The 230,686-nt window shown below is 45.0% G+C and carries 204 protein-coding genes, 2 tRNA genes and 5 pseudogenes (2 of these 211 running past the window's edge); 50 read left to right on the top strand and 161 right to left on the bottom strand.

The window, feature by feature from the left end:
- Both menD and L4D06_RS01360 read right to left on the bottom strand, forming a co-directional pair.
- Nucleotides 1–1,712, bottom strand: partial view of a 2-succinyl-5-enolpyruvyl-6-hydroxy-3-cyclohexene-1-carboxylic-acid synthase gene (menD, locus tag L4D06_RS01365; RefSeq protein ID WP_429737619.1) — the 5' portion only. 79 nt of this gene lie to the left of the window's left edge; the window shows 1,712 of its 1,791 coding nt (coding positions 1–1,712); it begins with the start codon at nt 1,710–1,712; its stop codon lies off the left edge, out of view.
- 8 nt (nt 1,713–1,720) lie between these two features.
- Nucleotides 1,721–3,037: an isochorismate synthase gene (locus L4D06_RS01360; protein ID WP_429737618.1), complete on the bottom strand. Its 1,317-nt coding sequence runs from the start codon at nt 3,035–3,037 to the stop codon at nt 1,721–1,723.
- 409 nt (nt 3,038–3,446) lie between these two features.
- Between L4D06_RS01360 and L4D06_RS01355 the strand changes: the two genes are divergently transcribed.
- A complete protein-coding gene (locus tag L4D06_RS01355; RefSeq protein ID WP_274163890.1) occupies nt 3,447–4,661 on the top strand; it encodes a pyridoxal phosphate-dependent aminotransferase in 1,215 nt (404 codons plus the stop codon).
- Between the two features lie 63 nt (nt 4,662–4,724).
- Here the strand turns inward: L4D06_RS01355 and rrtA are convergent, their stop codons facing one another.
- Nucleotides 4,725–5,300, bottom strand: coding sequence for a rhombosortase (gene rrtA, locus L4D06_RS01350; RefSeq protein WP_429737617.1), 576 nt, complete (start codon nt 5,298–5,300; stop codon nt 4,725–4,727).
- 49 nt (nt 5,301–5,349) lie between these two features.
- Here rrtA and L4D06_RS01345 point away from each other — a divergent pair, with 49 nt between their 5' ends.
- Nucleotides 5,350–5,976, top strand: coding sequence for a tRNA-uridine aminocarboxypropyltransferase (locus L4D06_RS01345; RefSeq protein WP_429737615.1), 627 nt, complete (start codon nt 5,350–5,352; stop codon nt 5,974–5,976).
- Between the two features lie 200 nt (nt 5,977–6,176).
- Here L4D06_RS01345 and L4D06_RS01340 read toward each other — a convergent pair whose 3' ends face one another.
- From L4D06_RS01340 to L4D06_RS01295, 10 genes are all read right to left on the bottom strand, one after another.
- Nucleotides 6,177–7,532, bottom strand: a complete 1,356-nt coding sequence (locus L4D06_RS01340) for an anti-phage deoxyguanosine triphosphatase (RefSeq protein WP_274166776.1) — start codon at nt 7,530–7,532, stop codon at nt 6,177–6,179.
- On the bottom strand, nt 7,525–8,121 hold the full coding sequence (gene yfbR, locus L4D06_RS01335; protein WP_274166777.1) for a 5'-deoxynucleotidase: 597 nt from the start codon (nt 8,119–8,121) through the stop codon (nt 7,525–7,527). Before yfbR ends, L4D06_RS01340 begins: the two co-directional genes overlap by 8 nt.
- Before the next feature lie 280 nt (nt 8,122–8,401).
- Nucleotides 8,402–8,689 (bottom strand): ComEA family DNA-binding protein, encoded by a 288-nt coding sequence (locus L4D06_RS01330; protein WP_429737614.1) that lies wholly within the window; start codon nt 8,687–8,689, stop codon nt 8,402–8,404.
- A gap of 183 nt (nt 8,690–8,872) precedes the next feature.
- Nucleotides 8,873–10,762 carry a peptidylprolyl isomerase gene (ppiD, locus tag L4D06_RS01325; RefSeq protein ID WP_429737613.1) on the bottom strand — a complete coding sequence of 630 codons (1,890 nt, stop codon included), beginning with the start codon at nt 10,760–10,762 and terminating at the stop codon, nt 8,873–8,875.
- A gap of 188 nt (nt 10,763–10,950) precedes the next feature.
- A complete protein-coding gene (gene hupB / locus L4D06_RS01320) occupies nt 10,951–11,223 on the bottom strand; it encodes a nucleoid-associated protein HU-beta (protein WP_028024906.1) in 273 nt (90 codons plus the stop codon).
- A 207-nt stretch (nt 11,224–11,430) separates the two neighbouring features.
- Nucleotides 11,431–13,794: an endopeptidase La gene (lon, locus tag L4D06_RS01315; RefSeq protein WP_429737612.1), complete on the bottom strand. Its 2,364-nt coding sequence runs from the start codon at nt 13,792–13,794 to the stop codon at nt 11,431–11,433.
- A gap of 159 nt (nt 13,795–13,953) precedes the next feature.
- Nucleotides 13,954–15,234: an ATP-dependent protease ATP-binding subunit ClpX gene (gene clpX, locus L4D06_RS01310; RefSeq protein WP_429737611.1), complete on the bottom strand. Its 1,281-nt coding sequence runs from the start codon at nt 15,232–15,234 to the stop codon at nt 13,954–13,956.
- A 138-nt stretch (nt 15,235–15,372) separates the two neighbouring features.
- Nucleotides 15,373–15,996, bottom strand: coding sequence for an ATP-dependent Clp endopeptidase proteolytic subunit ClpP (gene clpP, locus L4D06_RS01305; RefSeq protein ID WP_274166782.1), 624 nt, complete (start codon nt 15,994–15,996; stop codon nt 15,373–15,375).
- Nucleotides 15,997–16,103: 107 nt separating this feature from the next.
- Complete coding sequence (gene tig / locus L4D06_RS01300; RefSeq protein ID WP_274166783.1) at nt 16,104–17,405, bottom strand: trigger factor; 1,302 nt, start codon at nt 17,403–17,405, stop codon at nt 16,104–16,106.
- A 406-nt stretch (nt 17,406–17,811) separates the two neighbouring features.
- Nucleotides 17,812–17,888, bottom strand: a tRNA-Arg gene (locus L4D06_RS01295).
- Between the two features lie 632 nt (nt 17,889–18,520).
- On the opposite strand from L4D06_RS01295, the gene L4D06_RS01290 reads away from it, so the two are divergent.
- From L4D06_RS01290 to folD, 4 genes are all read left to right on the top strand, one after another.
- A complete protein-coding gene (locus L4D06_RS01290) occupies nt 18,521–19,000 on the top strand; it encodes an MgtC/SapB family protein (RefSeq protein ID WP_429737610.1) in 480 nt (159 codons plus the stop codon).
- Between the two features lie 179 nt (nt 19,001–19,179).
- Entirely contained in the window at nt 19,180–20,367 is a 1,188-nt protein-coding gene (locus tag L4D06_RS01285) for an MFS transporter (RefSeq protein ID WP_429737609.1), read from the top strand.
- A 352-nt stretch (nt 20,368–20,719) separates the two neighbouring features.
- Entirely contained in the window at nt 20,720–21,487 is a 768-nt protein-coding gene (locus tag L4D06_RS01280) for a trypsin-like peptidase domain-containing protein (protein ID WP_429737608.1), read from the top strand.
- A 95-nt stretch (nt 21,488–21,582) separates the two neighbouring features.
- Complete coding sequence (gene folD, locus L4D06_RS01275) at nt 21,583–22,437, top strand: bifunctional methylenetetrahydrofolate dehydrogenase/methenyltetrahydrofolate cyclohydrolase FolD (RefSeq protein ID WP_274166786.1); 855 nt, start codon at nt 21,583–21,585, stop codon at nt 22,435–22,437.
- Nucleotides 22,438–22,497: 60 nt separating this feature from the next.
- Here the strand turns inward: folD and L4D06_RS01270 are convergent, their stop codons facing one another.
- From L4D06_RS01270 to galE, 3 genes are all read right to left on the bottom strand, one after another.
- Complete coding sequence (locus L4D06_RS01270; RefSeq protein ID WP_429737607.1) at nt 22,498–23,664, bottom strand: nucleotide sugar dehydrogenase; 1,167 nt, start codon at nt 23,662–23,664, stop codon at nt 22,498–22,500.
- Between the two features lie 124 nt (nt 23,665–23,788).
- Nucleotides 23,789–24,184 carry a hypothetical protein gene (locus L4D06_RS01265; RefSeq protein WP_429737606.1) on the bottom strand — a complete coding sequence of 132 codons (396 nt, stop codon included), beginning with the start codon at nt 24,182–24,184 and terminating at the stop codon, nt 23,789–23,791.
- Between the two features lie 103 nt (nt 24,185–24,287).
- Complete coding sequence (gene galE / locus L4D06_RS01260) at nt 24,288–25,304, bottom strand: UDP-glucose 4-epimerase GalE (RefSeq protein ID WP_429737605.1); 1,017 nt, start codon at nt 25,302–25,304, stop codon at nt 24,288–24,290.
- 432 nt (nt 25,305–25,736) lie between these two features.
- Here galE and L4D06_RS01255 point away from each other — a divergent pair, with 432 nt between their 5' ends.
- Nucleotides 25,737–26,039 (top strand): hypothetical protein, encoded by a 303-nt coding sequence (locus L4D06_RS01255; RefSeq protein ID WP_429737604.1) that lies wholly within the window; start codon nt 25,737–25,739, stop codon nt 26,037–26,039.
- Nucleotides 26,040–26,049: 10 nt separating this feature from the next.
- Complete coding sequence (locus L4D06_RS01250; protein ID WP_429737603.1) at nt 26,050–26,787, top strand: hypothetical protein; 738 nt, start codon at nt 26,050–26,052, stop codon at nt 26,785–26,787.
- A 205-nt stretch (nt 26,788–26,992) separates the two neighbouring features.
- Here the strand turns inward: L4D06_RS01250 and galU are convergent, their stop codons facing one another.
- The 19 genes and pseudogenes from galU to L4D06_RS01155 form a co-directional block, all read right to left on the bottom strand.
- Nucleotides 26,993–27,823, bottom strand: a complete 831-nt coding sequence (gene galU, locus L4D06_RS01245; RefSeq protein WP_429737602.1) for a UTP--glucose-1-phosphate uridylyltransferase GalU — start codon at nt 27,821–27,823, stop codon at nt 26,993–26,995.
- Between the two features lie 253 nt (nt 27,824–28,076).
- On the bottom strand, nt 28,077–29,039 hold the full coding sequence (locus L4D06_RS01240) for a DHH family phosphoesterase (protein ID WP_429737601.1): 963 nt from the start codon (nt 29,037–29,039) through the stop codon (nt 28,077–28,079).
- A 1-nt stretch (nt 29,040) separates the two neighbouring features.
- Nucleotides 29,041–29,697: an adenylyl-sulfate kinase gene (cysC, locus tag L4D06_RS01235; RefSeq protein WP_429737599.1), complete on the bottom strand. Its 657-nt coding sequence runs from the start codon at nt 29,695–29,697 to the stop codon at nt 29,041–29,043.
- Between the two features lie 11 nt (nt 29,698–29,708).
- Nucleotides 29,709–31,433: an SLC13 family permease gene (locus L4D06_RS01230; RefSeq protein ID WP_429737598.1), complete on the bottom strand. Its 1,725-nt coding sequence runs from the start codon at nt 31,431–31,433 to the stop codon at nt 29,709–29,711.
- 84 nt (nt 31,434–31,517) lie between these two features.
- Nucleotides 31,518–32,933 carry a sulfate adenylyltransferase subunit CysN gene (gene cysN / locus L4D06_RS01225; RefSeq protein WP_429737596.1) on the bottom strand — a complete coding sequence of 472 codons (1,416 nt, stop codon included), beginning with the start codon at nt 32,931–32,933 and terminating at the stop codon, nt 31,518–31,520.
- Between the two features lie 186 nt (nt 32,934–33,119).
- Nucleotides 33,120–33,371: pseudogene (locus tag L4D06_RS01220) on the bottom strand (four helix bundle protein).
- Nucleotides 33,372–33,548: 177 nt separating this feature from the next.
- Nucleotides 33,549–34,463 carry a sulfate adenylyltransferase subunit CysD gene (gene cysD, locus L4D06_RS01215; RefSeq protein ID WP_429737594.1) on the bottom strand — a complete coding sequence of 305 codons (915 nt, stop codon included), beginning with the start codon at nt 34,461–34,463 and terminating at the stop codon, nt 33,549–33,551.
- A gap of 180 nt (nt 34,464–34,643) precedes the next feature.
- Nucleotides 34,644–35,294 carry an ABC transporter ATP-binding protein gene (locus tag L4D06_RS01210; protein ID WP_429737593.1) on the bottom strand — a complete coding sequence of 217 codons (651 nt, stop codon included), beginning with the start codon at nt 35,292–35,294 and terminating at the stop codon, nt 34,644–34,646.
- 60 nt (nt 35,295–35,354) lie between these two features.
- Nucleotides 35,355–36,497, bottom strand: coding sequence for a glycosyltransferase family 4 protein (locus L4D06_RS01205; protein WP_429737592.1), 1,143 nt, complete (start codon nt 36,495–36,497; stop codon nt 35,355–35,357).
- Nucleotides 36,498–37,529: a hypothetical protein gene (locus L4D06_RS01200; protein ID WP_429737591.1), complete on the bottom strand. Its 1,032-nt coding sequence runs from the start codon at nt 37,527–37,529 to the stop codon at nt 36,498–36,500.
- On the bottom strand, nt 37,513–38,589 hold the full coding sequence (locus tag L4D06_RS01195; protein ID WP_429737590.1) for a stealth conserved region 3 domain-containing protein: 1,077 nt from the start codon (nt 38,587–38,589) through the stop codon (nt 37,513–37,515). Before L4D06_RS01195 ends, L4D06_RS01200 begins: the two co-directional genes overlap by 17 nt.
- On the bottom strand, nt 38,558–40,150 hold the full coding sequence (locus L4D06_RS01190; RefSeq protein WP_429737589.1) for a glycosyltransferase: 1,593 nt from the start codon (nt 40,148–40,150) through the stop codon (nt 38,558–38,560). Before L4D06_RS01190 ends, L4D06_RS01195 begins: the two co-directional genes overlap by 32 nt.
- Nucleotides 40,150–42,279, bottom strand: coding sequence for a CDP-glycerol glycerophosphotransferase family protein (locus L4D06_RS01185; protein WP_429737588.1), 2,130 nt, complete (start codon nt 42,277–42,279; stop codon nt 40,150–40,152). Before L4D06_RS01185 ends, L4D06_RS01190 begins: the two co-directional genes overlap by 1 nt.
- A gap of 88 nt (nt 42,280–42,367) precedes the next feature.
- Nucleotides 42,368–43,546: a hypothetical protein gene (locus tag L4D06_RS01180; protein ID WP_429737587.1), complete on the bottom strand. Its 1,179-nt coding sequence runs from the start codon at nt 43,544–43,546 to the stop codon at nt 42,368–42,370.
- 93 nt (nt 43,547–43,639) lie between these two features.
- Nucleotides 43,640–44,362, bottom strand: coding sequence for a hypothetical protein (locus L4D06_RS01175; RefSeq protein ID WP_429737586.1), 723 nt, complete (start codon nt 44,360–44,362; stop codon nt 43,640–43,642).
- Between the two features lie 30 nt (nt 44,363–44,392).
- Complete coding sequence (locus tag L4D06_RS01170) at nt 44,393–45,934, bottom strand: KpsE/RkpR family capsule polysaccharide export protein (protein ID WP_429737585.1); 1,542 nt, start codon at nt 45,932–45,934, stop codon at nt 44,393–44,395.
- A gap of 72 nt (nt 45,935–46,006) precedes the next feature.
- A complete protein-coding gene (locus L4D06_RS01165) occupies nt 46,007–46,792 on the bottom strand; it encodes an ABC transporter permease (RefSeq protein WP_429737584.1) in 786 nt (261 codons plus the stop codon).
- A gap of 99 nt (nt 46,793–46,891) precedes the next feature.
- Nucleotides 46,892–48,616 (bottom strand): polysaccharide biosynthesis/export family protein, encoded by a 1,725-nt coding sequence (locus tag L4D06_RS01160; protein ID WP_429737583.1) that lies wholly within the window; start codon nt 48,614–48,616, stop codon nt 46,892–46,894.
- 828 nt (nt 48,617–49,444) lie between these two features.
- Nucleotides 49,445–49,798 (bottom strand): hypothetical protein, encoded by a 354-nt coding sequence (locus L4D06_RS01155; protein ID WP_429737582.1) that lies wholly within the window; start codon nt 49,796–49,798, stop codon nt 49,445–49,447.
- 223 nt (nt 49,799–50,021) lie between these two features.
- Between L4D06_RS01155 and yjbE the strand changes: the two genes are divergently transcribed.
- The 4 genes from yjbE to L4D06_RS01135 all read left to right on the top strand — a co-directional run bounded on the left by yjbE (nt 50,022) and on the right by L4D06_RS01135 (nt 54,170).
- Nucleotides 50,022–50,273, top strand: a complete 252-nt coding sequence (gene yjbE, locus L4D06_RS01150) for an exopolysaccharide production protein YjbE (RefSeq protein WP_429737581.1) — start codon at nt 50,022–50,024, stop codon at nt 50,271–50,273.
- Between the two features lie 129 nt (nt 50,274–50,402).
- Nucleotides 50,403–51,116: a YjbF family lipoprotein gene (locus L4D06_RS01145; protein ID WP_429737580.1), complete on the top strand. Its 714-nt coding sequence runs from the start codon at nt 50,403–50,405 to the stop codon at nt 51,114–51,116.
- Nucleotide 51,117: 1 nt separating this feature from the next.
- Nucleotides 51,118–51,999: a capsule biosynthesis GfcC family protein gene (locus tag L4D06_RS01140; RefSeq protein WP_429737579.1), complete on the top strand. Its 882-nt coding sequence runs from the start codon at nt 51,118–51,120 to the stop codon at nt 51,997–51,999.
- A gap of 2 nt (nt 52,000–52,001) precedes the next feature.
- A complete protein-coding gene (locus L4D06_RS01135; RefSeq protein ID WP_429737578.1) occupies nt 52,002–54,170 on the top strand; it encodes a YjbH domain-containing protein in 2,169 nt (722 codons plus the stop codon).
- Between the two features lie 60 nt (nt 54,171–54,230).
- On the opposite strand, the gene L4D06_RS01130 is transcribed toward L4D06_RS01135, so the two are convergent.
- The 3 genes from L4D06_RS01130 to L4D06_RS01120 all read right to left on the bottom strand — a co-directional run bounded on the left by L4D06_RS01130 (nt 54,231) and on the right by L4D06_RS01120 (nt 57,824).
- Nucleotides 54,231–55,622: an MBL fold metallo-hydrolase gene (locus L4D06_RS01130; protein WP_429737577.1), complete on the bottom strand. Its 1,392-nt coding sequence runs from the start codon at nt 55,620–55,622 to the stop codon at nt 54,231–54,233.
- 133 nt (nt 55,623–55,755) lie between these two features.
- Complete coding sequence (locus tag L4D06_RS01125; RefSeq protein ID WP_429737576.1) at nt 55,756–57,063, bottom strand: O-antigen ligase family protein; 1,308 nt, start codon at nt 57,061–57,063, stop codon at nt 55,756–55,758.
- A 29-nt stretch (nt 57,064–57,092) separates the two neighbouring features.
- Nucleotides 57,093–57,824: a glycosyltransferase family 25 protein gene (locus L4D06_RS01120; protein WP_429737575.1), complete on the bottom strand. Its 732-nt coding sequence runs from the start codon at nt 57,822–57,824 to the stop codon at nt 57,093–57,095.
- Nucleotides 57,825–57,969: 145 nt separating this feature from the next.
- Between L4D06_RS01120 and L4D06_RS01115 the strand changes: the two genes are divergently transcribed.
- The 4 genes and pseudogenes from L4D06_RS01115 to wecA all read left to right on the top strand — a co-directional run bounded on the left by L4D06_RS01115 (nt 57,970) and on the right by wecA (nt 60,642).
- Entirely contained in the window at nt 57,970–58,296 is a 327-nt protein-coding gene (locus L4D06_RS01115) for a hypothetical protein (RefSeq protein ID WP_429737574.1), read from the top strand.
- Nucleotides 58,297–58,327: 31 nt separating this feature from the next.
- Complete coding sequence (locus tag L4D06_RS01110; protein WP_429737573.1) at nt 58,328–58,459, top strand: hypothetical protein; 132 nt, start codon at nt 58,328–58,330, stop codon at nt 58,457–58,459.
- Nucleotides 58,460–58,590: 131 nt separating this feature from the next.
- Nucleotides 58,591–59,318 (top strand): annotated as a pseudogene (gene istB / locus L4D06_RS01105) (IS21-like element helper ATPase IstB).
- A 268-nt stretch (nt 59,319–59,586) separates the two neighbouring features.
- Nucleotides 59,587–60,642, top strand: a complete 1,056-nt coding sequence (wecA, locus tag L4D06_RS01100; protein ID WP_429737572.1) for a UDP-N-acetylglucosamine--undecaprenyl-phosphate N-acetylglucosaminephosphotransferase — start codon at nt 59,587–59,589, stop codon at nt 60,640–60,642.
- A 379-nt stretch (nt 60,643–61,021) separates the two neighbouring features.
- Here the strand turns inward: wecA and L4D06_RS01095 are convergent.
- A pseudogene (locus tag L4D06_RS01095) lies at nt 61,022–61,373 on the bottom strand (integrase core domain-containing protein); the annotation flags it as partial.
- Between L4D06_RS01095 and L4D06_RS01090 the strand changes: the two are divergent.
- Nucleotides 61,359–61,642 (top strand): annotated as a pseudogene (locus tag L4D06_RS01090) (ATP-binding protein). The pseudogenes L4D06_RS01095 and L4D06_RS01090 overlap by 15 nt on opposite strands.
- A gap of 476 nt (nt 61,643–62,118) precedes the next feature.
- Here L4D06_RS01090 and L4D06_RS01085 read toward each other — a convergent pair.
- The 37 genes and pseudogenes from L4D06_RS01085 to L4D06_RS00905 all read right to left on the bottom strand — a co-directional run bounded on the left by L4D06_RS01085 (nt 62,119) and on the right by L4D06_RS00905 (nt 101,830).
- On the bottom strand, nt 62,119–63,495 hold the full coding sequence (locus tag L4D06_RS01085; RefSeq protein ID WP_429737571.1) for a hypothetical protein: 1,377 nt from the start codon (nt 63,493–63,495) through the stop codon (nt 62,119–62,121).
- Nucleotides 63,485–64,615 (bottom strand): dTDP-4-amino-4,6-dideoxygalactose transaminase, encoded by a 1,131-nt coding sequence (gene rffA / locus L4D06_RS01080; protein WP_429737570.1) that lies wholly within the window; start codon nt 64,613–64,615, stop codon nt 63,485–63,487. The genes L4D06_RS01085 and rffA overlap by 11 nt, the downstream gene beginning before the upstream one ends.
- The gene (locus tag L4D06_RS01075; RefSeq protein ID WP_429737569.1) at nt 64,612–65,418 is read right to left on the bottom strand and encodes a class I SAM-dependent methyltransferase; all 807 of its coding nucleotides are present in this window, start codon (nt 65,416–65,418) and stop codon (nt 64,612–64,614) included. The genes rffA and L4D06_RS01075 overlap by 4 nt, the downstream gene beginning before the upstream one ends.
- Nucleotides 65,419–65,420: 2 nt before the next feature.
- Nucleotides 65,421–65,831 carry a GtrA family protein gene (locus L4D06_RS01070; protein ID WP_429737568.1) on the bottom strand — a complete coding sequence of 137 codons (411 nt, stop codon included), beginning with the start codon at nt 65,829–65,831 and terminating at the stop codon, nt 65,421–65,423.
- Nucleotides 65,821–67,371 (bottom strand): AMP-binding protein, encoded by a 1,551-nt coding sequence (locus L4D06_RS01065; RefSeq protein ID WP_429737567.1) that lies wholly within the window; start codon nt 67,369–67,371, stop codon nt 65,821–65,823. Before L4D06_RS01065 ends, L4D06_RS01070 begins: the two co-directional genes overlap by 11 nt.
- A gap of 152 nt (nt 67,372–67,523) precedes the next feature.
- Nucleotides 67,524–68,324: a GNAT family N-acetyltransferase gene (locus L4D06_RS01060; protein ID WP_429737566.1), complete on the bottom strand. Its 801-nt coding sequence runs from the start codon at nt 68,322–68,324 to the stop codon at nt 67,524–67,526.
- Nucleotides 68,321–69,061, bottom strand: a complete 741-nt coding sequence (locus L4D06_RS01055) for an SDR family NAD(P)-dependent oxidoreductase (protein ID WP_429737565.1) — start codon at nt 69,059–69,061, stop codon at nt 68,321–68,323. Before L4D06_RS01055 ends, L4D06_RS01060 begins: the two co-directional genes overlap by 4 nt.
- Nucleotides 69,051–69,290 (bottom strand): acyl carrier protein, encoded by a 240-nt coding sequence (locus L4D06_RS01050; RefSeq protein ID WP_429737564.1) that lies wholly within the window; start codon nt 69,288–69,290, stop codon nt 69,051–69,053. Before L4D06_RS01050 ends, L4D06_RS01055 begins: the two co-directional genes overlap by 11 nt.
- 3 nt (nt 69,291–69,293) lie before the next feature.
- A complete protein-coding gene (locus tag L4D06_RS01045) occupies nt 69,294–69,965 on the bottom strand; it encodes an acetyltransferase (RefSeq protein WP_429737563.1) in 672 nt (223 codons plus the stop codon).
- A gap of 97 nt (nt 69,966–70,062) precedes the next feature.
- Entirely contained in the window at nt 70,063–70,992 is a 930-nt protein-coding gene (locus tag L4D06_RS01040; RefSeq protein ID WP_429737561.1) for a glycoside hydrolase family protein, read from the bottom strand.
- A gap of 2 nt (nt 70,993–70,994) precedes the next feature.
- Nucleotides 70,995–71,963, bottom strand: coding sequence for a class I SAM-dependent methyltransferase (locus L4D06_RS01035; protein ID WP_429737560.1), 969 nt, complete (start codon nt 71,961–71,963; stop codon nt 70,995–70,997).
- Between the two features lie 76 nt (nt 71,964–72,039).
- Nucleotides 72,040–72,972: a glycosyltransferase family 2 protein gene (locus L4D06_RS01030; protein WP_429737559.1), complete on the bottom strand. Its 933-nt coding sequence runs from the start codon at nt 72,970–72,972 to the stop codon at nt 72,040–72,042.
- Nucleotides 72,969–73,682: a WbqC family protein gene (locus L4D06_RS01025; RefSeq protein ID WP_429737558.1), complete on the bottom strand. Its 714-nt coding sequence runs from the start codon at nt 73,680–73,682 to the stop codon at nt 72,969–72,971. The genes L4D06_RS01030 and L4D06_RS01025 overlap by 4 nt, the downstream gene beginning before the upstream one ends.
- The gene (gene rfbA / locus L4D06_RS01020; protein WP_429737557.1) at nt 73,675–74,553 is read right to left on the bottom strand and encodes a glucose-1-phosphate thymidylyltransferase RfbA; all 879 of its coding nucleotides are present in this window, start codon (nt 74,551–74,553) and stop codon (nt 73,675–73,677) included. The genes L4D06_RS01025 and rfbA overlap by 8 nt, the downstream gene beginning before the upstream one ends.
- Complete coding sequence (gene rfbB, locus L4D06_RS01015) at nt 74,550–75,671, bottom strand: dTDP-glucose 4,6-dehydratase (RefSeq protein WP_429737556.1); 1,122 nt, start codon at nt 75,669–75,671, stop codon at nt 74,550–74,552. The genes rfbA and rfbB overlap by 4 nt, the downstream gene beginning before the upstream one ends.
- Before the next feature lie 388 nt (nt 75,672–76,059).
- Nucleotides 76,060–77,193 (bottom strand): annotated as a pseudogene (locus L4D06_RS01010) (IS3 family transposase).
- A 653-nt stretch (nt 77,194–77,846) separates the two neighbouring features.
- A complete protein-coding gene (locus L4D06_RS01005; protein ID WP_429737555.1) occupies nt 77,847–79,073 on the bottom strand; it encodes a glycosyltransferase family 4 protein in 1,227 nt (408 codons plus the stop codon).
- On the bottom strand, nt 79,073–80,566 hold the full coding sequence (locus tag L4D06_RS01000; protein ID WP_429737554.1) for a heparinase II/III family protein: 1,494 nt from the start codon (nt 80,564–80,566) through the stop codon (nt 79,073–79,075). Before L4D06_RS01000 ends, L4D06_RS01005 begins: the two co-directional genes overlap by 1 nt.
- 172 nt (nt 80,567–80,738) lie before the next feature.
- Nucleotides 80,739–82,859 carry a bi-domain-containing oxidoreductase gene (locus L4D06_RS00995; protein ID WP_429737553.1) on the bottom strand — a complete coding sequence of 707 codons (2,121 nt, stop codon included), beginning with the start codon at nt 82,857–82,859 and terminating at the stop codon, nt 80,739–80,741.
- A gap of 10 nt (nt 82,860–82,869) precedes the next feature.
- Entirely contained in the window at nt 82,870–83,631 is a 762-nt protein-coding gene (locus L4D06_RS00990) for an AglZ/HisF2 family acetamidino modification protein (protein ID WP_429737552.1), read from the bottom strand.
- Complete coding sequence (gene hisH / locus L4D06_RS00985; RefSeq protein WP_429737551.1) at nt 83,632–84,243, bottom strand: imidazole glycerol phosphate synthase subunit HisH; 612 nt, start codon at nt 84,241–84,243, stop codon at nt 83,632–83,634.
- Nucleotides 84,240–85,379: an N-acetyl sugar amidotransferase gene (locus L4D06_RS00980; protein ID WP_429737550.1), complete on the bottom strand. Its 1,140-nt coding sequence runs from the start codon at nt 85,377–85,379 to the stop codon at nt 84,240–84,242. The genes hisH and L4D06_RS00980 overlap by 4 nt, the downstream gene beginning before the upstream one ends.
- A gap of 12 nt (nt 85,380–85,391) precedes the next feature.
- Nucleotides 85,392–85,910 carry an acyltransferase gene (locus L4D06_RS00975; RefSeq protein WP_429737549.1) on the bottom strand — a complete coding sequence of 173 codons (519 nt, stop codon included), beginning with the start codon at nt 85,908–85,910 and terminating at the stop codon, nt 85,392–85,394.
- Nucleotides 85,907–87,043, bottom strand: coding sequence for a glycosyltransferase (locus tag L4D06_RS00970; protein ID WP_429737548.1), 1,137 nt, complete (start codon nt 87,041–87,043; stop codon nt 85,907–85,909). The genes L4D06_RS00975 and L4D06_RS00970 overlap by 4 nt, the downstream gene beginning before the upstream one ends.
- Nucleotides 87,044–87,997: a hypothetical protein gene (locus L4D06_RS00965; protein ID WP_429737547.1), complete on the bottom strand. Its 954-nt coding sequence runs from the start codon at nt 87,995–87,997 to the stop codon at nt 87,044–87,046.
- A 262-nt stretch (nt 87,998–88,259) separates the two neighbouring features.
- Nucleotides 88,260–89,585 (bottom strand): polysaccharide pyruvyl transferase family protein, encoded by a 1,326-nt coding sequence (locus L4D06_RS00960; RefSeq protein ID WP_429737546.1) that lies wholly within the window; start codon nt 89,583–89,585, stop codon nt 88,260–88,262.
- A 233-nt stretch (nt 89,586–89,818) separates the two neighbouring features.
- Nucleotides 89,819–91,156 (bottom strand): type 2 periplasmic-binding domain-containing protein, encoded by a 1,338-nt coding sequence (locus L4D06_RS00955; protein WP_429737545.1) that lies wholly within the window; start codon nt 91,154–91,156, stop codon nt 89,819–89,821.
- 17 nt (nt 91,157–91,173) lie between these two features.
- Nucleotides 91,174–92,418, bottom strand: coding sequence for a lipopolysaccharide biosynthesis protein (locus L4D06_RS00950; protein WP_429737544.1), 1,245 nt, complete (start codon nt 92,416–92,418; stop codon nt 91,174–91,176).
- Nucleotides 92,419–92,427: 9 nt separating this feature from the next.
- Nucleotides 92,428–93,378, bottom strand: coding sequence for a 2-hydroxyacid dehydrogenase (locus L4D06_RS00945; protein WP_429737543.1), 951 nt, complete (start codon nt 93,376–93,378; stop codon nt 92,428–92,430).
- Nucleotides 93,379–93,383: 5 nt separating this feature from the next.
- A complete protein-coding gene (locus L4D06_RS00940) occupies nt 93,384–94,094 on the bottom strand; it encodes an acylneuraminate cytidylyltransferase family protein (protein ID WP_429737542.1) in 711 nt (236 codons plus the stop codon).
- A gap of 154 nt (nt 94,095–94,248) precedes the next feature.
- Complete coding sequence (neuC, locus tag L4D06_RS00935; RefSeq protein ID WP_429737541.1) at nt 94,249–95,394, bottom strand: UDP-N-acetylglucosamine 2-epimerase; 1,146 nt, start codon at nt 95,392–95,394, stop codon at nt 94,249–94,251.
- Nucleotides 95,391–96,428: an N-acetylneuraminate synthase family protein gene (locus L4D06_RS00930; protein ID WP_429737540.1), complete on the bottom strand. Its 1,038-nt coding sequence runs from the start codon at nt 96,426–96,428 to the stop codon at nt 95,391–95,393. The genes neuC and L4D06_RS00930 overlap by 4 nt, the downstream gene beginning before the upstream one ends.
- Entirely contained in the window at nt 96,429–97,694 is a 1,266-nt protein-coding gene (gene wecC / locus L4D06_RS00925) for a UDP-N-acetyl-D-mannosamine dehydrogenase (RefSeq protein WP_429737539.1), read from the bottom strand.
- A 1-nt stretch (nt 97,695) separates the two neighbouring features.
- The gene (gene wecB / locus L4D06_RS00920) at nt 97,696–98,829 is read right to left on the bottom strand and encodes a non-hydrolyzing UDP-N-acetylglucosamine 2-epimerase (protein ID WP_429737538.1); all 1,134 of its coding nucleotides are present in this window, start codon (nt 98,827–98,829) and stop codon (nt 97,696–97,698) included.
- 17 nt (nt 98,830–98,846) lie between these two features.
- Complete coding sequence (locus L4D06_RS00915; RefSeq protein ID WP_429737537.1) at nt 98,847–99,947, bottom strand: Wzz/FepE/Etk N-terminal domain-containing protein; 1,101 nt, start codon at nt 99,945–99,947, stop codon at nt 98,847–98,849.
- Nucleotides 99,948–100,041: 94 nt separating this feature from the next.
- Nucleotides 100,042–100,539 carry a transcription/translation regulatory transformer protein RfaH gene (gene rfaH, locus L4D06_RS00910; RefSeq protein WP_429737536.1) on the bottom strand — a complete coding sequence of 166 codons (498 nt, stop codon included), beginning with the start codon at nt 100,537–100,539 and terminating at the stop codon, nt 100,042–100,044.
- Between the two features lie 232 nt (nt 100,540–100,771).
- Nucleotides 100,772–101,830, bottom strand: coding sequence for a response regulator (locus L4D06_RS00905; RefSeq protein WP_274163309.1), 1,059 nt, complete (start codon nt 101,828–101,830; stop codon nt 100,772–100,774).
- Between the two features lie 297 nt (nt 101,831–102,127).
- Here L4D06_RS00905 and L4D06_RS00900 point away from each other — a divergent pair, with 297 nt between their 5' ends.
- Both L4D06_RS00900 and L4D06_RS00895 read left to right on the top strand, forming a co-directional pair.
- Nucleotides 102,128–103,018 (top strand): LysR family transcriptional regulator, encoded by an 891-nt coding sequence (locus tag L4D06_RS00900; RefSeq protein ID WP_429737535.1) that lies wholly within the window; start codon nt 102,128–102,130, stop codon nt 103,016–103,018.
- A 181-nt stretch (nt 103,019–103,199) separates the two neighbouring features.
- Entirely contained in the window at nt 103,200–103,799 is a 600-nt protein-coding gene (locus L4D06_RS00895; protein ID WP_274163311.1) for a Yip1 family protein, read from the top strand.
- 120 nt (nt 103,800–103,919) lie between these two features.
- On the opposite strand, the gene purF is transcribed toward L4D06_RS00895, so the two are convergent.
- The 10 genes from purF to fabB all read right to left on the bottom strand — a co-directional run bounded on the left by purF (nt 103,920) and on the right by fabB (nt 118,707).
- The gene (gene purF, locus L4D06_RS00890; protein WP_274163312.1) at nt 103,920–105,434 is read right to left on the bottom strand and encodes an amidophosphoribosyltransferase; all 1,515 of its coding nucleotides are present in this window, start codon (nt 105,432–105,434) and stop codon (nt 103,920–103,922) included.
- A gap of 84 nt (nt 105,435–105,518) precedes the next feature.
- Nucleotides 105,519–106,010 (bottom strand): CvpA family protein, encoded by a 492-nt coding sequence (locus L4D06_RS00885; protein ID WP_028024837.1) that lies wholly within the window; start codon nt 106,008–106,010, stop codon nt 105,519–105,521.
- Nucleotides 106,011–106,073: 63 nt separating this feature from the next.
- Nucleotides 106,074–106,652 (bottom strand): SPOR domain-containing protein, encoded by a 579-nt coding sequence (locus L4D06_RS00880; RefSeq protein WP_429737533.1) that lies wholly within the window; start codon nt 106,650–106,652, stop codon nt 106,074–106,076.
- Nucleotides 106,653–106,654: 2 nt separating this feature from the next.
- Complete coding sequence (gene folC, locus L4D06_RS00875; protein ID WP_429737531.1) at nt 106,655–107,923, bottom strand: bifunctional tetrahydrofolate synthase/dihydrofolate synthase; 1,269 nt, start codon at nt 107,921–107,923, stop codon at nt 106,655–106,657.
- Between the two features lie 94 nt (nt 107,924–108,017).
- Entirely contained in the window at nt 108,018–108,944 is a 927-nt protein-coding gene (gene accD / locus L4D06_RS00870) for an acetyl-CoA carboxylase, carboxyltransferase subunit beta (protein WP_274163315.1), read from the bottom strand.
- A gap of 251 nt (nt 108,945–109,195) precedes the next feature.
- Nucleotides 109,196–109,990 carry a tRNA pseudouridine(38-40) synthase TruA gene (gene truA / locus L4D06_RS00865; protein WP_429737530.1) on the bottom strand — a complete coding sequence of 265 codons (795 nt, stop codon included), beginning with the start codon at nt 109,988–109,990 and terminating at the stop codon, nt 109,196–109,198.
- A 385-nt stretch (nt 109,991–110,375) separates the two neighbouring features.
- Nucleotides 110,376–114,932 (bottom strand): FimV/HubP family polar landmark protein, encoded by a 4,557-nt coding sequence (locus L4D06_RS00860; protein ID WP_429737528.1) that lies wholly within the window; start codon nt 114,930–114,932, stop codon nt 110,376–110,378.
- Between the two features lie 180 nt (nt 114,933–115,112).
- Nucleotides 115,113–116,138: an aspartate-semialdehyde dehydrogenase gene (locus L4D06_RS00855; protein WP_274163318.1), complete on the bottom strand. Its 1,026-nt coding sequence runs from the start codon at nt 116,136–116,138 to the stop codon at nt 115,113–115,115.
- A 2-nt stretch (nt 116,139–116,140) separates the two neighbouring features.
- Nucleotides 116,141–117,280, bottom strand: a complete 1,140-nt coding sequence (locus L4D06_RS00850) for a 4-phosphoerythronate dehydrogenase (protein WP_429737527.1) — start codon at nt 117,278–117,280, stop codon at nt 116,141–116,143.
- A gap of 215 nt (nt 117,281–117,495) precedes the next feature.
- Entirely contained in the window at nt 117,496–118,707 is a 1,212-nt protein-coding gene (fabB, locus tag L4D06_RS00845) for a beta-ketoacyl-ACP synthase I (RefSeq protein ID WP_274163320.1), read from the bottom strand.
- Between the two features lie 195 nt (nt 118,708–118,902).
- On the opposite strand from fabB, the gene mnmC reads away from it, so the two are divergent.
- Nucleotides 118,903–120,921: a bifunctional tRNA (5-methylaminomethyl-2-thiouridine)(34)-methyltransferase MnmC2/FAD-dependent 5-carboxymethylaminomethyl-2-thiouridine(34) oxidoreductase MnmC1 gene (mnmC, locus tag L4D06_RS00840; RefSeq protein WP_429737526.1), complete on the top strand. Its 2,019-nt coding sequence runs from the start codon at nt 118,903–118,905 to the stop codon at nt 120,919–120,921.
- An 87-nt stretch (nt 120,922–121,008) separates the two neighbouring features.
- Here mnmC and L4D06_RS00835 read toward each other — a convergent pair whose 3' ends face one another.
- Complete coding sequence (locus L4D06_RS00835) at nt 121,009–121,284, bottom strand: YfcL family protein (RefSeq protein ID WP_274163322.1); 276 nt, start codon at nt 121,282–121,284, stop codon at nt 121,009–121,011.
- 22 nt (nt 121,285–121,306) lie between these two features.
- The gene (locus L4D06_RS00830; protein WP_429737525.1) at nt 121,307–121,834 is read right to left on the bottom strand and encodes an elongation factor P hydroxylase; all 528 of its coding nucleotides are present in this window, start codon (nt 121,832–121,834) and stop codon (nt 121,307–121,309) included.
- Between the two features lie 243 nt (nt 121,835–122,077).
- Here L4D06_RS00830 and L4D06_RS00825 point away from each other — a divergent pair, with 243 nt between their 5' ends.
- Nucleotides 122,078–122,737, top strand: coding sequence for a trimeric intracellular cation channel family protein (locus L4D06_RS00825; RefSeq protein ID WP_429737523.1), 660 nt, complete (start codon nt 122,078–122,080; stop codon nt 122,735–122,737).
- Between the two features lie 122 nt (nt 122,738–122,859).
- Here the strand turns inward: L4D06_RS00825 and aroC are convergent, their stop codons facing one another.
- Together aroC and prmB are read right to left on the bottom strand one after the other, a co-directional pair.
- A complete protein-coding gene (gene aroC / locus L4D06_RS00820) occupies nt 122,860–123,945 on the bottom strand; it encodes a chorismate synthase (RefSeq protein ID WP_274163325.1) in 1,086 nt (361 codons plus the stop codon).
- Between the two features lie 277 nt (nt 123,946–124,222).
- Nucleotides 124,223–125,155, bottom strand: coding sequence for a 50S ribosomal protein L3 N(5)-glutamine methyltransferase (gene prmB, locus L4D06_RS00815; RefSeq protein ID WP_429737522.1), 933 nt, complete (start codon nt 125,153–125,155; stop codon nt 124,223–124,225).
- A gap of 132 nt (nt 125,156–125,287) precedes the next feature.
- Between prmB and smrB the strand changes: the two genes are divergently transcribed.
- Complete coding sequence (smrB, locus tag L4D06_RS00810; RefSeq protein ID WP_274163327.1) at nt 125,288–125,818, top strand: endonuclease SmrB; 531 nt, start codon at nt 125,288–125,290, stop codon at nt 125,816–125,818.
- A 137-nt stretch (nt 125,819–125,955) separates the two neighbouring features.
- Here the strand turns inward: smrB and sixA are convergent, their stop codons facing one another.
- A complete protein-coding gene (gene sixA / locus L4D06_RS00805) occupies nt 125,956–126,447 on the bottom strand; it encodes a phosphohistidine phosphatase SixA (protein WP_274163328.1) in 492 nt (163 codons plus the stop codon).
- Nucleotides 126,448–126,588: 141 nt separating this feature from the next.
- Between sixA and L4D06_RS00800 the strand changes: the two genes are divergently transcribed.
- Nucleotides 126,589–129,363 carry an insulinase family protein gene (locus L4D06_RS00800; protein ID WP_429737521.1) on the top strand — a complete coding sequence of 925 codons (2,775 nt, stop codon included), beginning with the start codon at nt 126,589–126,591 and terminating at the stop codon, nt 129,361–129,363.
- Nucleotides 129,364–129,460: 97 nt separating this feature from the next.
- Here the strand turns inward: L4D06_RS00800 and fadJ are convergent, their stop codons facing one another.
- Nucleotides 129,461–131,575: a fatty acid oxidation complex subunit alpha FadJ gene (fadJ, locus tag L4D06_RS00795; protein WP_429737520.1), complete on the bottom strand. Its 2,115-nt coding sequence runs from the start codon at nt 131,573–131,575 to the stop codon at nt 129,461–129,463.
- Entirely contained in the window at nt 131,575–132,885 is a 1,311-nt protein-coding gene (gene fadI / locus L4D06_RS00790) for an acetyl-CoA C-acyltransferase FadI (protein ID WP_429737519.1), read from the bottom strand. Before fadI ends, fadJ begins: the two co-directional genes overlap by 1 nt.
- A 704-nt stretch (nt 132,886–133,589) precedes the next feature.
- Here fadI and L4D06_RS00785 point away from each other — a divergent pair.
- The 4 genes from L4D06_RS00785 (at nt 133,590) to L4D06_RS00770 (ending at nt 138,008) form a co-directional block, all read left to right on the top strand.
- Nucleotides 133,590–134,165, top strand: a complete 576-nt coding sequence (locus L4D06_RS00785; RefSeq protein WP_028024816.1) for a sigma-70 family RNA polymerase sigma factor — start codon at nt 133,590–133,592, stop codon at nt 134,163–134,165.
- The gene (locus tag L4D06_RS00780; RefSeq protein ID WP_429737517.1) at nt 134,152–134,874 is read left to right on the top strand and encodes a DUF3379 family protein; all 723 of its coding nucleotides are present in this window, start codon (nt 134,152–134,154) and stop codon (nt 134,872–134,874) included. The genes L4D06_RS00785 and L4D06_RS00780 overlap by 14 nt, the downstream gene beginning before the upstream one ends.
- 214 nt (nt 134,875–135,088) lie before the next feature.
- Nucleotides 135,089–136,366 carry an outer membrane protein transport protein gene (locus L4D06_RS00775; RefSeq protein ID WP_429737516.1) on the top strand — a complete coding sequence of 426 codons (1,278 nt, stop codon included), beginning with the start codon at nt 135,089–135,091 and terminating at the stop codon, nt 136,364–136,366.
- Nucleotides 136,367–136,679: 313 nt separating this feature from the next.
- Nucleotides 136,680–138,008: an outer membrane protein transport protein gene (locus L4D06_RS00770; protein ID WP_429737514.1), complete on the top strand. Its 1,329-nt coding sequence runs from the start codon at nt 136,680–136,682 to the stop codon at nt 138,006–138,008.
- Nucleotides 138,009–138,288: 280 nt separating this feature from the next.
- Here the strand turns inward: L4D06_RS00770 and L4D06_RS00765 are convergent, their stop codons facing one another.
- The 10 genes from L4D06_RS00765 to ccmA all read right to left on the bottom strand — a co-directional run bounded on the left by L4D06_RS00765 (nt 138,289) and on the right by ccmA (nt 146,204).
- Nucleotides 138,289–139,077, bottom strand: coding sequence for an MlaA family lipoprotein (locus L4D06_RS00765; protein ID WP_274163335.1), 789 nt, complete (start codon nt 139,075–139,077; stop codon nt 138,289–138,291).
- Nucleotides 139,078–139,210: 133 nt separating this feature from the next.
- Complete coding sequence (gene ccmI, locus L4D06_RS00760) at nt 139,211–140,425, bottom strand: c-type cytochrome biogenesis protein CcmI (protein ID WP_429737513.1); 1,215 nt, start codon at nt 140,423–140,425, stop codon at nt 139,211–139,213.
- Nucleotides 140,422–140,928: a cytochrome c-type biogenesis protein gene (locus L4D06_RS00755; RefSeq protein ID WP_274163506.1), complete on the bottom strand. Its 507-nt coding sequence runs from the start codon at nt 140,926–140,928 to the stop codon at nt 140,422–140,424. Before L4D06_RS00755 ends, ccmI begins: the two co-directional genes overlap by 4 nt.
- A complete protein-coding gene (locus L4D06_RS00750) occupies nt 140,928–141,482 on the bottom strand; it encodes a DsbE family thiol:disulfide interchange protein (protein ID WP_274163337.1) in 555 nt (184 codons plus the stop codon). The genes L4D06_RS00755 and L4D06_RS00750 overlap by 1 nt, the downstream gene beginning before the upstream one ends.
- A gap of 2 nt (nt 141,483–141,484) precedes the next feature.
- On the bottom strand, nt 141,485–143,461 hold the full coding sequence (locus L4D06_RS00745) for a heme lyase CcmF/NrfE family subunit (protein ID WP_274163338.1): 1,977 nt from the start codon (nt 143,459–143,461) through the stop codon (nt 141,485–141,487).
- Nucleotides 143,461–143,943: a cytochrome c maturation protein CcmE gene (gene ccmE / locus L4D06_RS00740; protein ID WP_274163339.1), complete on the bottom strand. Its 483-nt coding sequence runs from the start codon at nt 143,941–143,943 to the stop codon at nt 143,461–143,463. The genes L4D06_RS00745 and ccmE overlap by 1 nt, the downstream gene beginning before the upstream one ends.
- The gene (gene ccmD / locus L4D06_RS00735; protein ID WP_429737512.1) at nt 143,940–144,146 is read right to left on the bottom strand and encodes a heme exporter protein CcmD; all 207 of its coding nucleotides are present in this window, start codon (nt 144,144–144,146) and stop codon (nt 143,940–143,942) included. The genes ccmE and ccmD overlap by 4 nt, the downstream gene beginning before the upstream one ends.
- Before the next feature lie 2 nt (nt 144,147–144,148).
- Complete coding sequence (locus L4D06_RS00730; RefSeq protein ID WP_274163341.1) at nt 144,149–144,886, bottom strand: heme ABC transporter permease; 738 nt, start codon at nt 144,884–144,886, stop codon at nt 144,149–144,151.
- Nucleotides 144,887–144,921: 35 nt separating this feature from the next.
- On the bottom strand, nt 144,922–145,590 hold the full coding sequence (gene ccmB / locus L4D06_RS00725) for a heme exporter protein CcmB (RefSeq protein WP_274163507.1): 669 nt from the start codon (nt 145,588–145,590) through the stop codon (nt 144,922–144,924).
- Nucleotides 145,590–146,204 (bottom strand): cytochrome c biogenesis heme-transporting ATPase CcmA, encoded by a 615-nt coding sequence (ccmA, locus tag L4D06_RS00720; protein ID WP_274163342.1) that lies wholly within the window; start codon nt 146,202–146,204, stop codon nt 145,590–145,592. Before ccmA ends, ccmB begins: the two co-directional genes overlap by 1 nt.
- Nucleotides 146,205–146,325: 121 nt before the next feature.
- Here ccmA and L4D06_RS00715 point away from each other — a divergent pair, with 121 nt between their 5' ends.
- Together L4D06_RS00715 and L4D06_RS00710 are read left to right on the top strand one after the other, a co-directional pair.
- The gene (locus L4D06_RS00715; RefSeq protein ID WP_429737511.1) at nt 146,326–147,135 is read left to right on the top strand and encodes a flagellar hook-length control protein FliK; all 810 of its coding nucleotides are present in this window, start codon (nt 146,326–146,328) and stop codon (nt 147,133–147,135) included.
- On the top strand, nt 147,132–147,425 hold the full coding sequence (locus L4D06_RS00710) for an EscU/YscU/HrcU family type III secretion system export apparatus switch protein (RefSeq protein ID WP_429737510.1): 294 nt from the start codon (nt 147,132–147,134) through the stop codon (nt 147,423–147,425). The genes L4D06_RS00715 and L4D06_RS00710 overlap by 4 nt, the downstream gene beginning before the upstream one ends.
- A gap of 119 nt (nt 147,426–147,544) precedes the next feature.
- Here L4D06_RS00710 and L4D06_RS00705 read toward each other — a convergent pair whose 3' ends face one another.
- From L4D06_RS00705 to L4D06_RS00530, 36 genes are all read right to left on the bottom strand, one after another.
- Nucleotides 147,545–147,970 (bottom strand): DUF2802 domain-containing protein, encoded by a 426-nt coding sequence (locus tag L4D06_RS00705; RefSeq protein WP_274163345.1) that lies wholly within the window; start codon nt 147,968–147,970, stop codon nt 147,545–147,547.
- The gene (locus L4D06_RS00700; protein WP_028024799.1) at nt 147,970–148,458 is read right to left on the bottom strand and encodes a chemotaxis protein CheW; all 489 of its coding nucleotides are present in this window, start codon (nt 148,456–148,458) and stop codon (nt 147,970–147,972) included. The genes L4D06_RS00705 and L4D06_RS00700 overlap by 1 nt, the downstream gene beginning before the upstream one ends.
- A 33-nt stretch (nt 148,459–148,491) precedes the next feature.
- Nucleotides 148,492–149,616, bottom strand: a complete 1,125-nt coding sequence (locus L4D06_RS00695) for a chemotaxis protein CheW (protein ID WP_429737508.1) — start codon at nt 149,614–149,616, stop codon at nt 148,492–148,494.
- On the bottom strand, nt 149,606–150,385 hold the full coding sequence (locus L4D06_RS00690; protein WP_274163347.1) for a ParA family protein: 780 nt from the start codon (nt 150,383–150,385) through the stop codon (nt 149,606–149,608). Before L4D06_RS00690 ends, L4D06_RS00695 begins: the two co-directional genes overlap by 11 nt.
- Before the next feature lie 9 nt (nt 150,386–150,394).
- Complete coding sequence (locus L4D06_RS00685) at nt 150,395–151,543, bottom strand: protein-glutamate methylesterase/protein-glutamine glutaminase (RefSeq protein WP_274163348.1); 1,149 nt, start codon at nt 151,541–151,543, stop codon at nt 150,395–150,397.
- A gap of 17 nt (nt 151,544–151,560) precedes the next feature.
- Nucleotides 151,561–153,729, bottom strand: a complete 2,169-nt coding sequence (locus L4D06_RS00680) for a chemotaxis protein CheA (protein WP_429737507.1) — start codon at nt 153,727–153,729, stop codon at nt 151,561–151,563.
- Between the two features lie 9 nt (nt 153,730–153,738).
- Nucleotides 153,739–154,470: a protein phosphatase CheZ gene (locus L4D06_RS00675; protein WP_274163350.1), complete on the bottom strand. Its 732-nt coding sequence runs from the start codon at nt 154,468–154,470 to the stop codon at nt 153,739–153,741.
- Between the two features lie 35 nt (nt 154,471–154,505).
- Nucleotides 154,506–154,874 (bottom strand): chemotaxis response regulator CheY, encoded by a 369-nt coding sequence (gene cheY, locus L4D06_RS00670; RefSeq protein WP_035025371.1) that lies wholly within the window; start codon nt 154,872–154,874, stop codon nt 154,506–154,508.
- Nucleotides 154,875–154,923: 49 nt separating this feature from the next.
- Nucleotides 154,924–155,646 (bottom strand): RNA polymerase sigma factor FliA, encoded by a 723-nt coding sequence (locus tag L4D06_RS00665; protein ID WP_028024792.1) that lies wholly within the window; start codon nt 155,644–155,646, stop codon nt 154,924–154,926.
- Entirely contained in the window at nt 155,639–156,526 is an 888-nt protein-coding gene (locus L4D06_RS00660; protein WP_028024791.1) for a MinD/ParA family protein, read from the bottom strand. Before L4D06_RS00660 ends, L4D06_RS00665 begins: the two co-directional genes overlap by 8 nt.
- Nucleotides 156,519–158,174 carry a flagellar biosynthesis GTPase FlhF gene (gene flhF / locus L4D06_RS00655; protein ID WP_429737506.1) on the bottom strand — a complete coding sequence of 552 codons (1,656 nt, stop codon included), beginning with the start codon at nt 158,172–158,174 and terminating at the stop codon, nt 156,519–156,521. The genes L4D06_RS00660 and flhF overlap by 8 nt, the downstream gene beginning before the upstream one ends.
- A gap of 31 nt (nt 158,175–158,205) precedes the next feature.
- Nucleotides 158,206–160,308, bottom strand: coding sequence for a flagellar biosynthesis protein FlhA (gene flhA, locus L4D06_RS00650; protein ID WP_274163352.1), 2,103 nt, complete (start codon nt 160,306–160,308; stop codon nt 158,206–158,208).
- Between the two features lie 114 nt (nt 160,309–160,422).
- A complete protein-coding gene (gene flhB / locus L4D06_RS00645) occupies nt 160,423–161,556 on the bottom strand; it encodes a flagellar biosynthesis protein FlhB (RefSeq protein ID WP_274163353.1) in 1,134 nt (377 codons plus the stop codon).
- Nucleotides 161,556–162,353, bottom strand: coding sequence for a flagellar biosynthetic protein FliR (fliR, locus tag L4D06_RS00640; protein WP_274163354.1), 798 nt, complete (start codon nt 162,351–162,353; stop codon nt 161,556–161,558). Before fliR ends, flhB begins: the two co-directional genes overlap by 1 nt.
- 13 nt (nt 162,354–162,366) lie before the next feature.
- The gene (fliQ, locus tag L4D06_RS00635) at nt 162,367–162,636 is read right to left on the bottom strand and encodes a flagellar biosynthesis protein FliQ (RefSeq protein ID WP_028024786.1); all 270 of its coding nucleotides are present in this window, start codon (nt 162,634–162,636) and stop codon (nt 162,367–162,369) included.
- 9 nt (nt 162,637–162,645) lie between these two features.
- Nucleotides 162,646–163,482: a flagellar type III secretion system pore protein FliP gene (gene fliP, locus L4D06_RS00630; protein ID WP_274163508.1), complete on the bottom strand. Its 837-nt coding sequence runs from the start codon at nt 163,480–163,482 to the stop codon at nt 162,646–162,648.
- On the bottom strand, nt 163,472–163,861 hold the full coding sequence (fliO, locus tag L4D06_RS00625; protein ID WP_274163355.1) for a flagellar biosynthetic protein FliO: 390 nt from the start codon (nt 163,859–163,861) through the stop codon (nt 163,472–163,474). The genes fliP and fliO overlap by 11 nt, the downstream gene beginning before the upstream one ends.
- Before the next feature lie 142 nt (nt 163,862–164,003).
- A complete protein-coding gene (gene fliN, locus L4D06_RS00620; protein ID WP_016960137.1) occupies nt 164,004–164,393 on the bottom strand; it encodes a flagellar motor switch protein FliN in 390 nt (129 codons plus the stop codon).
- 41 nt (nt 164,394–164,434) lie between these two features.
- On the bottom strand, nt 164,435–165,475 hold the full coding sequence (gene fliM / locus L4D06_RS00615) for a flagellar motor switch protein FliM (RefSeq protein WP_274163356.1): 1,041 nt from the start codon (nt 165,473–165,475) through the stop codon (nt 164,435–164,437).
- Nucleotides 165,476–165,482: 7 nt separating this feature from the next.
- A complete protein-coding gene (gene fliL / locus L4D06_RS00610) occupies nt 165,483–165,983 on the bottom strand; it encodes a flagellar basal body-associated protein FliL (RefSeq protein ID WP_274163357.1) in 501 nt (166 codons plus the stop codon).
- A gap of 59 nt (nt 165,984–166,042) precedes the next feature.
- The gene (locus L4D06_RS00605) at nt 166,043–168,019 is read right to left on the bottom strand and encodes a flagellar hook-length control protein FliK (RefSeq protein ID WP_429737505.1); all 1,977 of its coding nucleotides are present in this window, start codon (nt 168,017–168,019) and stop codon (nt 166,043–166,045) included.
- A gap of 103 nt (nt 168,020–168,122) precedes the next feature.
- On the bottom strand, nt 168,123–168,569 hold the full coding sequence (gene fliJ, locus L4D06_RS00600; protein WP_429737503.1) for a flagellar export protein FliJ: 447 nt from the start codon (nt 168,567–168,569) through the stop codon (nt 168,123–168,125).
- A gap of 7 nt (nt 168,570–168,576) precedes the next feature.
- Nucleotides 168,577–169,893, bottom strand: coding sequence for a flagellar protein export ATPase FliI (fliI, locus tag L4D06_RS00595; protein ID WP_274163360.1), 1,317 nt, complete (start codon nt 169,891–169,893; stop codon nt 168,577–168,579).
- Nucleotides 169,877–170,953, bottom strand: a complete 1,077-nt coding sequence (fliH, locus tag L4D06_RS00590; RefSeq protein WP_429737501.1) for a flagellar assembly protein FliH — start codon at nt 170,951–170,953, stop codon at nt 169,877–169,879. The genes fliI and fliH overlap by 17 nt, the downstream gene beginning before the upstream one ends.
- 46 nt (nt 170,954–170,999) lie before the next feature.
- Nucleotides 171,000–172,040, bottom strand: coding sequence for a flagellar motor switch protein FliG (gene fliG, locus L4D06_RS00585; protein WP_274163362.1), 1,041 nt, complete (start codon nt 172,038–172,040; stop codon nt 171,000–171,002).
- Nucleotides 172,033–173,796, bottom strand: a complete 1,764-nt coding sequence (gene fliF, locus L4D06_RS00580; protein WP_429737500.1) for a flagellar basal-body MS-ring/collar protein FliF — start codon at nt 173,794–173,796, stop codon at nt 172,033–172,035. Before fliF ends, fliG begins: the two co-directional genes overlap by 8 nt.
- A gap of 14 nt (nt 173,797–173,810) precedes the next feature.
- Nucleotides 173,811–174,122 carry a flagellar hook-basal body complex protein FliE gene (gene fliE / locus L4D06_RS00575; protein WP_274163364.1) on the bottom strand — a complete coding sequence of 104 codons (312 nt, stop codon included), beginning with the start codon at nt 174,120–174,122 and terminating at the stop codon, nt 173,811–173,813.
- Nucleotides 174,123–174,248: 126 nt separating this feature from the next.
- The gene (locus tag L4D06_RS00570) at nt 174,249–175,664 is read right to left on the bottom strand and encodes a sigma-54-dependent transcriptional regulator (RefSeq protein WP_429737499.1); all 1,416 of its coding nucleotides are present in this window, start codon (nt 175,662–175,664) and stop codon (nt 174,249–174,251) included.
- A complete protein-coding gene (locus tag L4D06_RS00565) occupies nt 175,661–176,710 on the bottom strand; it encodes a sensor histidine kinase (RefSeq protein WP_274163366.1) in 1,050 nt (349 codons plus the stop codon). The genes L4D06_RS00570 and L4D06_RS00565 overlap by 4 nt, the downstream gene beginning before the upstream one ends.
- 166 nt (nt 176,711–176,876) lie before the next feature.
- Nucleotides 176,877–178,352, bottom strand: coding sequence for a sigma-54 dependent transcriptional regulator (locus L4D06_RS00560; protein ID WP_429737722.1), 1,476 nt, complete (start codon nt 178,350–178,352; stop codon nt 176,877–176,879).
- Between the two features lie 171 nt (nt 178,353–178,523).
- Nucleotides 178,524–178,928, bottom strand: coding sequence for a flagellar export chaperone FliS (gene fliS / locus L4D06_RS00555; RefSeq protein WP_028024771.1), 405 nt, complete (start codon nt 178,926–178,928; stop codon nt 178,524–178,526).
- 12 nt (nt 178,929–178,940) lie between these two features.
- Complete coding sequence (locus L4D06_RS00550) at nt 178,941–179,234, bottom strand: hypothetical protein (protein ID WP_274163367.1); 294 nt, start codon at nt 179,232–179,234, stop codon at nt 178,941–178,943.
- Between the two features lie 11 nt (nt 179,235–179,245).
- The gene (gene fliD, locus L4D06_RS00545) at nt 179,246–180,613 is read right to left on the bottom strand and encodes a flagellar filament capping protein FliD (protein ID WP_274163368.1); all 1,368 of its coding nucleotides are present in this window, start codon (nt 180,611–180,613) and stop codon (nt 179,246–179,248) included.
- Nucleotides 180,614–180,629: 16 nt separating this feature from the next.
- Nucleotides 180,630–181,052, bottom strand: coding sequence for a flagellar protein FlaG (locus L4D06_RS00540; protein ID WP_028024768.1), 423 nt, complete (start codon nt 181,050–181,052; stop codon nt 180,630–180,632).
- Nucleotides 181,053–181,117: 65 nt separating this feature from the next.
- Nucleotides 181,118–182,257 (bottom strand): flagellin, encoded by a 1,140-nt coding sequence (locus L4D06_RS00535; RefSeq protein WP_274163369.1) that lies wholly within the window; start codon nt 182,255–182,257, stop codon nt 181,118–181,120.
- Nucleotides 182,258–182,699: 442 nt separating this feature from the next.
- Complete coding sequence (locus L4D06_RS00530) at nt 182,700–183,842, bottom strand: flagellin (RefSeq protein WP_274163370.1); 1,143 nt, start codon at nt 183,840–183,842, stop codon at nt 182,700–182,702.
- A 470-nt stretch (nt 183,843–184,312) separates the two neighbouring features.
- On the opposite strand from L4D06_RS00530, the gene L4D06_RS00525 reads away from it, so the two are divergent.
- The gene (locus L4D06_RS00525; protein ID WP_429737497.1) at nt 184,313–186,409 is read left to right on the top strand and encodes a tetratricopeptide repeat protein; all 2,097 of its coding nucleotides are present in this window, start codon (nt 184,313–184,315) and stop codon (nt 186,407–186,409) included.
- A gap of 117 nt (nt 186,410–186,526) precedes the next feature.
- Here the strand turns inward: L4D06_RS00525 and L4D06_RS00520 are convergent, their stop codons facing one another.
- A complete protein-coding gene (locus tag L4D06_RS00520; RefSeq protein ID WP_274163372.1) occupies nt 186,527–187,750 on the bottom strand; it encodes a sugar efflux transporter in 1,224 nt (407 codons plus the stop codon).
- A 179-nt stretch (nt 187,751–187,929) separates the two neighbouring features.
- On the opposite strand from L4D06_RS00520, the gene L4D06_RS00515 reads away from it, so the two are divergent.
- The gene (locus tag L4D06_RS00515) at nt 187,930–188,817 is read left to right on the top strand and encodes an AraC family transcriptional regulator (protein ID WP_429737496.1); all 888 of its coding nucleotides are present in this window, start codon (nt 187,930–187,932) and stop codon (nt 188,815–188,817) included.
- 23 nt (nt 188,818–188,840) lie between these two features.
- On the opposite strand, the gene flgL is transcribed toward L4D06_RS00515, so the two are convergent.
- The 14 genes from flgL to L4D06_RS00445 all read right to left on the bottom strand — a co-directional run bounded on the left by flgL (nt 188,841) and on the right by L4D06_RS00445 (nt 202,159).
- Nucleotides 188,841–190,034 (bottom strand): flagellar hook-associated protein FlgL, encoded by a 1,194-nt coding sequence (gene flgL, locus L4D06_RS00510; RefSeq protein WP_274163374.1) that lies wholly within the window; start codon nt 190,032–190,034, stop codon nt 188,841–188,843.
- A gap of 11 nt (nt 190,035–190,045) precedes the next feature.
- Nucleotides 190,046–191,923 (bottom strand): flagellar hook-associated protein FlgK, encoded by a 1,878-nt coding sequence (gene flgK, locus L4D06_RS00505; RefSeq protein ID WP_274163375.1) that lies wholly within the window; start codon nt 191,921–191,923, stop codon nt 190,046–190,048.
- Between the two features lie 160 nt (nt 191,924–192,083).
- The gene (locus L4D06_RS00500) at nt 192,084–192,545 is read right to left on the bottom strand and encodes a hypothetical protein (protein ID WP_429737495.1); all 462 of its coding nucleotides are present in this window, start codon (nt 192,543–192,545) and stop codon (nt 192,084–192,086) included.
- A 51-nt stretch (nt 192,546–192,596) separates the two neighbouring features.
- On the bottom strand, nt 192,597–193,595 hold the full coding sequence (gene flgJ / locus L4D06_RS00495; protein ID WP_429737494.1) for a flagellar assembly peptidoglycan hydrolase FlgJ: 999 nt from the start codon (nt 193,593–193,595) through the stop codon (nt 192,597–192,599).
- A 2-nt stretch (nt 193,596–193,597) separates the two neighbouring features.
- Nucleotides 193,598–194,689 carry a flagellar basal body P-ring protein FlgI gene (locus tag L4D06_RS00490; protein WP_274163378.1) on the bottom strand — a complete coding sequence of 364 codons (1,092 nt, stop codon included), beginning with the start codon at nt 194,687–194,689 and terminating at the stop codon, nt 193,598–193,600.
- Between the two features lie 27 nt (nt 194,690–194,716).
- On the bottom strand, nt 194,717–195,502 hold the full coding sequence (flgH, locus tag L4D06_RS00485) for a flagellar basal body L-ring protein FlgH (RefSeq protein ID WP_274163379.1): 786 nt from the start codon (nt 195,500–195,502) through the stop codon (nt 194,717–194,719).
- A 15-nt stretch (nt 195,503–195,517) separates the two neighbouring features.
- On the bottom strand, nt 195,518–196,306 hold the full coding sequence (flgG, locus tag L4D06_RS00480; RefSeq protein ID WP_028024756.1) for a flagellar basal-body rod protein FlgG: 789 nt from the start codon (nt 196,304–196,306) through the stop codon (nt 195,518–195,520).
- A gap of 16 nt (nt 196,307–196,322) precedes the next feature.
- Nucleotides 196,323–197,072, bottom strand: coding sequence for a flagellar basal body rod protein FlgF (locus L4D06_RS00475; RefSeq protein WP_274163380.1), 750 nt, complete (start codon nt 197,070–197,072; stop codon nt 196,323–196,325).
- A 206-nt stretch (nt 197,073–197,278) separates the two neighbouring features.
- Nucleotides 197,279–198,586, bottom strand: coding sequence for a flagellar hook protein FlgE (gene flgE / locus L4D06_RS00470; protein WP_274163381.1), 1,308 nt, complete (start codon nt 198,584–198,586; stop codon nt 197,279–197,281).
- 21 nt (nt 198,587–198,607) lie between these two features.
- On the bottom strand, nt 198,608–199,360 hold the full coding sequence (locus L4D06_RS00465) for a flagellar hook assembly protein FlgD (protein WP_274163382.1): 753 nt from the start codon (nt 199,358–199,360) through the stop codon (nt 198,608–198,610).
- Between the two features lie 17 nt (nt 199,361–199,377).
- On the bottom strand, nt 199,378–199,794 hold the full coding sequence (gene flgC / locus L4D06_RS00460) for a flagellar basal body rod protein FlgC (RefSeq protein ID WP_028024752.1): 417 nt from the start codon (nt 199,792–199,794) through the stop codon (nt 199,378–199,380).
- 3 nt (nt 199,795–199,797) lie between these two features.
- The gene (gene flgB, locus L4D06_RS00455) at nt 199,798–200,193 is read right to left on the bottom strand and encodes a flagellar basal body rod protein FlgB (RefSeq protein ID WP_274163383.1); all 396 of its coding nucleotides are present in this window, start codon (nt 200,191–200,193) and stop codon (nt 199,798–199,800) included.
- Nucleotides 200,194–200,392: 199 nt separating this feature from the next.
- Nucleotides 200,393–201,220 carry a CheR family methyltransferase gene (locus L4D06_RS00450; RefSeq protein ID WP_274163384.1) on the bottom strand — a complete coding sequence of 276 codons (828 nt, stop codon included), beginning with the start codon at nt 201,218–201,220 and terminating at the stop codon, nt 200,393–200,395.
- Nucleotides 201,221–201,226: 6 nt separating this feature from the next.
- Nucleotides 201,227–202,159: a chemotaxis protein CheV gene (locus tag L4D06_RS00445; protein ID WP_429737493.1), complete on the bottom strand. Its 933-nt coding sequence runs from the start codon at nt 202,157–202,159 to the stop codon at nt 201,227–201,229.
- A gap of 131 nt (nt 202,160–202,290) precedes the next feature.
- Between L4D06_RS00445 and flgA the strand changes: the two genes are divergently transcribed.
- The 3 genes from flgA (at nt 202,291) to L4D06_RS00430 (ending at nt 203,826) form a co-directional block, all read left to right on the top strand.
- Nucleotides 202,291–202,989 carry a flagellar basal body P-ring formation chaperone FlgA gene (gene flgA / locus L4D06_RS00440; RefSeq protein ID WP_274163386.1) on the top strand — a complete coding sequence of 233 codons (699 nt, stop codon included), beginning with the start codon at nt 202,291–202,293 and terminating at the stop codon, nt 202,987–202,989.
- Nucleotides 202,990–203,074: 85 nt separating this feature from the next.
- A complete protein-coding gene (flgM, locus tag L4D06_RS00435; RefSeq protein ID WP_274163387.1) occupies nt 203,075–203,386 on the top strand; it encodes a flagellar biosynthesis anti-sigma factor FlgM in 312 nt (103 codons plus the stop codon).
- Between the two features lie 8 nt (nt 203,387–203,394).
- The gene (locus tag L4D06_RS00430) at nt 203,395–203,826 is read left to right on the top strand and encodes a flagella synthesis protein FlgN (protein WP_274163388.1); all 432 of its coding nucleotides are present in this window, start codon (nt 203,395–203,397) and stop codon (nt 203,824–203,826) included.
- A gap of 231 nt (nt 203,827–204,057) precedes the next feature.
- On the opposite strand, the gene L4D06_RS00425 is transcribed toward L4D06_RS00430, so the two are convergent.
- Nucleotides 204,058–204,486, bottom strand: a complete 429-nt coding sequence (locus L4D06_RS00425) for an LPP20 family lipoprotein (RefSeq protein WP_274163389.1) — start codon at nt 204,484–204,486, stop codon at nt 204,058–204,060.
- Nucleotides 204,487–204,503: 17 nt separating this feature from the next.
- Entirely contained in the window at nt 204,504–205,139 is a 636-nt protein-coding gene (locus L4D06_RS00420) for a FlgO family outer membrane protein (RefSeq protein WP_274163390.1), read from the bottom strand.
- A gap of 204 nt (nt 205,140–205,343) precedes the next feature.
- Here L4D06_RS00420 and L4D06_RS00415 point away from each other — a divergent pair, with 204 nt between their 5' ends.
- Together L4D06_RS00415 and L4D06_RS00410 are read left to right on the top strand one after the other, a co-directional pair.
- A complete protein-coding gene (locus tag L4D06_RS00415) occupies nt 205,344–206,477 on the top strand; it encodes a flagella assembly protein FlgT (RefSeq protein WP_429737492.1) in 1,134 nt (377 codons plus the stop codon).
- 80 nt (nt 206,478–206,557) lie between these two features.
- Nucleotides 206,558–206,633: transfer RNA gene (locus L4D06_RS00410), tRNA-Arg, on the top strand.
- A 163-nt stretch (nt 206,634–206,796) separates the two neighbouring features.
- Here the strand turns inward: L4D06_RS00410 and L4D06_RS00405 are convergent.
- A complete protein-coding gene (locus L4D06_RS00405; RefSeq protein WP_429737491.1) occupies nt 206,797–207,834 on the bottom strand; it encodes a porin in 1,038 nt (345 codons plus the stop codon).
- Between the two features lie 676 nt (nt 207,835–208,510).
- Between L4D06_RS00405 and L4D06_RS00400 the strand changes: the two genes are divergently transcribed.
- Nucleotides 208,511–208,687, top strand: a complete 177-nt coding sequence (locus L4D06_RS00400; RefSeq protein WP_429737490.1) for a hypothetical protein — start codon at nt 208,511–208,513, stop codon at nt 208,685–208,687.
- 63 nt (nt 208,688–208,750) lie between these two features.
- Here the strand turns inward: L4D06_RS00400 and gltX are convergent, their stop codons facing one another.
- The gene (gene gltX, locus L4D06_RS00395; RefSeq protein WP_429737489.1) at nt 208,751–210,175 is read right to left on the bottom strand and encodes a glutamate--tRNA ligase; all 1,425 of its coding nucleotides are present in this window, start codon (nt 210,173–210,175) and stop codon (nt 208,751–208,753) included.
- 235 nt (nt 210,176–210,410) lie between these two features.
- Here gltX and L4D06_RS00390 point away from each other — a divergent pair, with 235 nt between their 5' ends.
- The gene (locus L4D06_RS00390; RefSeq protein WP_429737487.1) at nt 210,411–211,106 is read left to right on the top strand and encodes a YccT family protein; all 696 of its coding nucleotides are present in this window, start codon (nt 210,411–210,413) and stop codon (nt 211,104–211,106) included.
- Between the two features lie 158 nt (nt 211,107–211,264).
- Here L4D06_RS00390 and L4D06_RS00385 read toward each other — a convergent pair whose 3' ends face one another.
- Nucleotides 211,265–212,434, bottom strand: coding sequence for a porin (locus tag L4D06_RS00385; RefSeq protein ID WP_429737486.1), 1,170 nt, complete (start codon nt 212,432–212,434; stop codon nt 211,265–211,267).
- A gap of 525 nt (nt 212,435–212,959) precedes the next feature.
- Nucleotides 212,960–214,972 carry an NAD-dependent DNA ligase LigA gene (gene ligA, locus L4D06_RS00380; protein ID WP_429737721.1) on the bottom strand — a complete coding sequence of 671 codons (2,013 nt, stop codon included), beginning with the start codon at nt 214,970–214,972 and terminating at the stop codon, nt 212,960–212,962.
- Nucleotides 214,973–215,200: 228 nt separating this feature from the next.
- Between ligA and L4D06_RS00375 the strand changes: the two genes are divergently transcribed.
- The 7 genes from L4D06_RS00375 to L4D06_RS00345 all read left to right on the top strand — a co-directional run bounded on the left by L4D06_RS00375 (nt 215,201) and on the right by L4D06_RS00345 (nt 224,483).
- Complete coding sequence (locus tag L4D06_RS00375; protein WP_429737485.1) at nt 215,201–215,677, top strand: hypothetical protein; 477 nt, start codon at nt 215,201–215,203, stop codon at nt 215,675–215,677.
- 159 nt (nt 215,678–215,836) lie between these two features.
- Nucleotides 215,837–217,651 carry a protein translocase subunit SecD gene (gene secD, locus L4D06_RS00370; RefSeq protein ID WP_429737720.1) on the top strand — a complete coding sequence of 605 codons (1,815 nt, stop codon included), beginning with the start codon at nt 215,837–215,839 and terminating at the stop codon, nt 217,649–217,651.
- Between the two features lie 2 nt (nt 217,652–217,653).
- The gene (gene secF / locus L4D06_RS00365; protein WP_429737484.1) at nt 217,654–218,550 is read left to right on the top strand and encodes a protein translocase subunit SecF; all 897 of its coding nucleotides are present in this window, start codon (nt 217,654–217,656) and stop codon (nt 218,548–218,550) included.
- Between the two features lie 620 nt (nt 218,551–219,170).
- Entirely contained in the window at nt 219,171–221,282 is a 2,112-nt protein-coding gene (locus L4D06_RS00360) for a protein-disulfide reductase DsbD family protein (protein ID WP_429737483.1), read from the top strand.
- Nucleotides 221,275–221,814: a protein disulfide oxidoreductase gene (locus L4D06_RS00355; protein WP_429737482.1), complete on the top strand. Its 540-nt coding sequence runs from the start codon at nt 221,275–221,277 to the stop codon at nt 221,812–221,814. The genes L4D06_RS00360 and L4D06_RS00355 overlap by 8 nt, the downstream gene beginning before the upstream one ends.
- Nucleotides 221,815–221,831: 17 nt before the next feature.
- A complete protein-coding gene (locus L4D06_RS00350; RefSeq protein WP_274163402.1) occupies nt 221,832–222,572 on the top strand; it encodes a DsbA family protein in 741 nt (246 codons plus the stop codon).
- 342 nt (nt 222,573–222,914) lie between these two features.
- The gene (locus L4D06_RS00345) at nt 222,915–224,483 is read left to right on the top strand and encodes a lytic polysaccharide monooxygenase (RefSeq protein ID WP_429737481.1); all 1,569 of its coding nucleotides are present in this window, start codon (nt 222,915–222,917) and stop codon (nt 224,481–224,483) included.
- Between the two features lie 76 nt (nt 224,484–224,559).
- Here the strand turns inward: L4D06_RS00345 and zipA are convergent, their stop codons facing one another.
- Nucleotides 224,560–225,567 carry a cell division protein ZipA gene (gene zipA / locus L4D06_RS00340; RefSeq protein WP_429737480.1) on the bottom strand — a complete coding sequence of 336 codons (1,008 nt, stop codon included), beginning with the start codon at nt 225,565–225,567 and terminating at the stop codon, nt 224,560–224,562.
- Nucleotides 225,568–225,834: 267 nt separating this feature from the next.
- Between zipA and cysZ the strand changes: the two genes are divergently transcribed.
- The 5 genes from cysZ to crr all read left to right on the top strand — a co-directional run.
- Entirely contained in the window at nt 225,835–226,596 is a 762-nt protein-coding gene (cysZ, locus tag L4D06_RS00335; RefSeq protein ID WP_429737479.1) for a sulfate transporter CysZ, read from the top strand.
- Nucleotides 226,597–226,825: 229 nt separating this feature from the next.
- The gene (gene cysK, locus L4D06_RS00330; RefSeq protein ID WP_274163450.1) at nt 226,826–227,794 is read left to right on the top strand and encodes a cysteine synthase A; all 969 of its coding nucleotides are present in this window, start codon (nt 226,826–226,828) and stop codon (nt 227,792–227,794) included.
- A 317-nt stretch (nt 227,795–228,111) separates the two neighbouring features.
- Nucleotides 228,112–228,369 (top strand): HPr family phosphocarrier protein, encoded by a 258-nt coding sequence (locus tag L4D06_RS00325; protein ID WP_274163451.1) that lies wholly within the window; start codon nt 228,112–228,114, stop codon nt 228,367–228,369.
- 55 nt (nt 228,370–228,424) lie between these two features.
- Nucleotides 228,425–230,152, top strand: coding sequence for a phosphoenolpyruvate-protein phosphotransferase PtsI (ptsI, locus tag L4D06_RS00320; RefSeq protein ID WP_274163452.1), 1,728 nt, complete (start codon nt 228,425–228,427; stop codon nt 230,150–230,152).
- Nucleotides 230,153–230,194: 42 nt separating this feature from the next.
- Nucleotides 230,195–230,686, top strand: the 5' portion of a protein-coding gene (crr, locus tag L4D06_RS00315) for a PTS glucose transporter subunit IIA (protein WP_429737478.1). It continues 18 nt past the right edge of the window; the window shows 492 of its 510 coding nt (coding positions 1–492); its start codon is at nt 230,195–230,197; its stop codon lies beyond the right edge, outside the window.

Raw genomic sequence — 230,686 nt, 5'->3', positions numbered from 1 at the left:
TCAATCACAGTCGTGCCCGTTTGATTCATTGCTTCGAGACAAACCTGACGTGCTTGCTTCAACGTAGACGGGTTGGCATACCTCAGCCCAAACATGGCAGCAGCATGGGAGAATTCAACGCCATGAGGCATGCGATAGTAAGTGTCTTTCTCTGCTTCCGGTACAGGTAACATATCGAAAATGCCGCCACCATTATTGTTAATCACAACCAACACTAGCGGTTGAGGATTGTTTGCCAATAGCGCCAAACTGTTCAAATCATACAGCGCAGAGGTATCCCCAAGCAGACATAACATGGGTTTTTGACGTGTTCGCTGAACACCCGCCGCTGACGCAATCAAGCCATCGATACCCGACGCGCCGCGATTTGCAAACACTGCCACATCCGGCAAACAAGCGCACATGTCCAGTAAACGAATCGCCATACTGTTGCCAATAAACACGTCGCAATCAGGTGTTATCCAATCGGCAACGTCGGTGGCAAAGGCAAGTTCAGACACACCAGAAGAGGAGTGGCATTGCTCATGAAGTAACGCCATAACCTGTTGGCTGACACTCGCTAAGTCTCTCGCCCAATCATTCACAGGTTGGGGCAGGTTCATTTGGCATGTGCATTGAATCAAGGTGTCTGCCACTACAGAAGGTGAGGCAATAATGCGATATGCCGACTGATGGTAAGGGTCAAGTCGACCTTGATGATCATCCACCAGCCAATAATCGCCGACAAAAGATGAAATAAACTGACCTAAGCGCTTAGACACCAAACGACTGCCAAATTGCACAATACAATCCGCGTGTTTGAGCCATTCTGCACAGGCCGGATTCTGTAACCAAACATCAAATCCTGAATAGTCCGAGCCTTTTCCTGCTTGCGGATCAGTCAATAACGGCCAACCCAATTGATCAGCAAGCACTTGGACAGTGTGTCGATCGTCTTGCGTCATGCGACCTGCGATCAATACGCCTTTCTGACTGACCCTGTTTTGCCATTGGGCTTTCACATCATCCAAGCATGGAGACATCTTGCTCAGCGTCAAATAAGGCTTATCACTGTTAAGCCATGGCAAAACAGGGGCGAGATAATGACTTGCATCATCCATGTCACCGTACAAAGGCTCAGGGAACGGACAATTGACATGCAAGCTACCGCCGCTTTCCGCCTGATGATGCAAGGATTCACTCAATAGCGACAACAGCCAAGTCGGCGCTATCGTTTCACTCGGAGACGGTAAATCACAGAACTGGTCGGCATGCTCGCCAAAAATGGCTTTTTGTCCGATCGCTTGATTCGCACCACATTGGATCAACTCAGGGGGTCGGTCAGCCGTTAACAGCACGAGCTTTTCACGAGTCAGCCGACTTTCGGCCACGGCAGGCAACAAGTTGGCGACCGCAGTACCTGAAGTGACAATCACGGCAACAGGCCGCTGAGAAGCTTTCGCAAGACCCAATGCCAAGAAGCCTAAACCGCGTTCATCGAAATGTGTATGGAGAGTAATATTGGGGTTGTGACGTTTAAGACGCTCCGCCTCAAGCGTGAGCGGCGTAGAACGTGAACCGGGAGCAATACAGATATCTACCACACCAGAGCGAACCAACGAAGTCAGCACAAGGCGAGACCAAATGCGGTTTAATGTCGCTTGACTTAGCGGTGCTTTGCTTAGCTGTGCTTGGTTTAAAGAGGCTTGGTTTAGTTCGGTATGATTTGCCATCAAAAGGATTATCCTGCTTTTTTCTCGCGCGTAGAATCCGGAAGCGGTTTTAGAAGACTAAGCAAGGTCGATACTTTTCTGTCGAGTTCATGCCACTCACTGAGGGCATCGGATCCCGGAACGATACCCGCCCCTGCAAAAAGATGCAGCGCATCGCCCATCATCAACGCGCTTCGTATCGCCACACAAAACTCGCTTTGCTGTGTACCAAGATACCCGACCGAGCCGCTATACCAACCACGAACAAACGGTTCATTTTCAACAATAAACGAAACCGCGCTCTCGCGAGGCAACCCAGCAATGGCAGCAGTCGGTTGCAAGCTATCTAGCAAGGCAGAGCTTGTCACATCAGGGTTGAGCACCGCGTCAATCGCACGCTTTAGGTGCTGCACTTTTCGCAAACGCACAAGGTGCGGCGTCTCTTCAACCGCCAGCGTTTCACAGTAATCAGTAAGACGAGAGGAAATGTCGTCCACCACCAGACGGTTCTCATACGCGTTTTTACTGTCATTCAACAGCCACTGCGCCAATGCCAAATCGTCTTCTGAGCTAGCTCCACGGCCAATCGTGCCTGCTAATGCTTCCGTCGATAATGCTTGAGCCCGACGATGAAACAGGCGCTCTGGCGTCGAGCCCACGAAGCAATGCTTGGCGTCCAACGCCAACATAAAATGAAAGTTTGCGCTGTTCTGATCACGGCTTGCTTTTAGCAACTGCGCCGCTGAGACCGTTCTATCTAAAGACAAAGACGTCTTTCTCGCGAGTACCACCTTTTGCAGCTCAGTCTGATCGATCTGAGCCAGGGCACGATCGATCATGTTTGACCATTGCGGGTAAGACGGGGAATGTTCAGTAGAGATAATATGACATTCAGGCGGTGACAACGGGGGAGGAACTAGCGTCAATTTTGACAGTGCGGCCTGCGTTTTAAGGAGGTCATCGCCAAAATTCACCGTAATGGACCATGACTCACCCTGACGCGCGATCTCGATTTGAGGCAAGAAGAAGAAAGATTGCAAGCAGCGCTGATTGCGCTCAGTTCGGCCATCAAAAGAGCGGCCACCCCATATACGCTGACCAGACGCAAGCACGGTTTCGGCAGCGAGCGGATCAGTAAATGTCTTCACTTGACCAAGCACTAGCACTTCATCGCGGGTATCACGCGTTTGCCAATAGAATTTGGGAAATATCGGTTGGGCATCCAGCCACTCGATCGGGTCGACCGAATCGGACCAAGAAAAAGACACCCTTAATTGATGAGGGATCGGAGATAACGTCGACAAGGAATCAACAAGCTGGGCTATCGCTTGGTTTAAATCGGTCACACTAACCTCACTAAATTCTCACAAAGTGCCCGATTCCTTGGGTATTGCTGTTTGCTAACGACACTCAAGCAACCGAAATATGCTTGGATTCATAGCGGGTCCAACCCCGCCGCGACCTGCGCTCACACACTTCACGCGTGTTAATCGTGCAAAACATCACCCAAGTGGCGATTTTTACACCAACAACCGGTAATTCGCGACAAACTCGATAATATTTCCTGTTGGAAAGCTATTCTACAACCTTATTGTTTATGATGAAAATCGAATGTTCTAGCATAACGTCTGGGTTAAACAGGATTTAATCATTGATTTCTCTCCTTTTCGCTGCTTTTTACTATTAGCTACTTATATAACCCCTTTCGTTAGTGTAATTTACTGCAAATAACAAAATTTACGCTCAGGAATCATGATGCAAGATATCGGGATGTCGAACAAGCTGGATAATGTCTGTTACGACATTCGTGGTCCAGTGATGAAACAGGCTAAGCGCCTCGAAGAAGAAGGCCACAAAATTCTAAAACTGAACATCGGCAACCCAGCCCCATTTGGCTTTGATGCACCGGATGAAATTCTGGTTGATGTGATCCGCAACTTGCCAACGTCTCAAGGCTATTGTGATTCCAAAGGAATTTACTCTGCCCGTAAGGCCGTCGTTCAGCACTACCAAAAACGCGGCATGCTCGATTTGGATGTGGAAGATGTTTACCTAGGTAACGGCGTGTCCGAACTGATCGTCATGTCCATGCAGGCATTACTAAATAGCGGAGACGAATTGCTGGTTCCATCACCGGATTACCCGCTGTGGACGGCAGCCGTGTCGCTTTCCGGCGGTAACCCTGTTCACTATATGTGTGACGAAGAATCAGATTGGTATCCAGACTTGGCTGACATCAAAGCCAAGATCACACCGAAAACCAAAGGCATTGTGCTGATTAACCCAAACAACCCAACAGGAGCGGTATATAGCCGTGATTTCCTGCTTGAGGTTGCGGAGATCGCACGTCAGCATAATCTGATTATTTTCTCAGACGAGATCTACGACAAGATTCTTTATGACGGTGCTCAACATCACTCCATAGCGCCACTGGCACCTGATGTCTTCTGTGTCACCTTTAGCGGTCTGTCAAAATCATACCGCGTATGTGGTTTCCGCTCTGGCTGGATGATCCTCTCTGGGCCACTTCACAAAGCAAAAAGCTACATTGCTGGATTGGAGATGCTGTCTTCAATGCGTTTGTGTGCCAACGTGCCAATGCAACACGCGATTCAGACAGCATTAGGCGGCTATCAGAGCATTAATGAGCTAATTCTGCCGGGTGGTCGTCTGCTTGAGCAGCGAGACAAAGCGCACGAGTTACTCAATCAAATTCCAGGCGTAAGTTGTGTCAAACCGAAAGGCGCACTCTATCTGTTCCCGAAAATTGATACCAAGCGCTATAAAATCTACGACGATGAAAAAATGATGCTGGATTTCCTGATGCAGGAAAAAGTATTGATGGTGCATGGCACGGGCTTTAACTGGCCTAAACCGGACCATTTCCGCATTGTGACTTTGCCACGCGTTGACGATTTGGAACTCGCGATTGGGCGTTTTGAGCGTTTCTTATCGACGTATAGTCAGTAATAACGATTGCTCAAAAAGACTTGGGATCGCTGGAAAGCGGTCCTAGGTCCTAGGTCCTAGGTCCTAGGTCCTAGGTCCTAGGTCCTGAATATTTTCACTTCCACTCTGTTTACACACTAACGCGAAAATTAAGCCTACAGCAGCCCCAGCCCAGTGAGCTTGATACGCCACCCCTGCTTCAATCAACGCCGCAGTCATGGAGTCGCCACCCGTATAGACTTCATATCCCAGCTTGATTGCCACCCCCATCAACATCAACCATCCCAGCGGCACCTTGTTTTGAATGTCTCTAACGACTCCAAACACAAACAACCCATGTAACACGCCAGAAAGCCCTGCATACCAATCAAATGGACTGAGAAACATCACCAGCCCGATGACGAGCATCATACTGGCGAGCATCATGATTAAGGCACGCGATGAATAGTAGGCACGATGAAGCCACACCAACACAAACAGCGCAGCTAAATTCATCATCATATGGATAGCATTGGTGTGAGTGAGGTTTCCTGTTACGATTCGCCACCACTGGCCTGCGTGTATATCAAGGCGATCCCAAACCAATGCCTGATGAACAACGGGAACCTGTGCGAACAAGGTAATCACAACCAAAAGAACCAGTATTCGAGAAACTGACAATCGTGTCTCCAACGCTCGAGATTTCATTTAGTTATAGCGTACCGTGGTAATGAATAAGAAAGCCAGTCGATATTGCGAACATTGCGGGAAAGCCAATAAGGCCTGTATCTGCCACTTCATTTCACGCATTGACAGTGAAGTGCCCGTCATCGTGCTTCAACACCCTTCAGAAGTGAATCAGCCCATTGGCACCGCGCGTATTCTGTCGTTGTCTCTTCCCAATTGCGTATTGTTCGTGGGAGAGGACTTTTCTGAACATGCCGAACTTAACGCCATGCTGGCACAAGACAACACCGACTTTGCTTTGCTCTACCCGTCCGATAACGCGACTTCCGTCTCTCGCTGGCAAGCGGTCAGCCATAAAACGCGAGGTATCATATTACTCGACGGCACATGGCGAAAAGCATTTAAGATGTATCAGCTTTCACGCAACTTACATGACTTGCCCGCGGTGAAGCTCGATGACATTAGCGAAGGAAATTACCGCATTCGGAAATCGCCAGTTGAAGGTGGGTTATCGACTGTCGAGGCTGGGTATCACGCCCTTTCAGCCATGACAGGCGACACCCTGCGCTATCAGCCCCTGCTAACAGCCTTTGATGGGATGATTGAATACCAAATAAGCCAAATGCCACCAGGGGTTTACGAGCGGCATTATGGAAAGAAAGGGGAATGACAAGAGCTTAAGGTCCTAGGGTCCTAGGGTCCTAGGGTCCTAGAAGGAATTTTCCATCAGTTGTTTAGCCGGAGATTCTCTGAGGTTGAATAAAACAGGCTCGAGTAAATGAATCAACGGAACTGCTTTCCCTAGGACCCTAGGCCCTGCTCTGTTTCCTAGAACCTGCTCTGTACCTAAGCCCTGCTCTTCCCCCACTCCTACCTTGTCTGGTGCAACGGCCCCTGGTTAACCGCCGTAAACATCGTGGCGTAGAGGCGTTGTGCATAGCCGTCCGTCATTGCTGAGATGTAGTCAGAAATCACACGTCGACCCGTTTTTCCCTCAGCAACATCTTGTCGCCATTGCGCTCGGGTCGCTTCTGGCAGCAAACGATTCGGGTCAGCATCAAATGCTTCAAACAACTCCATCACCAATTGCTGACCTTTGTATTCAATGACTTGTAGCTCGGGCTTTTGTACCACATATTCACTCACAAACGCTTTGAGTACGCCCAACACATCGTGCATCACGTCGGTCAGTTTGGCATTCCACTGCAACAGTGGATCCTCAAAACGATTCACCCCATCTTGCACAGCAGGCTCAATGGCGATGGACGTCAACAGCGTATTCACCAGTGCTCCAATGGCGTCTTTTCGCTCATGATGCTGACCAAACATTTGCTCACTCAAGTGACCAATATTGGTTTCAAGCCAAGGATCGCCGCATTCGGCGAGTTTACTGGCAACCGCCTCTTGCCATTGGTCACGCTGAACAATGCCCATGACAATGGCATCTTCCAAATCATGAACGCCATAAGCAATATCGTCTGCAAGTTCCATAATGGAACAATCAAGTGACTTATATTCACTGCGACCATGGTGGTTATCCGTCGGCTCACGTCTCAGCGAAGTAAACAGTTCCGCGTCATTGTCTGATAACGCGCCAAGCACCCAGTCAAAGCGCTCAGCATCATCTTGATAGATGCCTTTTGCAGGATGCCACTGCGCCGCCCTTAGATGGCGAAACGCATTTACATCTTCAGGTAATTGATGACGTCGGGTGTGCTTAAGCAAAGTAGGGTATTTCAATAAGCCCAGCAGCGTTCGACGCGCCAAGTTCATGCCATCATGCTCGGTATAAGGCTCTAGCAAAGAGACAATTCGAAACGTTTGTGCATTTCCCTCGAAACCATCGTCATTGCGCATCATGTAATTGAGCGCGATTTCCCCGCCATGACCATAAGGCGGATGACCAATGTCATGTGCCAAACACAAACTTTCCATCAAACTGGTCGACGGAAGCAAAGGTCTAAAGTCTGGTTGCTTCTCTTTCAGTTGGGCAACAATCCCAGTACCGATTTGTGACACTTCAAGGGAGTGCGTTAACCGCGTGCGATAAAAATCGCTGTGTTCCGCGCCAAGAACCTGTGTTTTGGCTTGAAGTCGTCTAAACGCGGCAGAATGCAGAATACGCGCACGGTCGCGCTGAAACACCGTACGTTTGTCATTTCGGCGTTGTTTGTTCTCTTGAGCTAATCGCGCTTCCCACGCAGGAGAAACATCAAATTTATTCATCACTGATCTCATCAAGCGTTAAGCCGAAACTCACGGCAAACGTCGACATAAAATACGCCGTGGCTTCACTGCCCCTTTCTTCCATGGTCGTTTCGAGACGACGTTTCGCCTGTTCAAACTCATGATTTCCTGCTGACAGTTCTTCCAAGCACTTCAAATACGCGCAAATAGCGTCGGCCTGTTTGACGATTTTATAGTCGTCTGCATCAATTGCTTCACTATCAATCAAAGGGCGGTAATCGTCACGAAACTCCTCCGGCAGTAAAGAGATCAACTTGTCTTCGGCGATACGCTCAATCTTTTTATATTCATCCGCGATGGCTGGATTGAAATATTTGATGGGGGTCGGTAAATCGCCCGTAAAGACTTCACTGCAATCGTGAAACATCGCAAGCAGCGCAACGCGTTCTGGGGAATGATTTCCCCCAAATTTCTTGTTGTCTATCAACGCAAGTGCGTGAGCAACGAACGCGACTTGAAGGCTGTGCTCGGAGATATTTTCATTGAACACATTTCGCATTAACGGCCAGCGATAGATAAGTTTCATTCTGGCGAGATGGGCAAAGAAGTGGCTATGTTTCTGGCTCATGGCATCCTTGGCTTAGCTTAGTTGATTGAGTTGGCCTAATTGAAACGTAAAGTCTCTATCCATTCTGTTGTGCTACTGCGCTTTTCTCAAGCTTTTCGCACAAAAAACCTGCCGATGGCAATAACCGCATAACGCAAACCAAGAAGAACATCAAAGACAAGTAAGAAGAAAGAAGAAGAAAGAAGAAAGAAGAAAGAAGAAAGAAGAAAGAAGAAAGAAGAAAGCGAAGAATAAAATAGATAGGGAGAGCGTGCTCCCCAACACACAGCCTTGTCGTAAGTTAAAGCGTGATGCGATCGCGATTCTTTTCTACGATAGCATTACCAATACCTTTGACTCCTGACAGTGAATCAATGGTATCAAACGCGCCATTTTCATTGCGAAAATCAACGATAGCCTGAGCTTTCGCTTTACCAATACCTTCCAGATACTTATCAAGCTCTTCGACTTCTGCCGTATTGATGTTCACTTCGACAGGAGTTCCTTGCGCACCATCTTGTGCTGACACTGCAGGGCTAGCGAGTAACGTTGCAGCCAGCACCAGCGTTGATAATAGTGTTTTTAACATGTCCGATTCCTCAATGTGAATAGATAAATGATCAAGATGATTTGAACAAAATCCACTCCAGCATAAGGGTCACTCACATTAGCTCCATTTCCATGCACAAAAAAACGACGGGGAGCTAAAAGCTCCCCGTCGACGTAACTTGTCAATTACAGTGCAACTGCAATCACTTCAAAATATCCGTGATTATTGCTCTGCTGTATTTAATGAATAAGTTACTTCCGTGTTTGCTTTCAGCTCAGAGATCAGCGCAGTAAGATCCGCGTTAGCGGTTGAACGCGCTACGCGATCTGCCATTTGGCTCTCAAGGCTAATGCTCTCAGTCTCTGGGTCTTTGACACCATCCAAAGCCACGATCAACACATCGCCATTCACTGAACGCGTTAAACCATACTCACTAGTCTCTGCGGCAGGTGCTGGCAGAGTAAAGACTAACTCAACCACTTCACGCTCAGGGGACATACGAGCAAGCTCTGACACGTCGCTGAATGCATAACCAGACGCATTCACACCGGCATCGTTGCCATCATTCAATTCTGACAACAAAGTGTCCGCCAATGCACTAGCCGCTTTCTCGCCTTCTTGGCGTTTTAGCAGCGCAGTCACTTGCGTTTCCACTTCTTCGAATGGCAACACAGTTTCAGGACGAACATCATCAACACGCACTACGATGACGTGCTCAGGTGCAATCTCAATAATGTCTGAGTTCAAACCGTCTTCACGCACTTCAGGGCTTTGCAATGCTTGTACAACGCTAGGGTTGGCTAGCGAACCCGAAAGCTCGTTCAATGCGACAAAATCTGTTTTCGTTACTTGAGCGTTTGATGATGCGGCCGCTTCATCAAGGTTGTCAGGCATTTCGAACGCTTTCTCAGCCAGCTCGTTTGACAGTGCATAGAATTTCTCTGCTGCATGCTGCTGCTTCAATCGCGCGATGATCTCATCACGAACCTCAGCAAAAGGCTTAGCGTCAGACGGCTTCACTTCATCCAGTTTAATGATGTGGAAACCAAAATCAGATTGCACAACGTCAGTAACATCACCGGTGTTAACCAAAGCAAACGCAGCTTCTTCAAACGCAGGATCCATTACGCCTTTATCAAACCAATCAAGTTGACCGCCTTGCTCTGCACTGAAAGTATCATCAGAGCGAGTTTTAGCCAGTTCAGCAAAATCAGCACCCGCATTCAGTTCAGCAAGAACTTCCTGTGCTTTTTCTTTCGCCGCGCTGTCATCACCTTGGATCATAATGTGGCTAACTTTGCGTTGCTCAGACGTGCCGTAAGACGCAATGTTCGCCTCGTAGTACGTTTTTGCTTCTTCATCAGTGATATCAGCAACATCAGCCACGCCAGCACCCGTCAGTTCCACGTAAGACAGTTTGAACTGCTCAGGGCGAACGAATTGATTTGGGTTTTGCTCGTAGTAAGCCGTTTTCTGCTCTGCTGTGATGTCTGCTTTATCAGCAAAATCCGCTAACGGAAGTGTCAAAGTACGAACAGTACGTGTTTGACCTTCAAGCTTGTACAAGGCTTCCAGTTCGTCTTCCAACGCAAACTCACTGCTTAGCAGTGCATTTACCAATTGCTCACGAACCATGTCTTGACGAACGTATTCTGCAAACTGATCTGGGCTTAGGCCATTGCGACGCAGTGCCGATAGGTACAGATCGTTATTGAACACACCGTTGCTTGAAAAAGCCTGCATGTCACGGATTGATTGCTTAATCTGCACGTCACTCACGCGAAGACCCAATCTGTCTGCTTCTTGGTCAAGAAGCGATTGGTCCACCATGCGGTCAAGAACACTGCGACGGAATTGAGCCAGATAGGAAGGGTCACTCAACAATGTTGAGAAGAATTCTCCAGCTTGTGATTGCATTTGTGCACGCTCATTTTGATAAGCTTGCTCAAATTGGCTGCGGCTAATTTCTAGATCACCCACTTTAGCCGCTGGAGCCTCAGTACCACCAGCAAGGTAGCCACCGACACCCGCAAAGGCAAAGGAAAAGATAATAAGGCTTAAGATGATCTTAACCGCGATGCTGTTTACGCCTTCGCGTAGTCGCTCCATCATAACGTGCCGCCACTCCTGCTAAATTGAAACGTTCGTCTTAAAAATAAAACTCAGTAATTAAAAACTAAAAAAGCGCATCCCGAGATGCGCCTTTACACTCTGATTGAGCCCGATTATACGCTGATGTCTCAGACATTACAGCCTTTAACTAGGCTCTCTGCGACAAAGAGCAATCGTAAAACTAAGAATTAGTTAACCGCGTCTTTCAGAGCTTTACCCGCTTTAAAGCCAGGTACTTTTGCTGCTGGAATATCAATTTCCGCACCAGTTTGTGGGTTACGACCAGTACGTGCTGAACGCTCACGAACAGAGAACGTACCAAAACCCACTAGAGCCACTTGGTCACCATCTTTCAGGCTGCCTGATACTGCGTCAATCAGAGCATCTAGTGCGCGACCCGCTGATGCTTTAGATAGATCTGCATCTTCTGCGATTTTATCAATTAACTGCGACTTGTTCACTTTTTCATCCCCTTTAACAAACGAACCACAAATCCCATTTTTTGCGGTGGCGAATAATTAGTCATCGCCTTAGTTATCAAAACAAGGCTGTAAAACGCTGTAGCTGTTATGTATTAAGGGCTTGCAGCGTTTCTCTTAACTTAGCCCTCAAAAAAAAGACTGACAAGCCTTTTACTGACTGTCAGCCTTTTACGTTGCTTATTTTTGCTACGCGTCACTCTTTTTCGCGGTTACAAGCTCGATTCCTAGCGGGTTGTCCTGCAATGCGAGGGTCAGAACATCATCGATCCAGCGCACAGCATGAATATCGAGGTCTGCTTTCACGTTATCAGGAATCTCTTCCAGATCACGTTCATTCTCTTTTGGAATGATAACCGTTTTAATTCCACCACGGTGAGCTGCAAGAAGTTTTTCCTTCAAGCCACCGATCGGAAGTACTTCACCACGCAAGGTGATTTCACCGGTCATCGCCACATCAGAACGAACAGGGTTACCCGTTAGGCTAGATACAAGTGCCGTACACATCGCGATACCCGCACTTGGGCCATCTTTCGGTGTTGCACCTTCTGGTACGTGAACGTGAATATCGCGTTTTTCGTAGAAGTCGTTATTAATACCCAACTTCTCCGCACGCGTTCGCACCACCGTCATCGCTGCTTGGATAGACTCTTGCATCACATCGCCCAGCGAGCCGGTTTGCGACAGCTTACCTTTGCCCGGCATAGATTCGGTTTCAATGGTCAGCAAATCGCCGCCTACCGAAGTCCAAGCAAGACCCGTTACCTGACCAACGCGATTGCTTTCATCCGCTTTACCGAAATCAAAACGTTGCACGCCCAAGTAATCTTTCAGGTTGTCTTGATCGATAGTGATAGATTTCAATTCTTTGTTCAGCAGAATTTCTTTCACTGCTTTACGGCACAGTTTCGAAATCTCACGTTCGAGGCTACGCACACCCGCTTCACGCGTGTAGTAACGAATAATGCCAATGATCGCCGAGTCTTCAATCTTGATTTCGCTAGGCTTAAGGCCATTGCGCTGTACTTGCTTATCCAACAAGTGCTGCTTAGCAATGTTTAGCTTCTCATCTTCGGTATAGCCCGACAGACGAATCACTTCCATACGGTCAAGCAACGGACCTGGGATATTCATCGAGTTCGACGTTGCGACAAACATAACGTCTGACAAGTCATAGTCGACTTCCAGATAATGGTCGTTGAACGCGTTGTTTTGCTCCGGGTCCAGAACCTCCAGCAACGCAGACGACGGATCGCCTCGCATGTCTGAAGACATCTTGTCGATTTCATCCAACAGGAACAATGGGTTTTTCACGCCCACTTTTGCCATTTTTTGGATAAGTTTACCCGGCAATGAACCAATATAGGTACGGCGGTGACCACGAATTTCCGCTTCATCACGCACGCCACCAAGTGCCATACGCGTGTACTTGCGGCCTGTCGCTTTCGCAATTGACTGACCCAATGAGGTTTTACCCACACCAGGAGGGCCAACCAAACACAGGATTGGGCCTTTCAGCTTATTAATACGGTTTTGTACTGCGAGGTATTCTAGGATGCGTTCTTTTACGCGCTCCAGACCATAATGGTCCGAGTTAAGGATCTCTTCGGCCTTCGCCAAATCCTTTTTCACTTTCGAACGTTTCGACCATGGTACGCTCACCATCCAATCGATATAGCTGCGAACAACCGTCGCTTCTGCCGACATAGGAGACATCATCTTGAGCTTTTGCAGCTCTTGTTCTGTCTTCTCTTTGGCTTCCTGAGGCATTTTAGATTCTTCAATCTTCAGCTTCAGGCTTTCAAATTCATCAGGGGCATCATCCAGCTCACCCAGTTCTTTCTGGATAGCCTTCATTTGCTCATTGAGGTAGTACTCGCGTTGGCTCTTTTCCATCTGCTTTTTAACGCGGCTTCGAATTCGTTTCTCAACCTGAAGCAGATCGATTTCTGATTCCATCATGGTCATCAAAAACTCAAGACGCTCAGAGATATCAACGATTTCGAGAACTTGCTGCTTATCATGCAACTTCAACGGCATGTGCGCAGCAATGGTATCCGCTAAGCGAGCAGCTTCTTCAATACCATTTAGCGAGGTCAGTACTTCCGGTGGGATCTTCTTATTAAGCTTAATAAAACCTTCAAACTGGCCGATGGCAGTGCGCACCAGCACTTCTTGCTCACGCTCATCCATTTCTGGGGTTTCAGTGTACTGAGCATCAGCAATAAAGAAGTCATCTTCACGGAATTTTTTAATTTCTGCACGCTGTAGGCCTTCCACCAGCACTTTGACTGTGCCATCAGGAAGTTTTAGCAACTGCAGGATTGACGCGACCGTACCAACTTCATACAGATCAGCAATAGAGGGGTCGTCAGTTGCCGCATCTTTCTGCGCAACCAATAGAATCTGCTTATCATTGTCCATCGCTGCTTCAAGGCAACGAATTGATTTATCCCTTCCCACAAATAGTGGAATAACCATATGAGGATAAACAACCACGTCACGCAAAGGCAGGACCGGAATCTCAATGCGCTCGGAACGCTCCAAGTTCATATTTTTCTCTCTTCCGTTTTAGATACTAATGAGTATATGGGGATAGTTTGTCAGGATTCAACGGCATACCAAGCAGAATGTAAAAAAGGGAGCGAACGCTCCCTTTTTTTTTATAATTTGTTGGTTAAATACGCAATTTAACCGCACGCTATGTAGGCGTTACTCCGCACCAGCTGCTTGATTTTCAGCCGCTTCGTAAATCAACAAAGGTTCAGACTCACCTTTGATAACCGATTCGTCGATCACCACTTTAGAAACGTCTTTGCTCGAAGGCAAATCGTACATGGTGTCTAGTAATACAGCTTCTACGATTGAACGCAAACCACGAGCACCCGTTTTACGATCCATTGCCTTTTGAGCAATCGCCGTTAACGCGTCGTCACGGAATTCAAGTTCAACACCGTCAAGCTCTAGCAACGCAGCATACTGTTTCGTCAGTGCGTTCTTCGGCTCACGTAGAATTTGTACCAGCGCGTCTTGATCGAGCTCGGTAAGTGTTGCCGTGACAGGCAAACGACCGATGAACTCAGGGATCAAACCGTATTTCACCAGATCTTCTGGTTCCACTTTGCTGAACAAATCGCTAAGCGTCGCTTTTTGGTCTTTAGAACGTACTTCCGCTCCGAAACCAATACCGCTGCCTTTTGCTACACGCTGATCAACCACTTTATCGAGACCGGCAAATGCGCCACCACAAATGAACAAGATCTTAGAGGTATCAACCTGCAAGAACTCTTGTTGTGGGTGCTTACGACCACCTTGCGGTGGAACAGAAGCAATGGTGCCTTCAACCAGTTTCAACAACGCCTGCTGCACACCTTCACCCGACACATCACGCGTGATTGAAGGGTTATCAGACTTGCGAGAGATCTTATCGATTTCATCGATATAAACAATTCCGCGCTCAGCTTTGGCGACGTCATAATCACACTTCTGAAGCAGCTTCTGGATAATGTTCTCGACATCTTCACCCACATAACCGGCTTCGGTTAGCGTGGTTGCGTCTGCCATAGTGAACGGAACATCCAGAAAACGCGCCAGCGTTTCTGCAAGCAAGGTCTTACCGCTACCCGTTGGACCAATCAACAAGATGTTACTCTTGCCTAGCTCAACGCCTTCTGACGTTGTATCACCGTTTCTCAGACGCTTGTAGTGGTTATAAACCGCTACTGAGAGCACTTTCTTCGCTCTGTCTTGACCGATGACATAATCATCAAGGTGAGATCGGATTTCCTGTGGTGTCGGAAGCTCGTTGCTGTCGCGCTTCGGCATGACCTCTTTTATTTCTTCACGAATGATGTCGTTACATAGGTCAACACACTCATCGCAGATATAAACAGAAGGTCCAGCAATTAACTTGCGCACTTCATGCTGGCTTTTGCCGCAGAAAGAGCAGTACAGCAGTTTGCCGCTGCCACCGTCTTTTCGCTTGTCTGTCATTCGCTAACCTCTTTAGGCTTTCGCCCATGTTTGCCATGATCTGAGTCTATAACAACTCGGAGGAAATTTCCGACAGCCGCAAGACTCAATTCCAAAATAGTAGGGAATAAAAACCCTAACTATCTCAGAACTAAAAAATTAATCGCGCTTATTTAATATTGCATCAACCAAGCCGTAGTCCATCGCATCTTGCGATGCCATGAAGTTGTCACGATCTGTATCGCGCTCAATCACTTCTAATGGTTGACCAGTATGCTCAGCAAGCAAGCTATTAAGCTTGTTCTTGATGGTCAAAATTTCTTGCGCATGGATTTGGATGTCCGACGCTTGGCCTTGGAAGCCGCCCAGCGGTTGGTGGATCATCACACGTGAGTTTGGCAGGCAATAGCGTTTACCTTTTTCGCCACCAGCAAGCAAGAATGCGCCCATTGAACATGCTTGGCCCATACACACTGTGCTCACGTTAGGTTTAATGTACTGCATAGTGTCATAAATAGACATACCTGCAGTGACAGAGCCACCTGGTGAGTTGATGTATAGGAAGATATCTTTTTCTGGGTTTTCTGACTCGAGAAACAGCAACTGCGCAACAACCAGATTCGCCATATGATCTTCAACCTGACCGGTCAAAAAGATCACGCGCTCTTTCAGCAAGCGGGAATAGATGTCGTAAGAACGTTCACCGCGGGAGGTTTGTTCCACCACCATTGGCACTAACGCATCCATGATAGAAGGCATTCCGTTTTTTTCTTGAAAGCTCATAGTGTTATTTCCCTAAAATAAATGGCCCGGATGAATAAACTTCATTCGGACCATTGTTATCAGAAGAGTGAATTCTAAGTCAAATGTCCACTCAACAATTCTAGCACTTATGCTTGAACTGGGTTCATTAGCTCAGAGAAGCTTTGTGCTTTTTCAGAAACTTGTGCTTTAGCTAGCAATGCGTCGATAGCTTGTTCTTCAAGAGCAACATTACGCATGTTCTCCATTAGACGCTGATCTTTCGCGTAGTAAGAAACCACTTCTGATGGATCTTCGTAAGCTGAAGCCATTTCTTCGATCATTGCTTTCACACGATCTTCGTCTGCTTTCAGCTCTTCTGCTTTGATCACTTCGCCAAGAAGTAGACCAACAACAACGCGACGTTTCGCTTGCTCTTCGAACAGCTCACGTGGAAGTTCAGGTGCGTTTTCAGCGTTGCCACCGAAACGTTGAACTGCTTGTTGACGCAGTACGTTGATTTCTTGATCAATCAGTGAAGCTGGAACGTCGATGTCGTTGTTTTCAACAAGACCGTCGATCACTTGCTCTTTAATGCGGTTTTTAACAGCTTGCTTCAGTTCGCGTTCCATGTTTTTACGAACTTCTGCTTTCAGGCCATCAACGCCACCATCTTCAACGCCGAAACGTGCAACGAACTCTTCAGTCAGTTCTGGCAGCTCTTGCGCTTCAACTTTGTGTAGTTTGATTTCAAACTTCGCTGCTTTACCTTTCAGGTTTTCAGCGTGGTAATCTTCTGGGAAGCTCACTTCGATAGTGAATTCTTCGCCAGCGTTCTTACCAACGATACCGTCTTCAAAACCAGGGATCATACGGTTTTGACCCATAACTAGCGCAAAGCCTTCTGCTTTGCCGCCTTCGAACTCTTCACCGTCGATAGAACCGATGAAGTCGATAGTTACGCGGCTGTCAGCTTGTGCAGCTGCTTCAACGTCAGCCCAAGAAGCTTGTTGCTTACGCAGGGTCTCGATCATTTCAGCAACGTCATCTTCGTTAACGTCAGCTTGTGGCTTAACCACTTCAACTTTGTCCAGATCTTTCAGCGCGATTTCTGGGTAAACTTCAAAAGAAGCTTTAAATACCAAATCTTTGCCTTCTTCAGTATCAACTGGAGTGAAAGTTGGTGCGCCCGCTGGGTTGATTTTTTCTTTGATAATAGCTTCGATGAAATGACGCTGCATCACTTCACCCATTACGTCGTTACGTACTGCTGAGCCGTACATACGAGAAACCATTTTCAAAGGCACTTTACCTTTGCGGAAACCATCGAAACGACGATTTTTAGCAATGTTGCGTAGTTCAGCAGTCACTGCATCTTCGATGTTTGCTGCTGGAACAGTGATAGTCAGGTGGCGCTGCAGGCCTTCTGTGGTTTCAACGGTAACTTGCATTGTATATTTAACCTCAAAACTTACTCAGGTTTGCTGAGTGATGTTGCCCGGCACCTGCCGGTAGCATCCTTTCGTGCTACAGCGATTCATTCGCCATAGCGCCTGTGAATCTGGATACAGAGCGAGAAAACGCTCGTATCAAATAACCCCAAAATACGAGGCGTGATTTTTAAGACGCGCCATTATAGCGGCACCGCCCTGTCGAGTCGAGACAGGCTAGGTCCATCGTCGTGTTTCTGTGAGATTGGGGCGAGAAAATGGATTTCAAGGGGGAAAGTGCAAAAAATCAAAGGGCGAAGGGCCAAAGGTGCTGGAATCAATTCTTCCCTGAAATATTCGATTCGGGAACAGACGTTTAACTATTTGAGAGAGTGAGCGAACAAAGGAACAGGGGGAGAAAAGAAAATGGCGCGCCCTACAGGATTCGAACCTGTGACCCACGACTTAGAAGGTCGTTGCTCTATCCAGCTGAGCTAAGGGCGCGCATGATTCACACAAGCGTGTAAATGCAAGGCCGGATTATAAGGGTCATAGTCACTGCGTCAACGCTTTTCCTCACGGTTTGGTGTCAAATGCCTAAGAAACAAGCATTGTTAGCCTTATTGACTCATTCTCAGCATCCACACTTCGTCAACTCGTGATCAACTTCTAATCAAAAAAAAGCCTTATCGGAAACCTCGAAAACCTCACCGCAAACAAGATAAAACTTTCACGATTTCACAATGAAATCATTTCATTGTCGATCCACTTGTGGTTTTTCAGGCTAACAACGATAGTTCGCGCCTGTTTTGAACATCAAATTATCTTATCAAGAAGTGAAGGAGTAAGAGGTAGTGACCGAGTTTTGGGATATCGCGCCGTTGATACCCAAGCAACCTGAAGATGCAGGATTCAGCGAGATTTACTGGCACAATGATCAAGGCGTCCCTTTGCTGATGTAGTGAACTCCATCAAAAAGGGACAACACCGAGCATGGTGTCAGTAAACTCGCCCGAAGGGAGGCCCTCAGAGCGTCCACTTCATCGTTAAATTCCTGTGAAATAGAATGACTATTCCTACAAGAATTCGCCTTGAATTGAACACTCTGATGGCCTCTGAAATCGAGCATCTCCAGGTTGTTTGGGTATGACTGGCAAGGCGTTTGGACGTGTGCGGCCTGTGGTTGGGTTTTAGGCTTAGAACGTCAACTGCGAGGAAAGCCTGTTGGGATCCGAACGGCCATTCTCATTGTCCTTGGTACCTATGTCTTTATGCGACTAGCCACTTCACTCTCTGACAACTCACTCGACCACGCACGCGTACTGGGGCAAATCGTCACTGGGGTGGGTTTTCTGGGAGCTGGCGTCATGATGGCGCGAGACGGTCAAGTGCAAGGAGTCACCTCCGCCGCCGTGGTTTGGTTGATGGCGGGTTTAGGCATGATCATCGCATTTGATTATGGTCGACAAGCCCTTTTGTTATGCGGATTTGTGCTGTTTATATTAGTCGGCTTAGATAAAGTGGAATCCACATTTTCAGCGTTACGACGCGGTGTGCATAAAAAGTGGGAAAGCACACGTCGAAAGTCCCAAAAATCCCCCTCGCAAGCCGAATAAAATGCAGGATTTTGCATAACCATTTCGATAAATAAATTTGCTCGTGATAAGAAATTTATCTCACTTTACGTTTGTCGCTGGCGAAATAATAATCACGACGAATCTCACAAATACCTAGAGACCTGCTCATTCTGAGCAGGTTTTTTTTACTTTCTGTCATTACGTTAGAGAAAAAAGCATTGCAACAGACCCTAGACATTCGGACTGATGGCAACAGCCCACTCGTGCCTGTTATTAGCCTAAGCCTATTTGCCGTTGCATCAGGATTCCTGATGAGCCTAATTCCACTCGCGTTGGAAGCACGAGGCATGTCTGTCAATCTCGCCTCTTGGCTCGCCAGCGTCTTTTACGCAGGTCTGTTAGGTGGTGCGTTGATCAGTGCGCGTATTGTCGGAAAGATTGGCCACCGCACCGCCTTAGTCGGTTTTTTGATCGCTATCGTGTTAACCGTGGCAACCATGGCACTTGTTGCGTCACCAAGCATGTGGCTTGCTTCCCGTTTCATTGCAGGTGTTGCGGTTGCTGGTGTATTCGTGGTTATCGAATCATGGCTACTGATGGCAGACACAGAAAAAGCACGTGCTAAGCGTCTTGGCTTATACATGGCGTCACTTTACGGTGGTTCAGCACTAGGACAGCTAGGTATTGGCTTTTTCGGTACAGAAGGTGCAATGCCACTGATCGTGGTCGCAGGCCTGTTTTCTGCTGCTATGTTGCCGCCTTTGGTTTACAAGAAAGGCCAACCTCGCATTACAGAGCACTCAAGCATCCATTTCAGCGAGATGCGCAACTTGCCATCTGCCGCGTATATCGGGTGCATCGTGTCGGGTTTGATCTTGGGATCTATTTACGGCTTGCTCCCCCTAGATCTTGAGCGTCAATACAGCCACAACCAAGTGGGTATGCTAATGGCCGTCGTGATTTTAGGCGGCATGGCAGTGCAGCCTTTGGTGAGTTGGTTAAACTCGCGCGTCGAGAAAGCCCTATTAATGGCGATGTTCTGCTTAGTTGGCTTACTCGCTATTGCGATGATTGAGATAGCCACCGTAGATGCGGGGTTGATGTCAGGATTGTTCCTACTCGGCGCAGCTGCTTTTGCACTCTACCCTGTCGCGATCACCTTGGCGTGTCGTAAAGTATGTGAGTCCAAAATCGTGGCAGCCGCTGAATTGATGCTACTCAGTTATAGCGTTGGCTCCGTCATTGGTCCTGTTGTCGCAGGTAAAGCGATGAATGCCGATCATGGCTTGATGTTCTATTTCGCTATCTGTTTCGCTGCAACCTTGATTTACATGCTGGTGTCGACCAAACGCAACCGTCGTCGTGGTGCTGATGGTGTTGATGATGCCGTGTCATTAGATATTTAACCGCCTATGCTACTCGCAGATATAAAACGCGAGTAGCAATCGAAAAATATGTGGTTTGACACAGTGACTCATGGTCACTGACTGACCACATCGCATCACCAAACAGCCACCCACTTCATTTTTCCCGTCACTACATTTCTCCCCCTACCAATCACCACACCAATTTAACGCATGATAGACAGTAATCTCACAACAACAATTCGAATAGAGATAGAAATCATGAATATCTAAACTTTCAGATCTACTTAGGACAAATTACCCACATGAGTTTGGTAAATTGCTCCCTCACTTCCTATGCTAAAAGTGGCAATCTCAAAAAAGAGACGGCACTCGCATATAGGGAGGCGTTCGAATGTTCAAGACGTTACGCACTGTTTTTATTTCAATTTGTGCCTTAGTTCTACTGCAAGGGTGTTTCTTGATCAATGGCCCATTGGAATACGCAGAAGCAACTTATGGCGAAGATACCAACGTACCCTCAGTGAACTACCTACCCATTGGTATTCCCTTCTTACTAGGCGGTCACGGTTCTAGTGTACCTATCTCTCAAGAGCTTAGCCTCACGGCGAAACACATCGCCCAACTGGACTACAGTTCAGTCGTGGCATACCACCCTGACTGTGATATCGCCATCATCAAAGAAAACAATGTAGGCAAATCTTTCGCCCCTATCGGTACCATCCAAAGAGATCAAGCGACAACGACAGTGGGAATGGGACTTACGGGAAAAGTGCTCATTGGAGAGGGAAAATACTATATCGATGTGAATTTCGTCGACAGCTCTCTGTTTGCCAGATGCCCCGCCAGCATTACCGACGCACCAGTGCAATCGGGCATGAGTGGTGGTGGTGTGTTCAATGAAAATGGGGAACTCGTGGGTATCATCTCCGGTATTTCAGGATCGGGATTTAAGCTGCTTGACGGTACTGATCTTGGTAACGAGCGCACGTCTGTATTCGTGTCCACATTGCACGTAAAACCTTGGTTGGTCGAAACCATAGAATCTTTCTATGGTGAATCACAAGACGTGCTCACCGCGAACTTACAAACATCCCTATCTATCGATTCACCCGCACTACCGCCAACTCCAGAAGCATCAGGCACAAGCAGAGGAAAGTAATCTCCACGCAAACGTTTGCGCTATAGCCATAACGTCGTTTTTTTGTCAAAATACGCACTCTTTTCTGCCGACCGTATCTTTGCCAAAGGAAAATCATGGCCGCCCAAATTATTGATGGAAAAATCATCTCTCAAACAGTTCGACAAGAAGTAGCAGCACGTGTTGAAGCGCGAAAAGCTGCGGGTCTAAGAGCACCCGGTTTAGCGGTTGTTCTTGTGGGTGATGATGCCGCCTCTCAAGTCTATGTAGGTAGCAAACGCCGCGTTTGTGAAGAAGTTGGGTTTGTGTCTAAATCTTACGATCTGCCATCAACCACCAGCGAAGCGGATCTATTGGCCTTGATTGACACACTCAATGCAGACAGCGAAATCGACGGCATTTTGGTTCAGTTGCCACTTCCAGCGCAAATGGACGCGACGAACGTTTTAGAACGCATTCACCCAGAAAAAGATGTGGATGGCTTCCACCCTTACAATGTGGGTCGTTTGTGTCAGCGAATTCCCAAGCTTCGTTCGTGTACGCCGAAAGGGATCATCACCTTACTTGATCGCTACAACATTCAGCTTCGCGGTATGCACGCCGTTGTGGTTGGCGCGTCTAACATTGTCGGCCGCCCAATGACCATGGAACTGCTGTTGGCAGGCTGTACCACCACCACCTGCCATCGCTTCACCAAAGATCTTGAAGGTCACATTCGTCAGGCTGACCTCGTCGTGGTTGCTGTCGGTAAACCGAATTTCATTCCTGGTGATTGGATCAAACCTGGCGCTGTAGTTATTGATGTGGGTATTAACCGACTAGAGAACGGCAAACTGGTGGGTGACGTGGAATACGATGTTGCGAGAGAGCATGCCAGCCACATCACGCCAGTACCGGGCGGCGTTGGCCCAATGACCGTCGCGACATTGATTGAAAACACCCTGTTGGCGTGTGAGCAGTTTCATTCGTAAAAAGTGACGTAACACTAGCACAAAGAAGCGAACCACAAAGTGTTCGCTTCTCATTCAAACCTAATCAGAGCCAAATAGATCCCTCGTATACACCTTGTCTTTAACATCCAACAAGGCGTCATCCATACGATTTGACACAATCACATCAGCACACTGTTTAAACGCATCAAGGTCAGTGAGCACCTCTGAATTGAACAGGGTTTTCCCTGTATACACAGGCTCGTAAATCACAATTTCAATACCCTTCGCCTTGATACGCTTCATCACCCCCAAAATAGAAGATGCCCGAAAGTTATCCGAACCCGATTTCATGATGAGTCGAAAAATGCCCACAACACGAGGCTTCTTCTCTAAAATCGCATTGGCGATAAAATCTTTTCGGGTGCGGTTTGCATCCACAATGGCACCAATAATGTTATTCGGCACCGCTTGATAATTCGCAAGCAATTGCTTGGTGTCTTTCGGCAGACAATAACCACCATAACCAAATGAAGGGTTGTTGTAATGGTGTCCAATACGGGGGTCCAGACACACCCCCTCGATGATTTCACGGGATTCCAAACCCAATGCTTCAGCATACGAATCCAACTCATTAAAGTACGCAACACGCATAGCCAGGTAAGTGTTTGAAAAGAGTTTCACAGCCTCTGCTTCTGTGGAATGAATAAACAGTACCGGCACCTCTTTTTGTTCTGCGCCCTCTAAGAGCAAGTCGGCAACCAATTTAGCGTTATCATCTTGCGCACCGACAATAATACGAGATGGATTGAGGTTATCTTGAAGCGCTTTTCCTTCCCGCAAAAACTCAGGTGAAAAAATCAGCTTATCGGTGTGATAAGCAAGCTTTGCCGACTCAGTAAAGCCCACAGGAACGGTAGATTTGATCACGATAATCGCATCGGGATTTACCCGCACAACATGACCAATGACCGCCTCAACGGATGAGGTATTGAAAAAGTCGGTTTGAGGGTCATAGTCTGTTGGTGTCGCGATAAACACCACGTCAGCCCAAGCATAGGCTTCATCGCTGTCTAAAGAGGCATAAAACCTCAGTTCTCTATGGGAAAGAAAATGCTCAATGTCTTTATCAGAGATCGGAGAGATCCCCTGATTCAGCATCTCAACTTTTTCAGGAAGAATATCAACCGCAACCACCTGATTATTCTGCGCAAGCAGCATGGCATTAGATAACCCGACATAGCCTGTTCCTGCTACCGCTATCTTCATTCACTCACCCCATAAAAAGATAAATAAAGCACATCCAACTGCTTTTCGTTCTGCCTCTCGCGTTATTTCACGGGCGCAAAATCTATATTTATCTTAAATATAGGACATGAAGATTTTCTGACGTTTATTTTGAGGTTTGATGATGTTGTCGAAGAGAAGAAAAAAGGAGGGAGAGGGGATAAACACAAAGTACCGAGAGGACATTCACGACAGCATCACTCATGCTACCATCGCGCCCTTCAATCCAGTAGGTCTGAGCAAGCTCGGATCCAACACCAAGTGCAATGAGCAAACACCACACGAAACGTCTTTTTCCTAAATCAAGGGAGTAAACAAGCCAACCGCTTAAGTGGAAAAGGGCAAAATGAAACAACAAATCCCCATGACCGAAGAAAAATTGGCTGCCTTTGAGGTTGAAAGCAGAAAGCCCAATTCCCGTAAATAATGAACCTAAGCCAATGAACACAATACACAGTGTAGATACAAACATAACGATGGATAGCGGTGATTGTTTCAACAAAGAAATGTCCAATTCAGATGACGTTCAAACTGAGGGTGTAAACCCTCTCACAATATCCCTCATCCTTAATAGCTAAGAATGAGGGAACTATATTTGAATTTTATCAGTTATCTGGATAACCGTTAGGGTTGTTTGACTGCCAACGCCAAGTATCCGTTACCATATCATCAAGCGTATGGGTGGCTTTCCAATCCAGTTCAGTTTGTGCTTTGATTGGGTCAGCCCAGCACTCGGCGATATCGCCCGCGCGACGTGGCGCAACTTGATAGGCAATCTCTTTGCCGCAAGCTTGGCTAAACGCTGCCACCATTTCCAATACGCTCTTACCGTCGCCAGTCCCCAAGTTATAGATATGAAGTCCTGCTTTAGACCCGACTTTATCTAGCGCCGCTAAATGGCCATTTGCCAAATCAACAACGTGAATATAATCACGCACACCGCTGCCATCTGGCGTTGGGTAGTCATCACCAAATACCGACAAAAACTCGCGGCGACCAACAGCCACTTGTGAAATAAACGGCATCAGGTTATTCGGAATACCTTGTGGGTCTTCCCCCATCTCACCGGATTTGTGTGAGCCTACAGGGTTGAAGTAACGAAGCAGCGTAATGCTCCAATCAGGGTTTGCTTTGTGGAAATCTGTTAAACACTCTTCCACCATCAACTTGCTGCGACCATAAGGGTTGGTGGCAGATGTAGGGAAATCTTCACGAATAGGTACGGACTCTGGGTCGCCGTATACAGTGGCCGACGAACTAAAGATGATGGATTTTACTCCCGCATCACGCATGGCATCCACCAGCACCAGTGTGCCGTTTACATTGTTGTCGTAGTACTCAAGCGGCTTTTCAACCGACTCACCCACCGCTTTCAAGCCCGCAAAGTGAATAACCGCTTCCACATTTTCCTTTGCAAACACAGAAGTCAGAAACGCTTTATCACGAATGTCGCCTTGGTAGAAAGCGGGTCTTTTCCCTGTCAGCTTCTCGATACGATCTAGCACTGCTAACTTACTGTTATGCAGGTTATCTACCAAAATAGGATTAAGCCCTGCTTCAATCATTTGTACACAGGTATGGCTGCCGATGTAACCAACACCACCGGTAACTAAAACATTCATCGTGAAATCCTTAACTAAATTGGCCTTGCCCCAAGCTTATATCTATTAACGTAGCCCAAATTCATAAGCGCTACCTAAGCATGCAAGGGCATGTCTAAAAACGTTGCCTCTATTATATAGATAAATCATTGGCTTTCCGACGACTAACGAAGTACCGCACTTCAAAAATCATGTCCGCTGGCGCAAAAAAACGTTGTTGAAATGTCGATGACAATAGAAATGGCGTCTGGCGATGCATGATCCTCCAACCAACATGCAAATCAAAAGTCAGGCTGTAAAGAACAAATAATCTCACCTATCGAGTGACTTAATATTTCACAAATTAAGCAATTGAAGAAACTCGCAAATTCACCTTATACGTTGTATTCCCCCATTCAAACTCACTGTGTAAGTGGTCAAAATACAACCTCCATCAACATGGAGTAACAATCAATGAAAAAAACCACCCTCTGTTTCGCGCTATTGCTTGCAGGCTGCGGCGGAAGTGATGGCGGCTCTACCGATACTGGTGGCGACGACAGCTCATCCAGCACAGTGTCAGCCGATAGCGTTTTCGAACAAGCAACGCTTGTAACAGATGCTACCACTGGTGTGACTTACCAAGAAGTGACCTTAAAAACCGCAGAGTCGCTCACTGTACAGACCACATCAGATATGCCATTTACAATCGCAAAGGGCAAAGACACACCTCAGCGCTTGGTTGTACAAGGCAATCTAACGATTTCAGCAAAATAAGGATGTAATGATGAAAAAATTCATGATGACGGCGTTGGCACTAATGGTTTCATCGACAGCGATGGCAGCAAACGACCACGCGGTTTTGAACGTAGAGGGTGAGATTCAGATCAATGGTAAGACCGTCATTGATCAAGAAGGAAACTGGACGGGTAATCAAACCAACAATTTGATCAACATTGCAGAATATGTCGTGCCAGTCGGTTTAGCCCGTGTTGAGCTGCAAAAACAAGGTGACAGCGCACTGGAATACCATTTGTCATATGATCCAGCAACGGATTCAGCGACCAAAGAAGAGACTCTGGTAAACGGCGAAGTTAAGTGGACACAAGAGTGGATCGAGAGAACAGACACGTCCAATAAAATTAGAACAACCGATGTTACTTGGAGTGACGAAGCCGGATACGTCACTTGCACAGACATCGTTGCCAATACTTTCTCCGCATCAACAACCTACCCATCAGTAGAATTAGGAAAACTGACTGCTCGTGGCGATGTGTATACATCAGAAGTGACCGAAAATGATTGCGCACCAGAGCTTGTTGGTAACAAAACTCAAAATTACCTCTCCATGGCAATGATTGTTACGGCAGAAACAAGCTACACCTACGGTCAAGAAACCTTGGAAAACTGTATTTACGTTAGCCAAATCAATAGCTGGAGTGATACCAACCAGGCACGCGTGTACTGTAAAGGTGTTGGCATGGTGGCATTTGATGATTACGTGCTCAAAGCCATCATCAAATAAAAACTATTAGGGTTTCAGTGCTCACAAATAAATAAAAGGCGACGGTTTCCCATCGCCTTTCTCATTACTCAAACTGTCCCGTCCTGAGATAAGTTGACACATTAGATACTTATCAATGAGCACATCAAGAGAGACAACATCCAAGTGCGCTAAACGTGATTATTTTCATAAAAAGTGTCAACCTATTTTAGGAACGAACTCACGTTTAACGCTGAGCTTTATAAACATTCTCAAAGCAGAAGTTCGTTGCTTCGATAAACCCTTCAACACTGCCGCAATCAAAACGCTTACCATTAAACTTATACGCCAATACACAACCGCTCTTGGCTTGTTGTAGCAACGCATCCGTGATTTGAATTTCGCCACCTTTACCAGGCTCAGTGTTTTCGATAATGTCGAAAATATCTGGAGTGAGAATATAACGACCAATAATCGCCAAGTTACTTGGCGCGGTGCCTTGCTCTGGTTTTTCAACCATGTCAGTCACACGCATCAAGTTATCCGTTAGCTGCTCACCCGCAATCACACCGTACTTGTGTGTTTCATCGGCAGGTACTTCTTCAACAGCAACGATAGAGCAACGGAATTGCTTATAAAGCGCAGTCATTTGTGCTAGTACGCCTTGTTCTTTGTTAATGCAAAGATCATCAGCCAGCACAACCGCAAACGGTTCGTCACCCACTAAGTGGCGGCCAGTCAAAATAGCATGACCAAGACCTTTCATTTCACGTTGACGAATAAAAGTAAAATTCGCCGAGTCAATCACTTCACGAATATCATCGAGCAATGCTTCTTTGCTGGTGCCAGAAATTTGATGTTCTAATTCATAGTTTTTATCGAAGTGATCCATCAAAGAGTGTTTGCCACGACCAGTAACAATGCACATGTCCGTCATACCCGCTTGAATGGCTTCATCAACGCCATATTCGATTAGCGGTTTGTTGACAATAGGCATCATTTCTTTCGGCATAGATTTGGTTGCAGGTAGAAACCTGGTGCCATAGCCCGCAGCGGGGAATAAACATTTTTTAATCATTTTTGGAAACCTAATATAACCAAGTGACATTCAAAGCTAGAGGTTTATCTAGACAAGAGACTAACTTTCATATCTTTTAATATAAAACATCAAAATTTATTGCTATTGCGAGGGAGTGATGACGCGATCTTAGCGATTCAACTAACAATCAGGTACTTGTTGTACCGTTACATCTATACTGTTGAATTCACGAATAAATGGAGAAGCAGACAACTAACGTCATATTGAACTCATAGAATCAGAAACAATTCGATTACTTTTTGTAATAAGTCGCTGTTCTCTCAATTAATACATCAACATCTTGGGGATTTAGTTTGTTAATCCCAGCAGCCCCTGCCCTTCCACCGCCGGTGTCGAAGGAACTACATATCTCATCTGCACCTTGTTTATCATTTAGAGGCGCTCTTAACGAAACCGTGTAAGAACCATCACTATTTGTTGTAAGAACCAAATGTGATTTCTGCGGTGAACGGTTTGCAAGTTCGTTGCCCCAAACGCCGCTAACTCGACGACTGGCTGCATCATCAGGCAAAATGTAGACTGCAAGCACATCATCACTGTGGAACGGAGAAATACTTTTGGCTCCGTCCATGTCCTGTTCGTAGAAATGCTTAAGCTGGAAGTAGGGCGAGTCTCTATCTTCCATCAAATCAAATGGCGATTCATACTCCATCAACAACTCAAACAAATCCTCAGGGTGATAATGCAAATCATCCGTCGATGCACCATAACCATTGTAATTAATCAACGTGCCCAACTCGCGCAAGAAAGCGCACTCTCCTAGCGAAAGGCCAAGCTCGCTTCCCAGCCTATCCGCTCGGGCGATCATGTTATCGCCATATGCGGCGGCAATGGCCCACAAGCGGTATTCCCCGTTTAGATACGCATCCACAATCAAACTTGTACAGGTGTTCGCATCAAGGTCGATATGTGCATCGAGTAATGGTGATTGAGGAATGTCACCACTTTTATGGTGGTCCGCATAGAATACCGACACACCCAAATCGAGCATTGCGTTTAGTGCGTTAATGTTTTTTTCCATTGAAACATCCAGCACAGTCACAGAATCACCCTTCGCGGCGTCACAGCGCTTGAGCAAAGCGATGTCTCTCTTAATCCCTGTGATTTTTTTTGCGTTCAATGGGCAATGTTTTCTTAGCTGCAACAAAGCAAGAATACCGTCAGCATCGCCGTTAAATACATCAAAATGGGCCATGTTACTTTCCTTGTTTGTTTTCAATAAATCCATTGACCAAAAGATAGTCAACGACATCTTTCGCACACTCTTCCACTGAACGGTTATCTGTCTTCACGTGAATCTCAGGATCAATCGGAGACTCATAGTCAGAATCAATTCCCGTAAAGTGCTTAATTTCACCGCTGCGTGCTTTTTTATACAACCCTTTAGGATCTCGGCTTTCACAAACTGCCAAAGGCGTATCAATAAACACCTCGAGAAACTGGCCTTCAGTCAGCTTGTCGCGAGCTTGCTTTCTGTCTGATTCAAACGGCGAAATAAATGCTGTTAATACAATCAAACCAGCATCTACAAATAAATTAGACACCTCACCGACACGGCGAATGTTCTCGATACGGTCTTTATCGGCAAAGCCCAAATCACCATTAAGCCCATGCCTGACATTGTCCCCATCTAACACGTATGTGTGTACATTTAGCTGGTGAAGCTGAGCGTCAACCGCATTAGCAATGGTTGATTTACCCGAACCTGAAAGGCCAGTAAACCAAAGCACGCAAGGTTTATGTCCCTTAGCCGTCACACGATCATCGTGAGTCACTGCATGTTTATGCCAAACAACATCTGAGGAAATCGTTGCACTTGAATCGGAGATAACTTGATAAGGAGATTGACTCATAACGAACCTAATTATAAAGGGAAAAAGTAGGGGACAAGAAACAGGACAACCAAGGCATAAACAATGCTGACTGGCAGCCCTACTTTTAAATAATCTTTAAGGCGATAGCCACCCGCATTAAACACCATAAGATTGGTTTGATAACCATAGGGGCTAATAAAACTAGAGCTTGCTGCAAATGCAACGGTCATAACAAATGGCATCACACTCACATTCGACACACTGGCCAGTGTCCAAGCGATCGGAAACATCAATGCAGCAGCGGCATTATTCGTCACCAGCTCAGTAATCACCCAGGTGCAAAGATAGATAACCGCCAAAGTAAGATAAGGATGATCTGCAACATTCAGTTGTGTCAAAGACAGAAGGATATCGGTTGTCCCTGTCGACATAAGGACCTGTGACAACAACAATGCGGCGCTAACCACCAGCCAAACGTCAATAGGAAGTCTTCTGGTAATATCATTCGTTGTCAACGCGCCGCTGAATAGCATGAGCCCTAGCAACACGCAAAGTGAAACAAATAGCTCAACAAGGCCAAAAGCAGCTAGACCGACAGCAGCTATAAAGCCCCCTACCGTGATCCAAGATTGGGCGGCCCCCATTTTGGTTTCGGGTTCCACGCCACTCAAAACGATAAAGTTTTTACTGACATTCTTACGAGTTTTAAAGTCGTCACCCACCGCTAACACAAGAAAGTCACCCGCACGTAAAGTTATCTCTCCCAGTTTACCCGAGAGCCTCTCACCATCACGCCTTACTGCGACCACGGCCGCATCAAATAATGCACGAAAGCCAACACTTTTGAGCGATTGACCATCCAATACACTGCCGTTTCGGATAACCACCTCAGTAAGGTTCGACTTCAATAATCCGTTCGAGTCAGCAAATAGCGAAAGCCCTTTGAACTGAGTGAGTTGCATTACCTTCGTGATGTCGCCACTAAATATCAGCTTATCGTTGGCTTCTAACACCTCATTGGGTGCAACAGGGCTAATCAACCGTCCTTGACGGACAAGTTCCACCAGAAACAGAGATTCTAAATGACGCAAACCGTTTTCTTCGATTGAACGTCCAATCAGTGGGGATTTATCACCCAATCTGGCATCAATAAAATAGCCTTGTGTATCATCACTAGAAAGATTGCTCTCAGGCAAAAAGTGATGACTACACCACAAAGTAATACCACAGGCGACAACCAAACAAATGCCCACCGCCGTAAAAGAGAAAAACGACAGGCTGCTTCCTGACGCATCGATAAAAAGACTGTTAACAATTAAATTTGTAGACGTGCCGATTAAGGTCAGCGTTCCACCTAATATTGCCGCATAAGATAAGGGCAGTAACAATCTCACCGGCGAATGATAAGGATTGTTTCTCACAGGAGAAAGTAGCGTGGCCACAATTGCCGTGTTGTTCAACACAGCCGAAGACAGTACGGTTCCGACATACAACCTTAGCCACGTTTTCCGGTAACTTTTCACCATCAAATTTGATGATATTAAACGAAGAATATGGGTTTTTTCTAACGCAAGAGAGCAGACGATTAAAAGCACTAGCGTCAACAACCCTGGATTGGCGAAACTGCTTATTAATTGCTCTTGGTCAGCAAGGCCCAATACAACCAACGCAAGCAACGTAGCACCGAACACTTTTGCAGGTCGAGATTGAAACACCACCAAGCCAACAATGGTGGTGGCGAACACACTCAACGTCAGCAAGACATCAATAGACATGAACTACCTATGGACAAGACGAAAGACGCAATTAGTGTGAAATAGGCCCCCTCTTTTCACAAGGGGGCAAATTACTTATTCTATTTACAGTTTTGTTATATCCAGCGCTTTCCAGTGTGGGAAATGCTTGCGTACGAATACATTAAGATCACGCTCAAACTCACTGGCTTCGACAGCTGGCGTTTTAACATCATCGTTCACAAGTGCACCGCGGATCATACCCGCGCCAACCGTAATATTGTTTAAGCGATCAACGATAATAAACGCACCAGTTAAACGGTTATCTTCGTAACGGTCAAACTGCACTTTCTCATTGAGAGAAAACTGACAACGACCAATTTCGTTCAGCAGCAATTCGTTTGTTTCTTGTTTATCCATCGTATTAACGTCGACTTTGTAGTCAATCGCATCTGCGCTGCCAAATACCGATTTACAACCTACCTTGATAACATATTCACGATCCAGCACTAAGGATTCATCAGACATCCAAACCACATCGGCTTCGAAGCGCGTGGCACTGAATGGCTTCTCATGTGGACGCACCAACATATCACCACGGCTAACGTCGATCTCATCTTCCAACGTCAAGGTTACAGACATACCTGCAGAGGCTTTTTCCAGATTGCCATCAAAGGTGACAATCGACTTCACTTTGCTTTCTTTGCCGCTAGGCAGCGATGCAACCGTGTCACCAACGCGCACTTCGCCAGAGGTCAACGTACCGCAGAAACCGCGGAAATCCAGATTCGGACGGTTAACATACTGCACAGGGAAACGCAGCGCATTGTGTCGCTGGCTATCAATCGAAACCGTGTTTAACAAACGCATAAGCGTCGCACCTGGGTACCACGACATGTTCTCGCTTTCGTTGACAACGTTGTCGCCACGAAGCGCAGAAATCGGCACGAATCGTAGATCTTCAAAACCTAGATCTGCCGCGAATTCACGGTAGTCTTGTTTGATTTTCTTATAAACCGCTTGGTCGTAGTCCACCGCGTCCATTTTGTTCACAGCAACAACGATGTGCTTAATACCCAGCAACGAACAAATGTAACTATGACGACGGGTTTGCACCTGAACGCCATGACGCGCATCAATCAGAATGATCGCCAAATCACAGTTAGACGCGCCTGTGGCCATATTACGGGTGTACTGCTCATGCCCAGGGGTATCAGCAATGATGAACTTGCGTTGCTCCGTCGAAAAATAGCGATAGGCAACATCAATGGTGATGCCCTGCTCACGCTCTGATTGAAGACCATCAACCAAAAGCGCCAAATCAAAGGATTCATCCGTGGTATTAAAGCGTTTTGAGTCTTTCTCAATCGCCGCCATCTGATCTTCAAAAATCATTTTGCTATCAAAAAGCAAACGACCAATCAGCGTAGACTTACCATCATCAACGCTTCCACAAGTAAGAAAGCGCAGCATATCTTTGTTTTCATGAACTCGCAGATACTCTTCGATATCTGTCGCGATTAAATCTGATGCGTGGGACATAAGTGCTCCTACGGAACAAGCTAGAAGCTAGAAGCTAGAAGCTAGAAGCTAGAAGCTAGAAGCTAGAAGCTAGAAGCTAGAAGCTAGAAGCTAGAAGCTAGAAGCTAGAAAAGCTTGTTCCTGAATTAGTTGTTTTCAAATGAATTGATTAATCCGGAAATCATGGCTGAAATTTGCTTTGTTTCTTCAACCCAACCTTTCGCGATTTAAGTAATCAATTTCTATTCCGATATAAATTTGAGTGCGAGCTTCAGCCATAGAGGAACGTGCAATTTCGAGGAAGCGTCGTTTTTATTTGTCACTTGAGCGCGTCATACCTTCCGCTGTATTGCTAGGTACCGATAATGCTGATCGCGTCAACTGGTCTCGAAAACCAAAATCCTTCATCGATTTAGTTTCTATGTAAACATCCGCACACAGCCGTGATGCACGTTTCAAGACATCCAGTTTCTCGAAACTAACAAAACCTCCAAAAGCGTAAGCTGTAAAAAATTGTCATAGTTCTCAGCTAAATAAATTTGTTTTTTAAGTACTTAACTAATCACAAAATGCTCTACCCAGCTCTAACTGATCGCTTACAGCTTTTAACTTAAAGCTATTTCCTAAAGCTTCGCTTTAGAAATACCCTTCCATTTTCTTCTTCTCCATCGACCCTGCAGAGTCGTGGTCAATCACGCGGCCTTGACGTTCAGACGTCGTACAAAGCAGCATTTCTTGAATAATTTCGGTCAGGGTTTCAGCTTCTGATTCCACAGCGCCGGTTAGTGGGTAACAGCCGAGCGTACGGAAACGCACTTTCTTCATTTCAGGTACTTCGCCTTCTTTTAGCGGCATGCGCTCGTCGTCAACCATGATCAAGGTGCCATCACGTTCGACCACTGGGCGCTCTTTCGCAAAGTACAGCGGCACCATTTCGATGTTTTCCATGTAGATATATTGCCAAATATCTAACTCAGTCCAGTTTGAAAGCGGGAACACACGAATGCTTTCGCCCTTATCCACTTTACTGTTATAGATATTCCAAAGCTCTGGACGTTGATTTTTTGGGTCCCAGCGATGGTGCTTATCACGGAAAGAGTACACTCGCTCTTTAGCACGAGATTTCTCTTCATCACGACGTGCGCCGCCAAAAGCCGCATCAAAGCCGTGCTTATCAAGCGCTTGCTTCAAGCCCTCGGTTTTCATGATATCGGTGTGTTTAGCACTGCCGTGTTCAAACGGGCTAATGTTCATATCCAAACCGCGTTGGTTTTTATGAACAATCAAATCAAACTCATATTTCTCAGCAAGACGATCGCGAAACTCAATCATCTCTTTGAATTTCCAATTGGTATCAACGTGCATCAGCGGAAACGGAATTTTACCAGGGTAAAATGCCTTACGTGCTAGATGTAAAAGTACTGATGAGTCTTTACCAATTGAATAAAGCATCACTGGGTTATCGAATTCTGCCGCCACTTCGCGGATAATTTGAATAGACTCTGATTCTAATTGTCTTAGGTGAGTCATTCTTTCTAATGAGCTGTTCATTCCACTATGTCCATTTTTGGTGTTAACTTTTTCAAGCACTTGAGTACACTCACGTGTCATTACGTCTTCAAACAAACACCAACTGAGAGCGTTTAAATACTTACGCTCTCAGCGTCTGTGTTTTATTGGAGTCAATTGACGACTTAAGTAATAACTAAGTAATGAATTCTGGAGGCCAATTTAAAGGGTTTTGTAGATAGAAAGGGCCTCTTCAAGTTCTGCATAAAACCTAAGTTGCCCTTTATGTAAAATAATTGCACTGTCACAAAACTGGCGGATTTCTTTGATATCGTGACTAACCATAATCACGTTGGCTGTTCGACTCTTGTCCAAGAGCGCCTGCTTGGCCTTTCTACGAAAACGCTGATCACCCACTGATGTCGCTTCATCTATGAGGTAGATGTCAAAATCGATCGCAATACAACAACCAAATGCCAACCTAGAGCGCATGCCACTTGAATAACCTTTTACAGGTAAGTCATATTTAACGCCAAGCTCAGCGAAGTCCCGAACTTTCTCTTCATATTCATCGAGATCATCAACGCCATTTACCCTTCCAATAAAACGCGTATTTTCACGTCCAGTCATTTGGGGGTGGATACCTGTAGCCAAAGCTACCGGCCAAGACAAATGTTTGTCTGTTACCACCTTTCCACGATTAGGATATTCACTTCCTGCAATCATTCTGAATAAGGTAGATTTACCGGCACCATTTGAGCCCAAAATTGCAATGTTTCTCCCCTCTGGGAAAATAAAATCTACATTGTCAAAAATATATTGATCGCCGATATCCGACGGGTAAAACTTAGTAAGCTTTTCTAATCTTATCATTGGAATGGCATTTTTGTGATTCAGAAAAATGTAAATATATGGGACGGGGGTTGGACAGACCTACACTACGATTCTCTCGATAGTGTTCAAATAATGCTGAGATATTTTTAAATGACAAAAGTCTTTCTCTGCCTTTTTTCGCCCACGTCGTCCCATTTCAAGACGCTCTAAATGCCCAGCCTCGATCATAGTGATCATCGCTTCTTTTAGTTCAGGTACAGATTGCGGTTTAACGATATACCCTGTTCGGTTATGAACAACCGTTTCACGACACCCGACGTTATCTGTAGTGATAATAGGTTTTGCCATCGCACACGCTTCTATCAAACATTGTGGCACCCCTTCTCGGTAATAAGAGGGTAGCACTACACAGTCCTGTTCTTTCACCACAGAAAAAACATCGTCCGTCTCTCCTAGATAACGCACGACTGTCGTGTCGTTCCAATATTGAAGCTGTGACAAAGGGATTCCTTGAGGGTTCACCTCATCGACAAAACCGAGAAGAGAAAACTCATACTTTGGGACAGCAAAACCAGCTCGCGCTAGCAGCTCATAGTGTTCATGGACAGCTTGAGCCGCGTCAACAAAATCAACAACGCCTTTGTTCTTAAGCATGCGTGCAACGAGAATAAACCGCGTAACACCGTCATTAGGGGCGGCATATGGCTTAAAGTGATTGAGATCAATACCAATTCCATGCACACGTGAAGACTTGTCCAGTAATACCATGCGATTCTCGACATAAACCTTCCAATCATCTGGATTTTGGAAAATAACGTGGTCTGCCATAGGTTGTGTCAAACGGAGTAAGGATTTGCCAAGCACCGTTTTGACGCCTTTTTCGGTAAATATGGAGCCCAGTCCCGCCACGCTATTAATGATTTTCACGCCAAAAAGCTTTGCCGCAGCAGTTGCATAAATGTTCATCTTTGGCGTGAAGTTCAATACACAGTTTGGCTGGATACGATAAAAAAGCTGACAAAGGCTTTTCAACGTATTCCATTCATCCATAAAGTTAACACCCGAACGATCAACTTTAATTGGATGAAAGTGACACCCCAGCGTAACAAGTCTCTCAGAATATCTATCAAAAGGCGCGACAATGTGCACATCGGTTCCGTTCTTCATAAACTCAGTAATTGAAGAACGGAAGAAATTAAAGACAAACCACGAAGTGTTGGAGGTAATCACTATTTTTTTCATTTACAACTCAAATGTGCTTTTGTCAGGTAAAATACCTGACAAATACTGCTGCAAGATAATCGATGCCTTATCAAAATCATCGCCTTTCAACGACTCAGTATCAGTGATACTAAGTAAATTAATGGCGTCTAAATTTTGTATCATCCTTTCCATTTCAGCCGAGGAATTAATGTCAATAGACAACGTATCATTCAATGATGAAGGTGAGAAATTTCCACTAGCTAAATTAGCGTATCGAAAAAGATACTGTGTTGTATCATCCGTCGTTCTGAATCTATGGCTCGACGTTCTGGTTAGTTCTGAGTACTTACAACCCCACAGGTATTCGAATGTTCCCTTTAGGTGTGGCTGAGGAACATGGTTCAACTTCAACCATGTAAATCTGTTATATATCTTTTTCAACGCCAAATTTTTAAGCCGAACACGGCTTGAGTATACTTCACTCAAATATAAACGTTCGTCGAGGTCACCAATATCAAACAATTCATTAATAATGCGAATATTGTTGTTGATAGCAGTGGTACTCAGCAAGTTTTTCTTTTTCAGGTTAGAATAAAGAAAACCTTTCCTTTCAACACACTGATGTATGAAATCAACGGGTTTCCGATCGACAAAAAAACGTTCTTTAGACAATTCAGATAGGACAAACGTATCATCATTAAAAAGAATAAATTGGTCAGCCAAGCCTTCAATTCTATTCAAGCTTACTTCAATAGCATTTGAATTAAACACTGGTAAATGCTCATTAGGAATAAAATCCTCATGCTTAACCACATTCACTTTAGGATGATTCACATCAAGCCAATCTGGCACATGACCATAAGTCACAAAGTGAACTTTATTAACCCACGGTATGAAATATTCAAAAGCACGAAAAATGAAGTGTAGCGATTTCCAGCAACGGAATCGACTTTCCATGTTAGAAATTTCAATGTTATTGACAGAGTGTTTTATTAAATCAGACTTCCACTTTTCATCTTGATGATCGACCCAAAGAATAACTGCATCTATTCTGTCATTGTTCTTTTTCATATGGGCTTGGCTCAGGATATAACAAATCCATTTTCCGTTTGAATATATCGAAAACTTCACTTCCGTTATTGTTTAACTCAACATCATTAATACAAAAACACTTAAACTTTTTCAGTAAAAGTATATTCATTTTTAACTCGAAGAGTTTATCGTCAAAACTCACATAAAAATATGGGATAACTGAAGGTTCAGCCGTTCCGATATGATGCCCGTAGAAGTGTATGAGCGAAGAAACGATAGAGTAGTCCGATTCACTTCTGAACCTCGCGGAGGACGTTACTTTGAATACGTCTGGGTTTTCTTTTTCAAATCGACACAACACGCTTTTCTTAAGTGCAATAGGTGTATGTTGAAACTTTCGGTTTGTTTCATATCCATAACGTTCTCGAAGAAGGTTCCTATTGTTATTTGCAGCAATATCAACTGGGAATGAGTCTTTTCCTATATTATCAGGGATAAATGCGCGATTACTTAGAAAAAATTTTGTCTTTGAAAAATCTTCCGTAAAAAAATCTGTCGGCGAAACATGACTTCTGAAGAAGAAGTCGTCATTCATATAGATGAAATTTTCAGAAAGACCTGGAATTCGATGAATATTTGCTTCAATAGCATGTGAATTAAAAACGGGTAAATTTTTAGTATAAAGGAAAATATCCTTGTGGTCGATCACCTTAACTTTGTCATTGATTGTCAACCACGACGGCACTTGACTATCAGTTACTATATATATTTTATCAACCCATCCTGCATATTTAAAAATAGATCTTAGCGTATATTTCAACTCGTCAACTTGTCTGAATCTAGCACTGTTATTTGATTCATTGATAAAACAATGCTCCTTTCCATGTGCATATCTGTTGCACTTAGATTTCCACTCATCACACTCTCCATCCACCCATGTAATAACAACATCAATTTTTTTTAAAGAACATATATTTAGAATAATATTTTTGGATTTAAATTTCCGATAAAAAACTTCAAATAAGCACGTGGATAAAAGGTAATTTAAAACATTAACAACACTATCTTTAGTTAGTGCCTTTCTCAATAATTTTTTCATATTCTGTGTAAATTTTCTTTTTAAGGAACCTATCAGCATTAACTAATGACTCGTTAGAATATCTCTTTGTATAGAGTAAGGGGTTTAGAATTTGATTAGTTAGCTCGGTGATATCATTCAAATCAACTAAAATACCAGAACCATCTCTTATTATATCTCTCGGGCCATAAGGGCAGTCATATGATAGGCAAGGAACTCCATAACTATTTGCCTCAACGAGAGTCATCCCAAAAGATTCTGCTTTTGATGTGCAAATCAAAAGAGACTTATCAGAGTATATCTGATCTTTATTCGACTCATAGCCCATAAAGAAAACGAATTCACTAACCTCAAGTTCACGAGCCAGCTTTTCAAGTTTACCTCTACTTGGCCCCTCCCCATAGATGTATAACCGTAGCCTGCTATTCTCTTTTATTGCTAGGCTAAAAGCTTTTATTGCATGATCAATTTGCTTGATATCAGTAAGTCTTGCGACGATTACCAATTTTATCTCATCCAACATTAACTTTTCCTCGAATGGGGTGAACTTTTTTTCAACATCTGAAATAGCATTTGGAATTACGATTCCGTTCCTGACTCCATAGTTACCCTTAATATATTCAAGCGCTCCGCTTGTCAAAAAAACCGTTCTATTTAATCTAAATGAGGATTTAATTGCAAACTCAAAAGATGCCATATATTCAGAACCTTGAGATAACCAAGAGTTATGAACCTGCCCTATAGTGGTGGCTTTTGTTTTCAGTGTACTTATATAGTGCAGCATGGTCTGATTAACAGAGATAATCGCATCGCCTTCACCATATCGGCTCTCGATATATCGATTTAATATGTTACTTTTCACAATGTAATTACATGTTCCAACATCTTCGCCCAAGTTTTTAGTGACAACTAATTCGCGAAAAAATCCTTTAAATTTTTCTTCCTGAACACACTGACCATTATGCTTCTTTAATATTTTTGAAATCAGCCCTGAGTTAGTGAATTGAGTCCTTGAAACTTCAATTTCCTCTCTATTCCAGATTTTCTCTAAGTACTTTAAACCTATGCCATTATAGTAATTAGTCTTAGTCTTAACCCCAAACTCATAGTAGCTAACATAATTTAACCTTCCATTTTTAAAACGAAGATCCCTCCGTTTAAATTTCTTGTAGTACTTTTGAATTGAGGAAATAGAACCGTCGCAGTAGTTTTCAATTATTTTGTAATTGAATGCACTATATACCTTTGATACAAGGTCCTTATCACTATTGAAGACAAAATTAACACGAGAAAATGGTTTGAAAATATAACTCGTCACTAGATCAGGTAATCTAGTTGTGATTTTTTTTCCTATGAGAGAAAGAACGCTAACACTTGAATCTATAATGTTTATTTTTGAAAGAGAATTAATATTTGTCACTTTCACTCTTTCATCAAATCTAGAATCTTTACTACCAGAGAACGTGATAACTTCAACCTCATAATCGAGGCCGGCAAAGAAATTAGCCTGTTCAATTAAAACAGATATTGTAGCACCGTTCCCGGCAATTGTTGAATGGCAAAGTAACACCTTATTAGTCATCAAGTTCTTTCCATTAAATCCAGTATCTTTTTTGAATGAGAAATGTTGCTTTTATGAGGAAAGTGACTAACTCTATTTAATGACACTCCATCTTCTATCACTGATATTTGTTTTACTACATCATTAACACTCATACATTTGGGGCCAAAAAGATAATCAGGCTCATGAAATTCCGAGTTATGCTTAGGAAACCTATTGATGTCAAAGTGAAAAAATAGAGTTGGCTTTTCCATATAATGAAAATCCCAAGCAACACTTGAATAGTCAGTAATAAGTATTGACGCCTCCATCAATAAGTCTGCAACAGACTGCTCACCACAATCTATTAGATTAACTTTCGATGATACATTCTTAAAACTATCAATTCTTTCTTTTAACTTTATATGTAAATAAAAATTCACTTCATATTCTTGGTATCTTTCACAAACTTCGTTGATTAGATTTTCATATTCAATAAAATATTCAGTTGAGACGAAATCATCTTCAAACTCCAGCCATTCTCGCCATGTTGGCATGATTAGGATGGTTTTATTTTTACTTGATTTATCAACGAGGTGGTCGAAGCGAGAAAAACCTAACTGAGGGCTTTTATCTTCTGGGTATCCTAATATACTTCTAACGACTTTAGATTCAAAATCATTAGATGTAACAAAAAAGTCGATGTTTTGCTTCGATTTCACACTTAAAGCTGGTTGCCCGCCGCGCATCGCTTTAAAGGCAGTAACACCGTGCTGTAAGAAAATGAATTTCTTTCTATATAATTCATTTAATAGCTTTGTTCTAGGTGCTCGAAAAATATAACCATGCTCTCTTGTCTGTGAGGATATAACTCCATATGCCATGTTCAATAGAAATAGATGCTTAAATGACATGAAATCTACGACATTTCTTAAACCAGCCAAATTTTTATAGTCAGGCGAATCTTTGTCTATTACATAATAAAGGTTCTTGTTGTATTGATTTGCATACTTAAAGAAACAGTAACTATTATCTTGCGCTGTGTATGAATTTGTTTCCCATGTCAACCATATTTTCCCTCTAAACAAAAACCCAAGTGCATTTGCTAAAATTCTAGCACAGAATTCCTTTTGTGCTAGAAATCTACTCTCACCTCTCTGCTTCGGCCGATACAAAATAGAGAGTGAATTTCCATCGTCGAAATATGGTAGTAGTGCTGAATCACCTTTTACAGAAGAGTAAATTAAATTACCCTTCCCTAAAGCTACGAATATTTTTGATTTGTTTTTTAGTTTTTGTATTTTTATAACTTTATTTTCTTGGTACTTAATCATCAAATCATAGTACCCATACTCATAAAAATCTTCATTTTTTATTTCAAATCTAATATTATGGGTGTATTTTGAAACTATTTTTAGTTTAGAAAGCCATGCTCTAAATAAAGACACTTTACTTACTTCTGGTTTTATTAGCTTAACCTCCGAAGTAACTCTATTTACAATCATTAATTCCTGTGTAGATAATGGGTTGTTTACATTTATCCCAATACAATACCCAGACTTATTCCTCTTAACCTTATCTATAACTGCTTTTACATTTAGCTTTGTGTTTGAAGAAAATAAATTATTTCTAACTGTAATTAATAACTCACAACCTTTAACATTTATGCTAACTTCTTTACTTTCAGTTTTAAACACTTTTGCGCTTAATATATCGAAACCACAAACGGAGAATATCGAAAATTTAGTTAAATACTTATTATCACTTTCTCCTTCTAAATATACAGTAAACCCTTCGTCATCTATAGAAACCAAATCCGAATCAGAATGAAATGATTCCCCATCAGGCTTATCAATAATACTAATTAGAAGTGTGTCGTTTTTGGTTTCACCTGAAATTACAGTTCTTCTAATTAGTATCCTTATTACATCGCTATAGATAACATAGTACTTCGATTCATCAATAGAGACTACTACATCACCCTCTGTAATAAGCTGACCTCCAACATAAGCTTTTATTTCAAACTCTAGTGACTCTTTCAACTCCAAACTTTGGGGAAGAATACCTCTTTTCCCATTGAGTTCGATAATAAGCTTATCCGACTTAGATAGTATTCTGATGAAACCGATATCTTTACCATCTTTGATTAGAGCTACTTTTCTTTCATTCATAAATAATCATTCATCAGAGTTTTAATAAATATTCAGCACTCGCACCGACAATATAAAATGGCTTCACTCTATATTGGAACTCACTTCCTCAAACAGGAGTAATAATTTTATTTTTATTTATTATGTTTTCGTATTGATCTAGTTTTGATTTTATACCAACACCTTCTGGATTTGCTTGTTGAGCAAGCTTCATTATTTCATATGCTGTATGAATATTTATATTTTCTAAACTTACAGCTTTCTTGAAGAGGTCGTTGTATGTGATACTCCTAGTCTCAAATTTTGCCAGCGGTTTAATTGATTCCAGTATGTTTATTATTGCCTTATTAGCCATTCCGTCATCCCACACATCCATTTCTTTATCTGGATACATCGAAAAATCGTTCGAGAAAATGTCACCCACTTTGTTTATTTTGAATCTTTCATTCAAGCTCTCGTTTGATAACTTATATTTCTCATAGAATTTCATTGCTTCTTGCTTAGAAGGCAACATCTTCCCGTGATTATCAGTACCTTTTCTTATTAATTTAGTCACAGTATTTTCATGTTTGAAAACCTGATTAATCAAATGACCCACCTTAGTTCTTTCAAACCCATTGGATTCATTTACTTTTTTCGCACTAATTTCAGATGAATCCAAACCTATTGAATACAAGAAGTCCTTAACTACATCTCCTTCTATAAGTTTATCCCTATCAAGAATTCTAATAATAATATTTTCATCACCAAATATATCCGCCCACATGGAGATTTTCTCATTGAAGTCTAAGTAATCAAATACGCCATCACCATGTCGTGGCAACGCTTTCTCCGAATTTCCATAATAAAAAGTCTCTGAGCTATTTATTAAATGCTTTGAACCTTGTTGATGGTGGGAAATCGCCAACTGGTCCTGCCTTCTAATATAGACAACAACACATATATCATCAAAAAAACCTTTGGCTTGACTATATATTTCCATCTTTTCCTTTTCGGAAACTTGCCAAGAAAGGTGTTCACAAGAGAATATGACATTATCATTTAACTCAGACAGTTTTCTGAAAAGTGATTCCTTATCTTTCACTTCAGCATTAAAAGTTCTCTCTTTTTCGTTCCTGCTCAACTGAACCCAACTATAAGGAATTGGTCTTATGTCGCCAAAAATACTCTCACAAAAGTAACTGAAATTATTTTTATCTAAAATATCCTTGGCCGCAAAAAGAGCCCTCTGAATTGAAGTCGACCCAGTTTTATGTCCGCCGATGTGTAGGAATAGTTTCTTTTTCATAATAAAATCTTAAAATTTATGGTTGATATTTCAGGTTGATGAGCAGAAGAATGATCGCAGGTTTTCAGTCAAATACCCCACCCACGCTCAACTTTAACGGTTGAAAATTGTTTTTAATAGATTGTCGATATGTATTTCTCTAACTTCAATAGAGTCAACTAGGTGATGATCAAATGAGGCAGGGATATATTTATCGCAAACCAAGCCATCACTTTCACATATCATTTCATTTATATCAAAATACAAGAAATCATTCCTTTTCGCTTCAATCTTTAGTTTTTCATTAAATGTGAAATGATTAGAAACCCTCTCCAGCACTGAGGGGAACATTTCCGACAATCGTTTTCTTGCCAACCTCACTTCCTCAGCATCTGATATATTTTCAGCGATTATTTTTCCAACATATTTAATCGCCTTCTCTCGATAACCAGTCAAAACAGTTTGATTTACACCTTTCAATATTGTTTTGACTCCTAGGCTTTTCACTTCCTCAACATAGCTTTCAATTAGGCTATTCGCATAGCTTTCGAAATCAACATCCAACTTTTTAATGCATTTCTGATAGTAATAGCCAAGTTCGATATCAACTTGGCCTAGACACATAACAACATAGTCAGGGTTGATCTTTTCCACTCTATTTCTAACCTCAATATTTGTATTGAGTGTTGATTTACGCTTTCCAAAGCCTTTAATTGATGCCCCAGGAATCACATGGACTTCAAAATCAAGCCCTTTATATTTCTCATTTCTGGTCTTCAGCTCACCAGTTAACTCAAAGAATCTCGAATGACTATCCCCAACCACAAAAATCTTCATATAAATCCACTAAAGTCATGTTAACTATTTCTAATTTATTTCATTTATCGTTGAAACGCAGATTCTAAGAATCCAGTACGCAAGAATTAGCAATATAGCTAGTAGCGTAATATTGTAGATAACTGTCGGATACGAATTATCTTCCGGATTTGTCGCCTCTTCCACCAGCACCAAATATTTCAGCTGGCGATATGCTTCTATTCGGGACTTTTCCAGTGAAATCGTCGACGAAGCAAAGCCTTTTAATGCCAGTTCTAGTTCAATTTTCAAATCGGCATAGCGTGCTAATACTTCACTGACAGAAAGCGATACATCTGTATTGCTTTGTCTAAGTTCACTTGTGGTTGTCAGCCTTTCTTTTTCTAGCTTTAATTGGGCCTGCAGCGCATTGATCTGATTCTTCAAGTTGACCACTTGGGGGGCATTGGGGCTCATGATGCTTTGCAGCGCTTTTAACTCGGCTTTTCTTGCTGCAATTTGACCTTCAATGCCATAAGCGATTTTTGCGAGTGCACTACCTTCTGCTTCTGGGTTCAGTAAGTTGTGTTGTTGTTGAAATTTGAGCAAATCACTTTGTGCGCTTTTCAGCCTTCGCTCTATCAAGGTATGCTCTTCTTTGATAAAGGCCAATTGGGCTTCAGCGAGTTGGTGACCAATATTGTTTATATACCACTCTGCTTTGTCTGCAATGGCTTTTGCTAACGTTGTGGCGAAGCTGGGCGTAAATGATTGCGCGGACACTGTAATGACCTGAGATTTTTCGTCAATCTCGACACTTACCCGTGAAGCAAAGTAATCAACAAAATCTTCTATGGTGTCCCAACTATGCATACGGCTAAAGAAATCCGCCTCACGGCTTTCGAAATGCTCTCTCAAATTTAATGTGGAGTTTAAATGCTCTAGCATATCGTTTGAATACACATACGCTTTCACTAACTGTGTATCGCTGTTTGCGGTATTGACACCGAGCCCGCTTAGCAATGCCATGCCTGCATCCATGGTGGCCATGCCGTCCGGTTGCTGCACAATAATTTGAGTGCGGCTTTCATATCGCGGGCTGGCCCAAAAGATTTGATACAAAGCGAAGATAAAAACAGGCAGTACGACAAATAGAATAAAGGGGTGTCGCTTTATATAACTAAGCACCTGTTGTGACTGACTTAACGCTTGAGCTTCCGTTTGTGTTGGCACATTTTCAATGCTCGATTCAATCACTTCGACGGCGACTTCAGTCTTCCCTTCAACCAATGACGATGGTGATGGTGATGATGCAGTCAATTCTTCATCGCTACTTTTTGGCGAAGACAGGACTGGCGCGCTTTCCTTTGGATTTTCATCTTTAACTTGAGTTTGTTTTTTGATTTTTCGCGCAGTTTGAGTCGCCGCATTCTTCTGTAAATTCTGCACGCGTTGAAGAATTCGAATACTTAGTGCGGGATCGGTTTCTTTTACAGCATCTGCTTGACGCGTTAAGAATACCGCATTGTTAAATTGTGCTGGCTTTATTGACTGCTTAAATCTCAAAAATCGCTGTTCTGTCGTTTCTACTTTTTCGATCGTTTCAGTTGTCATAGTTTTGTTCTTTTAATAACTGAATGCATTCTTAATACCTATGTTGGCATGCATTCACCTTTCGCGTTTCCCCTATCGACTAATAGCTTGTTTCCAATAGGTTCGATAGAGCGCGAGCGAAAAGAAGGTTAGCACTAGCGTGCATACGTTAAGGTAGAGCTCACTTACCCCTACAGCGCCGAAGCTTGTATAAGCGGCTTGTCTCGATAATTCAATGGCATGCAAAATAGGGTTCCAGTCAAAATACTTCCATGTTTCTTTGGGAATATCTTGAAGGCTAAAAAACACACCGGAGATAAAGAGTAATGGACGCTGCATCATGGTGCGTACTTTGTCTATTTCTGGAATAAAGGCCCTGCCTATCGCAAACATCAGACCGATGTTAGTAGCCAACAGCCAAATAGCGGTGAGGTTCCACAGTACGGTGAGAGGGTCATCTATTCTCAGTTCTATCCCTAATAGATACATGGCGATGACGATGACGATGACAACGGCAATTTTTACTAAGTATTCAAAACCAACCATGGCAATGGTCGACGCGATGGGTTGAACTTGTCTAAACGCAAATAGAGGCTTGTTCTTCTGAATGCTTCCTGCAGCTGCACTCATAGTTGTAATGAACAACTGAATACACATCATGCCATAAACTATAAATACAAACGTAGGCATAGAGTGCGCTTCCCCGCCATCTAACCGCCCACGCATAAACGACAAAATGAAGATAAATGAAACTGGCTGTATTACCGCCCAACTTACCCCTAGTTTGTCATTAAACTTGCTTTTTATCTCACGCAGGAAGATGGCAAAAATCACATCTCCCCACGTTTTAAGCGTTGAACGTTTTTTTACGATCGCCACAGCGGTCTAGACCCTATTAAGAAAAGGAGAATTCACGTTGGTTTCTTGGAAGTATCGCTTTATCCGATTTTTCGTTAACAAAGTTGCCAACAATACTTTTTAGTTGATCGCCACATTTGCCGCGACTGCAATTTGATAGATAATTTGGGTAATGTCTTTGACCGTTTGCATTGTTTTCGCATCAACACGCGGCATGATTAGCAGTTGATCACCCGGTTGTAACTTCGCGTCTTTACCAAATTCGATCATGCCGTTGGCTTTTACTATTAATGGACGCTCGTAGTTTGCGCGCTCTGTATAGCCGCCCGCCCACGCTATATAGTCACTTGCTTTTGCATTTGGGTTGTATACCAGCGCTTGGGGCATGACTACCTCACCACCCACTTGCACTAAATCACTTTTGTTTGGAATGACAACCACATCTCCTGTCTCAAGTAACACATTGGCCACCGCTCCGTTGTCTGAAACAACTACTTTACCTAGTGGCACAATTTCTCTTGCTCGTTCTGTAAATGCCAATATCATTTCGGCTTCACGCGCTCGAATTGCCGCTTCACCATCTGATGACGCAGGGGCTGTAAATACACTTCTCTCTAGTCGTTGCAGTGATTGTTCAATCATCTCTTTTTGTCTTTCTGCAACGCTTTTTCTCAAGATATATATTGAACGATGGTCAGCTAACGCTTTTTCGATTTCTATGTTTGCCAGCAATGCATGTAGTCGCGTCTTTTTACTTACTGCATAGTAAGAAGGGCCGAGATAACTCCCGCTGATCTGAATGTCTAGAACTTGGGGGCGCAAATCGTCATTAAAAATTAGTTTGTCCCCATCTTTTACAATGAACGATTTGAACGCCTCAATAGGCAAATACTTCGAAAACGGACCATCCTCTCTTGTACCCATCACTCCAACGTGGCTCACTTTTGCGTAGGGTCTTGCCAGTTCAACCAATTCATTGCCGTTTATCTGATGGCTATCAATTTCAAACCTAAAAGGATGTTTTACTGTTCCCGCCACTGAGACTGTGGATTTTTGTGGTTCAACAAAAATCACATCTCCATCTTTGAAGTTAATGGTGTCTAATTTCCCTTTTTGCATAAATGCGTAGAGGTCTACATTTACGATAGTCTCTCCATTTCTTATGACGCGAATACTACGATAACTGCCTCGCTCAGAGTCCACTCCACCAGCTCGTTTTAGAAAATAGAGCACACTGTCAGATGCTATGCCCGCATACTGCCCCGGCCTGATAACCGAACCTGAAACGTAAACACTGACTGGCGTCGCGCTAAGAAGGTTAACGTAGATGCTGACATTCTTTTTGTAGACGGTACGAATTTTTTCAGTAACAACATCGTTGATCCGGCTCGCTGGCGTATTGATAACAGCTATTGGTCCAACGTTAGGTAGAAAGATATTGCCCTGATTATCTACAGTAACCACTTCGGCGAAATTCACTGCCCCCCATAGCCATATAGATAGCTTGTCTCCCGCTGCTATGAGGTAATCTTCATTTAACCCATCAAGACGTTCGGTTTCATACCCGCCCGCGAATAAGTTTGCACCATATGGAGGAGGCAGAACTTCTCCAGAGGTCGGTAAAAGCGCCGACACTGGTGTTTCTCCCGGTAGTAACAACCCGTTCCGGCTTTGGGTTTGATGCTGCCCTTCGGATACATCTTGCACAGGCTTTGTGTCTTCTTGTAAAGAAAATCCCGCGACGTCATGTAATTTAGATGTACTTACATTGGCCATCGTCATCGATGCATAGGCCAGTGAATTTGTCAGACACGCGATAACTATAATCAGCTGTTTCTTACTCATACTCATTGGCCAACTTCACTTTTATCAACGCTACCTTCGAGCATTGGTATGATTATGCTCGAATCCATGTCGACGATAGCGGGCATTACTGCCCAATCAGTATCAATACGACAGATGGTCTCAATGTGTCGAGATCCTTCGCTCATGCTTTCTAGTTGTCTACATTCTTGGCCCAGGGCTGAAAAGTAGCCTTGTCCAACCTTGTAAGAACTCCCATTTGAGGTTGTGATGACTTCTTGCCCTTGCTCAACCGCTCTGGTCATTGCAGCTGGTAGCAAATGATGGCTATGCGAGTATGTGTTTGCGAGCAATGGAAGTTTCGCATAGACCTCAGGCGGAGTCTGACTACATGCAGTGAGCGTGCTTATCACCCCAGTCAACAAGAGGCTTCTCAAGTATGTGTTTTTCAAACGGGGATAGCTCCAATCTGCCGAGTATTCATACACGGGAAGTTAAAAATTAGTACGCTACCGCCCTTGGGTGTCGCTCCCAAAGTGCGTATAGACTCAGAATGTATTATCAAATTTGTTCCAGGCCATGGCTAAGTTCCTTGTCAGCATTCTTAGATACTCAATCAAAAAACCATTACCCCACCACGTCCACACAAAGAAACATACGCCTCTTAAATGAGGCGAAATCTTATCATTTAAGACGTGTTGATATTAAGCTCAAAAGAAACTTTTATCTCCTGTTTGTTTCATATGTGAACACCTGTTAATATTTTGCTCAATTTATATACAGATAGAGATTGCTAAATCTATTAATAGAGATATAGATGCGATTAAGTAGCCATAAAAAGGAAACATACTATTAATGATTGGTTACAATTTATTTTATAAATACACTTATTTGCCCTACATTTTTCACAATCCCATTCTCCAGCAATTCTACCTCGCCATTTCCACAAACGGTCAAACGGACTCTCGGTTTTGGTTCATTAACGTAGTATTCACACCTTGGTGTGCCAGCGCCATTTATTCTACTATAAACAACAACTTGAGCTGATACCCCGCTATTGTTCATAAATAGAAAATGCTCATTTGAAGGTGTCACATGAACTTTTTCTTCGACACCGTTACTCCACAATATATGGCCGTTGTCTTGAAAGGATTTCGGATGGGAAGAGCAAGCAACTAAAGCACTTGCACTTAAAAGGAGTGGGAAAACAAAGCGACGTTTCATGGTAATACTCTACAACACCAAAAAATGAACAAAGTTTACACTTACAAATCATATGACTCAAAAATTATTCATTTACATCAAAAATGATATTTATTTCATGATTATCTTGCACTTTATTACCTAGATTCTTGTTTATCTATTTACTTGACATCAAATACTGTTTAGCATTTTAGAAGCCTGTCTAATTTTAAAAACAGGTGTAACATTACATATGGAGTTCTACATGAAAAAATCAGTAATTGCTGCACTTGCAGCGATGATGATGGCAGCAGCACCAGCAATGGCTGCTGAAGAAGCAGGTTCTACTGGCGGTTCTGCTGGCGGTGCTGGTGCTTCTTCTGCTGCTGTTGGTGGCGTGAGTGCAACTACTGTTGCAATCGGCGCTGCGGTTGTTGCTGTTGCCGTTGTTGCGGTTGATTCATCAGACAACGACACTGCAACCACGACTTCAACTTCTGTAACCACTCAAGGTTAATTAGTCAGTTGTGCAAAATAAAACCGAACAGTGTGAACTGTTCGGTTTTCTTTGTTTTTGGGCAACACTTTTTTAAAACTGAACCCAGCACCGCATTCGCAGGTAAGCTGGCCACGATGTAGTAGTAAAATGAAAGAGTTAAAAACCATTCTTCAGGTTGCCATGTCTGTGGTCGTGATCACCACGCTCAGCGGATGCAGCCAAAAGTTTCAAGATGTGAAAGACACCATGTCCCTCGCGGTGTTTGGCCATGAAGACATTGAACTGAATGCAAACCAAATCAATGACCTTCCCTACGCCAGCCTTTACGCAAAAGTAGAAGGCAGCGGACAAGCCTTTTTGGTACTGGGGTATGCCAACGCCTCGTTTTCAAACCTGCCTGACGGCATTGATAACTACCAGTTAAAATGGCTTTCTGCCAACAAAGAAATGCTTGTGACTGAGCATGGTCGCATTACCAAAACGGTGAACTTGCTTAGTGGTAACCTAGAGGCCAGTTACTCACACCAAGCTGACCCAGTGGCACTTGGCTTATTGAAAAATTCCACGCCACGCGTTTGGAAGCGAAAAGTGGATTGGAGCCCGGGTTATCACACGGGTTATTTGCTCGAATCACGCTTTGAGCTACAAGGTGAAAACACCTTGATGATTAACGAAAAGCCTGTTGAGACGCTCCACTTCATTGAATATGTGTCTGCCCCTGATCTCGACATTCAATTTACTAACCATTTCTGGCTTCAGCCCCTTTCTGGTCACGTAGTCGCAAGCACACAAACGCCTGCACCAGGCTTGCCAAAAATCGACATTACCTTGCTGAAGCCTTTCGCAGTGGGAGCGCAATAAAATGCCATTTGTTATTAGGTTATCTCACTCTGCCTGCGCATTATTTTCTTCTCGCTTGTTACAAATGGCACTGCTGGCTTTCAGCACGACTGCGCTATTGTTCTCAACCGTTATCAATGCGTCTGAACTGGCTTCCACTCCGCAAAAAGAGCAAACGCAAACCCGTGTAACGGTGATTAACGCGACGAAAGATACTCGCCATTTTTCTGTCACTTTTGATGGCAGCCCGCGTGCTTCTCAGGTGATATCACAAGGTGCATTGCTCGCACGGCAACACGCGGCAAATATTCAAGGCCATAATAGTGACCCTATTTTCTGGCAAGGTGCCGGGCTATTTTCTGATTCAGACAATAACGACGTAGAACACTTGCGAACACAGGTACTTGAAGTGCTTTCATTACTGGAAACAGAATGGCGTGATGACCACGCTGCGTTAAACGCGGTTGAATCCTTGGTGGCGTTTTTGTCTGAATCCACGTTTAAGCAACGTGTGGCTATTGCGATCGATGAAGATGTGTATTTAGCAGGGGGGCGTATTAACCCTCTTTTGGCGGGAGATTTAACGCTGTTGCTGCCAACAAGGCCTAAGAATGTGTGGGTGCTTGGCGCTGTAAAACAAACCGCGGATCTGGATTTCTCTCCACTAAAGCTCGCAGGCGATTACGCGGATGCTGCTGACACGCTCGATATGTTTGGAATAAGTGAACTGAACGTAATTCAACCTGATGGCCATCAGGAAACGCATCAGGTGGCGTATTGGAATGAAGTGCCAAGGAACCTTGCCCCTGGCGCATTGATTTATGTTCCCTTTAGTGGCCTTCCCTCTGAGCTTTCATCGCTCAACCATCTGATCCCTTCCCTTCTTCAACACCGAGTGATGTAGTCATGCGCAGCCGTATTTTCCAATTATCTTCTTTGTCGTTGGCACTGCTTCACGCTCTGCCAGCCGTCGCGAATGACCAAAGTTTTATTGCATTTAAACCCACCCAAAGCGATTTTGGCGGTGTGGGCCTCATGCAAATGCCAACAGGCCGTGTTGCGCCAGAAGGTGAGTTTTCTGTGGGTGCAACTCTAAACGGGGACTACCGCCACTACCACAGTTCATTGCAACTTATGCCATGGCTGGAAGCGACCATTCGTTACACTCAGGTGCCTGATTTATATTACAGCAGTGATGAAAGTTTTAGTGGCGACACCTATTACACCGATAAAGGCATCGACGTTAAACTTCGCCTTTGGGAAGAAAGCTATTGGCTGCCGGAAACCTCTATCGGTATTCGTGATATGGGTGGCACAGGTTTGTTTGATGGTGAGTTTATTGCTGCCAGCAAGCACATCGGCCCGTTCGATTTCACAGCGGGTGTTGCTTGGGGTTACATGGGTAACCGCGCCAACTTAAAAGGTGACACGTCACTGGGCGCTGACTGCGGGCGAGACACTTCTTTTAAAGGCAAAGGCGGAAGCTTTGATTACAGCCGTTGGTTTACGGGCTGTATGTCAGTGTTTGGTGGTGTGGAATATCAAACACCTTGGGCACCTTTAACCTTAAAAGCAGAATACGATGCGAATAACTACAAGAGCGATTTTGTGGTTACACGTTCTGATAAAGAAATGCCACAAGATTCTCCGTTCAACGTAGGGGCTGTTTATCGCTTCGGCGATTGGGGCGACATTCGTGCCAGCTATGAACGCGGCAATACGTGGACGCTGGGCTTCACGCTGAAAACTAACTTTAACGCTCTTTCACAAAGCTGGGTAGACACGCCAACCCCCGCCTACGCACCACAGCCACAAAAAGACGCGGCGGACATTGATTGGGAGCGCGTTGCCAACGATTTGGACAAAATTGCCGGTTATGGCAATGCCAAAATCTATGCTGATAATGAGTCGGTCACCGTTGTCGGTTCGCAAGGCAAATACCGCGATCGCGAATTGGCCCATGAAAAAGGTGCGATGATTCTTGCGAACTCGGGAACATCCGCGTCACAATTCAACCTTGTTGAGCAGCAAGCTAACCAATCAACAACGCAAACCACGATTGATGCTGCTGCGTATCGTAAAGTCGCCAATCAAGAATATGTGGGCGCAAGCGTCTCAGACGCCACCACCTTGGTTAACCCAAGTTCACCGCGTGGCATGTTACAAACCGACACCAGTAAACCTTGGTCGGTAAGCTTCTCCCCTAACCTTCAACAATCGATTGGTGGTTCGGAAGACTTCTACCTCTTCAATATTGGTGTGAGTGGCGGTGCTAGCTATTGGCTGACCGACAACATTGAGTTTGGTGGCAGTGTTTACGTTAACCTTTACGATAACTACGACAAGTTCAAATACGATGTGCCGCCAGATGGGACTGATTTGAAACGTGTTCGCACCTTGGTTCGCCAATACATTTCAGACAACCCTGTTCGCGTGAGTAACCTTCAGTTAACGGCCTTTGATAAGTTCGGTGACAGCGTTTATGTGCAAGGTTACGGCGGTTACCTTGAAACCATGTTTGCTGGGGTCGGTGGTGAAGTGCTTTATCGCCCACTTAAGAGTAACTGGGCGTTTGGTATGGATGTAAACTATGTCGCGCAACGTGACCCGAACACAGAGTTTGGGATTTTCACGGAAGAAGTTCACCTCGATCCTATCACTGGGCGTTATTACCGAGTTCAAACTGGCACGCCAACAGGCCACTTCACGACCTACTACCGCCCTGAATGGAGCTGGTTTGATGACTTGTTGATAAAAGCCAGCGTGGGCCACTATTTGGCGGAAGATAAGGGCGTGACGCTAGACGTGTCGAAGCAATTCGACAGCGGTGTGATCGCCGGTGCTTACATGGCGAAAACGAACCTTTCTGCCGAAGAGTTTGGGGAAGGGAGTTTTAACAAAGGCTTCTATATTTCGATTCCGTTTGACATTTTCACCGTGAAACCAAGTGCAAGCAGAGCGGTCATTGGCTGGACGCCACTTTCTCGTGATGGCGGTCAAATGCTAGGTCGTAAGTACAGTTTGTACAGCATGACGAATGGACGTTATCCAAGTTCGGAGTTTACGAACAAGTAATTAGCGTAAATAACCACACAGACCTGGAAATTAAAATGGCGCTCGATTGAGCGCCATTTTCTATCGGTCTGCGGCGATAATGACTTTATCGGCAAAGCCACTGGCCTCTATTTTCTTAGCTAACGCTTGCTGCGCGTGAAGATCGCCATGTACAAGCCGAATTTCATTCGGTCTCGACTCGATACCCGCAATAAATGCCAATAAATCTTTCTGATCAGCATGGGCAGAATAACCCGACATGGTGTGGATGTGCGCGTTGATGTCGATGTTTTCTCCATCAATGTTGACGTGTTTGTCACCGCGCTGAATATTATGCCCGAGGGTTCCCCGAGCTTGGTAGCCTGCGAGAATCACATCAGTGCGTTTATCGGCTAGCAACGCTTTGAGGTAGTTCAGTACGCGTCCGCCGTTGCACATGCCGCTGGCGGCTATCACTATTGCAGGTTCTCCCGTTCGTTTTAGGCGGTTCACCAAGCCAATATGATCACTATGGGTGTTGATGGTGATGCATTGATCAAAAGCGAGTGGGTGCCGCCCTGAATCCAGCGTGGTTTTGGCTTCTTGGCCCCATAAGGTTTTGAACGCGCGGTATTGTTCCGTCACTTTCGCTGCCATAGGAAAATCGAGAATAACGGGAATGGTTGACCAAGCACGCTTTTCATCTTCGTTAAGCGATTTAGCAATCAGGCTTTCTATATCAAATAGCAGCTCTTGTGTTCGCCCAACGCTAAAGGCCGGAATAATAACCACACCACCGTCAAGCAGCGACCGATTGATTAACGTCTTTAAGCGTTCGGCTCGCGATGCAATCGATTCGTGCGTTTTGTCTCCGTAAGTACTTTCAATGACCAATACATCAGCTCGCTTTGGTGATTTGGGATCGGGCAGCAACGGGGTGTTGCTTGGCCCTAGGTCGCCGGAGAACACCAAAACCTGTTGATCTGGTAATTTCACTTCAATGTAAGATGAACCAAGAATATGCCCCGCCGGTTGAAAGCGAATATCGGCGATTGTCCCGAACGCGTTAGCGACGCTCGACCAAACGCCATACTCTATTGGCTGTGTGAGGGAACGGATCAGGTTCAAAATGCGCTTTCGCTGCCTCGCCTTCATTCCTAACTGCAAGCGAAGCCCATCATCAAGCATCATCGGCATGAGGTTGGCTGTGGCTTCAGTACAATATATAGGTGCGCGAAAACCTGCCGCTAATAACCAAGGTATTCTGCCAATGTGGTCGATATGGGTGTGGGTGACAAGTAACGCATCGATATCTTTAACGGGAAAATCGACCTTGAGCGGTTTGGTTTCATCGCCCTGAAATGAACCGCAATCAATGAGCAGTTTACCATTATGGGTGTCGAGTTGGTGGCATGAGCCAGTGACGCCAGTTTTTGCGCCATGGTGGGTGATGTGGAAGGTGCTCTGTTTCGTTTTTTGGTCGATGATTTGCATGATAGGCTCCTTAAAGCGCGCCTCTATCATGCCAAGTTTTGATAAAAAAAATCCCCTTGCTGATTCAATTTCAGAAAGAGGATATATTTTTAATACGTAAATTGAAGGGGTTGCATAACTTCTTAGGCGAAATTTACGATTTAGAACGCGGCTTTGTCTCACTTGAATCAAGACGATCTTCTTTGGATGTATGATTTTGTGTGACTAACAGAACCCCCGTTAGCAATGTAAACAGATACACGACGTGAGTATGATGGAACGGTACATCGGTTAAACCAGCCAATGCTATCATCAACACTATACTACTAAGCAAAGGATCGAATCTCATCCCCACTCCACCTGACGTTTTTTTTACCATTAACGGAGAAACCAGCCAAATAAGCAGAGCACTCAGACCAAATACGCCATAACGTGAAAGTGTATCGATATACAGGTTGTGCAAATGAGGCTGTGCCGATGCAGCATGGTTTTCGATTTCTTCAATGTTAGATCTAAGTTTTTTATCGCCTACACCAAAAAGAGTATGGTGCTTAGCTATCGTCATCCCCTCTTGCCATAAGCTCAGCCTGATACCGATAGGGGTCCCGTAATGACCGTTAGCAATTTCCTGAAACTCTATCGCAGTTTGTTGGATCCGAAGATCAATCTTGTCTTGAAACGCAAAATAACCAACAACTATCGCCACTAATGTCAACAGTAGAGTCACAAGATAATGACGAGGTGACGATGGTAACAAGCGAAATACCAGATACAATGCGACCAATGGGAAGAACAACAACACGCCACGGACATCTGTCAGGAACAGTGCGCCCGTTGTCGATATCAAACCCGTGATGGAAAATATACGAAAAAACCACTGTTTTCTAGACAGTATAAAATATAGGGAGGCCAAGGCAAGCACCGCACAATACAGTGCATAAGGTATTGGATTCGTGGCAATACCTACCCTTTCTATTCCCATTACAACATACTCGTAGCCCGCATTCAGACCGCAAATAACTGCGGCAGTAACTAACAACCATTCGATGAGGCTTTGTGAAATGCGAGACCAAGGGACTAGTGCTAAATACGCTAGGCTTGTTAACAAAGTACGAGAAAAACCAAATTGATCTCCACGAAGAATATGCATCAACGCAAAATAAACAAACGCGAGGAGGCTAGTACCTAACAAGGGTTTCAGAGGTGAAGCATTCCAATTATGCTTAATCGAACCACGAAAATAAACTAGGCAATATAAGCAAACCAAAGGAATGACACGTGAAAGCACCCATTTCGTATCGACAAAGTTAAATATAGAAACCATCATAAGCACCAATGGGCTAATAAGGAAGAAGGTCTCAACTCTTAGTTTGATCAAACTGAAATAGGATTTATCGTTGATAGTAGTTGTCATATTAATTACATGAAAAGTAGAAACTCTAACAAAAGGCGCATTCAACATGTCATTTGCTGAATGATATCAACTTGCTGCTATTTCATTTCAGCTATCTTTTTCCTGTACATTTTTACCAACATCAGCTTTTTATAGGCAGTATATAGCTCACGTGATAGCTTGCGATAAATGGGCGTTTTAAATCCATCATTGGCTTGAATGGTGGATTTGTAAAATCCATGTTTTTCGACAAAACATGGCGTTAACTGATATGAGTACTGTCCATGAATGTAATTCGCACCAACAAAACAATCAACAGGTAAACACCAGCGATGTTTGATAAGCTTTGACGCAACCTCAGGCGAGATTGCATAAGCACGCAGACCACCGTAGTTATCTTTCATCAAATTCAGTTGATACTGACCGCGTCTTTCAACTTCAGTGAATTCGCCACCTGCTTCAATATCTTCTAGCCTGATAAAACCAAAACGCTTAACTTCCTTCAAAGCAACGTCAAGGATTTCAGCCGCGTTTTGATGCAATTCAATGTCGTCTTCGCAAACGACGATAGGCCGATTCCGCTCAATGCATTTAAGCCAAAGCTGATAGTGACTAGCATAGCAGCCAAGTTCCCCTTTCGACGGCATTTTTCCACTGGTCAACCACAGCCTTTTTCGATAATTGTAATCTTCCGCCAACATCGGCGTATTTTGATGCCCATCAACGGCATCAAAGAAAGAAAACTCGATCTGTTTATCTGCCATTTCTTTTGCCACTTTTTCGCGGCGATCTGTGCATCTTGGGAGGCTGATCACATAAACTTTAGGCACTATTATCACTTTTTTATGGCACAAAACTAAGATGGAGATACTACATCAAAATCTCATGGCTTTCGAGTGTTACCGCCGATGTAAAAACGCCCCACTAACGTCGATTTAAAATTGACCCACGTGAGACAAAATGTATGTTCCTTTCATGCATAAAACTGCGAACTATGATCTATCAGGAGCAACTCGTGGATATAGCCGTGCAATCTTTATCCACTTCACTGAGCGTGAGTGCCAAGAACACTGGGTTGAAGGTCTTGAAGAAGCGTTCGAATACTTTGTTGGTGTGCTCAGAGAAGTCCTATTCGATAACGCAAAAGCCATAATAATAGAGCGTGATGCCTATGGTGAACAACATTATCGTTGGAATGCAGCCCTGCTCGCTATCGCAAAAAGTCCCACTTTACGCCCAAAGCATGTCGACATTACCGCGCAAAAACGAAGGGGGAAGTTGAACGCTTCAATGCTTACTTAAAAAGTAGCTTATCACTCAACATGCCGCCACGATGAAACAGCATGTCCTTGAATTCACCGTTGACATATTAAACGACCAGATAGGCGATTGGTTAGAAACCGTCGCCCATCAACGTGTTCAAAGTGCAACAGGTATCAAGCCACAACGTTCATCGGAGAAATAGCGCTTCACGCTTCAGCTTTTCCCGATATCAATCGGCCACGTAGAACTCGCGCCTATGACAAACACTATTGTTCCTCTGGAGTGCTTTCAACACCCGGCCTCTACATATGATGCGTTGTTGGAGATGCGGGCATGAACCTTCAGATAAGTCGCATTGAATCAGCCTGTGAAGCGCTGAAGTTACATGCAGACGGTCAAGAGTGGCCAAAGTTAGCGGGCACGTCGCTTAACAATGAGGCGAGTCTTGCCGACAATTTAGAGTCGCTACTTAATGAAGAACTGGAAGCGTAAGCGGAGAGAACAAGAATCACCCTAACTAAGTTCGCAGGCTTCCCGATGCATAAAACGTTCGACGATTATGACTTCAGTTCGCGACAGGATCGCCGAGGAAACAACCCAAGGAGCTGACAAGCCTTCGTGGGGCGAAAAGAGAACGTGGTGCTACTCGGGCCAAGTGGCGTTGGCAAAAGCCATTTAGCCTTAGTCAGATTACTGTTCAAAAAGGACTAAAACCTCGCTTTATTATGGCAGAAGACTTAATGCTTCAACTGTCAGTAGCAAAGAAGCAAGACAGGCTTGAAAGCGACCTTAAGCGAGTTGTGCCGGGGCCAAAACTGCTGTTCATCGATAAGATCGGTTATCTGCCCTTTGGCAGAGAAGAGGTGAACTCGTTCTTAAATGTTATCGCAAAACGTTACGAACAGGGCTGCGTGGTTGTGACAAGCAACTTACCCTTCTCACAATGGTCAAATTCGTTCGCTGATGACACGATACTGACGGCTGCACGACTAAATCGACTGCTTCACCACTCTCATATTATTCAGATAATTGGAGAAAGCTATCGGCTAAAAGGAAAATGAACGTTAGGGACAGTGCCAACCGTCCTACAGAATGAGTCAGAGAGAAAGAGATAACTATAGTTGTTGGTCAGTTTTAAGTCGGCGTTGACACGAGCAACGTTTCGCAAGCGTACGACTCATTTATACGAGCCCCAAGATTGAGAGAGCGCGCACCAAACAGCCTTCTTATGTGTTTTCACGCAAATAAATGACCTTCCCCCCGTGATGATGGTGGCGATCACACATTGTTATCGTTTAAAATTGCAAAAAATTAAATGTAGGTAGTATTGTGCTTTTCCATCTCGCAGACTTAGCGTTTCTGTTTTTTTTCTCATTCGCCACTCTTTTTCTAATGCGCAAAGTCGCGAAGTCTATTGACTTAGTAGATAAACCTAACGCGAGAAAGACCCATAATGGATCCATCCCTCTGGTGGGAGGGATATCCATATGTATATCAATGCTTTACTACTTATTTAACAACCCACTCATTATACCTCACTCCGGACTGTATGCAGCCAGTATCACCTTGCTTGTAATTATTGGTGCGTTGGATGACAAATTCGACCTCAATTTTAGAGTTCGGTTTGCCGTTCAAGCATTGCTCTCTATCGCTATGATGTACCTTGGCAACATCGAACTAAATACACTAGGGAATATGTTTGGCTTCGGGGAGGTAGTTTTGGGATGGGTAGGCTACCCAATAACGATTTTAGCAGTGATTGGCGCCATTAACGCTTTTAATATGGTGGATGGGATAGACGGACTACTTGGGGGGCTATCCACTGTAACATTTGGTGGATTAGCCATTCTGCTCATTCATGATGAACAGCGAAAATTGGCCTTTATGTGTTTTGTCATGATTGCTGTTCTGCTTCCTTATATACTGCTGAACTTGGGAATGGCCGGACGCAAATTCAAAGTATTTATGGGTGATGCTGGAAGTATGCTTATCGGATTTACTGTCATCTGGTTTTTGTTGCTTTCTAGCCAAAATGGTACAAATCCTCCAATGCGCCCTGTGACAGCATTGTGGCTGATTGCTCTCCCATTGATGGATATGGCTGCGATCATGATAAGACGGGTCCGCCGTGGAGATTCACCATTTAAACCTGACCGTGAACACTTACACCACATTTTCCAACGCTTAGGGTTAACGTCTCACCAAACACTGGTAGTGATCTGCTTAGTCGCTTCGTGTTTTGCGGGGTTCGGCATACTAGGAGAGCTAATTGAAATCCCTGAAGTCGTGATGTTTTTGTTATTCTTAGCAACTTTTGCGGTCTATTCGTTGCTACTAAATTACATTTGGCGCGTAATAAGTTTCATAAGAGCAAAATTGGATTAACACTATAAACAAACAGAAAATACGCCTGCATGATCTTTTTCGGGAGGACTCTAGAAACTCAATTTCGAATATACGTCAACACTTAACCAACAAGAAACGTATCGTCAGCTTAGGTTAAACCGATCAACATAGTCATAAGCGATTACTAAAAAAACATACAAACTGTAGTCGTCAACTTAAATGACGTTGTTTCCTAAATCATTGAACTAATCCCAATTGCAGCGTTCAGATCACCAGGACCTCTAACAAGTAGATGATGATAGGCAAAGCCAAATACAAGATCAACCACTGGAAAGAATACAACCTCGCCCTGAAGAATCGTGCAGTATCCCTTTCTGGAGTGATGCTGCAGTCATCAGATCTGGTGTCCACTCACCTTTTAATGAGACAACTCATAATTGGAAATTTCCAATTTTCTCCGGTATTCAGTCGGAGGGATATTTCCTAAGCTTTCGTGCGCGCTCTTCGTTATAATCACACATCTACGACCATGCATATCTAGAACCTGCTCTGTGGATTCAAACAAATAAGCATTGAGGAATTATCAACGGAATGAGCCATTAAAGCGTTCTACAAATCCGCTTTGTTGAGGTTTGCCAGGCTGGATATATAAGCTCGATATCATTTGCTTTACACCAATGAGTTAATTGTTCAGATATAAGCTCAGGTCCGATATCCATCCGCAACTGTTTTGGTAGACCTCGCTCTTTTTCCAACTGTTCGAGGACACGTCCCGCAAGCTTCCCGATGGATTAAAGTTCGACGATTATGACTTCAAGTTCGCGACGGAAGCGCCGAGGAAACAACTAAAAGACCTAACAAGTCTCGCCTTTGTTTTGCGAAAGACAACGTAGTGCAGCTCGAGCCAAGTGGCGTTGCTAAACATCATTTAGCCGTCTGTCTTGGTCAGCTTACAGTCCAAAAAGGATCGATAACTCGCTCTATTATCAGCGCTGATTTAATGCTTCAAGTGTCAGTGGCGAAGAAACAAGACGGCTAGAAAGCTATCTCAAACTAAATGTACTTGGCCCAAGCTCGGTATCTCCCCTTCGTGAGAAAAGAAGCGAAATTATTCTTCAATGTCATCGTAAAACGATAAGAACAGGGCAGCGTGGTTGTAACAAAAAATTTACCGTTCTCATAATGGTAGAATGCGTTCGCTGATAACACCACACTCGCGGCTGCACTGTTACTTTATCATTTACACATCATTGAAATAAGTTCAGAGAGTTATCGACTTAAAGGAATAAGGGCATTAGAGACAGTGCCAACCGCTCTACAAAATGAGTCTGACAGACAGGGATAACCACCATAGGTGGTTCAAGTGTACTTCGCCAAAAGCGTCGCTAAGTGATTCAGTTGTAAGTCGGCGTTGAACAACAGAGCTCAGAGCTCTGTGCTCTGTGCTCTGTGCTCTGTGCTCTGTGCTCTGTGCTCTGTGCTCTGTGCTCTGTGCTCTGTACTCTGTACGACAAACTATTTCCATAGATCCATGTAGTCATATTCTCCATATATTATTTTTGGTTTTAACAAAGTGTCCCATCGAGTAAATCCTTCACATATACCTTTTTGTCTATAAATCAGAGCCGTCGAATCTACACAGATTCGATCTTGATAGCTTGTCCCTAATGCTTTGCTAGTAATGATTTTTGAATTCCCAAAAATTTTATATAAGTGATAGTTACCTACTGAAATTCCCTCTATCTCCGTATACATTAAACCTTCTTTTCCCAAATACAAATCCCTGTTAACTTCAAAAAATTCATATACAGATTCAATTTCGTTAATCATACGGGCCATTCTCATATCAGCAAAATATTTCTGAGGCAAAAACACCAAGAACAAAATTAAAACAACAAGCGCGTTTTTCAACCGGCTATTAACAGACAAAATAAATGCAGAACTTAAAACCAATACATAGAGGTGAAATGTAATATCAGTTCTCAAATCATATGGATGTACAGAACGGACAGATCTCAGTTCCAAAATCGAGACATAATTAATTTTATCTGCCAAATAGAAAATACCAACCAGCCCAACAGATAACACAAGAAAAACCAAAAGCTGCATTCTAATAATTGAAAACGCAAATGCTGCAGCCAAAGGAATAATAAAGAAAAGTTTAGAGTAGACCTGGGTATCTAAGAAAAAAGAAACGATCCTGTCTAAAGAAAACCCATTATATCCTACATACTGACCACTAGGAACCAAGAATATTTCACGCAAAACAAAAAATGCAACCAACGATAAATAAACAATATAATATTGCCATGTTAGCTTTCGGAAATCATAATTGCGAACTAGAAAAATAAACAAAAACAAAATTAGGTGGAAATATATATTCACCTTCAATGCAATTGCAAATACGCCAAAAAAAAGAGCTAATAAAAACTTCTCTCTAAGTAATAGGTTGACTGACAAAAAAGTCAAATATATACATATCAAGTAGTTTATGTATATATCAGATAGAAATGAACTCCAGAATGGTAAAGCCACAAAAAGAATTGATATCAACACCCTCTTTGAATTACTAATTTTAAATGAAAATGATAGAATCCTAACAAACTCAAAATATAGGAGAAAGCTGATCCCTGCTATAAGAAAAGAATAAACTGACTTCCCACTAACACCCGAAAAATTTGATAGTTCGTAAATTGCATAATGAAGACCCGCAACCAATGGTGCACCAGCCTCCAAAAACATCGTAGATATAATTAAACGATTATTTGTCTCAATTGCATAATTCAGTATTACGCCATCCCACAAAGCATACTGATTATTCAATATCGGATATATGATTAAAAAAAAGACAATTAGCATGTCCCATCTGAAATTTATAAGCTTATTCGGCATTCCCAAAATATTCCTTTATTAAACCAGACACATACAACACTTGAGTTACATCCATACCGCTGAAAATTGGGAGCCTTAATATACGAGAACTTTCGGAATCAGTTACATTAAGCTTAGGGATAACACCCTCATTAGCTAAATACCATGGAGAACTGTGTAAAGGAACATAGTGAGAGGTAGAAAAAACACCAAAATCGACCAAATAGTTAATAAGACGTTTTCTCTCTATAGCGTCCTTAAGCTTAATGTAAAAAATATGTCCATTATGCTTGCATTTCCCTGGTATTACAGCGAGATCAATACTAGTAATATGACTGAGTTCTTTATAATAGACGTTCCACAGGTTAAGACGATCAGTGTGTATCTTTTCGGAGCATTCTAACTGTGCATATAGATATGCTGCCTGAAGTTCAGAAGGAAGAAAGCTACTACCTATATCCACCCACGTATACTTATCTATTTTTCCTCTGAGAAAATTGCTTCTATTTGTGCCTTTTTCTCTGATTATTTCCGCACGTTCAGCAAGTGTCGGGTCGTTGATAATAAGTAAACCGCCTTCTCCTCCAGATGTATAATTTTTTGTAGCATGGAAGCTGTAAGTACCTATGTGACCCAAAGTTCCAAGATATTTACCATTGTATTCACTCATCATACCCTGAGCTGCATCTTCTACAACCCATAAGTTATGACGTGCGGCAATTTCCATAATGGTGCCCATTTCACATGAAACGCCAGCATAATGAACTGGAACTATCACTTTTGTCCGAGAAGTAATTGCAGCCTCAATCTTATTTTCGTCTAAGTTCATTGTATCAGGCCTAATGTCGACAAAGACTATTTTTGCTCCGCGTAATACAAAAGCATTGGCCGTAGACACAAAAGTATAGCTAGGCATAATAACTTCATCGCCAGGCTCAAGATCAACAAGTAATGCTGCCATTTCAAGGGCCGAAGTACAGCTTGGAGTTAAGAGCGCTTTTCTGCAGCGGAGTTTCGCTTCGAACCAATCATGGCATCTTTGAGTAAATATGCCATCACCAGACAATTGCCCAACTCGAATCGCTTCAGAAAGATAAGCCTCTTCGCTACCAACAACAGTCGGTTTGGTAAATGGAATCATATTTTTCTTCCTACTACAAAAATACTTCCACCAAAGGAATTAGGAAGAAAACGCTCGATAATATTCTCGAACTTACAAATTGCAAACAATACACCATTTACAATCTTATTAATTTTAACTTCTTTTTCATACTCACTCTGCAATATCTTTTTTTGACTATCGGGAGCAATCAGCGTTCTCAAATAGAGTAAAGGAACAATCAATTTGAAAAAATATCTACTCGTTATCACTTCAAAACCACTTTTTTCAAGTTCCATCGAGATCAAGGCCTTCGTATACCTTTTTTTGTGTCCAGCAATTTTGTCATCGCGACTCCACAGCCACTTGTGTGCGGGTACTGTCAATGCAATGGTACCTTGTTCTCTTAGCATCATATGTACTTTGGTTAATGCTAGATCAGGATCCTCTAAGTGTTCAAGAACATCGAACATAAAGACCGAATCAAACTTATTTACGAAAGGTGACCTGTACAAGTCAAACTGATAACAATTCTTTATTCCATATGATTTAGCATACATGAGGCCAGAATAATGAAGTTCACCAACACATATTTCTCGATACCCCTTACTCATGAGGTATCGAGTAACGCCACCTGTGCCAGCACCTACTTCGATAATCTTGTCATCATATTTTACAAAGCTAGAAATACTCTTAAAGATGTATTCTTTTCTATGCTTAAACCAAAAGTGTGTATTCTCCGATCCATATATCGCATCAAGACCGCTAGCATTATAATCTTCACTGCTTTCATCTTTGCTTGGATGAATAATATGAATTTCATCAATTTTGTTATTACAATCCATACCTAACCTTCCGAAACGGTATTTTTGAACACATAGATTTTCAACATGATAAATAGATATATCGCAATTATTGCTATGCAAAAAAGTTGGACGACTTGATGAGGATAACCAAGGACATCCGAAAAATAATAAAGGAAAAACAAGTTAAGAGTATAAGCCATCAAATGCACAATAAAAAATCTAACAACTGTTCCTTTACGTTCAAATCCATTAAATGTGTAGGTGGAATTTCCACGATATGACACGTAGAGCCCTAAAGGGTAGGATATTGCCACGACTACCTTATGGTCAATTCCGATATATGTGAGAGCTATATATATCAGGTAACCTAATGAATTCTGAAATATTCCAACCAATGCATATCTAATTAACTCATTGAAAGAGGAAAAACACTTATCTATGTCAATCCGCATTATATTTACCAGATTTTAAAGCATTCCTGTCAATCTTTCCGTTTGCATTTTTTGGAAGTGTTTTCATAGGGAATATTTGACCAGGAATCATATATAATGGAATGAAACCCTTAAGTTCATCCAATATAGCTCGACTATCAACAATGGCATTTGTCGCTATATACGCCTCTATGACACCGTAGCCTGAACTTTTTCTTCTATATATAACTGCTGCTTGGTTTATATAGGATAGATTAAGTAGAGCATGTTCTATCTCTTCTAACTCAATTCTATACCCCATATGCTTTATTTGATTATCTTTACGCCCAACAAAATAAAGCAAGCCGTCTTTCTCCGTTACAAGATCACCTGTTTTATACATTCTTTTCATAAAATGTGAAGGCTCTCGTAAAGTAAAGAATGATGATTCAGTTCGCTCAATATCATTAAAATAACCAGATGCTACATTTGGTCCAATAAGGCATAACTCACCTACATCAGATTTCTCACCAATTTCATCAAGGATATAATAGTCAAAGTTTTGATTAATAGCTCCTAAAGTAGGTAATCCATCTAAAGATTCGAAATCTCTATCTGTCAGCTGATGAGCACTGCATATACAGGTACATTCAGTTGGACCATATACATTCACTATCATTGCCTGACTTTTGAAGATATCAAACAGTTTTTTCAACTCTACCTTAGGGTAACCTTCACCACCAAAAGAAATACATCTAACACTAGTAAGTCTTCCTTTTGATATTACTTTCATAGACATTAAATAGATAAGAAGAGAGGGAACGCTGAACCAAATACTACATTTCAAATCTTCAATATCAGACACAAGCTGAACAGGATTTGCAAGCATATCTTTCGATATCGGAGCTAAAGATGCACCAGAGAACAAGGCCGTGTAGAAATCAAAAACAGAGTTGTCAAAATACATCGGGCTAAAATTGGCGAATACATCATATGTTTTTATATCGAAACAGGTTTTACTCCATTCAATAAAATGAAGAATATTTTGGTGAGTAACTGCGACCCCTTTAGGGGTACCAGTAGAACCTGATGTAAACATAACATAAGCAATGGATGAACCGTCGACGCTCTTTATTCTATCTTCTATTTTTCCCAATTGATGACTGTCGATTTGACATATTTCTAAATCATCGATCTTTATAACTGTGCAACTAGAAATACTAATTAACTCAGAAAGTGCTTCATAGCTATCTTCTCTATCACAAAACAAATATTTTGCATTAGAAGTACTAATTATCTTTCTATTTCTCTCAATTGGGCTATCTACATCGATATTTACATATACAACGCCAACCATAAGACATGCCAGCATCAACGAGTATGAATTTACTAGCTTAGTATGACCTATTGCGATCACATCACCCTTACTACAGTTCAACTCTATTAGGGAGCAAGCTTGAGAAAGCGCCTGTTTATAAAGACAACCATAGTTAATGATATTATCACTATACCTCAATGCTGGTATGTTTTCATATTCATTAGCTACATCTCGAAATTTCAAACCCAAGTTGTAGTAATACACACATCCTCCGGGAAGTTGTCATTAATTTTGTTACTAAAAATGCCGATCATCCGACACTAGCCACCACCACAAGGAAGAAATCCTGCGATACCAACAATGAATATCACCGAAATACAATCTCGGTGATATTGCGGTAATTATTCTCAACTAAATCATCTAAAGTCTACCACGTAAAAATCATATTCGTACTTGACAAAAAAACCAGCCGACAGTGCTAGTTTAAAGGAAGCAATGTTGTTTTTGTAACAGTCCCAATATGGTTTCACGCCCACGAGAATGCTTTGACGAATAAATACATTAAGTGCATCAAGTGCATGGCCACCATGCCTATAGTCTTCATGAGTATAGACATCGATTTCAGCCATACAATTACTAGTTGCGGCTGAATAGCAAACACTTACTGCCACATCATCTATGAAAGTCGCGACCGCACCAGATGAACTAAGAAATTCTTGATTACTTTTCCAAAAACGTTGTCCATAGCTAAGATTTATTGACTGTTCTAACAAATGAAAATTACTTTCACTTATTTCACATACTTTGCTTTCACTCAAGTTTGGAGACGGAATAATTCCACCAAAATGCATACGACATCTGGTAGTTTTAGCAAATGATGGATTATTGAGTGAATCTATATAGCCTGACCATTTCTTGTCAGTACAATATATTCTCAACTTTTCTCCGCATATGCCTGCTAGATTATTGGTTGAATCTAAAAAATCACAGATTTGTCGCTCGAATCTAATATCGCTTTCCACTTCAAAGAACTGACAAAAACCAAATTTATGAACTATAAAATAACTAGTTGGTGATTCGTTGCAATTGACAAAAATCAGTCCGTCTTGTTTTCTCTCGATAACTGCGGCAATAAGAGGAAAAACGAACTGAGATGTAATATATCTTTCAAATAAATCTTTATACTCATTCTCCAATAGCAATGTTGGAGTAATCATATCGTCAACCCACCATTTACATCTAAAATAACTCCATTAATAAAGTCATTCTCAACTAGTGAAGCGACAGCCTTACTAACCTCAACAGCCTTACCTAACCTTCTGATTGGCGTGTTAGATATAATATACTTTATATGAGCTTCCGATAGAGCTTCACTGGTCGAGTCAGTACCGATAAAACCCGGTGACACTGCATTAACCCGAATTCCTAACTTACCTAGCTCTTTAGATAAAGTAATAGTCAGTGCATTCACTGCTGCTTTAGCTGAAGAATAAGCACATTGACCTTCGTTTCCATTAGCTGAGATTGAGCTAATATTAACAATACAGCCCTTGACTCTATTCAGTAACATATGTTCAACGGTAGATGAGGTTACCAAAAAGACTGAGTCTAGGTTGATCAGCATATTAGACTTGAATCTATCGTAATCTAACATCAGCTGATTTGGATTCATCAAGTTTACAAAAGGTGCGCTATCTATACTGCCAGCACAGTTCACCAATATTTCTATAGGCCCATGTTCTTTAACAATAGTCCCAATGGAATTCTTAACTTGATCAGGGTCAGTTACATCAAATGAATACTTTATGAATTTATCTGGAATGCAATCTGATTTAGAATTATCTAAATCAGCTATAACCACCTTAGCTCCGAGAGAGGAAAGATGCTCAGCTATGTTCGAACCTAGGCCACCACAGCCTCCAGTCACTAAAGCCACAGCACCATTAATGTTCAAGAGCAACTCCCTTCTCTACCAAAATTTTAACAATAGCATCAACAGACGTCATCAAAACGATATCCATCAACTCTAAGGTCAAGTCATACTCCGATTCAATCGAAGTAACCAGATCCATTTGCTTCAGCGAATCCCAGTTTGGTACATCTGCTTTGCTTAAACTAAGCGTTACGTCAGCAACATTTATCCCGAAAACACTCGCTAAAACTGATGCTAATTTACTATCCACTTTTTATACTCCAAAAAATTTAATATATTCTTCTGCAGAAAATCGGAATTGCTCGCCAGACCTAGATAGATGTACAGTATTCGCTTTAGTACACTTAGAGATCAATGCACCTGCTCCGACTAAATTGAGTTTTCCAACTTCTACCTCATTAACAATGGTCGAATTAACTCCAATAAATGTATTATCTCCAACGACAGCACTTCCTGAAATTACGCAGCCTGAAGCAAGCCAACAGTGATCGCCTATATCAGCATGATGAGCCACTGTTGAATTACACCAAATCATACTATTTTTTCCTAACTTACTATATGGCTCAAGCACAGCTCCAGGCAGCACTACACTACCTTCGCCAATTTGATTCGAAGTATATACTTTGGCATCAGGATGGATATAAGTCTCAATTTTATACCCAATGTGTTTTATCCGGTCAAACATAGATTGCCGCGATCTATTTAAATCGTCGTAGCCCATTGCAATGACTACCGCTACATCAGAATTGTGATAGTGACACTCTAGGGCACTTAGTTTCAAACAAGGCACATCAAGAAAGTTCTGATCTTTTACGTATTCGTCATCAGCGATGACGGCAACGACGTTGTAGCGACTATCTTGCTTTACATATTCGTATAGAATTTCCGCTGTAGTGCCGTTGCCGGCGAGTACGATGCTCTTCATCTAACTATCCTTTGATCACGGCTGGTTGCTTATATGACATCATTTATCAACCTCGGCAGTATTGTCTTAAAAATTGAGGATAATTGGTTTTCCCGCTTCATCCAGCTACATTACCTTCCATCACTGCATAACCAAAACCCGTTAATCCATAGTGATTCCCGTTGTAAAGCATATACCGGATCCCCTCATGCTCAAAAACGCTTGGGTAACAGATCATCTGAGAATCCCAACCTGACTCAGAAACGTCGATACCTGAAGATTCATCTTGGCGATCCCATGAGAGTCCGTCATTAGAAGTTGAATAACCAATTCGGTATGTTTCTATATATTTGGAAGCACGGTGTGCATACCACATGTGATATTTCCCAGCCCAGAAAACAACACTAGGACGTCCAAAGGCATATTCATACTCATCTTTAAATGGTAAACATTGCTCTTTATCATAAATCCAATCAATACCGTCAACTGAATGCGCATGATGCAGTCCATAGTAGTGATCTAAGCCCTTATCGGTTCTTTCCCACTTTAAACCAGAGTTGTACCAAGTGTGCCAGATGCCATCTTCGGATATATGAAATGCTGTAGCTGCAGCAAATAGTGGGTGGTTCTTATCACGCCCGATAATTGGCCCAGGGAACTCTCTTGTCAATTCAAGTTTATCAATGTCAAGCGTTGCCCGCCCCGTATCACATATCCAGAGTCCATCTGGTAAGTTTTGCCATCCTACAAAGTACAAATAGTACCCGCCTTCATGTTTTATCAGGCACCCACTTATAACTCCATCGCAGTCAAAATAGCCTATGTCCCCTGGGCTGAGTGCCATCTTAGGAGAACCAACTAATGTGATAATTCCATCACTGACGTTGGCATATGAAAGAAATATGTTCGACTTACGATTTTTGTCACGGCATGTGTATGCAATGACATATAAGTCTCCCTCAACTTGCACTATACAAGGATGGGAACCATGAGTGTATGCAGAAGACTGCGGATTATATATTAGCCCTTTTTTAAGCCACTTATACATATTCAAACACCATTATCTTTCAATCCGTCTTTTATTATTTTCTCAAGAAGATCTACACGACTCAACCCCATTCTTTTGGCTAACTCGTATAGTTCGTTCTTTAGCTGTGGATTAACACCTTCTAACTGTCCATAATACCTAGACCGAATAGTCCCGCCCCGGACTCCAATATGAGGTATATCAATATTTAAATCCAACGGTTGATTTGAAACTGTATAGTCTATTATGTAGAAACAATAACCAACATCCCACGAAAGATTCACTTTTCTTGCCGTCTCAGGGATGTCACTCATTGGAGCATCAAAAATACATAATGGGTTGTTATTAATGACCATTTTCCCATAATCAGTATTCTTCAACCAAGCAGGTAAACCTTCATCACCGAATACAACTCGTCCACCGTCTTTGGTCACTCGATCCATTTCAGATATCCCCTTCCTAATATCTGGAAATATGTTGAGACCACCAAAATGATAGGTCGCATCGAATAAGTTGTCTTTGAAAGGAAGGTTTGTAGCATCACTGACAGAAAAATGAATGTCATAGTCATCCAGCCCAAGAACTGATTTAGTTCTTTCAATGGCAGATTCGAGCATTGGAGATGAAAAGTCCTGCGCGAAAATAGTCCCGTTTTCACCTAGCAATTCAGCCAAATATGGGAGGTCATTTCCGGCACCTACACCAGTAACTAGTATCTTTTGTCCTGTCTGAAGGTTTAAACGCGAGATTAAGTTTTTCCTTAACTGATGCTCACTGCCACCGAATGTTGCAAACAACCACTTCAAAGCATTATCATGCATTTCAGCTGCCTGCGATACATTGTACTCGTTGATGTTTTCTTCAGCTGAATCAAAAACTGGAGAGGTCGTATTGGAAATATATGGAAAAAAATGATCATTTTTGCATTTAATTCCATCTGATTGGGAAACCAGAACCGCTTTACATAACGGGCAAATATACTCTTCTTTCATCTTAGTTAACTCATAATCTAAAGTTGGAAAACCATTCTAGTCTGGTATATATAAACTGTTCACAAATTGTAAAGCCTCAGGTGTCGACTCGATTTAAAGTTCCGTTAACAACCTCTTTTACAATTGTATATGGGCGTCTTTTCACCTCTGTGAAAATCTTTGACAGATATATTCCTATCAAACCAATGAATGAGATAATGATACCTCCAAGCAGCCATACAGAGACCATAATGGAAGTCCACCCTTCAACAGGAGCTGAGAATAGTAGTCGATTAACAATCAGTGAAAATGCGTATAGGAATGTAATAGCGGAAATAGTTATTCCAGTGAAGAATATCCCAATCAAAGGTTTACTACTAAATGAAGTAACCGTGTTTATAAGATGAGATAGTTTCCTTCTTAAACTGTAAGTAGAAGAGCCTTTTGATGTTTTTTTAACAACAGCACTTTTTTGTTCAAAACCAGTTAACAAACACAAGCCAGAAAATACAACCTCTCTTTCCTGATGCCTAACAAGGTTTTCAACGTACTGTTTTGTCATCAATCTTGCAGTAGTAATATCTTTTGGGTGTTCTATGAATAGGTTAATGATTCTATAGTAGATATCACCACTTACCCTTTCAAACCATTCTCCTTTCCGCTTTTCCTGGACACCATAAATAACATCACATTTTTCATTCTCAATCCGATGGTTAAATTCAGTGAGCCACTCTGGTTTTTCTTCAAGATCGCTGTCTAGTAGAAACACTCTGTCGCCTCGTGAATATTCTAACCCTGTCATGATAGCCTTGTGATGACCAAAATTTCTTGATAAATTGACAATCACTACTTTTTTATCAATGTCAGCTATCTGCTTGACTTCTGATAAACTGTCATCTGGAGAGCCATCATTTACAAATATTATTTCATAGTCATCTGTAATAAGCTTAGCTGACTCGACACATCGAGTATAAAACTCTTTTATATAAGGAGAAGACAGGTAAAGAGTAGTGACAATAGATAGCTTCATAACAAAGCACCCTTTTTATTCACATATTTCATATATTCTTTGCTATCTTTTCCGTTGTTAAATAGAAGATCTATTATTGAAAGGTAGTGTTCAAAACCTTTCCACTGTTGCGGATACTCTGGATAATCATTATAGTCGAACCAAGTCACTTTAACTCCGGCATCAAGAAATAGTTTTTCATCTAGATATCCCCTAGCGGAAGGGCCGGAAACATATTCACTTGCATTGGCTTGCATACATATACTAAGGAGTTTTTCTGACTTTCCATCGACAAGATCATAATCTGATGAATCTAGTATTTTAGTACCTATAGATAGGTATTCGCATATTGCTACTATAAATTTGCGATTACATTGGGATAAGTTGTAGTGCTTTACATCCATATATAAAGGCTCCAACACTGATTTAACTTCATCATAATATGGTGCCTTTTTGTAATTTTGAACAATCGTACCCCAATGCTTTCTTACCCAAGCGTCGCTATCAATTTCAGTTTCATTGATTTTTTGAAAATACTTCCCTTTTACTTTCACTGGGATGGTTATCCATTGTGAGCCACTAGGTGTTTTTACTTGATTTCGATTTCTCCAATCTCGCTTGGTGTATTGCATATCATCGTATAAAATAAATTCATCGACATAAGCAATCATATCAAAGTAACCTTTCCAAGGAATATAGTTCGATTGTGAAATGGCTATTTTTTTATTCACCAAAGTTCCCCTCAATCAATTCCATTACGTAGCTTCCATAACTAGTTTTTGCTGATAAGTACTTACTATTTCTTATCTCGTCTGCATCAATCCAGTTTTTTTGGAGTGCAATCTCTTCGAGGCATGCCACTTTAAATCCCTGCCTTTTCTCAATTGTTGCTACGAATTGTCCAGCCTCAAGTAAACTCTCATGAGTTCCAGTGTCCAGCCAAGCGAACCCACGCCCTAATTGCTTCACTTTCAAGAGGCCATTCCGAAGATACTCTTGATTAATCGAGGTTATCTCTAACTCTCCTCTTGAAGAAGGCTTAATTTTCTTTGCTATATCGATAACACAATTATCGTAAAAATATAGGCCTGTAACTGCAAAGCTTGACTTTGGTTTAAGCGGCTTTTCTTCGATGGATATAGCATTATAGTTTACATCAAATTCCACAACGCCAAATCGCTCTGGATCATGCACTTTGTAGCCAAAAACTGTTGCACCATCTAGTTGTTGCGAGGCTTCTATTAGCAATGGAGAGAATCCTTGTCCCCAAAAAATATTATCACCAAGAGCCAAGCATACACTATCATTTCCAATAAAATGCTCGCCAATAATAAATGCTTGAGCTAGACCATTTGGTTCTTCTTGTATTGCATAAGTTAAGTGAATACCAAATTGACTACCATCGCCCAACAGACGTATAAATCCATATTGATCTTCTTGTGTGGTTATAATCAATATTTCTTTTATATCTGCTAACATCAAGATGGAAAGTGGATAGTAAATCATTGGTTTGTCGTAAACAGGCAATAACTGCTTAGACACACCTTGAGTGATTGGATACAAACGGGTTCCGGAACCACCTGCCAGTATAATTCCCTTCATAAGACTCGCTTAGTTCCTTCGGTTATCTTTTTCAGTTTCTGGTCCATGTGCTGAGAGTTTGTATTTCCTAGTCGCTCACGACTATATGAACCATCTAAAACCCTCTTCCACCATTGTGGATTGGTTATATACCACTCTATTGTTTTCTTGAGACCTGATTCAAAGCTTTCTATCGGCGTCCAACCTAGTTCCTTCTCTATCTTCCCTGCGTCAATTGCATAACGGACATCATGACCAGGCCGATCATCTACAAAGGTGATTAGGTCTTCATAATGACCTACATTCTCTGGCTTATTTGGTGCAAATTTTTCTAGTAGAGAGCAAATGCACTTTAAGACCTCAAGATTTGTCTTTTCATTGTGTCCACCAATATTATATGTTTCTCCAACTTTTCCAGTAGTTATGACTGTATACAAAGCTCTCGCATGATCCTCTACATATAACCAATCTCTTATTTGACTTCCATCTCCATACACAGGAAGTTTTTTCCCTTCAAGAGCATTCAGAATCACTAATGGAATTAGTTTTTCTGGGAAGTGATAAGGACCGTAGTTATTAGAGCAGTTGGTAATTAGGATTGGTAATCCATAGGTTCGGTGCCAAGCCCTTACCAAGTGATCACTCGCAGCTTTTGTGGCTGAATATGGACTGCTGGGTGCATAAGAAGATTTCTCTGTAAAGAAACCTGGGCTATCGCCAAGATCTCCAAAAACCTCATCTGTCGATATATGATGAAATCGAAAATTATTTTTTTTCTCAGGAGGCAAAGACATCCAATAAGCGTTAGCTACCTCTAACAAATGATGTGTGCCTACAATATTGGTGTTTATAAAATCAGATGAGGAGTCGATAGAACGGTCAACATGAGATTCAGCAGCTAAGTGCATAATGGCGTCTGGTTGTTGCTGTTTAAAAATACGTTTTAATTCTTCAGCATCACAGATATCTACTCTTTCAAACAGGTATTTGTCGGAATCGACCACCTCAATCAATGACTCGAGGTTTCCCGCATAGGTGAGCTTATCAATATTCACAACGGAGTCATTGGTGTTTTCTATGATATAGCGGATAAGTGCGGATCCAATAAAGCCAGCCCCGCCAGTGACAATTAGTTTCATTTGCAATCTTCTTTTAGTTAACCTAGCCAGGAAATCGTCATGTTTTAGTAGAGCTAAGATTATCTCAAAATATTTAAGTTACTTCCATCACATTCTCATTACTTAGACCCACTGCAAGCCCTTGTATTGTAGCGGAAAAAGCACTCTAAATAGCATCTCAACCAGCTTAGATTTGTGAGTTTCTTTGATAGTACAGCTTACAACTTTAGACACTTGCTAGCTATCCGCATCACCGCGAAATCCGTCTTTGCTTCTACCAGCGTAGCCACCCCCCCTACCTTAGTCTCGCCTTAATACATTCTTCGCCAACCACCATTCTAGATCTCAACTCATTGATTTCAGTTCACTCATCAATGACTATTGGCGTGGATATAGATCTAGGATTGGTCTAAAGACTTATAACTGTCCACTTCCCCTTTAGCGAGCAATGCATAGCTAGAGGTCTCCAATTACCTCCGCTATTCGGCCGGAGGGATGTTCCTAGGCTTTCGTGGTTACATTCTTCGTTATAATCCCACATCCACACCCATGCCATATCTTGAATCTGCTCTATGGTTTCAAACAAATAAGCATTGACGAACTCCCGACGCAATAAGCCATTAAAGCGCTCTACAAATCCGTTTTGTCGAAGTTTGCCAGGCTGGATATATCTAAGCTCGATATCATGAGCTTTACACCAATTCGTTAACTGTTCAGATATAAGCTCAGGCCCGTTATCCATACGAAGCTGTTTTAGTAGGCCGCGTTCTTGTTCCAACTGTTCGCGGATATGTACCACACGTCCCGCAGGCAAGCTCGTATCGACTTCTATTGCTAAACATTCGCGTGTTGCCTCATCGAGAATATTGAGCGTCCGAAAGCGTTTGCCGCAATACAGGGAGTCATGAACAAAGCCGAGTGCCCATTGGTGGTTTGGTGTGTCCACCTCATCCAGCAGCATAGAAATTCGTGGCGGTAGTACACGCTTTTGTCGCCGTTTTAGATTTAGTCCCATGCGGAAGTAAACACGGTATATCCGTTTATGATTGAAACGTTGATGTTTTCGCTTTATTCGCCAGAAACATTTCCAGAACCCAGCATTGGGGCTTTTTCAAATACCACATTAATGGCACCGATAACCTCAGTATCGGCAATACGCCAGTCCTTGGGTTCTTGATAGTAACTCGCACGTCCTAGTGCTGTGAGCCGGCATGCACGAATAACACTCAGCCCAGTGGCGACTAACGTGCGAGTACAATCTCGCTTCTCACACACTACCAACCCTATCTTGCGAACAGCTCCTTCATCGCATGGTTTTCCAAACTGACGTCGGCGAACATTTTTTTGGCTTGGCATTTTCTGCCTCTAGCACATTGATGCGCTAGAGTTCAGATGCATCAAGCCCACCATACTTGGCTTTCCAATTGTAATAGGTTGCGCTACTGATGCCGTGTTGACGGCAAATATCGTCAACGTTCAAGCCAGCGTCGGCTTCTTTCAGGATCGTGACAATCTGTGATTCAGTGAACCGTGACTTCTTCATGGTGCTCTCCTGCATTATCTGGGGCAGAAAACTCCAGTTTAGACTGTCTCAGCATAGGGGAACTGGACATAGCGAGAGTAGCAAATATTCCTTTCGTTGGTAATGAAATAATTTATACAATCATAATTCAACATATTTTATAATTTAAATGACAAACACTGCCTGTGGATATCACTTGAAAAAGCAACCATGTGCATTAAAATGGTATTAGGCAAGACAGCTATCTGTTATTAATTTTTCACTATGGGACATGATTATGAAAGAGGGGGTTTTTGGTAAAAAATTTTGGAAAGAGATGACGTGTAATTGAGCTTTATAGCTGTTAAACCCTTCGGATTCGCACTTGTGGTTTCTTAAGCAAATATTTCTCGTACCAAAACTCAATACATTCACACAATACACCGACTCAGAAGTATCCAATACATCATACCAACCTTTTCTATAGTGCCGGGTGACATTTTAAATCCTTTGATGCTAATACTTTCATCTTTTAGCGCCACTCGGTCATCTGGTTGTGAACCGATCTAATACTTAATGGACCGCGTTTTTTATCAAACTTTCCAAATGGTATGACTAACGGCACCCGAGTCTGAACTATCAACTCTTGAGGATTAGCCAACCATGACAGATAAAGCTATATGGCCCTGTCCATACTAGTCAAAAGCAATTTTTTCTATGTACTCAATCATTAAATCTGCCTGATTAACCCTACTAAATTCGTGCGCACCTTTAATTCCAGACATTTTTATTTCATTGTATTTATCTTTGTCATTTAGCAGTTCCAATATTGACATTCTAATCGAGGAAACATCACAGCAACGAGAAATAATTCCAGATTTTGTTTCCCTTATTATTTTTGTCGCTTCTCCTTCTGGCAAGCTGGCAATCATTGGTATCCCCATCGCCATACACTCGAAAATTTTTGACGGTATCACTGTCTTGAATAGTTCTTTATTGATCAATGGTATTAGCGCAACATCACAAAGCGACCAAATTCTCGGCATGGCTTCCTTTGGCTGACGTTCAATTAGTGTGACGTTATCTAAGCCTTTCTCTGCCACTAAAGATTCAACCATTTTCCTTTCCGAGCCGCCTCCCGCAAAAACGAACTGAATATTTGTCTCATGCTTTAATGCTTCAGCAACAGAGACAATGCTATCGAGCCCTTGAGCCATGCCATGTGTACCTATGTAACCAACAACAAACTTGTTCTTGAGACCATATTTTCTCGCGAATTCAGAGTCTTTTTCGTTAGCAGGAGAGTATTTGGTGAGATCAACACCATTCCTGACAACGTCAATTTTCTCTCCAGATACACCTCTTTGAATCAATTCGTCCTTGAATGCATAGGTAACTGATATAATTGAATCCGCTCTCGAATATAGGAATAACTCTAATTTTTCAAGTACGGAGATCAACCTGCTGTTCTGCATTGCACCGACAGCAGTGATTGACGCCGGCCAAATATCCCTAAGTTCAAAAACATATGGTTTTCTACGACAAGCTGCCAGCGCCCAACCTGAGCACGCAGTGAAGAACTGAGGAGACGTGGCCACAACTACATCAATCTTTGATTGAAATAACCCTGCAACAAAACTGGAAGCCATAAAAGACACGTAATCCAGTATTCTTTTCATTGTTCCTTCATTGGCTGTGATAAACGTCTTCACGCGAATGACATCAATACCCTCAATTGCCGACCGATGATACCAATGGTTCTTGTATCCCTGGTAAACAACCCCTTCTGGAAAGTTAGGTGCACATGTGATCACTGTTACTTTGTGACCTGTTTCTACCCAGCGCTTTGCATGTTCATACGTTCGGGTAGCCGGTGCATTGCCTTCAGGAGGAAAATTGTCTGTTAAGAATAAAATGTGCATTATTTTAATAGGCTCACTTCTAGAACTTTATTTTTCAAATCAATCGCTATTCGTTTGTTTGGAATACTAACTCCAAACTCGGGGTGCCAAGTAGTATCTTCGATCTTCATAACATCGCTAGACACTAAACTTAGCCTTTCGTTCGACGGTAGCACTAACTCGATTTGAGTATCACTTAATTGTTCGACAACTATATTAGGGTGAAGGTAAAAATATGCCGTTGCTGTGAGAAACTTACCATCAATTTCATCAACAACCTTTAAGCCACCTTCAGACAATTCCCATGTACGTTCATGAACTCGCTTGTTTGCAAACGTAGAGTAACCGTTGTGAGAACACGCGACAGAGACTGAATCATTATTTTGTTCAATGTTCACAACCCCAGGAATGGCACGCTTAGCGACTCTAAAGCCTCCCCAAACTTCGCTTGAATCAGCATTGTCAACGACCACTGTATTGTGCGAAATAGTTTGTCTCTGCCTTAGTCTTTCTTCGCCAAGGCCGTAAACAGACGTGCCACTATTTACAAAGACGCGTTGGACTCCCATGCTCAATTCAAAACTAAGAGTGTCAGCATGTGCATGACCAGGTATGTAATCAGGGCCGACATGGCCAACATCAGCCACGAGGTAAAATGGTCCCTTTTCCAGCACAACATATCCAGATTCGACAAGATTCGTGACTGGGCGGCTTGTTTCGCCTATGTCACGTTCTAGCCCTAATTTGGCACCATAATCAATCAAACCACCTATCTGAGGTGCAATGTTCCTGGCACTATCATTGAAAAATGAAACATCCCCATCTGGGTGCATCATCGCTTGTGACCAGGAAAACATTGATTGAATTTTGGAGGCGAGTTTATCTCTTAGCTGACAAATGTCTCCTGATGAAGCGCAAATAGACAAGTTATAAAGATCGAGCATATCTGCCAATATTATGTTGTGATACATAGGAGAGAGTTCGAAATTACCCCCGTCTGCAAGTATTTGCTCATCAAGTTCTTTGGATAGAATTGAGTAGCCTAATTGGGACCATCGCGCTGCGGTGTCACCTTCAAAATATGTACCTGCAAAAATAAGCGCTTTTGCATTGGCAAATAAGTGATTCCCCAGCAGGTGCCACTCTACATCTTGTTCTAAGCTAAGAGCTTGCGACCATAGACTGTCTTGCCATTCTTTTCGCGCGTGCCCTATAGATAAAAAGTACTTAACCCAGTTAACAATCCTCAAAGAAGTTGGATAAGGCTCCCAGCCAACGCCTTTTCCGAATTCATTTTCTTTGATCCAGTCCGCGATGAGAAAATCATTATTCTCTTGATTTTCTTGGGCATTGTGAGAATTCAGCCAATCAAAGTAATGCAAGTTGTACAGCCAGAGCTTACTTTTCCCTTGAACCTTCCAATCAGTAAATTGAAAAGACTCATTGAGGAAGGTTAAATTCCAGTTTTGATCCATTGCATTGGGTGTTAACTCAACCCGCTGCCATCGGTTCAAGTCTTTCGTCCCAGAGTACTCAATTGACGAAGCCAATTTTGGCCTTATGAACTTCCTTTGAATTCTATTCGTAAATTGAACTGGTTTTAGATATTTAACTGTATTGAAGAGTCTTAGGGCTTTTTTCATAAAAAAAGGGTAGTTATCCTACCCTTCCTCATCATCGCTAACTTTATTTACGCAGAGCTTCTGCAATCTGGCATGTTATTCTTGCTACTTCGATAACTTCGGAAAATGCAATGGGCGAAGGTTTCGACTCCTTCACACTTTCTACAAAGGCTTTCGTGCAGTTAGACTGACCTTTGTCTTGCGCACGCAGTTTCTCATTACTTGCACCTTTCCAACCAAAAACATTCAGTTTCCTAAAGTTATCTATCTGTAAGACCGCATCATCTGCGAAAACCTCAATACGTTCTTTAGGGAAAGCCTTACCACCATTTGCAAAATAGTGGATGGTTCCTATGGAACCGTCTTCAAACGTAAGGGTAATCGATGCTTTATCTTCTTTTATAGCTACACCTGGAGAATCACCGATGCAAGTCGCGCTAAATCCGGTGATTTTGCTACCTGCTAAGAAGCGCATTAAATCTACATAGTGACAAGCCTCACCGATAATACGTCCACCGCCAACCTCAGTATCCTGTGTCCAGTGATCTGCAGGAATGTCACCAGCATTCATTGTCATAATGAAGGTTTTAGGGGTTTTAACGCGATCAAGAAGCTCTTTCATTTTGATCACATTTGGCGCAAAACGTCGATTATATCCGACCATCAATATTGGTTTGGTTGCAGATTTTAGGTATGCAGATTCAATCGAATCTACATCAGCTTCATTTAAAGCCAATGGCTTCTCAACAAATACATGTTTGCCTTTGTTGATAGATTTAATGATTTGATCAGCATGTAAATTGTGTTGAGTTGCAATGACAACGGTATCTACTTCTTCACTGTTAAGTGCATCATTCATATCAGTCGATGCATTTTTGAAGCCGAGTTTTTTCCCATGATGTACTGCTGTTACACCACCACTAGTCACAACGGTATTTAACGATGCACCACTTTTAGCAAACGCAGGCATCAACACCCGTGACGCATAGTTACCCGCACCTATAAACGCACACTCCGCTTTTCCTTTCGCTCTAGTGTTTTCAACATTAAGAGCTACATTTCGCTCTAATAGAGCGTCTTTTTCATGATTAGGGTAGTTAAGCAGAATACCGAGTGACGATTTGTCTTCTAACGTTTTATAAGCTTCTAGCGCGTTATCAATATCAAATTGGTGGCTAATTAATGGTTTCATGTCTAAAACACCACTAGACATCAAATCCAATACGGCTTCGAAATTGCGTTGCTCAGTCCATCTCACATAGCCAACAGGATAGTCGTTTCCTTTGTCCTCATAGTCTGCATCATATCGACCAGGACCATAGGAGCATGAAACCTGGAAGGTCAATTCTTTCGCAAAGAAGTCAGCACGAGATAACTCCAATCCAACAACACCTACGAGAACTATTCTTCCTCGCTTGCGGCACATTGTCGCTGCTTGAGATACAGGCTCGTTACTCTTAGTTGACGCGGTAATGATAACAGCGTCCACCCCGCGACCACGAGAAAAGCTTTCAGCTGCTTTAATTGGATCTTCGCCTTTGGATAGATCAACAACCTCAGCACCGAATTGCTTCGCTAGTTCACACTTCGCTGAGTCGAAATCCAAACCAAGAACTCGGCAACCATTGGCGCGAAGCAACTGGATGGTGATTAATCCAATTAAACCCAAACCAGTTACGACGACACATTCGCCTAGCGTAGGTTTAGCAAGGCGAATGCCTTGCAATGCAATTGCGCCAATTACAGTAAACGATGCGGATTGATCATCAACGTTATCTGGGATCTTTGCGCATAAGTTTTTGGGAACACGTACGACCTCAGCATGATTACCATTTGAAACGACACGAGTACCCACTTCAAAACTTGTTTCCCCATTATGGATAATACTACCGACGTTGCAATAGCCAAGGGTAAGTGGTTGGTCTAGCTTAGATTTAACTGCATCGATCGTGGGGAGTAGGCCATCAGTTTTGACTTTGTTCAGCACCATCTTGACCTTGTCCGGTTGCTGCCTGGCTTTATCTATGAAGTTAGCCTTGCCAAAATCAATCAGCATTCTCTCCGTACCAGCAGACAGAAGAGAACTTCGCGTAGCTATGAGCAAGTTTCCTTTTTTTTCTTGTGGACACGGAATATCTTCAAGCAATGTTTCGCCATTGCTTATGTTCTGCAATACCTGTTTCAAGAGTAAAACCTCAATCAAATAAACGAATTTTCTCAGCGTTGTTGGGATAATTTATCAACACCGCTCTATACTTCCCCTTGAAAACAAACAGGCTACCTGCTGCTAAACCGATTGGTGAGTATTGATGGACTAGATGGGAGATATCGTCCAAGTTGGAAGCACCACCACAGATGGTTAGGGGAACAGTGACAGTTTCTTTTAGTAGTTTTACCAAATTCGCATCATAGCCTTTCATTGTTCCATCAAGGTCTATGTTATTAACAACTATTTCGCCAGCACCCAGTTCTTCTGCCTTCTTTACGAAATCCAAAAGTTCTATATTGGCTGCTTTTTTTCCGTTGTGAGTGCAGACCTTGTATCCTCCAAACAGCTTTTTCTTCACATCAGCCACTACAACGACGCTTTGTCTACCAACCTGTTCTGCAATTTGGCTTATTAGCTGAGGATTTTCAACTGCTGCGCTACTAAGAGCTATTTTTTCAACCCCTAACGAAAGAATTCTAAGCGCTTGATCTAGAGAGGTAATGCCGCCGCCATAACAGAGCGGCATTCTGCACTCTGTAGCAAGGTTTTCGATCATTTTATAGTCGGGTTCGCGTCCGTTGACCGTGGCGTCGATATCGAAAACTGTTAATTCGTCAGCTTCTTTTTCATTGAATATTCTGACAGCATTAAGAGGATCTCCGACATATTTGCCCTCATTAAATTTGACCGTTTTGACAAGTCCTTTGTTTTGGACAAGCAGTACAGGGATGATTCTCGAGCGTAACATCTAGCAAACCTCGCCAAAATTCTTCAGCAACGTGACACCATTGTGATGGCTTTTTTCAGGGTGGCATTGTATTCCGTAGATATTGCCCTTACTGACTATACAGTTGAAATCATGTGAGTAATTGGCGACAGCTAATTTCTCAGAATCTGCACAGTCAAAGTAATAGGAATGAAGGAAATAGAACTGAGGATTTTCTTCGATTTCTAGGAACAGAGAGCTTTCCTTTTCTATGCTTATTGTGTTCCATCCCATATGAGGCAACGGGTATTTTTGATGATTATCAACCTTGATCTTTCTGACGGTGGCATCTATCCAGCCCAGCCCAGCAGCCTCGCCTTCTTCACTCGAATTCGCCATTATTTGCATGCCTACACAGATGCCTATAACAGGCATCTGTTGATTTAAAACTAAATCATCTAAGGTAGCACGCATTCCTGAGTCGTTGAGTTTTGCCATTGCAAAATCAAAAGAACCAACGCCTGGTAATATCAACTTCGTCGCTTGCTCGAGCTGTTCGGGTGTTTGCGCATAGAAATGAGGAATACCAAGACGTTTATAGATGTTCCCAAACGCTCGGATATTGCCTAAGCCATAATCGATAATACCGATCAACGCTTGCCTCCTTTCTCAAGTCCTAGTGAGCGCATTACTTTTGCTCCAACATCATAAATTGATTGTTGCGACTTGTATTCACGATATGTCTTGTTTGGTGCGTCAAAATAGCCTTGAAGTTCATCAGTTGTAATGCCGAGTTTATTTGCTATAAATTCAAACTCATGGCGTACATCTTCATCTGTCATTGGTGGTGTCTTAAGCTCTTCCAATGCTTCTTCTCTGGTCATTTGGCCTGTTAAGATCAAACTTGAAAATTGCACTTTTCGAGTGTCATAGCCAAATTTATTTGGCAACCAGTAGCCTTCATAGAAGCGAGTGAATCTCGACTCGAAATGTTTCTGAGGATAACGCTGATACCCAAACTTATCTTCTAAAGTCTTTATCGCCTCTTCTTTGTTATATTTCATATAGTCAAGAGGTCTAGTTAACTTTATGCCTTTAACATAAGGCAGGTATAGTTTGTGCCAAAGGATATTGGTAACTGGGAATTTCTTAAGAGGTACTGAACCAAACTTAGCGTGGATATCCTTAAGCTGACGAGAATCAGATTGGTAGTACATCCACTCAAGTGGATTTCTTATACATTCTGTAGAATAGTTACCACCTGTAAGTATGTTCTTCACATTATGCTTGCTTGCAAACTTATACATGGTGGCAAAGAAAGCATGATCTTGAGGCGTATCAATATGTGAAACACCAGACTTAAAGAATGAAAGCTGAAGATCTTTCATTTCTTCCCAGTCGATGACCTCGGTGAAAAGATCAAGCTCAAGACCGTCAACCAGTCGCTCGATATTGTTAACTGCTTCCTGGCTGTTCCAACCCGCATCAACATGGAATACTAGCGGACGCAAACCCAGTTTTTCTTTTGCTAGATAAAGTAGGTAAGAGCTGTCGATTCCTCCACTCATACCGATCAAACAATCGAAATCATGCCCCTTACCTTCAAGCTTAATCTTTTCAGCAAGTTTCAGTAAAGAGTTGTCATTTAAACCATCAGGATTCCAATTAGGAAGTATGTCTGAATAGTAAGTGTTGCAATGATCACAGACCCCATTTGCGTCAAAGGTGATCTTCGAATCCGTTGTGTCCATTACGCAATTGCTACATATCTTTGTATTTTCGTTTTGCATGTTAAATTCCGATCACTGGGAGGGTCTGTTCTTAATGAAAACTGCTGGCACACCGCCAACGATTGTATTTGGAAGTACGTCTTTGGTGACAACACTGCCACCTGCGATTACAGCGCCTTCACCTATTGTTACGCCAGGAGTAATTACACAATTGGCCCCAATCCAAACATCATTTTCAATCACAACTTTTGAGTGCTGGTCTCCGGATATCGGAAACGGCTGACCTATAGGCGGGATGGTATGATTGCTCGAGAGGATCTGTGTACGATAGCCTACTAATGTTCTGTCTCCAATACTCACGCCACCAGAAGTCGTAATCAAGACGTCTTTTGCTAAGTTGACGTTATCTCCAACAACCAAATTTCGGCCCGGACAAATCCACACACCGGGATAAATGTCTACATTTTTGCCAAACTTTGCTCCGACCAAACCTAGCAGACATGTCTTCAGGAAAATGCAGAATCTGTAGCGTGGTAAGGACAGTATCAATCCCATTAAGGATTCGTAGCTAACTACCAGAAATGATTTCATTCGATAAAACTCTCGATGTACTTGATTTCTTGCTCTAATCGCTGTTCTACAGTGGGGAACATGTCTAAACGATTTTTGCCATTATAAATTAGTCTTTGCTTCTTTTCTATGTCAGTTTCCAGCTCAAGAATACCACGAGCTATCTCATTTATATCATCTCGATCCACATAATAAGCGGCATCACCACAAATTGACTTCGACCACTCTTCATTAGAAATCACAAGCGGAACATCAAACTGCCATGCTTCAATAATATTATTGCTAAAACTTTCTAGTTTGCTTAACAAAAATAAATAGTCACATTGAGAATATAAAGACGTTAATTGTGATTTCTTTACAACCCCAATACACTTCACTATATCTTGAACTTGATGTTTGTCTACCAAATCAAAGAACTCACGCGCACAGCTCGATCCATCATCACTTGTTGTAATGACAAACTCGATATTCTTGTACTGTTTCCTTAAGGTGGCGGCCAACTGTGGAATAATCAGAATATTCTTATTCTTCTGCCACCCACAGAGTAGTAAAACTCTAATTTTTCCAGCTTCAAGCTGAAAATCAACAGATTCATTTCGATTGGAAACTGCAATTGAAGGTAGAATCAAGACTTTATTATCTATGCCATAAAGCTCGTCAGCCCTATCACACATAGCTTCATTTTCATAAATAACACCTGAAGCTATTCTAAGGCCAAATATGCGATATTTATCTACAAGTGCACGTTTAACTCTAGCGAAGCCCTTTTCATCTTTCCAAAAATCGACCTCTGGAAAGTAAAGATTCGAATCCGCGGAACCGACAATTTGCTTCACCGACTTCAAGTAAATGCCAAAACCAAAGTACGAATAGACCACATCTATTGAATTTTTAACAATAAAAGATGTTACATTAGTCAACTCTTGAAGCATTCTAACCAATGGATTACCTGAAACAATAACCAAGTTGTATTTCCATTTACTCTCTTCAAGTTCACGATGTAATTGAGATTTTTCACTCACAGTAAAAAATGGTGTGAACGGTAGTTCTTTTCTCTCCGACAAAGCCATTATAAAATTTAAGGCAACATTCTGGCCACCACCGGCTTTCAATGGGCCAAAATTAATCAGAACACTTGGTTTTCTGAATTCCATCTAGACTTTCACCACTTCTTTATTATGATTCATGAGTACGACTCCTATCAGGTGCCCCCAGATTATTATAAATACTGGACTTTCAAACGCATGAACCACGATCATTCCAAAAACAGTCAGAGCAACAATTGCAGCATCCTTTTCACAGTGCTGCTTAGCAGTTAAATAGCTATACAAGCAGAGTAGAAGTAGTAATGAAGTGATGACGAAGCCAGCCTCATAATATACTTTAAAAAAATAACTTTCAGGGGCTCGAATCGGTTCAACCGACTTGTTCGTAATTGTGCCTAGACCATGACCGACTAATGGATCAGAGTGACCCACTATATAAATATAACGACCGATTCGACTATCGTTTTTTTCCTGAGCAATAATTGACTCAACTGAAAACACTCTTTCCAAGATAGGTATCTTATCCATAAAGAATGTGCTGGTTATAGCGACAACGCTCAAAACAGAAAACGCAAAAAAAACCAATTTAATGTTTTTTACAAAGTTACTTACTATAAGATATGCAAAATATCCAAATACGACAACAAAGAATAGTTTATTACTTGTAACTATTCCCCCACCCAATAAACCAGGAATCAATAGAATAAAACCGAAATAGCCAATTTCTTTGATATATCTGAAACTCAATATAGAAAAAAGAGCACAATACAATCCAAAAACTTGTGGACTGCCAAGCGTTGAGGTGGATCTGAGGTAAGTTGAATACTCGGAGAAATCCTTACCCTGAGCCCATTTTAATGCATTAGAATCAAGCGGTATTAAATCAAAGAGAGTAGGACTAACAAAGTATTGAATAACACCCAAATACCCAATTACAGCTGCTATATAGACATTAGGTATTAAAATATTTACGTATTCAATCTTTCTACTGTTACTATAAATGAGTACCCATGTTACTACTGGTAATGCATAAAGTCCAAATGCTACGAACGCATCTTTCAAGTTATCTACATACAATGTCGAGAAGAAGAGAGATAATAGTAGCAGAATAAAATATATCTGATGCATTACAAATCTTTCCAGCAACCTTACCTGAAGACCGGTAGATATAAGAAAAGATAACAGAATGAAAAATGGGATTACATATATGTACTTTATTCCAACATTGACAAACACAGCATTTGTCACTGTGGCAATGTGAATGAATACCAGTAAAAAACGTATTATAGAATCCCTTCCTACAACCATGATTCAATATTGCCTTTTAAAGTTTAGTTACGGATTTCATAGCATCCAGTAATACAGATCTAATCTTGGCGTTTTCAGACACTAACGTATCTATGAGAAGATCTCGATTGTTGATTACGTAATCAATCTTCTCTTCTAATACTTCGGTCGTAATATTATCTATACTGATAACGTTGTTCTCAAAGTCCTTTATTGCTCCAAGAATACCTTGAGATTTAGTGCCGTGGTAAGCAATGTTTATCGATGGTACATTCTGACTCAACGAGAAAATAACTGAGTGAAGCCTTGTCCCAATAAACATATCCATTTCGCTATACATTTGTCTCAACTGCATTGGATTGTAGTCTGCAAAATGATACTTTACTCGTCCATCATATTTAGTGTTTCTGAATGAATCTTCAATTTCTTTCGAAATACGCACATCACTGTGCCCTAGGTGAGAATTGTTAGCAATTACTTGAGGGAATATATGAATATAAGCACTATGATCATCAATCAAGCGCTTAATGTTATTTGTGATTGCATTTTTGTAATTATTTATTTTTTCTTGCTTCTCTTCTTCACTTGCTACGTATTTAAATGCATGGTCAACAAGTGTCATACCTACATTAAAATTATTAGAATCAATATTCAGATCATGCTTAGATAGTTCTTCATCACTCTCCAAAAAAAATGCGGAATCTTGAATTATTTCAATATCAACCAATTCGGAAAGCTCGTTAACCTCAGGGTACAGATCCAAACAAACCTTTTCTCTCAGAAATATTTTCTTTATTCCACGTAATGATGATTTAGTCATCCATTTATTGAATGACCCGACTACTGGCCCCAGTGATTGACTAAAAATCACCATCTTCTTGTCATATCTTTTTGCAAGAATAAAAGGGTACAACATGCTAAAAAGAGATATAGACTGACGTAGAGACTTATTCTGAGCAGTAATATAACTTCCACCCTTACTAATAACCACATCAGACTCTAAAAATTTTTCAATTCCTTCACGTTCAAATGGCGTGAAAAATGCTTTTAGAACTGTTTTATTTCGTGTTGCCAACAATACCGTGAATTTAACTAGAATCCACAGTAGGTGAAGAAATCTTGATTTGTCATTATCTTTAATTACAGGTCTAGGTTGATAGAACATCCCAGGGTAGATACGCTTGGAGAATTTTTTTATAAACTCATGTTCATTTATGAACTGATCGTCGTTTGGACCAAACGTTGAAAACATATTAATCTCGGCATCTTTATCAATTTCTCTTAACAGTTGCGTTGTCGAAATGATAATCGCTGCATCGCCTTTATTATGATCTGTATAGCAGTGTGTTATAGCATATTTCATAGTTTTTACTTATTTAATAGTTTCTGTATGATAAAACCATGCAAATTCACCCGGTAAATAAATATACGAAGAAGTTATTTATTTGTGACCTTTGCATATCGTTTTACTGAGCCAGTACCGATATTCATCTAGAGTTTTATCAGCAACTTTAGTCCAATTCATTGTTTATATTTAGTTTGCCTAAACAGCATCATTTTCTGGATCTGTCTAGGCAAACTTGCGATGCGTAATGATTACGCCTTTGACGATTCGGTGGTCAATTGTAGATTGGACATGACATCCATAACATCTACATAAAACTCTTCTAAAGCATCATCAATATTTAAACCGCTGGTCAACCATTCATAGACTTCTTGTGAATAGCCCTCGGCAAACGACAAGTCAACAGTTAGTGCTTCTTTCAAAGCTACTTCCAATGGCTGATCAATCACATTGAATACGTTTTCTCTACCAAGCACATGTGTCTTTAGGTGGTAGTTATTAAATACAAGATAGGAATCCAAATACGATGCATTCTGTCTCAGATCTAGCTGAATTACTGGCACACCGTAGCACGCAGCATCAAAGCCAAATGTTGAAAAAGCATTGATAACAACATCAACATCATCAAGTGATGAGAAACGTAGTTTGTTGTACTCGTCATCTAGATAGTAGTTAGCTGGGTTCTCAACATGCTCACCGATATCCATAACTTCAACATGCTCATGCTCTGCATAGTGGTCAAACTCGCCTTCTGTACCATTTGGACGAGGCTTGAGAATTAACGTCCAACCAGCTTCCCTAGTCGCTTTGATCAGATCTTCGATAATCCTGATATCGAGATCGGTCATAACAGGGACACTAAATCGAGATGTACTCGATATAGCGTACATTGCTACTTTTTTCTTCTTTGAAGAGTCAGTCTTGATCGGTGTTTTACGGTTTTCTAATGGATATCTCAACTTTAAAGGGAAAAGGGAACGGCAATTATTTTCTCCTTGGTTTTTGACCCAGTCGTTTGCAAGAGAGTCATTCCATGTATAAACAAGATGTGAGTTGTATCCATTAGGTTCTTTTACTGCATGATCCCAACTTTCCATAACAGTTACTACCGTCTGATCCTTGGCTGAAAGTAGTTCCGCAGAAGCGTTAAGTGTGCCGACTAAAATCAACTCTGTTGGATAGGGATTAGTCAAGCCAATACGGCTTACGCCATTTAGGAAGCGATTGATGCTTTTGTTTGGTACTTTTGGCATAAACTTCGAAAGCCAAAGAAGAAAACCTTGAGTTCCCGTGTTCTTTCTGACGAGTTGTTGTCGCTTCTTCTGAAATTGAAAAGAGAAATCAGTTCGAGTAAACAGAAGTGAGCATGCACGATGTAGAATAAATCTCAATCGATTTTCTTTTTTAATTCTCTCAAAATTAACAAAATCAAAAGCTATGTCTGGGAAAATTCTTTTCACATCGTTATGCATTACTTCAGGCACGGCCAAGTGTATTTTTACACCTTTTTCGTTAAATTTTCTGATGATCGGTTCAAAAAGGTAGAGATAAATTTTAAAGTCGATGACAATTGTAACTTCTTTTCTCATTTTAATTAATTTCCAAACTATATATATTTATCTTTAAACTTGACCAAGTAGAACATTCTTAGCAAGAATGTACAAATAGCAGCAATTAATACGGAGCTAGCAGAACCGACAACTCCGTAGTTGTTTGTTAAGACTACGCATGTTGACAGAGCAACGAAACCACTAATCAAAACTATACGACTGGATGTAAGTGGCTGGTTGAAAGCCAAAAATAAGGGGTTTATCGAAGCGCTCATAGCAATCAATGAAGCGGCAATGACAAGTACTATTGCAGGCTCAAAAGCTACAGAAAAAGGTTCGCCATATAAATAGACAATAATATCTTTCAAGAAAAGATATGAGACGCTAATCACTACCAAAGATACACCGGTAAAAGACATGATGATTTTCTTTATCACTTTCAGTGCTTTGGGTACTGAGTTCTCACATAGATAACCAAACAGTGCATTGTTAATTGTTTGAGGGATTATGATATAGAAACGATAGAACGTCTTAGCTACGGAATATATACCGATACTTTCGTGAGATAGCAATGATGCCAATATCATAGCATCGCCTTGGCTTGTTAATGTACTTCCTGAAACACCCAAATAGGCGCTGAGTGCATACTTAGTAATGCTTGTATCTTCGGTATTCTTTACTTCGTAACCATTCTTCTTTAACTCATTAAAGAAGAAGCAGACCCCTATCGTACAACTAAGCGACTCAATGACTGTCAATACAATAAGACAGTCAACAATATCAAATCCGTAATATACAATACCTAGGATAATGATTGATAGACTCGCAACAGCACTAACAGCAAATGTGAAAAAATATATTTTAAAATATGAAAATGCTAGTAAACAGGAATTCAAAAAAAGGTTATTCAATGATGCAATCACATAGATTATAAACAGAGCTCCGATTTCACTATAAAATATATCCTCAGTATTGAGTGTTAATTCAAAATAACTCTTAAATATCAGAATTATCAAAAATAACAACATCACTGTTGCCAGATTTATAATCAGGCACGCTTTTTTTGCATCCCTCAGTTCGATGAGTGACTTCTTCAGGTGATACACAAGGGAATTTATAAATCCAAAAGACAAAAGTACAGCAAGTATTCCCGAAAATGATGTGAATAAATACTGAAGTCCCTTGTCTTCAACAGACAGATTTCTAGCTATGACGATACCTAGAAGTAGTTGACAGGCATGCCTAATTATGTTGATAGATGCTGTGTTCGCCACTCTCGAAAACAAGTTTTTTGTTGGCACAGTCATTCTCTAAATTTTTGTATAATGCTGGATGATTTTGGATGCAACAAACTCTTCTGTCATTCTCATGGCATCAGGACATGCACCACCAATATGTGGAGTAACAATAAGATTGGTGTTTTGAATTGCCCATTCTACAAGATGATTATCAGAAGGAACTACACCTCTCCATTTTTTTTCGCCACTCAACACATCAAGTGCCGCACCAGCAACTTTTCCACTTTTCAAAGATTCCATGAGTGCCGATTCATCAATTATTTCACCTCTCGCTGTGTTAACTAAGAATACGCCATCCTTCATCACGTCGAATTCATCAATAGATAACATTTTTTCAGTGTCTGTATTCAATGGCACATGTACTGAGATGATATCTGATGTTCTCATTAGAACATCGAGGCTGACACTTTTAGCCCAGTGATCTCGACTTTCAATATCATTATATATGACATTCATACCAAAACACTTCGCATAGTCAGCGACCATTAAACCTAGTCTTCCTAGGCCAATGATACCTATAGTTTTACCAAGTAACTGAGTGCCATATTGACTATCTCGATCCCAGTTTCTAGATTCAACATTTCTTAGGTGAAACTTGTAGTTTCTCAATAACGAAATCAACAATCCCCATGTATGTTCTGCCGTGGGTGTAATTCGTTTTAAAAACTCCACCTCTCCTTTAAGGGATATCACTTGAATCTGATTAGCATTGGTGAAATCAGTATCAATATGATTAGTTCCAGTGGTTGCTGTGGCTAAGAATTCTAATGCATTAGAGTTCTTCAAGAACTCCTCATCTAGCTGATGATTGAGCCTAGATATTATACCATTAGCTTTCTTTAAAATATCTTTGTTATCATTTATCTCTGAACACTCAATATAATCAAAGTGCTCCGATAAGAGCATTTTTGCTTTATCTGAATATCCTTCTGGCTCAAGATTGACAACCACTTTTCTTTTCATGCTAACTATTGCTCTATTCTTTTTTTCATTAGAAAATCTGCAATAAGTAAGTCCTGCTCATCATCAATATTTGCCGAACTTTCTTTTGACATAATGAATGGAATTGGTTTATCGCAAACTAGCTTATTTTCCTTTATCAACAGATCTCTTGAACAGATATACATTGCGCCATTGCGATGATAAATCGGCTCAAGGTCTTGCCTTAGTGAGCCTTTCGGTTCTTCATATATTTTCTCAAGGCAGTTTTCGGAAATTCGATACATTCGAGACGGATGACAATCATCAACTTGATATACGCTAACTAAAGAGCTATTTTCGCTATCAGATAGAAATAACTCAATTGCACTATCAATGTCCTTCTCTGTCCTCATCGGAGCTGTTGGTTGTAGAAGCAGGATTGCATCAAATGTGACATTTTGCTTTCTTTCAATGTTTAAGCAAACATCCTGCAGAACAGGTAACATCGGTGTTTTATCTTCAGCTAGTTTGGTTTCTCTATCCAAAACACTAGCACCAAAGCTCTCAGCTACCATTTTTATTTCTGCATCATCCGTAGAAACAATATAGCTTGTTATCAATGTCGAAGATTGAGCTGCTTTAATGCTCCAATATATAAGCGGCTTATTACCAACACTTCTGATGTTTTTTCTTTTGACGCCTTTAGAACCACCACGAGCAGGTATTATTGCTAGTATTTTTTTTACCGATTTATCCATTATTAGCACTTTGATAATTATTTGGTATCATATAAATGAAATTATATCGGGTGGAGTATATCCATCCCCCCACCCGATACCTCTTATAACAATGTATATATCAAAATCAGGTGTTTAATAACATCCTGATGTTTACATTGAGAATATTCAGCATTTAATCTTCAATATAACTGATGGTTTTTTGTATATTAGGTTCAAAATCTTTTAAAATTCTCACAATTCTATTTGAAGCTTTTCCATCACCATAGATATTGCAGTTTTCATATCTACCATGCTGGATTTGATGCTCGATTTTATCGTGAATACTACTGCGACTAAAGTCGGCTTCTATAAGATTTTGGCCACGTTCTCGACCAACTTGTCGATCACCAACCAGCACAACAGGTACGCCGCTAAAAGTAGAATCTCTAATAAAACTGGAAGAGTTACCGACTGCACAGGTTGCACCTTTTAGCACTTTCTGGAACACTTCCGGCTTGAAGTTTTTGATTAGATACAGCCAACTTGTATCATTGTTCTCTCTGAATGATCTAATCGCTGAGGATATTCTGTCAGAACCAGCGTCAACATTTGGCCAAAGCCATATAGTCTGCATTCCAATATCCGCTAGTGCTGCTAAGATCTCTTCCACTTCATATCGTGTATCTTTGTGGGTAGTTACAGGATGAAAAATGACAAGTAGATAAGGCTTATCTAAGTCGATTCTTGCACCGATTCCACCTTCAATGTCTTCTGGAGCGAGATCATCAGCAAGTGACAATATGTAGTCACCCGCAGGACATCCGACGTTAAACACTGAGTTTTTAGCCTCTCCCATTTTCACTATGTAATCGGCAGCGCGCTGCGTCGATGGGAAATGAAGGTGACTGAATTTTGTTATTGCGTGGCGGCAACTTTCATCAATGGAACCTGAAACTTCACCACCTTGGATATGTGCTATTGGGAGGTTCATATATGCAGCAGATATTGAAGCAGACAACGCCTCATATCTGTCGCCTATCAAAAGAATAAAATCCGGCTTAATTCTGTCAAATTCGGTAGAAAACTGCACAATACCAAGCCCAATACTCTTTGACATCGTCGTTGGGTTTGAGCCCTCAATTTCCATGTAGACTCGGCTTGTTACAGGAAATCCATCTTTTTCTACAATATCAACGACATTACCAAATCGAGGTAATAGCATGGTGCCGGTACATAATACTTCTAATTCGAGGCCATCATCCGCCATGATTTCAGACAAAACTGGCTTCATTCTTCCGTAGTTTGCTCTATCTACAAGAATGGCGAGTATTTTTCTCATTGAAAGTCTCCTACACAAATGTAATCGTCAAATCCAAGATTTTTCGTTACCTTTTTGCCAATAAGGTTTCTCGCCTCTTCTATTGAAAGACCTCCGCCTGGTTTTTTCATTGCAAAATGAGCCTCAGTGAGTATTTCACCAGCATTCAATTCTTTAATGCAAAATGCACTTCGTGAAAACAGTACTTTTGTTTCTTGTCTATTGCTTGCCATCAATGATTTATCAATTTTGCAATTGAGACCTTTCTCAATAAACCTTACGCCTTCTACTAGTTCCGTTAGTTCTTCGATAGTCAAGGAACTAGAGGTATCAGGTCCAAAGCATCTCTTTGAAAATACAGCGTGTACCTCAATCATCTTTGCGCCTCTAGCAACAGCAGCTAAAGATGGATAGATCTTACCTGAATGGTCTGATAGACCAATTGGACACTGAAATCTGCTAGCTAAATCGTCAATGACGTTATATCCAATTTCCTCAGCGGGGCAAGGATAAGAGGTAGTGCATTGGAATAAGCCCAGGCTGTTAGTTGCTTTGAGAGATGCGAAACTTTCTTCCAACTCAACAAAAGAGGACATACCACTGGAAAGCAGTACTGGTTTCCCTGTTTTTGCTACTGCTTCCAAGAGCGCAGTATTACCGGTATCACCAGAACCAATCTTGTATGCAGGAACGTTAAGTTCTTCTAAAAGTTCAACAGCAGCCGCAGAAAATGGTGTGGACAGAAAGTCTAGCCCTACTCTCTGAGCGTGTTCATAGAGCCCTTTCCATTGCTCTTTTGTGAACTCCATTCTTTTCCAGTACTCGTATCTTGTTTCATCTTGTGGAAAAACTCGCACTCTGAACTGTTCATGCTTTGTGGATTCTTCACTGGCAATATGAGTTTGAAACTTAACTGCATTTGCTCCAGCTTGCGCAACCGCGTCGATATAGGCGTGTGCACTGCCTAGACTTCCATCATGAGCTTGCCCAATTTCCGCTATGATATAACAATCAGGCCCGCCTACTTCTAAACCATTTACCGTGAACTTTTCCATCTATACGATGCCTTTAGTATCAATGACGACGTTGTCGGCGAAATCTAAACCATAGAATTCTTTATGATTGACAAGCATTAACAAAATATCACAATTTTCTACAGCAGCTGAGCTTGTTGTCAATGTGATGTTATTAAGTTTATCTGGCAGGTTCGTTATATTTGGTTCGATGGCATATATTTCTCCCGTATGCCATTCTGATAAAGCTTTGACAATATTAACTGCTGGACTTTCTCTTAAATCATCAATGTTAGGTTTGAAAGCCAATCCAAAGCAACCAATCTTTATGTCCTTGGCTTGTTTTGTTGTGTTTCTTTGCAGGTAGTCGGCAACGGCTAACTTGACTTTGTTTATCACCCACTCTGGCTTTGAATCGTTGACGTTTCTGGCAGTGTGAATGAGGCGAGCTTCTTCTGGAGTCTTAGATACAATAAACCACGGGTCTACAGCAATACAGTGGCCACCAACACCTGGTCCAGGTTCTAGAATATTGACGCGCGGATGACGATTTGCAAGAGAGATCAGCTCCCATACATTTATGTCCAATCTATCGCATATCATTGAAAGTTCGTTTGCGAAAGCGATCTGCACATCTCGAGAGCTATTTTCAGTCAATTTGGCCATTTCTGCTGTTCGTGCATTTGTTACAACGCAGTCACCCTGAACAAATGTCTTATAGAGCTCTACTGAACGCTCAGAGCATCTGGCTGACATACCGCCTATAACTCTGTCATTCTCGACCAATTCTCTTACTACGTGACCAGGAAGAACACGTTCAGGGCAATGCGAAACATTTACGTCTGCATCATTTCCTGCTTGTTGAGGAAATGAAAGGTCTGGACGTGCACTCGCTAGCCACTCTGCCATCTGCTCTGTCGCACCGACAGGGGATGTCGATTCAAGTATAACAAGGTCACCTTTTTTCAATACAGGCGCAATCGCCTTACTCGCCGCCTCAATATATGATAAATCGGGAGTTGGAATGGCGTCGCTATCCGCAGGTAAGAATGGTGTTGGAACTGCTATTAAGAATGCATCCGCAGGCTTAGGCTTAGTCGTGGCTTCAAGATAACCCTCCAATACAGCAGCATGTACGATCATATCTAGGTCAGGTTCAACAATGTGAATTTTCCCTTGATTGATCGTATCTACCGCATGTTGATTAACATCCACACCAATAACTTTCTTTTTCCTTGATGCAAACATCGCTGCAGTTGGCAGTCCAATATAACCAAGGCCGATTACAGATATTGTTTGAAGAGACATTTTATTCCTCGGAATTTTTGTAGTGATTCGCTAAATGTTCGATGATTTTTTCGCAAGCTTTCCCATCACCATAAGGGTTATGAGCAACACTCATTTCCTTGTATTCACTGTCATCAGTAATCAACTTTTCTATAGCTGTAACGATTGAGTCTCTATTTGTCCCTACCAGCTTAACCGTTCCTGCTTCTACAGCTTCTGGTCGCTCAGTTGTATCTCGCATAACCAATACTGGCTTACCTAAAGACGGTGCCTCTTCTTGAATACCACCAGAATCAGTCAAAATGATGTGTGAATGAGTAAGTAAATAAATAAATGGCAAATACTCTTGAGGTTCAATCAAGCGAATATTATGATGACCAGCTAAAATCCTATTTACTGGCTCTCTTACATTTGGGTTTAAATGAACTGGGTAGATAATTTCAATATCGTCATGACTACTAGCGATATCAGTCAATGCATGGCAAATATTTTCAAATCCATCACCAAAATTTTCGCGACGATGTCCCGTTACTAAAATAATCTTTTTACTACCATCTATATTTGGAATACTTTTAGCCATATCAGCTTCATTAAGTTCTTCCAATTTTTCTTTTGCTAAAAGAAGTGAATCTATAACAGTATTACCTGTAACGATCACATTCTCGTCACTAATGTTCTCTAATAGGAGATTATCTCTAGATTTATTGGTAGGTGCGAAATGAAATTTGGCTATTGATGCAGTTAACCTTCTGTTTGCTTCTTCAGGCCATGGTGAGTAGATATTGCCAGTTCTTAAACCCGCTTCTACGTGACCCACGTCCACTTGCTCATAGTATGATGCTAGGCTCGCAGCAAATGTTGTTGCTGTATCACCATGAACAAGAACCACATCAGGCTTGTAATCTTGTAGCACTGGCTGAAGTTTCAAAAGGACTTTTGAGGTCGTTTGATTTAAACTTTGACCAGGCTCCATAATGTTCAAATCGTAATCGGGCTCAATATCAAATAGGTCCAACACCTGATCAAGCATTTCTCTATGTTGTGCTGTAACACAACATTTAGAGTCAAATCTACTGTCTTCACAAAGCATTTTAAAAAGAGGAGCCATTTTAATGGCCTCTGGTCGCGTACCAAAAACACACAAAACTTTAATCATAATTTCATTTAAAACTCTTATTTAAGGCTAGACCTAGCGCTTCGAGATAAATTAACGAGTAGTAGAATTGAAATTCCAATCATCGCGCCTAGAATAAACCCAATCATTAACAACTTGCTCATTCTTTTCTTATCATGACCTCCAGGGTTTGAAGGTTTGGACACATAGCTTGTGAATCTCGCTTTTTCCAATGAGTATGAGTCACCACCAAGCATAGAAATTTTAATCTTTATTCGCCCAATAGTTGGATCGACCATTCCTAAATCTTTTATCTCGCTAATTTTCTCAAACTTTTTTTTCAATATTTCAGAACCTAGCGCAATCGGTAGATCTGGCTCATAATATAAATCAACGAGAGGTTTATCAATCCCTAACGGCTCAACTATACTAAGCGCTAGACTAATTTCCTCTAGCACCAATCGCTTTTTTTCTAGCGCGAGAACTTCTTTTTCCTTTAATATCCCTTCAAGTCTAAACTTATAAAAGTCTAATAGAGATTTCACTTTTGATAACAAGGCCTCCTTTTGCTTTTCATTGACAAACTCCACATACTCCATGAGATTTTTCTGACTCATTTCGCCACTGGCAGACTTTGATACAACTATAGCATTTCTCTTTTCACGATCGGAAAAGCTTGCCTTCATTGAGTAAACAATAGGATTTTCGCCCTCATTTTTCTCTTTAAATCTAAGAAATTCGGCCTTTGTGGTATTGCTATTGAATATAGAAACGAAATTTCCAAATAATGTGTCTGAGTTAGCAGCTTCAGACAGATCAGCGTAAGCATTTACAGATCCAGAATCCACATATAAAACGTTCTCATCTTTAAAAAGAGTAGCGTCGCTATAAAATTTCCCAAAGCCAGGCTTAAACTGTTCGACATACATTGTCGTGACGAGCGCATCATGAGTAGCTGGCACTGTTACTTTAGCTGTTGATGTCCAAACCTCTTTATCTGATGAGCTCACAACAAAAGACATCGTCATAAAAAAGCAGATGCTAGTAATCATCACCCACTTTCCGTTCCAAAGCATTTGTAGAATGTATTTAATGTTTATAACTTCCCCAAGATCCGGCTTTAACCTGGTGCTAACATCCTTGCTGCCACTTGTTTTCATTTTCCACCTTTGTTATTTCATTCTTCCAAGCTACCGCCCTTAGGTGTCGTCCCTAAAGTACGCGATAGCCAAAATGTCATGTCGAATATTTGTACTACTTTCTTCTCAGCACGCTGTTTTCAGTAGTTACTTCCACCTGACGATTGAGTAGTTTTATCAACAAGATAGATCGCATTTCTCCATCCGCTTCTTTGTAGATCGCATCTGAACCCTCAAACTGCCCACCCAACACTTCGATTTGGTCACCCGGCTTCAACATGTCGTTTAGCTGCTCGCGCTGTTCATCCGAATCTTCATGTGCCATTAAGCTCAAAATTAGATCGAACGGAACGGTACAAGGCACGGCTCCATGCCTGACAAAATCAACAACACCTCGGGTTGAACGCACTGTGGTATAAGCAATTTTTTCAGGATCAAAGGAAGCAAACACATAGTTTGGAAAGAGAGGTTCAAGCTGTGGTGTTCTTTTACCGCGGCGAATTTTTTCAACCGTCACTTGTGGATAGTAACAGTCGACGCCTTGCCGCTTGAGGTGCTGCTCTGCGCGTTGTTGCTCGCTGCGTTTACAATAGAGCAGATACCATGAATTCATTATATTTCTCGCCGATGTCCTAGCTAGCCAATTTGCACCGTCTCTGCGACGCAACTCAAGAGTATATTAGGCTGCTCATCGAGCAGCAAGGGCTGCGCAGCCGACAGCTCAATTTGTCTGCACTAGTTCATAGTTTGCATTGTTGTACGTAGCTTTTTTCAGAAATGCAAAATGCCGCACAATATATGCGGCATTTCGTTTCAAGGGATTTAAGAAGATCTAGATATGAGGATTAGGCACTCAAACGCTGTATGTCTAAGCTAAAACTGGTTAACCCGACCTCACTCAACGACACGCGGACGTTTCCACCCGCTAAATCTATGGTTTGAAAGCGCGTGCTGGCTGCGTCAACGCCTAGCAAGTGATCATTGTTTACGATGATCGCATTCCCAGTCCCATCAACCACAGCATTCAAGCCTGCTGATAGTACACTGAGTTCATTATCTGACGCATTGAGGATGCCAAACATGGCCCGGATTGGACTTGCGTAGGTCGATTTCTTAATAGCATGCTCAATTTGATGCACGAGATGAACAAAACCGCGCTCATCGGCATCTTGTGAACGTAGGTATTCATTGAAGAAAGCACGGATCATTAACGTTGTAGCCGTTCCGTTTCTGCCTGCTGAAGCGCTATCTACCATGTAGAACGCCATTTGACCGTCCATCATCCATGTATAATCCAGAACAACAGGACTAGAATCCGCGGATTGCAGAGAGTGATATGATAGACGCCAATCCCCTTGTCTTGAGTCTTGATCGGGCATTAAGCCCATGAGTAAATCTCGAGCATTCCCTGGGTTGTCTAACAAGTCATCGAGGTGCCATTTTAACTCTTCGGTAAGTGGTTGATCGCCACCATTTTGGGCGAGCTTGAACCATTGCTGGCTAAAATCCATATCGCAGCTCGCGCCACCATCAGCATCTTCGAGTACTGACATAATCGCGGATTTCACTACCATGATGTCATCAATAGGCTTGATCAAAAAATCTTTCACGCCAAATCGGAGCGCTTGTGCCACATCAGACATACCGCCCGTACCAGAGATAACGATGACCGGAAGCATGGGATACTCCAAACTTACTTCTTCAACGAATTCCAATCCAGTCATTACGGGCATAGACAAATCACTGAGCAAGAGATCAGGAATGCCTTCTCTGAGCGCTTTAAGCCCATCAAGTCCATTTTCTGCTTCTCTAACAATGCATCCTTCTTTGCGTAAGAAACCACCGATAATTCGAATGAATACGGGGTCATCTTCTACAATCAGAACCTCTTTACCTTCTAACACTGCCCTGCTCTCCTGATCGGGTACTGGTTTACGTCTAAGGAACGTCGCCTTAGTCCCTTTAGGATAGTTTGTAATCCGTCACGACGTTGCAACATCCACGTAATTATAGGCACCAGTACACATAACCTTATGTATCCAGAAAGGAAAAAACTCATCTATTTGTTTAGCTTCTGAACAAACATTACGTTACTTACGATGTTGCTTATTGATATGAGACAACGAAAAGAGCATCTTGTTAATTTGAAATAGAGATCTCTATGTCTTTTTATAGAAGGCAATCGCAATTCGTGAATACATATGAAACTAGATGATCTAAATCTCTTTCGTCTTATCGTCGAAAATGGCAGCTATACATTAGCGTCGAAGAAAACAGGGATCCCTGTAGCGACACTGACTCGCCGCATTCAAGCGCTTGAAGAAGACATGAAGATTAAGCTTTTGCATCGTGACGCTAGAAAGTTGTCACTAACGGAAGCTGGGCAAGGCTTTTATGATAAATGCTCACCGTTACTCGAACAACTCATGGCCGCGACAGAGAGCCTATCTGAACATTGTAAGGGTGAATCTGGCACCCTAAAGATAAGTGCGCCATCAAATATTGCGATGAAACTGCTACAGCCGATGTTTAGCGCATTTTTGACTCAGTTTCCTGATATTAAGCTTGATTTGGAACTCTCTAATGATTCCGATAACAAGCTTAGTGACGGGCACCATGCTTTTATACGCATCGGGCCTCAAAGGGATTCATCCCTTATTGCTCGTAAGCTTCATACGGTGAAGGACATTCTTGTTGCTAGCCCTTCATACATTGCAAACAACGGATCACCGAGTGATGCGTCCGATCTGATGAAGCATCATCTACTCAAAGGTTGGCCGCTTATGCGTTGGCGTTTAACTAACACTCATGGACAACACCTGTGTATTAGTCAACAAGGCCGCTTTGAGGCTTCAGAACTGCGACTTGTCCGAGCCGCCGCAAAAGATGGATTGGGCATCGCTTTAATACCCGATGTGTTAGTGAGCAAAGACATCGACTCAAAGGAGCTGAAACAGGTTCTTCCTGATTGGACAACAAGCCCCCGTGATATCTATTTGATGTATCATGGCAAAACAAATCTGCCAGCCAAGCTTCGTGTATTTATTGATTTCGCACTCAACTATTTTCAAGTAAATAACACACAAACGTGACATGGTTCACTGAATGTCCCAAAAGCGATAAGTGGTTAAAATATCACTACACTTTTGCTATACAAAACTTGCTAAGGCGCTTCCGTAACGCTAATTGTTATATAGATGTAAAACCAAAAAGCAGCGATATCTGTCACTGCACAAACGTTAACGATGGTTTTTGCAAACGGAAGGAGCAATTATGATTTTGGGACATTTGCTAGGCTTGTACACCCATCCAAAAGAGGAATGGCAAAATATTGATGACCGCCATGAGGGCGCATCAAACAGCCTCGGGCACGCGGCGATTATGGCGTTGATTCCACCCATTTGTGCTTACTATTCGAGCGCACACATAGGCTGGAGTATTGGCGTTGGCGAACCTATTTTTCTGACTGAACAAAGTGCGTTGATCATTGCAGGTGCAATGTACTTCGCATTGATCACTGGCGTGATGGCGCTAGCTTACTTAACGCTCTGGATGAGCCGTACGTTTGGCTCGAACCCGACCTACACACAAGCGCTTGAACTAGCTGCTTACACCGCTACACCCATATTTATGGTGGGCTTAGCGGCACTCTACCCTGTTGTATGGTTCGTGATGCTCGTGGGCTTGGCTGGCATCGCCTATTCCATATATCTTTTGTATACCGGTGTGCCGATCATCATGCACATACCTGAAGAACGTGGTTTTATCTATGCTAGTTCAGTCGTGACATGTGGTTTGGTACTGCTTGTCGCTATCTTGGCGAGCAGCGTCATTATGTGGAATGTTGGCTTTGGCCCGATGTTTGTGAATTAGACCACTTTGATGCTTTGATGCTTTGATGCTTTGACGAGATATATCCACGAATCACTTCTAACAAAAAACGCGGTCACTATAACAGTGACCGCGTTTTTTTGAGGTCGATTTTCACGACACTCAGTTTTCGTTGTAGATCTCGAGGTTGGCTAGTTCTTGCTGTTGTTCACGTAGCTCTTTCGTTTCGTCATTTCGCAGGCTATCAATGTACTCAAGGTATGCTTGATTGATATCTTGCGTAATGTAATGACCACTAAACACTGAGCTTTCAAACAATTTCACATCAGGGTTACCTTCACGTACAGCATCTTCCAAATCCGTCAAGTCTTGGAAAATCAAACCATCCGCGCCGATAATACTGCCGATTTCATCAACTTCACGTCCGTGTGCAATCAACTCATTTGCACTTGGCATATCGATACCATACACGTTAGGGAAGCGAATTTCTGGAGCGGCAGACGCCATATACACTCGTTTAGCGCCCGCTTCACGTGCCATCTCAATGATCTGTTCTGACGTGGTGCCGCGTACGATGGAGTCATCAACTAGCAAGACAGATTTATCTTTAAACTCAGAGCGGATTGCATTGAGCTTGCGACGAACAGATTTACGACGCTGCTGTTGACCCGGCATGATAAACGTACGCCCAACATAGCGGTTCTTCACAAAACCTTGACGATAAGGTTTGTTAAGCTCTTGAGCAATTTCTAACGCGATATCACACGATGTCTCTGGGATTGGGATAACAACATCAATGTCTAAATCATCCCACTCGCGACGAATCTTAGCACCGAGCTTCTTGCCCATATTGATACGTGCTGCGTAGACAGAGATCTTATCGATAAACGAGTCGGGGCGCGCAAAATACACGAACTCAAAGATACATGGTGACAGTGAAGGTGTATCTGAACATTGGCGAGTGAACAGTTGCCCGTCAATGGTAATGTAAACCGCTTCACCCGGCGCAACGTCTCGCACAAAATCAAAACCAACAGCGTCTAGCGCAACGGACTCTGAAGCGACCATGTACTCTTCGCGGTTGTTAACAGTACGCTTGCCCAAACACAATGGACGAATACCATGCGGGTCGCGAAAGGCAATCAAGCCATGACCAATGATCATAGCGACTACTGCATATGCACCACGAATTTGTTGGTGAACAGCACGAACAGCTTTAAACACATCGTCTTCTGATAATGGAAACGAAGTGGCTTCATCAATTTGGTGAGCTAATACATTAAGAAGGACTTCAGAATCAGACGTGGTGTTAAGGTGGCGGCGGTCTTGAGCAAACAGTGACTCACGAAGTTCATTCGCGTTTGTCAGGTTGCCGTTGTGTGCCAACGTAATACCATAAGGAGAGTTAACGTAAAACGGCTGCGCTTCTGACACGCTTGAGCTTCCTGCGGTAGGATAGCGCGCATGCCCTATCCCAACCGTTCCTTGCAAGCGTTGCATATGCTTGAGTTGGAATACATCTTTTACCAAACCGTTCGCTTTTCTCAAGCGAAAGCGGTTGTTGTCAATGGTAACAATGCCGGCGGCATCCTGACCACGGTGCTGAAGTACTGTCAACGCATCGTAAATTGACTGATTAACCGGGGTTTCACCCACGATTCCAACAATCCCACACATGTATGCTGTTCCTTGTAACGCAAGAGTGAGCCCAGGGAACCGTTTTTACGTTTTCCTGCCTTTACTGCTAAAAGCAGGTCGACGCTAGATCACCTTGGGCAAAAAGCTGGAGCTCTGCTCCAAATACGAGAAAAACCATTCAATCACTACCCCAAATCTAGGGATTAATTGTGATTGTTTCCACTCGATAGCGCTGGAAAAATTGGTGAATGCGTCGAGAAAGAACAATACTGCGGCAACAATCAACACGCCGCGAATACCGCCAAAAACCACACCTAGCACTCTATCTGTCCCAGATAAGCCTGTTTTTTGGACTAACTGTCCAATCACGTAGTTCACCACAGCGCCAACGATTAAGGTGGCAACAAACAGCGCCGCTATTGCCGCGCCATTTCGAATCATTTCGTCATGAATATTAGTGAAGTAAGCCGCTAATTGCGGGTAAAAGTTACTGGCGACAAAGAAGGCACCAAACCATATCACTAGCGATAGGGCTTCTTTCACAAATCCACGGACCAAGCTAATCAATGCTGAAAAGCTGATCACTCCAATTATGATGTAATCTATCCAATTCATCTTTTAATCATCTGAGCGATTCGCGCGCATTTTAACAGAAAAAATGACGACGCAAACGTTTTCTTATGGGTTGAGTGGGTTAAATCTGAGCAGTTGACCTTTCAATCCGGTCAAAGACTCCAAATCTGCAGTCATTGAAGCCAATTTGTCTTTGGAGACGTTAGGCCCAATTTCAACACGTGCCAACTCGCCTTCTTTTACATCACGAGGCATCAACTGCGCTGAGTAGCCCTTTTTACGCAACTTTGACACTAGGCTTTTGGCGTTATCAATATTGCGGAACGTACCAAGACGGATGATCCAAGCTGAATCTTCATAGCCCGCTTTAGGCTGAGTATTCGCAGCGGCAACCTGAGAGTTATCAGCTTCCGAAACGATGCTCTCATCACCAGCTGATTTTGTACCTTCGTCGCCAATAGTGACCAGTACAGGTTCTTCAGGGGGAAGAAATGACTCCACTTCTTCAGGCGGCAAGACCGACGCTTCAAGCAGCGTTTCATCAACGTCCTCTTGGAGAGGAATTGCTTGAAAACTCTCTTGGTAATGCGCTTTTTCACCATCAAATACATCAGGTAAGAAAATGACGCCTAACGAAACCAAAATGAGTGTGCCGACTAAGCGATTTTGAAACTGAGTTGCCACATTTACTCCGTTTGAGCGAGATGATCAGCGATTTCGCCGACTGTGTGGAATGAACCAAATACGATTAGAACATCACCTTTCCACGTCAAAGCCGTTTTCGCGGCTTCAAATGCTTCAACAGGTGACGCGTAACCTTCGACATATTCAGGCAGGAAATGAACAAGCTGCTGCCAATCGGCGGCTCTTGGCCCTGTTAAAGAAGCAGGATACCAAATATCAACCACTGACTTCATGACATCGAGCGTTGCCAATATGTCTTTGTCATGCAACATTGCAACAACGGCATGAACCTTAGCATCGGCGTCTTGCTTAAGAGATGAGATTTGATTCGCCAAGTATTCAGCAGAATGTGGGTTGTGGGCCACATCTAAGATAATAAGAGGTGATTGAGACACCATTTGCATGCGACCCGCTAACGTGACCGTTCGCAGCCCTTCCACGATCTGTTCGTCTGTCACATCAAGTTCTGACAACCCTAGCGCCATCAACGCCGTTGCCGCATTGGGGAGCGGGAGATTTGGAACTGGCAGATCGCGCAAATCAAACGCACCACATTGCCAATGCCAGGTGTTCGCTTGCTGCTCATAGGTAAACTGATAGCCAACCTGATGTAGCTCTGCACCAATATCATCGGCATGAGCGGCGACACTGGCTGGTGGCTCTGGTTGGCCACATACCGCCGGTTTTCCTGAGCGGAAAATGCCTGCTTTCTCGAAGCCAATCACTTCGATGTCATCACCGAGCCAATCAACATGGTCAATGGCTAGACTGGTGATCACCGACACATCATGGTCAACAATGTTGGTCGCATCTAATCGACCACCAAGGCCCACCTCGATGATTGCCACATCAATCTGGTTATCCATAAATAACCAAAGCGCCGCCAGCGTGCCAAATTCAAAGAGACTTAGGCTGGTGTCACCACGGAGTGATTCAACCGCAGCAAAGGCTTCTGAGTGACGTTCATCATCAAGTTCTTTGCCATTGATACGGACACGTTCGTTGTAACGAATGAGATGAGGGGAGCTGTATACGCCTGTCTTATAGCCCGCTTTTTGCAAAATGGCTTCGATAATGGCGCATGTTGAACCTTTACCATTGGTACCCGCTACCGTGATCACTTTAGGTGCAGGCTTTGTCAGCTTACCTTTTTGGCCGACACGTGCGACACGATCCAGTCCAAGATCGATAGCACTGGTGTGGAGTGATTCAAGATACGATAACCACTCAGACAATGGCGCAGTCGCGCTGGGAGAAATATGTTCTGACATCAGTATTCTATTTGAGCTTTCAATACTTCAATCATATCAGCTAAAAGACAAAGAGCGCCATAAGGCGCTCTTTAGATGTTCATTTGTGGGACGTTTATTCTGTATCCTTGGTCGGTTCGGCTTCAATAACCTCACCTTCCAAAGGCTGTTCCACTGATACAACGAGCGGAGATTCATGGTTGGTCATTTTTGCTAACAATCCTCCGATACGCTGACGCATTTCACGACGATCCACAATCATGTCGATGGCGCCGTGCTCTAACAAGAACTCACTACGCTGAAAGCCTTCTGGCAGCTTTTCACGCACGGTTTGCTCAATAACACGCTGACCTGCAAAACCAATCAGAGCTTTAGGCTCACCAATATTAATGTCACCTAACATCGCAAAGCTTGCGGTCACACCACCAAAGGTTGGGTCTGTGAGTACAGAAACAAACGGAAGCCCTTTCGCAGAAAGGCGCTCCAGTGCAGCACTGGTTTTCGCCATTTGCATCAGTGACGTCAATGCTTCTTGCATGCGCGCACCACCACTGGCAGAGAAACACACAAATCCACACTTATCCTCAATGGCTTGCTCTACAGCACGCACGAATCGCGCACCGACGACAGCCCCCATTGAACCGCCCATGAAGGCAAACTCAAAGGAAGCGACCACAACGGGCATACCAAGGATCTCACCTTTCATGACAACCAATGCATCTTTCTCGCCGCTTGACTTTTGCGCCGCAGACAGACGATCTTTGTACTTCTTAGAGTCACGGAATTTGAGCAGATCTTTTGGCTCAAGTTCTTGACCTAATTCAGTGCCTTTTCCTTCATCTAAGAAAGTCTCTAGGCGTTTACGTGCTGTCATGCGCATGTGATGGTCACATTTCGGACACACGTGCAGGTTACGCTCAAGCTCTGCGTGATAAAGCACCTGCTCACAAGATCCACATTTGGTCCATACGCCTTCAGGAATTGAGACTTTACGTGAAGAACCAATATTGCTTTTTGTCAGTATTTTTTCAAGCCAGCTCATGAACGACCTTTTCTAATGGAGCACCTGTCATTGCGCATTCTGAGGCTCAACAGTAACGAGCTGTCTCAATGTGAACCATGACAAGTGGCCTGGATATTTACAAATTCAACAAGGAATTAAAACACAACTTGTTAAGACTTTGGACAAAAAACTGGTACTACCTATTTTTGCCTAGCCATGCACACTTGTATTTGCACGTTATTTGCACGCACTATGATCAATATGTCGTTTTTTTAACCTTGTGTCAGTGATTAGCACTGTGTATCTGGCAAAAAAAGTGGCCCAACGGGTGACTCAGGGAGCTCAAACTGCTCGGGATATTCAACATCTACCAAATATAAGCCACCAGCTTTTCCGGTCGCCGCGGCCAAATTGCGGTCTTTCACGCCCAACAGCCATTCAACCCACTCGGGTTTTTGCGCTTTTCTTCCCACTTCAATCAAGCTTCCGGCAATATTGCGCACCATGTGGTGAACAAATGCGTTGGCCTTGATATCTATGATCACGAAGCGCCCTTGTCGAGTCACATTTAAATGATGAATGTTACGCCACGGTGTTTTTGACTGGCAATGAATTGCACGGAATGACGTAAAGTCGTTTTCCCCTAGCAGGTATTGTCCAGCCTGGTGCATCAGCGCTTCGTCGAGCTCATCATGACAGTGAGTCACACCGTGCCGAAATATGCCCGGTCTCAGCGCGTGGTTATAAATAATATAACGATAGCGGCGAGCCGTCGCAGAAAAGCGCGCATGAAACTCTTCGGGGACTTCTTTGGCCCAACGCACTGCAATGGCGTCAGGTAAATGGGTGTTCACACCCATGGTCCATGCACGGAGTGGTCGTGTGACATCCACATCAAAGTGAACAACCTGACCGGTACCATGTACTCCAGCATCGGTACGACCTGCACATTGTACTTCAATCGATTGATTGGCTATTTTAGACAGGGCTTTCTCTAGATGCTCCTGCACACTGGGCACGTCACGCTGTCTCTGCCAGCCAAAATACTGTGCACCATCATATTCAACGCCCAGGGCAATTCTCATGTTTTTGTCTCTGTCTTAACAATTTATAACGTTATCTTCGAACGACATAGTCATGCTTAAAGGCGTCGCTCTTGAGTGAGTCAACGCTGAACCCAGCGCTATCTATACCTTATTAGACCTAGGTCCTGCTGCACCGTGCTCTACAAAAAGTGGTCGTTCGACGATATGAAGCCGCGCATTATACCTGTCTCATCGTAAAATGCAGCGATGAGTATATACCCAAGCAATCTCAATATGCAGGATTTGGCGAGCATCTTCAGGTGACATAGGTATTCTTCAAATGGCTTAGGTATTCTTCAGGTGACTTATGGGGTATATGGATATAAAAAACGGCAAGGTATCCCCTGCCGTTCTATTTAATTTTATGTGTTCGACCATTTAATGATTAGTGGAGCTTTTCGATCATCACTCGCGCTTCTTCTTTTAGCGTTGAATCATCACCTTGCATGACTTGCTCAAGCAATTGAATCGCACCATCGATATCATTCATTTCCAGATACGCTTTCGCCAAATCCATGTTGGTTGCGGCCTCACCATTGCTGTCGACATCCACAGGCTGAATATCACTCAACACATCAGGGAAGTCTTCTAAACCAACATCGAGATCCATCGTCACTGAATCGGGGTCTGCTTGCGGTACGCCATCATCTTTCATCAATTCGTCAATGCTGATGAAACCATCCCCCGTAGAGGTAGCTTCAACCAATTCACTCTCAGCATCTTCTAGCAACCCTTCGAGATCGGCTTCCAAATCCATAGATTTGATTTCATCACCGAGAATTTCAGGTTGTTGAGACCAATCTTCACTTTCAAGTTCGGGTTCTGGCGTTTGCTCAGCATGCCAAATACCACTCTCGTCATCGGGAATATCAAGATCGTCAGGCTCCTCCAACTCATCATCAAGATGGAAGGATTCGTCTTGGTCTTCAACATCATCCGCTGCGTCCAATGAAGTCAGCACATCGTTAGCTTCGTCCGCTTCAGCAGTTTCTGCCGTCATGGTTTGGAAGTCACCCAAGCCCATTTGATCATCATCAAGAGGCTCGGAAAGTAAGGCTTCCATATTGAGCCCAGCCACTTGATGCGCATCGTCTTCCAATTCTGCAATATCGTTCAGTTCCGTCGCGCGATATGGCGCTTGAGATACTGCTGCAGACGCCTGCGAGAACTGGCTGCGCTCACTTTCTGGTACCGCTTCGTCTAACTCGCGTTGTTCGTCAAGTGCTGCACCTAATGCATCATCTTCATCAAACTCACCCAAATCATCAAGACTGATAGGGTCTACGGAAGGAAACGCTAACGTGTTGTTTTCTGTTGCTGTGAAAGTCGACTCTTCAGCTTCTTCGTCAAGCTCAGATGTATCAACTTGCTGTCCCGCCGTTTCTTTTGGCTCAGGTTCTTCTTTCTCAGCTGCTTCTTTCTCAGCTGCTTCTATCGCTGACTCTTCTGACTCGGTGTCTGAAACGCTTTCAGGCTCAATAGCAGAAGGTGTGTCAAAGTCGACCGCGGCATCTTCCTCGGTATACTCAGGCAGATCGCTCAGATCAAACGATGAATCTTCTTTACCAGCTTCAACCGGCTCACCAGGTTCGATCTCTTCAAAATCACTGTCTGCAAGCGCTGCTTCTTCGTCGTATTCTGGAAGAGATGACAGATCTAACGGTGCATCTTCTTCAAACGCTGCTTCTTCAGACGTTTCTTCAGAAGCGTCATCCTGAACTTGCTCTGCTGTTAACTGCTCTTCGAGAGGTTCCGCTTTGATTTCTTGAGCATTGATTTCTTGAGCTTCGACTTCTTGAGCTTCAACCTCTTTGCCTTCAGCTTCTTCTGTTTCAGCTTCTTGTTGTTCGAGTCCCTCAACGCCAGTATCGCCACCAGCGAACGGTTCTGTGACGATCTCTTCTGTTTCAAGTTCTTCAAATGCCGTTTCAGCATCGTCCTGAGTCGGTGCTTCATTCAACTCATCTGGCATGGACTCAATAGCAGCGAATGCATCGTCAAGATCGGCCTCGTCTTCAGAAGACACGAGGGGCTCTTCTTCCACTGACTCATCAGCATCACCAGCGAGATTGTCGTCTCCGGTCAGAGGCTGTTCGTCAGACGAAGATATTTCTGTCGGTTCTGCCGCATCCAGTTCAGAGCTTGCTGACGCTTCATCGTCTTGGCCTAATAGGCTATCTAGCAGGTCAATGTCGCTCTGTGTTGCCTCTGGTATCTCTTTTTCTTCAGCATCTAGCGCTTCTAAGCTATCGAGTGATGCATCAAACGCTGGCACGGCTTCAATGTCCGTCGCTGATTCACCGTCATCCAGTAAGCTATCAAGCAGGTCCATGTCTGACTCAGAAGCTTCTGCGTCAGATTCGCTCTCTTGGGCTTGCTCAATGTCTTCAGCATCGGCGTTTACGCCATCAACTGCGTCTTCAACATCGTTTTCCGCTAATTCTTCGAGGGCCTCTTCTTCGATCGAAGGTTGCAGTAAATTTTCATCGACAACTGCTGAGTCAGCATCGTCTGTTGCTTGAATCTCCACATCATCAAGAGCGAGATCATCATCGAGAGAAATAAGCTCATCGCCGAGTAAGTCATCATCAGAAGCTTCTTCCAATAACGCACTTTCGTCTTCAATGTCACCATCGTCAGCAACAAGTTCGTCCAGTAATACGTCTGTATCACCCAGATCGACATTTTCATCGTCGCTTGGCTCACCAACGAGATCCTCAAGCAGATCGTCATCATCAATGGCTTCGTCTAGTAATGCAGTTTCATCTAGCAGGTCTTCGTCATCACCAACAAATTCATCCAGCAATGCGTCGGTGTCTGAAATGTCATCGGTGTCTATGTCTGCATCAATTGATAACAAATCAGTATCATCGGCTTCTTGCGGCTCGATCGGATTTCCATCCTCATCCAACGCGTCATCGTCAAGAAGCTCATCAAGAAGTGCATCTGTGCCATCAAGTTGAACATCATTGTCACTGCCAGTCTCACTGAGAATGTTGTCGATATCGTCAACATTGACGGCTTCATCCAAGAACTCGTCGAGCAAGGCGGTACTGTCTTCTTCTAGAGAGTCTTCCTCTAGAGAGTCATCTTCAGGGTTTTCGTTGGGTTTCTCTTCTTGTGCCTGATTCAGGATGTCATCGAGGTCATCGTCGGATAAGTTGATATCTTGCGACAAATCTACTTCTGGCTCGTCATCCAACACTTTGTCAAACAAGGCTTCGTTGGTGATGTCAGCGTCATCATCTTCCGCTGCCGCCGCTGCGAATGCCGCTTCTGCCTCTGCTATGGCATCATCCGCCGCCGACTGCTCATTTGCAGCAGGCTCATTTGCAGCTGGCTCATCATCAGCGCTTTGCGTGGCATTCAGTAATGCATCAATATCATCAACGTCGGCATCATCACCACCACTAAGGGACTGCTCCCACATAGCGGCAAGTGCTTCATCAGGGCTCAGTTCCGACTCTTCAGGTTGAGACGCCATTTCATCCAATGCGCGTTCCATGTCTTCCAAGCCGATAGCGCCGTCAGTGCTAGCTTCAACATTCAGCTCTGTGCTTGCGCTGAAGTCATCATCTAACATGGCATCCAGATCGGTATCAGTGCCAAAGTCAGAATCGCCGTCAATATCTAATCCAGACTCAGTCGGTTCATCTGATAACTCCAAGCTGTCTGACAAGTTAATGTCGTCCAATTCAGAATCAAAAATACCCTCATCGCCAAACAGATCATCGGCATCGGTGTCGTCTGTGACTTCAAGCTCATCATCTTCCAATACCAATTCATCATCATCCCCTTCAACATCGGGCACCATGATGACGGGTAGATCAGGCTCTTCGCCGTCGAGCCCTTCTGGCTCTTCGATATCGTCATCTTTCTTACGGCGGCGCATAATGATGAACGCAGCAGTACCTATCACTAACAAGGCTGGAATAATTGCGACAGTGGCAAGCATCAATGGGCTCGCCATCAGCGATTCAATGAAAGATGGCTCTTTCATTTCCATTTGAGCCTGACGCATTTTCTGCGCCTCTAGGAAGGATTTAATTTCTTCCGTGAGCGCTTCATCGCCCGTCATTTGCTCTTTTAAAACAGACAACTCGTTCTGCACTTCCGCCAAACGAATCTTCAAGATGTGGTTACTTTCAACGAGCTTACCCATTTGCAAATCAGATTCATCAATCTGATCTTGCACCGAGCCCATATTCGGCTTAGGCGGCGTCATATCGGCGCCCATGCTATCCCCATCTTCCATTGCCATGTCTGACTTCGATGATGCATCCATGTCCGCCATTTCTGGCTTTTTAGGCACATCCGGCTTGGTCATCTTCTCAGGCGCTTTGACGGGTTTGGCTTTTTCTGAAGAGGCCGTCATTTCAGGTTGAGCAGGTTGCTGTGCTGTTGCAGCGGCCTGCTGGCTCAATGGCTGACGATTGATGCCACGCTGCGCATCTTTACGTCTTTGGTCAATTTGCAGACGCTGGGCGACATCATCCGTGCTTTCACGACGAATTTCCGTCAACGTTGGCATAAGCAACGTACTTCCGGGAATCAATCCGTGAATGTTTTGATCTTCAAAGGCATTGGGATTTAAGCGAAAAATCGCGCCAACTGTTTGATAGACAGAAACAGCGGTATTCGGCTGATTACGTTTGGCGATAGACCACAGGGTATCGTTGTCGCGCGTTGGCCCAACAGATTGTCGACGGTTAGCCGTCGAAGCCGTCTGATTGGCTTGTGATAAAGGCGTGACAGTGCTGGGCGCTGGCGATTCATCGACAGGACCAAGAATTCGAATGGCCGAATGCACAGAAAACGTGGCGGCAAGGCTCAGCAGCAACGTTGAGACAGCAAGTAGTTTGCCAAATCGACGGCTTGCTTGTGATGAAAAAAGCGTTTGCTTCATGGTGTTATAAAAATCTGCGTCAGACACTGCCCGCATTCCCCTATGGCAGAATAATAGCCTAAATGGTTATTTCCCTAACTATATCGGAAGGCTGGCTGAAAACTGTAGTGTGAGAAGATAAAACTGTGTTTTGTGATCAAACAACCGGCACCAGATCACTGGTACCGGTCGTTTAAGTAGCATTTTACTGCTAAACAATTCGTGATTGTTTGAGGATTACAGGTAGTCGCGGATCAGGACTTCTGCAATTTGCACAGAATTGGTGGCTGCGCCTTTACGAACGTTGTCTGCAACAATCCACATGTTCAGGCCATTCGGATGAGAAATGTCGTTGCGGACACGGCCCACCATCACATGGTCTTTACCTGTCGCGTCTTTCACTTGCGTTGGGTAATCTTCATTGGCAAACACTTCAATACCTTCGCTACGTGAAAGTAGATCCATCGCTTCGGTCGCATCAAGTGGCTGTTGGCATTCAATGTGAACGGCTTCTGCGTGACCATAAAACACAGGGACGCGCACACAGGTTGGGTTCACTGCAACGGTATCATCACCCAAAATTTTCTGGGTTTCCCACACCATTTTCATTTCTTCTTTGGTGTAGCCGTTGTCCATAAACTCGTCGATGTGAGGCAGGCAGTTAAAAGCGATCTGCTTTTTGTAGAGACTCGGCTCTGCTTCTTGGCTGTTCAGCAGTTTCACCGTTTGGCCCGCCAACTCATCCACACCTTTTTTGCCAGAACCTGATACCGATTGGTATGTCGCTACGTTGATGCGTTCGATGCCTGCAGCATCATAAATCGGCTTCAACGCCACCAGCATTTGAATCGTCGAACAATTAGGATTCGCGATAATGTTGCGGTTACGGAAATCAGCGATAGCTTCTGGGTTAACTTCTGGTACAACCAATGGCACATCGTACTCGTAACGGAAGCGCGACGTGTTATCGATAACGACAACACCTTCATCCGCGGCCATTGGCGCATAACGGTCTGACAGTTCCGCGCCCGCAGAGAACATCGCGATTTGTACCTGGCTCCAGTCGAAGTCTTCTACGTTACGCACCAGATGGCTTTTACCATTGAAGCGAATGGTTTCACCGGCGCTGCGCTCGCTTGCTAGCAAGTAAAGTTTGCGCACAGGGAATTTACGCTCTTCCAACACCTCAATAATGGTACGACCTACAGCGCCTGTTGCACCTAATACAGCGACGTCGTATGCAACATCAAATTCTTGTGTCATGTTTATTCCTCTACGGTAAAACCTAATTTAGCGAGCGACTCTAACCCAAACTCGGCCTTGCCCGCTACTGTAATCGCACTGTACTCGCGTCTGTCCCAGTAATTCTTTCGCAAGCGGTCAAAGCTTGAACGTTGCTCACTGGCATCTGCCATTGCACGGCGAAACTCGCTGTCATCACGGCGAATATCATAGATAAGCTGACACAAAGCCATTAAATCAGATGCATCCCAAGACTGACTCAGTGATACACGAGGAATTGGCGCGATAGGCAATAAAGACGACGCATCGACACTTTCCTCTGCATTGCCAAGAAACTCGCAGTAGGCGTTATAGATCATGGTTGTGCCACGCGCTTTACCCTCTAAGCCGTACCCTGCCACATGAGGGGTTGCAAAGGCTAATAGTGGAAGAAGCTCAAGATCCACTTCAGGTTCGAACTCGAACACATCCAGCACTGCCGTCAGTTTGTCTGCTTTCAATGCCGCTTTTAAGGCAGCATTGTCCACCACTGGACCACGCGCTGCGTTGATCAATATGCTATTCGGTTTGAGTGCAGCCAACGCTTTTTCACCGATCAGGTGGTGCGTCGGGTATTCACCCGAACGGGTGATGGGTGTGTGCATGGTGAGCACATCACATTCTGCGATCAGAGTGTCCAGCGAGTGGAACTCACGCTCATCACCTTCCGCTTCTTTTAACGGATCGCATAAAAGATAAGGAACATTGAGCGCAGCCAGACAATTCGACAAGTAACTGCCCACTTGCCCCGCTCCAACGATGCCAACTTTACGATCGGTTAGCGTGAAATCTTGCTGCTGACTAAGGACCAAAAGCGCACTGATCACATATTCAGCTACCCCCACTTTGTTACAGCCAGGAGCAGCAGTGAAATAGATCCCTCGCTCAGCGAGAAGGTTCGCATCTACGTGGTCAGTACCCGCAGTTGCGGTACCAACAAAGCGCAGGCAATTGGCTTTTTCCAATAGTGCCTCGTCAACTTTGGTTACTGAACGGATCATCAACGCATCAATATCAACCAAGTCTTCCGCTGTGAGTGTTCTACCCGCTTTTGCAGTTACTGTTCCAAGTTTGCTAAACAGTTCTCCCGCATAGGGCATATTTTCGTCAATCAGAATATTCACGTGTTCTTCTCTTGCTCCAAGCAACCTGTCCGTATTGTGACGTTTTTTACGACGGCTGAAAACGAAAAAACCCGACCAATGGCCGGGCAAAATCCAGGATCTGAAAGATAGAGACCGGCTCTCAACGGTCAATACCTGCGTCTGTTGTAGGCGAGAAGCCAACTTCCCGGAAAATTTTCAAATAATTTGAAAATTTAAAGTGGCAGTAACGCCTCTTAAGCTTCGTATTTCTTAATAACCAAAGTGGCGTTTGTGCCGCCGAAGCCGAAGCTGTTCGACATGACTGTCTTCAGTTCCTGCTCACGCATTTCAGTTACAATATCTAGACCTTCTGCCGCAGCATCTAGGTTATTAATGTTAATGCTCGGTGCGACAAAGTTGTTATCCAACATCAGTGTTGAATAGATGGCTTCGTGTACACCTGCCGCACCCAATGCGTGACCCGTCATCGCTTTGGTTGCAGAAATCGCTGGGCTGTTATGACCGAACACTTCTTGAATCGCGCCCAGTTCTTTCACATCACCCACTGGCGTTGAAGTACCATGCGTATTGATGTAGTCAATGCTGTCCACATCTTGCATTGCCATTTTCATACAACGGATAGCGCCTTCACCAGAAGGAGCAACCATGTCGTAGCCATCAGAGGTTGCGCCGTAGCCAACCACTTCACCGTAGATTTTCGCGCCACGCGCTAACGCATGCTCAAGCTCTTCAATAACGACCATGCCGCCGCCGCCAGAGATAACAAATCCATCACGGTCTGCATCATAGGTACGAGACGCTTTTGAAGGATCATCATTGTACTTGGTCGACAATGCGCCCATGGCGTCAAACATCATGGTCAGAGACCAATCTAGCTCTTCACCGCCACCCGCAAACACAACGTCTTGCTTACCCAGTTGAATCAATTCAACTGCGTGGCCAATACAGTGTGCAGAAGTCGCACACGCTGAGCTCATGGTGTAGTTAACACCACGAATTTTAAACGGCGTTGCCAAGCACGCTGACACGGTCGAAGACATAGTACGAGGCACCATGTAAGGACCAACACGTTTTACGCCTTTTTCGCGTAGTGTGTCTGTTGCCAGAACTTGGTTAATTGATGATGCGCCACCAGATCCGGCAACCAGACCCGTGCGGTCATTGGAAACCATGTCTTCTGTTAAACCTGCATCTTCAATGGCTTGTTCCATTGACAGATAAGCGAAGCCTGCGGCATCACCCATAAAACGAAATTTCTTGCGATCAATATGATCGACAGGTTTGAGTTTTAGGTCACCCCAAACGTTACTGCGTAGTTTCATGTCTGCGAACTGTTGGGAAAAACTAATCCCTGATTTACCCGCTTTCAATGACTCCAGCACTTCTTTAACGTTGTTACCGATGCTGGAAACAATTCCCATACCTGTAATTACGGCTCGTTTCATTTTTTGTTCCTACAATTCGAGTTCGCACCGATGATAGCGGTTTTGCTCATCTAAAGTGGTCAGCTTTCCTAGAGTACGCGTGTAAGCTGAAATTTCATTCTCGCATAGCCAGCTCCGCGAATCTGTATATTCGGAAGGATTGGCGATAGAATCCGCGACCTGAGTGCAAACAGAGTTTTAATTAAGGTAAGGCCTGTGACCCAACCCCGTATTGAACATGCCCAAATCCACTGGAATGACGCTGGCACGCCTGTGTCTGATAATTTCGATGACGTGTACTTTTCTAATGCAAATGGCTTAGAAGAAACACGTTATGTCTTCTTACATCAAAATCATCTTCCAGCACGCTGGCAACAATTCGAGCGAGATCGCTTTGTTATTGCAGAGACGGGCTTTGGTACAGGTTTAAATTTTCTTGCGGTTTGGCAAGAGTTTGACGCTTTTCGCGATCAAAACCCTGATGCTACAACCCAACAGCTGCACTTTATCAGCTTTGAGAAATTTCCTGTAACCCAAAGTGATCTTGAAAAAGCGCATGCGGCTTGGCCCGAACTTGCCAATTACGCAGAAGCATTGCGAAAACACTATCCCGCCGCCGTATCAGGTTGCCACCGTCTCGTCCTTGCTGATGGCATGGTGACACTCGATCTCTGGTTTGGTGACATCAAAGATTGTATGCCGCAAGTGTGGACATCTGATGACGGGATCGTCGACTGTTGGTTCCTCGATGGCTTTGCGCCAAGTAAAAACCCTGAAATGTGGAGCCAAACCTTGTTTGATGGCATGGCCCGCCTTGCCCGTGAATCCTGCACAGTTGCGACATTTACCGCTGCTGGTTTTGTGCGTCGCGGCCTGATTGATGCTGGCTTCGAGATGAAGAAAACTAAAGGGTTTGGTACAAAGCGCGACATGATTGTCGGGCACATCAATCAACGAGAGCAGTCAAAGCAACAAGCACCTTGGTACAAACGCAATGCGCCAATGACAAGTGACAAGAACACACTGGATATTGCGATTATTGGTGGTGGCGTTGCCAGTGCGACATTGGCAGTTTCACTGGTTCGCCGTGGAAAATCCGTCACTCTATATTGTGAGCATGATGAGCCAGGGCACGGCGCATCAGGAAATCGTCAAGGCGCAGTTTATCCTCTGCTCAATGGCAGCGATGATGCGCTATCTCGCTTCTTTGCTCCCGCGTTTTTGTACTCTCGTCAATTTGTAGATCAAGCAGCTGAAACTATTCACTTCGATCACGATTGGTGTGGCGTTACACAACTCGGCTGGGATGAAAAGAGTGCAGACAAACTCGCAAAAATGCTCAAAGGCGGCTTCCCTGACGATGTGATATGCGCTTTAACCGCAGAAGAAACTGCCGCCATCGCAAACATTGAAACCGGCCACGGCGGCGTTAGCTATCCACTTGGAGGGTGGTTGTGCCCGCAACAACTCACTCAAGGCTTGATTAAACAAGCGCAGGCATCAGGCTTGCTGACGTGCCATTACAACACGAACATCAGCAGCTTGAAGCGTGAAAACGAGCAATGGGTAATGCTTGCTGAAAATGGTCACGAGTTTTGCCACAACACTGTTGTGATTGCCAACGGACATCGCTTTTCACAGTTCGAACAAACTGTTGCGATCCCTGCTTACTCGGTGCGTGGTCAAGTTAGCCATATCAATACCACTCCTGAACTCAAAAAGCTCAAGACAGTGCTTTGTTATGACGGCTACCTCACTCCTGTTAACGAAAAGAACGATACGCATTGTATTGGCGCCAGTTACAGCCGAAATGACGAGTCTTTAGATTTTCGCATGGACGACCAAGTTGATAACAAGCAGCGTTTGATCAACTGCGTGCCATCGTCATGGCCTGAAGACATCAATACCGATCATGGCGCTGGGCGCGTCGGTGTTCGTTGTGCCAGTCGCGACCACCTGCCTTACGTCGGCGATGTTTGCGATTACGCACAATTGTCCGAATGTTACAGCAATCTTCGGGACACCAAAGAGAGCGCAGCAGATGTACCCGTTTATCCGAATCTATTTAGCATACTGGCATTAGGTTCTAGAGGATTAACCTCTGCACCGCTACTCGGTGAATTGATGGCCTCACAGCTTTGTGGTCATCCATTGCCTTTGCCAACAGATGTTCTTGATGCACTACATCCGGGCCGTATGTGGGTAAGAAAATTGCTCAAAGGCAAAGCGCTATAAAAACGCGCACACGTGAAAACGCAAAAAGGCGCTGATTTCAGCGCCTTTTTTATTAACTTTTAGAAGCACACAATCTGTGAGTATAGATTAAGCCACCGAACTCGCTTGAGTTTGCAGGTTAGACCAAAGGTTAGCCACCAGCACTTGATCCGCAGGGGTGAGTTCATTGGCGTTATCTTTCAAACTGCCATCCACACGCTGCTTTAACATATCGATACAATCGATCCCATCTTGTTCGCAATCTGCTGCTGCCAATGAAATATGGCCACGCAAATAGCCGCTGGCAAACAACTCGTCATCTGATGCTGTTTCTACCATGGCATCAATCAAATCAAGGATCTTTTCTTCGTAGTCTTGGATCATGTTCTCTCTCATACCAAACGTTTTAATGATGTGTGAAATCAGCAACTGTCAGTGGTGGACGACCATAAAAAGCAACGAGTGCATCTGAGTAGCTTTTTGCACGCTCAGGCATACCTTGCTCAAGATACGCCAGCACTTGGTCACGCACTTTTGCCGTAAACGCTTCGCGATCAGGCTCTACACCGCTGAGGTTGTCACAGCTTACTTGAAAACGAAAACCGCAGCTGGCAGAAAGAATCCATTCAACCGCTTGTGGTTTCACTTCTACTTGTTCAAAAGCGGCCTGTGTCTGCTCGTCACGTCCATCTGGATGATACCAGTAGCCATAGTCTTCGAGCAATCGACGCTCAGGGCCTGCAATACACCAGTGAGCCACTTCATGTAACGCCGAGGCAAAAAAGCCACGAGCAAAAATAATCCGATGCGTTGAATGGCTCTCATCCGCTGGGAAATAAATAGGTTCATCTCCACCAAGCAAAAGCTCAGTGTTAAATGATTCAATAAAACTCTGATTGAACACAGAAATTAGGTCGTTGTAATCGTGATGCATGCGTAATATGTAAATGTCTAGTTACAGCTAAAATCAAACAGGCGGCATTTTACCTAGCCCAACTCCCGTTGTCGCCGTGATAATTGTCAAATCACCCTATATTCCCCTATTTCAACGGGTTTTACCCCCATTAAGCATGAATCTGATTCATGCCTAGCCTCATCGCTTTTCATTGGAAGGTGACTTATATCACATATAAAATCCCGCCCATCTTCCTTCTTGAATGCAACCGACTGAATAATAATGTTGTTGTCTACTTTGTACATTATTGGCATTACTGCCGAAGCCATGACTGGCGCACTTGCTGCTGGTAAACGAAATATGGATTGGTTTGGCGTGATGCTCGTAGCGAGTTGCACCGCCATCGGCGGTGGCACGGTCCGTGATATTTTACTTGGGCATTACCCGTTAGGTTGGGTGGCCAATCCACATTATCTGATCATTGTTTGCGTTGCGGGTATCGTCACGACATGGATGGCTTCTTGGGTTGCGCGCAATCACAAGTTGTTTGTCTGGCTAGATTCACTGGGCTTGATTGCGTTTAGCATCATTGGCTGTCGCGTGGGTATCGATATGGGGTTGTCGCCTCTCATCGCGGTGGTTTCTGCGGTAGTCACAGGTGTATTTGGCGGCTTACTGCGTGATTTGCTGTGCCGTCGTCAGCCTATGGTGTTACACAAAGAGTTATACGCCTCCATCGCCTTTTTCTCAGGTTGGATGTATTGGGCGCTGTTGACCTATGGTGAGCAATTTGGTGTTAACGAAAATTACGCGACACTGTCCACGCTTATTCTAGGGTTCACCTTCCGCATGTGCGCGGTGAAATTTGGTTGGCGTTTGCCTGTGTTTAGTTTTGAATCGGAAGAACAAAACGTCCTGGGAAAAGAAGGTCCTAGATCCTAGGCTCTTGGAAGGGAAAAGAACAAAAAAGAAGGGCTGGTGGTGCTAAACCGTCAGCCCTTTTCTCTGGTCTTGGCTTTTGCTGTTTCTAGGGCCTTCTTTTCCTAGGCCCTAGGATCTTTCACTTAAATCTTCGGCGTTGTTGTCGTCACACCTGAATTTTGAGCACGGTGTCTTAGCAAGTGGTCCATCAACACGATAGCGACCATGGCTTCAGCGATAGGTACCGCACGAATACCAACGCATGGGTCATGACGACCACGAGTCACCACATCCACAGTTTCACCGTCAACGTTAATGGTTTCACCCGGAACAGTAATGCTTGATGTCGGCTTCAGGGCCATATGGGCCACAATGTCCTGCCCTGATGAAATACCACCAAGAACACCACCCGCATGGTTGGTTTTAAAACCCTCTGGCGTCAGTTCATCACGGTGCTGGCTACCACGTTGGTTGATAACATCAAAGCCATCGCCCACTTCTACGCCTTTCACCGCATTAATACCCATCAGCGCGTAAGCAATGTCAGCATCAAGGCGATCAAAAACAGGTTCACCCAAACCAACTGGAACATTGCTTGCCACAACAGTGAGCTTAGCGCCAATAGAGTCGCCTTCTTTTTTCAGTTGGCGGATCAATTCATCCAGCGCTTCCAGCTTGTTAATGTCTGGGCAGAAGAAAGGATTTTGCTCGACTTGATCCCAATCAACTTGGTCAATTTTCACATCGCCCATTTGAGACAAGTAACAACGCACTTCAATGCCGTATTCTTGCTTAAGGTATTTCTTAGCAATTGCGCCTGCGGCAACCCGCATGGCAGTTTCACGTGCAGAAGAACGACCACCGCCACGATAATCTCTGTGACCGTATTTTTGATGATAAGTATAATCAGCATGACCTGGGCGGAAACGGTCTGAAATTTTAGAATAATCTTGCGAGCGCTGATCGGTGTTTTCAATCAGTAATCCGATAGATGTGCCTGTCGTTTTGCCTTCGAATACGCCTGACAAAAACTTTACTTCATCCGCTTCACGACGCTGTGTGGTGTACTTTGATGTGCCTGGACGACGACGGTCCAAATCAACTTGGAGATCTGTTTCAGAAATTTCGAGACCCGGAGGGCAACCATCAACGATACACCCTAGTGCCAATCCATGACTTTCACCGAAGGTGGTGACTCGAAAAACCTGACCAATAGAATTGCCTGCCATTACTTCCTCTGTCTTTTTTCTGGCTGCCTTTACTATACCAATCGAAAAGTTTATGACCACTTACTTAATCCGACTGGTACCAAGGCATAACTGCATGCTTGTTAATGAAACATAACCAAGCGTGAGAAGCAAAAGCTTTTTATCCACGAGACGGTCAACATGCGCTATGCCCGCCTTCACTTCAATAAACACAAAAAACATACAATGTGAGAACAAAAAAAGGCTGAAACAGATGTTTTCAGCCTTTTAAAATGCTCATTAGTGTCACTTTGAGTGATTAATCTTTGTAGATAGAAAACTCGTCAGCAACACTCATCAGATCTTGGTAAGTCATCATGAACACGCCGTGACCGCCGTTTTCAAATTCAAGCCAAGTCAGTGGAAGCTCTGGGTACTGCTCGTCCACGTGCACCATGGAATTACCCACTTCACAGATCAACACGCCCTGCTCAGTCAAGTAATTAGGTGCATTGGCAATGATGCGGCGCATCAGTCTCAAGCCATCAGAACCTGCGGCTAACCCGAGTTCAGGCTCATGGCGGAACTCCTCTGGCAGGCTGTCCATATCCTCTTCATCCACATACGGTGGGTTAGAGACAATCAGGTCATATTTGTCCTGAGGAAGATCACGGAACAAATCCGAGCGGATTGGGAACACTTGCTGCTCCATACCATGATCTTGAACATTCATTTCAGCCACGGCGAGTGCATCCGTCGAAATGTCGACCAAATCAACTTCTGCATCAGGGAAGGCGTAAGCACAAGCAATACCTATGCAACCGCTACCCGTGCACAAATCCATGATTCGTGTTGGCTCAACATCCAGCATTGGGCTAAAGCGATTTTGGATCAGCTCACCAATCGGTGAACGTGGCACCAGCACGCGTTCATCAACAAAGAATTCTAAACCACAAAAATACGCTTTGTTCGTCAAGTAAGACACTGGCGTACGATCGTTAATACGGCGAATAACACGCTCAACAATACGATGACGCTCACTGGTCGTCAGGCGGGAGTGACGTGTATCTGCCGGCACATCTAAAGGCAAATACAAGGTTGGCAACACCAACTGTACTGCTTCATCCCATGCGTTATCCGTTCCGTGACCGTAAAACAAGCCGGCTGCATTAAAGCGGCTTACCGTCCAACGTAGCATGTCCTGTAGCGTACGTAGTTCGTTGACAACTTCATCAACAATAATTTTATCCAAAATGGCCTCCACTAGCCTGATTCACTCCAACGCATCGCAATCATCGCTAATAGTTGGGCAATTCCAAATTCGACAACGAGACATTGCATCTATTTTGGGTACAATGCGCCTATCGGCATTTGGAATTGACTTATGAGTAAGAAAACCCCGATCTCAGACGATGATTTTTCATTGTTCCGCGATGCGGTGAAAGGCGTTAAAAAACTGCAGCAGGATACCATAAACCCGCCAAGACGCCAGACAGTGGAACAAACGAGAAAAAAGCGGACTGAATCGACCGCACGAGACCACGCTTTCTATTTTTCAGATGAGTTTGAACCCTTGCTGAAAGAAGACGGCCCAACGCAATATGCGCGTACGGGTGTGTCCAAGTATGAAGTGAAGCGCTTGCGTCGGGGCGTTTATGTGCCAGATATGTTTCTGGACCTGCACGGTATGACGCAAATGGAAGCCAAGCGTGAATTGGGCGCCTTAATCGCAGAATGCATCAAAGAGAATGTAAGCTGTGCTTGCGTCATGCATGGTATTGGCAAGCATATATTGAAGCAGAAAACCCCACTGTGGCTTGCGCAGCACCCAGACGTACTCGCTTTTCACCAAGCTCCGCTGGAATTTGGCGGCGCGGGCTCTCTGTTAGTGCTTATCGAAATACCAGAAAAGTAGCTACTCCCATGCAACCCGAAGATGCTGGGTATAATAGTGCGTAGCCTACCGCATACAAAAAACGCCCTACGGGGCGTTTTTATTGGAATCAACTGACTGGTCATTGAATTAACCAGCAACTCGAGACAACAGCGTACTTAAGCGTAACCCATCAATTGTGCGGGGCTTTTTAGCCAAAGCACTTCACTCTTCTCGCTGATAGGATCAAACTCGATGCAAGACACAGAAGATGTTGGGAACATTGGCGCTTGATTATCCGCATCAAACTCAGCAGTGAGATAGCCAACAAGTGGTAAGTGAGAAACCAACAAAACACTGGAAGGCTTCTCAACAGCAATCAACGCACGCAGGTATGACGCGACGTGCTCACTGTCACCATAAGGGGTAATCCCCTCATCAGTCAGTACTTTCTTCGCCGTTGGCATCACGGTTTGACACGCAGCCCATGTTTGTTGAGCGCGTAAATACGGGCTTACGAGCACCAAATCCAGATTTCCATCCGGCAATTGCTGCGATAGCCAACGCGCCATTTCAACTGACTGTTGTTCGCCACGATCATTCAGCGGTCTTTCTTCATCGCTAGCGGCAAATGTCAGTGCCTCACCGTGACGCATAATATAAATTTGCATATCATTACTGCTGATTTCTTAAATTCCAGATAATGCTACCAGTCTATTGTTGATTCTGGAACGATAAAGCGCACAGATGTTTGCCTCAATTTACTTACGTAGTCATAATTAAGACCTTGCCACTACCAGTGAAGGTGCTTTGTGCAAATAAGTCCGAACGATCACCGCGCCTATCGACAGATTACGCTCGATAACGGTCTACGAGTTTTACTGATCGAAGATGCGCATGCACCTCGCAGTGCCGCCGCACTCACTGTGAACGTGGGTCACTTCTGTGACCCTGTCGAGCGAGAAGGGTTAGCTCACTTTCTCGAACACATGTTGTTTTTGGGTACAGAGCAATACCCTAAAGTGGGCGAATTCCAATCCTTCACTAGCCGTCATGGCGGCAGCAACAATGCGTGGACAGGCACAGAGAACACCACTTATTTCTTTGATATTCAACACGATTACTTTGAAGAGGCCCTAGACAGATTTGGGCAGTTTTTTTCTGCACCGTTATTTAACGCCGAAGCCGTGGATAAAGAGCGCAATGCAGTAGACTCAGAATATCGATTGAAACTTCAAGATGATGTTCGCCGTATCTATCAAGTTCAAAAAGAAACTATTAACCCCAAACATCCGTTCTCTAAGTTTTCTGTCGGCAGTACTGACACACTTGCAGACCGCAAAGGCAGTTCGATTCGAGATGAGCTTATTGCCTTTTATCGCAGCCATTACAGTGCCAACCTCATGGCCGCATCAATCACAGGGCCGTTCACGCTAGACTCTCTTGAGATGCTGGCACACGATGCATTCGAGCAGATCCCAGATCATAAGTTACCTCCGATGATTCCGGATGTTCCCTTTGTTGATACCGCACAAGAGCAGCAATTTATTACCATCGAACCACTCAAAGATGTTCGTAAACTGACGCTCGCCTTTTCAATGCCAGCCACCGACCAGCACTATCGCGTTAAGCCTCTGTCTTACATTGCCAATTTACTTGGTTACGAAGGTACAGGCAGTGTGATGTCGTTACTCAAAAAGAAAGGTCTTATTAATAACCTATCGGCGGGTGGTGGGATTAGCGGTTCCAATTTTCGTGAATTCACCATCAGTGTCAGTCTGACTGAAGCTGGCCTTGATCAGATTGATGATATCGTTGCCTACCTTTTCCAAGCCATCCGCCTTGTGCGTGAACACGGTCTTGATGAATGGCGATATAAAGAAAAACGTGCCGTACAAGAAAAAGCGTTTCGCTACCAAGAGCCTTCTCGCCCACTCGATACCGTGAGCCATATGGTGCTCAATATTCAGCACTATGAAGCCGAAGATGTGCTTTATGGCGACTATGTGATGTCTGGGTATGACGAAACATTGATTCGTGAGATGTTGAGTTATTTAACGCCAGCGCACATGCGGTTGACCTTGATTGCCAAAGGCGGCGACTACGACAAACAAGCTAAGTGGTACGACACACCTTATCGGGTCGTGCCCTTTACCACGTCGCAACGAGAGAAATGGAACGTCACAGAAATCTCTCAGGAATTGGCACTACCCGGCCCAAATCCATTTATTAGTTACGAACTCGACCCTGCACAATTGGCATCACCGACCACGACCTTACCGGAGAAAATCCAAGAGTTACCCGGCTTTTGTCTGTGGCATCTGCAAGACACCGATTTTCGTGTACCCAAAGGCGTGGTGTATATCGCCATTGATAGCCCTCATGCTGTCGAGTCTGTCGAGAACATCGTCAAAACACGCGTCAGTGTAGAGATGCTTCTCGAGGCCATCAATGAAGCCGCCTACCCTGCTGAAGTTGCTGGTCTCAGCTATAACCTTTATGCCCACCAAGGTGGTGTGACATTAAAGCTGAGTGGCTTCAATGAAAAGCTTCCGATTTTACTCGATTTGGTATTGGAGAAATTTGCCAATCGTGATTTCGACCCCGAACGTTTTGACATCATAAAAACGCAACTCTTACGCAGTTGGAAAAACGCCACACAGAACAAGCCTATCAGCCGTTTGTATAACACAATGACCGGTATCCTTCAGCCTAACAATCCGCCGTATGAAGCATTGATTGAGGCACTAGAACCGTTGACAGTAAATTGTCTTCCTGACTTTGTTCATGCTGTGATGTCAGAATTGCATGTCGAAATGTTTGTTTATGGCAATTGGCAAAAACATCAAACATTCGAATTGGCAGAGAAGGTTAAAGACGCATTAAGAGTTCATAATCAGCGCTATCAAGAATCGATACGCCCACTGGTTTTGCTAAAGGATGCAGGAAACGCTTCCTACCATTTAGATTGTAACAATCAAGATTCTGCCGTATTGGTTTACTACCAAAGCGAAGGGACAACAGCACAAGACGCAGCACTGTTTACCTTCGCTCATCACTTGATGTCTGCGATTTTTTTCAATGAACTGCGCACAAAACAGCAATTGGGTTACATGGTAGGCTCCGGCAATATGCCGCTCAATCGTCACCCTGGGTTAGTCTTCTACGTCCAGTCCCCCCTTGCTGGCCCAACTAAACTCATTGAAGCGATTGACGATTTTCTCAATGCATTCTTTTTGGTGCTTCTAGAGCTCAACGAAGCGCAATGGAACGCAAGCAAAGACGGACTCATTGCTCAGATAGAAGAACCCGATGCCAATTTACGCGCCCGAGGACAACGACTTTGGGTCAGCATTGGTAACAAAGACCACAGATTTGAACAGCGCCAGAATGTGGCTGAAGCCATCAAAGGCATGGCACGAGCAGATATGGTGAAGTTTGTCGTCGAAAAACTAAAGCCTCGCACAGCCGATCGGCTCATCATGCACAGTTGCGGTGGTGCTCACCCAGACCAATGCAACCCCGAGAACACACGAGAGATCGATTCGATAGACCTGTTCCGCCAAGGGCGACTAGAGAAAGGGTAAAAAAAAATCCCCGACCTTGTACCAAGGCGGGGATTCTTATTGGATGGCATGGCTCACTTATCCAATGTCATGTCCAATGTCATCAGATTCAATGAATTTAAAAGAAACGTTTATCTTCCAAAGCCATTGCTTTTAACAACTCACACGGCGCAAACCGCTCACCATATTTGGCTTCATGCTCATCCAGTAATTCAACAAGACGTTTGATGCCAATGTGGTCCATGTAATGAAAAGGGCCCCCAAGGAATGGCGGAAAACCAATGCCAAATATCGCGCCAATATCGCCGTCACGTGCCGATTTAACCACGCCTTCATCTAAGCAACGAGCCGCTTCGTTCAGCATCATCAACACACAACGCATTGACAACTCATGGGCCGAAAGCTGACTTTTAAGCTCAACACCCAACAAGCTATAAACTCGCTTGTCGACTTGCTTTTTATTGCCATCATAAACGAAGAAACCTTTGCCACTTTTACGTCCTTTGCGACCATCATTCAGCATCACATCAAACACGTCCGGCGCACGGAATCTCTCACCCAACTCATTCAGTAAGATAGGGCTGATCTTAGCGCCAATATCGATACCGACCTCATCGAGCAAGGTCACGGGGCCAACAGGAAAACCGAAATCAAGCAGCGCAGTATCAATATGTTCTACAGATTCGCCCGCTAATAACGTCATCGCAGCTTCATTCATGTACGGTGCAAGAATACGATTTACATAGAAGCCCGCTTTGTCAGCGACCACAATCGGCGTTTTTCCCTGCTTTTTCGCCAACTTGACCACGGTTGCGACGGTTTTTTCTGATGTACCCGCATGTGGAATTACTTCCACCAACGGCATCTTGTCAACAGGGCTAAAGTAATGCAGACCAACAACATTTTCAGGACGCTTTGCACCTGCTGCGATTTGGTGAATCGGCAACGATGATGTATTGGTAGCAAACAGCGTCGTGTCACTGAGTGCCCCTTCTACTTCAGCGATCATTTTGTGCTTAAGATCCAAATCTTCAAACACGGCTTCAACCACAACATTACAGCGATCCATGCCGCTGTAATCGGTGGTTCCGCTGATCCGAGCCATCTGAGATTGAAGATCTGCTTTGGAAATAATGCGACGTTTACGCTTTTTATCAAGCAGCTTGTAGCTGTAATTCATCGCGTTGAGCAAACCATCATTGCTCACGTCTTTGATGCGAACAGGCAAGTTAGCTTTCGTGGCTGACACGTTTGCGATACCCGCACCCATTAGCCCTCCGCCTAAAACAGCTACGCCTGTCACCGGATCAGGTTCTGCATCTGCTCCGGTTTCTTTTTTCATGGCGGTGGTCGCGAAAAAAATACTACGCAGTGATGCCGATTCATTGGTCATCACTAGCTCGCCAAAGCGTTTGGCTTCAAGCGCCAACCCCTTCTCGACACCTTTGTCTAAACCATGCTTGATCACTTCAAGAATGGCCTCCGTGGCGGGGTAGTTACCGCGGGTTTTTTCTCGTGTTTTTTTGGCAGCCTGATCAAACACAACCGAGCGCCCTAATGCATTGCCGCCCATCGCCCAGTTTTGCCAGCTGTTCTTGCGCTTCAGTTTACTTTTCAACGCCAACTCTTCAGCCACTCGAAGCAATACCGATTGCGGCACGACATCATCAACCACGCCCATTTTCTTGGCTTTTTTCGCACGAAGTTGTTTGCCCGTAAGGATCAAATCGAGCGCACCCGCCACGCCAACCAGACGAGGTAGGCGTTGCGTACCGCCCGATCCCGGAAGTAGACCCAATTGTACTTCTGGCAAACCTAGGCGAGTTTTATCATCGTCAGTGGCTATTCGGCTGTGACATGCCAGCGCCAATTCAAGGCCGCCACCCAAGCAAGGCCCATGAATTGCGGCAACCACATGAAACGGCAGTTTCTCGATACGTGAGAAAAGTTTTTGTCCTTGCTCTGCAATCGCTTGTGCGTCTTCTGCCGTTTCACAAGCATCCAGCATGCGAACGTCAGCACCAGCCACAAAGTTATCGGGCTTGGCGGAATACATCACCAAGCCTTTGATACTGCTATTGCCCTCAAGCTCAGTCAAAATCGCACTAATTTCGTCAACAAATGTGGCTTGTAGTGTGTTCATGGTTTCACCAGGAACATCAATACTCAACCAAGCAACGCCGTTGTCACCGTGGCTCAGTGAGAATGCATTTGGGGTCATTGATTCACTCATTATTCGGCCTCCAAGATCATTGCCGCACCCAGTCCACCCGCAGCACATGCGGTATTCAAGGCTAAACCACCACCGCGACGACGCAGTTCATTCAATGTTTGCGTGATCATTCGTGCGCCTGTTGCAGCAAATGGATGCCCAAAGGCCAAAGAGCCGCCAAGTACATTGAATTTGTCCATATCAATCTCGCCGATGGCCTGATCACGTCCCAGTTTTTGCTGAGCAAACGATTTAGAGCCAAACATTTTCACGTTCGCCAATGCCTGAGCTGCAAACGCTTCGTGCATGTCAATCAAGGTCAAATCAGCGAGGGTAATACCTGCACGATCTAACGCCATTGGCGTTGCATACGATGGCCCCATCAGCATGTCATGTTCAACTTGAATTGCCGCAAAAGCGTAAGAGCGAATGTACCCTAATGGCACGAGCCCCAATTCTTTCGCTCGTCCTTCTCGCATTAACATCACAGCGGCAGCGCCGTCGGTAAGTGGTGTACTGTTTGCGGCAGTGACAGAGCCATGCTTGCGATCAAACGCTGGACGTAACTTGGCGTAAGTCTCTACGCTTGAGTCTTCGCGGATGTTGTTATCTTTATCAATCCACGCTCGATAAGGTTCAGGGAAGGCTGTCATCACTTCATCGCGTACCAAACCATCAGCCCATGCTTTTGCCGCCAAACTATGTGAACGATGAGCAAGCGCATCTTGATCTGCTCGGCTAATCTGGTGGCTCTTCGCCATCTGCTCGGCTGTCTGCCCCATACTCAACCCGGTAGAGTACTCAGCAACGGCAGGCGGTACAGGCGCTAGGTCTTTCAGAGACAGCTTGCTTAATAATTTAAGGCGTTTGCTCAGCGTTTTCGCCTTGCTGAGAGCAAGCAAGGTTGCAGCCATTTTTTTCGATACGCCAATAGGAAGAACAGAAGAAGAGTCCGCACCACCCGCGATGCCAATATCGACAGTGCCAGACATGATGCTTTCGGTGACATTAACCACTGACTGGAAGCTAGTCGCACAGGCTCGGCTCACACTGTAGGCATCGGTATGAATATTCATGCCCGTACCTAGCACGATTTCTCGTGCAATGTTTGGCGCTTCTGGCATTTGCACCACCTGACCAAACACAAGCTGGTCAATCAGCTTGGGATCAATCGCGGTACGATTTAGCATTTCACTAACAACCATTTTGCCAAGATCGACGGCGGGCACATCAGCATATGCGGTAGATTGTCGTGCAAACGGGGTACGAAGACCCGCCACAACAGCGATACGTTCTCCCTGACGGGTCGTCAGGTTCTGGGGAGAGTTCATTGCCGCTCCTTGCTAGCATTAGAGGTCAGACCAGAAGAGTGTAACCAATTTGTTATCAGATTAAAACGGGCGTTTAATAAAATCCGCGTGACAAATATAGACAGGGGCGACAATTTTGCGAGAAAAATGATGCCTTAGCCGCGAAAACTCTCTCTTGTCGGGGTCTCGACAAGTGCAATTTGAGAAAAAGGGATACGATAAACACCTTGCTTAATCAAGAAATTAAGCAAAAAAAAACCACACCTAATCAGGTGTGGCAACGTATGTGGAAAGCAATCACGTATGAAAATCAATTAACGTAAAGCCAATTGCAAATCAGGTCTAAGACCTGAGGAGAAAGTAAAGTCAGCCTTCAAAAAAGGAAGTTTGTCATCTTGCTCAACACAGTCACACGCAGCCAAGGTTCGGTAAACCAACGAAACCTACAACGTGCTCCCAGATGACAGTGCCTACTATACTCATTGGAAACAGACACTTTTTGAAGCAGATCAATTTTATGTTTGATTCTTCATCAACTCTTGTGTGGACACTAGGTTAAAACATGCTCGACCATTATGCGCGACGATCTCCATACGACCGCTATGGAGATTATTGGCTTAATAGTGAGATATGAGGAACCTTGAGTTTTTCAAAATCTAAGAAGACGAAGTCACGAGGTAACATGTGTATCTACCCGTAAAACAGAGACTTTCAGGGAAAGTGAAATGGTTTTGAAAATTTTTGGGAATAAATCGTCAACATCCAAGGTCTCTATTGATATGGAAAAACAAAGACGATACGAAGCGCTCGTGAGAGCTTGGCACCGAGATCTATATCGCTACGCATATTGGTTGACGAAAGACCAGCATGTAGCAGAAGATCTTGTTCAGGAGACATGTCTTCGTGCTTGGCGATCGCTCGATAGCCTTCAAGATGATAACGCTGCGAAAGCATGGTTGATCACCATACTTCGCCGAGAGAATGCGCGCCGGTTTGAGAGAAAACAACTCGAATTGGTTGATATTGATGACCACCAAGTGCCAGACAATACACAGCCCAGTGAAGAAGCATCTGTGGAGCAACAATGGCTTCACAAGCAAATAATGCGCTTGTCACCCGAGTACCGTGAGCCTCTTGTTTTACAGGTCATGGCGGGGTTCAGTGGCGAAGAAATCGCTGAGATCATGGATCTCAATAAAAATACAGTAATGACACGTTTGTTCAGAGCGAGAAACCAATTGAAAGAGTTCATGGACAGTCAAAACGATACGCAACGAGGAGCGCAGAATGGACGAGCTTGAATTTCGCCGCCGCCTTCTTGCTGATCCTCAAGATCAAGACCCTGAAGTATCGGCGGCAAAAACGGATTCACCTGCCAACCAAAAATTGGCAGCAGAACTTGAGAATTTAGATGCGTTGATTGATCAAGCGCTACGCGTTGATGTGCCTGACGACTTAGTCGATAAGGTACTGTTTAAGCAAAGCAGTGATGTGATCCGAGAGAATCGTAAGCCCAAGTTCCATCTAGCCATCGCCGCCTCCATCGCGTTTGTGTTTGGGGTTATGCTAGGTCAATTCAATTGGCAAACGCTCCCGATTTCGCCAATACAGCAGAACTTAGGTCAGATTGCGCTGCAACATTATTACAATGAGGCACCGTTTGCCCTAAAAGCCAATGAAGGGGCAAGCATTCGACAAGTGAATGCCAAACTGTCTCCATTGGGAGAAAGCTTTAGTGGTAGTTTGCCTGGCACGGTGTCGTACCTAAATCACTGTAGTTTTGATAGCAAACATGCTGTCCATATGGTTTTGAAAGACGAAAACGGCAATGACTTCACGGTATTTGTGGTTCCTCAGCAAACACCAGAAATGGAAACTTATAGCGATGGCAACATGGAAGCCATTTCACTGCCAACCAACAACAGCAGTGTGATTGTTGTCGGTAAAGAAGGCGCTGATATTCTCCCTATTGCTGAGCAATTAAAGCTTCATTTGAACCAAAAAGCCTAAACACACACTCTATTACATTTAAAAAGGGAGCCTTCAGCTCCCTTTTTGTTTTCCATAAAGAACAACAACCTGCACGCAGATACTACGGTTAAAGAACAGTGTCCTGTAACTGGTCAGATTTCCAAATAACAACCTTCGCAATAGAATCCGCGCAGCTTATATAAAAAGCACAAAACTATAAAACTACTATAAATTTCATTGGATTAATTTCACCATGAATAAGAAGCGTCTGTTTATCCGTTCAGCAGTGGCAATTGCTGTAGCGGTAAGTTCTACGTCAGCTCTCGCAGCTGGTTTCCAGTTAAATGGTCAATCGGCTACTGGCCTAGGCCGTGCATTCGCTGGTGATGCAGTTATCGCTGATAACGCATCTGTTATGGCACGTAACCCGGCTGCAATGGCAATGTTCGATGCACCAGAACTGTCTTTGGGTCTAATCGCAATTGATACCGATGTGGTAGTGAAAGGTACAACCTACTCGCCTATCATGCTTGGTGAACGTTCGTTGAACGATGCACAAGCTGGTGACATTTCGTATGTACCAAACATTTTCTATGTTCACCCAATCAATGACAAGTTTGCTGTGGGTGCAGGTATTTACTCAAATTTCGGTACAAAAACTGAATTCGATACCAGCTATGCAGCCAATGAGCTAGGTGGCCTCACGGACGTTAAAAGCGTCAACTTTGCTTTAAGTGGATCATTCCGCGTTAATGAACAATTAAGCTTTGGTGCTGGCGTCGACTTTATTCAAGGCACAGGTAAACTGAAGCGCTCTGGTCTTGAATATGTGGGCCAGGCTATTCCACCATTTGCTGACAGTGTTGGCGATAACATGCTTAACATTGACGCTGAAGGGACAGGCATTGGCTGGAACGTAGGTACTGTTTATGAAGTCAACGAGAAGCACCGTTTTGGTCTAAGCTACCGCCATAGCCCAGATATCAAAGCTGACGGCGATACCATGATCTACAAAGGTGAGCAGCTAACCGGAGATCTCGTTCTTCCTCTGCCAGACATCGCTGAGTTCTCTGGTTACCACTTGCTGACCAACAAATTTGCTATGCACTACTCAGTTCAGTGGATTGAGTGGAGCACTTTTGACAAGCTTGCGACGACAGATGGTGTTGTTCTGAATGAGTACAATTGGCAGGACGGCATGCACTACTCGATTGGTGGTACTTACTACCTGAACAACGACTGGACACTTCGTGCTGGTTACATGTATGACACCAGCGCACAAGATCAGAAGAAATCAATTTCTGTACCTGATTCAGATCGCCAATGGGTATCTGCAGGTTTCACCTATCAGGCAACCAAGAACTCAACCATTGATTTCGGTCTGACTTACCTAATGGGTCAAGATGTGGAAGTGAATGACAAGTTAGTGACAGACCTGCCTGGTGGCGGTGAACTTCAACTGTCTGAAATCAATGCGACCACCCGCGCTAACGCTTGGTTGTACGGCGTTCAGTACAGCTACCAGTTCTAATCGAGAACAGCGTACACTGAGGGGAGCTTTTGCTCCCCTTTTTTCACGTCTGCAATCCAAAATGCCAGTATTCCACGCTACTTAGGGGAAATTTCAGCGCACACCAGTACGCTATACCAACCATTTCACTATACACGTGTTCGCCCAAATTCAGCGTACATGTGTTCCAAACCAACAAATCGTTAGATAATATCTCCACTAAACAAATAAATAACGATATTTACATCCAAAACCTTCTTGTTCAACGCATCAAAATTGCATATGAAATTTTGGTCAGTACCCTATACCGACCTCCAAAAACAAGAAATACATAATGAACAAGAACAAAATTCTACCGTTGGCGATTGCTGCGGCACTTGGCTCTCTATCTTCAACCTCTGTTATGGCTGCTGGCTTTCAGCTTGCAGAATACTCTGCAACAGGCCTAGGACGCGCTTACGCTGGCGAAGCAGCAATGGCGGACAATGCCTCTGCGCAATTCCGTAACCCAGCAATGCTGACGTATTTGGAAGGCACTCAAGTGTCTACCGGTCTTATCTATGTAGACCCAAATGTAGATGTCAATGGCACCACGACTCAAACAAATCCGCTTACGCAGCAATCAACCAAAACAGCGACGTCATCAAAAGACTTTGCAGACTCAGCGTTCATTCCAAACTTCTATGTGTCACACCAAGTGAATGACCAAGTTTTCCTTGGCCTAGCACTAAGCTCTAATTTTGGTATGCACACTAAACTGGATGACAGCTTCAAGGGCACCCAGTTTGGCAACGAAGCTTCTGTGATGACCATGGAAATTAACCCAAATGTTGCGTACCGCATCAACGACCAATTCTCTATTGGTGGTGGCGTGCGCTTTGTAATGGGTGAAGGCAGCATTGGTGCTAAGAGCTCTGCTGATCTAAAGAACCCTTTTAACGGCACTGTTGTCGTCCCATCTGGCACCACACTAAAATACATGGAAGGTGACGATACCTCTTGGGGCTGGCAAGCTGGTGCAGCATGGCAGATCAATCCAAACAACCGCGTCGGTTTTAACTACCGTTCAGAAGTAGATTTGCGCCTAGAAGGTCACGCTACTGGGTTGGCATTCGGCACAACAACCAAACAACTGGCTGGTAGTATGGGTCTAACCCTTCCAGCAACGGCTGAATTGGCGAGTTACCATCAGTTAACCAATAAAGTTGCAGTGCACGCGAGCGTAAACTGGACAGATTGGAGTACCTTCGAGAAGCTGGAAGCCAATATTCCGTCTCTCTCTGAGCCAACTCAGATCGTCAAAAAAGAAAACTGGAAAGATAACTACCGCTTCGCAGTCGGTGCTACTTACGAGCTTAACGACAAAACACAACTTCGTTCAGGTGTGGCTTATGACACCTCAGCTGTCGACGACGCAAACCGTACTATCACGATTCCAGAAACTGACCGTCTGTGGCTAAGCCTAGGTGCCGGCTATGCGTGGTCAAAAGATCTTACGCTCGATGCAGGCTTCACCTACATCTTCGCAAAAGATGCTGATGTTGTTGAACCACGCCCTGGTATTGAATCTGATGCATCAGGTGCGGCATTCGGCGGTACATTTGAAGGCCAAACAACTGGCAGTGTATGGCTGGCTGGCGTTCAGGCAACATACCGCTTCTAAGGTAATGATAATTGGCGAACTAGATAACGCTCGCCTTTATCGTTGAAAAAAATGGCCACTCATTGAGTGGCCATTTTTGTTGCTATTTGTTTATACCAATTGGATTAAGTAGGTGGTCATAAATTTGCGTAGGGAAAATCGTCAAGAGCAAGGAAGATATTGCAGTAAGTAGTTATTCTACCTACAAAATATCTGACGCCGCTATTGTCGATTTTAACCAGCAAGAATGACCGAATATTTAATCAGATTGGTATTACTACTAATTGCTATCTGTTTAGTACTAATAGTTATCTATTTCGTCTAACAAATCTTCGTCGAAATACGCATCATCAGGTTCAGGTTCTTCAATGGCTTGACCACCTCGTGCCTTGAAGTCTTTATGCTGTAAATATGCATCGCGGGCAAATGCATAAGGATCTGGAGAATTTTCCAGCAAAGGCTCTTGCGGCACAACAGCGGCTCGGCTTTCCATTCCATCGAGTGCCCACTTAATGATCGACTGCGGCAATGTCAGCAGGGACAATGGCGGATAAATATCGTCGACCAAGTCACCAGCACCTTCCCGTAGCGTTATCGGCCCATAAACTGGCACCATGAAGTAAGGGCCTTGACCAATATCGTAATAGCCCATGGCGTCGCCAAACTGACGGTCGTCTAGTTTTTGAATGTTCGCCGCAGAGGCTATATCAATTAGGCCGCCCAAACCAAACACGGTATTCAGCCAGAAACGATTAAAATGCGTTAATGCCGCATCACCTTCTAGCATTACAAGACTGTTTACCATGCTCGCGGGCTCTTCAAGGTTGCCGATAAAGTTAGAGAGGCCGGTTCTTGCAAAGCTTGGCACAAAGTTGACGTAAGCCAGTGACACTGGACGCGCCACGTATGGGTCGAGGTAATCGTAGTTCAATGACCACATAACGCGATTGAAACCCTCAAAGGGGTCATTCGGGTGCGAAACATCAAACTCAGCGTTTGTTTCCGCATCGACAGTAGCGTCATCCGGCGACTGAGCACAGCCACTCAATCCAATGATCACGCCAACCGCTAATATCAGACGTTTCCACATCGTTTTTATCTTTCCTAAAAAATAGGCTGGTTATTCACCAGCCTTATCCATGTTTTACCAAGTATACCTGAGTCGAATCAAAATGCATGTGTGGGTAAATACCCTGCATTGATCTTGTTCAGGCTTAACACCATCAGTTCTGTTGATTAATGATGATTTGAGATGACTCTCCCAGTGAAAATGGCTGGCTCTGACCATACCAATCACCGTCTTTGGTCATGACATTACCATCGCTATCAATGCGCGCTTTCACTAACACATTCGGCAAAGATGACATTAGACGCTCTGGGATCATGCTATCCGCATCGGTCAGTTCCACACTCAAGGGAAAGCGACTTAACGGCAAGCGTTTTGCCGCCACTGGCATCGGAGCACCGTCTGCCGAGTGTACTGATACAATGAGAACACCTTCATTAGGAACACTGACTTCGTCACCCAATGAAATAGTCACAGAAACACTTTGGCCGTTGCCAGCACCCGCTTGTGCTTGAGCACGTTCAATGCTGCGCTCTAACATAACACCACGCGGGTCATTTTCAGGAAGTAGTTGCTTCATCGTTGACCAAGCAGCAATGGCTTCATCAAAAGCACCACGTTCAAACGCTTCAAACGCGAGTAAAGACAGTGCTTGAAGGTTGCCGTGATCTACCCTAACCACCTCACGAAGCATATCGCGTGCTTTGTTAACGTTGGTTTCATCGCCACTAAGCATGAGCGACTGCGCGTAGCCCAGTTTCACATCGCTATCTTCAGGCATCAATCGATAAGCTCGACTCATTGCACCTTCAGCGGTTTGAATATCGCGGTTCGCTAGACCAATACGCCCTAGCAATAACCAGCCCATCGCGTCATCAGGCGTTTGAGATAACTTGGTTCTCAGTGCTAACGTCAGATCAGCCATTTCCTGATCCGTCATCGGCTCTTGGCTGTCAGACATCAGTCGGCTTGATAACTCTGGCAATTTAGCCGCAGTTTCTTGCCAATGAACCACTTTCTGCTGGTTGCCCGTCGTCAAATACAGAGCGTAGCTCAGTATCACGAGAATCAATACGCCAGGCAGGAGCATCCAAGGTGCTACGGTACTTTGAGTTTGTACTTGCTTACTTTCTGGTACGTCATCTAACAGGGACTGTTGAAGCTCAACAGCCAACTCACCTTGGTTGTCCACCAAGCCTTCATCAGCTTCTTCATTCAGTTCATCCATGCGATCACGGAAAAATGCTTTATTTAGCTCGTCACGACTGGCCGCTTCATCTTGGTCTTTCCCACGATAAATCGGCACAACAAAGATCGCGACAGAGACAAGTACCATTAAGGCTGTGATCAGCCAGAACCACAATTCGGTCATCCGTTTGTATCCTTGTTATTTTTATTGGCGGACTGTTTCTCTGCCGCGTTATCACCTAACAGTGCAGCAAGACGCGCTTGCTCTTCTCCATCAAGTTCAACCTGTGCGGCTTTTGCTTTCGGTTTACGACTGCGCACTACCAACACGGTGAAGCCAATCAATACACACAGAACTGGGCCAGCCCACAAAATTAACGTCGATGCCGTCAGCGGCGGATTGTAGGTCACAAAGTTGCCGTAACGCGCAACCATGTATTCCACAATCTCATCTTCATTCTTGCCTTGCTTGAGCATCTCGTAGACCTTCAAGCGCAGATCTTGCGCCAAGCCTGCATTCGAATCGGCAATGTTGTTATTTTGACACTTAGGACAACGAAGCTCTTTCCCCAATTGGTGGAAAGCAGCTTCTTGTGCTGGGTCATCAAACTCATAAACCTCAATGGCTGCGGAGACCGAAAACGCCACGCTGCTTGCCAACACAAGTGCTAACCAAAAGCGCTTAATCATCCCTTAGCCTCCGCCAGCATTTGCTCATACATTGGCCCAAGCTTGTCTTGCCAATTTTGCGAATTTACATCGCCAACGTGGCGGTAACGAATCACACCGTTAGCATCAATAAGGAAGGTTTCTGGCGCACCATATACTCCCAAATCAAGGCCTAGCATACCGTTGCCATCAAACAAGCTGACCAAGTACGGGTTACCCAGTTGGTTTAACCAGCCAATCGCTTTTACACGATCATCTTTGTAGTTAAGACCAATAATCTTTACGCCATTTGCCGCCAATTCATTTAGGTAAGTATGCTCGGCATAACACGTTGGACACCACGTTGCCCAGACGTTGAGCAGCAGCGGTTGGCCTTTAAAAATGTCTTGATCATACAGCTTGCCCGCTTCGGTCAGATCTTCGAGACGGAACTCTGGCACTGGTTTACCCACCAGTACAGATTCCAACTTGGTTGGGTCATCACCGTCGGCGTTTTTACCTAATTGGATAAAAAACACCGCGACCAACACCATGAAAAGTACGAGCGGTATAAAAAGTAAAGGACGTTTCATGCTTACGCCTCCTTCACGGGTTCAGTAGATACGGTCGATTCCGATTTCTGACGGAAACGGTAGCGTTTGTCTGACATCGCCAATATGCCACCTATGGACATGACCAATGCACCAAACCAGATCCAGCGAACAAACGGCTTATAGTAAATTCGAATCGCCCACGCACCATCAGGTAGACGCTCACCCATGGCAATGTACAAATCGCGAGTAATGCCGCGATCGATATCGGCTTCCGTCATCATTGAGCGCTGCACGGTGTAAAAACGCTTCTCTGCATGCAAAGTGTTAATGCGCTTGTCACCACGATAGATGTCAAAGTCAGCCACGTAACCGTCATAGTTCGGACCGTCTTTGTCACGCAGACCTTGGAAGTGGAAATCGTAACCTTGGATTTCTACGCGATCGCCCGGTGCCATCTTCACATCACGTTCGATGTCATAATTTTGCACCATAGCGATGCCTAATATTGAGATAGCAAGACCGATATGGCCGAATACCATTGCCCAGTGACTTCTGCCTAACTTGCCAAGCCCTGCCATAAAGTCATGGCGATGCGTTGCACGCTGATAGACTTCGACAGATTGCATGATAATGACCCATAGGCCCATCACCGCACCTAAGGCTGCAAGTGGTTTAAACACGTCAGCAAAGAACCAAACGAGTCCAATACCCAAGGTGACTGAAATCAGGCCACTGACAATCACTTCTTTTTTCACGTTTTTAAGGTTGTCTCGCTTCCATCGAATCAGCGGACCAATACCGAGCAAAAAGACAAAAGGAACAGAAAGCCACGTAAACAAAAGATTGAAGAAAGGTTCACCGATGGACACAGACCCTAAACCAATCTGTTTGTGAACCAAAGGCAATAGCGTACCAAGAAGCACGACCATGAGCGCAGCGACTAAAAAGATATTGTTCGCTAGCAGTACGTTTTCACGTGATACCAATTCAAAGTTACCGCGTGAACGCACCTCTGAAGCACGTAATGCGTAGAGCAGCAATGAACCACCAATGACTGCCACGAGGAAGGCAAGAATAAACAAACCACGCGCGGGATCGGACGCAAACGCATGAACCGAGACCAACACGCCGGAACGAACCAAGAATGTGCCGAGTAGACTGAGCGAGAAGGCAGAAATCGCCAATAGTACGGTCCACGCTTTAAACGTGCCGCGTTTTTCCGTTACCGCGAGCGAGTGCATCAAAGCGGTACCTGCCAACCAAGGCATGAATGAAGCGTTTTCTACTGGATCCCAGAACCACCAGCCACCCCAGCCAAGTTCGTAGTAAGCCCACCAAGAGCCCAGTGCGATACCCAGCGTCAAAAATACCCATGCAGCCGTTGTCCAAGGACGAGACCAACGCGCCCACGCCGTATCGAGGCGACCCGCCATCAAAGAAGCGATCGCAAACGCAAACGCGACGGAGAAACCGACATAGCCCATGTATAACATTGGCGGGTGAACAATTAGACCCGGATCTTGAAGCAGCGGGTTAAGATCGCGTCCATCGACGGGGAAGTATGGCAAAGTGCGTTCAAATGGATTTGATGTCACGATGATAAATAGCAAGAAGCCTACGCCAATCATCCCCATAACAGCGAGTACACGAGCAACCGACTCTTGCGGCATACCACGGCTAAATACCGCCACAGCCAGCGTCCAACCTGCTTGGATCAACACCCAAAGTAGCAAAGAACCTTCGTGCGCACCCCAAACCGCCGTCAGCCGGTAGTACCACGGCAATGCACTGTTTGAGTTACTCGCCACATAACTGACGGTAAAATCGTTGGCGTAAAATGCCCAACTCAGTGCGATAAATGACATCAGCAACATCAAGAACATGCCGATAGCCAGTGGTCGCGCTGAGCGCATCATGGCTTGGTTTCCGATCTGCGCACCCCACAGTGGGTAGATACTAAGTAGGACCGAAAATCCCAAAGAAATAATCAGGGCAAAATGCCCCAGTTCAGCAATCATTAGTAGCTACCTTGTTTTTGCTGTTCAGTGTATTCAAGCGGTTGGTGATTTTTGTTCATCGCTTCTGCAATTTCAGGTGGCATGTATTCTTCATCATGCTTAGCAAGCACTTCCTGTGCACGAACAGTGGTCGCATTCACCAGCTCACCTTGTGCCACGATGCCCTGCCCTTCGCGGAACAAGTCAGGGAGAATACCGTCAAACTCAACCGTTACCGCTGGGCCAATGTCTGCCACTTTAAACGTAACTTTCAATGATTCAGGGTCACGGCTTACTGAATCTTCAACCACCATGCCGCCAATACGTAAACGCTGACCAACATAAGGTTTCGAACCATCCGGCTTACCTTCCACGATTTCGGTTGGGGTATAGAACAAGTCCATATTTTGATTTAACGCATACACCACTAAACCAACCGTTGCGCCTACACCAAACACTAGAGCGAGAGCTAGCCCTAAGCGTTTCTTGCGTCTTGGGTTCATAACGTGTTCTCCATATTTTGGGCTTTCTTGATTCGTTGCTCTCGGGCAACTCTGTTCTTTATTTCACGAATAAGTTTGCGACGAGTGAAGTGAGCCGAACATACGACCCAAAACATAGCCAAAAATGTAATCGCAAATGCACTCCACACATAGCCGGCATAGCCACCCATATCTAGAAATGCGGAGAAGGAAGTAAAATGCATGATTAGGCTCTCTCTACCAATTCACGAGCCCAAGGACGATGCGACTCGCGCTGCAGGATTTTGTTTTTTAGCGCCATCAAGGTCGCCGCACCAAAGAACAAAGCAAAACCTATAATGTTTAACAACAGAGGCCAAAGCATGTCTGACGCAATAGACGGTTTGGCGAATTTGGTAATAGTCGCCCCTTGGTGTAGGGTGTTCCACCATTCTACCGAGAAGTGAATGATCGGCAGGTTAATAACCCCAACCATGGCAAGAATGCCTGCAGCACGGCCTGCTGTGCGATCATCTTCAAACGCATTATACAGTGCGATAACACCCAAATAGAGAAACAACAGAATCAACTCTGAGGTTAGACGAGCATCCCATACCCACCAAGCACCCCACATTGGCTTACCCCATATTGCGCCAGTGACTAGCGCAATAAACGTAAACACAGCCCCCACGGGTGCCATCGCGGCTGCAGCCCAATCAGAGGTTTTAATTTGCCAAACCATGCCTATGAATGCCGCGATCGCCATCGACATGTATGCACCCATTGACCAAATAGCCGCCGGCACATGAATGTAAATGATACGGAAGCTGTCACCTTGCTGATAGTCGGACGGCGCAAACGCCAACCCCCACACCGTTCCGGTAACCAGAGACAACAATGCCAGCACAGCAAACCATGGCAGAAGCGTGTTACATAGCTTGTAGGTTGCTTCTGGCTTAGCATAAGGATGAAGCCATTTCCACATTACTCAATCGCTCTTATTTAATTATAAAATTTGGGTTATTGAACGCTCACGCGCAGCGCTGCAGATACTGCAAACGGTGACAACGTTGCTGAACCAACCAATAGTGCGCCTAAAATGGCCAATTGACCGTTAATTGGGAAACCATTCGACGCCATATCAATCGCAGATGTTGCAAAAATTAATACTGGGATGAAAAGCGGCAATACGAGCAAACTCAAAAGCACGCCACCTTTACGAAGACCAACCGTTAGCGCTACACCAATCGCGCCCAAAAAGCTCAGTGTGGGAGTACCTAACAGTAGGGTCAATACCACAGCTTGATAAGTCGCCCAATCCAAAGAAAGCAATACGGCTAATAGTGGGCTTATGATCAAAAGCGGCAAGCCCGTCAGTAGCCAATGCGCCACTATTTTGGCAAAGGCCAATACTGATAATGGTTCGGGCATGAGCAACATTTGCTCCAGCGAACCATCAATAAAATCATCGCGAAACAGACGCTCTAACGACAGGACCGCTGCCAGCAATGCAGCCACCCAAATAATACCGGGGGCAATGTCCGCCAATAAGTTTGGTCCAGGGCCAACACCTAAAGGGAACAACATAATAACGATAATGAAAAACCACAACGGGTTAAGCATGTCTGACTGGCGACGAAACGCGATCATCAGTTCTCGTCGAATCATTTGATACATGGCTGAGCCCATCATTCACCCAACCTAACGCGACGCAACAACGTATTGCCTTCAAACATATCTTGGTGCGTAGTAAACAACACCATACCGCCACCATTCACATGTTCCTGAAAGAGAGTCTCCAATACCTTTACGCCTTGTTTATCGATGGCGGTCAGAGGCTCATCCAAAATCCAAAGCTTTGATTGGCTAATCCAAAGCCTCGCCAACGCCACGCGGCGGTTTTGCCCAGCCGACAATTGAGCCGCAGGCACATCTTCTCTTCCTGCTAAACCAACACGTGCCAACGCATCCCACAACACAGACTCATCAGCGTCACCGTGCATCTGCTGGTAAAAAGCAAGATTTTCAAACGCAGTGAGCTCTCGCTTCACACCCGCACTATGACCAAGGAAGAGCAAGTTACTGTAGAACTCTTCTCTTACCTTGGTAACGGATTGTCCTTGCCAGCGCACATCGCCAGATTCAGCCAAACCCAAGCCCGCAATGATTCTCAATAGGGTGGTTTTGCCCGCGCCGTTGGGGCCTTCAACTTGCACAAGTTCACCGGGTGACACGGTAAAACATAGATCTTCAAACAATACTCGTTCATCACGAATACTGCTGAGTTGATGCACTTCCAACATGAGAAATTAGCGTTCCCGGTAAAGTATTCAAAATTATGCCCGATAATAACATAGAGGGTTTTAGACCGTTAGCGGTGCGATAACGGTCTGGCACGTCGAGCGTTAATAATTGTGAGTAAATATGAAAATAGATAACACCAGCAACATCAAAGTACTAACGCTTGAATCCATTAAGAGCAATCTCCATGAGAAATTGTTGAATATTGGTCAAGAAAAAGCCGTGCAGCTCCCTCAAACACAGCTTGCTTCTTCACAACTTTCGCAAGTACTCAGACTGATCAACCTCTTTCCCTTGTTGATGCATTCACCTTCACTTTCTTCACCAGCCAAAGCCCCCGACACCCATGCACTCAATACCACCATGACACCTAGCATGCTGAGTATCTTGCTAAAAACGCTTGTGATGCCAAACACACCAGAACTGGCCGCAAAATGGCTATCAAATCGGCAATCAGACAAAGCCCTACTCGATGCCTTGCGTCAAGTAACAACGTCGATGGCAGACAATGATGGCAATGGAAAAATCAAAGCGCTATTGATGCTGTTAACGGAGCAAAGAGTGCTCGACGGAAATAAAACCAATGAATATCATTGGTACTTCCCTCTTAGCCATGTATCTCCCACACCTGTTCATATCACAGCCAAGAAAAAGACCCTCGGAAGACGAAAAAAATCCCACTGGAGCATCAGCGTCAATCTCACACTGTCAAAACGTCGACACCTCACAGCGACGGCAGATATCTACGATCAGTCTTTAGCGTTGCGATTTACCACTGACTCAGCGAGCCTAGAGAAACTAATCGAACAATCGCTTCCCGCGCTAGAGCAACAATTGAGTAAGCATCATATTTGCGTCTCTCAGTGCGAGATTAACGTCAGTGAGAACACAGAGCCAACATCGGTAGAACACGGAGTGAACATTCAAGTATGAAAAATCCCAAAGCAGCCATCGCCCTTCGCTATGATGGGGTCAATGCGCCACAAGTTAGCGCAAAAGGATACGACGCATTGGCGGAAAAACTGATTGAAGAAATGGAGAAAAATGGAGGGTTGGTGCATAGCGATGAAGCGCTAATGAACTGGCTTTCTGCTTTGGAGATTGGAGATGAAGTACCAGAGTCTGTGTATCTGGTTATTGCTGAATTGATTGCATTCGCATGGTATTTAGACGGAAAAACCCCGCCCGGGTGGGAAGGGTCTGTCGTTAACCAATCGGTGTAAGCACCATTGGTCTTTGCGAGACGCTTTAGCTGAGGGACGACAAAAAAGCCTTATCGCACCCATTTATCACCGAGATTTCATCAATCACGGTGCCAGCCTTAGGAAGTCATTGAGAGTGACTATCTCACCAGTCGTTGCTTTCGGATGCTCAACAAAAGTTCCGCTTCTGCTTTAGGAAGATCACACTCTTCCATTAGCTCATGAATATCAGCACCCAGTTCAACCATCTTACTTGCCCGGCTATACAGTCGGCCATCTGGATCGTGCATTTCCAGCTCGTTTTGCTTATCTACCAAGTCATCGAATCGTTGGGATAGCTCAGCAAGCTTTTGGCTCATACCAATTGAGCCAGCACGCAATTCATTAAATTGCTTTGATAAACTCTCATGTTGTTGGCGAGAGTTTTTAAACAACAACTCCATGGCTTGGAATTTAGCATCCAGAGTCAGTCTCGCTTTCTTCTCTCTGCGTATTAGCACGAACGCAACCACCGCTACGATGATAGACACACCGAGCGGTAGCCAGTGCAACACGACGTCAAGCATTAGAGCATAGCCATGTCTGACCACTCGTCATCAGAGAGTAGCTTGTTCAAATCAACAAGGATTAGCAGGCTGCCATTGCGGTTGCTAACGCCTTGAATGAACTTAGCACTTTCATCCGTACCCACACTTGGTGTGGTGTCGATTTCAGATGTTTTGAGGTAAACCACCTCAGCCACACTGTCGACCATAATACCGATGACTTGTGATTCAGCTTCGATAACAATCACACGAGTGTTATCGCTTACATCGCCTTGCATCAAGCCAAAGCGAGAGCGAGTATCGATAACTGTAACCACGTTGCCACGAAGGTTAATGATGCCCAGTACATAGTCTGGTGCACCTGGTACCGGCGCGATTTCGGAATAGCGTAAAACTTCTCTAACCTGCATAACGTTAATGCCGTAGGTTTCCTCTTCCAGCTGGAAGGTCACCCACTGTAGGACCTCGTCATTCACGTTATCTTTTTGAACTTCAGCTACCTGAGACATTTGTTTTCCTCTTTACGTGCTGTGCTGCGTCAATTACGCCAACGCGTTGGCATCTATACCTTGATTTAGCATGGCAATCAGCGCTTCGACGTGAATCAATGCGCACATTTTTTCTTTTACTAGTCCGGCCAACCAAGGCCGTTTGCCTGCTTGTTCACGCCATCGCACTTGCTCTCCCTTGAGGGACTCTGTGCCTAAAAGGGAATTGCATGCCAATCCCCATTTACTGTCACCCAAGAGCACAATATAACTATAGCCTTCGCGATGGCTGTTATCCGTTATTTTTTCTGGCATTACCCACTTCGCGGTATCGACAACATCAAGCTGTTGATCTCGCTCGGTTTGCAAGCCCAAATACCAGTCTGGTCGACCTATCAAATGATTACAGTCTTCTAGCCGATGAATACCACCCAACTCTGCCAGTGGCACAGCATACGTCACACCAAATGACTCAAAGAACAGCACTTGAAACGCATGCTCTGAAGCAATGTTCTTCCAAGGTGGTGCGATATCTTCGCCTTCTTGAACCTCAGGTTCTGCGTCCGTCTCAATATCCGGCTCAACATACGCCACTTCGTCTTCGAGAAGGTCTTCCGATACGGGTGTCTCAATCTGTTCAACGACCATGTCGTCAATACCAATATCAACTTGTGGTTCGACATAAGCCGTTTCGGTAGCAATATCTTCTACTACTGTCGTTTCTGAGTAGGTCTGTATGTCGACGACCACATCGTCAACGACATGATTTTGCTCAAGTACTTCGACAGGTGAATCTGTGTCGACGTTTGTCTCGAGGTTTATCGCGACCTCTGTTTCTATCGCGATTTCAGCCTCAACCTCGGCTTGAACTTCAACCTCTGCTTGGACTTCAACCTCAACGTCAACTAGCTCTTCTACTTCGACCTCTAACCCATCTTCAAGCTGAAGCTGACTGAGCAACTTCTCAACCGAAGACAAATCACGCTGTTGTTTCGTGAGCGTGGCGCCAGCAAACAGCGGGATCGCTTCAACCTTTGCGGGCTGCAATTTTAACTCAGTGACGCCTGCGACATCTGTTGTCACATCCGTGTCTGTCCGCTGCTGATCATCATCTTCCAGCAACGCATCAAAATAATCGTCCAGCGCCTGAACACTGGATAACGCACGGCTATCTTTCATCCTGTTCCAGTCGCTCCAAATAAGAAAGCAGCGTTTTGTATGCAAAAACGCCGCGACAATTCTTCGCGTAATACGATGGAGGCATATGCTTTAAGCTCGCATCACGGAATTTCGTGTCAATCGGTACTGCGGATGTCCAAACCTGATCGGGGTAACGCACTTTCAGCTCTTGTAATGTTTCCAAAGACGCACGGGTACGCTTATCGTACATGGTTGGAACAATACACACTTTAAAAGCAGAACTGCGTGATTTCTGCATGATCTGTAAAGTGCGAATCATGCGCTCCAAGCCTTTCATGGCCAAGAACTCAGTCTGAACAGGAATGAGAATACGGTTACTCGCCGCTAGTGCATTCACCATCATTACCCCCAAGATCGGCGGGCAATCGATAAGTGCATAGTCGTATTCGTCTTCTAGGCAAGCCAATGTCTTTTTAAGCATTAGCCCCATGCCCCCTCGATTTCCCATCGCTCTGTCCAATGTCGCAAGTGACATATGAGAAGGCAGTAAATCGAGGTTCTTATATTCTGTGTTTAGAATGAGTGGTTTAACCGTATCTCGGCTTATAGTCTGGAGTTGAAACAGGTCAAAAAGCGTTTGTGGCAACGTCTCTGAATCGTAATTCAGATACGTCGTTAACGAAGCGTGGGGATCGGTGTCGATCAACAATACGCGCTTGTTTCTTTCACTGAGAAGCCCAGCAAGCGTAATGGTTGAGGTTGTTTTCCCAACACCGCCCTTCTGGTTTGCAATGCTCCAAACTATCACAGCCGCTCCTTATACCAGATTGAGCTCAACGAGGATCCGTTCGGCAATACGATCAAGAGGTAAATCTTCTGTAGAAATTCCTGCTTTTGCCACTGCTTGCGGCATCCCGTAAACCACACAGCTATCTTCGTCTTGCGCCCAAACGGTTGAACCTTGTTGTTTCAGCATTCTCGCGCCATCTCGGCCATCAGCACCCATTCCGGTGAGTACCATCGATAGCACTTTATCGCCATATACATTTGCAGCAGAGCCAAAAGTCACATCAACACATGGCTTATAGTTCATTCGATCGCCGCCATCAATGATTTTGACACGGGTAGCGCCTGGGCGTCCATCGATCATCATCTGCATACCGCCTGGCGCTAAATATGCCGTCCCAGCCTTGAGTGGTTCGCCGTCTTGCGCTTCTTTCACTGAAATTTTGCAAAGGCCATTGAGACGTTGTGCAAAAGCCGAAGTGAATGTGGAAGGCATATGCTGAATCAATAAAATGGGCATTGGGTAGTTAGCAGGCAATGCACTCAGCACTTTTTGTAATGCAACCGGCCCACCCGTTGAGGTACCAATCGCCGTCAATTGATAGCGTTTGCCGCTGGCTTTGAAACGCCCCATTGGCGTGACTGGACGTGCTGGTGGGGTCGCCGTTGCTAGACCGCTACTCGCCATTGGTCGAGTCGGTGTTCGTGTTGGGGTCGCACCAGAAGACAATGATGTTGCCATTGCGGGTGCAGGCGTGACTGCAGGACGGCGCATAAACGTGCGTTTACGCGCTATTTCGTTTACACGCTGTTGAAGCAGTTTGACTGCGTCATCACGGTTGCGCGCAATATCTTCGAATTTTTTCGGCAAGAAATCGAGCGCACCAGCATCTAACGCATCCAACGTCGCTTTGGCACCATCATGTGTCAGTGAAGAGAACATCAAAATTGGCGTCGGATTAGTGCGCATAATCTCGCGCACCGCCGTAATGCCATCCATCACAGGCATTTCGATGTCCATCGTGATTACATCAGGTTTTAGCTTTGCCGCTTTGTCGACGGCCTCTTTACCATTGACTGCACAGTCAATAACTTCAAGACGCGGATCCCCGTTAATAATTTCACTCACTCGGCGGCGGAAAAAGCTTGAATCATCCACCACCAAAACTTTCACTGACATGTCATTCCTTATAATTATTATCGGCCAGCGTAACGCTTAAGCAGATTTGGCACGTCCAAAATCAATGCAATATGACCATCACTGGTGATCGTTGCACCCGCCATGCCCGGCGTACCTTGCAGCAGTTCATCCAATGGTTTGATCACCACTTCTTCTTGTCCAATCAATGAGTCCACCACAAATGCGATAGGTTGATGTCCCATTTGAACAATCACAACATGGCCGCTATCTCTGACTGACGCACGCGTTTTGCACAGCCAATCTTGTAGATAAAACAATGGAATAGCTTTCTCACGAACAATGATAGTCAATTGACCGTCCACTGTATTGGTGCGAGACAAATCCAAGCTTATGATTTCATTAACATTAGACAATGGGAATGCAAATGGGTTGTTACCAATACCCACCATTAGCGTTGGAAGTATCGCCAACGTCAACGGCACTTTGATTGAAATAATCGTTCCGCGACCCAATACGGAATCGATAGAAATCGTACCGTTCAGCTGGGTGATCGCAGTTTTTACTACATCCATGCCTACACCACGACCCGAGATATCAGAAATCTCAGTCTTGGTGGAGAAGCCTGGTGCAAAAATCAGATTAAATGCTTCGGTATCCGTCAAACGGGCAGCTGCATCAACGTCCAAAACACCACGATTCACCGCGATACCACGGAGTTTTTCCGCATCCATACCGCCGCCATCATCTTCGATGGTTAGCAGAATATGGTCACCTTCTTGTGATGCCGCCAACGTAACGGTGCCCACACGAGGCTTACCATTTTGCTCACGAACATCTGGCATTTCTATGCCGTGGTCAACCGAGTTACGCACCAAGTGGACCATTGGGTCAGCGAGTGCTTCAACCAAGTTTTTATCAAGGTCCGTTTCTTCGCCGCGCATTTCAAGCACGATATCTTTCTTAAGGCTTCGCGCTAAGTCGCGTACAACGCGAGGGAAACGACCAAACACTTTCTTGATCGGCTGCATACGCGTTTGCATCACTGCGCCTTGCAAATCAGCCGTTACAACATCAAGGTTGGTAACCGCTTTCGCCATATGCTCGTCATCACTGTTCGCGCCCAGACTCACCAAACGGTTACGCACCAACACTAGCTCACCGACCATATTCATGATGGTGTCGAGTGTTGACGTATTCACACGAACGGTTTGCTCTGGTTGAGCAACAGGTGTTTTCTTCTCTTCCACTTTTGCAGGTGGCTTGGCAACGGTTGCTGGTGGCTTAGCTGCTGGCGCTTCTGCTTTTGGAGCTGGTGCAGGGGCAGGCTTTGGCTCCACTTTTGGTGCAGCTGCGGGCGCTGGCGCACTCTTTGACGCATCTGCTTCGATTGGGCTTTTACCCTGTCCGTGCAGTTCGTCTAACAGTTTTTCAAATTCGTCATCAGTGATTTCATCACTGCTTGGGCTTTCAACCGATGAGTTTTGTGGTGGTGGTGTCGCCTGAGCAGCATCACCATCAAGCGCCGGCCCCTTGCCCGAGCCATGAAGCTCGTCTAGCAGACGGTCAAATTCATCATCTGTCATGTCACCACTGTCCGCAGCGGGAGCCGGTGCGGCTGCCTCGCTTGGCTCTGAGCCATTCGCAGTAGGAGATTGACCTTTACCGTGCAGTTGATCGAGCAAACGGTCGAATTCATCATCGGTAATTTCGTCGACAGAGTCACCAGCTATTGCTTCGCCTCCCTGAGCTGGGGCTTCAGCCACAACTTCGGGTTCAGGTTCAGGTTCTGGTTCTGGCTCAGGTGCTACAGCTTCTGGCTCGGCTTCGTCTTCTGAAGCAGGTTTGGCATACTTGTGCAATGCTTCCAACAATGCTGGGTCAGCCGCTGGGGCTGGTTCGCTTTGTTGCACGCATGCAAACTGCTCATTCACCGTATCAAGCGCCTGCAGAATAATATCCATGACTTCAGCGTTGAGTGGGCGGCCACCGTTACGGAGGTTATCAAAAATATTTTCAGCACCGTGGCAAGTATCTACCAGCTCTGTGAGTGACAAAAAGCCTGCGCCACCTTTAACCGTGTGAAATCCTCGGAAAATTGCATTCAGCAAATCTCGGTCGTCTGGTGTTTTTTCCAGATCCACGAGTTGTTCGGACAATAGTTCTAGAATTTCCCCTGCTTCGATCAAAAAGTCCTGCAGGATTTCTTCATCCATTTCAAAGCTCATAACGCACCCCTAAAAGCCAAGGCTTGAAAGTAAATCGTCCACGTCGTCCTGGCTTTGCATCACTTGTTTCTCTTGACGCTGCTCTTCAGTCACGACAGGCCCTTCAGCCTTGATGCCAGATTGTTGTTCTGTTTCTAATTCTGTGTCTTTCGGCTCGTCATCCAAACCAAATGCCGTCAGGATTTCTACCAGCTGGCTTTCGACTTCTTGAACCAATTCGATAACGCGTCTAATGACCTGACCTGTCAGATCTTGGAAGTCTTGAGCCATCAAAATTTCGGTCAACTGACCGTGCAATTTGGTGGTGTCCCCTTCGACTTGCGTCAACAAACCATCAAGCTGGTGACAAAGCGCTTTGAAGCTAGCGATGTCAATCCGCCCTCCCATCAGGTTGTTCCACTGAGGTCTAACCTGAGCAAGGCAATCTTGTAGGTTATCGGCGATAGGTAACGTCGCTTCCACTGCATCCATGGTTCGGTTTGCAGCAATTTCCGTTTTTTCCATAACAAAGTTAAGGCGATCTTTAGCATCAGGGATCTCGCTATTCGCAAGATCACTGACACGCGGATCTAATCGGAAATTAGATAGCGAATCGTGCAGCTGCCGGGTCAGTTTCCCAACCTCATTGAAGAGCGGATTACGCGTGTCGCTTGCCAATTTAGCCAGCAACTCGTTCGCGCTTTCCTGATTCCCTTCTTCAAGCAAACTGACCAATTCTTTAGCTTGGTCGAGTGTTATCATTGTTTTATTAATCCTTCACTGCGCGAAGAAACAAATCACATGCGTTCGAAAATCTTGTCCAGCTTTTCTTTCAAGGTTGCCGCAGTGAATGGTTTAACAATGTAACCATTTACGCCAGCTTGAGCTGCTTCCACGATTTGCTCACGCTTCGCTTCTGCAGTGATCATAAGCACAGGAAGATGCTTAAGATCTGCGTCAGAGCGAATGTTCTTCAACAGGTCAATACCCTGCATACCTGGCATGTTCCAGTCAGTAACGACGAAATCAATACCGCCTTTCTTTAGAATTGGCAGCGCTGTTAGGCCGTCATCTGCTTCAACAGTGTTGTTGAAACCCAGATCACGAAGGAGGTTCTTAACGATACGTCGCATTGTTGAGAAGTCATCAACAACGAGGATTTTCATGTTTGTGTTCAAAGTTGCCTCCGGTGAGGTCCCTTATAATTATAAAAACTTACTTTGACCAAGCAGTAAGCTTGGTCCGTAACCGCTGCATTGCCTGATTTTGAATCTGGCAAACTCGGGATTCGCTGACCCCGATAATGGCACCAATCTCCTTGAGGTTAAGTTCCTCGTCGTAATAGAGAGAGAGTACCAAAGCCTCTCTTTCAGGGAGTCCTTTAATAGCTTGGGCTAGGTGCGCCTTAAAACTATCTTCCGCGACTTCCTCAAAGGGAAGATTCTCTTCACGATGACTTTCAGTGACGAAAGCATCTTCTGAAACGCCCAGATCTTCGATACCAATTAAACGTCCCGCATTGATGTCGTTCTGTATCTGATAATACTGGTCAAGGCTCATACCCAGACGTTTCGCAATTTCTTTGTCGCTAGGGTCTCGCCCTAACTCGCCTTCAAGCTTTGCAATCACATCGCTGATTTGGCGGTTATTTCTGTGTACGGAGCGTGGTACCCAATCGCCTTTTCGGATGTCATCAAGCATGGCACCACGAATACGTATCCCAGCATAGGTTTCAAAACTCGCCCCTTTCGACGCGTCGTAGTTTTGTTGCGCTTCCAGCAAACCAATCATGCCGGCCTGAATTAAATCGTCGACCTGCACGTTGGGGGGCAAACGTGAAACAAGGTGATGAGCAATGCGCTTTACTAGCGTCGAATATTGCTCAAATACCGTTTCCGTCGATGCGCCTGTTCTGCTGTAGGTGAGCGCTCTATTCACCGAGATAGTCCCCTGCAGCTTCATCTCGAACGAGCAGCCGCTCTACAAAAAACTCTAGATGTCCACCTGGGTTACGTGGTACTGGCCAAGTCAACGCTTTGTTCGCCAGAGCGTTCAACGCCAAGGCTGCAGGTGATTGAGGGAATGCATCAACAACCACTTTTTGTTTTTTAACGGACTGACGCACTCGTTCATCTAATGGAACACATGCTACTAATTCTAGATTAGCATTTAAAAATCTTTCTGTTACACGCGTTAATTTTGTAAATAAATCTCGACCTTCGCGATAACTACGCACCATATTGGCGACAACTTTAAAGCGAGTCACACCATGTTCACGGCTCAAAAGCTTAATTAAAGCATAAGCATCCGTGATGGAGGTCGGCTCATCACACACCACAATAACAACATCTTGCGCTGCACGAGAGAAGCTTAACACCATGTCTGAAATACCAGCGGCGGTGTCAACGAGCAACACATCCACTTCTTCATCCAACGTGCCAAAAGCTCGAATCAAACCAGCATGTTGCGCCGTCGACAATTCAGTCATGCCGCGCATACCTGAAGACGCTGGAATAATCTTTAAGCCATGTGGCCCTTCAACAATGATGTCCTTTAGGTCGCATACACCTTGCATTACGTGGCTTAGGTTTTTACCGACACGTAATCCCAACAGCACATCAATGTTCGCCAAACCTAAGTCGGCATCCAACACCATGACCTTTTTGCCTTGCTTGGCCATTGACATGCCCATGCCCAAGGTAATGTTAGTTTTACCTACGCCACCTTTACCACCTGTAACAGTGATGACTTTGGTGCGAGTCGGGTTTGTCAGGCGGCGGAGGCCGCTTGCTTGATCATGCATGGTTGTCTCAATCATAAAAGTCCGCCGCATTCGACTCTGGTACATCATGACTCCAGAAATGGTTTTGCTGCTCTGAATCTTGATCCATCAGTTCACTCGCTCTGTTGACCAGATATCTTCCGCTGGCATGACGAATGTCTTCCGGCACTCGTTGCCCATCAGCGAGATAGGTGACTGGAAGCGCGTTTTCAATCGTAACGCTCAGTAGTTCACCTAGGCTGAGAGATTCATCTAGTTTCGTTAGCACACACCCTGATAGGGGGATGCGACGAAAATGGTCAATGGTCTCTTGTAACACGCGACGCTGTGAGGTGGCGGGCAAAACAAGTAAGCTTCGAATATGTGATCCACTGCTTTGGATCAGAGTATCAAGTTGTTCTGATAACCTAAGATCACGCTGGCCCATGCCTGCGGTATCTAACAGAATCAATCGACGATGACGTAACTGATACAGAATATCGGCCAGTGTGTCTGCATCTTTAGCAACTTTTACCGGACAACCTAAAATTCTACCGTACGTCGCCAATTGCTCATGCGCACCGATACGAAATGTATCTGTAGTCACCAGTGCTATTTCTTCTGGGCCGAAGTCCATTGCTGCCCGTGCCGCAAGTTTCGCGATCGTGGTGGTTTTCCCTACGCCCGTTGGCCCTAACAGGGCAATGACGCCACCTGTTTCTAGTAGATTCTCACTCGATGTAATGACCTGATCTGCTACAAGTTCTAACAATTCAGACCACGCTTCATTCGGTGGGGTATCTTCAGGAATATAACCCGCTAGCTGGTCAGCGAGCACGGGGGATATACCCATTTTTTCTAGTCGTTTAATCAACATGGCGCGAAGCGGTTCTTTACGTTCAACCTCTTGCCACATTAAGCCTGAAAGCTGGTGCTCTAGCAGGCTACGAATCGTTGCCATTTCTTTGCGCATCGCTTCCATTTCATCAGGCTGACGAGGCGCAGATTTACGTGTTTCTTTACGCGTTGCATCAAGGCGATTTTCCTGACGCGCACCATTGCGCGGATCTCGGCGCTCTAATTCGTCACGTTTTTGACGATAGAGACGATCTAACTCCTGACCCTTCGCTTGCTGGTTGCTGCGCGAAGTAGCCGAGCCATAACCTTGCGCTGATCCACCGGCGGCATTATTAGCGCCAGTGCGACCTGAATGATTATTTTGCTGACCATTTACCGCAGGCCGAAGCGATTGCTGCTGTGCGCCATATGCCGCTTCAGTTTCACGACGGCGTACATCATTTTGACGAGCAAGCAGCGCACTCAGTGAATCAACTTCAGGCTCTTCCTCACGCTCACTGTCCGGCAGCTGTGACTGATAGCGATCAAGCAAGCTTGAAAATTTGCTACCTAGCGCACCACCTAACGGTTTTCTGGCCGCTTCTTTGCTGATGTCGCGGCGCAGGTGCACTTTATCTTCGGCAATTCGACGCTGTGGCTGTGCGCGATCCATACTCTGCGCCATTTGTGTCTTGGCCGCTTCTTTGCGCACATCACGGGTTGGCGTTTCAGTATCAACTGCCGCCACGATTTCGACACCACCGGTCACTTTTTTGTTGGACATGATGACCGCATCAGCGCCGAGTGCTTCTTTCACTTCGGCCAATGCAGTTCGCATATCTTTGGCAAAAAATCGTTTAATTTTCAAAATCGTTGTCCTGATTTACTGATGCACGGCATCAGTTACCAACCGCTCTTACAATTCTTATTTGTTTTTCGTCCGGTACTTCTTGATAAGAAAGTACACGCAAAGACGGAATCGTGTTCTTAACAAACTTGGCTAAGGTGGAGCGAAGAACGCCGGAAGTTAGCAATACAGCGGGTTCACCCTGAAGTTCCTGCTGCTGTGTTGCTTCGGAAAGACTTTGCTGTAAACGCTCTGCCAATCCAGGTTCAATTCCCGTGGACTCACCACCTGATGCCTGCATAGTTTTATGCAATATCTGTTCCAACTCAGGAACCAAGGTAATCACCGGAAGTTCGGGTTCTATGCCATTGATTTCTTGTACGATTAGTCGCTTGAGAGAAATCCGTACAGCGGCAGTCAAAATGTCAGGATCTTGACTCTTCGGTGCATACTCTGAAAGCGTCTGAATAATGGTGCGTACATCGCGGATAGGAATGGCTTCGTTAAGCAAGTTCTGCATCACTTTCACCACCGCTCCCAACGAAATAAGATCAGGAATAAGCCCCTCAACGAGACGCGGTGCTTGTTTCGCCAGCATGTCGATAAGGTTCTGAGCTTCTTCATGACCCAACAAGCGCTCGGCGTTGTTGGTCAACATTTGGCTGAGATGCGTTGCAAGCACGGTGGCGGAGTCCACCACGGTGTAACCCAGCGCCTGCGCATGCTCGCGCTGTGATTTTTCAATCCAGACAGCTTCTAGGTTGAACGCAGGGTCTACCGTCGGTTCACCGTCAATCGGGCCAAACACTTGGCCGGGGTTAATTGCCAATTCTTTGTCTGAACGAATATCTGCTTCGCCAACCGCCACGCCCATCAAGGTAATGCGGTAGCTGTTTGGTGGAAGCTCAAGGTTATCGCGAATATGAACAGGTGGAATAAGGAAACCGAAATCCTGCGACAACTTCTTACGCACGCCTTTAACGCGATCCAGCAGCTCGCCACCTTGGTCACGGTCCACCATTGGAATAAGGCGGTAACCTACCTCTAGGCCAATCACGTCAACAGGCTGCACATCATCCCATGACAAATCTTTCGGCTTCGGTTTAACCAGCTCTTGTTTTGGTTTTTCTTCTGCGGCTTTCTTGGCATTTTCTTGCTGTTTGGTTTTCCAGTAAGCAAAGCCACCACACACGAATGCTAACGAGAGAAACGGCACATGAGGCATACCTGGGACAATACCCATGACCGTTAAAATCCCAGTAGCAATGATCAACGCTTTTGGGTTGTCCACCAGCTGAAAGACAAGCTGCTGCCCCATGTCTTCGTCTGTATTTTGACGAGTCACCATGATGGCGGCACCAATCGACAACAAAAGCGATGGAATTTGAGCCACAAGACCATCACCGATGGTCAGCAATGTATAGATTTCGATGGCGTCGGAGAAGCTCACATTATGCTGAACCATACCAATTGACAGGCCGCCGATGATGTTGATTGCCAGAATCAAGATACCCGCGATGGCATCGCCTTTTACGAATTTAGACGCACCGTCCATTGAACCGTAGAAGTCCGCTTCTTTGGTCACTTCCGAACGACGAGTTCTGGCTTGGTCTTGGTCAATAAGTCCGGCGTTCAAATCCGCATCAATCGCCATTTGTTTACCCGGCAAGGCGTCCAGAGTAAATCGAGCGCTTACCTCAGAAATACGGCCCGCACCTTTGGTAACAACCATAAAGTTGATGATCATCAAAATCAGGAAGACCACAAGACCAACGGCATAGTTACCGCCAATGACGACCGAACCAAAAGCGTCAATAACCTGACCCGCAGCGCCCGGCCCTTCATGACCATGAAGCAACACCACACGTGTTGATGCCACGTTCAATGCCAAACGAAGCAAGGTGGCGATCAAAAGAACGGTAGGAAATGCAGCGAAATCGAGAGGTCTACGGGTGTAGATGGTGACCAAGAGAACAACGAGCGACAAGGCGATGTTGAACGAGAAAAACATGTCTAGCAAAAAGGCAGGGACAGGCAAAATCACCATTGCCAAGGCCGACAGTACCAATATCGGAGCACCGATGGCAGGCATCACACCCAACTTAGATGGGAGTTTTTGTTGTACCTTGTCGTAGAACGGCAAAGAAAGCTTCATGGGTCGTCTGTCGTCTCTGGGCTAAATCACTCTTTCCTATCTAGCAAAAAACGAACCATGTTTTTTTGGCTTTTATTTCAGTGAAATGCCGCCAATTGCGCACATTTCAACCAACTAGCGACGTAATTCTGTCGGTATCGGAAGTTGTTGTTCCGCCAGAGAGGTCGGTTTACGTCCTCGTCCTTTTTGGTACTGCTTAAGTTGGAAGACATAAGCGAGCAGTTGCGCCACTGCTGCAAACAATCCATCGGGGATTTGTTGCTCTAGCTCAGTGCTGTAGTAGACCGCACGCGCAAGTGGTGGTGCAGGAACAATACTGATGTCATGCTGCGCAGCAATCTCTCGAATTTTCAGCGCCATAAAGTCTGACCCTTTGGCTACCACTACGGGGGCTCGATCAATCTTGCTGTCATAACGCAGGGCAACGGAGTAGTGCTCGGGGTTAGTGATGACCACGTCAGCAGTTGGTACCTCAGCCATCATCCGTCGCTGCGCCATTTCACGCTGCAACATACGTATCCGGCCTTTCACTTCCGGTTTACCTTCCGTGTCTTTGTATTCGTCTTTGATTTCTTGTTTGGTCATCTTGAGCTGATCATTGTGCTGCCATATTTGAAATGGCACATCGATTGCTACCACTACCAATAAAGAACAGCAGATCAGCAAAACAAAGTTCATCAAGATATCGAGTGCGTGATACAGGTTGGTCGGGAACGTTTCGATATTCAGTTGATAGAAGTCATCAACACTCACCATCATCAGATAGAAAGCGACACCTGCCACCAAAGTGACTTTTAAAATCGACTTAATGAGTTCAACCATGCTTTGCATGCCAAACATACGTTTAATGCCTTGAAGCGGGCTCATTTTGGAGAGTTTGGGTCGCGCGGCCTCCCATGAAAACGAGACGCCCCCCAACGCAGAAGCGCCGAGTAACCCAGCAACAAACAGCATCAATAACACTGTGGCGAGTGGCCACGCGATATGAAACATAGCGCCATAGGCAATTAAGCCTAACGTGGTAACATCAAAAATCTCTTCGCGAGTGAGGGTGAAGAATTTTCGCATGGTTTCCATCAGCGCTTCCCCAACACTTTCGCCAAACCACATCAATGCGATAGCGCCAATGACCAATACCGCAACCGATGCCAGTTCTCTTGAGCGCGGTACTTGACCTTTCTCCCGCGCCTGCTGTCGCCTTCGGGGTGTGGCGTCTTCTGTACGTTCTTGGCCGTCATTCTCTGCCACTAGGCACCTCCGCTCACATTGCAGTTGAGGCGAATCAAATCACAGATTGCATTCACACCTGTGTCCCAGTGGTTCAAATAATGCGGCAAGATCCCATTGAGCAGGTACATACAAATCATCAAGCCAACAAGCAAAGCAAACGAAAAGCCCAAAGAGAAAATATTCAATTGTGGCGCTGCACGGGTCATCACACCAAACGATAGGTTCACGGTCAGCAAGGCGATAATACCGGCCAATGCCATGCCCAATGCGACACTGAACATAATGCCAAACCAACTTGCAAGCGCACGATAGTCTGCCGATTGAAGCATGTCACCAATCGGCAAGCTCTTAAAACTCAGCACGACTAGGTTCAGCATTTGTAGGTGTCCATCCGTCGACAAGAACAGCATAGTCGCGACAAACAGATAAAACTGACCAAGCAGGGGCGTATTCTGCCCATTGGCGGGGTCAACCATGGATGCGAAGCCCAAACTCGACTGCATACCGATAATCTGACCCAGCAACACAAAGGTTTGCATGACGAATTGAGTGATAGTACCCATGGCGATGCCAATCAAAAGTTGCTGAGCGAGTACCACAAAGCCACCAAATGACACTAATTCAATCGTGCTTGGCACACTGGGGATAGACGGCATCACAGCGAAAGTGATGGCGAGAGACAAGTACAAACGCACACGCACGGGGACAAACCGAGCACCAAAGAAGGTCATGGTCATCATCATGGCGGAGATACGAGTCAGCGGCCAAAAGAACTGGGCCATCCACTCGAGAATGATGTGTGCGGGATATTCCATAGGTCGTGCTCAGTCAATAAAGCAGCGTTGGAATTTCTTCCACCAAACGAATGAAATACTCCATGAGCATTCTCGTCATCGAGTGTCCAAAGAACATTAACGCAACCAGGGTTGCGATAAGACGCGGCAAGAAGCTTAGCGTTTGTTCATTGATAGAGGTCGCCGCTTGGAATACCGCAACAATCAAACCCACAATCAGACCGGGAATAATAATGGCGCAGACCATGACAAGGATCAGGTACAACGCATCTTGGAAAAGTTCAACGAACGCTTCAGGTCCCATACCCCACTCCTACCCAAAACTGCCAGCGAGTGTCGACAAGATGAGGTTCCACCCGTCTACCAATACAAATAGCATGAGCTTAAACGGCAAGGATACGATCATGGGTGACAACATCATCATACCCATTGCCATCAATACCGAGGCCACCACTAAGTCGATAATCAAAAAAGGCAGAAACAGCATGAAACCAATTTGGAATGCGGTTTTGAGCTCCGATGTAATGAACGCGGGAATCAACACTGTCATTGGCACAAGTTCAGGCTCTGTCGCATCTGAGCCTGACATATTCACGAAAGTTTCGAGATCTTTTACTCGAGTTTGCTTAAGCATGAATTCACGCAAAGGCACTTGCACACGATCGAATGCTTCACGCGAGCTAATCTCTTCATTCAAATAGGGCTGAACAGCAGAGACGTTCATTCGGTCAATAACAGGAGACATCACAAAAAGGGTGAGGAACATGGCAATGCCAATGATGACCTGATTCGACGGGGTTTGTTGAAGGCCCATCGCCTGACGCAGTATCGACATCACTACCACAATCCGGGTAAACGACGTCATAAGAATCACTATGGCGGGCAAGAATCCCAATGCTGTCATCAGCGCCAGAATTTGCAACGTGACTGAGTAGTCTTCCCCCCCATCAGGGTTCACCGTCATGGTTAACGCGGGAATACCGCCGCCACCATTCGTGGCTTGCATCATTGATGCTTCACCCGCGCTATTGATCAAGGTTTCAGTGACGGTTTCCGACGCTGGCGCAGGTTCTGCTTCCGCCAGTGCAAGGGGTGTGACAAGAAAACAACAAAGCGCCAAAAATATGGCACTGACAGATTTAAGACGCATCATTTTTCTTCAGAATGTTATTAAGTTGAGAGGAAAAGGACGGGCTCTGCTCTGGCTCAGCCATCGGCGTATCCAACGTTTTAAGTAGCGTAATCTGCTGTGGCGTTACACCAACCAACACTTGCTCACCATTGACTTCCAGCACCACGACTCGCTCTTTTTGCCCAAGCGGGAGTTGGCTAACGACTTTGAGCCCCGCTTTCGCGCCCATCAGAGAAGGAACTTGCATGCGCTTGAGCACCCACGCCAACGCAAAGATAACGCCGATCACCGCCAACAGCGCCGCGAAGGTCGTTGCGAGGTTCTCGCCGGTAGACGTTGCTGAATATGCGCTAGGCGCAAACACGAGTCCGATTGTCGTCAGTTGCAGGCGTGCCATTTTCTCTGTTAATCCTGATAAGTGTTGAGCTATTTATAGGGTTAAGCAAAATTCAGGCCGAAAAAAAAGCACGCCGAAATGGGCGTGCTTTTTTAAGATGTTTTGTCGAGATCCCTTGTTGTTAGAATAAGGAATTCGCCGTTTAGCGGAGCTTTTTAATACGCTCAGTCTGGCTTATAACATCCGTCAATCGAATACCGAACTTGTCGTTGACCACAACCACTTCGCCGTGCGCAATAAGCGTACCGTTAACAAGCACATCCAGCGATTCACCAGCAAGACGATCCAACTCAACCACAGAGCCTTGGTTCAATTGCAGTAAGTTTCGAATATTGATATTGGTGCGGCCCACTTCCATGGAAATGGTCACAGGAATATCGAGAATAGCGTCAAGCTTACGGGCTTCATCGGCGTTGATCGGCGGAGCCTCATCAACCAATTCATCCAGTGGCGCCGTTTGCACGTCATCTCCACCTTCTACTTCAGCTTGTTCAGCCAGTGCTGCAGCCCAATCGTCTTCTACGTCACTCATGATTATCTACCACATCGTGTTTGTTATTATTTGTCATCGCATTATTCATCGTCGATGTGCTCTAACCCATCTAGATCATCACCCAACAGTACGATGTCGCTTTTCGCCACTTCAGGGCGTTTCAATTTCTCGGTGATCTTAAGGGCAAGGTTGTCGTTTGCTTGCCCCATTTTCCCACGGAACGTCGGTAAGTCTTCAACATAAATTGTACAGGCGTCTGGCATTTTCACTGGAATCACATCCCCAGCTTCCAGTTCCATCAAATCTCGCAGCGAAAGTTGTGTTTCCAATAGCTTGGCGGTCAATTCAACTTCCACATCCATGACTTCATCTTGTAGCGCTTTTGACCAACGAAGGTCGGTATCCATTTTGTCGCTTTGAATACCCGCATCAAGCAATTCACGGATAGGTTCCACCATGGAGTAAGGCATGACCACGTGGAAATCACCACCACCGCCATCCAACTCGATGTGGAACGAGCTCACAACAATCACTTCTGTTGGGCTCACAATGTTAGCCATGGCAGGGTTCACTTCAGAGTCGAGGTACTCAAACTCCACTTTCATGACCGGTGCCCATGCATCTTTGTAATCTTCAAAGACCAGCTTCAATAGCATTTGAATGACACGACGTTCGGTCGGAGTAAACTCACGCCCTTCGATACGCGCATGGAATCGACCATCGCCCCCGAAGAAGTTCTCCACCAATATGAACACCAAGCGCGCTTCCATGGTCACCAATGACGTCCCTTTTAAAGGACGGAAACGCACCATGTTCAAACTGGTTGGGACAAACAGGGTGTTTTGGTATTCACCAAACTTCACCATCTGAACGCCGTTAATCGACACTTCAGCTGTTTTACGCAGCATGTTAAACAAACTGATCCGCATATGACGTGCGAAACGTTCGTTAATCAGCTCCAAGGTGGGCATTCGCCCACGGACTATGCGGTCTTGTGATGAGAAATCGAAATTGGAGGCCGCAGCGACATCGCCACTATCACCTTCGGGTTCATCATCTTCTACGTCGTCCACACCATGGAGAAGCGCATCAATTTCGTCTTGACTGAGAAGATCGGTCACATCGCACCTATTGCATTACAAAGCCAGTAAACAACACCCGCTCAACCACTGTTTTGCCGGTGACTTTTTCCATCGATGCCTGAACGGTATCGACGGCTTGTTTTCGGACTTCCACTTGTCCCTGCGGCGTTCGCAGTTGCTCCACGGTTGCAGCGCCAAACGTCGTTAGCAAACTGTGTTCAACCAGCGGCAAATTCTGCTTCGCCAATGTTTCATTCTTGTCGCCACGCACCATCAATTGGACATTCACTTGTACCAACCTCTGTTGCGAGTCTCCCGTTACATTAAATACAAACGGTTGCGGCAACGTCACATAAATCGCTTGAAGATTCACCGGTTCGGGCTCTTCAATCACTATATCTTCTTGCTGTGCCGAGCCGTCATCTCCCATTAAGAAAAAGAAGGCCCCAGCACCACCACCCAACAGCAAAACCGCTGCAAGGATGATAATAATCAGTTTCTTTTTACCGCCACCGCCGCCGCCCGCTTCAATATCTTCATCTGCCATGACTCACCCTCTATTAATTCGAATTCAACTTTCAAGACGCATGCATTGTGAATGCTACATTAAGCATAATAGTCGACGCGATCTTTTGATGAGTTGACGTAGAGCTCATGGTTGGCACTTGAACGCTCTATCTCTTGATCGCCATCTCCGCGACCAATTGATGATGAATCATTTTTTCCACCCGATCCGCCTTGCCCATCACCCTGCTGGGTTTGGTTTCCTGCAAAGGATTGTCGACCACCCGCATCTTGCTGCTGTACCGAAGATTGCGATAACTGCAAACCTTGTTGCTGCATCATTTCACGAAGGCGTGGCATAGATTGTTCCACCAATTCACGGGCAGCCTGGTTTGCGACCGTAAATTGTACGTTGGCTTGATCTTGATTCATTGAAAGCTTTATCTGCATTCGACCAAGTTCAGGCGGGTCGAGACGAATATCAACGTGCTTGAGGTTTTTAGACAACATTACATTCACGCGTTCTGACAGTGCGTTGGCTGCTTCTGTTTGGTTTTGACTCATCTGAAGAGGCGTCTGAGCCACCGTTGTGTCTAAACGTGCCGCTGTTGTCGAACCCTGATTGCCAAAACTTGTCGCGAGTTGCTGCGCAAATTGGTCTGTTTTCGTTTCCGATCCCGGACGCGCCGTTTCTGTAATGGTGCTTGCTGTTGCTGCGTCTAACGCAGGATTGCCAGTCATCAGTTGAGGTTGAGCCTCACCCTGCACTGCTGGGGCCCATGGGATCGCCGCAAACGCTGACATCGCTGTCGGCGTCTGAGCCTGTGCCGCCATCGGGTTAACCGCTGCTTGTACGGCACTTGCCGCTTGAGTCATATTCACTTGCGATTGCGCAGCGACACCTCGTGGACCGAGCTCAGTTAGCAAAGACGCTGTATCGCCATCCGTTGTCAGCGGAGCAGCTTGGGCCGTTAGGGCTTGAGCTCGCATCATTGCTTCTTGTTGATTCTTTGGCAATAGCTCAAACGGTACGCCAGTTTTTGCCAGCATTTCAGGGGACACCTCCCCCTCTAAGGTAGGTGTTGTCGCGCCATTGTGAGCCATTGAACCCGTGCTTGCCATTGCAGCAGCTAACGCAGCGCGTTCAGCAACCGATAGATTTTCTGGCGTGGCAGCGGCAACTTGCTCTGGTGTTAAAGCATCGGCTGGAGCTTTGACCACATCCAAGCCAGATTGCGATACGACAAGTTCATCGCCAAGCATCTCTGGTGCCACATCAGCCTCAGAGATAATTTGTCCTGTCTGTGCCGCTTTCTCAGCGTCAGACACTAAGGGTTTTATCGCAACAGGCTGCCCATTTTCCGTCATCATCATGGGTTTGTTTTGACTAACAGCCTCTTCTTCAACGCCAGCGTTTTGTCTGTTAACTGCCTTCCCACCTTGTTCAGCAAGGAAGGCCTGTTTAGCCATTTCTTTGATGTCAGCATCAGACGGCAAACTTTTGCCTTCTAGCACGACGTTGGCCTCATCACCCAATGCAGCAGTGCCTTTGGCCGCAGGGTTAGCATCACTCTTCAATGCTTGATTAGATTCGTTAAGGCGCGCTAAAAGCGCTTCGCCATCTTGCTTGGCAAGTTGTTTTATAGGAGGTGCGTCTACGTTATCTTTCGTTTGATCACTTTTTAACGCCAAAGCTGCATCTTCACTGACTTTGCTGTTGGTTTGCTTGCCGTCAGTTGTTTCTGTTGGGATACCTTCAGCGTCAAGAATCTCTCCTTTAAGCGCCAAAATATCGGCATCTTCGCCAGCAGCGCTATTGGCGGCTTCACCTTCGCCCGCCGCCATGCTTTTCAGCAAGACATCACTAATGGCTTCCTCACTGACAGCATCGCCTTCAGCCAGCGCCACATCGCTTGCCAAGTCTGTCGTTTCGCCGTCACCAGAAACCAACTGCGCAAGTTGGGCGAAAAATCCTTCACCTTCACTTTCAGAGACTTCCGGAGACAAAACGGCTTTGCCTTCGCCGAGAGAGGCTTTACTGCTTGAAACGCCTGAGAGTAAGAAACTGCTTTGGTTCATAGTGATCCCGCTTCAGAAACTTTGCTGTTAAAGGTCAGTACCTATTAGGCTGACCATTCGTTACAAAGTATGAAGCAATTATCAGGCCAACTGAGAAATAGTCTTAATAGCGTGCTTTCTGACGGGCATAAGCGAGGGTGGCAAACTCATCCATTTGCTTTTGATCTAACCGCTCAGCCCGCATTTTTTCTTCATTAATGCGTTTTTCGATGAGCCATTCGAGGGAGCGCGTTTTCTGGCGGCATTGTTGCCAATGTTCACGGCAACGCTCTACATTATCTTCAAACTCGCTTGCCGCTTGGCGTTGTTTTGCCAGTGTTTCATCAAGCTGAACGATAAATCGATTCAAGTGGCCGTAGCTACTCGCACTTAAACCCTGCTGACCACGCTCTGACATCTGACGAAAATACTCTAGGCGGTAGTGTTCAATCTGCTCAACCTGCACGTAATAGCCCTGTAATTCCTGCTGTGCAGAAACCAAGGTTAAATGCGCCTGATGCTCAGTGTTTTTGGCCTGATCAAGCAATAAGGTCATGGCATTAGAAGACATATTTCACCTACTGTAGCGACGAGCGCAGCATGTTGACGCACATATCATATGGAACAACATCTTTCATGCCTTGTTGCAGGTAACCATCAAGGCGCGGCTTCAGGGTAAACGCCTGGTCAATGCCTTGGTCGGTTCCCGGTTTATACGCACCAATGGAGACTAAATCCTGATTTTTGCGGCAAACGGAGAGAATTTGCCGCACGGCACGCGCCATCAGCATGTGTTCATCCGTCACAATATTTGGCATGACGCGACTCACTGAACGCTCCACGTCAATGGCAGGGTAATGCCCTGCATCGGCCATTTCACGCGACAAAACAATATGCCCATCAAGGATCGCACGAGACGCATCCGCAATCGGATCTTGCAAGTCATCACCTTCGGTGAGTACGGTGAAAAAGGCCGTGATTGAACCTTTGCCTTCATCGCCATTTCCCGCACGCTCTACGAGCGCCGGTAGCTTCGCAAAAACAGACGGTGGATAACCTTTAGTGGCTGGCGGCTCTCCCACTGACAAGGCAATCTCACGTTGCGCCTGTGCAAAACGGGTTAATGAGTCCATGAGCAATAATACATCTAAGCCTTGGTCGCGAAAGTACTCCGCGATGGTTAGCGCTGTTTGGCAGCCTTTTAAACGCATGAGTGGCGAAGCATCTGCTGGCGCGGCGATCACGACTGCTCGCTCTCGGCCAGCTTCACCTAAAATCTCATCAATAAATTCTTTAACTTCTCGTCCACGCTCACCAATCAAACCGACCACAACCACTTGCGCTGTTGTGCCTCGCGTCATCATGCCAAGCGTCACTGACTTACCGACACCGGAACCCGCAAATAAACCAATTCGCTGGCCTTTACCCACGGTGAGCAGACCATTGATCGCCTTAATACCAACATCAAGTGGCGTATCGATGGGCTTTCTTGCCAATGGATTGATCGCGGCAGGTGTAAACGATGCCGTTTGCCCTGTATATATCTCGCCAAGCCCATCAAGGGGATTGCCAACACCATCAATAACTCGGCCCAGCAACTCAATGCCCACAGGAATACCCTGTTCTTCTGAAAGAGGTGTGACACGTGCGCCAGGCATAACACCCGATATTTGTTCACTGGGCATCAAATATAGGGTATCGCCCGAAAATCCAACGACTTCAGCTTCGATCGTGCCTTTAAGGGTTTCGACTTGACACAAACTGCCGACTGGAGCTCGGCATCCAATGGCTTCTAATGTTAATCCGACCACGCGCACCAGTTTGCCTGAGGCAACCGGACGCATAGACAGATTGTCGAGATTAAGTGCATCAAGTTTTTCAGACAGGCTGGCCATCGTGCTCTCCGGCGTCACCTTTTTGGGGAGTATTATCTGCTGATTCAGCTTGCTCAGTTGATACAGTCGCTGCTTCTAATGGCTCGTCAGCGGCATTTTGATCGATAGATGATTTATCGAGATCCGCATTATCATGCAAATCACCATCAAGCGGCTCACCGTCCAATAATGCATCGTCCGCGACAGAGTCTTGCGTCGCTTCAGTATTCACAACTTTCTCTGCACCAAGGATGACTTCGGGCTGATCATCGGGCACGTCAGGGTCTCGAGATACGTTTTGTCCAAGAAAGCGCGCCAATATTTGCTTGGTTCGATCTTCCATGCGGTAATCAACCACAGAGTCACCACACGCAACTTGAATATCGCCGCGATTCAATGCAGGCTCCTCAATCAATCGCCATTCACGATCGCGCAACGATGCTTCGCTGTAAGCATTCATTACGACATCCAAATCTTCAGGTTGCAGGTAGATAGTAATTTGACGACCTGCCATAGGCAGCGCATTCACGGCTTCTCGCAACGTATGAAGAATGATTTGAGGATTGGTCGCCACTTCTGTTTGAATGACGGCCTTGGCAAGATGCACCACCATATCAACAACTTGCTGCTGAACTTGATGGTCAACTTGAACCAGAGGGAAAGCCAATTTTTCGAGCATGGCATCAAGGTGTTGGCAACGATTTTCTATCAGTTGTTGCCCATCACTCAGCCCTTGCTGATAACCTTCTTCTTTGCCTTTTTCAAAGCCTGATAGCTTGCCTTCTTCATAGCCCGCTTCGCGACCTTCATTAAACCCAGCGGTACGCCCTTCTTCAATACCTTCATCTACCGCAGATTGTCGGATTTCCTCCAACGCATCAGCAGTTAGCATGGTTAGTTCAAATTCAGGCTCTTCTGCTTCATCAACAAGCTCTGGCGGCTCCCAACTAGGGTCATAGTTAAGCGCCGTATCTTTCGGTGTGCCTGTTTCGTCCCCGTAGCTAGGCAACGACCAACGCTCTAATGCGCCATCTTGCTCTTGCGTAGCACGGATATAACCACGACGACGATCTAAGCCCATACTGCTACCTTACCGTTAAACCGTTGCTCAACCAGATTATTCATGGTTAGAGGAACTCGTCCGCACCGCCGCCACTCAGCATAATTTCGCCAGCGTCGGACAGTCGACGTGCCACAGAAAGAATTTCTTTCTGTGCTGCTTCTACATCGGACACACGAATAGGCCCCATGGCCTCCAAATCGTCCTGCAACATTTCGGCAGCACGCTTGGACATATTGGCAAAAATCTTGTCCCGTAAGCCCTCTTCGGCACCTTTGAGTGCTTTTTGCAGCGCTTCTTGAGGAACATCTTTGAGGATCGCCTGAATTCCACGGTCGTCGACGTCTGACAGGTTGTCGAACACGAACATGAGATCCTGAATTTGTGATGCCATTTCTTCGTCGTTCTGACCAATTTGCTCCATCAACGCCGATTCCAGTGCATTGTCCATGTAGTTCATGATATCTGCAGCCGCTTTCAGGCCACCAATCTTGGCCGCTTGTGCGCCCGCTTGACCGGCAAACTGCTTCTCCATGATCTCATTCAGTTCATGCAATGCAGCAGGCTGAACTTCTTCTAGGTTCGCAATCCGCATTACAAGATCGAGCGCATCACGCTCAGCAAACTGCGTCAAAATTTCCGCAGACTGCTCGGGCTCTAGGTAAGAAAGCACGATGGTTTGAATTTGGGGGTGCTCATTGAGAATAATGGTCGCCACCTGACGGGGATCCATCCATTTAAGTGAGTCGAGGCCTTTCGAGCCGCTACCCAACAGAATTTGGTCCACAAGGTTGTTGGCTTTGTCTTCACCCAGTGCCGCCATCAAGGCATTACGCACGAAATCTTCACTTCCCATACCAATAGACGTGAAGCGCTGAATATCTTCAAGAAACCCGCGATGGACCGCAGCAAGCATTTCCTGGCTCAGATCTTTCATCTGAGTCATGGCTCCGCCCACTTTTTGCACCTGCTTTGGTTCTAAATGTCGAATAATACTTGCAGCATCCTGCTCCGTCAGACTCAGCAGTAAAATGGCTGCTTTATCAATCCCAGACAGTTGGGTAATGTCAAATTCTTTACCCGACCCGTTATCATCATCTTTAGCCATCTTCACTCACCCAGCTTTTCACGACCTGCGCAGCAAGATCTGGTTCATTGGCAACCAACGCTCGAACAGCTTTGAGCAGGTCTTCGTCTTTATGTAAATCAGGCAAATTGAGATTGGATGAGCTCATGCCAAAGCTTCCAGAGCCATCCAAATCCGCACCAATCAACCCGATGTCATCATCAGGGCTAAGGGGTAAACCATCTGGACCCAGCATTTCGCCATTCGGTCCAAGTAAGGAGTCATCCTCTTTCGCCGGGTTAATCAGTTTCGACAAGGCTGGGCGAATCAGTACCAAAACCACCACAATCACGACGAGCGCTGCAGCAAGCCAACGTACCCAGTCATTGAAGTTCGGGTGTTCCCAAATCGGCACTTCACCCAGCGCTTCCACTTCTGGAATCGCAAACGGTACGGCAATCACATCGAGCACATCACCGCGCATTTCTGAGTAACCGACACCACCAATCAATAAACGGCGGATCTTCTGAAGCTCAGGCTCCCCAACAGGAGTACGAGTAATTTCTCCCGTATCTGGATTGGCGCTAGACAGATAATCAACGGCCACTGACACCGTTTGTCTTGCCACTGTGCCAGTTTGTGCTCGGCGATGGCTGATCGTGGTGTCTAGCTCATAGTTTCGCGTGGCTTCTCGACTCAGAGAGCCTTTGTCACCTACTCCACCATTTTTTAAATCTTGTATATCTTCAGGAATAGCAGCGTCTGCAGGAGGTTGGTTACTCAATGCGCCAGGAATACCCGCCACGTAATCGCTGTTATTGTAATTCTCTCGGGTGTATTCGCTTCGTGTTGAAGTGGTTGCTGGGTCAAAGCGCTTGCGGGTTTCTTCAACCGCACTGAAATCCATTGTCACATCAACTTGCGACGTGTAATTACCCAACCCAAGGACGGGGATCAAAATCGAATCAATTTTCTCGCGAAGCGCTTGTTCTTGCTTACGCTCCAACTCATATTCTTTACGGCGTTGAGAGGCCATCGAGCTTTCGTTGCCGGAACTCAGCAGCCTGCCGTGTTGGTCGGTCACTGTGACACGCGAAGGTTTTAGGCTAGGAACGGCGGACGCGACCATATCAACAATGGAGTCGACCTCTTCTTGTCCCAACTGAGTAGTACCGCGCACGGTAAGAAAGACGGTGGCAGAGGCTTCTTGGTTATGACGAACAAAGACACTTTGCTTTGGCATGGCAAGCAAAACCCGCGCTTTGCTCACCGCACGAATTTTTTCAATCGCTGCTGCAAGCTGACGTTCGCGGCTTAGCTTAAGACGTTCACGCTCAAGTTGCTGAGAGACACCAAAGCCCATGTCTTGCAACAAAATATCGTCACCCTCTTCTCGAGCTGCGTTGAGACCAGCACGGCTAAGGTTAAGTTTGATGCTTGAATATTCTTTCACTGGAACGCGAATAGTGTTGCCTTCCAGTTGATAGTCGGTTTTTTGTGAATCGAGGTGGTCGAGAATCGGGATCAGCTCTTCGGTTTCGTATGAACCTAGCGGGCGCATTTCCGGCTCTTGCACCCAAACAAACAAAAGCGCGAGCAAGGCTAGGCAGATCACCACAGATGCAACCAAGATCAGTTGACGCGCAATGTCTATGCCTCCCAGTGGACCACTGGATGGTGAAACATCACGTTCCATTAAATCAGGATCTTGTAACGCAGAACCACCATCAGATGCCATCGGCAAAGCAGCGGCGTTATCTGATACGGCTAGTTGCGTTTTATCACTATCATCTGCCACGGTTACTTCCTACCTTAAACAGGCATGTTCATCAGTTCTTTATAAGCTTCAACGAGCTTATTGCGTGTTTGGACGGTTGCATCAAACGCCACGCTTGATTTGTTTCGTGCCAGCATCACATCTGCCAAGCTGACGTTTCGGTCACCTTGGTCAAAACGTGTTGCCAATTCACCTGACGATTTTTGCAATCCATTAACCGTGTTAATTGCAGTGGACAAGAGTTCACCAAAATCTTGAGAGACTTGCTGACCAGTGGCAGGGCGACCCACATTCTGCGCGTCTAATGCCATTGCTTGCATTTCGTGCTGCATCGGGTTGATTTTCATGGTCCATCCTCACTGTCAAAACTTTGGCAATCTACACCGCATAAAGGCTTGCGGCTCATCTGACTATTATTTATGCAATTAATGCGCCAGAAAATTATACGCATTAACTGACTAAAAAGCATCGCTTTACTGTGGAATGTCGATACCTGCATCACGCATCTTGGCGAGCTTATAGCGCAAGGTTCGAGGGCTTATTCCTAATCGTTCAGCGACGTCTTTCCGACGCCCTTCGCACACTCGTATCGTGTCGAGAATGATCGCAAATTCTTGCTCTCTCAGTTCGCCACCAAGGCTTTCGTTCGCATCGCTGCTTGTGCTGGCCATAGGTAGTTTGGTTGGGATAGCTTGCGGCTGAATTTGAGGCTCAGCGATATCGTTACGCGCAACAAGGTTTTGTAGGGTGCCAGCGTCTTGCCAGTCGATACCTTCAAGCAAGATATCATTCGCGAGTATTTTGTCTTGTTGACAAAGAATTAGCGCGCGTTGCATGACGTTATCAAGCTCACGCACGTTGCCCGGCCAGCGGTACATTCCGAGTTTTTGAATGGCACAAGGCTCAAGCGTTGGCGCAGGCTGGCCTAGTTTACTGCAATGGCGCTGAAGCAAGTGCTCTGCCAGAGGAAGAATATCCCCCGTACGTTCACAAAGTGGTAGCCATGAAATTGGGAATACATTTAGGCGGTAATACAAATCTTCTCGGAAATTGCCTTCTTCAACATACTGACGAAGATCGCGGTTACTGGTTGCCAGCACACGAACATCTAGCTTGATGCTCTTACGGCTGCCTAAGCGCTCAACCTCTCGCTCTTGCAGTACGCGCAACAATTTGGCTTGCAGGGACATGTCCATTTCGCTGATCTCATCCAGCAAAATCGTCCCACCCTGTGCTTGCTCAAACTTCCCAGGGCACGCTTGAACGGCGCCGGTAAATGCGCCTTTTTCGTAGCCAAATAACGTTGCCTCGAGCATATTCTCTGGAATCGCAGCACAGTTAATCGCCACAAATGGGCCGTTAACACGCAATGATTGGCGATGAATATGACGCGCCATGACTTCTTTACCCGACCCACTCGGGCCCAAGATCATGACGTTAGCATCAGTTTTCGCCACCTTTTCAGCCAAAGCAATCAAAGCCTGACTTTTGGGATCGGCTACGACTGCATCGGTGTTATCGGCTTTCACAGGCGCATATCGGCTCACCATGTTCAACAACACTTCCGGCGCGAACGGTTTTGCCATGTAATCAATAGCGCCTTCTTTCATGGCGGCAACCGCATCTTGAATGTTCGCGTAAGCAGTCATCAACAGAACTGGCAGCTTAGGGTGGTTAAGTTTGATGTTTCTTAATAGTCCTAAGCCATCCATGCCTGCCATTTGGACATCTGACACAACAATATCAACGCTTTCTTGCTTTAACAGCAGCAGCGCTTGCTCAGCACTATCAGCTTCTACCCATTGGTAACCCGCCAACGCCAGTGTATCGACCAAGGCTTCACGCAATCCTTCATCATCTTCAACGATAAGTACTTTGCTCTGATTCATTGTGCTTCTCCTGATACCTTTTGCTGCTCGATATCGCTAAGTTCTGCCAATGGCAGACAGAGTGTAAAGCAGGCACCCTGCCCCGGTTGTGATTGCAATGTCAGCCTGCCTTTATGTGCATGGCAGACCATTTGAACAACGGCCAGCCCAAGACCAGTGCCTTGCTGTCGCGTTGTGAAAAAAGGTTCAAGTATTTTGCTTTGTAATTCTTCAGAAATCCCTGGGCCGTTATCGGCGACCGACAAAAATATCTGCCCACCAATCTCGCGCACATCGACCACAACTTTGCAGCCTTTACCCGCGACTTGAATAGCATTTACGACCAAGTTCGATAAGGCACTGGCGAGCGCATTTACATTGCCAAGTAATTGGTGAGATTCATCATCGCAATTGATTTCAAAGTCGACGTTTTGGTTACTCACCAGAGCTTCGACCATAGGCTCAAACTCATTAAGCAGATGCTCCAAAGTGAAGTGACTCACCACTTTATTGTCTCCCCCCTTGGCGAATAACAGCATGTCATTCACTTGCTTTTCCAAATCATGCAGCCTATCGACAAGCTTCAATTGGAATCGCTTGCGAGTTGGCTCATTAAGGTTTGCTGCCCCCAAGTTGGCGGCATAGAGCAACGCACTGGAAAGCGGGGTTCTCACTTGATGTGCCAACGAAGCCACCATTTTCCCAAGTGATGACAAACGCTGAAGGTCACTGAATCGAGATTGAAGTAAGCGAGTCTCTGTCATGTCGGTGATCAAGATCAATTGGCCTGACGCCGACGCTGAAATCGCGAGTTTGACGCGGCGTCCATCACGGAGTGACACCTCGTGACCATCATCTTCTCGGGGTGAGAACGCTCTATTGATCACATCAACCCATCGCTCTTCTTCTAGTGGCGCACCGAGTAAACGATGAGCTTCGGGATTGGCTTCAGCAACGCGGCCGAAAGGATCAAGCAAGATGACACCCGCAGGCATCACATCTAGCACTTGTTTGTATCGAAGAACCTGTTGGTCGACGGTTCCGAGTGGCGAATTTTTGGCTTCCATGATCCTATACTTTCAGCTCTGTATTTCTGACGCTGAACAGCACTAAGCAGAAAATGTGCCAATTAATAGGCATATATAATCAATGAGTTAGTGATTTTAGCAATAAAAAAGCGAAGTCATTTTTTTGACTTCGCTTATTATTTAGACACCCAGAAGGACGATGGCGTTACGCAATGTCTTCTTTGGTGAGGTTATACTTGCGCATTTTTTCGACCAATGTGGTGCGGCGCATACCAAGCATATCCGCAGCACGGGCAACAATACCCATTTGTGCTTCCAGCGCTTGTCGAATCATATCCACTTCGAGATCAGCAAGTAACGCTTTTAGGTCAACGCCTTCTGGAGGCAACCCTGTTGATGGCGCTGGTGAAAAGCCTGGCATTTCTTCTTCAAAATCATCCATTGCAAAGACCGCATGCAGGGCTTCTCGCTCCATCGCTTCGCAATCTTCAACATGAACAAACTGCTCTGGTTGAAACTCTGGAATATCGCTGTAACGATATTTCTTCGGCAAGCGGTTTACATCAACCATTTGGCCCGGATACAGAATAACCATACGCTCAATAAGATTCGCCAATTCACGAACATTGCCTGGCCAATCATGTTCAACCAGTGAAGCAATGGCTCGTGGCGTTAGATGAACCTGATTACCACCTTCCGATTCGAGACGTGTCATCAACTCTTGGATCAGCAATGGAATATCTTCCATTCGTTCTCTAAGTGCTGGCATTTCAATCGGGAAAACATTGAGTCGATAGAAAAGATCTTCGCGGAACGATCCTTCTTCGATCATGGTATCGAGATTACGGTGTGTTGCGGCGACAACGCGAACGTTGGACTGAATGGTTTTATTCCCACCCACGCGCTCAAAACAGCGTTCTTGTAGCACACGAAGCAATTTCACCTGCATTGGTTGAGGCATGTCACCGATTTCATCGAGAAACAGCGTGCCACCTTCAGCAAGTTCAAAGCGCCCTTTACGCGCAGAGATAGCCCCTGTAAAGGCGCCTTTCTCATGCCCAAACAACTCACTTTCTAGTAACTCGGGCGGAATCGCACCACAGTTAACTGGCACAAATGGCCCTTTGCCACGCAAAGAATGATAGTGAATGTTTCGTGCAACGACTTCTTTACCCGTGCCAGACTCACCAAGAATCAACACACTGGCATCCGTTCCGGCTACTTGCTCAATCAAATGGCGCACATCACTGATGGCCGAACTTCGACCTACCATGCTGCGAAACAAAGTGTTCTTGCGACTAAGCTGCGGAATATTAAACGCTTGTTTTCCGGAGAATTCCTGACAATGTCTTAAAGCATCAGACAATTGCGGATAGTTCAACGGCAGCTCCAGCTCGCCAACAAAGTTAGGCAAGCCGGACAATTCGGTTTTATGTTTAGCGAGCGCGATAACCGGTATGTGGTTATTTATTGCCAGGTTATCAAGCACCTGGGATAAGCGCTGAGGTGAGTGAACATTACCCAGAAAACACGCTCCCTCAGCCTGCTTCCAGTGCGAATCATTTAGCTCAGTGGTTGAACATAGCAGGTATTGCTCACCAATAAACTCCAAGATAACGCCTACATCGTGACGAAACTTTTCATCATCTTCGATTACAAGAATCTTCGTTAAACCTTGCATGTGTGAGATATATCTGCCCCAAAAACCATCTTTGTCATCGACAGGCACGAGCGCCTGCGACGGAATAATCCAGCTATTGTAGTTATTGCTTGGTATAAGGCAACAAGAGACACCATAAAGCTGTGACTCTTGTGCCAAGACAGATTCTATTGTAGTGAAAATGAAGCGTTTTTATGCGTCTGCTTGGGTGATATTGTGATATTCAGCGGGTATTTGATCCCAAGCTGACTTAATTTCGCGCAAAATATCGATCACATCATCGATCGGGGCATCGAGATTATCTCTGTTTGCTTCAGAGATCTGACGGATCATGAAGTCGTAAAGAGCATCTAGATTTGTGGCAATCTCACCGCCATCATCCATAGAAAGACACGTTCTTAAGCTGATGATGATATCCAGTGCTTTACCTAAGCGCTCTCCCTTCATGGGAATATCGCCCTGCAGCATCGCGGCTTTACCTTGGATCAGGCGCTCAATTGCTCCCGCCATTAGCATCTGAATCACCTTATGGGGTGAAGCAGCACTCAGTTGGCTGTCTACAGATACCTTTTTATAGGCCTGAAGTGACCCTCTCATAACAATCCTCACCTACTCGAATTTTTTATAAAGTTGTACTGACTTACGCCCTTTCAGAAAAGAGCTGGCATTGGCTGCAGCACTGTCACGATGTCTTTTTATCAGACTATATATATGCTCAGTTCGCGCTATCGCTAACGACCAAGCTTCTTTTTCCGGTGCTTCCGGCAACATCGTGATTTCTGCCAGACATTGCTTACGATCATTCAATAACTGGGCCATTTCTTCCTGGTCAACGTGACCTTGAGAAAGCACAGTGAGTAGTTGATCGTCTATTGCTTCTAATCGCACCACAGGAGCACTCATGATCAATATCCTTACGAAGGCATGATATTCATCATGGCAGATAACTGCGATTGCATCTCTCCCATGGCGTTATCCATCGCTGAAAACTGTTTCAACGTACGGTTTTGAAGATCTTCCATTCGGCGATCCAGCGTTTCTTGCTCATCGCGCAAGCGGACTCTCTGGTCACCAAGGCTGCTTTCGCGATTTCGAATCGTACCCGCTACCCCCGTAAAAGACTGAACAGCCTCTTCGACTTTGCGAGCAAATCCATTATTGCCACCAAAAAAACCGTCTAACGCAGAAAAGTTTTGCGCCAGTTGTTTATCTAGCATCGCATTATTAATTTCCAGCCGCCCGTCCATTGTCGTAGAAAGCCCTAATTCACTTAGCGTTTTCAATGAATCAGGTGCACCTTCAATCGGCGTTGAGAACAAAGAACGCATTTGATTCACTGCTGAGCGAATCACACTGTCACCCACTAAGGGGCCACCTTGTTGAGTTTCAGGATCGTATTTAGATAGCGCTTTTGTGACTTGATAGAAGGCGTTGTAAGCATCGACAAATTGTTCCAGTGATGCCTTAACGGTAGCACGATCTTCATCGACGTTTACAGTGACAGGCCCATCTTCTGCGGTAGTCACCTTCGACACTTCAATATCAACACCACGAATGGCATCAGAAAACGTATTGGTCTCACTCGAAACTAACGCCAAACCGTCAATCAAAATGCGAGCATCTTTCGCAGCCTGCATTTCATTCATTGCATTATTCTGGCTGGCTGGATTAAACGCCAATGCCTGCAATGGACTCGTGATCGGCGCGTTCACTGTCACCGCGAGTTGATTGTCTGCTCCGGTTTTATCCCCCCCTAGGATCATACGTGCGCCGCTGTCATCATTGATCACTGAGGCTTTGATACCAGGATTGGAAGGGTGCTTATTAATCGTACGGACAATGTCCAACAATGTGCTTTCTTCTGGCTTTATCTCTATGGTCGCAGAGCGTCCACCAAGGTTAAGCGTAAGCTTACCCGCGCCGAAATCTGCTTTGGCATCTAATCCGTCAGATACCAATTTGTGCGATTGGGCGAGTTGTTGAACATCGATTGAATATACGCCGGTAACGGCTTGATGGTCAGCGGAAGCGGAGACGGTTTCTGGATTATCTGAAACCGTGCTCCGCGACGCAAAGGTATTGTTACGGCGAAAGTCATACATCAGATCTTTCATCGTATCGAGGGAAGTTTTGAGCCTACCGTAAGCACTGATGTTAGTTTCAACATCGTTCATGTTCTTAACAATACGCTCTTGCTTGGGCGCGCGCTCTGCCTCAACAATTTTGCTGACCATGGAACCAATGTCCATTCCACTGCCAAGGCCTGTTGCGCTTAAACCCATGACTTACCCACCTCGTTTATACCTTTTCTGCAACAAGCCCCCTCGAATGAAGGGAAAGTTGCTGTGCTAGCTCTAACATTTCTTTTTCAGGGATCTGTCTTATGATATCGCCACTACTCATTTCATAAACAGTGATAATACTTTTTCCAGAATCCTCATCTAATCGAAATGATAAGCCTTTGTTAAAGGTAGACACAAACTCATCTAGTCGCTCTACCAGCATTTCAAGCTGTTCCTGCTGTACCTTCTGTGTGCTTTCAAATCTGTCGATTTGTTCTACACGACGTTTGGCGAGTTTCTCAGCACTCTCAGCCATTTGTTGCTGGTTCGTGATTTCGGGTTTAGTCCCCCCCACAGATTCTTTACTGCTAGCAACTTTTGTGCCGGACTGTGGAGTCACTTGAGACAGGGATGACGTCGAAACGGATGATATGTCCATCTTTCTTCACCTCCTGTTAGCCATTGACGGTGAGAGGCTACTCACCGTCATCTGCTACATCTCTACTATCCTAACAGGCTCAATGCAGCTGAAGGAGCCTGCTTCGCTTGTGCAAGTATAGACGTACCAGACTGCTGCAGGATTTGAGATTTCGTAAACTGCGTCGTCTCTTTGGCGAAGTCAACGTCACGGATACGGCTGTTAGACGCGCTCACGTTCTCGTTAACATTATCCAAGTTAGCAATGGTGTGGCTCAAACGGTTTTGCTTCGCACCCAGTTCCGCACGGTGTGAGTCGATATACTGCATCGCGTTATCAACTAGACCAACTGCTTTTTGTGCGCCGCCCACGGTGCTCACATCAACATCTTTAACGGTTTCAGACACTTTAGTCGCTGAGTTCATACCCAGAGACGCGCCTAATGCACCGGTAAAGGTAATGTCAGAACCTGATGCGGCAACGACTTGCAGCTCACCATTTTCAGACACAGATGCAGAGATTTTGCTGTCTGCTTGACCGTTGATGTAAGTTGCGATTTCTTCAACATCGTCGCCATCTTTCGCAGAGATGTTGATCGTTGACGTTGTGCCATCCGCGTTAGTAATGGCCATGTTCAGCGTTGTTCCTGCAGTTGCAGTCCACGCCGCCATGTCAGTACTTGCTGCGACAGTTGCTTTGAAGGTGCTACCACCCATCATCGCTTCATCAGCACGGGTGTTTTTGAACTCCATCATGACAGCTTCACCAGCGTCAGCACCCACTTGGAATGCTTTGGTGCCGAAAGTGCCGTTCAACAGTTTCGCACCACCAAAAGAGGTTGTTTCTGCGATACGGTTAATTTCGTCTTGGAGTGCAACAACTTCTTCTTGAATCGCTTTACGCTCTTCAGAACCATTAGCACCGTTAGCTGATTGCAGGGATAGGTCACGCATACGCTGCAGGATGTTGGTGGTTTCTTCCATCGCACCTTCAGCGGTTTGTGACATTGAGATACCGTCGTTGGCGTTGCGAACTGCAACATCAAGACCGCGGCTCTGTGAAATCAAGCGGTTAGAAATTTGAAGACCTGCTGCATCATCTTTCGCACTGTTAATGCGGAAACCTGAAGACAGACGTTCCATTGAAGCATTCAACGAGTCAGTTGAACTGTTCAAGTAGCGCTGAGCGGTCATTGCGGGCACGTTAGTGTTTACTGTAATAGCCATAACTATTCTCCTTCGGTACTAAGTCCGGCTTCCGCCCAGCTATGTAGGGAAAACCAGTTCTAAATCTCTCACACCCTATGTAACGGCACATTAAGAAAAACCTTTACACCTTTTTTCCTAATATTTTTACACCCTGATCATGCTTGGGTTTACCCGTTAAATCATAGTGCTATGAGTGTTTTCGCCCTCGAAGAGAAAAACTTTAGGAATGAATTTGAAAATTTATCCATGACTAAATGAGTATATTGTCAGAACCCTTATGGAGACTGCGCTGCAAGAGCAATTCACACATGGTTGATAAAGAAGACGTAAAGACAATAACGTGACGGAGAGTGGATAGATGAAGAAAGAAAAGCAGGATACTGGCGCAGAAAAGACATGAAAAAAGCGGCAATTGATTGCCGCTTTTGCAGTTCTATGTGTTCACGTGATCTTAAAGTGACTACTGAAGCAAATTCAGTGCAGCCTGTGGCAACTGCTTCGCTTGCGCAAGAATAGAAGTACTTGCTTGTTGCAGGATCTGACCTTTGGTGAGCTCGGTCGTTTCTTTCGCAAAGTCAGTGTCACGAATGCGGCTGTTCGAAGCAGACACGTTCTCTTGAATATTCGACAAGTTACTAATGGTGTGGCTTAGGCGGTTTTGTTTTGCACCCAAATCCGCACGCTGACTGTCAATATATTGCATGGCGGAGTCAATAATGCCCACGGCCATTTGTGCGCCACCAACATCGCTTACATCAATGTCTTGAGACGTAATAGCAGCACCAGCGCCTGTGACTAAGCCCAATGAAGTCGCAAGTCCACCACCAAACGTGATGCTACCTTCTAATTTCTGTTCAGCGACAAAAATTTGAAGTTGACCATTACCATCAACTGACGCGGAGACATTCTCATCCGACTGACCATTGATAAAGGTTGCGACCTCTTCAATGTCGTCCCCAGCAACGGTTTCGATATTTAGATTCACTGTATCGCCCGCTTTCGTTACGAAAGACATGGTCAACGTTGAAGCTGCAGAAGAGACTTCCCAATCAGCAGATTTAGCCGTCGCACCAGTGAACTCTGCGCCACCCATACGGTAATCATCAGCACGAATGCTGGTTAGCCCCATGATAATGGCTTCACCGGAGTCAGAGCCAATTTGGAATGATGCCTCACCAAACGAACCATTAAGAAGACGACGACCACCAAATGCTGTGGTTTCTGCAATACGGTTCAATTCATCTTGAAGTGCACCCACTTCTTCTTGAATCGCGACGCGCTCGGCACTACCATTCGCACCATTCGCGGACTGCAAAGACAGATCACGCATACGCTGCAAAATATTGGTCGATTCTTGCATTGCACCTTCCGCGGTCTGCGCGATGGAAATACCATCGTTCGCGTTCCGCATGGCGACATCTAAGCCACGGGTTTGGGCAATGAGTCGGTTTGAGATCTGCAGACCCGCAGCGTCATCTTTTGCGCTGTTGATTCGACTACCAGACGACAAGCGTTCCATCGACGTATTGAGATCATTTGTCGACTTATTCAGGTAACGCTGCGCAGTCATCGCAGACACGTTGGTGTTAACTGTTACACCCATTTTGCTCTCCTTTGACTTTCGCGTATTTTGCGAAACAGCTTACCCGCGACAAATAATTCTGATTACTAGCGGGAACAGCCTTCAGTTCGTTATTAGGGACGTATCTTCCAAAGCGATACTTACTTGCTCAACCTAATACAAATTGCGTGCCAAGAATTTATCATTAATAATTTCAGTAACTTAAAATAAAACCCGTTCGTTTCGCTCATAAAAGCGGCAAGGTTTCGATACTTTGCCTCATACAAAACGGCAATTCACCGCCTCAGTATTTTGCTCACTAAACGAGCGCCCTTACAGATACTGCACACAAAACAATGAGTGTCATTCATGAACAGAAACCCATATAACCAACTAACCGCTCAAAAATGAAACAATCACTCTTATAGGTATAGGCAATCGGCACGGTATTTGCTGCTTTTTCTTATATTGCAGACGTAACGCCCAATGCACCCACTTTTAATGGATCCGCTATGACCAATGTTTCTGAACCTCAAGGCAATGCCTTAACGCTTGAACAAGCATTTGAGCAGGGCGTTAGCTTGTATCAGCACCAGAAAAAAGAAGAAGCTCGTGAGGTCTTTGAGCAAATACTGCAGCTGGCTCCTGACGCCGTACCCGTGCTCCAAGTGCTTGCTGTGCTTGACGTTGAGAAAGGGAATTGGCAAGAAGCTCTATCTAAACTTGATAAAGCACTAACAATTGAACCGGGTGATGGCTCCCTGCTTTTTGATAAAGCTCAGATACTGCTGCAACAAGGCATAAACAAAGAAGCGCTTGAGATAGTCGACAGTTTGTTGTCCGTCGCCCCTGAACATCAAGACTTGCTGACCATGCGGCAACAGCTTACCGCAGCAATCGGCAATGTGGGTGAAAGTCGCCGTACGGCAAAGTATCAAGCCAATGTGCAGTCTCAGACAGCCAACGCTATCGATGCCGAAGTACAGGAAACCTTAACCCTTGCCGATAAGTTTTTCGCTGAGGGTAATAAAGAGCAAGCTAAACAGCTCTATCAAGCAGTGATCAGTGTTGCAGGCGACGAGCCCAAAGCACTACTGGGGTTAGCTAAACTTCAACTTGGTGATGAAAACTTCGGGCTCGCTCGACAAACACTGCGTCGCGCTTTTGATGCAGAGCACTCTGACAACGAATTCTTTATCTTGCTGAGTCACTGCGAAATTAAGTTAGGTGAATACAAAGCAGCGAGAGATATTTGCCGACAAGGTTTAAAACACTGGCCTGATAATTCTTTGTTGTGCCGACTACTGGTGCAAAGCTACGAGAAAGATGCCAATTGGCTAGAAGCCTATCGCATCGCACTTGAATTCAGCAGACAACATCCGAATGATGCCGACTTACGATACCGACTCGCCACCGCGAGCTTCAATTTATTAAGATCACGCCATAACTTCACCACCGCTGCCATTCTTGATTGCCAAAAACACATAGAAACCGCATCGGGTCTGGCGAAGGAAGAAAACCAACAACGTCTATCGCTCTATCTCGCAGAAGTGCTCTGGTATAAAGGCGAAGCTCTCGCATCAAAAGCGTTGCTTGAAAACCACATGCAAGCATTCCCTGACGACATTGAAGCAGGGTTTAATGCCTGCTTTGTTTATCGCACTTTGGAAGAGTGGGAAAATTACTATCGAACTAACGAGTTGGGTTTGGCCTGTGGCCGTCGATTACGCTACCAAGGTGCACTGCCTCAATGGAACTTAGCCCGCCCTAAAGACGACATTGTTTTAGTGATGCCAGAGCAAGGTGTTGGGGATGAGATCCTTTACTTCCACAACCTCAAACTGGTGTTAGAAAACAGTAAGAAAGTCTATGTGGCCTGTGACCCTCGTCTTGAACCTATTCTGAGTCGCGCTTTCCCAGAAGCCATCATTGTGCCGATTAAGCGTATCGATCACCAAGATATCGACATACCCAAAGCAGTGATGGATGACATTACTAGCTGGGTAGCTGGCGGCAGTTTGGCAGCCATGTGCTATCAAACATATGGGCGTCATGTTTACCAAGCCGCATATATCGACTTAAGCCAAGCGGTGTCTGAACACTGGCAATCTCACCTTGATGCAATTCGCGAAGCCCATCCCAATAAACAATTGATTGGTCTTTGCTGGCGAAGCGGCCTTGCCGCAGCGACTCGAAATATTCACTATTTGATTGCAGAAGAAGTCGCACATCTGGTCAAGCAGTTTCCGAATGCCACCTTTATCAACCTTCAGTACGGTGATTGCACGAAGGAACTGAAAAAGATAGCCAAACGCGCTGGCGTTGACGTATTACAGTTAGAAGGATTGAACCTTAGGGATGACTTCGAAGGCACTGCCGCTGTCATCAAACACCTGGATGCTGTCATCACAGCTGGTACAGCCGTTCATCGACTCACTACCGCCGTTGGCACACCTTGCCATGTTTTCTTTGCAGGGCAAAAGGATTCGGATTACTCGAAACCACAACCACTGTATTGCGACAATGAATTTGGCTATTTCTACCCGCCAATGCTGGAGAACAAGTACCCGTTGCTGGAGTCTATTGTCCGTCAGATTCAAAAAAGCTAGCGTGCTAGCTCAACACTACTGTTGCTCTAGAACTGCTGCTCTAGGACTGCTGAGTAGACGTTTATTGAAACGCAAAAGGTCAGCATTCGCTGACCTTTTTTGTTGAAGGGAAATCGCTTAGGCTTCTGCCGCCATGTTGACAGCACATGGCGGACGACGCGTTTCCCTTGCAGAGACAAGCAACAACCCAAAGGCCATCGTTCCTGCCACCAGCATCACAAGGAACACACTGTGATAGTTATGAAGCTCGGCCACAACACCCACGGTCACGCTCGACGCTAGGCTCGCAATCATGATCGCATTGTTAAACAACGTCGTCGCAACACCCATCTGGTTTGGCATTTTGTTTTGAATAACAACCATGCCAAGGCTTGCACTGATACCAATGGCGAAACCGTTCAGCAACTGCAAGGCATAGATTTGCCACAATGCTTCCGCATTAAACAACAAGCCGTAAAACGCACTCGCAGAAATCGCACTCAGCACCATTAATCGTTGCGGTGCCACTTTGGCCGCCCAAAGGCCCGCCAATACCATCACAGGAATTTCAATAAATGCAGCCAGTCCTAGAATTTGCCCAGCCACAGAACCGGCTAGCTCCAGCTCTTTGGTGACATACAGCGGTATCGACATCACGTACATGTTATTTGCAAAAAAAAGCATGAACACCGCAATCAAATAAAGAGGCGCACCAGGGACTTTCCGCCAAGACTGACGAACTTCCGTAACACTATTGGTCACAGTATCTTTCACCTTGTTTGACGGGAACATACGCCACACGATCAGTACAGAAATCACCATGGTCGTTGCTGCAAACATAAACGCGCCATTAAATCCCACAGCATCATAAAGGATGAAAGCCAATGGCGGACCAATCACCCAAGACAACGACAACATGGCACGCATCAAGGAAACAAACAGTGTGCTCTTATCACCCAGATTTTTGTCCGCAAACTCTCGCCCTACGGCAAACGTTTGTGGCATCGCAGCAGCAGTAAAACTCGCAATGAATATCATCACCGCCAATGCCAGATAAAAATCGCGGATAACCATAAAAAGCGCCATCACAACCACAAAAGTACTCTGTGACAACATAATGATTTTACGGCGCTCCCAGCCCAAATCAGACAGTTTGGCAATGCGCTGTGACACGATCACACCGCTGAAAATAGAAACAGCCAAAAACACGCCCATTTGTAGCGGCGACGCATTCAATCCATCGACAACAAAGATCCCTAAAAGTGGATAAAAGAAGCCACCACTTAACCCGCTAAACAGGCTAACAAGCAAATAGCTGAGCGGCGCTTTCTTGGTTAAAAAACTGACATAGTTTTTCATCATTATCTCTCAGTAATCGTGAGTTTTCGGTTTCAACTTACGGTGCAGTTTAGGGACAAATATGCATCTCATGTGATATCTATCGCGCAACCGCTGATACTATTCATTCAAATTCTTTTAACTCACTGACAATCTGAGTAAAAGTATGTGTATTCCAAGCCTTTATCCATTGAGACAACGCCATGCGGCCAACCATCGAGCGCGTCCATAAAGCTGTCAGCCCTAGCTGGCACTTTGCTGACTACCAGTGCACAGAATCTAAGATTGGCGTGCAATGTGACTGGCACTATCACGATGAAATTGAACTGGTGCTGTATTTCGATCCCCTCAACGTATCACCGGGAAAAATCATCATTGATGACTACATTGGTGAGGCATCAAACAACAATGCTTATCTCACCGGCCCCGGCTTACCGCACATGCTGACCTGCGTCGCTTCCACGGCCACGCCGGAAACGCCAAGCAGCTCTCATGTGCTCTGGCTTGATCAGTCTTGGTTACAATCCTTGATGGTCACCGTGCCAGCAATGTCTGCCGTCAGTGATTTATTGGTACGCGCCAACAAAGGGCTGAAATTGTCCAAAGCAACATTCGATGCTTTGTACCCTTTAATGAATGGTGCGTCGCAACTGAAACCCTCCGCGCAGTTTGTGCGGGTGGTGGAAATCCTTATGCTGCTTAGTGAAGACAAATCAGCGCAAACACTGACCTCTCGCCCCTTCTGCTTTTACGTGGCGAAAGATACGCCAATTTTCGACAAGCTAGAAAAAGCGCAGCAGTTTATCGCCGACCATTACAACACGCAAATTTCTGTTGAAGATATGTGTAAACATCTCCACATGAGTGAGAGTTCGGTCTATCGCATGTTCGAAAAGCACTTCGCCGAAAGTTTCTCCGATCATTTAAAAAATCACCGTTTGGGCAAGGCGTGTGAGTGGTTGATACGCTCAAACATTGCGGTTTCTGTTGTTTCCGAACAAGTGGGCTTTACTAACTTGTCTAATTTCAATCGTCAGTTTCGCGCAGCGAAAGGGATGACGCCGACGACATTTCGTCGGCTATTCAGATAGGGAGATAAAGAGTGACGTTGACCTTAAATGTAGTTAAACAAGGTCAAGTCTTTGGCTTTTGAAAATGCTTGCTGCGACGCTTGCAATGCCAGCAAGTTCTCATTCATTTCGATCACCGCTGTGGAGTAATCCAAATCTTCCATGGTGCCCAGTGAGCGATTCAGCACCAATTTGAAATCTCGATGCATGCTCTCTTGACGATCTAGAGTCGTCAAACGTGTACCCACTTCAGAACGTACTTTGTTCAAATGCTGAAAGGCCGCTGAAAATTGTTCAGTCACTTGGTGCAGCTCAGCAGTCGCTGATGCATCAAAAATGCTCTCATGAGACAAATCGATGCCTCGTTTAAACGCATCAAAGATGTTGAAAGAGTCTTGACGTTCTAATGCAATCGTATCTCCGTCTAGCATTTCACCCTCAAAGCGCATACTCAAGGTGCCAAACTGAATACCATCTTGAGGGCTATACATACCAGAGCTGACTACCGCTCCATTTTGCATAAGCTCGTATTGTGTTTGCCCATTGTCATCAACATTAAACGTCACGGCATAATCAGAGATATCGGTATCATTGCTGTTCGTCGCGTTAGAGAGCAACAACAGAGATCCACTTTCAAGTTCGTACTCAGGCTGATAGTCCCCAAACGGGTTTTTGATCTCCATGAACACTTCATCGCCTGGGTCGCTCGTTTGAACTTCAACGGCTGGGGCCACTTGCGCTGTACGGTGATAGCTATCCCCGGCGTAACGAACGCTACCCGCTCCGTCACGATAAAACGGTTGCTTACTCGATTGCGTACCCGCAAACAAGAAGTTCCCTGATTCATCTTTCGCGTTGACCAAATTCATGAAGTTATCGTAAAGGCCTTTCAAATCTTGACGGTGCGCTGTTCTGTCATCGTCAGACAACGAACCGTTAATCATTTCCATGGTTTTTCGTTTGGCGCTATCCGTCAATTGCTCTGCGTCATCAATAGCAATTTCAGCACGCGTTTGGCGGTTTCGGGCTAACGTGATGGAGTCAATGTACTGATCAAGTTGCTTGTCTTGTTGGCTAAAATTCTGAATATAGATAGATGCAACGGGGTCGTCTCCAGAGGTCAATACGCGCTTACCCGTCGCTAACTGATCTTGGTTATCCTGCAATTTTACCTGCTGACGCATCAGGTCATTCGACACTGATTGATAGTTATGAAAACTGGCAATGCGGCTAATCATCACTCACATCCTTATCGGGTTGCATTTAGCAGGGTTTCAAACGTTTCATTTGCCGCCGTCATGATTCGAGACGACGCCATATACGCGTGCTGGAACTTCATCATATTGGCTGCTTCCTCATCAAGGTTGACCCCTGAGATTTCGGCAACACGCCCTGATGCCGCATCATGCTCAACACGGCTAACATCCTCAAGACGAACAAAAGAGGCTTTTTGCACCCCTAAATCGGTGTTGAGACCTTCGTACACATCGATCAGGCTCGAACGTCCGCCATCCATCATTTTTTGAGTCTGCAATTTCTGCATACGGATCAAGTTACCGTTTTCGCCGTCAGCAGGAACAAGGCTGACCGAGAAAATGTCTTCTGGTGCAGCCCCTCCAGTCAATTCAAACACTGTCCCATTCACATTCACGGGTGTGTTTGGCGGGTAAGACTGTGGAGAGAGCAAAATGTTACCTTTCATATCAAGAACGGCAAACTGAGAAGCATCCGGTGAAATAGCGACCTGAAATTCTTGCTGTGCGCCGGGCTGGAGGATTTTCAAATCCCCTTGTCCGGTTAATTGTGACTTCGAACTGACGTAGCTTTGTGCGGCAATTTTTGCCGAGTCTTCCATCGTCACGCCAATTTGGCCTGCCGCTTGACGCACAGGTCGAATGATCACTCGTTCACCCGCCGCTAAGCCGGTGTCGAGTTGGATGTTGAGGCCATCAACACTGATGGTCGGTGGTGTGCCTGATGGCGCTACCGACATGGTGTTTTTGTCGGGATCAACCAAGGTGTATTGACTGCCGTCGTACTTTAATTGGTAATCTCCAATCTTAAGTTTCGACAAATCACCGATATACACTTTCATGTCTGCGGTAGAGTCCGGACTTTTTATCACACGATCTCGAGCGATATCTTCACTGTTGAAATCCACAAAAATATCGCTACCTACATTACCGCTAAGATCGTAACCTTGGCGCTGGAGATCGTTGATTGACATAGCAAAACCTGCAGCCAATCGCCCAAGCTCATCACGCGCTTGCCCCAATGTCTTATCGCGAAACTCAAACATGGCGCCAAGCTTGCCGCGTATATCGTCGTTATCAATCGGTTTTAGTGCTTTACCTTCAACCAAGGCTAATCGTCGTTTCTGATGATCCGGCACACCAGGAACGGTGCGAAGTTCACTGGAGTGAAGGCCAGAAACCAAGGTGTGACCGCTGCCAATAATGACATTGTAAAGGCCATCATCTCTTTGGTTGATGCTCACTTGGGTAAATTCGGACAACTCATTGATCAAGCGCTGATGGCGATCTAGTAAATCGTTGTCGACCGATTGGCTTTTCAACAACGCCTTATGAATATCAACAATCTCGTGACCAATGTCATTCATACGGGTCAAGGTCGCATCAATTTCAACTGTGGTATCCATTTCCTGCGCTTGCAGTGCCGTGTTGATGTCATTCAAACCTGCAGACACAAGACGAGATTTCTCTAACACCACTTTACGTGCCCCCATGTCACTCGGGCTATCGGTAAGACCTTTAACCGCACCGTAAAACTCATTCATGTTCTCTGGTATTTTTTTAGCCGAATGCGACATCATGTCATCAAGCATAGTGAGCTGGCTGTTGCGAGTCGCGGCATGAGAAAGCGAAGAAGTGGCAATATTGAGTTCGTTGACAGCAAATTTGTCGTAGTTACGCCTAACGGCAGCAGCATGAACGCCCTGCCCCCATTGGTTAGCAGACCAATAGGCAGAATCATTGGAGCGCTGCTCAACGGACTGTCGGCTATAGCCTTCAGTATTCACATTCGAGATGTTGTGACCCGTTGTATTGAGTTGACGCTGTGCTGTTAATACGCCCTGGGAACCGAGCGATAGCAGATCAAACCCCATTCTGCCTCCGTATGCAAAAATGCATAACCTACAAAAAGTGTGTATTGACCTTTTAATTCAAGAATCATGCCATGATATTTATTTCTTATTTATCTGATAGATAGAATAAAATACTGGCAATAATGATGTAATTTATTCAAAGACTGGCAAGAGCTTGCCGTTAGGAGGAGAGCCAAGTCCACAAGCCAAAAGAAAATTGCGGCAGTAAATCGATACCCGCCAAGGATTTGAGTATATATAACGCGACGATCCCCATGGAAAATAGGGCAAAACTACCCACAAGCAGTAAGATGACGCGCCATGCATTCGCTGCTGTTTGTTCGGCTCTCGATAATTCACGTCGGTTGCGACCAAACAGCAATACCAAATAGTAATTCCAACCGAAGCCACCCAGCACAGTGCGTATGTCAACAACATGGCTAGCCTTTCCTCGCGTGCCATACATCAACTTCACTTGCAATAGCTGCGATTCAGTAAACGTTGATGCCACATCTGCCGGAATTTTCTCTAGAAAGGAGCGAATAAAGGGATCACGACGAAGAGAGCCAACTTCATTGAGCGATTGCTTGGCTTCAATTCGCTGTTTATCAGGCTCAGATATACGTCGTTGGGGTTCCGTCATCAAGGGATTCCTATTGTCGGCGGAGGTAACAATCAATAAGAGTGTAGTTGCTTATTGTTGCATAATCCCTTTCACACGATCAAAAACACTCATCACTTTGTCTGAATACTGTGGATCGGTTGCATAGCCTGCTTGGTGCAAACCGCGAATAAACGATTCCGGCTTTTCAGTACTTTGCAGTGCCGTTGAATACCTAGGGTTCTTGTTCAGGAAGCGAACATAATCATTAAAGCTATCCTCATATGACGAATATGCACGGAATGATGCCATTTCCTGAACCGGAATATCATTGTGGAACTCTAACGTTTGAGTGGCCACTTTGCTGCCCTCCCAACGCGGATCAGCTTTGATGTTAAACAGGTTGTGGCTGCTGCCTCGTGCATTCGCAATCACTTTCTTGCCCCAACCTGTTTCAAGCGCTGCTTGCGCTATCAAAATCGCAGGGTCAGTCCCCAACGCTCGAGCTGCTTTTTGCGCATAAGGCGTTAGCCGTTCAACGAATTCATCTGGCGTTTCAAAGGGTTTGCTTTCTGCCACTTTTGGGGCGGCATTTCTTTGTGCCAACATATGCGGGCTGGGAATCAATGCCTCTTCTGTTGGTCTATCAAGCAGATTGAAAGTATCTTCCGGTTGCGCATTGGGATTTTTTTCTGCCAATGGCAGCGCTATCGGTGGTACCTGCCCCAGTTGAATACGATCACTGGCGGTATTCTCCCCCGCATCCATCGGCTCACTGCCTTGTGATCCTTTAAATTGCTGAACAATCAAGTCAGCAAGCCCCAATGAACCTTCACGAGACAAGGCACTGGAAAGCTGCTCATCAGCCATTTGTTCGTAGAACTTGGAGGTACGGTTATCAACGAGATCAGACTCGAACGCTTCGTTAGCTTGGCGCATAGACTTAAACAGCATCTGCGTAAACAAAGCTTCAAACTGCTCTGCCGCTGCACGCATTGCATCATCCGATTGCTCTCCACTTGCGGCTTTTTGACGCAGGATATCTAAACGGCTGATGTCATGGATAAATCCAGTATCTAATGGTGTTTTCATGATCAAATCACTATCAGTTGGCCATCAATAGCGCCTGCTTGCTTCAATGCTTGCAAGATCGCCATCAGATCAGAGGGAGCAGCACCCACGCCGTTCACGGCACGAACGAGATCGTCCAAAGACACCCCTGGCTTGAAGTGGAACATTCGTCCATCTTCTTCTGTCACTTCCACACCTGAATCTGGAACGACAACCGTTTCTCCCCCCGAGAAAGCACCCGGTTGACTCACTTGTAAGTTTTCATTGATCGTGACCGTCATACCACCATGGGTGATCGCAGCAGGGCGAAGGCGCACATTTTGCCCAACAACAATGGTGCCAGTTCGGCTGTTGACGATAATTTTTGCAGCGCCATCTGCGGGTTCAAACTCGAGATTTTCAATCGTCGACAGAAACGCAACACGCTGAGATAGATCACGAGGTGCTCTGACGCGAACGGACATAGAATCCATGGCTGAAGCCGTATTTGGCCCTAAGAAACTGTTGATCGAGTCAGACATGCGCTGCGCTGTCGTGAAGTCAGATTCAAATAAATTGAATGTAATGTGGTCGCCACGACCAAACGGGCTAGGCACTTCTTGCTCAACCGTTGCGCCATTGGTAATGCGCCCTACTGTCGGTGTGTTTCCTACAATGGACGAACCATCAGCACCTTCTGCACTGAAGCCACCCACAATCAAGTTACCTTGAGCGATGGCATAGGTTTTTCCATCAAGACCTTTCATAAAGGTTTGAACTAAGGTACCGCCGCGTAAGCTTTTCGCTGAGCCGATAGAAGACACGGTAATGTCAATCTTTTGACCCTGTTTCGAAAATGCGGGCAGTTCGGCACTCACAGCTACCGCCGCGACATTTTTTGTTTTTGGTTTAGTGCCCGCGGGTAACTGGATGCCAAAGTTTTTCAGCATCGCGTTAAAGCTTTGATCGGTAAAAGGCGTGCTTTCTCCTGTACCTGCAAGGCCAACCACCAAGCCGTATCCGACCAACTGGTTGCTACGCACACCAGCGACTTCCGACACATCTTTAATGCGAGCAGCTTGGGCAATAGGGCTTGCCAGTACAGTAATCAATAAAAGCGTTAGCCAATTTTTCACGTCAAATCTCCGACAACGTCACTACGTTTACAGAACAACATTGAAGAATCGTGCCAACCAACCCTGATCTTGCGTATCTTGTCGATCGCCGGTACCAGAATATTGAATGCGAGCGTTAGAGATTCTCGTCGAGGCAACCGTGTTTTCTTGGCTAATGTCATCCGGACGAATAGTGCCGCTCAAGCGGATATATTCATCGCCCGTGTTTAGCGTCAGCCACTTTTCGCCACGAATGATCAGATTGCCATTGGACAGCACATCCACCACTTCCACAGAAATTGAACCACTAATGCTGTTGCTTTGGTCTGCACTGGTAGAACCGCTGGTTGAATTGTCATGGCTTGACGCATAAGAAAGGTTAGATTCACCAATGGTGACCTCTTTCCCGCCCATTTCTAACGGGTCCATACTCAAGTCACTGGATTTAGCGGCATCACTACTGGCGCTCTTTTTCGCCTGCGTTTTTTCTTCCAACAGCACGGTGACAATATCGCCAATACCACGCGGTTTGGTGTCATCATAAAGATCTTGTGCCTGAGCTACGCTAAACAATGAGCCAGTTGCAGTGGTGTAATGTTCAGGTTGACGAGTAGGATGAAGCGGCGCCCAGCTTGGATCGCCAGCGATCGCATCTTCGCGATTACGCAGCAAGCCAATTAAACCATCACCGCCTTGTTCAGTATTCCCTTCAACCGCATCGGTCTCTGTGGTGCCTTGAACAATGTCACTCTGCGCAAGCAGGGCTTCTTCGTTTATCAAGCCGCAACCCGATATGGTCGCTAACATCAAGCCTGTGATCAGTAATTTCTTCATCCTAGCTCTACTCCCTTATAGCTGCTGGTTAACGTAGCTAAGCATTTGGTCGACCGATGAAATCACTTTGGAGTTCATTTCATACACGCGTTGTGCTTCGATCATGTTAACCAACTCTTCAGTTACGTTGACGTTGGATGTTTCCAGCATGGATTGTCGAATGCTGCCCAAGCCATCGATACCAGGGACACCCTCTTGCGGGTCGCCACTCGCGCCAGTTGGCAAGTAAAGGTTTTGACCGATTGGCTCAAGGCCACCTGGGTTGATGAAATCGACAGTAGTGATCTGCCCAAGTACCGCATTAGCGGTTTGACCACGAAGCCTTGCTGAGACTTCGCCATCTGTTCCTATGGTCACTTGAATCGCATCTGGTGGAACAACGATTTCTGGCTCAAGGGCATAACCCGCACCCGTGGTCACAAGCACGCCTTCGTCATTCAAGGTGAACTGACCGTTTCGCTGGTAGCCAATGTTGCCATCAGGCAGTAAGACTTGGAAAAAACCGTCACCCTCGATCATCATGTCCAAGGCATTGTTGGTCGTTTGCGCATTACCGTTCGTGTGAACACGCTGCGTAGCGACCACTTTCGCACCCGCCCCCAGCATTAAACCACTCGGCAATTCCGTATTCTGAGAAGACTGACCACCCGGCTGATTGATGTTTTGATAAAACAAATCTTCAAATACCGCGCGAGATTTTTTAAACCCCACGGTTGAGGCATTCGCCAAGTTGTTCGAAATGGTCGAGATATTGGTCTGTTGTGCGTCTAGGCCGGTTTTACTTACCCATAAAGCTGGATGCATGCTAATTCCCTCTTAATTAACCCATGCGCAGCAAAGAATTAGATGCTTGATCCATTTCCTCTGCAGTCTTCATTAGTTTTACTTGCATTTCAAAGTGACGCTGAAGGTCGATAAGACCTGTCATTTCACTGACGGCATTGACGTTACTGCCTTCTAATGCACCAGTAAGAAGGGTGACACCTGCATCCGCGGCATAGTTAGTACCGGGGTTCACAGGTTTGAATACACCATTCTTGTCTTTAAATAATTCAGCGTTATCAGGACGAACCAGCTTAATGCGGTCAACTTCTTCCATCGCGTCTGGTGGTGCGCCTTGCGGCAATACAGACACGGTGCCATCCGAACCAATCTCGATTTTTGACACAGGGAGCGGAAGAAAGATCGGCGCGCCACTTTCGCCAAGGATCAAATGCCCATGACCATTTTGCAGCATGCCTGTTTGATCAACTTTTAAGTTGCCGACCCGGGTGTAACCTTCTTGCCCGGTTCCATCGAGAACTGCCAGCCAACCGTCACCTTTTACCGCAACGTCAAGTTCACGACCTGTGGTAATGGTGGAACCTTGTGCAAAGCTGTGCCCTGGGCGCTCTGTCATGTTAAACACACGCGTCGGCAGGCCTTCACCATATGCTTGCATCGCACGGGCTTGTTCTAAATCTGCTCGAAAACCCGTGGTACTTACGTTTGCCAAGTTGTTGGCTCGTAATTGAAGGGCTTGCATGTCTTGTTTTGCGCCACTCATGGCAAGAAATAGTGCGCGATCCATAAAGACGTTCTCCTGTCGCTTATGAATCATTCAAAGCAAGAAAGGTGCCAATATGTAGATCTTCGCATTTACAAGAGGTTAGTGTGATTTTTGAACGTTCCATTCAGGAAGAATGGCAAAAGTGAAGGGCGATTTAGGAACAGATTTGCCGCCCAAGTATCGGGCGGCAAAAGAATGAAGACGAACCAATGAACAAATACGTGAAATTAACGAATCTGAAGAATGGTTTGTTGCATTTGGTTACCCACTTCCAATGAACGCGAGTTCGCTTGGAAGTTGCGCTGTGCCGTAATTAAGTCCACCAGCTCTTGAGTCATGTCGATGTTCGATTGCTCAATCGTACCGCTCTTCACTTGACCAAACGCACCCTGCATCGCTTCGCCCCATACTGCTGCACCAGACTGTTGCGTCACTTTCCACTGGGTATTGCCCGCTTGTGATAGGCCTTGCTGGTTTGATACACGAACCATTGCCACTCGGCCCAACGCGACATTTTCACCGTTGCTGTAGGTTGCCATAATGGTACCTTTCGGATCGATATCCACTTTTGCAAGGTAGCCTGTGGTCGCGCCATCTTCAGTGAACTTACGCATTTCAAATGGAGATGCGTATTGTGTTGGGTCATCAAAGTTGAGTGTCAGTGATTGCGTGCCATCTGCGCCATTCATTTCGAGACCAGCACCGTTCGCACCAAGTTCTACCGTTTGAATAGGCTGACCACCATTCACATTGTTCACAGAGCCATCACTATTAAATTCTAACGAGTGACCAACGTGACCCGTGGCATTGGTAAACTCGCCCGCAGCTAGGTTTACTGGTTTTTCGCCAGTAGGATCAGTTGCTGTGTAGTAAACCGCCCACTTGTTCGGTGTCACATTGTCTTTGACGTAGTAAGTGGTGAGCTTATACGGCTGACCCAGTGAGTCAAAGATGGTTGCTGATGTTGCTTTGTTATACGTATCAGGGTCTTCGGAGTTGAACAGCGTCGGATCTTTCTCTTCACCGCCTGCTGGTAAGTTCAAGCCAATATCAACATTTTCCGACGCGCGTGGCTGACCAAATTGATCCGGCACATTCAGGGACTTTGGCTCAAATGAACCCACTTGCAAGGTTTCATTGTCGACATTGTAGCCAAGAAGAAACTGCCCTTCGGAGTTCACGATGTTATTGTTTTTGTCTAAATGGAATGCGCCGTTACGCGTCAGCTGGTTTGTTTGTGTCGCAAGGTTGTCGTTTGCCACCGCAAAGTAACCATTACCACTGATTCGTAGGTCAAGCGGATTATTGGTATAAATGCTTGAACCTTCATGGAATTGCTGTGCAACGATAGACGTTTGTACGCCACTACCTGTTGTGGTTTTCGCGTTCGAGAAAATCGACGCGGAGTAGACATCACCGAATTCAGCACGCGACTCTTTAAAACCAAAAGTGTTGGCGTTCGCAATGTTGTTACTGGTGGTGTTCATGTCTTTTTGAGCTGCCGCTAGGCCACTCAGTGCGATATTCAATGCCATTGCTGGAACTCCTCTGTCCTTTTAGCTTTTACCCGCGCCGCTGACGCCAGCTTTACCTACTTCAAGCACTTCGGTGAGTTTGACCGGAGATGCATAACCCGCGATGTTTAACATCACATTGCCGTCACCATTGCCCAATAGGACGCTGTTAACGTTGGCATACGTTGAAAGCTCGAAATCTTGTGATTTACCGTCAATGTTGCCACTAACATTCATGCTGTAGTTGCCTTCCGGCAAAGCCTGACCTGCATCGTCTTTACCATCCCATTCAACACGATGGTCACCAGGCGATTTAGCACCAAGGCTAAAGCTTCGTAACAATTCACCTCGGTCGTTTTGAATTCGGACAATGACATCGTTCAATGCTTGCGGCAGTTTCACCATGCCTGCGATGCCACCTTCAGCTGATTTAAAACCACCGTTGCCCGGAACTAACACGTCTTGACCCACTAACGAGGATGCCTGAAGCGCCTGACTTGATGTCATCGCGGCGTTCAATGAACCAAACTGCTCGTTCATTTTGCCAATGCCATCAACGGTGGCGAATGATGCCATTTGCGCGATCATTTGTTCGTTATCAACCGGTTTGAACGGGTCTTGGTTCGCAAGCTGCTTGGTCAATAGCGAGAGAAAGTCTTCTTGATTCAGGTCGGTTTGACCTGTGACCTTTTCGCCCGTATCACCGCGCTCTGTGCGTTGCTTTTCTTGTAGGGCTTTCAGTTGGTCAATGTAGCTACCGCCACCTGCACCACCTGCGCCATCAATCGGATTCATAATGCCGTCCTCCTACCTTACTTGCCCATCTGTAGGGTACGCATCAGCATTTGTTTACTGGCTTCTGCGACTTCTACATTGGTTTGATAGGAACGGGATGCGGAAATCATATTCGCCATCTCTTCCATCACGTTGACGTTCGGTTTGAAAATGTAACCTTCAGCATTCGCCATCGGATGCTCAGGGTTATATTCAGCGCGAAGCGGCTTTTGGCTTTCGACAATGCCCTCTACACGCACAGGAACACTGGAGCCTTGTTGGCCGGTGAATTTGTTTAATTCCGCAGCAAAAATTGGGTGGCGCGCTTTATATGTTTCTTCTGCAGAACTGCTAACAGAGTTCGCGTTCGCCAGATTGCTGGACGTGGTATTCAGTCGAACAGACTCTGCACTCATCGCAGAACCAGTAACGTTGAACACATTAAATAGACTCATCCATTAATCCCCTTTCAATGCCTTGGACATGTTTTTAAATTTTGCGCCAAGGAAATCCAACGATGCCTGATACTCAAGGGCGTTTTGCATAAACAGGTTGCGCTCAACTTGCGCATCCACTGTATTGCCATCGCCGGTATCAGGTTGATTTGGAATACGATACATTTTTTGACCACTAACGTTTGTAGAGGCAGTAATATGCCGCCCATCCGTTCTGCTTAGGCCAATGCTTGCCCCAGAGGTTGCCGCTTTCAGAGCGCGTTCGAAGTCAACATCTTGCGCTTTATATCCCGGCGTATTTGCATTCGCCAAGTTACTTGCAAGGGTTTCAGCCCTTTGACCACGCACCCCTACGGTGTGTTGATGTATACCCAGCGCTTTGTCGAACGATATCGCCATGAGGCAACCTCCTAAACTTTACTACCCAAACAAAAGCAATAGTGATGCCAACTTTATACTTTTTCCTTTGAGTCACTGACATACGCATAGATTTCAGTCAATTATCGACTATTCGCTTTCTATGACGGCGTTCGCGAAGGAATGTCAGGCATAAAAAAAGCGGCAACTTCTGTGCCGCTTTTTACCATGCTGCTCTGCACTACTTCAATTTGTAGATAATGCCTGGGTTGCAGCGAATCATTTCGAAGCGGTCTGTCAGACCTGTCAACGACTCTGAAGCGCCCAACAACAAATACCCGCCAGGGTTTAAGCTGCCCGCCATTTGATTCAGCACTTGTGATTTCATATCTGGTGAAAAATAAATCAATACGTTACGACAGAAGATGATGTCAAACTTGCCGAGCATGCTGTAACTGTCCATCAAGTTTTGTGGCTTGAAGGTCACCATACGCTTCAGCGTGTCTTTCACTGCCATCCTGCTGTCACCCGCATCTTCAAAAAACTGACGCTTGCGTTCAGGCGATAAACCACGACTTAACGCGAGGTTGTCATACACACCAGCACGACAATTTTCCAACATAGTTGACGAAATATCTGTCGCCGTTATTGAAACGTTACTCAGAAGCCCCGGCTTTCTCGCTTGAACTTCCTGAATCGTCATAGCAATAGAGTAAGGTTCTTGACCGGACGAACTTGCCGCCGACCAGATCTTAATTGGACGCCTACCTTCAGCCACTTCTGGAAGTAACTTGTTTGCAAGCACTTCAAATGGATAAGTATCGCGAAACCACAACGTTTCATTGGTCGTCATGGCATCAATGGCTGCAACAGCAAGATCGCGGTTCCGATTGGTTAGCACAAGTTGAAACAACTCCGTCATTGACGCGAGTTTATATCGACTAATTAGCGGACTAAGCCTGCTTCTTACTAGATATTGCTTGCTGTCACCAAGAACGATGCCACATTTGCCTTCAAGGTATTTACAAAAATCACGGTACTCTTGCTCGGTGATCGCTATATTCGTCATGGATTATTATTCTTGGCCTTTAACCGCATTTATCACTGCCGCACTCAATTCATCAGGGTCAAACTTGGGAATAAATGCATCCGCACCTACTCGTTTGACCATGGCTTCATTGAATACACCACTGAGAGATGAGTGCAATACTACATGAAGATCCTTAAGATTCGGATCCTTTTTGATTTCAGTGGTTAACGTATAACCATCCATTTCTGGCATTTCAATATCAGAGATAACAAGCGCAATTTTATCGTAGATACAACCTTCTTTTGCTAGCTCTTGAAGCTTGATCAATGCATCACGTCCATCATGCGCTAACATGACTTCGTAACCGATCGTCTCTACCGCACGCTTCACCTGGCGACGAGCAACACTTGAGTCATCTGCTACGAGGACAATGTTTGCCGCTTCGCCACCTTCTTCAAGCACTGGCTTCTGAGCAAGCACTTCATCACTAATCGCTTCATTGACAGGCGAAATCTCATTCAGGATTTTTTCCACATCAAGAATTTCTACCAACTCACCTTCAATTTCGGTGACTGCAGTCAGGTAGTTCGATTTTCCGGTACCTTCTGGTGGTGGCAAAATCGCTTCCCAGTGCATATTAACAATGCGCTCAACCGATCCCACTAAGAAGCCCTGAGTTGAACGGTTGAATTCCGAAATAATAATAAAACGGTTCTCTGGGTCAGAAATCGGCAAGCCGCCAGTAGCGAGACTCATATCAATGACAGAAATCGTTTGACCGCGAATATGAGCAACACCTTTAACCAACGGGTGAAGATTTGGCATGGACGTTAGCTTAGGGCACTGGAGAACTTCCTTTACTTTAAATACGTTAATGCCATAACGCTGTTTACGCATCAAACGGAAGGTCAATAGTTCTAATCGGTTCTGGCCCACAAGTTGTGTGCGCTGATTGACCGTATCAAGAATCCCCGACATAAGATAAACTCCATATTGCCTTGTAATTGTTATCGTATTGCAGCAAGCGCATTCCCTGTCGCCACATGTTGGCACGCAAGTTGAAAGCACACTGCAGCTATTTATTTATCATACTAACCAATTTGAGACATATGTGTTATCAACGATTAGTCTGGCTCTTTATCGGCACATTTCTCAGTGGCTTTAGCTCAATTATAGCCGCTGCTCCAGTAAATCAACTTGAAGCTGTAAAAGAAGCTGCGGAGGCACATGTAGAAACGCTTATAACGACACCAGAATTCGGAAAACTAGAAGTCGAAGCGGGTCATTTGGACTCGAGATTAACGCTATCTAACTGCCCGTCGCCTCTTCAAACCATCGTGCCTGGTCGCCAGTCTCTCAATAAAAGCGTCACCGTGCTGGTCAGCTGCAAAGAAGACAACTGGCAAGTCTACGTACCCGTTCAAATTCGACTCATGACGCCCATCGTTGTGGCTAGACGCCCGATGGACCGCGGCGTAACCATTAGCCAAAGTGACTTAATTGTTCAGTTGGTTGACGCGCGATTTCAGCGAGGACAGACCTATACAAATCCTTCCACAATTATTGGGTCTAGAATTAAACGAGTTGTAGGCATTGGCGAACCGATACAAGGCAACGACATTTGCATGGTATGTAGGAATGACGAAGTCGTTATTACGGCGTCCGGTAACGGACTGAATATTATTGCAAAAGGTACGGCATTAAGTGATGGTGCTCTCGGTGAGCAAATTAAAATCCGTAACAGCAAATCGAATCGGATTGTGGATGGTACAATTACCTCAGTCGGCCAAGTCGCAGTAAAATTCTAACTTGATGCAATTAAGTGCTAAAGTTCATATGAGTACAGCCGATACTGTGAGCAACAGAAGGTTCGGACATTTATAAGGCTTTATTATGGCAAGTATCGATCATTTGCGTTCTGGTCAACCCATAAATACGAACAGAACCAATCAAAACAAAACTCAGAGCAGTTCAGTGGAATCCGGTGCAGCGCAGGTTAACAACCAACGCACTGACGCATTCTCTATGAGTGACGAGAGCAAAGCTATTGGTGCCCTCAATCAACAAATGGCCAGTGAAAGTCATTTTGATAGCGCGAAAGTTGCGGCAATCAAAGCGGCCATTGCTAACGGCTCGTATAAAGTTGATGCAGACAAGTTGGCAAGTAATATGTTGAAGCATGAAGATGACTTCCGCGGAATCTAGCATTGCCCATGTCTGACCAAGCAACAAGCTTTGAGCAATTCCTACAAGCACAGACAGATAATGTCAGTGAGCTTCTTGACGTCATGCAAAAAGAGACGTTAGCAATAGCATCCAGAAAGTCCTCAGATATCGAATCATGTGCAAAACAAAAGCTTGCGCTTATACAGACGATCCAGCTTTGCGACGCTCAAATTGGTAAGTGCCAAGAGTCAGCAGCCCCTTCTGATGATGCCAAGCAAACCATTGATGAAATAAAAGCGACACTCGAACAATGTCATCAGCTCAATGAAGCCAACGGCATTGCATTGCAGCGCGCCCACCTCAGTATCCACAAACTCAGAAACCTATTCCAAGAAGCCGCAGGAAAACACGAAATGACTTACGACAGCGATGGTAAAGCCTCTGGCAGTCGTACTCTTGGAACCAATGTAAAAGCCTAACCCTTCCGGATTCATCCGATGCCACACAGCTTTCCTACACTCGGCCCCCTTCCAGCACGCACTTTTTAATCCTACAAAACCATTGAATCGTTTGGCACTTCATAAAAGACGATGTGAACGTTTACCTGCTACTGATCCCCAAAGTTAAGCTAACAGATAAAGAAAAAGCTGCCATAAGCAGCTTTGTTAAATCACACAGATCGGTCGCGGGTATCAGCAGTAACCTTAGTACTAGAAGATAATCGCATCATTACGTGGAACATGATGAGATTCGCCATACTCTTTCATCTTGTTCATTTTGCGCAGATTTAGTTCTAGCTCTGTCACGTAGCTATCGCCGACTTGATAGCTCGCTATCACTTCTGCAGCTCGGATAATTCCGTCAGAAGCACCATGCGTTCGATCTTGCCCAAGCTGTTGATCATCAACTTGCGTTAGGCCGCTTACTCGAATGCCATATACTTGTTCAGACAATTCTTTATAGGCCTCGAGTTTTGAGGCGCGCATGGCACGAAATTGTTTTTCTTCAAAAGTGTCACCACGTTGCGAACTGATCGACGCCGTACCCACCGCTGACAACAGTTCTTCTGAGCGCATTTGAGTAATTGGCTGACATGCAGAAATCATCAGTAGCATGGCCAAAGATAACCAAATCTTCATTGTGTCTCCATGAACCATTAAGGTTTCAAAATTATAGTATCAGGTAAGTGCTTTCTTTGATCGCCGCGAATAATCACGCCATCTTCGATACGCACTTTTCTCAAGGTATCTATATCTCTACCAATACGTTCTGCAGGCAAAAAGCCTTGTGCCGATGCAACCACAACACGTGAGCGCATACCAACAATTCGCGCATTGACAAGCACACCGCCACCTTGGCGAAGCATAGTGCCCGTTAGTACATAGTCAATTTGCTGTTCTGGGTGCAGTTCTTTCCAATCTCGGCTTAACGAGAAATCACCGTCTTCCGTCACACGTATTGTGCCCGTATTCTTGAAGTCAATGAGTGTGAAACCACGTCGCTGCATTTGATAAATCATTCCTTCAGTGACGGAGTTCCCCAGCCAGTTGGTTTGATTCATTTCTTCAACATCAACAAACGACACCACCGCCAGTGGTGTTCTCGCCGTGAGATAATTGTTGGTTTCTAGCAATTCGTTAGCAAGACCGTCGAGGAAGTAATCCAGTGTATGCCTTGGCGTTTGTTGCAACAAAAACTCACTTCCCGCATACGGTTCTTTACCGTTATAAATAGGGTTGTAAGCGCAAGAAGCGGTTGCAAGACTCAGTAATATCACTATCCAGTTTTTCATCGTTGTCTGGCTCCGGACACGTTTTAGGGTTGGCATAAGGCTCAACCGAGAAGAAACGATAACAAATTTAAAGTTTCAACTTTTAGGAACATAATTTGCATCAATGAGGTTATATTTTGACTGTCATTGTTAACCGCATTGCCGCTTTTTCCGCGATGTTATCTGGTCTAGCAATTTTTGTACCTACTATTGGAAGTCAGGGTCATGCGCAAAAAAATCATTACGCCTTTAGTCACCTGTATGGCGTTGGCCAGTGCCGCCGCAAACGCTGCGTGGTATGAAGTGACGGGCACCAGTACCATTTTGGAAAGCACAGAACAAGCGAGAGAACGCGCACTTGAAGATGCGATTTTTCAGGCTTTAAAGTATTCAGGTGCCGACATTGCCGGGCTGGCAGAAATCCGCCCTTACCTGGCTGAATCTAAAAGTGATTACCAATTCAGCGGCAATGAAATTCGACACATTCAAGTACTTGATACCAAAGACCGCCGCGGTGTCATGAAATTGACGGCACGCATTGATATCTATCCAACGGCAAAAGCTTGCCACAAGAACCAATACAAGAAAGGGCTGCTCATGAGCAGATTCGATATTGTATCTCCACAGCAAGCGGCATTGGGCGGCATTTTTCAGTTTGGTGATGATTTCACGGTTTTACTTCAACGCCAATTTGAAACCCAAGCACAAAGCTTTGTCGCTCAAGGGATCACACCACACAATGTCTCCCCGACTCAGCCAGATGTTGCCGCTATGATCGCCGAAGACACTGGCGCTCAATACGTTCTGATTGGATCAATTACGGACATGTCGGCAACGCTTGATGAAAAAGTGCTGGCAAAAGACAAGACTAATCGTCAATTAGCCATGTCTATCGATGTACTGGATGGAAAATCCGGTGAAGTGATATATCAAAATATTTATCGAGACATTGCCGCCTGGCCATTTGAACGTCATAGCAAAGTGGATACCAAAACGGCAAGGTTTTGGACGTCGCCCTATGGAGAAATGGCACAACGTGTGAGCCGCAATATTTTGCTCGATCTAGAAAGTAACCTTTCTTGTCGCGCAAGCACCCCAGAAGTGGTTTCCATTAATGGTCAGACTGGGCAGATAAGTGCCGGTCGCGTTCATGGCGTGAAATACGGTGATGAATTAGCACTTTGGCACAATGCATCTTTCACGGATCAATATGGCGTCAACCGAACTCAACTTCGTAAAAGTGAAATGAAACTCACTGTCACTCGGGTTTATGAAAGCTCCGCAGAAATCTCTGTTTCGCCGCCAGAGTTAAGTCCAAGCATACAAATTGGTGATATGGTGACCAAACACGCGCTATAGCGTCATGAAAGCCTTAACCTCAAGATTCTTTTAGGTATACTGATCGTCCGGCGCTTGCTTACAACACTGCAGCGCCTTTCGCTCCTATAGCTCAACAGGATAGAGCAGTCGCCTCCTAAGCGATCGATCGGGGTTCGAGTCCCTGTGGGAGCGCCATTTTTCACACCGCAATACGCCTCACTTATTGACACCTATCACTTGCTCTAACTCTATTATCCTTTTACCAATTGCATATCGTTTGGCTATCGATTTTCTTTTGCCACAAATAGAAAAACGGGCCATAAAGGCCCGTTTGTATCTAAGGACAACTAATTGGAGATTAGAAGTACCACTCAGTACCGATACGGATCATTGTATCGTCACCGTATTTGCTACCAGCAGCATCGCTTTGCTGTGCTACACGTAGGAAGGTGTATACAGAATTAAAGCTATGACCAACTTCACCAGTGATTGTTTCGCGCTCTAGGAAGTCATCCTGTGCGCCATCAGTCTCACCGTCTTGAGACGCGTAACCGATACGGAAGTTAGTTGCACCCATGTAGTAGTTAGCTTGTAGAGAGAAAGCATCAATATCACGAGTGTTGTAGCCATTACCAGCACTTGCTGCGTCTTTATCAAACTCACCAGTTTTGTATGCACCAGCAATCATCACGTTGTCGATAGGACGAAGTTCGAAACCAGCGAACAAGTTGTTAGTATCACCAACCGCGTTGTCGTCAAAATCAGTGTCGGTAGTGTTTTCCATTGCGATATGCAGTGACACCATTTGTACCGGAGTGATAGAGAAGCTAGCACCGTAGAACTTAGAATCTGGAGTGTTTTTGCTACCGTTACCTACAGAAGCAGAGAATTTAGCCATATCGCCAATTTTCGCTGAATCATAACGGATTTGTTGGCTCTTACGGTCAAAATGGAAACGCTCACCTGCACGCCAGCCACGGTCAAAAGTTGTACCCATGTTTGATGCGCTGTATGGCCAGTCAACCAATTCATACATTGGAGTCAGCATACGACCAAAACGCACTTGACCCCAATCATCGCCACGCATACCAACGAACGTATCGCGGTTACCAACTTTTGCACCGTCATCCAACATCCAACCAGATTCCATTTGAACAAAAGCTTCAACAGAATCAGTCATTACTTGTGAAGCACGAAAACCTACACGTGATTCATTTTCAAGAGCGAAGGTGCTATCAGTTGTACCGTAGTCAACAGCTGAGATTGATACTACACCGTATAGCTCAACTGAACTCTCATCAGTTTGTGCAACTACATATGCGTTAGCCGCTGTAGATGCCAAAACTGCTGCTGCAACTGCAGAGCCAATTACAGAACGTTTAAAAAATTTGCTCATGGAAAACTCCTAACAGAAAAATATGTCGCTCTATATATTTACTGAAGCTTAAAGTTGGCCGCCAAGCTCAGGGATATATGAACGCAGATTGATTATGTTTATCAACGAGATGAAGGATAATTTTTTTCTCAAATAATTAAACATCGTAAGAGTTGAAGTTTGAACATGGTCAAAGTAAGCAAACAAAAAAACAATAAAACAAATAAAATCAAGAGGTTATGAAAACATAAAAAACAATAACATCAGCTTTTTTTTATCTTTATGCTGGCAATAGTGACCGAGCGGGTGGTTCATGCCAAAAATGAGCATTGTTTTTTAGTTTTTTTAATTTGAACGATGGAATAACTTTGACGTGGTTCGCACTTGGGAGTGATGGCGAAAAATAACCTCCTTCAATGCATAACCGACATTGAATTCCAGCAAGCATCTTAAAAACTTATAACGCTTACTACAGCACGTTTATTTAACGCCAAAAAATACATGAAAAACTAAGCTGTCTAGTCAAAAAAGGGGCGCAGCCCTCTCCAATCAAAAACACGGTTAAGGTTCTCACCAAAAAGTGTAACGCTCTTATTTATCAACAAAAAATATGATGAGCATCTACATTTTGAGTGTAAAGACCAATTATTAGTCTTTACTAACGTTTCAAATTATCTAGATGATCATGAGGTCAATAATGAAATATTTTTATACCATTCTCACGGCGATGTTACTTTCGGTTAGTTTAGGGGCTTCGGCTTATGTTCTTGAAGGCAAGCAAGTCGTAGTCTCAAAAGATGCGATGCAATATTGCGCTGCGGCTAATAATTTCTGGGTTTGCGTTAATAACCACGAAATGATGCGCGGTGACTGACAGTGTTGCAGCATAAAAAAAGGCTGCCCAAGCTTGGGCAGCCTTTTTCATAGAGTTAGGCTTCTAGGACTTTGCTTCTCTTTCTTCAATAAAACTAAGCGCCTTAGCAATTCTAGCCTCAACTTTGTCTTTTCCTAACAAAGTCATTACAGAATCAACTGATGGGGATTGCCCTTGACCTGTAACAGCGACACGTAAAGGCATACCTACTTTACCCATACCAAGTTCAAGCTCACTGCATGTATCAGCGATCACCGCATGGAGATTTTCCACAGTCCAGTCATTTAAGGCTTTAACTTTAGCAAGTGCAAGTTCAAGAGCTTCTTTAGCAACAGGGCGAAGATGTTTCTTCGCTGCTCCTGCATCGAACTCGTCAAAGTCTTGATAGAAGTAACGGCTTTGTTCAGCGAGTTCAATTAACGTGTTGCAACGCTCGCCCACCAAACCAATAACGTCTGTAATTGCAGGACCGTTTGCAGTATCGATAGATTTTTGATCGAGGTGCCATTGCAGATAATTCGCAACGTACTCTGGCTCAGCACTCTTAATGTAATGGTTATTTAGCCAAAGTAACTTATCTGTGTTAAACGCTGACGCCGATTTACTGACTGATTCAAGGCTAAACAAGCTAGTCATTTCGTCTAAAGAGAAGATTTCTTGATCACCATGAGACCAACCCAAACGAACCAAGTAGTTAAGCAAAGCTTGCGGTAGGTAACCTTCATCACGATATTGCATAACACTTACAGCACCATGGCGCTTCGATAGTTTCGCACCGTCATCACCCAAAATCATTGAACAATGTGCAAACTCAGGAACTGTAGCGCCAATTGCTTTGTAGATATTGATTTGACGAGGGGTGTTGTTGATATGATCTTCACCACGAACAACCTGGGTAATACCCATGTCCCAATCGTCAATCACAACACAAAAGTTATACGTTGGGCTGCCATCAGTTCGACGAATAATTAAGTCATCCAATTCGCTGTTTGCAATTTCAATGCGACCACGAATTTTATCGTCAAATACCACCGCCCCTTCTTTAGGGTTGCGGAAGCGAATACAGAAAGGAGAGCTCTCAGTCGCTTCAGCGTTTGCAGCGATCACTCGAGGATGGCTTGCATCGTATCGTGGCTTCAGGCCTGCGGTCATTTGCTCTTCACGAATCTCATCGAGAAGCTCTTTTGGTGCATAACACTTGTATGCTTTATCTTCAGCAAGCAATTGATCAACAACTTCGTTATAGCGATCAAAACGTTTTGTCTGATAGTACGGCCCTTCGTCCCAATCCAGGCCTAACCATTCCATGCCCTCAAGAATCGCATCAATGGCCTCTTGAGTTGAGCGCTCGATATCAGTGTCTTCAATACGAAGGACAAACTCTCCGCCAGTATGTTTAGCATAAAGCCACGAGTATAGTGCGGTGCGAGCACCACCAACGTGCAAGAAGCCCGTCGGGCTTGGTGCAAAACGTGTTTTGACCGTCATTTTGCTGCCTTAATTAGTTTGAGATTCCGAGTTGGAAATTTACGATTTTGAGGGGAGCATTGTACCACCATTGGTTGCGCACACAATTGTAGGTTGTAAAGGAGTGAAAAATAATTTTCTTCGCTGTACCCCTCATTTTAACTGACTCCGACTACCTTATTTCACATCGCAAACGTAGAATTGAGTCGACCGTATTCGAACCGACTGGCAAGCCAGCGGTATAAAGGAGTTAATCATGTTAAAAAGAACTGTAATCGCAGCCGGGTTAATCGCTGCAAGTTCTGTAGCTTTTGCAAATGTCACGATAGATGTTCCAGCTGGCGTTCAAGTGCTAGTTCAAAATGGCATTGATTCTGACTATTCGACCTTAGGTTTCGACAATCAAGATAAAGTTGTACTACCCAATGGTGAAAGCCAGGTCGTTTTTAGGCTTTCACATATCGTTCGCGAATCAGGCAGTAAGAAAACAAAGTACAAATCAATACCGATGGTCGCAACATTTTCTGCTGTAGATTCTGAGTTAGAGCTAAAACTTCCACGCATTGACACACTCGATGACGGGCGTATGTTTGACAAAAATCCGAGCTTTACTCTAACTGAAAATGGCAAAGAGATTGATGCCAAAAAAGACAAACTGTCTATCGGTTTTGACCTGATGCCAGACTACGTTCAGGAAGTAGAAAAATACAATCGTGCTAACAATATTGCCAGCTGGCAGCCTACAAAATCTGCAACGACTGCAATAGCTGCTGCGACAATCCCATCAGCGACCAATGGACCGGTACCTGTCAGTGCAGAAATGACTTCGATACCTACAGTTGCATCAGATACTGGTGTTAATTCTGAACAAATGCTGAAGTTTTGGTTTACCCAAGCTGACTCAGTATCTCAAAAAGCTTTCTTGAGCTGGGCAATTCAAAACGTCAAGTAAACCTCAGGGTTTTACTCGTTTAAAAAGGAGCGCTTAAGCGCTCCTTTTTTTGTAAATCACATATCTTATTGTCTGTGACTTCATCTAAATCACTTTCAGCACAAATAAAAAAGCCCAGCGAAAGCTGGGCTAATTTCTAGACTATCTAACTACTTATATTAGAAGTAGTAGTCAAAGCCGATACCGTAACCAAACTCATTGTCAGAGTCGTCTTTAGAGATCACGTATGGACGAACATATACAACCGCTGATGGGTCAACAAAGTACAATGCTTGCAAAGAAGCGATGCTGTCTTCAGTACCTGTAGCTGTGAAGCTTGAACCTGCGTTTTCTACGTCAGCTTCGAAATTAACTGCGTAGTTCGCTTTGAACTGCCAGTTTTCAACGCCACCGTATACAACACCTACAGAAACACTATCTTGCTCGATAGATGCGCCTACAAGATCGATTTTCTCTTCAGCACCAGACTCAGGAGTGATGGTTGCCGTAGCATCATCATAATCTGCTGATTCCATTTTGTATGCAGCATAAACACCGAAGCCATTGTCAAAATATGCTTCAAAGCCAAGTAGAGCAGCATCAGTATCAGACTTAGTGCTACCAGCAATAGATTTAACCTTTTTGATGTCAGTGTCGAAACCAGGTTGCTGCTTTAAGTAAGTGTTATAAAATGAATCAAGAGCAGATACAGAACGGTCAGAACCTGACTCATAACCAGCGTGGAAAGTAACAACACCCACGTTATAAGATGCGCTCAAACCGTAAAAGTTAGAATCGTTGTCGCTTTCGCTACCACGACCAGCGGCAACAGAGAAGTTCAAACCACCCATCTTAGCTGAATCATAACGAATCATGTTTGATTGGCGATCGTAACGTGCACCACCTAAAACATCACCGCCCCAGTCAAAAATTGCACCAGCGCGCTGACCAGAGTAAGGCCAGTCGATCATTTGGTAAAGAGGAGTAAGCATTCGACCAACGCGAACCTTGCCGCCATCGTCAAACTCAAAACCTGCAAATGTATCACGAACACCCAGACCGCTATTGCCGCCGTCGTCCCCTACGTTACCGCCTTCCATCTGCCAAATAAACTTAGGTGCACGCTCAAGTTCAGCGCTGCCACGAAGACCAAAACGTGATTCGTTTTCAAACTTAAGTGGCTGGTCGTTACCACCGATTGCATCTTCGCCATATTGCCATACAGAAACAGCAACTTGACCATAAAGATCGACAGTTTCAGTAGCAGGCTTAGCAAACGCTACTGAAGAAGCAAGTGCAGCAGCTGTAACGGCTGTAGCAACGATTGAACGCTTAAACATTTTTTCCATGGAAAATAACTCCTAAAAGGGATATCTAAATGCCATCTCATTGCTCTAAAGGTTGGCCGCCGAAAGCAATGATCTGATTACTTGCACATCTAAAACGACATAAACCTCGTCACTTTAGATTTTTAGAAACCGATTGAACTCTCCCTCAACCGATGTGTCCCAGACTACTTCCCCCAAAAAAAACATCAACGAGAACTTTATTTGTTATTAAAAAAATATGACTAGGTGCAAAGTTCCCCACCAGTTCGTGATCATGATCTCTTATTTATATAAAAACATGAATATAAAAATATAAATTTATTATTTTCAATGGTTTATATTCAAATCAATAGTGAGAAAATTATTGATTATAAAAACACAGCGATCCGGATCACATATAAACTTTACCGAAAAACATTCAATAATTAGTCAAATTTACACCATAATTCTCTTCGTAAATTATTAGATCTGGATCGCAAGTGATTTCTGACACATAAAAAAAAGCCAGCATACGCTGGCGTTTTATCTCATCTATGGATGGTTTAATTAGCTTAAAATTAGCGCCATCATTCCATCTTCATCAAGTATATCGATGCCTAATTCTTGTGCCTTGGTGAGTTTTGAACCTGCGGCCTCACCTGCAATCAGAAGGTCAGTCTTAGCAGACACACTTCCTGTTACTTTTGCACCTAGAGCCTGAAGAGCCGCCTTGGCATCAGAGCGAGACATCTGAGAAAGCGTGCCGGTTAACACAACCACTTTGCCCTCTAAAGCGAGCGATACACTTTCATCACGGGCTGCAATTTCAGGCCAGTGAATACCAGCTTCTAGCAATGCATCGATCGCTTCTTTGTTACGTTCTTCGCTGAAGAACGACGACACATGCTTAGCAACGATGACACCAACATCTTGCACCTCGATGAGCTTGTCCTCAGTAGCTTCTCGAATCGCTTCAAGCGTGAAGAAATGGTTCGCTAAGTTAGCCGCCGTCGCTTCACCCACTTCACGGATACCCAAAGAGTAGATAAAGCGTGGCAACGTGGTTTCTTTTGCTTTAGTAAGCGAGTCCACCAAGTTCTGTGCGGATTTTGGCCCCATGCGCTCTAGCATGGTGATTTTACCCGCTGACAACTTAAACAAATCCGCAGGGGCTTGGACTAGCTCTTTATCAATCAGTTGCTCAACTATCTTGTCGCCCAAACCGTCTACATCTAACGCTTTACGTGATGAAAAGTGTTTGATCGCTTCTTTACGTTGCGCGCGACAAATCAAACCACCCGAACAACGCGCCACCGCTTCGCCTTCAATGCGTTCAACGTGTGAATGACACACAGGACAAGCCGCAGGGAACACAACGTCTTTTGCATCCTCAGGTCTTCTGCTCTCAACAACGTTTACGATTTGAGGAATAACATCACCAGCACGGCGAATAATCACGGTATCGCCAATTTTCACGCCTAAACGGGCAATTTCATCCGCGTTATGCAGCGTGGCATTAGATACCGTGACACCACCGACGAAGACAGGGTCAAGTTTGGCGACAGGAGTGATTGCGCCCGTTCGCCCCACTTGGAACTCAACATCCAGTAGCGTTGTGATTTCTTCTTGAGCGGGGAATTTATACGCAATGGCCCAACGCGGCGCACGAGCAACAAAGCCCAGTTGGTCTTGCGTCGCAATGGCATCAACTTTAATCACGACACCGTCGATTTCGTAAGGCAGCGCGTTGCGACGCTCCATGATATCTTGGTAGTAAGCAATCACATTTTCTAGGCCGTTCACTTTTTTCACTTCTGGACTCAGTGGTATACCCCACTCACGAAGTTGTTCTAATCGGCCAATGTGAGAATCACCAAACGCTTCAGACATAACACCAACAGAGTAGGCATAGAAGCGAAGAGGACGGGTTGCGGTAATTTTAGGGTCGAGTTGGCGAAGGCTGCCAGCCGCGGCATTTCGCGGGTTTGCGAAGGCTTTTTCACCTTTTTTTAGGTTTTTCTCATTCAGCTTGTTGAAGCCATCTTTGAGCATAAACACTTCGCCGCGCACTTCTAAACGCGCAGGCCAGCCTGAGCCTTGAAGCTGTAATGGTACGTTGCGAATGGTGCGGGCATTGTGAGTAATATTCTCGCCGGTTGCGCCATCACCACGAGTCGCAGCTTGAACAAGAATGCCATTTTCGTACATCAAGCTAACGGCAAGTCCATCCAATTTTGGCTCACAGCTATAGGTAAAATCAGCTGCGTTGTTCAATCTGTCTTTCATGCGTTTTTCAAACGCTTTCAGCTCGTCATCGTCGAACGCATTGTCGAGCGACAGCATCGGAATTTCGTGACGAACTTGGACAAACGCACTTAATGGCTTTCCACCCACGCGTTGACTTGGAGAATCTGCAGAAGCCAATTCAGGATGCTCTGACTCTATCGCCAGCAATTGCTGCATCAAACGGTCATACTCTGCATCAGGAAGCTCTGGTTTGTCTTCTACGTAGTAAAGGTGGCCATGATAATTAAGCTGCTCTTTCAGCGCTTGCAATTGTTGTTGGATATCCGAGGTCATCAATTCAGCCCAGTCAGTCTTCTTCACTCAATCGACGAGTAAAGGATAAATAGAATAAGGCGGTAGTATAACCTCAAGCTTACGTTCGTTGCAGTCAAGCCGTGTCGAAATTCATCGTTGATGACCGAGATTCACTCATCACAATATTCTGCTCAAAGCCGCATTCATTGCTTGTTGAAAGCTGTCCTCGCCAGTAATATGAAACCGAATTTATGGGTGAGTCCTTGTATGTGCAGTTCTTGGAATAAACAACGAAGTCTATTGGGCGTTTTGCTCAGTTTGCTGCTCGTCTGTTTTTCCGCTGGTGCATCAACACCTTTTGAACAACAAACAGCCGCTGCAGATTTTTCGATCGTCGTTCTATCTCCTGCGACTTATCACCAGCAAGACAGTTCTGATTCACAAAACGACGTTCACCCCGAACATCGTGCTCCCGCAAAATCCATCGCCCCAGATTTAGCTTCCACGCTTCGAAACGGCTCTTTTCTACCCGAGCGATTGCACAATTCAGAGCCTAACTACGAACTCGTCTTCGATTTTGAACCCTCAAGCGTTCCATCACGATTGCAACACGTGCACGTTTCTTCGCGTCACTGGCATGATTGGACATTAAATGGCCCTCCGTCTTCTTTGCACCGTATATCAGGATGGAAGGAATCCAATCTGCTCTATCGGTTTATCAGCCAAGCTGACACTTCGTCTTAATTCATAACATTGAGCGTCTCGCTCACCGCTTTTGCACGTTTAAACACCATGCCTCGCGCGAACTTATCGTATGTCGCGGGTCTTTACGTGTCATGAATGAATACCAATCTGATTGGTAAAAGACAAAGTTGCTGGCCACTTGCCAGTGAGACGATTGCTATGCAGTTAAAACCAAAACGAAAGACCGTGCTGAATCATTATCCAGCATGGAAATACGTCGTCCTTATTACGACCATCATTATTATGCTTCTCAGCGCCCTCCCTTCTTGGTTTGGTGAAGAGGCGGCTGTTTTCATCAAGCATAAAGACAATGGCGCCGCCCCTGTCACACTGAAACACCAATTGGATGCTCACAGTGTCGATGTAAAACGCATTGACCAGAAAGGCAACAGCACAACTGTTGTTCTGCAAGATGCCGCTGATCAGAACAAAACCAAAAGTATCCTGACGGAGTATTCGAACAAAGACGACATTGTCACCCTAGGCATGGTTCCTGCGGCCCCAAGTTGGTTGCTTGAAATGGGCTTTAAGCCCATCAAGCTCGGCCTAGATTTACGCGGTGGTGTGCAATTCTTGCTGGATGTAGATATGCAGCAAGTCTTCCGCTCTCACGCCGATCAAGCAGCAGATTCCGTCAAAGCCTTTGCCCGCGAAAATCGCATTCGTGGCTTGCGTGTTCATCAATCCAACGCTGATGGCTTTGTGGTGAATGCGCCTTCTGACGAGGCACAACGTACCGTTCGACAATACCTTCGTGAGCAATTCCCGCAATGGAATGTGCAAGGTGAAGGTGATTTGGGTTTGTCCGTAAGTCTTAAAGAGGCAGAAAAACAAACCCTGACTAACCTGACGGTTCAGCAAAACCTGCAAACCATGCGCAGCCGTATCGAAGAATTGGGCATCACTGAAGCTGCCGTTCAACGTCAAGGTGAACACCGTATTCGCATTGAATTACCGGGCGTTCAAGACCCAGCTGCGGCAAAAAATGTTATCGGCGCAACAGCAAGTTTGGCGTTCTATGAAGTAAAAACGTCACCCACGCCGGGCTCAATGATGATCCCTGATGACAAAGGTGCACCTGTTTATGTGAGCCGCAAACCGATTCTTTCTGGCGAACACATTGTGGATGCACGAGCAGGAATGGGCGAAATGGGCACACCTGAAGTGAACATTTCATTGGATGCCTCTGGCGGCAAAATGATGTCAGATTACTCAGCGAAGCACATTGGCGACCCGATGGGCACGGCGTATAGCGAATACAGCCGCGACAGCAAAGGCAATGTCGAGCAAACCAACACCATCATCAGCATTGCAACGATTCAATCTCAGCTGGGTAACCGCTTCCGCATTACGGGTGTCGGCCAACTTGAAGAAGCACAAGATTTAGCGCTGTTGCTACGCGCAGGCTCACTGACCGCGCCCGTCACCATCGTTGAAGAGCGCACCATTGGCCCTTCTTTGGGTGCTGAAAACATTCAAAACGGTTTCGCGGCGCTGGCGCTTGGCATGGGTTTGACCTTGCTGTTCATGGCGGTGTGGTATCGCAAACTGGGTTGGGTGGCGAACCTTGCGCTTCTCATCAACATGGTGATGTTGCTGGGTCTTATCGCGTTACTGCCAGGGGCGGTTCTGACGCTTCCAGGTATTGCAGGTCTCGTGCTCACCATCGGTATGGCCGTTGATACCAACGTGCTTATCTTCGAGCGAATAAAAGAGAAAATGCGGGAAGGAAGAAGCTTCGCGCAATCTATTGACCTTGGCTTTAGCAGTGCGTTTGCCACCATTTTGGACTCAAACATCACCACGCTAATTTCCGCCGCAACTTTATACGCAATCGGTAATGGCCCGATTCAGGGCTTCGCCCTCACATTGGGGCTAGGTCTTCTAACAAGCATGTTCACGGGTATTTTCGCTTCTCGCGCGGTGATTAACCTATTTTGGGGTAAAGATGCGCGCCGTGATGTGAGGGTATAACCATGATAACAATCAAAAATATGACCAAATGGCGCCATATCGGCACCTTGCTTTCTTGTGTAGTGATGTTGATTTCCATTTTCACACTCGCGACGAAAGGCTTGAACTACGGGCTCGATTTCACGGGAGGAATGATCAGTGAAGTCAGACTGGACAAAACCCTGACAGCCAAAGAGATTCAATCCCACTTAGAAACCGCTTTGAACCAACCCGTGTCGGTGGTGGAAGCGGGAGACCCAGGTCAGTGGGTGCTTCGCTATGCCGCACCTGAGACGCTAAGCGATCAACCAGAAATCAAAACGCTACTCAATGGCTTTTCTGACAACGTTGAAATGCTCAACGTCAGTCTGGTTGGCCCTCAAGTAGGGCAAGAACTGGCAGAGCAAGGTGGCTTGGCGGTACTGATTACGCTGTTGGTAATACTTGGGTATTTGAGTATGCGCTTCGAATGGAGACTGGCGTCTGGCGCATTACTGGCCTTGGTTCATGACGTGGTGCTGCTGTTAGGCTTCTTCTCGGTCACAGGAATGGAGTTTAACCTCACCGTGCTGGCGGCATTGCTAGCAGTATTAGGTTACTCACTCAATGACTCCATCATCATTTCAGACCGCATTCGCGAACTGTTAAAAGCCAACGTGAGTTTGCCGATAGCTGAATTGAACAACCGCGCCATCGTTTCTACCTTGTCGCGCACCTTAATCACGTCGGGCACGACACTGATTTCGGTCGGGTCGCTTTGGTTGCTTGGGGGAGAACCGTTGTACGGATTCTCCATCACCATGTTCATCGGTATTGTTGCGGGTACTTGGTCCACCATGACCATCGCCACCATCATTCCTGAATTGACACATCTTGGCCCTCAACACTACGCTCCCGCGCCAGTGTCTGATACGCCGTAGAGACTAATCTCGACCAAATAAAATCCCCAGTCAGGCACAATCTCTTGGGCCTGACTGCATTTCCCGCACGCCGCTTTCTGGATTTAGATGTTTTTATAAAAAAACACTGAACAAACATTCCCTATCGGCGTCAAACCGTGTTCAATACATATATCAATAATCGAGAGCTTAAAGTTTTCACATGTTGCGACAAATCAAACCCATTACACGCGCGCAGTGGGCACTTACCTTTGTATGGTGGGTGGTGTTTGTATGTTTGTCGCAAAACGCGGGCGTCTTCAATGCCTGTAGTATTAGCAACACCACGGATTCAAATCAAAGCCTCTCGTTAAACTCCAACGAAGCCCCCTCAACATTGGCCGACAATTGCCAGCTATCTGAAAACTTACTTCAATTGTCATCGCCTTCTTGGGAATCAGCCACATTGACCATGTGGGTGCTGGCTTTCGCCATCATCGCTTGGCTGTTATCGACATCTACCCTTGTTCCAAAGATCACAGAGCCCATCCCTCCAACCCGGCGATTACACCTCACGTTTTGCGTTTTTAGAGAATAAACACATCAAACACTGGCACTCGCCAGACGTTTTTATATTTGTTTTATTTTCTAGGAATATATACATGCACGTTCTAAAGACATTCTCACGCCTGTTAACATTGCTTATCGTGAGTATTACCATCGCGCTATCTGCTGTCATGACAGCTTATGCAGAAAGCCCGTCAACAGGCTGGCTAACTAACCCTAATCACCCTCCACTTAGCACCCGTATAGTGTTAACGGGCACCGCAAACCATAATGCCAATACGTTTGATGGCTTCTTAGAAGTCCAATTGAACGATGACTGGAAAACCTATTGGCGAACACCTGGTGAAGGTGGCATTGCACCAAGCTTTAATTGGCAAGAATCAGAGAACATCAAAGACATCGCATGGTACTGGCCTGCCCCTCAGCGCTTTGATTTATTGGGTATTAATACACTCGGATACAAAAACCACGCAGTTTTCCCTTTGACATTCACGGCGAAAGACATCAGCAAGCCAGTGACAATCAAGGGAACGCTCACGATATCATCATGCACAACGGTGTGTGTTCTAACAGACTACCCCATTGATTTAACCGTCAGTCCTTCGGCACTCATAGCTGACCCAAACGCCCTACATCTTTTTGCGCAAGGCATGAGCCATGTTCCAAAGCCCTCACCACTGATCCAAAGTATTTCCGTCGTGTGGGACGAGAATGCTCAGAAACTCAATGTCTCTGCTCAGAAAACAACCGGATGGAACAAGCCGGATATCCTCATTGATGGTTCATCAGAAGCTGTCACTGATACTATATTCTCTGTGCCTCACGTTAGCGTCACGGGTAACACTGTGAATGCGACGTTTGAGGCAAGCAGTTGGATGGGTACACCAGAACTCGAAAAAGAAACGTTAAATATCACGTTCCTTGACCAAGATTTTGTCGCCGAGCACACATCCGTCGTTGAAAAAGGGCTAGTGACAAAAGCATCGAGCACATCACTTGCTTCAGCCATCCTCTTCGCACTCTTAGGCGGGTTGATTCTGAACATCATGCCGTGCGTGTTGCCCGTTCTCGGCATGAAATTGAGTAGCGTGGTTTCAGCTCAAGGATTACAAAAAACACAAATACGACGCCAGTTCATTGCATCTGCATTGGGCATTTTGTTTTCTTTTTGGTTAATTGCGGCGCTGTTAGGCGCACTAAAACTCACAGGCAGTGCATTTGGCTGGGGCATTCAGTTCCAAAGCCCGGTGTTTATTGGCGTGATGATGGCAATCACCGCCTTGTTCGCAGCCAATATGTTAGGGCTATTTGAAATTCGCCTGCCTGCGAGCGCCACAACGTGGTTAGCGAGCAAGGGAGACAATTCTTACGTTGGGCATTTTACCCAAGGTATGTTCGCGACACTGCTTGCAACACCCTGCTCAGCTCCTTTCCTTGGTACAGCAGTGGCGTTTGCACTCACAACCAACTACCTCATGTTGTTTGTCATTTTTACCGCATTAGCAGTTGGAATGGCATTGCCGTGGCTACTCGTCGCCACTATTCCTGCTATTGCACAACGATTACCTAAACCCGGCCGCTGGATGAACACAGTGAAAGTAGTGTTTGGCATCATGATACTAGCAACAAGCATCTGGCTAGCTACCCTTTTGAAAAGTCACTTGTCATTAGGTGTGGTAGCAACGGTCCTACTCATGGGTTTGGTGATCTTGTTATGGCGAACATCGTCGGTTTATGGACGTAAAATTACGGTTATCGCCAGTGCACTGACCGTTGTTTTGCTGGTTGTTGGTTTAGTGACCGCAAGCATAACAGCGTCAACGTGGGCAACGCCGTTACCGTCAGATCATCAATGGGAAAAGCTATCTTCCACTCACATATCACAGCATGTCGCCAATGATAAAACTGTGTTTGTCGACGTTACCGCAGACTGGTGTATAACCTGTAAAGCAAACAAGATTGGCGTACTGCTTCAAGAACCGGTTTACAGCGCACTTAACGGTGAAAACATGGTACGAATGCAAGGTGATTGGACGGCTCCAAGCGATTCCGTCACCCAGTACCTGCAAAGTCACGGTAGATATGGCGTGCCCTTTAATATCGTCTATGGCCCCAATGCGCCCAGCGGGATCCCTCTACCCGTGGTCCTTTCCAAAGATGCTGTCCTCAACGCCATCGCGCTAGCACAAGGAGTGCCCAATGAGTGATAACAATACGCAGCAAGAAGCTAAACCAAAAAGCAAGTGGAAGAGCCCTAAGTGGTGGCTGAGAGAGTTGGCGACCTTGATCGTTCTCTTCAGTGTGATGACGTTCGCGATAGATTGGTGGCGAACCCAAGATATGCCAAAAGACGCAGTACCCTCCATAGCTATGAGCACACTCTCTGGCGAATCCATCGACTTCGTCACCCTGAGTCATGATGAGCCTGTTGTCCTATATTTTTGGGCGACTTGGTGTCCAGCCTGCAAATTTGTTACGCCAACTATCGACTGGCTCTCTAGTTCTTACCCTGTCGTGTCCATTGCGATGACATCGGGCGGCAACCGACGAATCCAAGCCTATCTAGATAGCCATGATCTTCAGTTTGATACCGTCAACGACGAGCAAGGTGCCATAGGGCAAACGTGGGGGATTCAAGCAACACCCACTATCGTGATTATCAAAGATGGCAAGATTGAATCTATAACAACAGGCATTACAACACCGCCGGGTCTGCTAGCTCGCCTGTGGTTTTCCTAATGAGTGATGAGTACAAAATGAAAAACAATCTACTTTCGATTTTTTTGGTGATGATCGCTACCCTGACGTCCTTCAATGCAATGTCTGATACGCCATTGAATAAAGCGCAACAACAGCAATTAGATGCGATCACTGCGTTATTGGAACAAAACCCAGATCTCATTTCTGGTTTGCACCAGAGCCTGACTCAGTACATGGTGCAGCAACAAGGCGTCAAGAGCATACTCGCTGCGAATCATGAGTACCTCTATAACAACCCAAGACATACTCAGTTTGGCGCATCCGAGCCCAAATTGACCATCATTAACTTTACTGACTACAACTGCCCATTTTGCAAAAAGCTCGATCCGGTTTTGCATGACTTAGCCATAGCCTACCCACAGATAAAAGTAGTGAATATCTATGTGCCTCTTAAAGAAATGGGCTCACTACTATCTGACGTTAACTCCGCAACGTATGCATTAAACGTTTGGAACCAAAACAAAGACAAATACCTAGAGACACACAAACTGCTAATCGCTAAACCTAGCACCCACGACAGACGCTCCCTTTCTCGCATTGCTGACAAAACTGGGACCAAGGCACAGCTAAAAACGGATGACATCACAGATGCCATGACCAGTAAGAACTACCAACTTTTCAACGAATTGGGATTAAGAGGCACGCCAGCCATGATCATTGATGATCAGATTGTTCCTGGGTATGTTCCAATCGAGAAGTTGACGCCTATTATTGAATCAGCACTTAGCAAGTCTTGATAAATTAGCTTTATTTAACAATAAGTGAGAAGGGCCTCCTTCTCACTTATCCTACATCCTCGCCAACCTATAGCCCTCTACAGAGCTCTACGTTGCAATGCCACTTACTCTATATGGCTCAATATGTTAAGCCCTCGTTCAATAAAACCACAACCACACTCTTTTAGTGACCTGCCTTCTTCTTTAAACAGCATTTTTTCATCGTTTTGTAACAAGCCACTTTCTTTTTCGAGTCACTCTTAATATGTGCTAAACACAAATTGAAGCTCGCCAAAAAAATGACACAACCTCTAGTGCACAAACAAAAAAATACTAAAAACAACCAACACTAGAGGAAATATCATGTCACGAACTCGACACTTACCCTATGTCGCCGTGCTCACCGCAATATCGTCCGCGATGGTGTCACAATTCGCCGCCGCGCACGGTTATATGGATTACCCACCAGCACGTCAGGAAGTCTGTGACCGCGATGGCGGTTACTGGGACTCGACCAGTGGTTCAACCATTCCAAATGCCGCTTGTCGCGCCGCATTTAAAGAATCGGGCTGGTATCCGTTTGTTCAAAAACCTGAATTTGCCAAGCTGGTTTCAAACTTCAACAGCCAGGCTGCAGTAGAGGCTGCTATTCCTGATGGCACATTGTGTGCGGCGGCTGATCCTAAAAAAGCAGGTATCGACATTCCGTCATCTGAATGGCAAACCACTCCTATAGATCCCGCTGCCAATGGCAAGTTAACCCTACTCTATCGTGCATCCACACCGCATAACCCAAGCATGTGGAAAATCTATCTATCAAATGCAGGCTACAACTCAGCAACCGATGCATTGGCGTGGTCAGATTTGGATCTCATTGCCGAGTTCGACAATGTTCCTGTGGTTGTCATCAATGAAAAGAAATACTACCAAATGCAAGTCACATTACCGACAGATCGTACCGGCAACGCCGTACTGTACTCACGATGGCAACGAGATGACCCAGCAGGTGAAGGCTTCTACAACTGTAGCGACCTGAGCTTTGGTGGCGATGTTATCGCGCCAACTTGGTCAAGCATTGGTGGCTTTGTTAAATCCACAACTGATGCAACACAAGGTGATACCGTTTGGTTCCGCGTATTTGATGGTAATGGATCAGAAGCCGTGTTCGAAAAACTCGCTATCGATGCAAAGAACGATGTTGAATCTGTATGGGCTAAACAAATAGCTGACACCGTGAATGCATCGTCAAGCTCTGCGAAAATTGGAAAAATCGATCAAAATGGCGTTGTCGCATGGGACAACACCGACCTTTACGGCAACTTGGTCTTTGTTAAAGACAAAGACGCCAGTTTCCAACTTGAAGTGAAAAAGCCTGTTTCAAACACCCCACCAGTGATCAGCTCACCTTCTGCGGTCAATGTTGATAGCGGACAAAGCGTCAGCATTTCGATTTCCGCGACAGATGCTGAAAATGATGCCATTACCTTTACGGCAAGTGCTGGCACTCTAACCGCCAACGGAAACACCGCATCAGTGTCTTACATTGCCCCTAGCACGACATCAAACCTAGTCGAAAAAATCATTGTCAGCGCCACCGATGGTAATGCGGCTTCACAAGTCACCATTACGGTAAATGTAAAAGGGTCAGGCCCAATTGGTCAAAGTGACTGGGATTCATCAAAAGTCTATGTCGCTGGTGATACGGTTCTGCACCTTGGCACGAACTACACAGCGCAATGGTGGAACAAAGGCGAAGAGCCTGGCACATCAGCCGTGTGGGCCGCAGAAAGTGGCGCCAATCAAGGTTGGAGTAAAAGCTTGGCATACTCAGGTGGTGATACCGTTGAGTACAAAGGAAAGAGTTACAAAGCGAAATGGTGGACGAAAGGCGACCTACCTACCAACGGCGGCCCATGGGGCGAAGTAAAATAATATAATCTGAAAATAAAAGCCTTAAACGCAAAACGCCCCTAATATTTAGGGGCGTTTTTTTACGAGCGTTCTTTCATTAAGCGTGAGAATGAAACTGCTTAATCTTTTCTCTATAGCTGTCTAAACGCTGTGGAGTCATCATTGAACGATTGTCATCAGTGACTAAACCACCCAATTGATCAGCCACTTGCTGAGCTGTTTGTAACATCAACTTAAAGTTCTGCTCCGCCTCGCCATAACACGGCAACGTCATAAACAGCGTAATGCCAGGTGTCGTGAAGTGGTGAATGGTCGCCAACGGGAAACTGCCGGGGTTAAACATGTTTGCGGCACTGAACAGTACCTGACCTGTTCCAGCAAGATCAGCGTGACGATGATAAATCTCCATCTCACCAAAAATCATCCCGTGTTGTTCGAGACAATTAATCAGTTCCTCACCATTGAATTCTTTATTGGCACCCGCTTGAACATTGATGATCAAAACTTGCGGCTCTGGTGCTTTAGGTGCTTCTTCCACAGGTGCGACATCATCGATATCTATCGGATCAATCGTCGTATCAACAGCGGCGTCTTCACCTGAAAGGTCAGAATCTAATACGGCTTCACGATTTGAGATAACGTCGTCATTCACCACGACATCAATCTCATCATCATGGGTTTGATAAAAATCGACGGGGGGAGACTTTTTCGATGGTTCAGTGGTCTGTGAGGCAGCCGACGTTGACTCTTCAACATCAGACGCTGAAAAGGCGGGAAGTTCCATGTCTCGCTCTTTCTCTATCTGAAGATCAGCCCCAGAATCCGACGCGAACAGAGGGTCGACCTCTGACTTATCACCAAAGCTCAAACCGGGTTCTTTACGATCAGATTTTGGCTTATCGTCATTACCAGAGCGAATCACTCGGACAGATCCAATACCATCTTGATCAAATCCAGTATTATCCGTATCTGACAACTTGCCTATTGGCTTTTCGCCAAATTTAGCAGGCTTTTCTTTTCTACTGGTCCACAGGCCATGAAGCAACAATGCTGCAATAGCCACAGCTCCCAAAATGATTAAAACAAGGCGCAATTCCTGCATCATTTAATCTCAGCATCTATCCAATTAACGACGAACGGCGTACCTATCTAAACACCTTGGTACAACCTTTGGCAATGTCGCACATACAATTTGCTGACTACTGTACCAAAAAGCGTATAAAAGTTAACGTTCATACCGCGAGAACACTGAAAAAGTCACTGTTCTTTCGAGCTTTTGACAATTCTCTGACCCAAAAATTCATCTAAATCGTAAATTGCCAATCTCATTGTGAAACCGTTAACATTATGGGAGAAACCTTGAGGAGAGACTATGACCCCCACCCAATTAGCCAAACAGCCCGCATCTGGCGCCAGTTATTTTTTGCGCGGTTTTTCGTTGGCATTTACACCCGGCGTTCGTCGCTTTGTGATTATTCCACTCTTAGTTAACTTACTGCTAATGGGAACATTGATTGGTGTGGTGCTCTCTCAACTCAGTGACTGGATAAACGGGTGGCTCGCTTATCTACCCGACATGCTGAGTTGGCTTTCTTACTTACTGTGGCCGCTACTCGCCATTGCCGTGCTTGTTATCTGTTCATATTTTTTTAGTACCGTTGCCAACTGGATTGCCGCCCCCTTCAACGGGCTTCTTGCTGAGCACTTAGAAGCCAAGCTGACAGGAAAGCGTCCTCCCGATGACGGACTTTCCGATGTGATTAAGGATCTGCCTCGTGTGTTTAAACGAGAGTGGCAAAAACTTTGGTACTACCTGCCTAAAGCTCTCGGTTTGCTGCTCCTAATGTGGATACCTGTTGTGGGTCAAACGCTAGGACCTGTACTGTGGTTCTTATTTAGTGCGTGGATGATGGGGATTCAATACTGCGACTATCCATTCGACAATCACCGCGTGTCATTTCAAAACATGAAAGCGACCTTGCGTGAACAAAAAGGCGCAACAATGAGCTTTGGCGCATTAGTCATGGTGTTCACCATGACACCTATCCTAAATCTATTCGTGATGCCAGCTGCAGTATGTGGCGCTACCGCTATGTGGGTAGATAAATATCGCGACCAGCTAGCGCGCTATTAAACACTCTTTACCAACGTCAAGGTAAACCCATTAATGTGCATTATGTTGGCGTTCATTGTGATGAACGCCAACATAGCAAGGCATTTTGACCATGAATTCGATCTTTTTTGAGAACTTCATCTGAAACCAAATCGATAACAATAAGATATAACTAACGATTCCTTTGCAATTTCAGAAAGAAAGTTATTCTCTTAATCGTACTCCCTTACAAACCGAAGGAACGAAGAAGATGGGTAAAATTTACGAAGACAATACAACCACCATTGGCAACACTCCTCTTGTACGCCTAAATCGCGTATCTAACGGAAAAGTGTTGGTTAAAATTGAAGCACGTAATCCTAGCTTCAGCGTAAAATGCCGTATCGGTGCAAACATGATTTGGGATGCCGAGAAAAAAGGCACACTGAAGCCAGGTATTGAGCTCGTAGAGCCAACCAGTGGTAACACGGGTATCGCATTGGCATATGTTGCAGCAGCTCGCGGTTACAAACTCACGCTGACTATGCCTGAATCTATGAGCCTTGAGCGTCGTAAGTTGCTTAAAGCGCTAGGCGCAAACCTTGTGCTAACCGAAGCCGCTAAAGGCATGAAAGGCGCGATTGCAAAAGCGGAAGAAATTGTTGCTACTGACCCAGCAAAATACTTGTTGCTACAACAGTTTGACAACCCTGCAAACCCAGAGATCCACGAAAAGACTACAGGTCCTGAGATTTGGGAAGACACAGAAGGCGAAATCGATGTATTCGTCGCGGGTGTTGGCACGGGTGGTACGCTGACAGGTGTTAGCCGTTTCATTAAAAACACCAAAGGCAAAGCAATCACAACCGTTGCTGTAGAGCCCGCAGAGTCTCCAGTTATCACTCAAACGGTTAACGGTGATGATGTACAACCAGCCCCTCACAAAATTCAAGGCATTGGCGCAGGCTTTGTACCTGGCAACCTTGATTTGTCTTTGATTGACAAGACAGTATTGGTGACGTCTGACGAAGCGATCACTATGGCACGTCGTCTGATGGAAGAAGAAGGTATTCTGGCAGGAATTTCTTCAGGTGCAGCCGTTGTTGCTGCCAATAAAATTGCCGAATTGCCTGAATTTGCAGACAAAAACATCGTAACAATACTACCAAGCTCTGGTGAGCGTTACCTAAGCACTGCATTGTTTGCTGGCATCTTTACAGAGCTAGAAAACCAACAATAATCAGTACTCTTGCTTCAAACACAATCGTACTGTCGATAACAAAAAAGCCCTAACAGGGCTTTTTTATTTGATTTTTACAGCCCGCTCTAGTAAAAATTCCCCGCCTTTTATTTTCCAGCTCGAATTTAATCCTCGACTCGATAGTGAGTCAGGTATCGATTTGCGGAAAAATGTCACAAAAAATTGACTTGGATTAAGCTAGGGCATGTAAATCTTGGTTAGTTTAACGTCCATTGATAGCCAAAACTTGCTATACGGTTTAAGCTATCCACAGATTTAATACATAAACCTAAATAAATAATGTACCGGGGTAAAACATGTATCAAAAGCAAGTAGAAATCACTGCTGAAAACGGTCTGCACACTCGTCCTGCTGCTCAGTTTGTTAAAGAAGCAAAAAGCTTTGAAGCAAAAATCACTGTTGAATCTGGTGGTAAAGAAGCTAGCGCGACTAGCCTTTTCAAACTGCAAACTCTAGGTCTAACTAAAGGTACTGTGGTTACTATCAAAGCTGAAGGTGCACAAGCTCAAGAAGCCGTTGATCACCTAGTTAAGCTAATGGACGAGCTGGAATAATCCGGCTCTTTTTCTTTCCATTAGTATTTCAATTGATCAAATGTAAGGTAAGGCTATGATTTCAGGTATCCTGGCATCTCCTGGTATTGCTTTTGGCAAAGCGCTGCTACTTCAAGAAGATGACATCGTCATCAACAAAAACCCGCTTCCAGCTGACCAGCTAGACGCGCAAATCAAGCGCCTTTACGAAGCGCGCGAACTATCTAAACAGCAACTTGAAGTGATTAAAGAAAAAGCTCTTGCGACTTTCGGTGAAGAGAAAGAAGCAATCTTTGAAGGTCACATCATGCTGCTTGAAGATGAAGAGCTAGAAGAAGAAATCATAGCTTTCATCAAAGACAACAACGCTTCTGTTGAATACGCAATCTATAGCGTGATTGAAGAACAAGCGGTAACGCTTGAGTCTTTGGATGACGAATACCTAAAAGAGCGCGCAACAGATGTACGTGATATTGGCTCTCGTTTTATTAAAAACGCATTGGGTATCAGTATCGTGTCTTTGAGCGCTATCAACGAAGAAGTTATCTTGGTTGCTAATGACCTGACTCCTTCTGAAACTGCGCAAATCAACCTCGATTATGTTCTAGGCTTCATTACAGATATCGGCGGTCGTACTTCACACACCTCTATCATGGCACGTTCACTAGAATTGCCTGCAATCGTTGGTACTAACGATATCACCAAACGTGTGAACAACGGCGACATGCTGGTGCTTGATGCAATCAACAACAAGATTGTTATCAACCCAAGTAACGAAGAGCTAAGCAAATTCAAAGCGATCCGCGACGAATTCATCGCAGAGAAAGAAGAGCTAGCAAAACTGAAAGATTTGCCAGCAATCACTCTTGATGGTCACCAAGTCGAAGTTTGCGGCAATATCGGTACAGTGAAAGACTGTGACGGTATCAACCGTAACGGCGGTGAAGGTGTTGGTCTGTACCGCACCGAATTCCTGTTCATGGATCGTGATGCACTGCCTACTGAAGAAGAGCAATACAAAGCATACAAAGACGTTGCCTTGGCAATGCAAGGTCACCCAATCATTATCCGTACTATGGATATCGGTGGTGACAAAGATCTTCCGTACATGGATTTGCCAAAAGAAATGAACCCGTTCCTAGGCTGGCGTGCAATTCGCATCAGCTTGGACCGCCGTGAAATTCTTCGCGACCAGCTTCGTGCAATCCTACGTGCATCTGCACACGGCAAACTACGCGTGATGTTCCCAATGATCATCTCTGTAGAAGAAATCCGTGAGCTGAAGAAAGCAATTGAAGAATACAAAGTTGAGCTTCGTGCTGAAGGCCATGCTTTTGACGAGAACATCGAAATCGGTGTAATGGTTGAAACGCCAGCAGCTGCAGCGATTGCTCACCACCTAGCAAAAGAAGTTGCATTCTTTAGCATTGGTACAAACGACTTAACCCAGTATACTCTTGCGGTTGACCGTGGTAACGAGATGATCTCGCACCTATACAATCCATTGTCTCCAGCTGTATTGACCGTTATCAAGCAAGTCATTGACGCTTCTCACAAAGAAGGCAAGTGGACTGGCATGTGTGGCGAGCTTGCAGGTGATGAGCGCGCGACACTGTTGCTAATGGGTATGGGTCTAGATGAGTTCAGCATGAGCGGCATCTCAATCCCACGCATCAAGAAAATTATCCGTAATGCTAACTTTGCTGATGTTAAAGCGATGGCAGAAGAAGCATTGGCAATGCCTACCGCAGATGAAATCACTGCACACGTAGAAAAATTCATTGCCGAGAAAACTGTCTGCTAGAATACGGCAGCAAAGTATTGATAACGCTTAGGAGCAAACACTATGGGTCTGTTTGACAAACTGAAGAAGCTGGTTTCTGACGACAGCAGCGATGCAGGTGTGATTGAAATCATGGCACCACTTTCTGGTGAAATCGTAAACATCGAAGATGTGCCAGATGTTGTTTTCGCAGAAAAAATCGTTGGTGACGGTATCGCAATCAAACCAACTGGCGACAAAATGGTTGCACCAGTTAACGGTACCATTGGTAAGATTTTCGAAACTAACCACGCTTTCTCAATCGAATCTGAAGACGGCATCGAAATGTTCGTTCACTTCGGCATCGACACTGTTGAGCTAAAAGGTGAAGGCTTCAAGCGTATCGCTGAAGAAGGTCAAACTGTTAAAGTTGGCGACCCGATCATCGAATTCGATCTAGCTATGCTAGAAGAAAAAGCGAAGTCTACCCTGACACCTGTTGTTATTTCTAACATGGACGAAATCAAAGAGCTGAACAAGCTTTCTGGTTCTGTTGTTGTTGGTCAAACATCAGTA

The sequence above is a fragment of the Enterovibrio makurazakiensis genome (assembly GCF_050336585.1).
Lineage (GTDB): Bacteria > Pseudomonadota > Gammaproteobacteria > Enterobacterales > Vibrionaceae > Enterovibrio > Enterovibrio gelatinilyticus.
Note: the sequence above shows the minus strand (reverse complement) of the source record. Positions and strands in the feature narration are given on the sequence as shown.

Excerpts from the sequence above, each read along its gene's own strand:
- L4D06_RS01355 (WP_274163890.1), top strand. The coding sequence starts at position 3,447 with ATGCAAGATATCGGGATGTCGAACAAGCTGGATAATGTCTGTTACGAC.
- L4D06_RS01345 (WP_429737615.1), top strand. The coding sequence starts at position 5,350 with ATGAATAAGAAAGCCAGTCGATATTGCGAACATTGCGGGAAAGCCAAT.
- L4D06_RS01340 (WP_274166776.1), bottom strand. The coding sequence starts at position 7,532 with ATGAATAAATTTGATGTTTCTCCTGCGTGGGAAGCGCGATTAGCTCAA.
- yfbR (WP_274166777.1), bottom strand. The coding sequence starts at position 8,121 with ATGAGCCAGAAACATAGCCACTTCTTTGCCCATCTCGCCAGAATGAAA.
- L4D06_RS01330 (WP_429737614.1), bottom strand. The coding sequence starts at position 8,689 with ATGTTAAAAACACTATTATCAACGCTGGTGCTGGCTGCAACGTTACTC.
- ppiD (WP_429737613.1), bottom strand. The coding sequence starts at position 10,762 with ATGATGGAGCGACTACGCGAAGGCGTAAACAGCATCGCGGTTAAGATC.
- lon (WP_429737612.1), bottom strand. The coding sequence starts at position 13,794 with ATGAACTTGGAGCGTTCCGAGCGCATTGAGATTCCGGTCCTGCCTTTG.
- clpX (WP_429737611.1), bottom strand. The coding sequence starts at position 15,234 with ATGACAGACAAGCGAAAAGACGGTGGCAGCGGCAAACTGCTGTACTGC.
- clpP (WP_274166782.1), bottom strand. The coding sequence starts at position 15,996 with ATGAGCTTTCAAGAAAAAAACGGAATGCCTTCTATCATGGATGCGTTA.
- tig (WP_274166783.1), bottom strand. The coding sequence starts at position 17,405 with ATGCAAGTTACCGTTGAAACCACAGAAGGCCTGCAGCGCCACCTGACT.
- L4D06_RS01280 (WP_429737608.1), top strand. The coding sequence starts at position 20,720 with ATGTTCAAGACGTTACGCACTGTTTTTATTTCAATTTGTGCCTTAGTT.
- folD (WP_274166786.1), top strand. The coding sequence starts at position 21,583 with ATGGCCGCCCAAATTATTGATGGAAAAATCATCTCTCAAACAGTTCGA.
- L4D06_RS01270 (WP_429737607.1), bottom strand. The coding sequence starts at position 23,664 with ATGAAGATAGCGGTAGCAGGAACAGGCTATGTCGGGTTATCTAATGCC.
- galE (WP_429737605.1), bottom strand. The coding sequence starts at position 25,304 with ATGAATGTTTTAGTTACCGGTGGTGTTGGTTACATCGGCAGCCATACC.
- L4D06_RS01255 (WP_429737604.1), top strand. The coding sequence starts at position 25,737 with ATGAAAAAAACCACCCTCTGTTTCGCGCTATTGCTTGCAGGCTGCGGC.
- L4D06_RS01250 (WP_429737603.1), top strand. The coding sequence starts at position 26,050 with ATGAAAAAATTCATGATGACGGCGTTGGCACTAATGGTTTCATCGACA.
- galU (WP_429737602.1), bottom strand. The coding sequence starts at position 27,823 with ATGATTAAAAAATGTTTATTCCCCGCTGCGGGCTATGGCACCAGGTTT.
- L4D06_RS01240 (WP_429737601.1), bottom strand. The coding sequence starts at position 29,039 with ATGGCCCATTTTGATGTATTTAACGGCGATGCTGACGGTATTCTTGCT.
- cysC (WP_429737599.1), bottom strand. The coding sequence starts at position 29,697 with ATGAGTCAATCTCCTTATCAAGTTATCTCCGATTCAAGTGCAACGATT.
- L4D06_RS01230 (WP_429737598.1), bottom strand. The coding sequence starts at position 31,433 with ATGTCTATTGATGTCTTGCTGACGTTGAGTGTGTTCGCCACCACCATT.
- cysN (WP_429737596.1), bottom strand. The coding sequence starts at position 32,933 with ATGTCCCACGCATCAGATTTAATCGCGACAGATATCGAAGAGTATCTG.
- cysD (WP_429737594.1), bottom strand. The coding sequence starts at position 34,463 with ATGAACAGCTCATTAGAAAGAATGACTCACCTAAGACAATTAGAATCA.
- L4D06_RS01210 (WP_429737593.1), bottom strand. The coding sequence starts at position 35,294 with ATGATAAGATTAGAAAAGCTTACTAAGTTTTACCCGTCGGATATCGGC.
- L4D06_RS01205 (WP_429737592.1), bottom strand. The coding sequence starts at position 36,497 with ATGAAAAAAATAGTGATTACCTCCAACACTTCGTGGTTTGTCTTTAAT.
- L4D06_RS01200 (WP_429737591.1), bottom strand. The coding sequence starts at position 37,529 with ATGAAAAAGAACAATGACAGAATAGATGCAGTTATTCTTTGGGTCGAT.
- L4D06_RS01195 (WP_429737590.1), bottom strand. The coding sequence starts at position 38,589 with ATGAAAAAATTATTGAGAAAGGCACTAACTAAAGATAGTGTTGTTAAT.
- L4D06_RS01190 (WP_429737589.1), bottom strand. The coding sequence starts at position 40,150 with ATGACTAATAAGGTGTTACTTTGCCATTCAACAATTGCCGGGAACGGT.
- L4D06_RS01185 (WP_429737588.1), bottom strand. The coding sequence starts at position 42,279 with ATGAATGAAAGAAAAGTAGCTCTAATCAAAGATGGTAAAGATATCGGT.
- L4D06_RS01180 (WP_429737587.1), bottom strand. The coding sequence starts at position 43,546 with ATGAAAAAGAAACTATTCCTACACATCGGCGGACATAAAACTGGGTCG.
- L4D06_RS01175 (WP_429737586.1), bottom strand. The coding sequence starts at position 44,362 with ATGAAGATTTTTGTGGTTGGGGATAGTCATTCGAGATTCTTTGAGTTA.
- L4D06_RS01170 (WP_429737585.1), bottom strand. The coding sequence starts at position 45,934 with ATGACAACTGAAACGATCGAAAAAGTAGAAACGACAGAACAGCGATTT.
- L4D06_RS01160 (WP_429737583.1), bottom strand. The coding sequence starts at position 48,616 with ATGAGTAAGAAACAGCTGATTATAGTTATCGCGTGTCTGACAAATTCA.
- L4D06_RS01155 (WP_429737582.1), bottom strand. The coding sequence starts at position 49,798 with ATGAAACGTCGCTTTGTTTTCCCACTCCTTTTAAGTGCAAGTGCTTTA.
- yjbE (WP_429737581.1), top strand. The coding sequence starts at position 50,022 with ATGAAAAAATCAGTAATTGCTGCACTTGCAGCGATGATGATGGCAGCA.
- L4D06_RS01145 (WP_429737580.1), top strand. The coding sequence starts at position 50,403 with ATGAAAGAGTTAAAAACCATTCTTCAGGTTGCCATGTCTGTGGTCGTG.
- L4D06_RS01140 (WP_429737579.1), top strand. The coding sequence starts at position 51,118 with ATGCCATTTGTTATTAGGTTATCTCACTCTGCCTGCGCATTATTTTCT.
- L4D06_RS01135 (WP_429737578.1), top strand. The coding sequence starts at position 52,002 with ATGCGCAGCCGTATTTTCCAATTATCTTCTTTGTCGTTGGCACTGCTT.
- L4D06_RS01130 (WP_429737577.1), bottom strand. The coding sequence starts at position 55,622 with ATGCAAATCATCGACCAAAAAACGAAACAGAGCACCTTCCACATCACC.
- L4D06_RS01125 (WP_429737576.1), bottom strand. The coding sequence starts at position 57,063 with ATGTTGAATGCGCCTTTTGTTAGAGTTTCTACTTTTCATGTAATTAAT.
- L4D06_RS01115 (WP_429737574.1), top strand. The coding sequence starts at position 57,970 with ATGCATAAAACTGCGAACTATGATCTATCAGGAGCAACTCGTGGATAT.
- L4D06_RS01110 (WP_429737573.1), top strand. The coding sequence starts at position 58,328 with ATGAAACAGCATGTCCTTGAATTCACCGTTGACATATTAAACGACCAG.
- L4D06_RS01085 (WP_429737571.1), bottom strand. The coding sequence starts at position 63,495 with ATGCCGAATAAGCTTATAAATTTCAGATGGGACATGCTAATTGTCTTT.
- rffA (WP_429737570.1), bottom strand. The coding sequence starts at position 64,615 with ATGATTCCATTTACCAAACCGACTGTTGTTGGTAGCGAAGAGGCTTAT.
- L4D06_RS01075 (WP_429737569.1), bottom strand. The coding sequence starts at position 65,418 with ATGGATTGTAATAACAAAATTGATGAAATTCATATTATTCATCCAAGC.
- L4D06_RS01070 (WP_429737568.1), bottom strand. The coding sequence starts at position 65,831 with ATGCGGATTGACATAGATAAGTGTTTTTCCTCTTTCAATGAGTTAATT.
- L4D06_RS01060 (WP_429737566.1), bottom strand. The coding sequence starts at position 68,324 with ATGATTACTCCAACATTGCTATTGGAGAATGAGTATAAAGATTTATTT.
- L4D06_RS01045 (WP_429737563.1), bottom strand. The coding sequence starts at position 69,965 with ATGAAGAGCATCGTACTCGCCGGCAACGGCACTACAGCGGAAATTCTA.
- L4D06_RS01040 (WP_429737561.1), bottom strand. The coding sequence starts at position 70,992 with ATGTATAAGTGGCTTAAAAAAGGGCTAATATATAATCCGCAGTCTTCT.
- L4D06_RS01035 (WP_429737560.1), bottom strand. The coding sequence starts at position 71,963 with ATGAAAGAAGAGTATATTTGCCCGTTATGTAAAGCGGTTCTGGTTTCC.
- L4D06_RS01030 (WP_429737559.1), bottom strand. The coding sequence starts at position 72,972 with ATGAAGCTATCTATTGTCACTACTCTTTACCTGTCTTCTCCTTATATA.
- rfbA (WP_429737557.1), bottom strand. The coding sequence starts at position 74,553 with ATGAAGGGAATTATACTGGCAGGTGGTTCCGGAACCCGTTTGTATCCA.
- rfbB (WP_429737556.1), bottom strand. The coding sequence starts at position 75,671 with ATGAAACTAATTGTCACTGGCGGGGCTGGCTTTATTGGATCCGCACTT.
- L4D06_RS01005 (WP_429737555.1), bottom strand. The coding sequence starts at position 79,073 with ATGCACATTTTATTCTTAACAGACAATTTTCCTCCTGAAGGCAATGCA.
- L4D06_RS00990 (WP_429737552.1), bottom strand. The coding sequence starts at position 83,631 with ATGTTACGCTCGAGAATCATCCCTGTACTGCTTGTCCAAAACAAAGGA.
- L4D06_RS00980 (WP_429737550.1), bottom strand. The coding sequence starts at position 85,379 with ATGCAAAACGAAAATACAAAGATATGTAGCAATTGCGTAATGGACACA.
- L4D06_RS00975 (WP_429737549.1), bottom strand. The coding sequence starts at position 85,910 with ATGAAATCATTTCTGGTAGTTAGCTACGAATCCTTAATGGGATTGATA.
- L4D06_RS00970 (WP_429737548.1), bottom strand. The coding sequence starts at position 87,043 with ATGGAATTCAGAAAACCAAGTGTTCTGATTAATTTTGGCCCATTGAAA.
- L4D06_RS00960 (WP_429737546.1), bottom strand. The coding sequence starts at position 89,585 with ATGAAATATGCTATAACACACTGCTATACAGATCATAATAAAGGCGAT.
- L4D06_RS00955 (WP_429737545.1), bottom strand. The coding sequence starts at position 91,156 with ATGAGAAAAGAAGTTACAATTGTCATCGACTTTAAAATTTATCTCTAC.
- L4D06_RS00945 (WP_429737543.1), bottom strand. The coding sequence starts at position 93,378 with ATGAAAAGAAAAGTGGTTGTCAATCTTGAGCCAGAAGGATATTCAGAT.
- L4D06_RS00940 (WP_429737542.1), bottom strand. The coding sequence starts at position 94,094 with ATGGATAAATCGGTAAAAAAAATACTAGCAATAATACCTGCTCGTGGT.
- neuC (WP_429737541.1), bottom strand. The coding sequence starts at position 95,394 with ATGAGAAAAATACTCGCCATTCTTGTAGATAGAGCAAACTACGGAAGA.
- L4D06_RS00930 (WP_429737540.1), bottom strand. The coding sequence starts at position 96,428 with ATGGAAAAGTTCACGGTAAATGGTTTAGAAGTAGGCGGGCCTGATTGT.
- wecC (WP_429737539.1), bottom strand. The coding sequence starts at position 97,694 with ATGTCTCTTCAAACAATATCTGTAATCGGCCTTGGTTATATTGGACTG.
- wecB (WP_429737538.1), bottom strand. The coding sequence starts at position 98,829 with ATGATTAAAGTTTTGTGTGTTTTTGGTACGCGACCAGAGGCCATTAAA.
- L4D06_RS00915 (WP_429737537.1), bottom strand. The coding sequence starts at position 99,947 with ATGAAAACAAGTGGCAGCAAGGATGTTAGCACCAGGTTAAAGCCGGAT.
- rfaH (WP_429737536.1), bottom strand. The coding sequence starts at position 100,539 with ATGAATTCATGGTATCTGCTCTATTGTAAACGCAGCGAGCAACAACGC.
- L4D06_RS00900 (WP_429737535.1), top strand. The coding sequence starts at position 102,128 with ATGAAACTAGATGATCTAAATCTCTTTCGTCTTATCGTCGAAAATGGC.
- L4D06_RS00895 (WP_274163311.1), top strand. The coding sequence starts at position 103,200 with ATGATTTTGGGACATTTGCTAGGCTTGTACACCCATCCAAAAGAGGAA.
- purF (WP_274163312.1), bottom strand. The coding sequence starts at position 105,434 with ATGTGTGGGATTGTTGGAATCGTGGGTGAAACCCCGGTTAATCAGTCA.
- L4D06_RS00885 (WP_028024837.1), bottom strand. The coding sequence starts at position 106,010 with ATGAATTGGATAGATTACATCATAATTGGAGTGATCAGCTTTTCAGCA.
- folC (WP_429737531.1), bottom strand. The coding sequence starts at position 107,923 with ATGTCAGAACATATTTCTCCCAGCGCGACTGCGCCATTGTCTGAGTGG.
- accD (WP_274163315.1), bottom strand. The coding sequence starts at position 108,944 with ATGAGCTGGCTTGAAAAAATACTGACAAAAAGCAATATTGGTTCTTCA.
- truA (WP_429737530.1), bottom strand. The coding sequence starts at position 109,990 with ATGAGAATTGCCCTGGGCGTTGAATATGATGGTGCACAGTATTTTGGC.
- L4D06_RS00860 (WP_429737528.1), bottom strand. The coding sequence starts at position 114,932 with ATGCGGGCAGTGTCTGACGCAGATTTTTATAACACCATGAAGCAAACG.
- L4D06_RS00855 (WP_274163318.1), bottom strand. The coding sequence starts at position 116,138 with ATGACACAAGAATTTGATGTTGCATACGACGTCGCTGTATTAGGTGCA.
- fabB (WP_274163320.1), bottom strand. The coding sequence starts at position 118,707 with ATGAAACGAGCCGTAATTACAGGTATGGGAATTGTTTCCAGCATCGGT.
- L4D06_RS00835 (WP_274163322.1), bottom strand. The coding sequence starts at position 121,284 with ATGATCCAAGACTACGAAGAAAAGATCCTTGATTTGATTGATGCCATG.
- L4D06_RS00830 (WP_429737525.1), bottom strand. The coding sequence starts at position 121,834 with ATGCATCACGATTACAACGACCTAATTTCTGTGTTCAATCAGAGTTTT.
- L4D06_RS00825 (WP_429737523.1), top strand. The coding sequence starts at position 122,078 with ATGTTGTTGTCTACTTTGTACATTATTGGCATTACTGCCGAAGCCATG.
- aroC (WP_274163325.1), bottom strand. The coding sequence starts at position 123,945 with ATGGCAGGCAATTCTATTGGTCAGGTTTTTCGAGTCACCACCTTCGGT.
- smrB (WP_274163327.1), top strand. The coding sequence starts at position 125,288 with ATGAGTAAGAAAACCCCGATCTCAGACGATGATTTTTCATTGTTCCGC.
- sixA (WP_274163328.1), bottom strand. The coding sequence starts at position 126,447 with ATGCAAATTTATATTATGCGTCACGGTGAGGCACTGACATTTGCCGCT.
- fadJ (WP_429737520.1), bottom strand. The coding sequence starts at position 131,575 with ATGAGTGAATCAATGACCCCAAATGCATTCTCACTGAGCCACGGTGAC.
- fadI (WP_429737519.1), bottom strand. The coding sequence starts at position 132,885 with ATGAACTCTCCCCAGAACCTGACGACCCGTCAGGGAGAACGTATCGCT.
- L4D06_RS00785 (WP_028024816.1), top strand. The coding sequence starts at position 133,590 with ATGGTTTTGAAAATTTTTGGGAATAAATCGTCAACATCCAAGGTCTCT.
- L4D06_RS00780 (WP_429737517.1), top strand. The coding sequence starts at position 134,152 with ATGGACGAGCTTGAATTTCGCCGCCGCCTTCTTGCTGATCCTCAAGAT.
- L4D06_RS00775 (WP_429737516.1), top strand. The coding sequence starts at position 135,089 with ATGAATAAGAAGCGTCTGTTTATCCGTTCAGCAGTGGCAATTGCTGTA.
- L4D06_RS00770 (WP_429737514.1), top strand. The coding sequence starts at position 136,680 with ATGAACAAGAACAAAATTCTACCGTTGGCGATTGCTGCGGCACTTGGC.
- L4D06_RS00765 (WP_274163335.1), bottom strand. The coding sequence starts at position 139,077 with ATGTGGAAACGTCTGATATTAGCGGTTGGCGTGATCATTGGATTGAGT.
- ccmI (WP_429737513.1), bottom strand. The coding sequence starts at position 140,425 with ATGACCGAATTGTGGTTCTGGCTGATCACAGCCTTAATGGTACTTGTC.
- L4D06_RS00750 (WP_274163337.1), bottom strand. The coding sequence starts at position 141,482 with ATGAAACGTCCTTTACTTTTTATACCGCTCGTACTTTTCATGGTGTTG.
- L4D06_RS00745 (WP_274163338.1), bottom strand. The coding sequence starts at position 143,461 with ATGATTGCTGAACTGGGGCATTTTGCCCTGATTATTTCTTTGGGATTT.
- ccmE (WP_274163339.1), bottom strand. The coding sequence starts at position 143,943 with ATGAACCCAAGACGCAAGAAACGCTTAGGGCTAGCTCTCGCTCTAGTG.
- ccmD (WP_429737512.1), bottom strand. The coding sequence starts at position 144,146 with ATGCATTTTACTTCCTTCTCCGCATTTCTAGATATGGGTGGCTATGCC.
- L4D06_RS00730 (WP_274163341.1), bottom strand. The coding sequence starts at position 144,886 with ATGTGGAAATGGCTTCATCCTTATGCTAAGCCAGAAGCAACCTACAAG.
- ccmB (WP_274163507.1), bottom strand. The coding sequence starts at position 145,590 with ATGGGCTCAGCCATGTATCAAATGATTCGACGAGAACTGATGATCGCG.
- ccmA (WP_274163342.1), bottom strand. The coding sequence starts at position 146,204 with ATGTTGGAAGTGCATCAACTCAGCAGTATTCGTGATGAACGAGTATTG.
- L4D06_RS00715 (WP_429737511.1), top strand. The coding sequence starts at position 146,326 with ATGAAAATAGATAACACCAGCAACATCAAAGTACTAACGCTTGAATCC.
- L4D06_RS00710 (WP_429737510.1), top strand. The coding sequence starts at position 147,132 with ATGAAAAATCCCAAAGCAGCCATCGCCCTTCGCTATGATGGGGTCAAT.
- L4D06_RS00705 (WP_274163345.1), bottom strand. The coding sequence starts at position 147,970 with ATGCTTGACGTCGTGTTGCACTGGCTACCGCTCGGTGTGTCTATCATC.
- L4D06_RS00700 (WP_028024799.1), bottom strand. The coding sequence starts at position 148,458 with ATGTCTCAGGTAGCTGAAGTTCAAAAAGATAACGTGAATGACGAGGTC.
- L4D06_RS00695 (WP_429737508.1), bottom strand. The coding sequence starts at position 149,616 with ATGAAAGATAGCCGTGCGTTATCCAGTGTTCAGGCGCTGGACGATTAT.
- L4D06_RS00685 (WP_274163348.1), bottom strand. The coding sequence starts at position 151,543 with ATGTCAGTGAAAGTTTTGGTGGTGGATGATTCAAGCTTTTTCCGCCGC.
- L4D06_RS00680 (WP_429737507.1), bottom strand. The coding sequence starts at position 153,729 with ATGAGCTTTGAAATGGATGAAGAAATCCTGCAGGACTTTTTGATCGAA.
- L4D06_RS00675 (WP_274163350.1), bottom strand. The coding sequence starts at position 154,470 with ATGATAACACTCGACCAAGCTAAAGAATTGGTCAGTTTGCTTGAAGAA.
- cheY (WP_035025371.1), bottom strand. The coding sequence starts at position 154,874 with ATGAAAATCCTCGTTGTTGATGACTTCTCAACAATGCGACGTATCGTT.
- L4D06_RS00660 (WP_028024791.1), bottom strand. The coding sequence starts at position 156,526 with ATGATTGAGACAACCATGCATGATCAAGCAAGCGGCCTCCGCCGCCTG.
- flhA (WP_274163352.1), bottom strand. The coding sequence starts at position 160,308 with ATGAAGCTTTCTTTGCCGTTCTACGACAAGGTACAACAAAAACTCCCA.
- fliR (WP_274163354.1), bottom strand. The coding sequence starts at position 162,353 with ATGGAATATCCCGCACACATCATTCTCGAGTGGATGGCCCAGTTCTTT.
- fliQ (WP_028024786.1), bottom strand. The coding sequence starts at position 162,636 with ATGGGACCTGAAGCGTTCGTTGAACTTTTCCAAGATGCGTTGTACCTG.
- fliP (WP_274163508.1), bottom strand. The coding sequence starts at position 163,482 with ATGCGTCTTAAATCTGTCAGTGCCATATTTTTGGCGCTTTGTTGTTTT.
- fliO (WP_274163355.1), bottom strand. The coding sequence starts at position 163,861 with ATGGCACGCCTGCAACTGACGACAATCGGACTCGTGTTTGCGCCTAGC.
- fliN (WP_016960137.1), bottom strand. The coding sequence starts at position 164,393 with ATGAGTGACGTAGAAGACGATTGGGCTGCAGCACTGGCTGAACAAGCT.
- fliL (WP_274163357.1), bottom strand. The coding sequence starts at position 165,983 with ATGGCAGATGAAGATATTGAAGCGGGCGGCGGCGGTGGCGGTAAAAAG.
- L4D06_RS00605 (WP_429737505.1), bottom strand. The coding sequence starts at position 168,019 with ATGAACCAAAGCAGTTTCTTACTCTCAGGCGTTTCAAGCAGTAAAGCC.
- fliJ (WP_429737503.1), bottom strand. The coding sequence starts at position 168,569 with ATGTCTTCTAATGCCATGACCTTATTGCTTGATCAGGCCAAAAACACT.
- fliI (WP_274163360.1), bottom strand. The coding sequence starts at position 169,893 with ATGGCCAGCCTGTCTGAAAAACTTGATGCACTTAATCTCGACAATCTG.
- fliH (WP_429737501.1), bottom strand. The coding sequence starts at position 170,953 with ATGGGCTTAGATCGTCGTCGTGGTTATATCCGTGCTACGCAAGAGCAA.
- fliG (WP_274163362.1), bottom strand. The coding sequence starts at position 172,040 with ATGGCTAAAGATGATGATAACGGGTCGGGTAAAGAATTTGACATTACC.
- fliE (WP_274163364.1), bottom strand. The coding sequence starts at position 174,122 with ATGAAAATCAACCCGATGCAGCACGAAATGCAAGCAATGGCATTAGAC.
- L4D06_RS00570 (WP_429737499.1), bottom strand. The coding sequence starts at position 175,664 with ATGAATCAGAGCAAAGTACTTATCGTTGAAGATGATGAAGGATTGCGT.
- L4D06_RS00565 (WP_274163366.1), bottom strand. The coding sequence starts at position 176,710 with ATGGAAGCCAAAAATTCGCCACTCGGAACCGTCGACCAACAGGTTCTT.
- L4D06_RS00560 (WP_429737722.1), bottom strand. The coding sequence starts at position 178,352 with ATGCAAGGTTTAACGAAGATTCTTGTAATCGAAGATGATGAAAAGTTT.
- fliS (WP_028024771.1), bottom strand. The coding sequence starts at position 178,928 with ATGAGAGGGTCACTTCAGGCCTATAAAAAGGTATCTGTAGACAGCCAA.
- L4D06_RS00550 (WP_274163367.1), bottom strand. The coding sequence starts at position 179,234 with ATGAGTGCTCCTGTGGTGCGATTAGAAGCAATAGACGATCAACTACTC.
- fliD (WP_274163368.1), bottom strand. The coding sequence starts at position 180,613 with ATGGGTTTAAGCGCAACAGGCCTTGGCAGTGGAATGGACATTGGTTCC.
- L4D06_RS00540 (WP_028024768.1), bottom strand. The coding sequence starts at position 181,052 with ATGGACATATCATCCGTTTCGACGTCATCCCTGTCTCAAGTGACTCCA.
- L4D06_RS00535 (WP_274163369.1), bottom strand. The coding sequence starts at position 182,257 with ATGGCTATTACAGTAAACACTAACGTGCCCGCAATGACCGCTCAGCGC.
- L4D06_RS00530 (WP_274163370.1), bottom strand. The coding sequence starts at position 183,842 with ATGGGTGTAACAGTTAACACCAACGTGTCTGCGATGACTGCGCAGCGT.
- L4D06_RS00525 (WP_429737497.1), top strand. The coding sequence starts at position 184,313 with ATGACCAATGTTTCTGAACCTCAAGGCAATGCCTTAACGCTTGAACAA.
- L4D06_RS00520 (WP_274163372.1), bottom strand. The coding sequence starts at position 187,750 with ATGATGAAAAACTATGTCAGTTTTTTAACCAAGAAAGCGCCGCTCAGC.
- L4D06_RS00515 (WP_429737496.1), top strand. The coding sequence starts at position 187,930 with ATGCGGCCAACCATCGAGCGCGTCCATAAAGCTGTCAGCCCTAGCTGG.
- flgL (WP_274163374.1), bottom strand. The coding sequence starts at position 190,034 with ATGATTAGCCGCATTGCCAGTTTTCATAACTATCAATCAGTGTCGAAT.
- flgK (WP_274163375.1), bottom strand. The coding sequence starts at position 191,923 with ATGGGGTTTGATCTGCTATCGCTCGGTTCCCAGGGCGTATTAACAGCA.
- L4D06_RS00500 (WP_429737495.1), bottom strand. The coding sequence starts at position 192,545 with ATGACGGAACCCCAACGACGTATATCTGAGCCTGATAAACAGCGAATT.
- flgJ (WP_429737494.1), bottom strand. The coding sequence starts at position 193,595 with ATGAAAACACCATTAGATACTGGATTTATCCATGACATCAGCCGTTTA.
- flgH (WP_274163379.1), bottom strand. The coding sequence starts at position 195,502 with ATGAAGAAATTACTGATCACAGGCTTGATGTTAGCGACCATATCGGGT.
- flgG (WP_028024756.1), bottom strand. The coding sequence starts at position 196,306 with ATGCATCCAGCTTTATGGGTAAGTAAAACCGGCCTAGACGCACAACAG.
- L4D06_RS00475 (WP_274163380.1), bottom strand. The coding sequence starts at position 197,072 with ATGGATCGCGCACTATTTCTTGCCATGAGTGGCGCAAAACAAGACATG.
- flgE (WP_274163381.1), bottom strand. The coding sequence starts at position 198,586 with ATGGCATTGAATATCGCACTGAGTGGCCTAGCGGCAGCTCAAAAAGAC.
- L4D06_RS00465 (WP_274163382.1), bottom strand. The coding sequence starts at position 199,360 with ATGAATCCGATTGATGGCGCAGGTGGTGCAGGTGGCGGTAGCTACATT.
- flgC (WP_028024752.1), bottom strand. The coding sequence starts at position 199,794 with ATGAGTCTATTTAATGTGTTCAACGTTACTGGTTCTGCGATGAGTGCA.
- flgB (WP_274163383.1), bottom strand. The coding sequence starts at position 200,193 with ATGGCGATATCGTTCGACAAAGCGCTGGGTATACATCAACACACCGTA.
- L4D06_RS00450 (WP_274163384.1), bottom strand. The coding sequence starts at position 201,220 with ATGACGAATATAGCGATCACCGAGCAAGAGTACCGTGATTTTTGTAAA.
- L4D06_RS00445 (WP_429737493.1), bottom strand. The coding sequence starts at position 202,159 with ATGTCGGGGATTCTTGATACGGTCAATCAGCGCACACAACTTGTGGGC.
- flgA (WP_274163386.1), top strand. The coding sequence starts at position 202,291 with ATGTGTTATCAACGATTAGTCTGGCTCTTTATCGGCACATTTCTCAGT.
- flgM (WP_274163387.1), top strand. The coding sequence starts at position 203,075 with ATGGCAAGTATCGATCATTTGCGTTCTGGTCAACCCATAAATACGAAC.
- L4D06_RS00430 (WP_274163388.1), top strand. The coding sequence starts at position 203,395 with ATGTCTGACCAAGCAACAAGCTTTGAGCAATTCCTACAAGCACAGACA.
- L4D06_RS00425 (WP_274163389.1), bottom strand. The coding sequence starts at position 204,486 with ATGAAGATTTGGTTATCTTTGGCCATGCTACTGATGATTTCTGCATGT.
- L4D06_RS00420 (WP_274163390.1), bottom strand. The coding sequence starts at position 205,139 with ATGAAAAACTGGATAGTGATATTACTGAGTCTTGCAACCGCTTCTTGC.
- L4D06_RS00415 (WP_429737492.1), top strand. The coding sequence starts at position 205,344 with ATGCGCAAAAAAATCATTACGCCTTTAGTCACCTGTATGGCGTTGGCC.
- L4D06_RS00405 (WP_429737491.1), bottom strand. The coding sequence starts at position 207,834 with ATGAGCAAATTTTTTAAACGTTCTGTAATTGGCTCTGCAGTTGCAGCA.
- L4D06_RS00400 (WP_429737490.1), top strand. The coding sequence starts at position 208,511 with ATGAAATATTTTTATACCATTCTCACGGCGATGTTACTTTCGGTTAGT.
- gltX (WP_429737489.1), bottom strand. The coding sequence starts at position 210,175 with ATGACGGTCAAAACACGTTTTGCACCAAGCCCGACGGGCTTCTTGCAC.
- L4D06_RS00390 (WP_429737487.1), top strand. The coding sequence starts at position 210,411 with ATGTTAAAAAGAACTGTAATCGCAGCCGGGTTAATCGCTGCAAGTTCT.
- L4D06_RS00385 (WP_429737486.1), bottom strand. The coding sequence starts at position 212,434 with ATGGAAAAAATGTTTAAGCGTTCAATCGTTGCTACAGCCGTTACAGCT.
- ligA (WP_429737721.1), bottom strand. The coding sequence starts at position 214,972 with ATGACCTCGGATATCCAACAACAATTGCAAGCGCTGAAAGAGCAGCTT.
- L4D06_RS00375 (WP_429737485.1), top strand. The coding sequence starts at position 215,201 with ATGTGCAGTTCTTGGAATAAACAACGAAGTCTATTGGGCGTTTTGCTC.
- secD (WP_429737720.1), top strand. The coding sequence starts at position 215,837 with ATGCAGTTAAAACCAAAACGAAAGACCGTGCTGAATCATTATCCAGCA.
- secF (WP_429737484.1), top strand. The coding sequence starts at position 217,654 with ATGATAACAATCAAAAATATGACCAAATGGCGCCATATCGGCACCTTG.
- L4D06_RS00360 (WP_429737483.1), top strand. The coding sequence starts at position 219,171 with ATGCACGTTCTAAAGACATTCTCACGCCTGTTAACATTGCTTATCGTG.
- L4D06_RS00355 (WP_429737482.1), top strand. The coding sequence starts at position 221,275 with ATGAGTGATAACAATACGCAGCAAGAAGCTAAACCAAAAAGCAAGTGG.
- L4D06_RS00350 (WP_274163402.1), top strand. The coding sequence starts at position 221,832 with ATGAAAAACAATCTACTTTCGATTTTTTTGGTGATGATCGCTACCCTG.
- L4D06_RS00345 (WP_429737481.1), top strand. The coding sequence starts at position 222,915 with ATGTCACGAACTCGACACTTACCCTATGTCGCCGTGCTCACCGCAATA.
- zipA (WP_429737480.1), bottom strand. The coding sequence starts at position 225,567 with ATGATGCAGGAATTGCGCCTTGTTTTAATCATTTTGGGAGCTGTGGCT.
- cysZ (WP_429737479.1), top strand. The coding sequence starts at position 225,835 with ATGACCCCCACCCAATTAGCCAAACAGCCCGCATCTGGCGCCAGTTAT.
- cysK (WP_274163450.1), top strand. The coding sequence starts at position 226,826 with ATGGGTAAAATTTACGAAGACAATACAACCACCATTGGCAACACTCCT.
- L4D06_RS00325 (WP_274163451.1), top strand. The coding sequence starts at position 228,112 with ATGTATCAAAAGCAAGTAGAAATCACTGCTGAAAACGGTCTGCACACT.
- ptsI (WP_274163452.1), top strand. The coding sequence starts at position 228,425 with ATGATTTCAGGTATCCTGGCATCTCCTGGTATTGCTTTTGGCAAAGCG.